At 62.4% G+C, this 182,698-nt stretch carries 162 protein-coding genes, 2 pseudogenes and 1 riboswitch; of the genes and pseudogenes, 78 read left to right on the top strand and 86 right to left on the bottom strand.

Annotated features, from left to right (window positions below; genetic code table 11):
• The first annotated feature begins 3 nt into the window (after positions 1-3).
• Together ACEN84_RS23325 and ACEN84_RS23330 are read left to right on the top strand one after the other, a co-directional pair.
• Positions 4-558 (top strand): RNA polymerase sigma factor, encoded by a 555-nt coding sequence (locus tag ACEN84_RS23325; protein ID WP_112711385.1) that lies wholly within the window; start codon positions 4-6, stop codon positions 556-558.
• A gap of 247 nt (positions 559-805) precedes the next feature.
• Complete coding sequence (locus tag ACEN84_RS23330) at positions 806-1,090, top strand: HigA family addiction module antitoxin (RefSeq protein WP_413710066.1); 285 nt, start codon at positions 806-808, stop codon at positions 1,088-1,090.
• On the opposite strand, the gene ftrA is transcribed toward ACEN84_RS23330, so the two are convergent.
• Positions 1,087-2,079, bottom strand: a complete 993-nt coding sequence (gene ftrA / locus ACEN84_RS23335; protein WP_413710067.1) for a transcriptional regulator FtrA — start codon at positions 2,077-2,079, stop codon at positions 1,087-1,089. The two genes, ACEN84_RS23330 and ftrA, sit on opposite strands and share 4 nt — an antisense overlap.
• A 68-nt stretch (positions 2,080-2,147) precedes the next feature.
• On the opposite strand from ftrA, the gene ACEN84_RS23340 reads away from it, so the two are divergent.
• The gene (locus tag ACEN84_RS23340) at positions 2,148-2,555 is read left to right on the top strand and encodes a rhodanese-like domain-containing protein (RefSeq protein WP_413710068.1); all 408 of its coding nucleotides are present in this window, start codon (positions 2,148-2,150) and stop codon (positions 2,553-2,555) included.
• A 105-nt stretch (positions 2,556-2,660) separates the two neighbouring features.
• On the opposite strand, the gene ACEN84_RS23345 is transcribed toward ACEN84_RS23340, so the two are convergent.
• Both ACEN84_RS23345 and ACEN84_RS23350 read right to left on the bottom strand, forming a co-directional pair.
• Positions 2,661-3,242 carry a hypothetical protein gene (locus tag ACEN84_RS23345; RefSeq protein WP_413710069.1) on the bottom strand — a complete coding sequence of 194 codons (582 nt, stop codon included), beginning with the start codon at positions 3,240-3,242 and terminating at the stop codon, positions 2,661-2,663.
• 221 nt (positions 3,243-3,463) lie between these two features.
• Positions 3,464-4,477 (bottom strand): zinc-dependent alcohol dehydrogenase family protein, encoded by a 1,014-nt coding sequence (locus tag ACEN84_RS23350; RefSeq protein WP_413710070.1) that lies wholly within the window; start codon positions 4,475-4,477, stop codon positions 3,464-3,466.
• Between the two features lie 107 nt (positions 4,478-4,584).
• Here ACEN84_RS23350 and ACEN84_RS23355 point away from each other — a divergent pair, with 107 nt between their 5' ends.
• The 3 genes from ACEN84_RS23355 to ACEN84_RS23365 all read left to right on the top strand — a co-directional run bounded on the left by ACEN84_RS23355 (position 4,585) and on the right by ACEN84_RS23365 (position 8,730).
• Positions 4,585-5,484 (top strand): LysR family transcriptional regulator, encoded by a 900-nt coding sequence (locus ACEN84_RS23355; protein ID WP_130283931.1) that lies wholly within the window; start codon positions 4,585-4,587, stop codon positions 5,482-5,484.
• Between the two features lie 145 nt (positions 5,485-5,629).
• Positions 5,630-6,166: a biliverdin-producing heme oxygenase gene (locus ACEN84_RS23360; protein ID WP_413710071.1), complete on the top strand. Its 537-nt coding sequence runs from the start codon at positions 5,630-5,632 to the stop codon at positions 6,164-6,166.
• The gene (locus ACEN84_RS23365) at positions 6,163-8,730 is read left to right on the top strand and encodes an HWE histidine kinase domain-containing protein (protein ID WP_413710072.1); all 2,568 of its coding nucleotides are present in this window, start codon (positions 6,163-6,165) and stop codon (positions 8,728-8,730) included. Before ACEN84_RS23360 ends, ACEN84_RS23365 begins: the two co-directional genes overlap by 4 nt.
• Positions 8,731-8,734: 4 nt before the next feature.
• Here the strand turns inward: ACEN84_RS23365 and ACEN84_RS23370 are convergent, their stop codons facing one another.
• Positions 8,735-9,379, bottom strand: coding sequence for a TetR family transcriptional regulator C-terminal domain-containing protein (locus ACEN84_RS23370; protein ID WP_413710073.1), 645 nt, complete (start codon positions 9,377-9,379; stop codon positions 8,735-8,737).
• Between the two features lie 282 nt (positions 9,380-9,661).
• Here ACEN84_RS23370 and ACEN84_RS23375 point away from each other — a divergent pair, with 282 nt between their 5' ends.
• The 4 genes from ACEN84_RS23375 (at position 9,662) to ACEN84_RS23390 (ending at position 13,132) form a co-directional block, all read left to right on the top strand.
• Positions 9,662-10,915, top strand: a complete 1,254-nt coding sequence (locus ACEN84_RS23375; RefSeq protein ID WP_413710074.1) for a Zn-dependent hydrolase — start codon at positions 9,662-9,664, stop codon at positions 10,913-10,915.
• 40 nt (positions 10,916-10,955) lie between these two features.
• Positions 10,956-11,162 carry a hypothetical protein gene (locus ACEN84_RS23380; protein WP_112711402.1) on the top strand — a complete coding sequence of 69 codons (207 nt, stop codon included), beginning with the start codon at positions 10,956-10,958 and terminating at the stop codon, positions 11,160-11,162.
• A 117-nt stretch (positions 11,163-11,279) separates the two neighbouring features.
• On the top strand, positions 11,280-12,734 hold the full coding sequence (gene hydA, locus ACEN84_RS23385) for a dihydropyrimidinase (protein ID WP_413710075.1): 1,455 nt from the start codon (positions 11,280-11,282) through the stop codon (positions 12,732-12,734).
• 17 nt (positions 12,735-12,751) lie between these two features.
• Positions 12,752-13,132, top strand: coding sequence for a hypothetical protein (locus tag ACEN84_RS23390; protein ID WP_413711348.1), 381 nt, complete (start codon positions 12,752-12,754; stop codon positions 13,130-13,132).
• Between the two features lie 2 nt (positions 13,133-13,134).
• Here ACEN84_RS23390 and ACEN84_RS23395 read toward each other — a convergent pair whose 3' ends face one another.
• A complete protein-coding gene (locus ACEN84_RS23395; RefSeq protein ID WP_112711404.1) occupies positions 13,135-13,548 on the bottom strand; it encodes a cupin domain-containing protein in 414 nt (137 codons plus the stop codon).
• A gap of 99 nt (positions 13,549-13,647) precedes the next feature.
• On the opposite strand from ACEN84_RS23395, the gene ACEN84_RS23400 reads away from it, so the two are divergent.
• The 6 genes from ACEN84_RS23400 to ACEN84_RS23425 all read left to right on the top strand — a co-directional run bounded on the left by ACEN84_RS23400 (position 13,648) and on the right by ACEN84_RS23425 (position 22,570).
• Complete coding sequence (locus ACEN84_RS23400) at positions 13,648-14,430, top strand: ABC transporter ATP-binding protein (RefSeq protein ID WP_130283941.1); 783 nt, start codon at positions 13,648-13,650, stop codon at positions 14,428-14,430.
• Between the two features lie 174 nt (positions 14,431-14,604).
• Positions 14,605-15,489 (top strand): ABC transporter permease, encoded by an 885-nt coding sequence (locus ACEN84_RS23405; RefSeq protein ID WP_413710076.1) that lies wholly within the window; start codon positions 14,605-14,607, stop codon positions 15,487-15,489.
• The gene (locus ACEN84_RS23410) at positions 15,486-16,613 is read left to right on the top strand and encodes an ABC transporter permease (protein WP_112711407.1); all 1,128 of its coding nucleotides are present in this window, start codon (positions 15,486-15,488) and stop codon (positions 16,611-16,613) included. The genes ACEN84_RS23405 and ACEN84_RS23410 overlap by 4 nt, the downstream gene beginning before the upstream one ends.
• 57 nt (positions 16,614-16,670) lie before the next feature.
• Positions 16,671-17,642, top strand: a complete 972-nt coding sequence (locus ACEN84_RS23415; RefSeq protein WP_112711408.1) for an ABC transporter substrate-binding protein — start codon at positions 16,671-16,673, stop codon at positions 17,640-17,642.
• Positions 17,643-18,057: 415 nt separating this feature from the next.
• Positions 18,058-19,251, top strand: coding sequence for an efflux RND transporter periplasmic adaptor subunit (locus ACEN84_RS23420; protein WP_413710077.1), 1,194 nt, complete (start codon positions 18,058-18,060; stop codon positions 19,249-19,251).
• Positions 19,252-19,264: 13 nt separating this feature from the next.
• Positions 19,265-22,570 (top strand): efflux RND transporter permease subunit, encoded by a 3,306-nt coding sequence (locus ACEN84_RS23425; protein WP_413710078.1) that lies wholly within the window; start codon positions 19,265-19,267, stop codon positions 22,568-22,570.
• 111 nt (positions 22,571-22,681) lie between these two features.
• Here the strand turns inward: ACEN84_RS23425 and crcB are convergent, their stop codons facing one another.
• From crcB to urtA, 16 genes are all read right to left on the bottom strand, one after another.
• Positions 22,682-23,113 carry a fluoride efflux transporter CrcB gene (gene crcB / locus ACEN84_RS23430; protein WP_112711411.1) on the bottom strand — a complete coding sequence of 144 codons (432 nt, stop codon included), beginning with the start codon at positions 23,111-23,113 and terminating at the stop codon, positions 22,682-22,684.
• A gap of 51 nt (positions 23,114-23,164) precedes the next feature.
• A riboswitch (Fluoride riboswitch) is annotated at positions 23,165-23,226 on the bottom strand.
• A 73-nt stretch (positions 23,227-23,299) separates the two neighbouring features.
• Positions 23,300-23,911: an urease accessory protein UreG gene (ureG, locus tag ACEN84_RS23435; protein ID WP_112711412.1), complete on the bottom strand. Its 612-nt coding sequence runs from the start codon at positions 23,909-23,911 to the stop codon at positions 23,300-23,302.
• A gap of 76 nt (positions 23,912-23,987) precedes the next feature.
• Complete coding sequence (locus ACEN84_RS23440; protein ID WP_413710079.1) at positions 23,988-24,659, bottom strand: urease accessory protein UreF; 672 nt, start codon at positions 24,657-24,659, stop codon at positions 23,988-23,990.
• 6 nt (positions 24,660-24,665) lie between these two features.
• Positions 24,666-25,256: an urease accessory protein UreE gene (locus ACEN84_RS23445; protein WP_413710080.1), complete on the bottom strand. Its 591-nt coding sequence runs from the start codon at positions 25,254-25,256 to the stop codon at positions 24,666-24,668.
• 81 nt (positions 25,257-25,337) lie between these two features.
• On the bottom strand, positions 25,338-26,204 hold the full coding sequence (locus ACEN84_RS23450; protein WP_413710081.1) for a GGDEF domain-containing protein: 867 nt from the start codon (positions 26,202-26,204) through the stop codon (positions 25,338-25,340).
• 313 nt (positions 26,205-26,517) lie between these two features.
• Complete coding sequence (ureC, locus tag ACEN84_RS23455; protein ID WP_199627641.1) at positions 26,518-28,230, bottom strand: urease subunit alpha; 1,713 nt, start codon at positions 28,228-28,230, stop codon at positions 26,518-26,520.
• Between the two features lie 3 nt (positions 28,231-28,233).
• A complete protein-coding gene (locus ACEN84_RS23460; RefSeq protein WP_413711349.1) occupies positions 28,234-28,857 on the bottom strand; it encodes a Urease operon accessory protein in 624 nt (207 codons plus the stop codon).
• 16 nt (positions 28,858-28,873) lie between these two features.
• Positions 28,874-29,290, bottom strand: a complete 417-nt coding sequence (locus ACEN84_RS23465) for a lysozyme inhibitor LprI family protein (RefSeq protein WP_413710082.1) — start codon at positions 29,288-29,290, stop codon at positions 28,874-28,876.
• Between the two features lie 34 nt (positions 29,291-29,324).
• Positions 29,325-29,630, bottom strand: a complete 306-nt coding sequence (locus ACEN84_RS23470) for an urease subunit beta (protein ID WP_130283959.1) — start codon at positions 29,628-29,630, stop codon at positions 29,325-29,327.
• A 19-nt stretch (positions 29,631-29,649) separates the two neighbouring features.
• Positions 29,650-29,952, bottom strand: a complete 303-nt coding sequence (locus ACEN84_RS23475; protein ID WP_112711417.1) for an urease subunit gamma — start codon at positions 29,950-29,952, stop codon at positions 29,650-29,652.
• A 21-nt stretch (positions 29,953-29,973) separates the two neighbouring features.
• On the bottom strand, positions 29,974-30,795 hold the full coding sequence (locus tag ACEN84_RS23480) for an urease accessory protein UreD (RefSeq protein ID WP_413710083.1): 822 nt from the start codon (positions 30,793-30,795) through the stop codon (positions 29,974-29,976).
• Between the two features lie 160 nt (positions 30,796-30,955).
• On the bottom strand, positions 30,956-31,651 hold the full coding sequence (urtE, locus tag ACEN84_RS23485) for an urea ABC transporter ATP-binding subunit UrtE (RefSeq protein WP_413710084.1): 696 nt from the start codon (positions 31,649-31,651) through the stop codon (positions 30,956-30,958).
• 206 nt (positions 31,652-31,857) lie between these two features.
• Complete coding sequence (urtD, locus tag ACEN84_RS23490) at positions 31,858-32,613, bottom strand: urea ABC transporter ATP-binding protein UrtD (RefSeq protein ID WP_413710085.1); 756 nt, start codon at positions 32,611-32,613, stop codon at positions 31,858-31,860.
• 6 nt (positions 32,614-32,619) lie between these two features.
• Positions 32,620-33,780, bottom strand: a complete 1,161-nt coding sequence (urtC, locus tag ACEN84_RS23495) for an urea ABC transporter permease subunit UrtC (protein WP_413710086.1) — start codon at positions 33,778-33,780, stop codon at positions 32,620-32,622.
• Entirely contained in the window at positions 33,777-35,396 is a 1,620-nt protein-coding gene (gene urtB, locus ACEN84_RS23500) for an urea ABC transporter permease subunit UrtB (RefSeq protein ID WP_130283969.1), read from the bottom strand. Before urtB ends, urtC begins: the two co-directional genes overlap by 4 nt.
• Before the next feature lie 116 nt (positions 35,397-35,512).
• Positions 35,513-36,805 carry an urea ABC transporter substrate-binding protein gene (gene urtA, locus ACEN84_RS23505; RefSeq protein ID WP_112711422.1) on the bottom strand — a complete coding sequence of 431 codons (1,293 nt, stop codon included), beginning with the start codon at positions 36,803-36,805 and terminating at the stop codon, positions 35,513-35,515.
• 216 nt (positions 36,806-37,021) lie between these two features.
• Between urtA and ACEN84_RS23510 the strand changes: the two genes are divergently transcribed.
• The gene (locus tag ACEN84_RS23510) at positions 37,022-40,408 is read left to right on the top strand and encodes an ATP-binding protein (protein WP_413710087.1); all 3,387 of its coding nucleotides are present in this window, start codon (positions 37,022-37,024) and stop codon (positions 40,406-40,408) included.
• The gene (locus ACEN84_RS23515) at positions 40,401-41,318 is read left to right on the top strand and encodes a response regulator (RefSeq protein WP_130283973.1); all 918 of its coding nucleotides are present in this window, start codon (positions 40,401-40,403) and stop codon (positions 41,316-41,318) included. Before ACEN84_RS23510 ends, ACEN84_RS23515 begins: the two co-directional genes overlap by 8 nt.
• A 257-nt stretch (positions 41,319-41,575) precedes the next feature.
• On the opposite strand, the gene ACEN84_RS23520 is transcribed toward ACEN84_RS23515, so the two are convergent.
• The 7 genes from ACEN84_RS23520 to ACEN84_RS23550 form a co-directional block, all read right to left on the bottom strand.
• The gene (locus ACEN84_RS23520; RefSeq protein ID WP_413710088.1) at positions 41,576-42,544 is read right to left on the bottom strand and encodes a 2-hydroxyacid dehydrogenase; all 969 of its coding nucleotides are present in this window, start codon (positions 42,542-42,544) and stop codon (positions 41,576-41,578) included.
• Positions 42,545-42,698: 154 nt separating this feature from the next.
• Positions 42,699-43,823, bottom strand: coding sequence for a branched-chain amino acid ABC transporter substrate-binding protein (locus ACEN84_RS23525; RefSeq protein ID WP_112711427.1), 1,125 nt, complete (start codon positions 43,821-43,823; stop codon positions 42,699-42,701).
• A 219-nt stretch (positions 43,824-44,042) separates the two neighbouring features.
• Positions 44,043-44,396 carry a DUF6867 family protein gene (locus ACEN84_RS23530; protein ID WP_112711428.1) on the bottom strand — a complete coding sequence of 118 codons (354 nt, stop codon included), beginning with the start codon at positions 44,394-44,396 and terminating at the stop codon, positions 44,043-44,045.
• Between the two features lie 24 nt (positions 44,397-44,420).
• Positions 44,421-45,149, bottom strand: coding sequence for an ABC transporter ATP-binding protein (locus ACEN84_RS23535; protein ID WP_075856526.1), 729 nt, complete (start codon positions 45,147-45,149; stop codon positions 44,421-44,423).
• On the bottom strand, positions 45,149-46,012 hold the full coding sequence (locus tag ACEN84_RS23540; protein WP_413710089.1) for an ABC transporter ATP-binding protein: 864 nt from the start codon (positions 46,010-46,012) through the stop codon (positions 45,149-45,151). Before ACEN84_RS23540 ends, ACEN84_RS23535 begins: the two co-directional genes overlap by 1 nt.
• The gene (gene livM / locus ACEN84_RS23545; protein ID WP_112711430.1) at positions 46,012-47,403 is read right to left on the bottom strand and encodes a high-affinity branched-chain amino acid ABC transporter permease LivM; all 1,392 of its coding nucleotides are present in this window, start codon (positions 47,401-47,403) and stop codon (positions 46,012-46,014) included. The genes ACEN84_RS23540 and livM overlap by 1 nt, the downstream gene beginning before the upstream one ends.
• A gap of 5 nt (positions 47,404-47,408) precedes the next feature.
• Entirely contained in the window at positions 47,409-48,311 is a 903-nt protein-coding gene (locus ACEN84_RS23550; RefSeq protein ID WP_075856523.1) for a branched-chain amino acid ABC transporter permease, read from the bottom strand.
• A 475-nt stretch (positions 48,312-48,786) separates the two neighbouring features.
• On the opposite strand from ACEN84_RS23550, the gene cysQ reads away from it, so the two are divergent.
• Together cysQ and ACEN84_RS23560 are read left to right on the top strand one after the other, a co-directional pair.
• Entirely contained in the window at positions 48,787-49,575 is a 789-nt protein-coding gene (cysQ, locus tag ACEN84_RS23555) for a 3'(2'),5'-bisphosphate nucleotidase CysQ (RefSeq protein WP_413710090.1), read from the top strand.
• A gap of 102 nt (positions 49,576-49,677) precedes the next feature.
• Positions 49,678-50,715, top strand: coding sequence for a DUF2793 domain-containing protein (locus ACEN84_RS23560; RefSeq protein WP_413710091.1), 1,038 nt, complete (start codon positions 49,678-49,680; stop codon positions 50,713-50,715).
• A 3-nt stretch (positions 50,716-50,718) separates the two neighbouring features.
• Here ACEN84_RS23560 and ACEN84_RS23565 read toward each other — a convergent pair whose 3' ends face one another.
• Positions 50,719-51,465 (bottom strand): LuxR C-terminal-related transcriptional regulator, encoded by a 747-nt coding sequence (locus tag ACEN84_RS23565; protein WP_130283983.1) that lies wholly within the window; start codon positions 51,463-51,465, stop codon positions 50,719-50,721.
• Positions 51,466-51,861: 396 nt separating this feature from the next.
• Here ACEN84_RS23565 and ACEN84_RS23570 point away from each other — a divergent pair, with 396 nt between their 5' ends.
• Positions 51,862-52,137, top strand: a complete 276-nt coding sequence (locus ACEN84_RS23570) for a DUF1153 domain-containing protein (protein WP_034476390.1) — start codon at positions 51,862-51,864, stop codon at positions 52,135-52,137.
• A 19-nt stretch (positions 52,138-52,156) separates the two neighbouring features.
• Here the strand turns inward: ACEN84_RS23570 and ACEN84_RS23575 are convergent, their stop codons facing one another.
• The gene (locus tag ACEN84_RS23575) at positions 52,157-52,624 is read right to left on the bottom strand and encodes a paraquat-inducible protein A (protein WP_413710092.1); all 468 of its coding nucleotides are present in this window, start codon (positions 52,622-52,624) and stop codon (positions 52,157-52,159) included.
• 114 nt (positions 52,625-52,738) lie between these two features.
• Between ACEN84_RS23575 and ACEN84_RS23580 the strand changes: the two genes are divergently transcribed.
• From ACEN84_RS23580 to ACEN84_RS23590, 3 genes are read left to right on the top strand one after another with little or no spacing between them, the layout of a single operon-like run.
• A complete protein-coding gene (locus ACEN84_RS23580) occupies positions 52,739-53,017 on the top strand; it encodes a GNAT family N-acetyltransferase (RefSeq protein WP_112711435.1) in 279 nt (92 codons plus the stop codon).
• A 54-nt stretch (positions 53,018-53,071) separates the two neighbouring features.
• Entirely contained in the window at positions 53,072-53,335 is a 264-nt protein-coding gene (locus tag ACEN84_RS23585; protein ID WP_413710093.1) for a type II toxin-antitoxin system ParD family antitoxin, read from the top strand.
• Positions 53,332-53,622, top strand: a complete 291-nt coding sequence (locus ACEN84_RS23590; protein WP_413710094.1) for a type II toxin-antitoxin system RelE/ParE family toxin — start codon at positions 53,332-53,334, stop codon at positions 53,620-53,622. Before ACEN84_RS23585 ends, ACEN84_RS23590 begins: the two co-directional genes overlap by 4 nt.
• Positions 53,623-53,731: 109 nt before the next feature.
• On the opposite strand, the gene ACEN84_RS23595 is transcribed toward ACEN84_RS23590, so the two are convergent.
• A complete protein-coding gene (locus ACEN84_RS23595; protein WP_112390402.1) occupies positions 53,732-54,082 on the bottom strand; it encodes a flagellar export protein FliJ in 351 nt (116 codons plus the stop codon).
• A 442-nt stretch (positions 54,083-54,524) separates the two neighbouring features.
• Between ACEN84_RS23595 and ctrA the strand changes: the two genes are divergently transcribed.
• On the top strand, positions 54,525-55,226 hold the full coding sequence (ctrA, locus tag ACEN84_RS23600; RefSeq protein WP_112711438.1) for a response regulator transcription factor CtrA: 702 nt from the start codon (positions 54,525-54,527) through the stop codon (positions 55,224-55,226).
• Positions 55,227-55,385: 159 nt separating this feature from the next.
• Here the strand turns inward: ctrA and ACEN84_RS23605 are convergent, their stop codons facing one another.
• Both ACEN84_RS23605 and chpT read right to left on the bottom strand, forming a co-directional pair.
• A complete protein-coding gene (locus tag ACEN84_RS23605; protein WP_112711439.1) occupies positions 55,386-55,748 on the bottom strand; it encodes a response regulator in 363 nt (120 codons plus the stop codon).
• A 119-nt stretch (positions 55,749-55,867) separates the two neighbouring features.
• A complete protein-coding gene (gene chpT, locus ACEN84_RS23610; RefSeq protein ID WP_112711440.1) occupies positions 55,868-56,515 on the bottom strand; it encodes a histidine phosphotransferase ChpT in 648 nt (215 codons plus the stop codon).
• A 189-nt stretch (positions 56,516-56,704) separates the two neighbouring features.
• Between chpT and ACEN84_RS23615 the strand changes: the two genes are divergently transcribed.
• Both ACEN84_RS23615 and ACEN84_RS23620 read left to right on the top strand, forming a co-directional pair.
• Positions 56,705-57,301: a DUF1134 domain-containing protein gene (locus ACEN84_RS23615; protein ID WP_112711441.1), complete on the top strand. Its 597-nt coding sequence runs from the start codon at positions 56,705-56,707 to the stop codon at positions 57,299-57,301.
• Positions 57,302-57,420: 119 nt separating this feature from the next.
• Positions 57,421-58,575: a hypothetical protein gene (locus tag ACEN84_RS23620; protein ID WP_413710095.1), complete on the top strand. Its 1,155-nt coding sequence runs from the start codon at positions 57,421-57,423 to the stop codon at positions 58,573-58,575.
• Positions 58,576-58,578: 3 nt separating this feature from the next.
• Here the strand turns inward: ACEN84_RS23620 and ACEN84_RS23625 are convergent, their stop codons facing one another.
• Complete coding sequence (locus ACEN84_RS23625) at positions 58,579-59,397, bottom strand: TrmH family RNA methyltransferase (protein WP_413710096.1); 819 nt, start codon at positions 59,395-59,397, stop codon at positions 58,579-58,581.
• A 3-nt stretch (positions 59,398-59,400) separates the two neighbouring features.
• On the bottom strand, positions 59,401-59,784 hold the full coding sequence (locus ACEN84_RS23630) for a hypothetical protein (RefSeq protein WP_413710097.1): 384 nt from the start codon (positions 59,782-59,784) through the stop codon (positions 59,401-59,403).
• Between the two features lie 36 nt (positions 59,785-59,820).
• Between ACEN84_RS23630 and ACEN84_RS23635 the strand changes: the two genes are divergently transcribed.
• Positions 59,821-60,855, top strand: a complete 1,035-nt coding sequence (locus ACEN84_RS23635) for an RluA family pseudouridine synthase (protein WP_413710098.1) — start codon at positions 59,821-59,823, stop codon at positions 60,853-60,855.
• Positions 60,856-61,018: 163 nt separating this feature from the next.
• On the top strand, positions 61,019-61,927 hold the full coding sequence (gene rpoH, locus ACEN84_RS23640; RefSeq protein WP_112711446.1) for an RNA polymerase sigma factor RpoH: 909 nt from the start codon (positions 61,019-61,021) through the stop codon (positions 61,925-61,927).
• 72 nt (positions 61,928-61,999) lie between these two features.
• On the opposite strand, the gene ACEN84_RS23645 is transcribed toward rpoH, so the two are convergent.
• Positions 62,000-64,447 carry a hypothetical protein gene (locus ACEN84_RS23645; protein WP_413710099.1) on the bottom strand — a complete coding sequence of 816 codons (2,448 nt, stop codon included), beginning with the start codon at positions 64,445-64,447 and terminating at the stop codon, positions 62,000-62,002.
• A 59-nt stretch (positions 64,448-64,506) separates the two neighbouring features.
• On the bottom strand, positions 64,507-65,802 hold the full coding sequence (locus ACEN84_RS23650; protein ID WP_413710100.1) for an adenylosuccinate synthase: 1,296 nt from the start codon (positions 65,800-65,802) through the stop codon (positions 64,507-64,509).
• A 196-nt stretch (positions 65,803-65,998) separates the two neighbouring features.
• Here ACEN84_RS23650 and ACEN84_RS23655 point away from each other — a divergent pair, with 196 nt between their 5' ends.
• A complete protein-coding gene (locus tag ACEN84_RS23655; protein ID WP_413710101.1) occupies positions 65,999-66,916 on the top strand; it encodes a DMT family transporter in 918 nt (305 codons plus the stop codon).
• On the opposite strand, the gene ACEN84_RS23660 is transcribed toward ACEN84_RS23655, so the two are convergent.
• Positions 66,913-67,758, bottom strand: coding sequence for a GNAT family N-acetyltransferase (locus ACEN84_RS23660; protein ID WP_413710102.1), 846 nt, complete (start codon positions 67,756-67,758; stop codon positions 66,913-66,915). The two genes, ACEN84_RS23655 and ACEN84_RS23660, sit on opposite strands and share 4 nt — an antisense overlap.
• Before the next feature lie 403 nt (positions 67,759-68,161).
• Between ACEN84_RS23660 and ACEN84_RS23665 the strand changes: the two genes are divergently transcribed.
• A complete protein-coding gene (locus ACEN84_RS23665) occupies positions 68,162-69,022 on the top strand; it encodes a DUF6030 family protein (protein WP_413710103.1) in 861 nt (286 codons plus the stop codon).
• Between the two features lie 3 nt (positions 69,023-69,025).
• Here ACEN84_RS23665 and ACEN84_RS23670 read toward each other — a convergent pair whose 3' ends face one another.
• The 3 genes from ACEN84_RS23670 to ung form a co-directional block, all read right to left on the bottom strand.
• Positions 69,026-69,634 carry an alpha/beta hydrolase gene (locus ACEN84_RS23670; RefSeq protein WP_413710104.1) on the bottom strand — a complete coding sequence of 203 codons (609 nt, stop codon included), beginning with the start codon at positions 69,632-69,634 and terminating at the stop codon, positions 69,026-69,028.
• 13 nt (positions 69,635-69,647) lie between these two features.
• The gene (locus tag ACEN84_RS23675; protein ID WP_413710105.1) at positions 69,648-70,580 is read right to left on the bottom strand and encodes a VOC family protein; all 933 of its coding nucleotides are present in this window, start codon (positions 70,578-70,580) and stop codon (positions 69,648-69,650) included.
• Between the two features lie 138 nt (positions 70,581-70,718).
• Positions 70,719-71,420, bottom strand: a complete 702-nt coding sequence (ung, locus tag ACEN84_RS23680) for a uracil-DNA glycosylase (RefSeq protein WP_413710106.1) — start codon at positions 71,418-71,420, stop codon at positions 70,719-70,721.
• 152 nt (positions 71,421-71,572) lie between these two features.
• Here ung and ACEN84_RS23685 point away from each other — a divergent pair, with 152 nt between their 5' ends.
• The 4 genes from ACEN84_RS23685 (at position 71,573) to ACEN84_RS23700 (ending at position 76,893) form a co-directional block, all read left to right on the top strand.
• Positions 71,573-72,994 carry a phosphomannomutase gene (locus tag ACEN84_RS23685; protein WP_413710107.1) on the top strand — a complete coding sequence of 474 codons (1,422 nt, stop codon included), beginning with the start codon at positions 71,573-71,575 and terminating at the stop codon, positions 72,992-72,994.
• A 31-nt stretch (positions 72,995-73,025) separates the two neighbouring features.
• Positions 73,026-74,453, top strand: a complete 1,428-nt coding sequence (locus ACEN84_RS23690; protein ID WP_413710108.1) for a mannose-1-phosphate guanylyltransferase/mannose-6-phosphate isomerase — start codon at positions 73,026-73,028, stop codon at positions 74,451-74,453.
• A gap of 98 nt (positions 74,454-74,551) precedes the next feature.
• Complete coding sequence (locus tag ACEN84_RS23695; protein WP_413710109.1) at positions 74,552-75,868, top strand: UDP-glucose dehydrogenase family protein; 1,317 nt, start codon at positions 74,552-74,554, stop codon at positions 75,866-75,868.
• Between the two features lie 2 nt (positions 75,869-75,870).
• A complete protein-coding gene (locus ACEN84_RS23700; protein WP_112720510.1) occupies positions 75,871-76,893 on the top strand; it encodes an NAD-dependent epimerase in 1,023 nt (340 codons plus the stop codon).
• On the opposite strand, the gene ACEN84_RS23705 is transcribed toward ACEN84_RS23700, so the two are convergent.
• From ACEN84_RS23705 to ACEN84_RS23730, 6 genes are all read right to left on the bottom strand, one after another.
• Positions 76,890-78,677, bottom strand: a complete 1,788-nt coding sequence (locus tag ACEN84_RS23705; protein ID WP_413710110.1) for a putative bifunctional diguanylate cyclase/phosphodiesterase — start codon at positions 78,675-78,677, stop codon at positions 76,890-76,892. The two genes, ACEN84_RS23700 and ACEN84_RS23705, sit on opposite strands and share 4 nt — an antisense overlap.
• 186 nt (positions 78,678-78,863) lie before the next feature.
• On the bottom strand, positions 78,864-79,757 hold the full coding sequence (locus ACEN84_RS23710; protein WP_413710111.1) for an NAD(P)-dependent oxidoreductase: 894 nt from the start codon (positions 79,755-79,757) through the stop codon (positions 78,864-78,866).
• Positions 79,754-80,740, bottom strand: a complete 987-nt coding sequence (gene denD, locus ACEN84_RS23715) for a D-erythronate dehydrogenase (protein WP_413710112.1) — start codon at positions 80,738-80,740, stop codon at positions 79,754-79,756. The genes ACEN84_RS23710 and denD overlap by 4 nt, the downstream gene beginning before the upstream one ends.
• Before the next feature lie 145 nt (positions 80,741-80,885).
• Complete coding sequence (locus ACEN84_RS23720; protein ID WP_413710113.1) at positions 80,886-84,083, bottom strand: efflux RND transporter permease subunit; 3,198 nt, start codon at positions 84,081-84,083, stop codon at positions 80,886-80,888.
• A gap of 233 nt (positions 84,084-84,316) precedes the next feature.
• The gene (locus ACEN84_RS23725) at positions 84,317-85,504 is read right to left on the bottom strand and encodes an efflux RND transporter periplasmic adaptor subunit (RefSeq protein WP_130284022.1); all 1,188 of its coding nucleotides are present in this window, start codon (positions 85,502-85,504) and stop codon (positions 84,317-84,319) included.
• 48 nt (positions 85,505-85,552) lie between these two features.
• The gene (locus tag ACEN84_RS23730; protein ID WP_413710114.1) at positions 85,553-86,365 is read right to left on the bottom strand and encodes an alpha/beta hydrolase fold domain-containing protein; all 813 of its coding nucleotides are present in this window, start codon (positions 86,363-86,365) and stop codon (positions 85,553-85,555) included.
• A 165-nt stretch (positions 86,366-86,530) separates the two neighbouring features.
• On the opposite strand from ACEN84_RS23730, the gene ACEN84_RS23735 reads away from it, so the two are divergent.
• Positions 86,531-87,442 (top strand): LysR family transcriptional regulator, encoded by a 912-nt coding sequence (locus tag ACEN84_RS23735; protein WP_112720037.1) that lies wholly within the window; start codon positions 86,531-86,533, stop codon positions 87,440-87,442.
• Positions 87,443-87,676: 234 nt separating this feature from the next.
• Here the strand turns inward: ACEN84_RS23735 and ACEN84_RS23740 are convergent, their stop codons facing one another.
• Both ACEN84_RS23740 and ACEN84_RS23745 read right to left on the bottom strand, forming a co-directional pair.
• The gene (locus ACEN84_RS23740) at positions 87,677-88,579 is read right to left on the bottom strand and encodes an SDR family oxidoreductase (RefSeq protein WP_413710115.1); all 903 of its coding nucleotides are present in this window, start codon (positions 88,577-88,579) and stop codon (positions 87,677-87,679) included.
• A 74-nt stretch (positions 88,580-88,653) separates the two neighbouring features.
• Positions 88,654-89,394, bottom strand: a complete 741-nt coding sequence (locus tag ACEN84_RS23745; RefSeq protein WP_112720035.1) for an SDR family oxidoreductase — start codon at positions 89,392-89,394, stop codon at positions 88,654-88,656.
• Positions 89,395-89,512: 118 nt separating this feature from the next.
• On the opposite strand from ACEN84_RS23745, the gene ACEN84_RS23750 reads away from it, so the two are divergent.
• Positions 89,513-90,430 carry a LysR family transcriptional regulator gene (locus ACEN84_RS23750; RefSeq protein ID WP_413710116.1) on the top strand — a complete coding sequence of 306 codons (918 nt, stop codon included), beginning with the start codon at positions 89,513-89,515 and terminating at the stop codon, positions 90,428-90,430.
• Positions 90,427-91,014, top strand: coding sequence for a DNA-3-methyladenine glycosylase (locus ACEN84_RS23755; protein WP_413710117.1), 588 nt, complete (start codon positions 90,427-90,429; stop codon positions 91,012-91,014). Before ACEN84_RS23750 ends, ACEN84_RS23755 begins: the two co-directional genes overlap by 4 nt.
• Here the strand turns inward: ACEN84_RS23755 and ACEN84_RS23760 are convergent, their stop codons facing one another.
• Genes ACEN84_RS23760 through ACEN84_RS23770 form a run of 3 tightly spaced genes read right to left on the bottom strand, consistent with a single transcriptional unit; the run spans position 91,015 to position 94,246 of the window.
• Entirely contained in the window at positions 91,015-92,559 is a 1,545-nt protein-coding gene (locus tag ACEN84_RS23760) for a DHA2 family efflux MFS transporter permease subunit (protein ID WP_413710118.1), read from the bottom strand. It abuts the gene before it with no gap.
• Between the two features lie 12 nt (positions 92,560-92,571).
• Positions 92,572-93,789, bottom strand: a complete 1,218-nt coding sequence (locus ACEN84_RS23765) for an HlyD family secretion protein (RefSeq protein WP_413710119.1) — start codon at positions 93,787-93,789, stop codon at positions 92,572-92,574.
• Positions 93,782-94,246 carry a MarR family winged helix-turn-helix transcriptional regulator gene (locus tag ACEN84_RS23770; RefSeq protein WP_112720030.1) on the bottom strand — a complete coding sequence of 155 codons (465 nt, stop codon included), beginning with the start codon at positions 94,244-94,246 and terminating at the stop codon, positions 93,782-93,784. Before ACEN84_RS23770 ends, ACEN84_RS23765 begins: the two co-directional genes overlap by 8 nt.
• A gap of 417 nt (positions 94,247-94,663) precedes the next feature.
• Here ACEN84_RS23770 and ACEN84_RS23775 point away from each other — a divergent pair, with 417 nt between their 5' ends.
• Both ACEN84_RS23775 and ACEN84_RS23780 read left to right on the top strand, forming a co-directional pair.
• A complete protein-coding gene (locus tag ACEN84_RS23775; protein ID WP_112720029.1) occupies positions 94,664-95,845 on the top strand; it encodes an efflux RND transporter periplasmic adaptor subunit in 1,182 nt (393 codons plus the stop codon).
• Positions 95,842-99,027, top strand: a complete 3,186-nt coding sequence (locus ACEN84_RS23780) for an efflux RND transporter permease subunit (RefSeq protein WP_413710120.1) — start codon at positions 95,842-95,844, stop codon at positions 99,025-99,027. Before ACEN84_RS23775 ends, ACEN84_RS23780 begins: the two co-directional genes overlap by 4 nt.
• A gap of 9 nt (positions 99,028-99,036) precedes the next feature.
• On the opposite strand, the gene ACEN84_RS23785 is transcribed toward ACEN84_RS23780, so the two are convergent.
• The 4 genes from ACEN84_RS23785 to ACEN84_RS23800 all read right to left on the bottom strand — a co-directional run bounded on the left by ACEN84_RS23785 (position 99,037) and on the right by ACEN84_RS23800 (position 103,392).
• On the bottom strand, positions 99,037-100,044 hold the full coding sequence (locus tag ACEN84_RS23785; RefSeq protein WP_413710121.1) for an acyltransferase family protein: 1,008 nt from the start codon (positions 100,042-100,044) through the stop codon (positions 99,037-99,039).
• A 47-nt stretch (positions 100,045-100,091) separates the two neighbouring features.
• Positions 100,092-101,357, bottom strand: coding sequence for an O-antigen ligase family protein (locus ACEN84_RS23790; protein ID WP_203428156.1), 1,266 nt, complete (start codon positions 101,355-101,357; stop codon positions 100,092-100,094).
• Positions 101,358-101,370: 13 nt separating this feature from the next.
• The gene (locus ACEN84_RS23795) at positions 101,371-102,636 is read right to left on the bottom strand and encodes a polysaccharide biosynthesis/export family protein (RefSeq protein WP_413710122.1); all 1,266 of its coding nucleotides are present in this window, start codon (positions 102,634-102,636) and stop codon (positions 101,371-101,373) included.
• Between the two features lie 75 nt (positions 102,637-102,711).
• Positions 102,712-103,392 carry a sugar transferase gene (locus ACEN84_RS23800; protein WP_130284044.1) on the bottom strand — a complete coding sequence of 227 codons (681 nt, stop codon included), beginning with the start codon at positions 103,390-103,392 and terminating at the stop codon, positions 102,712-102,714.
• 785 nt (positions 103,393-104,177) lie between these two features.
• Here ACEN84_RS23800 and ACEN84_RS23805 point away from each other — a divergent pair.
• A complete protein-coding gene (locus tag ACEN84_RS23805) occupies positions 104,178-104,462 on the top strand; it encodes an exopolysaccharide production repressor protein (protein ID WP_413710123.1) in 285 nt (94 codons plus the stop codon).
• Positions 104,463-104,572: 110 nt separating this feature from the next.
• A complete protein-coding gene (locus ACEN84_RS23810; RefSeq protein ID WP_413710124.1) occupies positions 104,573-105,571 on the top strand; it encodes a glycosyltransferase family 2 protein in 999 nt (332 codons plus the stop codon).
• A gap of 3 nt (positions 105,572-105,574) precedes the next feature.
• Here ACEN84_RS23810 and ACEN84_RS23815 read toward each other — a convergent pair whose 3' ends face one another.
• A complete protein-coding gene (locus tag ACEN84_RS23815; protein ID WP_413710125.1) occupies positions 105,575-106,534 on the bottom strand; it encodes a glycosyltransferase family 2 protein in 960 nt (319 codons plus the stop codon).
• Between the two features lie 106 nt (positions 106,535-106,640).
• On the bottom strand, positions 106,641-106,865 hold the full coding sequence (locus ACEN84_RS23820; RefSeq protein ID WP_413710126.1) for a hypothetical protein: 225 nt from the start codon (positions 106,863-106,865) through the stop codon (positions 106,641-106,643).
• Positions 106,866-107,066: 201 nt separating this feature from the next.
• Here ACEN84_RS23820 and ACEN84_RS23825 point away from each other — a divergent pair, with 201 nt between their 5' ends.
• From ACEN84_RS23825 to ACEN84_RS23855, 7 genes and pseudogenes are all read left to right on the top strand, one after another.
• Positions 107,067-108,185, top strand: coding sequence for an acyltransferase family protein (locus tag ACEN84_RS23825; protein WP_112720021.1), 1,119 nt, complete (start codon positions 107,067-107,069; stop codon positions 108,183-108,185).
• 3 nt (positions 108,186-108,188) lie between these two features.
• Complete coding sequence (locus ACEN84_RS23830; RefSeq protein WP_413710127.1) at positions 108,189-108,980, top strand: glycoside hydrolase family 16 protein; 792 nt, start codon at positions 108,189-108,191, stop codon at positions 108,978-108,980.
• Positions 108,981-109,061: 81 nt separating this feature from the next.
• Positions 109,062-110,204, top strand: a pseudogene (locus ACEN84_RS23835) (glycosyltransferase); the annotation flags it as partial.
• A gap of 60 nt (positions 110,205-110,264) precedes the next feature.
• Positions 110,265-111,260, top strand: a complete 996-nt coding sequence (locus ACEN84_RS23840; protein ID WP_203430074.1) for a glycosyltransferase family 2 protein — start codon at positions 110,265-110,267, stop codon at positions 111,258-111,260.
• On the top strand, positions 111,260-112,186 hold the full coding sequence (locus ACEN84_RS23845; protein WP_413710128.1) for a glycosyltransferase: 927 nt from the start codon (positions 111,260-111,262) through the stop codon (positions 112,184-112,186). The genes ACEN84_RS23840 and ACEN84_RS23845 overlap by 1 nt, the downstream gene beginning before the upstream one ends.
• Positions 112,183-113,187: a glycosyltransferase family 2 protein gene (locus tag ACEN84_RS23850; RefSeq protein ID WP_413710129.1), complete on the top strand. Its 1,005-nt coding sequence runs from the start codon at positions 112,183-112,185 to the stop codon at positions 113,185-113,187. Before ACEN84_RS23845 ends, ACEN84_RS23850 begins: the two co-directional genes overlap by 4 nt.
• A gap of 6 nt (positions 113,188-113,193) precedes the next feature.
• Positions 113,194-115,551 carry a polysaccharide biosynthesis tyrosine autokinase gene (locus ACEN84_RS23855; protein ID WP_199627722.1) on the top strand — a complete coding sequence of 786 codons (2,358 nt, stop codon included), beginning with the start codon at positions 113,194-113,196 and terminating at the stop codon, positions 115,549-115,551.
• Here ACEN84_RS23855 and ACEN84_RS23860 read toward each other — a convergent pair whose 3' ends face one another.
• Positions 115,552-116,289, bottom strand: coding sequence for a metallophosphoesterase (locus ACEN84_RS23860; RefSeq protein WP_413711350.1), 738 nt, complete (start codon positions 116,287-116,289; stop codon positions 115,552-115,554).
• 228 nt (positions 116,290-116,517) lie between these two features.
• Here ACEN84_RS23860 and ACEN84_RS23865 point away from each other — a divergent pair, with 228 nt between their 5' ends.
• Positions 116,518-117,603: an acyl-CoA dehydrogenase family protein gene (locus ACEN84_RS23865; RefSeq protein WP_199627723.1), complete on the top strand. Its 1,086-nt coding sequence runs from the start codon at positions 116,518-116,520 to the stop codon at positions 117,601-117,603.
• Here ACEN84_RS23865 and ACEN84_RS23870 read toward each other — a convergent pair whose 3' ends face one another.
• Positions 117,604-118,074, bottom strand: coding sequence for an RrF2 family transcriptional regulator (locus ACEN84_RS23870; RefSeq protein ID WP_112720013.1), 471 nt, complete (start codon positions 118,072-118,074; stop codon positions 117,604-117,606). It lies immediately after the preceding gene.
• Positions 118,075-118,508: 434 nt separating this feature from the next.
• Here ACEN84_RS23870 and ACEN84_RS23875 point away from each other — a divergent pair, with 434 nt between their 5' ends.
• Positions 118,509-119,666, top strand: a complete 1,158-nt coding sequence (locus ACEN84_RS23875) for a porin (RefSeq protein ID WP_413710130.1) — start codon at positions 118,509-118,511, stop codon at positions 119,664-119,666.
• A gap of 105 nt (positions 119,667-119,771) precedes the next feature.
• Here ACEN84_RS23875 and ACEN84_RS23880 read toward each other — a convergent pair whose 3' ends face one another.
• The 3 genes from ACEN84_RS23880 to katG all read right to left on the bottom strand — a co-directional run bounded on the left by ACEN84_RS23880 (position 119,772) and on the right by katG (position 123,367).
• Entirely contained in the window at positions 119,772-120,227 is a 456-nt protein-coding gene (locus ACEN84_RS23880; protein WP_165402763.1) for an RrF2 family transcriptional regulator, read from the bottom strand.
• A gap of 79 nt (positions 120,228-120,306) precedes the next feature.
• On the bottom strand, positions 120,307-120,810 hold the full coding sequence (locus ACEN84_RS23885; protein ID WP_130284070.1) for a hypothetical protein: 504 nt from the start codon (positions 120,808-120,810) through the stop codon (positions 120,307-120,309).
• A 367-nt stretch (positions 120,811-121,177) separates the two neighbouring features.
• Positions 121,178-123,367 (bottom strand): catalase/peroxidase HPI, encoded by a 2,190-nt coding sequence (katG, locus tag ACEN84_RS23890; protein WP_413710131.1) that lies wholly within the window; start codon positions 123,365-123,367, stop codon positions 121,178-121,180.
• Positions 123,368-123,528: 161 nt separating this feature from the next.
• On the opposite strand from katG, the gene ACEN84_RS23895 reads away from it, so the two are divergent.
• Entirely contained in the window at positions 123,529-124,449 is a 921-nt protein-coding gene (locus ACEN84_RS23895; protein ID WP_203428145.1) for a hydrogen peroxide-inducible genes activator, read from the top strand.
• A 186-nt stretch (positions 124,450-124,635) separates the two neighbouring features.
• On the opposite strand, the gene ACEN84_RS23900 is transcribed toward ACEN84_RS23895, so the two are convergent.
• The 7 genes from ACEN84_RS23900 to ACEN84_RS23930 all read right to left on the bottom strand — a co-directional run bounded on the left by ACEN84_RS23900 (position 124,636) and on the right by ACEN84_RS23930 (position 128,651).
• Positions 124,636-125,295 (bottom strand): peroxiredoxin, encoded by a 660-nt coding sequence (locus ACEN84_RS23900; protein WP_130284078.1) that lies wholly within the window; start codon positions 125,293-125,295, stop codon positions 124,636-124,638.
• A gap of 87 nt (positions 125,296-125,382) precedes the next feature.
• On the bottom strand, positions 125,383-125,979 hold the full coding sequence (locus ACEN84_RS23905; protein WP_413710132.1) for an RBBP9/YdeN family alpha/beta hydrolase: 597 nt from the start codon (positions 125,977-125,979) through the stop codon (positions 125,383-125,385).
• 12 nt (positions 125,980-125,991) lie between these two features.
• Complete coding sequence (locus ACEN84_RS23910) at positions 125,992-126,132, bottom strand: hypothetical protein (RefSeq protein ID WP_413710133.1); 141 nt, start codon at positions 126,130-126,132, stop codon at positions 125,992-125,994.
• Positions 126,133-126,143: 11 nt separating this feature from the next.
• Positions 126,144-126,299: a hypothetical protein gene (locus tag ACEN84_RS23915; protein WP_413710134.1), complete on the bottom strand. Its 156-nt coding sequence runs from the start codon at positions 126,297-126,299 to the stop codon at positions 126,144-126,146.
• A 24-nt stretch (positions 126,300-126,323) separates the two neighbouring features.
• Positions 126,324-126,491: a hypothetical protein gene (locus ACEN84_RS23920; RefSeq protein ID WP_199627732.1), complete on the bottom strand. Its 168-nt coding sequence runs from the start codon at positions 126,489-126,491 to the stop codon at positions 126,324-126,326.
• Positions 126,492-126,496: 5 nt separating this feature from the next.
• A complete protein-coding gene (gene msuE, locus ACEN84_RS23925; RefSeq protein WP_112720005.1) occupies positions 126,497-127,054 on the bottom strand; it encodes an FMN reductase in 558 nt (185 codons plus the stop codon).
• A gap of 193 nt (positions 127,055-127,247) precedes the next feature.
• The gene (locus tag ACEN84_RS23930) at positions 127,248-128,651 is read right to left on the bottom strand and encodes an FAD/NAD(P)-binding protein (protein WP_413710135.1); all 1,404 of its coding nucleotides are present in this window, start codon (positions 128,649-128,651) and stop codon (positions 127,248-127,250) included.
• Between the two features lie 238 nt (positions 128,652-128,889).
• Here ACEN84_RS23930 and ACEN84_RS23935 point away from each other — a divergent pair, with 238 nt between their 5' ends.
• From ACEN84_RS23935 to ACEN84_RS23945, 3 genes are all read left to right on the top strand, one after another.
• Complete coding sequence (locus ACEN84_RS23935; protein WP_413710136.1) at positions 128,890-129,726, top strand: MetQ/NlpA family lipoprotein; 837 nt, start codon at positions 128,890-128,892, stop codon at positions 129,724-129,726.
• A gap of 94 nt (positions 129,727-129,820) precedes the next feature.
• Entirely contained in the window at positions 129,821-130,903 is a 1,083-nt protein-coding gene (locus ACEN84_RS23940) for a methionine ABC transporter ATP-binding protein (RefSeq protein WP_413710137.1), read from the top strand.
• Positions 130,884-131,537, top strand: a complete 654-nt coding sequence (locus ACEN84_RS23945; protein WP_413710138.1) for a methionine ABC transporter permease — start codon at positions 130,884-130,886, stop codon at positions 131,535-131,537. Before ACEN84_RS23940 ends, ACEN84_RS23945 begins: the two co-directional genes overlap by 20 nt.
• A 45-nt stretch (positions 131,538-131,582) precedes the next feature.
• Here ACEN84_RS23945 and ACEN84_RS23950 read toward each other — a convergent pair whose 3' ends face one another.
• Positions 131,583-132,464, bottom strand: a complete 882-nt coding sequence (locus ACEN84_RS23950) for an endonuclease/exonuclease/phosphatase family protein (RefSeq protein ID WP_413710139.1) — start codon at positions 132,462-132,464, stop codon at positions 131,583-131,585.
• Between the two features lie 150 nt (positions 132,465-132,614).
• Here ACEN84_RS23950 and ACEN84_RS23955 point away from each other — a divergent pair, with 150 nt between their 5' ends.
• From ACEN84_RS23955 to ACEN84_RS23985, 7 genes are all read left to right on the top strand, one after another.
• On the top strand, positions 132,615-133,796 hold the full coding sequence (locus ACEN84_RS23955; protein ID WP_203428137.1) for a PfkB family carbohydrate kinase: 1,182 nt from the start codon (positions 132,615-132,617) through the stop codon (positions 133,794-133,796).
• 134 nt (positions 133,797-133,930) lie between these two features.
• Positions 133,931-135,262, top strand: coding sequence for an extracellular solute-binding protein (locus tag ACEN84_RS23960; RefSeq protein ID WP_199627739.1), 1,332 nt, complete (start codon positions 133,931-133,933; stop codon positions 135,260-135,262).
• An 85-nt stretch (positions 135,263-135,347) separates the two neighbouring features.
• Complete coding sequence (locus ACEN84_RS23965) at positions 135,348-136,259, top strand: ABC transporter permease subunit (protein WP_199627740.1); 912 nt, start codon at positions 135,348-135,350, stop codon at positions 136,257-136,259.
• Positions 136,256-137,170, top strand: a complete 915-nt coding sequence (locus ACEN84_RS23970) for an ABC transporter permease subunit (RefSeq protein ID WP_112719996.1) — start codon at positions 136,256-136,258, stop codon at positions 137,168-137,170. The genes ACEN84_RS23965 and ACEN84_RS23970 overlap by 4 nt, the downstream gene beginning before the upstream one ends.
• A gap of 35 nt (positions 137,171-137,205) precedes the next feature.
• Positions 137,206-138,285 (top strand): sn-glycerol-3-phosphate ABC transporter ATP-binding protein UgpC, encoded by a 1,080-nt coding sequence (gene ugpC, locus ACEN84_RS23975; RefSeq protein ID WP_112719995.1) that lies wholly within the window; start codon positions 137,206-137,208, stop codon positions 138,283-138,285.
• 34 nt (positions 138,286-138,319) lie between these two features.
• Complete coding sequence (locus tag ACEN84_RS23980; RefSeq protein WP_413710140.1) at positions 138,320-139,171, top strand: phosphodiesterase; 852 nt, start codon at positions 138,320-138,322, stop codon at positions 139,169-139,171.
• A 350-nt stretch (positions 139,172-139,521) separates the two neighbouring features.
• Complete coding sequence (locus ACEN84_RS23985) at positions 139,522-140,181, top strand: response regulator (protein ID WP_112719993.1); 660 nt, start codon at positions 139,522-139,524, stop codon at positions 140,179-140,181.
• 15 nt (positions 140,182-140,196) lie between these two features.
• On the opposite strand, the gene ACEN84_RS23990 is transcribed toward ACEN84_RS23985, so the two are convergent.
• Positions 140,197-141,642 (bottom strand): sensor histidine kinase, encoded by a 1,446-nt coding sequence (locus tag ACEN84_RS23990; RefSeq protein WP_413710141.1) that lies wholly within the window; start codon positions 141,640-141,642, stop codon positions 140,197-140,199.
• A gap of 267 nt (positions 141,643-141,909) precedes the next feature.
• Here ACEN84_RS23990 and ACEN84_RS23995 point away from each other — a divergent pair, with 267 nt between their 5' ends.
• The 4 genes from ACEN84_RS23995 to ACEN84_RS24010 all read left to right on the top strand — a co-directional run bounded on the left by ACEN84_RS23995 (position 141,910) and on the right by ACEN84_RS24010 (position 156,489).
• Positions 141,910-150,843: a peroxidase family protein gene (locus tag ACEN84_RS23995; protein WP_413710142.1), complete on the top strand. Its 8,934-nt coding sequence runs from the start codon at positions 141,910-141,912 to the stop codon at positions 150,841-150,843.
• Between the two features lie 70 nt (positions 150,844-150,913).
• Positions 150,914-152,677, top strand: coding sequence for a type I secretion system permease/ATPase (locus tag ACEN84_RS24000; protein WP_413710143.1), 1,764 nt, complete (start codon positions 150,914-150,916; stop codon positions 152,675-152,677).
• The gene (locus ACEN84_RS24005; RefSeq protein WP_413710144.1) at positions 152,674-155,151 is read left to right on the top strand and encodes a calcium-binding protein; all 2,478 of its coding nucleotides are present in this window, start codon (positions 152,674-152,676) and stop codon (positions 155,149-155,151) included. The genes ACEN84_RS24000 and ACEN84_RS24005 overlap by 4 nt, the downstream gene beginning before the upstream one ends.
• A gap of 18 nt (positions 155,152-155,169) precedes the next feature.
• Positions 155,170-156,489 carry an HlyD family type I secretion periplasmic adaptor subunit gene (locus tag ACEN84_RS24010; RefSeq protein ID WP_413710145.1) on the top strand — a complete coding sequence of 440 codons (1,320 nt, stop codon included), beginning with the start codon at positions 155,170-155,172 and terminating at the stop codon, positions 156,487-156,489.
• A 63-nt stretch (positions 156,490-156,552) separates the two neighbouring features.
• Here ACEN84_RS24010 and ACEN84_RS24015 read toward each other — a convergent pair whose 3' ends face one another.
• Entirely contained in the window at positions 156,553-157,032 is a 480-nt protein-coding gene (locus ACEN84_RS24015; protein ID WP_130284112.1) for a carboxymuconolactone decarboxylase family protein, read from the bottom strand.
• A 505-nt stretch (positions 157,033-157,537) separates the two neighbouring features.
• Between ACEN84_RS24015 and ACEN84_RS24020 the strand changes: the two genes are divergently transcribed.
• Positions 157,538-158,170 carry a hypothetical protein gene (locus tag ACEN84_RS24020; protein ID WP_413710146.1) on the top strand — a complete coding sequence of 211 codons (633 nt, stop codon included), beginning with the start codon at positions 157,538-157,540 and terminating at the stop codon, positions 158,168-158,170.
• Positions 158,171-158,222: 52 nt separating this feature from the next.
• Here the strand turns inward: ACEN84_RS24020 and ACEN84_RS24025 are convergent, their stop codons facing one another.
• Together ACEN84_RS24025 and ACEN84_RS24030 are read right to left on the bottom strand one after the other, a co-directional pair.
• On the bottom strand, positions 158,223-159,110 hold the full coding sequence (locus ACEN84_RS24025) for a LysR family transcriptional regulator (RefSeq protein WP_413710147.1): 888 nt from the start codon (positions 159,108-159,110) through the stop codon (positions 158,223-158,225).
• 35 nt (positions 159,111-159,145) lie between these two features.
• The gene (locus tag ACEN84_RS24030; RefSeq protein WP_413710148.1) at positions 159,146-160,612 is read right to left on the bottom strand and encodes a cyclic nucleotide-binding domain-containing protein; all 1,467 of its coding nucleotides are present in this window, start codon (positions 160,610-160,612) and stop codon (positions 159,146-159,148) included.
• 492 nt (positions 160,613-161,104) lie between these two features.
• Here ACEN84_RS24030 and ACEN84_RS24035 point away from each other — a divergent pair, with 492 nt between their 5' ends.
• From ACEN84_RS24035 to ACEN84_RS24045, 3 genes are all read left to right on the top strand, one after another.
• The gene (locus ACEN84_RS24035) at positions 161,105-161,743 is read left to right on the top strand and encodes a response regulator transcription factor (RefSeq protein WP_413710149.1); all 639 of its coding nucleotides are present in this window, start codon (positions 161,105-161,107) and stop codon (positions 161,741-161,743) included.
• A 46-nt stretch (positions 161,744-161,789) separates the two neighbouring features.
• Complete coding sequence (locus tag ACEN84_RS24040) at positions 161,790-162,161, top strand: response regulator transcription factor (RefSeq protein WP_413710150.1); 372 nt, start codon at positions 161,790-161,792, stop codon at positions 162,159-162,161.
• Positions 162,162-162,290: 129 nt separating this feature from the next.
• Positions 162,291-162,707, top strand: coding sequence for a cupin domain-containing protein (locus tag ACEN84_RS24045; RefSeq protein ID WP_130284122.1), 417 nt, complete (start codon positions 162,291-162,293; stop codon positions 162,705-162,707).
• A 23-nt stretch (positions 162,708-162,730) separates the two neighbouring features.
• Here ACEN84_RS24045 and ACEN84_RS24050 read toward each other — a convergent pair whose 3' ends face one another.
• Positions 162,731-163,447: a winged helix-turn-helix domain-containing protein gene (locus tag ACEN84_RS24050; protein ID WP_413710151.1), complete on the bottom strand. Its 717-nt coding sequence runs from the start codon at positions 163,445-163,447 to the stop codon at positions 162,731-162,733.
• Positions 163,448-163,763: 316 nt separating this feature from the next.
• Here ACEN84_RS24050 and ACEN84_RS24055 point away from each other — a divergent pair, with 316 nt between their 5' ends.
• Positions 163,764-164,732, top strand: coding sequence for an alpha/beta fold hydrolase (locus tag ACEN84_RS24055; protein ID WP_130284126.1), 969 nt, complete (start codon positions 163,764-163,766; stop codon positions 164,730-164,732).
• 146 nt (positions 164,733-164,878) lie between these two features.
• Here the strand turns inward: ACEN84_RS24055 and ACEN84_RS24060 are convergent, their stop codons facing one another.
• Both ACEN84_RS24060 and ACEN84_RS24065 read right to left on the bottom strand, forming a co-directional pair.
• A complete protein-coding gene (locus ACEN84_RS24060; RefSeq protein WP_413710152.1) occupies positions 164,879-165,643 on the bottom strand; it encodes an SDR family oxidoreductase in 765 nt (254 codons plus the stop codon).
• Between the two features lie 369 nt (positions 165,644-166,012).
• Positions 166,013-166,651: a response regulator transcription factor gene (locus tag ACEN84_RS24065; RefSeq protein WP_413710153.1), complete on the bottom strand. Its 639-nt coding sequence runs from the start codon at positions 166,649-166,651 to the stop codon at positions 166,013-166,015.
• Between the two features lie 230 nt (positions 166,652-166,881).
• On the opposite strand from ACEN84_RS24065, the gene ACEN84_RS24070 reads away from it, so the two are divergent.
• A complete protein-coding gene (locus tag ACEN84_RS24070) occupies positions 166,882-167,637 on the top strand; it encodes an SDR family oxidoreductase (protein ID WP_413710154.1) in 756 nt (251 codons plus the stop codon).
• A gap of 53 nt (positions 167,638-167,690) precedes the next feature.
• On the opposite strand, the gene ACEN84_RS24075 is transcribed toward ACEN84_RS24070, so the two are convergent.
• Positions 167,691-168,137: a hypothetical protein gene (locus ACEN84_RS24075; RefSeq protein WP_413710155.1), complete on the bottom strand. Its 447-nt coding sequence runs from the start codon at positions 168,135-168,137 to the stop codon at positions 167,691-167,693.
• 90 nt (positions 168,138-168,227) lie between these two features.
• Positions 168,228-168,971, bottom strand: a complete 744-nt coding sequence (locus tag ACEN84_RS24080) for an SDR family oxidoreductase (RefSeq protein ID WP_413710156.1) — start codon at positions 168,969-168,971, stop codon at positions 168,228-168,230.
• Between the two features lie 32 nt (positions 168,972-169,003).
• Between ACEN84_RS24080 and ACEN84_RS24085 the strand changes: the two genes are divergently transcribed.
• The 5 genes and pseudogenes from ACEN84_RS24085 (at position 169,004) to ACEN84_RS24105 (ending at position 173,531) form a co-directional block, all read left to right on the top strand.
• Complete coding sequence (locus ACEN84_RS24085) at positions 169,004-169,648, top strand: hypothetical protein (RefSeq protein ID WP_413710157.1); 645 nt, start codon at positions 169,004-169,006, stop codon at positions 169,646-169,648.
• 152 nt (positions 169,649-169,800) lie between these two features.
• A complete protein-coding gene (locus tag ACEN84_RS24090; protein ID WP_413710158.1) occupies positions 169,801-170,064 on the top strand; it encodes a hypothetical protein in 264 nt (87 codons plus the stop codon).
• 189 nt (positions 170,065-170,253) lie between these two features.
• A pseudogene (locus tag ACEN84_RS24095) lies at positions 170,254-170,859 on the top strand (PAS domain-containing protein); the annotation flags it as partial.
• A 207-nt stretch (positions 170,860-171,066) separates the two neighbouring features.
• Positions 171,067-172,854: a PAS domain-containing protein gene (locus ACEN84_RS24100; RefSeq protein ID WP_413711351.1), complete on the top strand. Its 1,788-nt coding sequence runs from the start codon at positions 171,067-171,069 to the stop codon at positions 172,852-172,854.
• 44 nt (positions 172,855-172,898) lie between these two features.
• A complete protein-coding gene (locus tag ACEN84_RS24105; protein WP_413710159.1) occupies positions 172,899-173,531 on the top strand; it encodes a CatB-related O-acetyltransferase in 633 nt (210 codons plus the stop codon).
• Between the two features lie 57 nt (positions 173,532-173,588).
• On the opposite strand, the gene ACEN84_RS24110 is transcribed toward ACEN84_RS24105, so the two are convergent.
• From ACEN84_RS24110 to ACEN84_RS24135, 6 genes are all read right to left on the bottom strand, one after another.
• Positions 173,589-174,557: an MBL fold metallo-hydrolase gene (locus ACEN84_RS24110; protein ID WP_413710160.1), complete on the bottom strand. Its 969-nt coding sequence runs from the start codon at positions 174,555-174,557 to the stop codon at positions 173,589-173,591.
• A gap of 312 nt (positions 174,558-174,869) precedes the next feature.
• The gene (locus ACEN84_RS24115; protein ID WP_112719970.1) at positions 174,870-175,850 is read right to left on the bottom strand and encodes an ABC transporter ATP-binding protein; all 981 of its coding nucleotides are present in this window, start codon (positions 175,848-175,850) and stop codon (positions 174,870-174,872) included.
• A gap of 3 nt (positions 175,851-175,853) precedes the next feature.
• Complete coding sequence (locus ACEN84_RS24120) at positions 175,854-176,642, bottom strand: carbohydrate ABC transporter permease (protein WP_199627788.1); 789 nt, start codon at positions 176,640-176,642, stop codon at positions 175,854-175,856.
• 32 nt (positions 176,643-176,674) lie between these two features.
• Positions 176,675-177,538 carry a carbohydrate ABC transporter permease gene (locus ACEN84_RS24125; RefSeq protein WP_112719968.1) on the bottom strand — a complete coding sequence of 288 codons (864 nt, stop codon included), beginning with the start codon at positions 177,536-177,538 and terminating at the stop codon, positions 176,675-176,677.
• A gap of 66 nt (positions 177,539-177,604) precedes the next feature.
• Entirely contained in the window at positions 177,605-178,879 is a 1,275-nt protein-coding gene (locus tag ACEN84_RS24130) for an ABC transporter substrate-binding protein (RefSeq protein ID WP_413710161.1), read from the bottom strand.
• Between the two features lie 67 nt (positions 178,880-178,946).
• Positions 178,947-181,268, bottom strand: coding sequence for a family 78 glycoside hydrolase catalytic domain (locus ACEN84_RS24135; protein WP_413710162.1), 2,322 nt, complete (start codon positions 181,266-181,268; stop codon positions 178,947-178,949).
• A 131-nt stretch (positions 181,269-181,399) separates the two neighbouring features.
• Here ACEN84_RS24135 and ACEN84_RS24140 point away from each other — a divergent pair, with 131 nt between their 5' ends.
• Entirely contained in the window at positions 181,400-182,419 is a 1,020-nt protein-coding gene (locus tag ACEN84_RS24140) for a LacI family DNA-binding transcriptional regulator (RefSeq protein WP_413711352.1), read from the top strand.
• The last annotated feature ends 279 nt before the right edge of the window (positions 182,420-182,698 follow it).

Here is a 182,698-nt window from a genome sequence, read left to right on the forward strand (position 1 = left end):
CCTATGGAACAAGCGCAACCAAGCTTCAAGCGCGAACTCCTGGCAGCTCTGCCGAGCCTTCGTGCATTCGCAATCTCGCTGATCGGCCGCCACGACCGCGCGGACGATCTCGTGCAAGACACCATCATGAAGGCATGGGCCAAGCAGGACCACTTCGAGATGGGCACCAACATGAAGGCCTGGCTCTTCACGATTCTGCGCAACGAGCTTTACAGCCAGATGCGCAAGAGCGGCCGCGAGATTCAGGACAGCGACGGCCTGTTCACGGAATCCATGGCGATGCACCCGTCGCAATACGGCGCACTCGACCTGCAGGATTTCAAGAAGGCGCTCGAGCAGCTGCCGCCGGACCAGCGTGAAGCGATCATCCTGGTCGGTGCATCGGGCTTCTCCTATGAAGAGGCCGCCGAAATCTGCGAATGCGCCGTCGGCACGATCAAGAGCCGCGTCAACCGCGCCCGCCAGCGCCTGCAGGAACTGCTGCAGATCTCCGGCGAGGCTGACTTCGGACCCGACGCGACATCCGCGCCGCTGACATCGAAGGCATTCGCCTTCTAAACCAAGGGATACTTGGGAGGAAAAAGCCGGCTGCCCCTCGTGGGCGCCGGCTTTTTTGTTTGTTGGGAGTTTTGGGATGATGCCTGAGGCGGTGGGTCCTACTTCTCCCTCATCCCTGTGCTTGTCACAGGGATCCAGCCGGCCCCAGTCTTTGGGCTAAAAAGACTCTTCCTGCCGCGACGACGCGCGGCGAAAAGACTCACCTTTGGCCGGAGACAGGAAGGACACCTGGAGCCCATTCGTCACAATGAAGAGCCCCACGCATCCCGGGGACTTTCTCAAGTACGAAGTTCTGGAACAACTGGAGCTCTCGGTGACCGATGCGGCGCGCGCCCTTGGCGTCACCCGGCCTGCCTTGTCCGCCTTGCTCAATGAACGCGCATCGCTCTCGCCCGAGATGGCGTTGCGGTTCGAGAAAGCATTCGGCATCTCGATGGATACACTGATGCGGATGCAGAACAGCTTCGATATCGCCCAGGCACGGCGCCGTGAGAAAGATATCGACGTCCTGCCCTACCGCACTCGGTTCTAAGCCACTCCCGCAAACGTCTTCCGATACGCCCCCGGGCTCGTCCCCAGCCGTTTGCGGAAATGATGCCGCATCGTCGCGACCGTCCCGAATCCGCTCGCCGCAGCAATATCATCCAGCGATGCCGCGCCCTGCTTTTCCAGCAGTTCCCGCGCATGGCGCAGCCGCTCCTTCAACAGCCATTCGCCGACGCTGAGGCCGGTCGTCTTCTCGAAACGTCTCTGGAAGGTGCGCTGGCTCATGCCCGCCTTGCCGGCGAGCAGACCGATCGGCTGGTCCTCGTCTAGGCGCTCGCGCATCCACTCGATCAGCGGTCCGAGGCGGATGCCTTCGCGCGCCTGCGGCACCGGCGCGTGGATGAACTGCGCCTGCCCGCCCTCGCGATGCGGCGGCAGGACGAGGCGGCGGGCGACGCTGTTGGCGGCTTCAGCGCCGAAATCGCCGCGCACCACATGCAGGCAGAGATCGATACCGGCAGCACTGCCCGCCGCCGTCAGGATGCTGCCCTCATCCATGTAGAGAACCCTGGCGTCGAAGGCGATGTCGGGATAGCGTGCGGCAATCGCCCCGACATAGCGCCAGTGCGTCGTCGCCCGGCGGCCGGAAAGCAGGCCCGATGCGGCGAGCACGGCGACGCCCGAGCAGAGCGACATGATGCGAGCGCCCCGCCGATGGGCGGCGCGAAGGGCAGCGGTGAGACCGTCAGGCACCGGCGCATCGATCGACCGCCAGCCGGGCACGACGACCAGGTCGGCCTTCTCCAGCACCTCGAGCCCGTGATCGGCCGCAACCGTCAGCCCGCCCGCCGCGCGCAGCGGCCCCGGCTCGATGCCGCAGACCGAATAGCGGTACCAGCCCTCGCCCATCTCGGGACGCGGTAGGCCGAAGACCTCGTAGGCGATGCCGAATTCGAAGGTGCAGAGCCCGTCATAGGCAAGCACCGCCACTTCCGGTCCGGCAGGATTTGGCATGATCTTTACGCTCATCGTCATTCTGGCCAATTTCGCCAAGCCATAGCATCGGCGATAACGGGCCGCAACCCGAACGAAAGGAACCGCCCATGCCAAGCTTCGTCAGCGAAACCCCGGCCGCCGACCCGGAAGCCACCGCCGCCTATTACGCCCGCAAGCTCGCCTTCGAGACCGACTGCTGGGACGTCAACGCATCGCTTGCCGCGGGCAAGGCCGATTTCGTCCTGCTCGACGTCCGCTCGCCCGCGATGTTCGCAGCCTCCCACATCCCCGGCGCCATCAACCTGCCGCACGGCAAGATGACCGCGCATCGCATGGCCGAATGGGCCGGCGGCACGCTCTTCGTCGTCTATTGCGCCGGGCCGCATTGCAACGGCACCGACAAGGCAGCCCTTCGCCTCGCCCGCCTCGGCAAGCAGGTGAAGGTGATGATCGGCGGGATGACCGGCTGGGCCGACGAAGGCTTCAGCTTCGAGAGCGAAGCCGCGGCGGCATGATGGCGGGCCGCTCCCGTATCTGGATGCGGGACGGCAAGGACGAATGAGAAAGGCCCGCGGGACTACCCGCGGGCCTATTGCTATTCAGATGTTGAGCCGACAGCGTCAGTTCTGCGGGGCAGCGTCGGTGGGCGCGTAGGTGCCGTCTTCGTCCTGCTTCAAGAGCACGGCCTTGTCGGCATCTTCTTCCTTCTCGTCGACCATGCCGGCCTGCTGCTTCAGCGCTTCGGTGACCTTGTCGTCCTGTTCGGGATCGCGCGCGCTGTTGATCACGTCTTCCAGGGAGACGCCGAGCTTGTCGAGGCCGAGATCCTTTTCGATCTTGGCGACAACCTGTTCCCAGCCCTTATGCGCCTTGATGTTGGTGACGACCTTCTTCATCGCCGCAACGAAATCGTCGGTCGAGGCGTAGTCGTCCTTCTTGACGCCGAGTTCCTCGCCGGTGCGCTCGATCAGATCGAGCTTCATCTGCGTGATGGAGCGATTGTTGACGCTGAACAGGGCGTCGGAAATCTTCGATTCTGACTGCGTCGGCTGGGTGCTGACGCCGACCGTCTGCTTCGAAGGCTGGCCATTGGCTGTTGCTACCAAGTCGGGAGTGGCGGCCGTGGTCTTGTCTGTTGCGGCCGACGACTGGGCCTGAAGAATGAGAAGAGCGGAATTGGGACTGGAAGAAATTGATGTCATTAGTGACCCCCAAGCACACTGTTTCACCGTTCATGGCGGCAGTGGCGTAAGCTGATCGGGCAATCATGCCGTGATAAAAATCAATTGAGACACGTTCTGGATAGACGCGAATTATTGATAGAACATTTATGTGTGATTGCAACATCATGGTCGCTTGCCTGCAGGAGTAGCAAGCCTGCGAGTTGGTGAAAGGCTCCCGCTGATCCGCGGGAGCCGGTGTTTCAGAAGGTGACGACGATCTTGCCGAAGGGGCCGCGGTCGAGATGCGCCAGCGCTTCCGGCAGGTCCTCGAAGGCATAGGCCTTGTCGATCACCGGCTTGATGCCCGATATATCGACCGCCCGCACCAGATCTTCCAGCGCCCGGCGATGGCCGACGCTGATGCCCTGCACCGTCGGCGACTTCAAAAGCAGCGGCGCAACCGGCCCGGAGATCTCGAAGCCCTCGAGCACGCCGATGACATGGATATGCCCGCCGACCGCCACGGCTTTCAGTGCCTCGCCGAAATTCGCCCCGCCGGCAATTTCGAGAATCTGGTCGGCGCCGTAATCATTGGTCAGGCCATAGAGCGTCTCCACCCAGTTTTCCCGGCCGAGGCCGTGATCGGCGCCGATGGCGCGGGCGCGCTCCAGCTTGTCCGTGCTGCCCGAAGTGACGAAGACTTCCGCGCCATGCGCCTTGGCGATCTGCACGCCGAACAGCGCCACACCGCCCGTGCCCTGGATCAGCACCTTCTGCCCGGCCTTCAGCTTGCCGCGCTCGACCAGCGCGAACCAGGCCGTCAGACCGGCGCAGGGCAAGGTGCTGGCTTCGGCCGCATCGAGCGTATCCGGCGCCTTGGCGAACCAGTCCTCTGAGAAGGTGAGATAATCCGAGAGCACGCCGGGATAGATGCCGCCGAGCGTGCGGTAAGGCGGATTCCGCGCATCGCCAAAGTTCTTGCCGTCGATCCAGCCGGGAGAGAAGGTCGAGATCACCCGGTCGCCCGGCTTGAAGCGCGTCACACCGGGGCCGACCGCCTCGACGACACCGGCCATGTCGGAGGCCGGAACGAAGGGAAACTGCAGCGGCAGCCCCATGCCGGTTTCCAGCACCAGCTTGTCGCGATAGTTCAGCGATACCGCTTCCGTGCGCACCAGAACCTGATTGTGCCCAGGGTCCTCCGTCCGCGCCTCCGATATCTTCAGGTTCTTCGGGCCGATCCCGTCGATCGTCCACTGCCTTGCCTTGGTCATCGCATCTGCTCCTTTGCCTGTTCAGCGAATGGAGCCATGCTATCGTTGAAATTGGCGCCGCAGTTGCGATATAAATTCCCAAGATCGGTTCCACAGAGGATACAATTATGGAGAAGCTCGGCGGCATCTCCGTCTTCGTCGAAGTCGTGGAAGCCGGCGGCTTCTCGGCCGCGGCAAGCGGGCTCAACCTGACGCGCTCGGCCGTCGGCAAAACCATCGCCCGGCTGGAGGAACGCCTCGGCGTGCGGCTCTTCCACCGCACCACCCGGGCGCAAAGTCTGACCGACGAGGGCCAGTTCTTCTACGAACGCTGCCTGAAGGCGCTGGAGGAAATCCGGATCGGCGAAGCCTTGCTCGAGGCCGGCAAGCGCACGGTGCGCGGCAAGCTGCGCGTCTCCATGCCGGTGATCTTCGGACGCCAATGCATCGCCCCGATTCTCGTCTCGCTGCTCGACGAACATCCGGAGCTGGAGCTCGACCTCTCCTTCAACGACCGCATCGTCGATCTGCTCGACGACGGCTACGATCTGGCGATCCGCAACGGACCGCTGAAGGACGACGAGAACATGATGGCGCGGCTGATCGCCCACCAGCGGCTGACGGTCTGCGCCTCCCCTTCCTATCTCGAAAAACACGGCACGCCGGAAACGCTGGATGATCTCGCCCGCCACACTGGCATCATCTACGGCAAGCAAGATAGCCACCGCACCTGGGTCTTCCCTGCTGATGACGATCCCTGGCGGCGGGTGCAGCCGCAGTCCCGGCTGCGCATGGATGATCTCGCCACCATCTGCGATCTCGCCGTCGACGGCGCCGGCCTCGTCTGGCTGCCCTGTTGGATGGTGCGCGAGCATGTGGCAGCCGGCCGCCTGGTCCGCGTCCTCACCGATGTCCGGCCGGTCGTCTTCCAGTCCCATGCCGTCTGGCCGCGCTCGCCGGTGATGCTGCCGAAGGTGCGCCTGGCGATCGACACGCTCGTCGAGCGCCTGCCGCGGCTGATGGAGTGAAACCGCGAAATTTACCAAGCCACCGAAGTCCCTGAATTTTTTATCCTATTCACTGGAAATCATGAAAGCCTGCCGTATATCGCTTGAAAGCCGGGCTGCAATGATGCGGCATGCCGGATTATGATCGAACGGAACAGCAGTCATCATGTCACTTCGAAACGCGCTGCGCGCGGGCACCAGCGATTGCCACGCTGACGTCGATGCTCTCTTTGGCCGGTTCGATCTTGGGCGCAAAGCCGATTACCGGGCTTTCCTGTCGGCCCATGCGCGCGCCGTTCCCGCCGTCGAAATCGCCCTTGAGAATTCCGGCATCGAGCGGCTGATCCCTGACTGGCATGAGCGCCGCCGCCGCGATCTGCTGGTGGACGATCTCGCCGCTTTGAACGCACCGCTGCCGCCCTCGCTCGCGGCACCCGATATGCCCGATGACGCGAGCCTTCTCGGCGCCGTCTATGTGCTCGAAGGCTCCAAGCTCGGCGGCGCCATGCTGGCGAAAGCCGTCGGCGATGGTCTTCCCGCCGCCTATCTCAGTCCCTTCGGCCCGAAGGGCGGCATGAAGGCCTTCATGGATATGCTGGATGCGTCAGGCGCCGATGAGGCAACGGCCGTCGAAGCCGCCCGCGCCATCTTCGCCCTGTTCCACAAGGCAGCCGCGATGGAACTGGAGATGGCCGCCTCGTGAGCGAAACCTTCGACCGCGTCGACCTCACCAATTGCGACCGCGAACCGATCCACCGCCTCGGCGCCATCCAGCCGTTCGGTTTCCTGCTCGTCTCCTCGCCCGACTGGCTGATTTCCCGCGCCTCCGAAAATCTTGAGCAGTTCCTCGGCGTCAGCCACAGGGATGTGCTGGGTCACCCGCTGTCCGAAGTGATCATGTCGCAGACGCTGCACACGCTGCGCAACCGCCTCGCCGTTATCCGCGGGCCAGATATCGTAGAGCGCCTGTTCGGCATCCAGTTTTCCGAAAGCGGCCCGCTCTTCGACGTGGCGCTGCATATCAGCGACGGCCAGGTGGTGATCGAGGCCGAGCCCTCGCAGGACGGTAGCCAGGGCGGCACGACATTGTCGATCCGCAGCATGATGGCCCGCCTCGACCAGGCCGAGACGATGGAAGCCTTCTTCCGCGAAGGCGCCCGCCAGGCCCGGGCGCTCACCGGCTTCGACCGCGTCATGGTCTATCGCTTCGACGAGAAGGGTTCCGGCGAAGTCGTGGCGGAAGCCGCGCGGCCCGGCATCGGCTCCTTCCTTGGCCTGCATTACCCGGCCTCGGATATTCCGGTTCAGGCCCGTGCGCTTTATGTCCGCAATCTCTTCCGCATCATCGCCGATGTGAACTCGACGCCTGTCGGCATCCAGCCTGAAGTCGACGAGCACGGCCGCGCGCTCGATCTGTCGATGTCGATCCTGCGCTCGGTGTCGCCGATCCATATCGAGTATCTCAAGAACATGGGCGTCGGCGCCTCGCTGTCGATCTCGATCATCGTCGACGGCAAGCTCTGGGGCCTCTTTGCCTGCCACCATTATTCCGCCCGCCTGCCCTCCTTCGAACGCCGCTCGACATCGGAGCTGTTCGGCCAGATGTTCGCCTCGCGTCTCGAAAGCCGCGAGCGGCGCCTGGCGCTGGAATTCGAGACCAAGGCCCGGCGCATCGCCGACCGGTTGCTGACCTCGGTTGCCGACAATGCCAGCCTGCTCGACGATCCGACCTGGCTTATCGATGCGCTCTCCGACGCCATCCCCGCCGACGGCATCGGTGTGTGGATCAACGGCCGCTCGGCGCTGACCGGTCTTGCGCCCTCGCAGGAGCAGTTTGCGGGGCTGGTCAGGATCCTGAACCGCACCTCCTCCGGCCGCGTCTTCACCACCGATCATCTCGAGGAATTCTTCCCGGATTCCGGCATCGACGGCACCGTCGCCGGGCTGATGGCGATCCCGATCTCGCGCTCGCCGCGCGACTACGTCATCCTGTTCCGCCAGGAGATCGTCCGCACCGTCCGCTGGGCCGGCGATCCGCACAAGCCGGTCGAATATGGCCCGAACGGCCCACGGCTGACACCGCGTAAGAGCTTCGAGAGCTGGTCGGAGCTCGTCCGCGGCCGCTCGCAACCGTTCACGGCAGCCGAAAAACGGGTGGCCGATACGATCCGCGTGACGCTTATCGAGGTGATCCTGCGTTTGGCCGACGAGGCGAGCGCCGTGCGCCAGCAGGCAAACGAGCGCCAGGAAATCCTGATCGCCGAACTCAACCACCGCGTCCGCAACATCCTCAGCCTGATCAGCGGCCTGATCCGCCAGTCGCGCACCGGCGATGGCGATATCGGCGAGTTCGTCGGCCAGCTGGAAGGCCGCGTCCAGGCGCTGTCGCGCGCCCATGACCAGATCACCAGGGATCACTGGGCACCGGCCTCGCTGCGTTCGTTGCTGCAGGCCGAAGCCGCCGCTTATCTCGGCAAGAATGCCGCCCGCGTCATCATGCGCGGCGACGAGGTTCTGCTCGGGCCGCAGGCCTTCTCGACCGCCGCCCTCGTCTTCCACGAACTGGTCACCAACAGCGCCAAATATGGCAGCCTCTGCGATAGCGGCACGGTCGCCGTCTCATGGAAGAAGGACGCCAAGGGCAATCTGCTGATCGAATGGCGCGAGGCCGACGGCCCTGTCGTCAAGGCGCCGAAACGCCAGGGCTTCGGCACGACGATCATCCGCCACTCGATCCCCTACGATCTCGGCGGTAAGGCGGAGGTCCGCTACGCGCCATCAGGCCTGGAAGCCGATTTCACCATTCCGGCGAAATACGTCACCTTTGCCCAGGGGCCGGTCTCGATCCTGCCGGAGACCCGCGAGGAACCCGTCGCCCGCGCGGCAACGGCGATCTCCGAAAAGCCGCTGCAGGGCTGCAGCATCCTGCTCGTCGAGGACAACCTGATCATCGCCATGGACGGCGAGGACATCTTCCTGCAGCTCGGGGCAAAGGACGTGGCGCTGGCGCCAAGCGTTGCCCAGGCGCTCGATATCGTCGCCACCAGGCATTTCGACCTGGCGGTTCTCGACGTCAATCTCGGGGAAGAGACCAGTTTCCCGGTTGCCGAAAAGCTGGTGAAGGCAGGCACGCCGCTCGTCTTTGCAACGGGTTACGGCGAGGCCGTGACTCGAAACTTCAACGGCGCCAATATCCTGCAGAAACCCTATACGATCGAAAGCGTCGCAGCCGCCCTCGACAAGATGATGCCGTTGAAGAAAGCCTGACGCCTCAGGCCGGCTGCACCATCAGCCCGCCGACGAAGAGCTGTTCGAGAAACCGCGCGGCATCCTCGAAACGCCCGGTGCCGGAATTCTCCTGGCCGAGAACGGCCCTGACCTGCACGTCGAAGTCGGCATAATGCTGCGTCGTCGACCAGATCGAGAAGATCAGGTGGTAGGGATCGCATTTGGCGATCTTGCCGGCTTTGGCCCAGGTGCGGATCACCTCGGCCTTCTCGTCGACAAGGCTCTTCAGCGGCCCCTTCAGCTCGTCCTCGATATGCGGCGCGCCCTGCAGCACCTCGTTGGCGAAGAGCCTGCTCTCTCGCGGAAAGTCGCGCGCCATCTCGAGCTTGCGGCGAATATAGCTGCGGATTTCCGATTCCGGATTGCCTTCGGCATTGAAGGCGCGTAGCGGCTCCAGCCAGGTATAGAGCACCCGGTCGATCAGCGCCCGGTGCATCGCTTCCTTGGTACGGAAATAATAGAGGAGATTGGGCTTCGACATGCCAGCAGCGGCAGCGATCTGGTCGATCGTGGAACCACGGAAGCCGCTGACCGAAAACACGTCGAGCGCCGCTTCGAGAATCTGCTCTTCCTTCTCTTCCTGGATGCGCGTCCGGCGCTGCGTCCTGGCTGCTCTCGGAATGGCCATATGGCTGTCGTTTCCCTCACAAATTCAACTGCTTCAATCAAGTTTTCGGAAGCAGTTCCCCGCCCGCAATTTTGTCGGCATTTTTGCTGTTTTACGTCTTGAGCCCAGCGACGGAAGCTGTAATGTTTACCAATCGGTCAAATTATCCGTCAGATGCAAAATAAAGGCAACGGCGGATTTTCCAGCGCAAAGAAAACAAACAATCGCGCCGGGAATTGACCAAGGGAACAGACCGGACATGCTGATGGCATGACTGATGAAAACAGGCGAGGACTTTCAGATATGGTGGCAGCACCAGGCGAAAACATGCGCGTCAACGGGGACCGTCTGTGGGACAGTCTCATGGACATGGCGAAGATCGGCCCCGGCATTGCGGGCGGCAACAACCGCCAGACGCTGACCGACGCCGATGGCGAGGGCCGCAGCCTCTTCAAGACATGGTGCGATGCCGCGGGCATGACCATGGGCGTCGACAAGATGGGCACGATGTTCGCGACCCGCCCCGGCACCGATCCCGATGCCCTGCCCGTCTATGTCGGCTCGCATCTCGACACCCAGCCGACCGGCGGCAAGTATGACGGCGTGCTCGGCGTGCTCGCCGCCCTCGAGGTCGTCCGCACGATGAACGATCTCGGCATCAAGACCAAGCACCCCATCGTCGTCACCAACTGGGCCAATGAGGAAGGCGCGCGCTTTGCGCCGGCAATGCTGGCGTCCGGCGTCTTCGCCGGCGTTCACAGCATGGACTATGCCTATGGCCGCAAGGACCCTGAAGGCAAGACCTATGGCGACGAACTGAAGCGCATCGGCTGGCTCGGCGACGAAGAAGTCGGCGCCCGCAAGATGCACGCCTATTTCGAATATCACATCGAGCAGGGCCCGATCCTCGAAGCCGAGAACAAGCAGATCGGCGTCGTGACGCACTGTCAGGGCCTGTGGTGGCTGGAATTCACCCTGACGGGACGCGAAGCCCATACCGGCTCGACGCCGATGAACATGCGCGTCAATGCCGGCCTTGCCATGTCGCGCATTCTGGAAATGGTCCAGGGTGTGGCCATGAGCGAACAGCCCGGCGCCGTCGGCGGCGTCGGCCAGGTGTTCTTCTCGCCGAATTCCCGCAACGTCCTGCCCGGCAAGGTCGTCTTCACCGTCGACATCCGCACGCCCTCCCAGGAAAAGCTCGACCGGATGCGCGCCAGGGTCGAGGCCGAAGCGGCAAAGATCTGCGAAACGCTCGGCGTCGGCTGCTCCGTCGAGGCCGTCGGCCATTTCGACCCAGTCACCTTTGACCCGGTCCTCGTCGGCCGCGTCCGCGACGCCGCCGAAAAGCTCGGCTACTCCCACATGAACATCATTTCCGGCGCCGGCCACGACGCCTGCTGGGCCGCCAAGGTGGCGCCCTCCACCATGGTCATGTGCCCCTGCGTCGGCGGCCTCTCGCACAATGAGGCGGAGGAGATATCCAAGGAATGGGCAACCGCCGGCGCGGACGTGCTGTTCCATGCGGTGGTGGAGACGGCGGAGATTGCCGGATGACGAATGCTCCCTTATATTTTCATATCGAAGGGATTGAGCAATGTCCGACAAGGTCACGAACGAACTTATCTACGAGACGCTCAAGCGGATGCAGGAAACTCTTGCGCTCCACACCCAATACCATCTCGAGACCAAGGAACGGATCGGTTTCCTTGAACAGCAATATGCCAGCATCTCGCGACGCGTGGATCGCATCGATGAACGGCTTGACCGCGTCGAACGCAGGCTCGGTCTCGTCGAGGCCTGAACAAGCATTGCCGGGATTCTCGTCCGGGGAGACATCTGAAAGCGATTAAACTGCTCGGCACGGCGCAACGGCACCGTGAACGGTGTCCCTCGTCTCACAAGAAAATAGGGAACGATCATGAGCACAGTCATCAAGGGTGGAACCATCGTCACGGCCGACCTGACCTATAAGGCGGACGTGAAGATCGAGGGTGGCAAGATCGTCGAGATCGGGCCGAACTTGTCTGGCAACGAGGTGCTGGATGCAGCCGGCTGCTACGTCATGCCCGGCGGTATCGATCCGCATGTGCATCTCGAAATGCCCTTCATGGGCACCTATTCCTCCGATGACTTCGAAAGCGGCACGCGCGCCGCTCTTGCGGGCGGCACGACCATGGTCGTCGATTTCTGCCTGCCTGATCCCGGCCAGTCGCTGCTCGATGCGCTGAAGCGCTGGGACAACAAGTCGACCCGCGCCAATTGCGATTATTCCTTCCACATGTCCGTCACCTGGTGGGGCGAGCAGGTCTTCAACGACATGAAGACCATCGTGCAGGAAAAGGGCATCAACACCTTCAAGCATTTCATGGCCTACAAGGGCGCGCTGATGGTGAACGACGACGAAATGTTCGCCTCGTTCCAGCGCTGCGCCGAGCTCGGCGCGCTGCCCCTCGTCCATGCCGAAAACGGCGACGTCGTCGCCGCCATGCAGCAGAAGCTGATGGATGAGGGCAATAACGGCCCCGAGGGACACGCCTATTCGCGGCCCGCCTCCGTCGAAGGCGAAGCGACCAACCGCGCCATCATCATCGCCGACATGGCGGGCGTGCCGCTCTATGTCGTCCACACCTCCTGCGAACAGGCCCATGAAGCGATCCGCCGCGCCCGCCAGAACGGCATGCGCGTCTATGGCGAGCCGTTGATCCAGCACCTGACGCTCGACGAGAGCGAATATTTCAACCGCGACTGGGACCACTCCGCCCGCCGCGTCATGTCCCCGCCCTTCCGCAATAAGCAGCATCAGGACTCACTCTGGGCCGGGCTGTCCGCCGGCTCGCTTCAGGTGGTGGCAACCGACCACTGCGCCTTCACGACCGACCAGAAGCGCACCGGCCTCGGCGACTTCCGCAAGATCCCGAACGGCACCGGCGGCCTCGAAGACCGCATGCCGATGCTCTGGACCTATGGCGTCGCAACCGGCCGCATCACCATGAACGAGTTCGTGGCGGTCACCTCCACCAACATCGCCAAGATCCTCAACGTCTATCCGAAGAAGGGCGCCATCCTCGTCGGCGCCGATGCCGATATCGTCGTCTGGGACCCGAAGCGCTCCAAGACGATCTCGGCCAAGAGCCAGCAGTCGGCGATCGATTACAACGTCTTCGAGGGCAAGGAAGTCACCGGCCTGCCGCGCTACACGCTGACCCGCGGCGTCGTCGCCATCGAGGAGTCGACCATCAAGACGCAGGAGGGCCACGGCCAGTTCGTCAAGCGCGAACCCTTCCAGGCGGTCAACAAGGCGCTCTCGACCTGGAAAGAGCTGACCGCTCCCCGCAAGGTCGAACGCACCGGCATCCCGGCAAGCGGGGTGTGATATCGATGCGCGGCCATGTGATTTTGACGATTGTCTCCCTGGCCGCGCTCTCCTCCGCGGCGCTTCCTGCGGCAGTATGGGCCGATACGCTGCCGATCAAGGGCAGCTACGGCAACAAGGATGGCTGCGCCTATGCCAAGTCGGGCGAGAGCACCGGCTCGGATAACTTCTTCCTGCTGACCTCCGAGGCGATCACCACGGCCGCCTCCTATTGCGAGATCAAGAAGCTCGTGAAGACCGAGGGCAAGAACTTCACCGCCACAGTCTCCTGCCAGGCCGAGGGTGAGGAAGGCGAGAGCGAGGACACCGCGAAGATCACCTCCGGCCCCAAGGGCTACACGATCGGCCTCGCCTCCGATGCCGGCATCAAATGGGGGCCGCTGCCGCTATGCAAATAGGCTCAATCCGGCACGCGGCTGTCGAGTTCCGGCAGCAGCACGACGCTCTCCTGCTCGTTGGGATCTGTCCGCGCGATGATCGCCGTGCAGGGCGTGCTGCTGAGATTGGCGGGCAGATGCGGAACGCCGGCCGGGATGTAGAAGAGCTCGCCGGCATGGACGACGACGTGATGCTCCAGTTCGTCGCCATACCAGGTATGGGCCTCGCCGGAGAGCATGTAGATCGCCGTTTCATGCGCCTCGTGCAGATGCGCCTTGGCGCGCACGCCGGGCGGAATCGTCAGAAGATGCATGCAGATGCCCTTCGCCCCGACCGTCTCCGCGGCAATGCCCTCGAAATAGCTGAGCCCCTGCTTGCCGTCATAGGCGTGGCTGGGACGAACAATGTGGCAGGTGGGCTTTGACTTCGCGTCCATTCTCATCCTCCATGGACTTTGCCGCGGTCTTTGCAACCGGGCAGCATCATAACATGCAAACCGCGCCGCTGCGGGGAAAACAGGACTGGTAACCTATCGATGCAAGCAGCCTCCGTCGTATCCGCCAAGGATCTCTGTCTCACCTTCCAGACGAATGACGGGCCGGTGCATGCGCTGAGCAATGTCAATCTCGATGTCAACAAGGGCGATTTCGTCTCCTTCATCGGCCCCTCCGGCTGCGGCAAGACGACGTTCCTGCGCGTCATCGCCGATCTGGAGAAGACCACTTCGGGCGAGATCAGCGTCAACGGCATGACGCCGGAAGAGGCCCGCAAGGCACGCGCCTATGGCTATGTCTTCCAGGCCGCCGCCCTTTATCCCTGGCGCACCATCGAGAAGAACATCGCCCTTCCCCTTGAAATCATGGGTTATTCAAAGGCCGAGCAGAAGAAGCGTATCTCCGAGGCGCTCGAACTCGTCGAGCTCGCCGGCTTCGACAAGAAATTCCCCTGGCAGCTTTCGGGCGGCATGCAGCAGCGCGCCTCGATCGCCCGCGCGCTCGCCTTCGACGCCGATCTGCTCCTGATGGACGAACCCTTCGGCGCCCTTGACGAAATCGTCCGCGACCACCTGAACGCCGCACTCCTGAAACTCTGGTCGCGTACCAACAAGACGATCTGCTTCGTCACCCACTCGATCCCCGAGGCCGTCTACCTCTCCACCAAGATCGTCGTGATGTCCCCCCGCCCCGGCCGCGTCACCGATATCATCGACTCGACCCTGCCGAAGGAACGCCCGCTCGATATCCGCGAGACGCCGGAGTTCCTGGAGATCGCCCATCGGGTGCGCGATGGCTTGAGAGCGGGGCATAGTTATGAGTGAGCTGATGTTTCAGTCCGCGGCTGCCCCCCTCTGCCCTGCCGGGCATCTCCCCCACAAGGGGGGAGATCGACTCGTGGCGAGCGGGTGCGCCCAGCTAATCTCCCCACCTGTGGGGGAGATGTCCGGCAGGACAGAGGGGGGTAACCCCACCCTCCCAACAGACCGGGAGGCCGCATGAAAACCGATACCCTCAAGGACAGGATCGGCCCCGTCCTGACCATTCTCGCGGCCCTCGTCGTCATCTGGTACATCGCCGCCGTGTTCATGAACGCGCCGTTCCAGCGCGACATGGACACGCGCAACAACATCACGCCGACGACGTCGGAGTTCATCTCCGCGACACTTTCCCAGCCGAAGCCGATCCTGCCCGCCCCGCATCAGGTGGCGCAGAATGTCTTCGAAAACACCTTCCTGAGGAAGCTCTCAAGCAACCGCAGCCTCGTCTATCATGCCGGCGTCACGCTTTCCTCCACCGTGCTCGGCTTTGCGCTCGGCACCATTCTCGGCATCCTGATCGCCGTCGGCATCGTCCATATCAAGGCGCTCGACCGCAGTCTGATGCCGTGGATCATCGCCTCGCAGACCGTGCCGATCCTGGCGATCGCGCCGATGGTCATCGTCGTCCTCGGCTCGATCAACATCACCGGGCTGATCCCCAAGGCGCTGATCTCGACCTACCTCTCCTTCTTCCCCGTCGCCGTCGGCATGGTGAAGGGGCTACGCTCGCCCGAGGTCATGTATCTCGACCTGATGCGCACTTATAATGCCAGCGCCGCACAGACCTTCTGGAAGCTGCGCGTCCCGGCCTCCGTGCCCTTCCTCTTCACCTCGATGAAAGTGGCGATTGCCGCGAGCCTCGTCGGCGCCATCGTCGGCGAACTGCCGACCGGTGCGGTCGCCGGCATCGGCTCGAAGCTGCTCGCCGGTTCCTATTACAGCCAGACGATCGATATCTGGGCCGCGCTCGTCGCCGGTTCGGTGCTGGCGGCCCTCCTCGTCGCCATCGTCGGGCTCGCCGCCAGGATCGTCGATCGCGCCATGGGCGGGAGGCCGGCATGAAATACCTGACCTTCTCCTGGCAAAGCGCGCTGGCGCTGATCCTCTGTGTGGTGGCGCTCTTCTCGCTGCCGCTGCTGACGGAAGCCGCCCCCGCCCCCTTCAGCAGCCAGACGACGACGCTCGTCATCCTGCTGGTCGCCGCCGCCGCCATCCTGTCGCTGACGGCGCTGCCGTTGCTCTATTCGGCAACGGTGCTGCTGCTTGCCTCCTTCGATGCCGCCTGGCTGCTTTTGTCGGGGATCGCAGGCAACGAGGGGCTGGCGACCCGCTCCTTCTTCCTGCTGATCGCCGCCTGCTGGCTGCTCGCCTGGCGCTCCGTCAGCCTGCTGTCGGAAGTGCGGCCGGTCTCGAACACCGGCAAATCCTTCCTGCGGCTGCTGATCCCGGCGATCTTCGGCGCCTGGATCCTGATCCTCTGGGAAGCGGCCACCCGCGCCGGCGGCATCCCCTTCGTCATCCTGCCGCCGCCGAGCTCCATCGGCCTGCGCATCGTCAACTCCCTGCCGATCCTCGGCGAGGACGTGCGCCAGACGATCTTCAAGGCGGTGTTGTTCGGCTATGTCGTCGGCTGCGCCTCCGGCTTCATCGTCGCGATCCTCGCCGATCGCGTCGCATTCCTGCGCCGCGGCCTGCTGCCGATCGGCAATATGGTCTCGGCGCTGCCGATCATCGGCGTCGCGCCGATCATGGTCATGTGGTTCGGCTTCGACTGGCCGTCGAAAGCCGCCGTCGTCATCATCATGACCTTTTTCCCGATGCTGGTGAACACCGTGGCCGGCCTTTCCGCCTCCGGCGCCATGGAACGGGACCTGATGCGCACCTACGCATCCGACTATTGGCAGACGCTCCTGAAGCTGCGGCTTCCGGCCGCAATGCCGTTCATTTTCAACGCACTGAAGATCAACTCGACGCTGGCGCTGATCGGTGCCATCGTTGCGGAATTCTTCGGAACCCCTATCGTCGGCATGGGCTTCCGCATCTCTACCGAGATCGGCCGCATGAATGTCGACATGGTCTGGGCCGAAATCGCCGTCGCGGCGGTGGCTGGCTCGGTTTTCTACGGGGTCGTCGCCCTTGCCGAAAGAGCGGTGACTTTCTGGCATCCGTCTATCCGTGGTGGTTAGACGTCGCTTTATTCCCGCAAATGGGTCTGGGGCATAACTTCAGAGGGAAAAAAGAAAATGAAGAAGTTGATGGTTGCAATGATGGCGAGCGCCATGTCGCTTGCCGCCGCTCACGCGATGGCGGCCGACAAGGTGACGCTGCAGCTGAAGTGGGTGACGCAGAGCCAGTTCGCCGGCTATTACGTCGCCAAGGACAAGGGTTACTACGAAGAAGAAGGCCTCGACGTCGACATCAAGCCGGGCGGCCCGGATATCGCACCGGAACAGGTGATTGCCGGCGGCGGCGCCGATGTGATCGTCGACTGGATGGGCGGCGCGCTGGTTGCCCGCGAAAAGGGCGTTCCGCTCGTCAACATCGCCCAGCCCTACCAGAAGTCGGGCATGGAAATGATCTGCCGCAAGGATGGCCCGGTGAAGACCGAAGCCGACTTCAAGGGCCATACGCTCGGCGTCTGGTTCTTCGGCAACGAATATCCGTTCTTCGCCTGGATGAACAAGCTCGGCCTGAAAACCGATGGCGGCGCCGATGGCGTGACCGTGCTGAAGCAGAGCTTCGACGTGCAGCCGCTCTTGCAGAAGCAGGCCGACTGCATCTCCGTCATGACCTATAACGAATACTGGCAGGCGATCGATGCGGGCCTGAAGCCGGAAGATCTCACCGTCTTCAACTACACGGCCATGGGCAACGACCTCCTGGAAGACGGCCTCTATGCCATGGAAGACAAGCTGAAGGACCCGGCCTTCAAGGAAAAGATGGTCAAGTTCGTCAAGGCTTCGATGAAGGGCTGGAAATACGCCACCGAAAACCCGGATGAAGCAGCCGGAATCGTCGTCGATGCCGGTGGCCAGGACGAAAACCACCAGAAGCGCATGATGGGCGAAGTGGCCAAGCTGATCGGCGACGGCAGCGGCAAGCTCGACACCACGCTTTATGACCGTACGGCCAAGGCTCTTCTCGACCAGAAGATCATCAGCAAGGAGCCGTCGGGCGCCTGGACGCACGACATCACCGACGCTGCAGCCAAGTAAGCGGCCGCTCTGAAATCACGGGGACGCGCGGAGAAATCCGCGCGTTTTCTGCTTTTTAAGCATCAACGGCGATTTTTTCGAGAGGCGATGTCGGATCAGCCCTGCTTCAATCGTCTTTGGCTTATACGCTGCGATCAATCATCGGAATGCAAACATAACCAGCCGGTGATTGATCTATACGTAAACGGTAATTAATGTGCGCCCATGGGGAATTATTTTCTGCCGGTCTTGTACGTTGCGCAAATCGCTACCACGTACATCACCGGATTTGCCGTTCGGGGGACTTCTCTGTAAGAGAGACGGCAAATAATGCGGGAATACCTCTGAGAGCACAGAGACGGGAATGGCCTGTTCGCAAGCTGCGGCATAGCTGCGCGTTTTTGGCCGACCATTTGACATAACTGGATGATGACGCATGGCACGCACGCTTGAAATACTACGCGCCTCCACCCTCCTGATCGCCGGCATCCTTGCCGCGCCCGTTGCGTTTGCGCAGGAAAACCAGCCGCCGAAGACACAGCAGAACCTGCCCGTCATCGTCGTCACGACCGCTACCAAGCGCGCCCTCGTTGACCGCGTGATCGGCACCGGCACCATCCGCCCGGTCGAAGAAGTTTATATTCAGCCGCAGGTGGAAGGTCTTTCGATCCGCGCGCTGAACGTCGATATCGGCGACAAGGTTGAAGCCAACAGCACGCTGGCGACCCTGAACGAAGACGCCCTCCTGTTGCAGAAGGCGCAGATGATGGCGACCAAGGCCAAGGGTGAGGCAAGCCTCGCCCAGCTGCGCGCCCAGCTTCTGGAAGCCAAGGCAACCGCCGAGCAGGCCCGTCTGCAGCAGACCCGTTCGTCCGAAATGGGCAAGAAGGGCACCGTTTCCACCGCGCAGGTCGAGCAGGCCGATGCCGCCGCCGCCACCGCCAACGCCCGCGTGAGCTCCGCCGAGCAGGCGATCGAAGTTGCCATCGCCGATCTGAAGGTCGCCGACAGCCAGATTGCCGATGCCGATCTGAAACTGGCGCGCACGGATGTGAAGACCCCGGTTTCCGGCGTCATCTCCGCCAAGAACGCCCGCATCGGCGCCATTGCCGCCGGCAACGGCGAGCCGATGTTCACCGTCATTAAGGACAGCGCCATCGAACTGGTCGCCGAGCTCTCCGAAACCGATATCCAGAAGATCGCGGTCGGCCAGCGCGCCATCGTCACGCTGTCGGGCAGCCGCACGAAGATCGAAGGCAAGGTGAGGATCGTCTCTCCGACCGTCGATCAGGCAACCCGCCTTGGCCTCGTCCATATCTCGATCGATGACGAGAGTGCGGCACGCTCCGGCATGTATGCCAGCGCCGAGATCATCGTCGCCGAGAAGAGCGATATCGCCCTGCCGCTGTCTGCCGTCACCACCGGCCGCGATGGCTCGACCGCAAGAAAGGTCGAGGATGGCATCGTCAAGCAGGTGAAGGTCACCACAGGCATCCAGGACGGCGGCTTCGTCGAGATCGCCGATGGCCTCAAGGAAGGCGACACCGTCGTCGCCAAGGCCGGCGCCTTCGTTCGCGACGGCGACAAGATCACAGCTGTTACCGAAGCCGTATCGGCACAATCGAACTGACCGGGGCTAATCCATGAATTTCTCTGCATGGTCCATCCGAAATCCGATTGCGCCGCTGCTCGCTTTCGCGCTGCTGCTCTTCGTGGGCATCCAGGCGTTCTACAAGCTGCCGATCACCCGCTTCCCGAATATCGACGTTCCCGTCGTTTCGATCACCGTGACCCAGAGCGGTGCCTCGCCGGCCGAACTCGAAATGCAGGTGACCAAGGAGGTCGAGGACGCTGTCGCCTCGATCAGCGGCATCGATGAAATCCAGTCGACGGTGACCGACGGCCAGTCACAGACGGTCGTCGTCTTCCGCATCGAGAAGCCCACCGCCGAAGCCGTTCAGGACACCAAGGACGCGATCGACAAGATCCGCAGCGACCTGCCCGCCGGCATCGAGGAACCGATCGTCAGCAAGGTCGATGTCGAAGGACAGGCGATCCAGACCTTCGCCGTCTCCTCTCCCAACATGACGCTCGAGGAGCTCTCCTGGTTCGTCGACGACACCGTCAAGCGCGCCCTGCAGGGCCAGCCCGGCATTGGCCGTATCGACCGTTACGGCGGTGCGGACCGTGAAGTACGCGTCTCGCTCGATCCCGGCAAGCTCGACGCCTACGGCATCACTGCGACCGATGTGAACCAGCAGCTGCGCGGCACCAACGTCAACCTCGGCTCCGGCCGCGGCCAGGTCGCCGGCAACGAGCAGACGATCCGCACGCTCGGCGACACGCGCGACGTCTCGCAGCTCAATTCCACCACCATCAGCCTGCCGAACGGCCGTTTCGTGAAGCTCTCTGAGCTCGGCCGCATCGACGACACCTACGAGGAGCAGAAGTCCTTCTCGCGCTTCAACGGCACGCAGACGGTCACCTTCGCAGTGTTCCGCGCCAAGGGTGCCAGCGAAGTTTCGGTTGCCGAAACCGTGGCGGAAAGCCTGACGGAGATCCGCAAGGCCAATCCGAACGTCAAGATCGAGATGGTGGACGACAGCGTCTACTTCACCTATGGCAACTACGAGGCGGCCCTTCATACGCTGATCGAAGGCTCGATCCTCGCCGTCATCGTCGTCTTCCTGTTCCTGCGCAACTGGCGCGCGACGCTGATCGCCGCCGTGGCGCTCCCCCTGTCGGCCATTCCGACCTTCTGGATCATGGATATCATGGGGTTCTCGCTGAACCTCGTGAGCTTCCTGGCGCTGACGCTGGCAACCGGTATTCTCGTCGACGACGCGATCGTCGAGATCGAGAACATCGCCCGCCATATCAAGATGGGCAAGACGCCCTACAGGGCATCGCTTGAAGCCGCTGACGAAATCGGCCTCGCCGTCATCGCCACCAGCTTCACGATCATCGCCGTCTTCGTGCCTGTTTCCTTCATGCCGGGCATTGCCGGCCAGTACTTCATCCAGTTCGGCCTGACTGTCGCCTTCTCGGTCTTCTTCTCGCTCGTCGTGGCGCGTCTCATCACCCCGCTGATGGCCGCCTACCTGATGCGCGCCGAAGACGGCATGGAAGACCATCATGACAATGACGGCTGGATCATGCGCGGCTATACCCGTCTCGTGACGGGCACGACGCGCAAATGGTACTGGCGCTACACCACGCTGCTCTGCGCCATCGCCTTCCTGATCGGCTCGATGATGCTGCTGAGCCGCGTGCCCGGCAGCTTCATGCCGCCGGACGATTCCTCGCGCGTCGTCCTGTCTGTGGAACTGCCGCCGAACGCCACGCTCGAAGACACTGCCGCCGCCTCCACCAAGGTCTACGATGCCGTGCGCGGGATCGACGGCGTCGAAAGCGTCTTCGTTCTCGGCGGCGCCTCACCCAAGGGCGATCTGGAGCTGCGCCGCGCCACCGTTCGCGTCATCCTCGGCAATATCGATCATTCGCTGCTGAAGACCCTCGTCAACAAGGGCCTCGGCGGACTACCTGTTATCGGCAACCTCGTGCCGAAGATGGAAGATCACGGCCGTACGCGTCCGCAGTGGGATGTCGAAAAGGATATCTTCGCCGCCGTGCGCGATATCCCCGACGTGCGCATCTCAAAGGTCAACGACCGCGCCGAGCGCGACCTCTCCTTCAACTTCCTCTCTTCCAACGAGGATGACCTGAACGAGGCCGTCAGCCTGCTGGAATCGAAGCTGCGCGCCTCGCCGATCCTGGCGAACGTGTCTTCGGAAGGCGCCCTGCCCCGTCCGGAACTGCAGATCCGTCCGCGCATGGCCGAAGCCTCGCGCCTCGGCATCACCCCGCAGCAGATCTCCGAGACGGTCCGCGTCGCCACCATCGGCGATATCGACGCCAACCTCGCCAAGATCTCGCTCGACGACCGGCAGATCCCGATCCGCGTCCAGGCATCGCTCGATGTCCGCCGCGATCTCGCCTCCATCCGCGCCATCAAGATCAAGACGGCAAGCGGCGCCAGCGTTCCGCTCTACAGCGTCGCCGATGTCGACTATTCGGAAGGCCCGAGCTCGATCAAGCGCAATAACCGCAACCGCGTCGTGGCCATCGGCTCCGACGTGCCCTTCGGCACGGCGCTCGATACGGCGAGCGCCGAATTCAAGCGCATCGTCGCTGCGACCGAATTGCCGAAGAGCGTGCATCTGGCCGAAAGCGGTGACGCCAAGGTTCAGGGCGAAATGGTCCAGAGTTTCGGCAATGCCATGCTGATGGGCCTGATGCTGGTTCTGGTCGTGCTGATCCTGCTCTTCAAGGACGTCATCCAGCCTTTCACCATCCTGTTCTCGCTGCCGCTTGCGATCGGCGGCGTGGCAGTGGCGCTGATCATCACCCAGAACGCGCTGTCGATGCCGGTGCTGATCGGTATCCTGATGCTGATGGGTATCGTCACCAAGAACGCCATCCTGCTCGTCGATTTCGCAATCGAGATGAAGCGGCATGGCATGGAACGTGTCGAAGCCATGGTGGAAGCCGGCCGCAAGCGCGCCCGCCCGATCATCATGACCTCGATCGCCATGTCGGCGGGCATGCTGCCCTCCGCGCTCGGCGTCGGCGAAGGCGGCTCGTTCCGCGCACCGATGGCAATCGCCGTCATCGGCGGCATCATCGTCTCGACGGTGCTGTCGCTCGTCGTCGTGCCCTCGTTCTTCCTGATCATGGACGACCTCTCCCGCCTGCTCGGCTGGATGTTCGGCCGCCTGGTCGGCAAGAAGGACGAAGAGCAGCTCGCCATGTCCCGCGAGCAGCTGACGGATGCCGTCGGCTCGCTCAAGGACCGCGTCACCGCGATCGAGAACCCGGAAGCCAAGCAGAAGAACGCCAACAGCAACGGCAAGAACGTCCTGCGACTGCCGCCGTTTGCGGCGGAGTAGGCGTCACGCTGAATTCTAAGCAGAACGGCCGGGGTTTTCCCGGCCGTTTTTGTTTTGCCAAGCCGTTCTGTTTGACGGCATACCAGCGCCGGACCGGCCCTCCAACGCCCCTTACACCTCCTCCTCCACCCGCAACTGCGCCACCTGCTTCTCCCCGCCATTGAAATAGGAAGCAATCAGGTGCCCAGCCGAAACGGCGGCGACGCACAGCACCACAGATGCCGCGATATTCACCCCCGCCCGCGTCACCGCGCCCGAGCGCATCAGATCGAGCGTCTGCAGGCTGAAGGACGAGAAGGTGGTGTAGCCGCCGCAAAGGCCGATCATCACGAAGAGCCGCATGTTCTCCGAAACCGGAAAACGGCCATGCGCCAGCGTCAGCGTGCCGAACAGGCCGATGATGAAGGATCCGGTGATGTTGATGATGATCGTGCCCCAGGGCAGGTTGCCGCTGATCGGCGCCGCCAGGACGGAGATCAGGTAGCGTGCCAGGGTGCCCAGAGCGCCTCCGGCCATGATGATCAAGCAGGTGTAGAGTGACATGCACGCCTCGTTGTTTCGGCGGGCAGTAGACACACTCCCACCGTCGATTAAATCGCGGTAGGAGTCATCAGCCATCACGGCGGTTTCGGGGGCACTCCATCCCCATCGCGGCCAAATTAGCCGCAGCACGGACGCAATGCAACGCCCGGCCGCAAGCCGCGTCAATTTGGACGGCAGGGGGCGGGCTCAGAGCCCGCCATGCTCCTTCAGGAAGCTGACGATCGGGCCGATGCCGTCGCCGCGCTTCATGTCGGAGAAGACGAAGGGGCGCGTGGCGCGCATGCGCGTCGCATCGCGGTCCATCACGTCGAGATCGGCGCCGACATAGGGTGCCAGGTCTTTCTTGTTGATGACGAGAAGGTCCGACTTGGTAATCCCCGGGCCGCCCTTGCGCGGGATTTCCTCGCCCTGGCAGACCGAGATCACGTAGATGGTGATATCGGCAAGATCCGGCGAGAAGGTTGCGGCCAGATTGTCGCCGCCGGATTCGATGAAGACGACGTCGAGATCGGGAATGCGCTGGTTCAGCCCGGCGATCGCCTGCAGATTGATCGTCGCATCCTCGCGGATGGCGGTATGCGGGCAGCCGCCGGTTTCGACGCCGACGATGCGCTCGGAGGGCAGCGCCTGCATGCGCATCAGCGCCTCGGCATCCTCGGTCGTGTAGATGTCGTTGGTGACGACAGCGACCGAATAATCGTCGCGCATCGCCTTGCAGAGCTTCTCCGTCAGCGCCGTCTTGCCGGAGCCGACAGGCCCGCCGATGCCGACGCGGAGAGGTCCGTTTCTCGATTTCATATGTGTCACTCCAATTCGCCCGATGATAGCGCCCGGCTATGACGCCTGCCACCGGCAAATGACGCAGATGCCGGCCTTACGAGCGGAAAAGTCTGGTGCTCTGGGTCTCGTGCCGCAGCGTCGCGATATCTGCCTGGACAGCCGCCGAGCCGAGATCGTCGGTTGTCGCCGCCGACGCCTTCCGGGCAACCCCGGCAATCAGCGGCTCGAGCTTCGCCAGCGTGCCGACCCCATCTTTCTGGCCGGCAACACCGAGGCGGATGCCGGCAGAGACGGCCTGCGAGACATAGGCATGCAGGAAGGCGGCGAGCGCCTTGTCGAGCGAAACCTGATGGGCGCCCGCGACCGCCCCGACGGCAACCGGATAGGCCGCCTGCTGCGGCAGCCGCTCGAACACCGGATCGGCCCAGGCCTTCGCTGCCGTCAGAAAGGCATCGCCGAGCAGCATCGTCTCCTGATGCCGCTCGCGCGAACCGGCGAGCGCCTCGGCAAGTGCTGCGAGATCGCCGATCTCCGCAGCATCCCCCTGCCCGCGCCAGGCGGCGGAGAAGATCACGGCATCGTTCCAGATGCTGCCATGCGTCAGCAGCGTCGAGATCCAGGTTTCCAGCCCTGCGGCATCGGTCACGAGGCCATCGTGGACCGCGCGCTCCAAGCCGCCCGAATAGGCAAAGGAGCCGACCGGGAAGGCCGGCGACAGCCACGCCATCAGGCGCAGCAGCGCCTGGAGATCATCCGCTTCCGTCATCGCCGCTCAGTCGTGAGAGTGATGGTGCCCGTCACCATGCTTGTGGTCGTGATCATGATGGTCATGATCGTGGTCGTGGCCATGCTCGTGTTTGTGGTCATGGTCGTGACCGTGGGCATGGCCGTGATCGTGGTTGTCATGAGCGTGATGATCATGTCCATGTCCATGGCCATGATAGGCGCCGCGCGCCGGCTGGAACGGCTCGTTGACATCGAGCACCAGGGCGCCGAGGCCCTGCAGCATGGTGCGGATCACATGGTCGCGCAGGATCAGGATGCGGTCTTCCTCGATCTGTGCCGCCAGATGCCGGTTGCCGAGATGCCAGGCAAGCTCGGTCAGATGCACCCGGTCCTTGCCGCGCACTTCGAAAAGCTTCTCGTCAGCCGCCAGGATCTCGATCAGTTCGCCGTCATCGCGCACCAGCAGATCGCCATTGGCAAACAGCACCGGATCCTTGAGGTCGAGCATCACCATGCCGCCGCTTTCCAGATGCAACAGCTTGCGCCTGAGATGGCGCAGATCGTGCGGCAGCTTCACCTGCTCGATCGGGTGGGAGGACGGCGTACCGGCGGGGAGATAGGATGTAACGCGTTGCATGGGCATGTCCGTTTCAATGGGACTTCGACCATGCAAAATAGCGGAAGGACGCGCAAGCGCCAATGCGGATCCGCGCAGTGGCTAAATGCCGTAGGCGCGCTGCGGCTCGTCGTGATCGGCAGCATCGCCCTGCACGCCGAGCCCGCTCTCGACGAGGCGGCTGTGCCAGGCATGATGCAGCCCCTCGCTCTCATGGATGACGCGATTGCGGCCGAGCGCCTTTGCCAGATAGAGCGCCTTGTCCGCCGAGGCATAGACGGCCTCCTTGCTGCGCCCCGTCTCCAGATCGGCGATGCCGGCCGAAATGGTGATGGCGATGCTGCAGCCATCGGCGATGATAGGCTGCTGGGCGATCTGCGCCTTCACCTGCTCTACCTGTTCCAGCCGGGCCGACAGCGGCGAGCCGGTGACGATGACGCCGAACTCCTCGCCGCCGAGACGCGCGACGACCGAGCCGTCATTGAAGGCGGCTGTCAGGATCGCCGAAATGGCGATGATCACCGCATCGCCGCAGGCATGGCCGAAGCGGTCGTTGATCGCCTTGAAACGGTCGACGTCGAAGATGACGAGCGAGGCATCGCCATCCGCATCCGCCAGCGCCGCTGTGAAGGCGCGCCGGTTGAGAAGGCCGGAGAGCATGTCGGTGCGGCTGAGCTTTTCGAACTCGGCCCGCGAGACCGTCAGCTGATGCAGCGCGAAACCGGCAATCAGCGACAGCAGCCCGCAGGCCGCCCCGCCGACGATCCAGGCGAAGACGATGCCGAGGCTCAGCGAATGGGCGAGCGACAGCGGCAACAGGTCGAGATAGGAGAGCGGCGGCAGCACGATCAGCATGATCAGCGCCGAAAGAATGACGGCCGAAAAGCTCATCTTCAGCGCAAAGCTGATGATGGTGGCGCGATGCTGAAAATTGCCCATCTCCGTCTGGAGCGACATCCAATTTTTCATCCGAATCGACCTCCAGCCCGCCACCCCATGGCATTTGATTAGAATGCATTTGCTGCCGGGGTCTTAAGCCGATCGTTAAGATTTGATCGAATTTGCCCGATTTAACAAACTTGCATTTTCGCGTGCAGGCTGCAGCAATGCTCAACTTGAATCGGAACTGATAAAAAACTGATTAAGCGTTTGATGCGACATTTATATCAGTAAATTTTGATGGGTCGGCGACGCCGCAAATCCACCCAAAAAAATCTGCCCGGCTAAATACAACCGGGCAGAGAATCGGCGTTAACGAATTGCTTCCCCGGGACGGCGACACTCAGAACAGGAAGTAGCGTTGTGCCATCGGGAGAACGGTCGCCGGCTCGCAGGTGAGAAGCTCGCCATCGGCGCGCACTTCATAGGTCTCGGGATCGACTTCGATATGCGGCATCAGATTGTTATGGACCATCGAGGCCTTGGAGATTCCGCCGCGGGTGTTCTTCACCGCGAGCAGATCCTTGGCCACGCCGAGCCTGCCCTTCAGCCCGCCATCGAGTGCTGCCTGCGAGACGAAGGTGACCGAGGAGTTCGTCAGGCTCTTGCCGTAGGAGGCAAACATCGGACGGTAATGCACCGGCTGCGGTGTCGGGATCGAGGCATTCGGGTCTCCCATCGGCGCCGCCGCAATCGAGCCGCCGAGCAGCACCATGTCGGGCTTCACGCCGAAGAAGGCCGGGTTCCAGAGCACGAGATCGGCGCGCTTGCCGACTTCGACCGAGCCGATCTCGTGGCTGAGGCCGTGGGCGATCGCCGGGTTGATCGTGTATTTGGCGATGTAGCGGCGCACACGGAAATTGTCGTTCTCGCCCGTCTCCTCCTTTAGGCGGCCGCGCTGACGCTTCATCTTGTCTGCCGTCTGCCAGGTGCGGATCGCCACTTCGCCGACGCGGCCCATGGCCTGGCTGTCGGAAGAAATGATCGAGAAGGCGCCGATATCGTGGAGAATGTCTTCGGCAGCGATCGTCTCCTTGCGGATGCGGCTTTCGGCAAAGGCGATATCCTCGGGGATCGACGGCGACAGATGGTGGCAGACCATCAGCATGTCGAGATGCTCGGCGATCGTATTGACCGTATAGGGTCGCGTCGGGTTGGTCGACGACGGGATGACATTCGGCTGGCCGCAGATCTTGATGATGTCAGGCGCATGTCCGCCGCCCGCACCTTCGGTATGGAAGGCATGGATGGTGCGGCCCCTGATGGCGCCGATCGTATCCTCGACGAAGCCGCTTTCGTTCAGCGTGTCCGTGTGGATCATCACCTGCACGTCATACTGATCGGCGACCGTCAGGCAGCAGTCGATGGCGCCAGGCGTCGTGCCCCAGTCCTCATGCAGCTTCAGCGAGGTGGCGCCGGCAAGCACCATTTCCTCCAGCGCGCCGGGCAGCGAGGCATTGCCCTTGCCGGCGAAAGCGAGGTTCATCGGGAAGGCATCGGCGGCCTCGATCATCCGGGCGATATGCCAGGGGCCGGGCGTGCAGGTCGTCGCGAGCGTCCCATGCGCCGGGCCGGTGCCGCCGCCGAGCATGCAGGTGAGACCCGACATCAGCGCTTCCTCGATCTGCTGCGGGCAGATGAAGTGGATATGGCTGTCCATGCCACCGGCCGTGACGATCTTGCCCTCGCCCGCGATCGCCTCCGTGCCCGGGCCGACGATGATATTGACGCCCGGCTGCGTATCCGGATTGCCGGCCTTGCCGATCGCCACGATCCGCCCGCCCTTGAGCCCGATATCGGCCTTCACGATGCCGGTGTGATCGACGATCACGGCATTGGTGATAACGGTATCGACTGCGCCATTGGCACGCGTCACCTGGCTCTGCCCCATCCCATCCCGGATCACCTTGCCGCCGCCGAACTTCACCTCTTCGCCATAGGTGGTGAAGTCCTTCTCGATCTCGATGAAGAGCTCGGTATCGGCAAGCCGCACCTTGTCGCCAACGGTCGGTCCGAACATGCTGGCATAGGCGGCGCGGGAGATCTTGTGGGGCATCTGTCAGGCTCCTTGGGAGGAAGAATGAGACTGGTCGGCGGCATAACGAACGAGCCGCCCTTCGGCGATGTAGCGGTCGACGAGCTGGCGTTCGGCGGCGAAGGGGTGGCCGTCCCAGCCGGCGTGGCCGAAGCCGACAAGACCGGCCTCGGCGTCGGGGAAGCGGCGGAAGGTTTCGGCGATGGCGATGAGGCCGGTGCTCGGCACGACGTAAGGCGCGGGGTCATAGGCCGAGAGCGCCTCGTCCACTGCCTCATGAATCACTTTCTCAACGACCACATGCCGTTTGCCAGCTTCCTTGCAGAAGGCTTTAAACTGACTCGTGTAATCGTCGCAGAAATCGTCGAGCTCGGGATGCGAGACGGCGAGCGGGCCGCGCATTTCGGCAAATTTTTCCGGATCGCGCACGCACCAGATTTCGGACGCCTCGACGACGCCGGGGAGCGTCCGCCAGCCGGTATCGCCGGTCATCGCCTTGCCCGGACGGCCGGTATTGCAGACGGCGACGACATCGGTCCGGCCGGGGCTCGAAGCGTAGGAGCGGCATTCGTTGAAACGGATGACGAAGTCGGCGGCAGCGATCGCTGCACGTCCCTCCTCACCCACATCTCCGTTGCCGACGATCATCACCTTCTGCGCCACCTCAATTGCCGCCCATTGCATCCGCCAGAGCCTTGAGCTCCTTCGTGCGGTTATCGCTCATATTGGCGAGGCAGCCGGCGACCAGCATCGGCTCCATCGACCCGCCGCGGGCCTGAAAGCCCTCGGCCTCGCATTGCGCATCGCGATAGGAGATCCAGGCCCGCTGTGCCGTCAGCAGCGCCTTCTCGGCACCGCGATCGCTCTCGTCGAGATCCTCGTCGGTCGCAGCCGCGGCAGCCCGCGTTTCCTTCCACTGGGCGTTCAGCGCCTTGTCGGCCTCGCCGTATCGATCCTGCTCGCAGCTCGTCATTTCCGCCTGCGTCTCAGGGTTCTTGCAGTCAGTCTCCTCCTGCGCGAACACACCCGAAGCCATCATCACGCCGCCAGCGAGCGCCAGCAGGCCAATCACCAAACGCATCATTTCCTCCCGTCTTCCGTTATTTTCTTGTGTTTTAAAGCTTGCCCATGACGAGCTGGCGGAAGCCGTAGACTTCACGCTTGCCCGAGAGCGGGATCAGCGTCACCGAGCGGGTCTGGCCCGGCTCGAAACGCACGGCAGTGCCCGCCGGGATGTCGAGGCGCATGCCCTGCGCCTTCTCGCGCTCGAAGGCGAGGCCGCCATTGGTCTCCGCGAAATGATAATGACTGCCGACCTGCACCGGCCGGTCGCCGGTATTCGACACATCGATCGTGATGGTCGGAGCGCCGGCGTTGAGTTCGATATCGCCGCTCGCGGCAATGATTTCGCCTGGGATCATGTCTTTCTCCTCACGCAGCTCAGCGGATCGGTTCGTGGACGGTGACGAGCTTGGTACCGTCAGGAAATGTCGCTTCCACCTGCACGTCGTGGATCATCTCGGCGATGCCCTCCATCACCTGGTGACGGCCGATGACATGCGCGCCGGCCTCCATCAGCTCGGCGACCGGGCGGCCGTCACGCGCGCCTTCGACGACGAAATCGCTGATCAGGGCGATCGCTTCCGGATAGTTGAGCTTGACGCCGCGATCGAGCCGCCGCTGCGCCACCATCGCCGCCATGGAAATCAACAGCTTGTCTTTTTCTCTCGGAGTGAGGTTCATCGTTCTTCCATTCCAGCTGAATTACAGGTTCCAGACTTTCGGCACCGGGGCGCCGTTGCGCAAGGCCGATATGACCGGGATCAGGATTTTTCTGAGCGCGAAGCCATCGGGTGCCGCGGCGCGGATGACGAGCTTGCCGCTCCAGGCGCTGGCGCCCGCCATATGGCTCTCAAGCATGGGCCGCACCCTGGCGAGATAGCTCTCGGCGAGCGGCCCGGCATAGAGAAGCGTCGCGAACGCCACCTGCCCGCCAAGCACCGGCTGCTTCGCCGTCAGCGCCGATACCTCGCCCTCGAGCTTCAGCTCCTCCGCATGGATCAACCGTCCGGAGCGGCGGATGCGCCAGCGGTCGCGGAAGAGGCCTGTCACCATCGCCTCGCCCATCGCCCTGCGGCCAAGCAGGATCGCCTCGACGGCCAGGAACTCGGCGCTCTCATCGAGATCGACGTCGAGGCGGCGGAAAAGCGAGGCGCGGTCGAAGAGGATGGTTTCCTGCGGGAGCCAGTCGACGCGGGCGCCCGCACCGGCCTCGATGCGCGTAGTGACTTCGGCGGTTCCCGCCGATGCCTTGTAGATCTTCTCGCAGGCCTGTGTGGTGACGTCGATGCGCGTGCCGGGCCCGGCCGCAACGCTCCAGTTCATCCGGTCGCCGCCCGTCAGCCCGCCCGCGGTGTTGATGATGACGGCCTCCATCGAGGCGTCGAAGGTCTGAGGCAGGCGGATCTTTGCCGCCCCCTCCTGATAGAACTCGCGCAGCCGCGTGCGGCCATCCAGCATGCTTGCCGCCAGATGTCCCCGTCCCTCGGCTCTCTGCGGTCTGGTCGTCGCCGCTGCGCTCGTCATTCCATCCCCTGCAAACAGCCGCCGGTTACCGGCCGCCGCCATTCAATAAGTCCAAACAAATGAAAGCAAGCAATTCTCATGCCGCCCACCCCGCCCGCAACGGCGGGACGGACAGCCAATCATCGATGGCAGCATTGCCCGCAAAAGCGGCATTTGCCGCTCAGACGGTCAGATGGCGGCGGGCCTCCGGCGTATCCAGCGTCTCGGCGAGCCCTTCATGGACAATCTCGCCGCGGTCCATGATGTAGACGTAATCGGCAAGCTCACGGCAGAAATCGAGATACTGCTCGACCAGCAGGATCGCCATGCCGGTGGAATCGCGCAGATAACGGATCGCCCGGCCGATATCCTTGATGATCGACGGCTGGATGCCCTCGGTCGGCTCGTCGAGCACCAGGATCTTCGGCCGCGTTACCATCGCCCGGCCGATCGCCAGCTGCTGCTGCTGCCCGCCAGAAAGATCGCCGCCGCGACGTGACAGCATCGACTTCAGCACCGGGAAGAGACTGAAGATGTCATCGGGGATGTTGCGGTCGCGGCGGCCAAGCGGAGCAAAGCCGGTCTCCAGATTTTCCTTCACCGTCAGCAGCGGAAAGATCTCGCGCCCCTGCGGCACATAGCCGATGCCCTGCTTGGCCCGCGCAAAGGGCGGCAGGCCGTTGAGCCTCGTCTCGTTGAAGGTGACGCTGCCCGCAGACAGCGGATGCTGGCCGGTGACGGCGCGCAGCAGTGAACTCTTGCCGACGCCGTTGCGGCCAAGCACGCAGGTGATCTTGCCCATCTCGGCCTTGATCGAGATGCCGCGCAGCGCCTGTGCCGCGCCGTAGTGGAGGTTTGCGTTTTCGACTGTCAGCATTCGGCATCTCCCATTGTGTTCAGGGAGGCGTTACCCCCCTCTGCCCTGCCGGGCATCTCCCCCACAAGGGGGGAGATCGACTCGTTGTAAGCTGCCCGTCCAACATTCGACGTTGGAGCGAGCGGGTGCGCCCATCCAATCTCCCCCCTTGTGGGGGAGATGCCCGGCAGGGCAGAGGGGGGTATCACGCGCTCAACCGTCATCCCTCACCGCCCCAGATAATTCTCGATCACCTTCGGATCGGAGCTCACAAAATCGATCGATCCCTCGGCCAGCACCGAGCCCTCGGCCAGACACGTCACCTTGACGCCTAGGTCGCGGATGAAGCCCATGTCGTGTTCGACGACGACCACCGAGCGGGTCTTGGCGATCTCCTTCAGCAGGATCGCCGTCTCCGCCGTCTCGGCATCGGTCATCCCGGCCACCGGCTCGTCGACGAGCAGCAGCTTCGGTTCCTGAGCGAGCAGCATGCCGATCTCCAGCCATTGTTTCTGCCCATGCGAGAGATTGGCGGCGAACTCGTCGCGGCGATGCGTCAGGCGTACGGTCTCGAGGATTTCCTCGATGCGCGCCTTGTCTTCTGCCGACAACCGATAGAAAAGCGTCGGGAAAACTCCGCGCTTGCGGTTCAGCGCCAGTTCCAGATTGTCCCAGACCGTATGGCTTTCGAACACCGTCGGCTTCTGGAACTTGCGGCCGATGCCGAGCTGGGCGATGTCGGCTTCGTCGAGTTTCGTCAGGTCGGTCTGGCCGTTGAAGAACACCTCGCCCTCGTCGGGCCGGGTCTTGCCGGTGATGATGTCCATCATCGTCGTCTTGCCGGCGCCGTTCGGGCCGATGATGGCGCGCAGCTCACCCGGCTCGATGACGATCGAAAGCGAATTCAGCGCCTTGAAGCCATCGAAGGAAACCGACACGCCGTTCAGATAGAGCACGCTGTTGGGTTTGACGTCGGGGATCATGGGCGCTCACTCCGCTGGCTGGATTTTCGCATCGACACCATCCTCGAGCGAGGGAGGCGTCGCTTCGGTCCGCGGCTTCTTGCGGCCGAAATACTGGGCGATGGTGCCGACGATACCCTTCGGCAGGAACAGCGTGACGAGCACGAAGAGGCCGCCGAGCGCAAACAGCCAGAACTCGGGGAACAGACCGGTGAAAATCGTCTTGCCGCCATTGACAAGGATCCCGCCAAGGATTGGGCCGATCAGCGTTGCCCGGCCGCCGACTGCCGTCCAGATGACGACTTCGATCGAGTTGGCAGGCGCGAATTCGCCGGGATTGATGATGCCGACCTGCGGCACGTAGAGCGCACCCGCAATGCCAGCCATCATCGCCGAGACGACGAAAGTGAAGAGCTTGAAATGCTCGACGCGGTAGCCGAGGAAGCGCGTGCGGCTTTCCGCATCGCGCACGCCGACCAGCACCTTGCCGAACTTGGAGCGCACGATCGCCGAGGAGATCATCAGCGACAGCGCCAGGAAGATCGCAGTGGCGGCAAAGAGGCTGGCGCGCGTGCCGTCGGCTTGAACGTTGAAGCCGAGGATTTCCTTGAAGTCGGTCATGCCGTTATTGCCGCCGAAACCCATGTCGTTGCGGAAGAAGGCAAGCAGCAGCGCGTAGGTCATCGCCTGGGTGATGATCGAGAGATAGACGCCGTTGACGCGTGAGCGGAAGGCGAACCAGCCGAAGACGAAGGCAAGCAGGCCGGGCACGAGGAGAACCATCAGCGCCGCAAACCAGAACTGGTCGAAGCCGTACCAGAACCAGGGCAGCTCCTTCCAGTTCAGGAACACCATGAAATCGGGGAGAACAGGGTCGCCATAGACGCCGCGCGAGCCGATTTGCCGCATCAGGTACATGCCCATTGCATAGCCGCCGAGCGCGAAGAAGGCGCCGTGGCCGAGCGAGAGAATGCCGCAGAAGCCCCAGACGAGATCGAGCGCCAGCGCCAGCAGCGCATAGGTCAGATACTTGCCGAACAGCGCCATGATGTAGGTCGGGATATGCAGCGGGTTCTCGGGGCCGGTCATCAGGTTGAGAACCGGAACGAGGACGGCGACCATGAGCAGGATGGCGATGGCAATGGAGATCTTGCGATCGAGAGACCGGAGAAGGAAGGCCGTAATCATGCTTCCACCGCCCTTCCTTTGAGTGCGAAGAGCCCGCGGGGACGCTTCTGGATGAAGAGGATGATGAGGACGAGCACCAGGATCTTGCCGAGCACGGCGCCGGCGAAGGGTTCCAGGAACTTGTTGACGACGCCGAGCGACAGAGCGCCGACCAGCGTGCCCCAGAGATTGCCGACGCCGCCGAAGACCACGACCATGAAGCTGTCGATGATGTAGCTCTGGCCGAGGTTCGGCGAGACGTTGTCGATCTGGCTGAGTGCGACGCCCGCCATGCCGGCAATGCCGGAGCCGAGCGCGAAGGTGAAGGCATCGACCCAGCCGGTGCGGATACCCATCGAGGACGCCATGCGGCGGTTCTGGGTGACGGCGCGCATCTGCAGGCCGAAGGCCGAGCGCTTCAGGAGCATCAGCAGGGTGACGAACACGGCCATCGAGAAGACGATGATCCAGAGACGATTCCAGGTGATCGACAGGCCGCCGAGCTCGAAGGCGCCCGACATCCAGCTCGGATTGCGCACTTCGCGGTTGGTAGGCCCGAAGATCGTCCGCACCGCCTGCTGCAGGATCAGCGACACGCCCCAGGTCGCCAGCAGCGTTTCCAGCGGCCGGCCGTAGAGATAACGGATGACGAGGCGCTCGATGATCAGGCCGACGAAGCCGGTGAAGACGAAGGCGGCGGGCACGGCGAAAGCCAGCGAGTAGTTGGCCATCTCGGGGAAGTTGGCGGTGATATATTCCTGCACGACATAGGTCGTGTAGGCGCCAATCATCACCATTTCGCCATGCGCCATGTTGATGACGCCCATGACGCCGAAGGTGATCGCAAGGCCAATGGCCGCCAGCAGCAGCACGGAACCGAGCGACAGCCCGTACCAGACGTTCTGCACCACATCCCAGACCGCCAGGTTGCGCTTGATGCCATCGATATCCGACTGGATGGCGGGCTTCAGATCATCGGGTGCGGTTTCCATCGCCGTCGTCAGGATCGTCAGCGCGTTGCGGTCGCCGCGGGCGGCGATCGTGTCGATGGCGGCCTTCTTGTCCTCGGCGCTGACATCGCTTTTCAGCATCATGACGGCGCGGGCGGCTTCCATCGTGTTCTTGACCTCGGCATCCTTCTCGCCCGCAAGCGCGGAGTTCAGAAGCTCGAGATTGGAGGGATCTGCATCGCGCAGCAGGCCTTGCGCCGCTGCAAGCCGCGCGGAACGATCCGGGCTCAGCAGCGTCAGCGTGCTCATGGCGCTGGCGATCGCGCCGCGCAGGGAATTGTTGATCTTCACTTTCGACATGTAGTCGGGGTCGATACCCTCGGCGGCCTCGCCGGTGAGAGGATCGGCATAGGTCGGCTCGTCCTCGGTGCCGCCCTGGAGCAGCACCGGGCCGCCCTCTTCCGAATTCACATAAAGCTGGCCGTCGCTGAGCTGCTGCAGGATCTGGCCGACATGCGGGTCCTTGGAGGCGACGAGCGCCTTGATGGCTTCGGCGCGCTGATCGAAATCGCCTTCGCCGAGCGCATTGACGAGGGCATGAATGTCTTCCTGGGCCTTCAGCGGCGATGCAAGCATCGGAGCCGCGAGGCAGAGGGTAAGAAGGATAAGCTTGAGGGCGCGATACATCGGCTTTCTCGCCTGGACTATCGTTGGCCTTTTGGGCAGCAACCGTTTGGGACGGAGCTTCCGCCCGGAGATGGGATCCGGACGGAAGTCATCAGGCAGGTATCGGATCGGCTAACTCAAGACCCCTTGCCGCCGCACTTGCCAGTCGCAACGTTGAAGTTGCCGCAGTTCATCGGCTTGCGCCAATCGGAGATCAGGTCCTTGGAGTCCGGCAGGTAGTCGGACCATTCGTCACCGACGACGGCAGGCGTCTGCTGCACGATTTCAAATTGGCCGTCGGCCTGGATTTCGCCGATCAGGACAGGCTTGGTGATGTGGTGGTTCGGCATTACGGTTGCCGTGCCGCCGGAGAGGTTCGGAACGGAGACGCCGATGATGGTGTCGAGAACCTTGTCGGTGTCGGTCGTGCCGGCGGCCTGAACGGCCTTAACCCAGGCATTGAAGCCGATATAGGCAGCTTCCATCGGGTCATTGGTCACGCGCTTGTCGTTCTTCGTGAAGGCGTGCCATTCCTTGATGAACTTCTTGTTGGCCGGGCTTTCGACCGACTCGAAGTAGTTCCAGGCAGCGAGGTGGCCGACGAGCGGCTTGGTGTCGAGACCGGCAAGCTCTTCTTCGCCGACCGAGAAGGCGACGACGGGGATATCGGTTGCCTTGACGCCCTGGTTGCCGAGTTCCTTGTAGAACGGAACGTTGGCGTCACCGTTGATCGTCGAGACGACGGCGGTCTTCTTGCCGGCTGCGCCGAATTCCTTGATCTTGGAGACTTCCGTCTGCCAGTCAGAGAAGCCGAACGGCGTGTAGTTGACGATGATGTCTTCCTTCGGAATGCCCTTCGAGATCAGGTAGGCTTCCAGGATCTTGTTGGTGGTGCGCGGATAGACGTAGTCGGTGCCTTCGAGGACGAAGCGCTTCACGCCTTCCTTCTCCATCAGGTAGTCGACCGCCGGGATCGCCTGCTGGTTCGGAGCAGCACCCGTGTAGAAGATGTTGCGCGAGGATTCTTCACCCTCGTACTGGACCGGGTAGAACAGGATCGAGTTCAGCTCTTCGAAAACAGGCAGAACCGACTTGCGCGACGAGGAGGTCCAGCAACCGAAGACGGCCGCGACCTTGTCCTTTTCGATCAGCTCGCGGGCCTTTTCGGCAAACAGCGGCCAGTCGGAAGCCGGGTCGACGACGACGGCTTCGAGCTTCTTGCCGAGAAGGCCGCCCTTCTTGTTCTGCTCGTCGATGAGCATCAGCATGGCGTCCTTGAGCGTCGTCTCGGAGATGGCCATGGTGCCGGAGAGCGAGTGCAGAACGCCGACCTTGATCGTGTCGTCGGCAGCAACTGCTCCGTGGAATGCGGCCGTGGCCGACATGACGGCGCCGAGAACGGCACCTGAAACGTATGATCGCAGATTCATCTTGTGATCCCCTCTTCTTGTTCGACAACAGGCCGGAAGGCAAAAATTAACTGTTGCTTAGGGGACTATCCGGTGCTGCACTGCGAAAACACATACGTAATATGACGTAGGCACCGGGGCGAAATCTGCACGCGATTGCTGCGCTGCACTCTTAAGCGCTCCGGCCATCCATGTTACGGAAGTGTGACAAGGGAACGAAGGGACCGGCAGAGCAGCATGGCAGCGCGGCAACGCATCATTCCGGTCAGGCGCGAGTATAACCGCTGGGTCGCGAACCAGACACTCGAGGACTATGCGCTGCGTTTCACCGCAAAGAGCGCACGCCAATTCTCCTCGCAGCGCATCTCGCAGACGGCGATCGGCGCCATCTCTTTCCTGGCGCTGGAGGCGATCGGCGGGGCGATCACCCTTTCCTACGGCACTACCAACGCCTTCTTCGCGATCATCGTCGCCTCGATCGCCATGCTCGCGATCGGCCTGCCGATCAGCCGATACGCGATCCGCCATGGTGTCGATATCGATCTGCTGACCCGCGGCGCCAGCTTCGGCTATATCGGCTCGACCATCACCTCGCTGATCTATGCGAGCTTCACCTTCATGCTGTTTGCGATCGAGGCCTCGATCATGTCCGGCGCGCTGGAGCTGACGCTCGGCATACCCTTGTGGATCGGCTATATCATCAGCGCCGTGATGGTGATCCCGCTGGTGACGCACGGCGTCAAGCTGATCAGCCGCTTCCAGCTCGTCACTCAACCCTTCTGGATCATCCTCAACGTCCTGCCCTTCATCTTCATCGCCTTTCTCGACTGGGAGAAATTCGATGTCTGGCGCGCCTTCGCCGGTATTCGCCATGCCTCTGGACCGCCCGGCACGGTGGCCGATTTCAACCTGGTGGAATTCGGCGCCGCCTCCGCCGTCATCCTGGCGCTGATGTCGCAGATCGGCGAGCAGGCCGACTTCCTGCGCTTCCTGCCGCCGGATGGACAGCGCAAGTGGCGCCACCGCCTCGCCGTCTTCCTCGCCGGTCCCGGCTGGGTGATCATCGGCGCGCCGAAGCTCTTGGCCGGCTCCTTCCTCGTTGTCCTGACCTTCACCGCCGGCGTCCCCGTCGACCGCGCCGCCGATCCGGCGCAGATGTATCTGACCGCCTTCGGCTACATGATCCCCTGGCACAATGCCGCCCTGCTCCTGATGGCCGCCTTCGTCGTCGTCTCGCAGCTGAAGATCAATGTCATGAACGCCTATGCCGGCTCGCTCGCCTGGTCGAACTTCTTCTCGCGCCTCACTCACAGCCATCCCGGCCGCGTCATCTGGCTGATCTTCAACGTAGCGATCGCGCTCCTCCTGATGGAGCTCGGCATCTACCGGCTGCTGGAGGAGACGCTCGGTATCTTCTCGATCATCGCCATGGCCTGGCTCTGCACGATCTCCGCCGATCTCTTCATCAACAAGCCGCTCGGCCTCGCGCCTCCCGGCATCGAGTTCAAGCGCGCCCATCTCTACGACATCAACCCGGTCGGCCTCGGCGCCATGACGCTCTCGGCCGGCATTTCGCTGATCGCCCATTTCGGCGCCTTCGGCCCGATCGCCGCCTCGCTCGCGCCCTATATCACCCTTGTCATCGCGCTGACCGCCTCGCCGCTGATCGCCTGGGCGACGAAGGGCAAGTTCTACCTCGCCCGCAAGCCGCGCCACAGCTGGAAGAACCTGACAAGCATCACCTGCTCGGTCTGCGAACACCCGTTCGAGCCCGAGGACATGGCCTGGTGCCCGGCCTATGCCGCGCCGATCTGCTCGCTCTGCTGTTCGCTCGACAGCCGCTGCCACGACATGTGCAAGCCGAAGGCGCGGCTGAACGCGCAGGTCGGCACCGTTGCCAAGGCCGTGCTGCCGGAAACCGTGGTGCAGAAACTGACGACCCGCTTGGGACGCTACGGCATCGCCGTCGTGCTGGCGCTGACCGCCGTCGGCGCGATCCTGGCGATGATCGCCCATCAGGTGGCCTCCGCCTCGCCGGAGACCGCCGAAGTCGTCAATCGCACCATCCTGATCGTCTTCTTCGTCTTCGCCGTCATCGCCGGCGTCGTCTGCTGGTTCTATGTGCTTGCCCATGACAGCCGCGTCGTCGCCGAGGAGGAATCCTCGCGCCAGAACACGCTGCTCCTGAAGGAAATCGCCGCGCACAAGAAGACCGACGCCGCGCTGCAGAACGCCAAGGAAACCGCCGAGGCCGCCAACCGCGCCAAGAGCCGCTATGTCGTCGGTCTCAGCCACGAGCTGCGCACGCCGCTCAATGCCGTGCTCGGCTATGCCCAGATCCTCGAGCGCGACGAGACCATCCCGCCGCCGCGCCAATCCTCGATCAAGGTGATCCGCCGCTCGGCCGAGCATCTCTCCGGCCTGATCGACGGGCTGCTGGATATCTCCAAGATCGAGGCCGGGCGCCTGCAGGTCTATTCCAACGAGATCAACATCCAGGATTTCCTCGACCAGATCGTCGACATGTTCCGCCCGCAAGCGCAGGCCAAGGGCCTCGCCTTCATTCACGACCGCACGCCGTCGCTGCCGCAATTCGTGCGCACCGACGAGAAGCGCCTGCGCCAGATTCTCGTCAACCTGCTCTCCAACGCCATCAAGTTCACCGATGAGGGCAGCGTCACCTTCGATGTCGGCTATCGCAGCCAGGTCGCGACCTTCACCGTTTCAGATACCGGCCGCGGCATCGCCGAGAAGGATTTGAGCCGCATCTACGAACCCTTCCAGCGCGGCGAGGCCGACAGCATCCGCCCGATGCCGGGCCTCGGCCTCGGCCTGACGATCACCCGGCTTCTGACCAATACGCTCGGCGGCGAAATCCTGGTGACGAGCGAGAAGAACCAGGGCTCGACCTTCCGCGTCCGCCTGATGCTCTCGGCCGTCATGCGCGAGATGACGGCGCCGCCGCAGGAGAAGAAGATCGTCAGCTACGACGGCCCGCGCCGCACCATCGTCGTCGTCGACGACAACGAGGATCACCGCGAGATGATGCGGGAAATCCTCGCACCGCTCGATTTCGTCGTGCTGACGGCAGCCAGCGGCACCGATTGCCTGACGCTGATCGAGGGCATCCAGCCCGATCTCTTCCTGGTCGATATCTCGATGCCCGGCATGAGCGGCTGGCAACTCGCCTCGCGCCTGCGCGAAAACGGCCAGACCTCGCCTATCGTCATGCTGTCCGCCAATATCGGCGATGCCGCAGCGACAGCCGAAAGCGATGACAGCCATAATGACGCGATCGGCAAGCCCGTCGACATCAGGCAGCTGCGCGACAAGCTGGCGCTGCATCTCGGCCTGAAATGGACCTACGCGGACACGGCGGCGGTGCCCGCTCCGCCGCCAAAACCGCCGCTCGTCAGCCCCGGCATCGCCCATGTCGAGGAACTGATGCGGCTCTGCGAAATCGGCTACATCAGGGGTATCGAAGCCAAGCTCAACGACCTTGCCAAGGACGAGGCAAATCAGCCATTTACCGAGGAACTTCGCGCCTATGTGGCGGCGTTCGATCTCGACGGCTGCATGACTTTCCTGCACCGGTTCAACGAAAAGGTGGAAACCATTGGCTGATCAGGCCCACCCCCGCGATATCGTGCTGCTGGTCGACGACTCGCCCGAGGCGCTCGGCTTCCTCACCGATGCGCTGGAGCAATCCGGTTTCTCCGTGCTGATCGCCACCTCCGGCTCGGCCGCACTCAATATCGTCGAGCGCATCACGCCGGATCTCATCCTGCTCGATGCCGTCATGCCCTCGATGGATGGCTTCGAGACCTGCCGCAAGCTGAAGGAAAACGCCGCCGTCAGCCAGGTGCCGGTGATCTTCATGACCGGCCTGACGGAAACCGAGCATGTGGTCCACGCGCTGGAATCCGGCGGCGTCGACTATCTGACGAAGCCGATCAATATCGACGAACTGCGCGCCCGCATCCGCGTCCACCTGCGCAACGCCCGCTCGACGCAAAGCGCCCGCGTCGCCCTCGACGCAGCCGGCCGTCATCTGCTGGCGGTGAAGGGCGACGGCAAGGTTCACTGGTCGACGCCCCAGGCAACCCGCCTCGTCAACGCCGCCATGGGCAGCGACGATGCGCTCGCCACGGTCACGGCCCATATCGCCGCCTGGATGAAGGACCGCATGGCGACCGGCCGGGACGCCGCCTTCTCGATCACCCACGCCGGCCAACCCGCCCTCCAGCTCGCCTTCCTCGGCACCATCGGCCCTGACGAGTACCTCTTCCGCCTCACCGCCATCAGCCAGCGCAGCGACGACGCGGTGCTGCGCCAGCATTTTTCGCTGACCCAGCGGGAATCGGAAGTGCTGCTGTGGATCGCCAAGGGGAAAGCCAACCGCGATATCGGCGAGATATTGGGGCTATCGGCGCGGACGGTGAACAAGCATCTGGAGCAGATCTATGTGAAGCTCGGCGTGGAAAACCGGGCATCCGCGGCGGTGAAGGCGGCGCATGTGTTGCATGAGGGGTGATGTTGGGATCGCTTGAGTCTTGGACTTCGAGCAAGAACGCCCCCCTCTGCCCTGCCGGGCATCTCCCCCACAGGTGGGGAGATTGGCTGGGCTCATCCGCTCGCCCTGCCATCTGGCGATGTAGGCCGCGAATAGGTCCAGTCATTGAATGCGGGAGCGCGCCACGAGTCATCTCCCCACCTGTGGGGGAGATGCCCGGCAGGGCAGAGGGGGGCGGACTTGCTCAGAGCCTACCGCCTACCCGTCTACCGAAACCCTCAAACCACCCGATCCGCAGGCTCCCTGCCCTCGAAGAACGCGGTGACATTATCCACCACCTTCATCCCCATCGCCGTCCGCGTCTCCTCCGTCGCGCTGCCGAGATGCGGCAGAAGGACGACGTTTTCCATCGCCTTCAGCTTCTCCGGCACCTGCGGCTCCGCCTCGTAGACGTCGAGCCCGGCCCCACGGATCACACCGGTCTGCAGAGCCGCAATCAGCGCCGTCTCGTCGACGACATCGCCGCGCGCCGTGTTGATCAGGAACGCGCCCTTCTTCATCGCCGCAAAGCGCGCCGCATTCATCAGGTGCCGGTTTTCGGCCCCACCCGGGCAATGCAGCGAGACGAAATCGGCGGCGCCGAGCACGTCCTCGACGGTCGCAAGCTGACGGGCGCCGTAACGGGCGGCCTCGGCTTCATCGACCTTCGAGCGATTGTAGAAGACGACATCCATGCCGAAGCCGAAATGGCAGCGCTGGGCGAAAGCCTTGCCGATGCGGCCGAAGCCGATGATGCCGACGGTCTTGCCCGAGACCTTGGTGCCGATCATGTGGGTCGGGCACCAGCCCTTCCATTCGTCGGCGCGGATCTGGCGCTCGCCCTCCCCGCCGCGGCGCGCGACGGTAAGCAGCAGCAGCATGGCGATATCGGCAGTGCAGTCGGTCAGCACGCCCGGCGTATTCGTCACGGCAATGCCCTTGGCCTTGGCGGCCGCGACGTCGATGTGATTGTAGCCGACGCCGAAATTCCCGAGGATTTTCGCGCGCAGATCGCCCTCGAAGACGGCGGCCGGCAGCTTGTCGGAGACGGTCGGCAGCACCGCGTCGTAGTCGGCGAGCGCCTGGCGCAGCTGATCGGCGGTCATCGGCAGGTCAGCTTCGTTGAGGGTGACGTCGAAACGCTCGGCAAGAGCGGCTTCGGCGGCGGCAGGCCAGCGGCGGGTGACGAGAATGCGCGGTCGGGACATCGAAATTTCCGTTTCTGAATTCTGGCAGGGCGTGAAAGCTAGCCCATCGCATCAGGATTGAAAACGTCACTCCGGCGCAGAACCGTCGCCAAAAACAAAGAAGCCCGGTCGAAACCGGGCTTCTTCTAAACGGTCGGAACCGTGCAAGCGATGCTTACTTCGCGGCCTGCGGGAAGTAGCTGTACTTGCCGTCCGGGCCCTTCTTCCATTCGTACATGATGTAGCCCGGGAGCTTCGGGTCGCCCTTTTCATCGAAGGACATGTCGCCGAGAACGGTCGGGAACGGACCCTTTTCCTTCATGGCCTTGGCAACGGCTTCCGGATCGTTAGAACCAGCGGCCTTTGCAGCGCCTGCGATCGACTGCATCGCAGCGTAGGAGTAGAGGGTGTACGCTTCCGGGTTGAAGCCGGCAGCCTTGAACTTCTCGACGAGGTCCTTGTTGGCCGGGTTCAGCGTCGGATCCGGGCCGAAGGTGTTCAGCGTGCCTTCGACAGCGTCGCCAGCGATCGAAGCCAGTTCGTTCGAAACGATACCGTCACCCGATACGAGCGTTGCCTTCAGGCCCTGGTCCTTTGCCTGGCGGATGATGAGACCAGCTTCGGTGTGCAGACCACCCCAATAGATGATCGAAACGCCAGCTTCCTTCATCTTGGCGATGAGGGCGGAGAAGTCCTTGTCGCCGACGTTGATGCCTTCGTAGACGGCTTCGGTGATACCAGCGGCATTCATGGCCTTCTTGGTTTCGTCAGCGAGGCCCTGGCCGTAAGGCGTCTTGTCGTGAACGACAGCGATCTTGGCGTCCTTGAAGTGGTCGGCAAGATACTTGCCGGCAATCGCGCCCTGCTGGTCGTCACGGCCGCAAGTACGGAACGTGTTCCAGAGACCACGCTCGGTGAACTGCGGGTTGGTCGCAGCCGGGGTGATTTCGAGGATGCCGTTTTCAGCGTAGACTTCAGAAGCCGGGATGGAGACGCCCGAGTTGAAGTGACCGACGACAAACTTGACGCCGTCAGCAACGAACTTGTTGGCGACCGAGATGCCCTGCTTCGGGTCGGAGACGTCGTCGCCGAGCTCGACCTTGATCTGCTCGCCGTTGATGCCGCCAGCAGCGTTGATGTCAGCAGCTGCCTGTTCGGCACCCTTCTGAAGCTGAGCACCGAACGCAGCGTTCGGGCCGGTCAGCGGACCACCAACACCAACCAGCAGGTCAGCGCGAGCGGCGTTGCTGAAAGCAACCATAGCCGTCAGAGCCACTGCCGACAGAAGATACTTCTTCATGTTTTTACTCCCAATTTTTGGGCGGGTTCCGGTCCAAACCCAAGCGCACTACCCACCAATAACTGCGCCGGGGAAAGCTGTTCCTCTCTGGGGGCATGAACCGGCTGCTTTACGCTTTGCCGGCCTGGGCCATGCCCTTCGATTTTTTATCAGTGGCGGATTTCCGTTTGCTTCCGGGCACCGCCGCTGAGGCAATTCATGCCTAGTTTCAACGGGCTGTCAATGTTTGTTCTTCCACGAAAACGCGGAAGTTTTTTCGTACAGCCAGTAATAGTTGTTGACCATCTGATTGGTGCGGCGGAAGCGGAAGCCGGCCGTCGAGAAGACGAGCAGCAGCACGAAATCGATGATGTAGTAGAAGCCGCTCAGCATCGGGCCGTTGAACAGCGCGTGATGCAGGAACTGCATCACCCAGGCGAGCAGGAAGGTATAGGCGATCACCAGCGGGTAATCGCTCCAGCCCTCGGCTGCGGCCTTGCCGGCGCGCCATGCGGTCCAGAAACCGATGAGCATGACCAGCGCGCGGATGACGGTTCTGACGCCCATGTCCGGTTCGAAGAAAAGTCCCTGCATATCAAAGTCTCCCTTCTGCCCGGATCAATGCCGTCCGCCTTCGAGATAGGCGGCACGGACTTCGGGATTGGCGAGAAGTTCCTTGCCGGAACCGCTCATCGTCACCTTGCCGTTCACCATCACGTAGGCGCGATGCGAAAGCTTGAGGGCAGCAAATGCGTTCTGCTCGACGAGGAAGACGGTCAGGCCTTCGGTTTCGTTGAGCTTCTTGATCGCCTCGAAGATGCCCTTGACGATCAGCGGCGCGAGGCCGAGCGACGGCTCGTCGAGAAGCAGCAGCTTCGGACGCGCCATCAGCGCACGGCCGATCGACAGCATCTGCTGTTCGCCGCCCGAAAGCGTGCCGCCGCGCTGCGTCTGGCGTTCCTTCAGGCGCGGGAACATGACGAAGATCTTCTCGAGATCCTCGTGGAAATACTTGAGGTTATCGAGGCCCGCGCCCATCTGCAGATTTTCCAGCACGGTCATGCGCGGGAAAATACGGCGTCCTTCCGGAGACTGGGCGATGCGCAGACGCGCGATTTCGTGCGTCGGCATCTTGGTGATGTCGCGGCCGTCGAAGGTGATCGAGCCGGTGCGCGCCTGCGGGCTGCCGCAGATCGTCATCATCAGCGTCGACTTGCCGGCGCCGTTGGCGCCGATCAGGCTGACGATCTCACCCTTGTTCACTTCGACATCGATGCCGGCGAGAGCGCGGATATTGCCGTAATAGGTCTCGACGCCCTGAACCTTGAGAAGCTGTTCCCCGGCCATCAGTGTGCGCCCCCTTCTACGGTCGCGATGACCTCTTCAACTTCTTCGTCTTCGACACCGAGATAGGCCGCGATGACCTTCGGGTCGTTCTTCACGTGTTCGGGCGTGCCGTCGGAGATCTTCTGGCCATATTCGAGAACGACAACGTGGTCGGAAATCTCCATGACCACCGACATGTCGTGCTCGATAAGCAGGATCGAGGTTCCGGTATCGGCGCGGATGCTGCGCAGCAGCTCGTTGAGTGCCAGCGATTCGCGCGGGTTGAGGCCGGCCGCCGGCTCGTCGAGGCAGAGCAGCTCCGGACCGGTGCACATGGCGCGGGCGATTTCCAGGCGGCGCTGGGCGCCGTAGGGCAGATCGCCGGCCGGGTCGTCGGCGCGATCGATCAGATCGGCCTTTTCCAGCCAGTAGCGGGCAAGCTCGATGGAGGCTGCCGCTTCCTTCTTGTAGCCGCCGATGCCGAGCAGGCCGAGGATCGTGTAACCCGAGGCCTTCATCAGCTTGTTATGCTGGGCGACGAGCAGGTTTTCCAGGACCGTCAGACCCGAGAACAGGCGAATGTTCTGGAAGGTACGGGCGACCTTGGCTTCCTTGGTGATGCGGAAGTCAGGCAGGCGCTCGAGCAGATACTGCTTTCCGCCCTTCTGGTTCATGGTGATCATGCCCATCGTCGGCTTGTAGAAGCCGGTGATGCAGTTGAACACGGTGGTCTTGCCTGCGCCGTTCGGGCCGATCAGCGCAGTGATATCGCCGCGCTTGGCTTCGAAGGACAGATCGTTGATGGCCATCAGGCCGCCGAACTTCATCGACAGGTGCTCGACCTTGAGCAGGCTATCGTTGGACATCGTTTCTACAGGGCTCATCAGCCGTGGCCCTCCTTGGTGAAGCTTCCGGATACCGCCTTGCGCTCCTTGAGGAAGGCGGTCGGTTCACGCGAGCCGACGAAACCGCGCGGCTTGAACAGCATGACCACGACCATGGCCAGGCCGAAGAGCAGCATGCGGTAGAGTTCCGGCGTGAAATCGGGGCCGAAGACGACCTTCAGGAAGTCCATTTCGCGCAGCACTTCCGTGCCGCCGACCATGACGACGGCCGCAATGGCGATACCGGTCAGCGAACCCATGCCGCCGAGAACGACGATGGCAAGGATGACGGCCGATTCCAGGAAGACGAAGGATTCAGGCGAGACGAAGCCCTGACGCGCTGCGAAGAACGAGCCGGCGAAACCGCCGAACATGGCGCCCGTCGCAAAGGCGGTGAGCTTGGTCGTGACCGTGTTGATGCCGAGCGAACGGCAGGCGATTTCGTCTTCGCGCAGAGCTTCCCAGGCGCGGCCGATCGGCATGCGGCGAAGCCGGATGGTGACGTAGGCCGTGATCAGGCAGAGCGCCAGGATCAGATAGAACAGGAAGATCTTGTAATAGGCGGACGACATCGGCAGACCGAGCAGCTTGGCAAAGCCGCCGGCGGATGCATCGAACGGAATGCCGAACAGCGTTGCCTTCGGAATACCGGAGATACCAAAGGTACCCTTGGTCACGTCGGTCCAGTTGATGAGGACGAGACGGATAATTTCACCGAAGGCGAGCGTCACGATGGCGAGGTAGTCGCCGCGCAGACGCAGGACCGGGAAGCCGAGGATGATGCCCCAGAGAGCGGCAAAGATGCCCGAAAGCGGCAGCAGAACCCAGAAGGACAGGCCGAAATAGCTGGAGAGCAGCGCGTAGGAATAGGCGCCGACCGCGTAGAAGGCGACATAGCCGAGGTCGAGAAGACCGGCAAGACCGACGACGATGTTCAGACCCCAGGCCAGCATCACGTAGATAAGGATCTGGATACCGAAGTTGTCGACCCACTTCAGCGAGCCCTGTGCGCCGACCAGCGCATAGATCACCATCGGGTAGAGCAGCAGCGCCACCAGAGCGATCTTCAGGAAATGCGTGTGGAAGAAGCCCTTGTCCGTCGAGATATCGAGCTCGCCGTGCTTTGCCTTGGCAAGTTTGCGGCGGTTGATGTTCGGCTGGACGAAGACGACCATGATGAAGCGGCCGATGGCGGCGATTGCGACGAAGATCGCAAGCAGGCCCCAGCGCTGGACGATGATCAGTTCGTTATTGATGTTCTGCTGCGTGCCGAGACCGACATAGAGAACGAACAGGCCGAGCGAGACGAGACCGGTGAAGAAAGCTTCACGGATACCCTTCTGGACAAGCCCGGCCTCGGGCTTGCCTGCGGAAGTTTCGATGTTTGCCATGACGTTTATACCTTCTCGACTTCCGGCCGTCCGAGAATACCGGTCGGCTTGAAGATCAGGACGAAAGCCAGGATCGCGAAGGTCGCGACGTCCTTGTAGGCGATGGTGAAATATGCGGACCAGAGCGACTCGATGAGGCCGATCAGCAGACCACCGAAGACTGCACCCGGCAGCGAGCCGATACCGCCGAGAACGGCAGCCGTAAACGCCTTGACGCCAGGGGTGAAGCCATCCGTGAAGGACGCAACGCCATAATACATCAGGTACATCGTACCGGCGACGGCAGCGAGCGCGGCGCCCATGATGAAGGTGATGGAGATCGTCTGGTCGACATTGACGCCGAGAAGCGCCGCCATCTTGCGGTCCTGCTCGGTGGCGCGCTGGGCGCGGCCGAGCGCCGTGCGGTTCACGAGGTACCAGAAGGCAGCCAGGAGAACGACGGTGATGACGATGATGATGATCTGCTTCAGCGAGACCGAGATACCGCCGATATTATAGACCGAACTTACCAGCGGCGGGATCGGCTTGTTGCGCGGGCCCTGCGTCACCTGGATGAAGTTGGAAAGCGTGATCGACATGCCGATCGCGGTGATCAGCGGCGCCAAGCGGAACGAACCGCGCAGCGGACGGTATGCAACTCGCTCGATCGTCCAATTCCACAAACTCGTCATCAGCATCGCAACAACAAGCATCGCCAGCAGAAGAACTGCTACCGGAAGACCTGCAAAGATGGATGTGAGAACGAGAAAGACGATAAGAGCAGCGAAACCACCGAGCATGAAGACATCGCCATGGGCGAAATTGATCATGCCGACAATGCCGTAAACCATCGTATAGCCAATAGCGACGAGACCATAGATGGATCCAAGAGTCAGCCCATTGAAGAGCTGCTGGATAAAGTACTCCATATGTCATTTCCCCTGGATGCGAACCAACATGGCTGCATCTCTTTTTGGTTAGGGCTCCGCTTTTAAATCGGAACCTCGTAGCCGCATGCATAGCGCTTTCAGGGAAAATGTGAAGACAAAAAGGCTTTACTGAGTCAGATTCTTGCTCAACTGCGCTTAAATGGCGCGATACAAATCAAAATCCACACGAAAAAGGCATTATATGACAAAAATTTAGCCAAACCGCGCCTGTGGATTAACCATTGCGGCAATTCGGTGGCAGTCATCATTTCCGATTTGCGAATGCTATTCCACAAGACTGGAATTCGAAGCAAATTCTGACCAGCTAAAACGCGAGCCGGTGAAAACTATTCCAGGCCACCGCCTTTGACTGCGACGAGCAGGAAAAATGCAAAACTCTGGCCTCATCCCTATATTTGCGGCTATAGTTGCCGCTTCGCCGGGTTCGCTTCCCGGCCCCAAACCGCAAGAGCCGATGCTATCGACATTCGAAAATGCAGCCCTGGAAGCAGGACGGAAGATCATCGAGATATTCCGCGCCGGATGCACTGTCTCGACCAAGGCCGATGCCACGCCGGTGACGCTCGCCGATCATGAGGCCGAGATCATCATCCTGGCGCATCTGAGCCGCGACTTCCCCGACATTCCTGTCATCGCCGAGGAATCGGTGGCCGCGGGACATGTGCCTGACATCGCCGGCCGCGCCTTCTTCCTTGTCGATCCGCTCGATGGCACGCGCGAGTTCGTCGACAAGCGCAAGGAATTCACGGTCAATATCGCCTATATCGAAAACGGCGTACCGCTGGCGGGCATCGTCTACGCCCCTGCCCTCGGCGTCGCCTTCGTCGGCGAATCGGGCAGCGCCGAAAAGCTGCATGTCGGCGACGACTTCACCGTTGACCGCCGCGAGAAGATCGCCGTGCGCGACGAGCCGGAGCATCGCCTGGCGCTCGCCAGCCGCTGCCACAACAGCCCGGCCACCGACAGCTTCCTGAAGAAGCACGCCATTTCCGAATGCACCAATATCGGTTCTTCGCTGAAATTCTGTCTGCTCGCCGAGGGCAAGGCCGATGTCTATCCGCGCTTCACCCGCACGATGGAATGGGACACGGCCGCAGGTGACGCGGTACTGCGGGCCGCGGGCGGCACGACGCTGACGCTGGACGGCGAGCCTCTCGGCTACGGCAAGCCCGGCGATCCGGATTTCGTCAATCCGGATTTCATCTCCTGGGGCAGCCGCAAGCGGGCGCTGCAGCGCGCATAGGCAAGGCCGAAATGGCTTGGAGATCAGCGGGAAGCGAACCTTGCCCTCCCCGCGCATCTGAGCGGACATAAGATCAGCGGCACCGCTATGGAGGCCGCATGCATGTCCGACATGACAGTCAATCTCGCCCTTCCCTATATCCTGCCGTCGCAGGCCCAGAAGCACGTCACCCATAACGAAGCGCTGCAGCTGATCGACGCCGTGACCCAGCTGACGATATCAGCCGAAGCGTCAGCCGCGCCGGAAGACCCGGCCGAAGGCGCCTGCTATCTCGTCTCTGCTGGTGCAACCGGCACCTGGTCCGGTAAGGACGGCCGTCTCGCCTTCCGGCAGGACGGCGCCTGGATCTACATTCTGCCGCGCGATGGCTGGCGGGCCTATTTCGCCGCCGTATCGAGGCTCCGCATCTTCGCCGCCGGCGTCTGGAGCGATCTGGTGCCGCCGCCACCGGCAAGCCTGCCGCTTCTCGGCCTGAACGCCAGCGCCGACGCACAGAACCGGCTGGCCGTCGCCTCCCCCGCCAGCCTCTTCAATCACGAGGGCCACGGCCATCAGGTGAAGGTCAACAAGGCATCCGCTGCCGAAACGGCCTCGCTGCTCTTCCAGTCCAACTGGTCTGGCCGGGCCGAGATGGGGCTTGCCGGAAATGATGAATTCGCAATCAAGGTCAGCGGTGACGGGTCTGCCTGGGAAACGGCGCTGTCGATCGCCGCAGGTGGCATCGTCAAGACCCCTGCCCGCCCGGTCGCCCGCGGCGCACTGGCGGCGGCGACCACGACGCCCGGCAACAACACCCGCACCGGCTTCAATGCGCTGCATGTGCAGCAGGGCGGTTTCTCGCTCGGCGCGGCTGTCCCCTCTGGCAGCGGCAACCGGCTGACGGTTCCGGCCTCGGGTCTCTACCTGCTGATTCTGTCGGTGAGCACCGTGACGAGCTCGGCTTATGGCGCGCGGCTGGAAGCCAATGGCAGCACGGCGCTTGCGGCGATCGCCGGTCCGGCGACCACCGTCGCATCAAGACAGACGGCCTTCGGCCTCGCCCAGCTTACCGCCGGCGACTGGCTGTCGATCCTGCATACGGGAACGGCGCAATATAAGTTCGGCGCCGGAGAAACGGAGATCAGTGCGATCCTGCTCTAAGGATCAGAGCAGGCGGTAGCGGAGCGCACGGGCGACGGCCTGCATGCGATTGACCGAATCGAGCTTGCGCATCGCGCTCTTCAGATAGCCGACGACGGTATGCGACGAGAGATCGAGAATGATGGCAATCTCGTCGCTGCTTTTTCCAGCAGCCGACCAGCGCAGACATTCGATTTCTCGACGCGTCAGCGTTTCCGCCGGCCCTTCTTCACCGCGATTGGCAATGCTGAACCGGTCAAGCGCCTGCATCGCCGCGAAGAAAAGTGCCATCTGCTCTTCATATTCGAGCGCAGCGCGCGTTCCGGAGAATGCAAAGATGTACTGTTTTAGATCAGCGTCATGCAGCGAAAAGCCGAAAGTTGCCTGCAGGCCATGCATCTGGAAGACCGCGTTCAACCGGCGGTTTTCAATATTTGCAGCCGCGCCGCCAAAAGTTCCCGCATTGCAATAGACCGGGATGATCGTGTGCTTCAGCGCGTTAACCAGCTCGCTGCAGTAAAACATGTCGGCCTCTTCATAGAGGTTGACGAGCGTCTGCGGCCAGTTGCTGGCAATGCGGTTTTCGACAAAGGAGGTGGCGTCGCCGCGCGGGAAGGATGCAATAAGGAAAAAATCGAAGCCCGCTTCCTTGGTCATGCGCTCAAGGCTGCGCTTGAACTCGATCTTGAGATCGCCTTGGCGGGCGGTGGTAGAAAGCGAAAAAGCGTTATCGTCTGCGCAGTTACGCACTGCGCGCTCACGTCTCGTCATCTCTTATGTCCTCAACCGCGCGCGCCTGCCCAGCTCTCGCACCGGCAGGCCATCCACGGCGCCGGAAACAGCAAAAGAAAGCCGCGAAGCCCCGCGTCGGTGTGACGGGAGCTGCAAACACTATTCTTTGACTGATACTGCGAGAAGAACGGAGACGATGTCTTGCGCTCATTCTTAATGTTGCAGCGCTTATAAATCTTCCCGCGAAATATAGATATTATTTATTACGCATGGGAGCCATGCAGCCGGCTCAAATTGACGTAACGGAAGTTCGTCCCGGGGTGGGTAGCTCCGGCACTTAAAGTTGTTATCAAAGTCTTACGATCAGTTTAGGCAATTTTTAAATGTGACGGGCTAGAGTGCCATCTGTGGTCTTGAGTTGTGTAGAGAGTCCCAATGACCGAAATGATACGACCCCGAGTAAAATATGTCATCGGCCCCGATGGCAGCCCGCTTACGATTGCGGACCTTCCCCCGCCGAATACCCGGCGCTGGGTGATCCGTCGCAAGGCTGAGGTTGTCGCGGCAGTTCGCGGTGGCCTGTTGAGCTTGGAAGAAGCGTGCGAGCGTTACACGCTCACCGTTGAGGAATTCCTGTCCTGGCAGTCGTCGATCAGCAGCCACGGCCTTGCCGGCCTGCGCACGACGCGTATCCAGCAGTACCGCCACTAATCGCCGCAAGGCAACGACATTACTTCGGGCCGGACGCATTCTCGCTAAGAGAATGAAGAAGGCCCGAAATTATTGTCGACGCGGCGTAGCACCAGAGGCCGGGCTGGGTGAAAGCATCCGCAAGCCCCGTCGTCTTTGCCGCCGCAATCACGACCGCCACCAATAAAACGTCCATCATTGACCACTTGGACAGGTGAGGTACGGCGTGACGATAAAACCAGCTGCCGGTTCCGCCGCCGGCCGCTGTCGCCTCAACGGCGAGACTGACAATCTTGCAGACCGGCAGAATGATCGACACGAGAACGACGATCGCCGCAAGCAATGCATCGCCGCCGCTCCACAGCGAAGCGATGATCCCGATCAGCGACGGCGTCTTGTCGAAAAAGTAAAGCGTCTCGAAGCGGATCAGCGGCAGCACCAGCCCAAGCGCCAGAAAGAACGGCGCCGCAACCAGAAGCACCGGCTTTATCCACGCCAATCTCGCCATCAATCCCTCTCCCCCGTCAATCCGATGAACACTGCGTCGCCACCCGCCCCGGCTTGTGAGCCCCTGCCCGTCATGCCACGTTCGGGCAACGCAACTCTTTCGGAGGACAATAGAATGGATATCCGCAACGAAGAAAATGCCTCGGGCGGCCGTTATGTCGCTGAAGTCGAGGGACACGAGGCCGAAATGAGCTATTCCCGCACCTCGCCGAAGCTCGTCATCATCGACCACACCGGAGTTCCCGATGCACTGCGCGGCAAGGGCGTCGGCCAGGCACTCGCCCTGCACGCCGTCGAGGAAGCCCGCAAGGGCGGCTGGAAGATCTTCGCGCTCTGCCCTTTCTTCAAGGCACAGTCCCAGCGCCACGAAGAATGGCGCGATGTCGTGAACTGAGAGGCATTTGGCAAACGCCCGTCCACCGATTATCCTGACATCAAGAGGTGACCGATGGCTCGCTTAACAATATCGCTTTCCGATCAGCAGAGTGACTGGGTCGAAAGCCGCGTCAGCAAAGGCAACTATGCCAATGCTGAAGACTATCTGCGCGACCTGATCCTGATGGACCGGGCGCAGCAGGGCGAGACGCTGTCGGTCACCGAACTTCAGGACATCGTCGCCGCGTCGCGGGCAAGCGGCACCGGCAAGCGAAGCGTGGATGAGATTTTCGCCGAGGCGGAAGCGCTCGCTGCGCGCCGCACCGGTGCCTCTTGAGCCGATATGTCTTAACCGCACGCGCCGAGCGCGACCTCCTCACCATTTTTCTGCAAAGCATCGAGCTCTTCGGCGTGCCTCAGGCGAGGCGCTACCGGGACAGCCTGAAGAACTGTTTCGAATTGATCGCCGGCAACCCCGATATGGGACGGCCCGCCAGCAGGATTGGCGAGGGTGTCAGGCGCCACGAGCACCAAAGCCACATCATTCTTTATGACAAGGTTAGCGAAGGCGTGCGCATCCTGGCGCTGGTTCCGTCGAAAAGCGTCCGTCTTCTGAAACTCTGACGGTCAAAAAACACCAAAAGCCACGTATGACGGACTGAGGCCCATCATACGTGGCTTTTTCTTCGGCGATTCCCCAGGATGCCGGTGACGGCATCCATCGCCAGCTTGATTACGCCCGTGCGCGAATTGCGCCGTCACGCTCCTCGAGGGCGGCTGCGCGGGCATATTCTGCCTGCATCTCCTCGAGCGCCTGTTCCAGAGCTTCTTCCTGCATCTTCAGTTCCTTGATCGAAACCTGAAGATTGTCGGCGCGCTGACGAGCGGCCTTGGCGAAGGTCGGGTAGGCGAAGTGATTCGGATCGGAAATGCCGGACTTCTTCTCTTCGACGACGATCTGGCTTTCCAGATCCTTCGTCATCCGTTCGAATTCCGACATCATCATCTGCAATTGCTGCAGCTGACGTCGTTTTTCGTTCACCTGAAATTCCTTCAGGCGAACTAGGCTCTCACGCGACTTCATACGCATTACTCCAGTGATGCGAGACCCCGGCTCTACTAAATTGCCCCTTGCGCACCGCTTTGAGACGGTCTGCCCAAAAAATTTCCGTCGGTATTAACAAAAACCTACCGCTGGTAACCTTTCGTTTACGGGCATCGTTAATGATAGGCCCGATGATTTAAGGCTCGGTAAACATCACTACGCGATTTCCGAAACCTTTTCATTGCTGAGTCGAATGAATCGCTTAGCGGCCGTTCTTAATGTAAAAGTTAAGGATTCGGCCTTGCGGATTCTCGTTGGAAAACAGCGGAATGGACAAAATATTTAATAAATTCGTTACCCCTTGCCAGAGTGGAATAGAATTTGTTAACCATTTCGTGGCAGCTTCCAAATCACGCAGTGACATATTTCGGTATCGCGTAGGGGGCCAGACCACCTTTCGGCGGCGGTAAAGGGGATAATAATGCGGGTACTACTGATTGAAGACGACAGCGCGACAGCGCAGAGCATCGAACTGATGCTCAAGTCCGAGAGTTTTAACGTTTACACCACCGATCTCGGTGAAGAAGGCGTCGACCTCGGCAAACTGTATGATTACGACATCATCCTTCTCGATTTGAACCTTCCCGACATGTCCGGATATGAAGTGCTTCGCACTCTCCGCCTGTCCAAGGTCAAGACACCGATCCTCATCCTCTCGGGTATGGCCGGCATCGAAGACAAGGTCCGCGGTCTCGGCTTCGGCGCCGACGACTACATGACCAAGCCGTTCCACAAGGACGAGCTCGTCGCCCGCATCCACGCCATCGTCCGCCGTTCGAAGGGCCACGCTCAGTCGGTCATCATGACGGGCGAGCTCATCGTCAACCTCGACGCCAAGACCGTCGAAGTCGGTGGCCAGCGCGTTCACCTGACGGGCAAGGAATACCAGATGCTGGAGCTGCTTTCGCTCCGCAAGGGTACCACCCTCACCAAGGAAATGTTCCTGAACCACCTCTATGGCGGCATGGACGAACCGGAACTGAAGATCATCGACGTCTTCATCTGCAAGCTGCGCAAGAAGCTCGCGAATGCTGCCGGCGGCGCCAACTACATCGAAACCGTCTGGGGCCGCGGCTATGTGCTGCGCGAGCCCGATGGCAGCGAATACGCCGAAAGCGCCTGATACCGAACCCCCTTTACCAATTCAGAAATCCCGCCCTTCCGGCGGGATTTTTTTGTTTGTGCGGGCCGTAAAGTGGCAGGGTTCTGCCACGGCATGGGCACACGCAGAAATGCTCGGGACAGGCCCGAGCATCGTAAGAACTTGAAATGGAGAAGAGAATTAGGCGGCGATCGCCCGGTTGCCGAAGACGGCGGTCAGGATCTTGCGGTCGAATGGCTTCAGCAGGAAGTCGGTCGCCCCTGCCCGCTTTCCGGCCATCAGCTTCTTCAGATCGGCTTCGATGACGCAGTAATAGATCTTCACTTCCTTGCCGCCATCCATGCCGCGGATGGTGGTGATCAGCTCGAGGGCGCCCTCGATGCCGGAATCGACGATGAGGTAATCGGGCAGTTCCGTCTGGCAGGCCGACAGCGCTTCGGAAGCGTTTGACGCCTCGCTGACCAGGAAATCGAGTTCGGACAGGATACGCTTTCCGACCTTGCGAACGACGTCCGAACTGTCGGTGATCATGAAACGCTGCATGACTGCTCCTTCGCCCCACTTCTGTCCCGGTGGCGCTTCCTCAGCCTGAAAGGATAGGTCGATTAGGCTAAGGAAGTCTTACCGAGAAAGAGACAAACTGCTCTCATGCAACCGTAACGTTAGGCCGCAGCGATTTCGGCTGTAAAAATAATCTCTTCGCCGGTTGCCGAATGGCCGAGCTGCATGCCGCATTCCTCGGCGAGCAGGACGGTGTAATAGGGCTGGATCGAGTGGGCATCGACAGCCTCTTCGACATGGCCGGAAGCGATCTCGACGAATTTCGGCGGCATGCGCATCAGCTTGCCCTTGGCGACGAGCTTGAACTTGGCGTCGAATTCCGGATTTTCCAGCGTGATCTCGATCGAGCCGCCGCGCGGGATCGAGGAGTAGGCAACGAGGAACAGGTTCAGCAGCAGCTTCACGCGGTTCTTGGCGACGATGGCGCGCGGGCCAGTCCAGGTGACCTCGGTCTTCTTCTCGGCGGCCGCGAAATCCTTGGCGGCGCGCTCGGCTTCGCCCGTGTCGATCGACGCGCCGACGGAGCCGGAGGCACCGAAGGCAAGACGGGCGAACTTGAGGCGGACGGAGGCGTTCAGCGCGCTGGTGCGGATTAGATCCATGGCATCGGCATCGGCACCGCCCTCATCGAGCAGTTCCAGGCCGTTGTTGATGGCGCCGACGGGCGAGATGACGTCATGGCACACGCGGCTGCAAAGAAGAGCAGCCAGGTCCGGGCCGGTCAAAGTAAGATTTGGGTTCTTGGACATCATCGTCTCCTGATGGCGAATACTTCATTCCGCCATATCTTGCCTGATCAAAATTGCACGAAGTTTGCGCCCGTACTCGGCGCCATAATGACACCATATTTGGTAAACCGATTGTTAAGACGATCGGAGCAAAATGCGTCAATTGCCGGAAACGGCTCATTGAACCGACCATGATGAACGGATGACACCATGCACCTTCAATCCCCAGGAAGATTTATGGGCTTCTGCCGGCTTATTGTCGCGCTGACCATTTCTGCATTCATGCTCTCCTCGCAGCAGGCGGCCGCCCAGCAGGCCAACAGCAGCCAGTACACCGTGCAGGAGATCGTCGACGCCGGCCACTCCTTCTTTGGCTCCACCAGCGGCGGCCTCGCCAAGGTTGTCGAAGCCGCCTTCCAGAAATACGGCCTGCCGAACGGCTATATTCTCGGCCAGGAAGGCTCTGGCGCCTTCATCGCCGGCCTGACCTATGGCGAGGGCCAGCTCAACACCAAGAATGCCGGCGAGCATCCGCTGTACTGGCAGGGTCCGTCGCTCGGCATCGACTACGGCGGCCAGGGCACCCGCGTCATGATGCTGGTCTACGACCTTCCCTCGATCGACAGCATCTATGCCCGTTTCGGCGGCGTTAGCGGGCAGGCCTTCGTCATCGCCGGCTTCGGCATGACGCTTCTTAAGAACAACAATGTCCTCGTCGTACCGATCCGTACCGGCGTCGGCGCACGCCTCGGCGTCAACGTCGGCTACCTGAAGATCACCCCCGGCCCGACCTGGAACCCCTTCTGATAATGGAGTGGACGGCGGGATTCTTGCCCGCCGTCACCCATCCGCCACTTGCCGCGCGCGCATCGCGTGCGTAATCATTGGCGCGAAGCAAATCACTTTCTGGAAGCATTGACCGCGCCGTGATCGAATACGCTCTTCTATTCGGGCTGGGTTTTCTGACAGCGGCCTTCCTGGTCTTCCTGGTTTCCCCCGCCATCCACCGCCGCATCGTCTGGTATACGGAAAACCGGATGAAGGCGACGATGCCGCTGAGCCCGCAGGAAGTGCGCGCCCAGAAGGATATGGTCCGCGCCCTCTACGCCGCCGACAATGCCCGCACCACGCAGGATCTTGCCCGCGAGCGCGAGAAGTCGCTGTCGCTGCAGCTGCGCCACGATTCGCTGGCGCTCGATGCCGGCCGGCTGGCCGCCGAGATCAGCACCCTGCAGGGCCAGATCAGCGATCTCAACGTCGAGGCCGCCGAACTGCGCTCGCATCTGCGCAAGGACGAGAACTATATCAGCCAGCTGAAGACCAGCCTGCACATTGCCGAGCAGTCGAGCTCGCAGAAGGAAGGCGAACTCGAAGCGCTGCGCAGCCGCCTGAACAAGCTTGCCGAACAGTCCGACAACCTGAAGATCGACATGGCGGCTCGCGAAACCGAGATCGAAAGCGTGAAGTTCCGCGCCAATGCGCTGCGCGACGAGCGCGATACGCTGCGCCAGGACGTCAACCTCCTGCAGAAGCGCGCCAAGGATGCCGAGCAGAAGCTGACCCAGCAGGAACACATGGTGATCCGCCTGGAAGACAAGGCAGCCCGCGAAACGGCATCCGCTTCCGACAAGGAAACGCTGCTCACCCGCCGCCAGCAGGAAATCGCCAAGCTGAAGGAACAGCTGAAGGGCGCCAATTCCGAACTTCGTAAGGCAAGCCGCGCCATGCGCGACGCCGGCGTTTCCGGCTCGCTGCTGAACGCCCTGCCCGATGCACCACCGGCCGAGCCGGAAGAGAGCATCGATCCTGCCGCCGTTGCCGCAAGGCTGGCAGACGATGTCCGCACCCGCAGCGCCGACGTCTCCGACCGCATCCTCAAGGCCAAGACCGTCACCGGCAAGGATAGCGCGCTGCGCGAAGAGATCGCCTCGATCGCCGCCAAGGTGGTGGCGCTGACGGCATTGAAGGAAGGCGAGACCTCGCCGATCCGCAAGCTGCTGCCTGAAACCGCCGAGACCGGCGCTCAGGACCGCCTCAATCTCGCCGGCCGCGCCGCCGCGATCCTCACCGAAGACAAGTAAGCGTCAGATCCGCTTGGCGACAGACGCCATGGAAAACAGCGCGATCCCGGTTGCCGTCGCGACGTTCAGGCTGTCCAGCCCTTCGGACTGCGGAATGCGGGCGCTGCGGAAGCGTGCGAGAATCTCCGCCGGCAGCCCCTCCCCCTCGGTTCCCGCCACCAGCGCCATGCGCGGCGACGCCGGGATGTCGCGGATATCGACGGTGCCGCGCGGCGACAGCGTCCAGATATCGAAGCCGCGTTCCGCGAGCCCGCTCAACAGGCCCAGCGCCGAACCGCTGCGCTCGTAGGGAACGCTGAGCACCGAACCGACCGAGACGCGCAGCGCCTTGCGGTAGAGCGGATCGCAGGAGGTTTCGTCGAGGAAGATCGCATCGGCCTTGAAGGCCGCCGCATTGCGGAACATCGATCCGGCATTGTCGTGATTGGAAATGCCGCATCCGGCAATCACCAGCGCCTGTTCCGGCAGCCGGTCGAGGAGGCTCGTCTCGGGCGAAAGCTTCCGGCCGAGCGCCAGCACGCCGCGATGCAGGTGAAAGCCGACAATGCCATCGAGCGTTTCGGCTTCGGCAATATAGACCGGTACATCGTCAGGGAATTCGGCAACGATATCGGCAACGCCTGCCGCGCGGTTGGCGAGCAGCAGGATCTTTTCGGCGGCGAACGTGCCGCGGCGATGCGCCTGCGCCAGCATGCGCAGCACGACGGTGCCCTCGGCGATGAACCGTCCCTGCCGCCCCGTCAGGTCCCGCTCGCGGATCTCGCGGAACTCCGCGATCCGCGGATCCGCGGCATCAACGATCATGACGGGAGCGGCCGCCATGGCTCAATTGCCGGCGACGGTGATATCGGCGACGGTATGGCCCGTCTTGGTATCGACGACGATCGCCCGGTGCTTGCCATCGGCGCCCTGGCCGTAGAACAGGATTTGGCTGCCCGAAAGCGAGGTCGACTGAACCGCAAAGCCTGAAGGCAGCGTGACTGTGCCGCTGACCGGCGAACCCGACGGCACGCCGTTCGAGGCAACGGGTGCGCTACCCGCAGGTTCCGTCCGCGTCACCTTGTAGACAACGGCGCCGAAGACCGCCATAAGGCTCACAAACATGATGGCGCCCGAGACGATCTGCAGGCGAACCATCTTGCGCCGGACATTTTCCATTGCCGGATCAAGGGGCTTTTCTTCCTGGTCGTCTATCTCGATTTTCGTCATTACGGCGTCCTATGAATTCCTCGGAGAAGAAGCGTCTTGAGCGACCCCTTTAAACAAGCATCCGGCATTAGGAAAGTCCTGACGGCAGACGAGAGCGCCGAAGGCCGCCTCGATGCCTGGCTGACGGCCCAGCTCGGCGCCGAATTTTCGCGCAGCCGCGTCAAGGTGCTGATCAAGGACGGAATGCTGACGGTCAACGGCGCTCCGGCCGCCGATCCGCAGAAGAAGGTGAAGCCCGGCGAGACCTACGAGATCCTGTTGCCCGAGCCTGAGGACCCGGAACCCAAGGGCGAGGACATCCCGCTCGACATCCTCTTCGAGGACGACGACGTCATCGTCATCTCCAAGCCGTCGGGCCTCGTCGTCCATCCGGCCGCCGGCAACTGGACCGGCACGCTGGTCAATGCGCTGATCCACCATTGCGGCGAGAGCCTTTCCGGCATCGGCGGCGTCAAGCGCCCCGGCATCGTCCACCGGCTGGACAAGGATACGACGGGCGTGATGATCGTGGCAAAGAACGACGTCGCCCATCGCCATCTGTCGCTGCAATTCGCCGATCACGGCCGCACCATGCCGCTCGAGCGCGCTTACCAGGCGATCGTCTGGGGCCGTCCGCCGACGCTGAAGGGCACGATCGACGCACCGCTCGGCCGCGGCACCGCCGACCGCACCCGCCGTGAAGTGAAGCGCGCCGGCAATCAGGAAGCTGACGAGGCGATCACCCATTACGAGGTGCTGGAGCGCTTTCACGAGACGTCGAACGCGCTGTCGCTGGCCTCGCTCGTCGAGTGCCATCTCGAAACCGGGCGCACGCATCAGATCCGCGTCCACATGGCCCATATCGGCCACCCGCTGCTCGGCGATGCCGTCTATGGCGGCGGCTTCAAGACCAAGGCGAACCTCCTGCCCGATGATGCCCGCAAGGTCGTCAATGGCTTCAAGCGTCAGGCTCTCCACGCCTATATGCTGCAGTTCGAGCATCCCCGGACCGGTGAGATCATGCGCTTCGAGGCGCCGCTGCCTGATGATATGATGGAGCTTGTCGAGGCTCTTCGCGGGGCGTCTCTATAACGCCTTCGTGAAGACCCCTCTGGCCTTGAACCCCTGTTCGGCCATACTTATCTGTATATGGACTTAGTGCGGGCTCTAGTTTGAGGCGCACGTCCCGGTTTGCCTTTATCGACGCGGGGACGCGTTCCATCGGGAACCGGAATCTATATAGGAGGGTGCAATCATGGCCCGTAACAACCTGCCATCCATTACGGCCGGCGAAGCCGGTCTTAACCGTTACCTCGACGAAATCCGCAAGTTCCCGATGCTGGAACCCCAGCAGGAATACATGCTCGCCAAGCGCTATGCCGAACATGGCGACCGCGATGCTGCGCACAAGCTCGTCACCAGCCATCTGCGCCTCGTTGCGAAGATCGCAATGGGCTATCGCGGCTATGGCCTGCCGATCGGCGAAGTCGTCTCCGAAGGTAACGTCGGCCTCATGCAGGCCGTGAAGAAGTTCGACCCGGAACGCGGCTTCCGCCTGGCAACCTATGCCATGTGGTGGATCAAGGCCTCGATCCAGGAATATATCCTGCGTTCGTGGTCGCTCGTGAAAATGGGCACGACCGCCAACCAGAAGCGTCTGTTCTTCAACCTGCGCCGCCTGAAGGGCCGCCTCCAGGCGATCGACGATGGCGACCTGAAGCCGGAACACGTCTCCGAGATCGCGACCAAGCTCAACGTCTCCGAGGAGGAGGTCGTATCGATGAACCGCCGCCTGTCTGGCGACGCGTCGCTCAACGCCTCGATCAAAGCGTCCGAAGGCGATAGCGGCCAGTGGCAGGATTGGCTGGTCGACGATCACGACAGCCAGGAAGAAGTGCTCATCGAGCAGGACGAACTCGACACCCGCCGCCGCATGCTGTCCAAGGCAATGAGCGTGCTGAACGACCGCGAACGCCGCATCTTCGAGGCACGCCGCCTCTCCGACGATCCGGTGACGCTGGAAGACCTGTCGTCCGAGTTCGACATCAGCCGCGAGCGCGTCCGCCAGATCGAAGTCCGCGCCTTTGAAAAGGTCCAGGACGCGGTCCGCAAGGAAGCGCTGGAAATGGCCAAGGCCGTCCGCGTGGTCGAAGCCACCGCCTAAGGCGCAAGCGTCAAGACAAACGAAAAGGCGGGTCGATGACCCGCCTTTTTTGTTTCTGCGATGCGCCTCGCCTTACTGGCTGGTGCTGACGTCGCCGAGCGTGCCCCAGTCGCGGATCGCGGTGGTGAACGCCTGGGCGCCGGTCGAGCCCTTCTGCATGGTGATCAGGGCGCGGCGGCCGTTGCGGTAGGTGATCGGGATATCGATCCAGTCGCGGGTGGCGAGCAGATCAAGGTTCGACTTGCGGGCATCCGGATAGTCGTTGAGCGCGATCATGTGGAAGTCGTCGGTGATCTTGGCGGGCACCGCGATCAGCGCGTCGCCGCGATCCTGCTCCGTGCGCTTCATCGAGATGCGCTGGACGCTGTCGATCTTGCCGCCTTCGAAATTCGGCGGCACCGAGAAGACAATCTCGACCAGATGGCTGGCGGGCAGCGACGGGTCGGAATTGCGCTTGAAGGTGACGAGGGCCGAGAGATTGCGCTCGGGAACGGTGACGTTGCCCTGAACGGTCGCGACGTCCTTGCCGCTTGCATCCTTCTCGTGCTGGACGCTCCAGACGACCGAGCCCTGGATCGCCGTCGGCGAGCTCTGGCCGATGCGCTCTTCATAGAGGAACATCTTTTCCGAAGCGCCGACCGGCGCGGTCACCTGCGGCTGCGCGGCCGCGGCATCGCCTGCAGCCGGCGGCTGGGCAGCGGCCGGATCCGTCTGGGCGGCCGGTTGCGCCGGAGCCTGGGCCGGTGCGGAAGAAGCAATGCTCTGCTGCGCGACGGACTTGCCTTCGGCAGTCGGCGTTGCGGCGGCGGTCGCCGGGCCGGCATCGGTTTCGGTGCCGTCGGCCATCAGGCGCTGGTTGAACTTGTTGGTGACGGAGGCGCCGTCATCGAGCGCAGCAACCTGCTTGTTGGCGTCGGCGGCAGGTGCTGCCGAGCTGCCATTGGCGGCCGGTGCCGCAGTGCCAGACGCAGGAGGCGTCGTTGCCGACGGCGTGGTGCTGGCGGCAGGCGCGGTCGTCTCGGCGGTCTTCGGCGCCGAGCTGATCAGGCCGTTGACCATGGCGTTCAGCTGGTCGCGGTTCATCCATGCGGCATAGCCGGCACCGCCGAGAACGGCGAGCACCAGGACGATGCCGATGATGCGGCCGAGGCCGAAGCGGCGGCGCTTCGGCTCCATGCGGAAATTCTTGTTCTGCAGCTTGGCAGCGACGATCTGGTCGATATCGGCAACCGGAGCCGTATCGTCATCGTCATTGGCAACGGAACCACGGCGGCCGTAGCCACGCAGCGCTTCGGCTTCCTTCCACTCGCTGCCGGGAACATCCGGCGCGGGCTGCTGCGGCTTGTTGCCGTGCACTTCGGAAAACAGATCGGAATCGTCTGCGCGCGCCTGGGCGTTGTCGGCCTTCTTCGGCGCATCGATCGGCGGCAGGTCGTCGAAAGCTGCGGCCTCCCACGAGAAGCCCTCGTTGGCAGCGGGCATCTTCGCCGCTTCAGGCGCGGTCTGCAGGCCAGACAGCGCTTCCTCGAAGGCGCGCGCACCGGCGTCCGCCGAAGCGGCAGGGGCGAGGCCCGAGAAATTGTGCAGTTCCTGGTCGGCCCAGACGGTATCGGCATCCTTCGGCGGCTCTGCCGGCGTCTCCGCGGCTGGCTCGTTCCATACGGGATCGAAGCGCGCGGCGGCTTCGCTCTGCAGCGGCTCTTCCTGCGTCTGCTCGACGAATTCCTGCGGCTTTTCGAAAGAAGCGAAGGGCTCTACCAGCCGGTTGGCCGGATTGTATTCGCTTGCCCGCACCGGCTCGACGGCTTCCACCGGCTCCGGCTCAACGACAGGCTCTTCATACACGGCCGGTTCGGCAGCGTGATATTCAGGCTCTGCGGGCTCTTCGTGATGCGGCGCCGGCCAGGCTTCGGTGGGCGCATCCTCGACAGGCTGCTGCCACGGTGCCTGTTCGGCATGGACTTCAGGCTCGGCGTGAACCTCCGGCTCAACGTGAACTTCAGGCTCCGCGTGAACGTCATGCTCTGCGCGAACTTCCGGCTCGGCATGAACCTCGGGCTCGACAGCATGCACCGGCTCATCGTGATAGACGGCCTGTGGCTCTTCATAAGCGGGTTCAGCGGCAACCGGCTCTTCGTAAACCGGATGCTCTTCGTGAGCGACTTCCTCGACCGGCTCGGCAGCCGACTCGACGGCATGCTCCTCGGCGGCGGCAACCGGCTTTTCAGCCGGAGCGGCGGGCTCTTCGTAATGCGGCTCTGGCGCGGCCTCTTCGGCAACGACCGCGGCGGCTGCCTCATCGGGCAGCGCCTCGGCATGTTCGGCCTCGACTTCGCGAATGGCGGCATCCAGCTTTTCAAGCTGCCGTTGCAGCATCGCTTCCGGCGGACGCGGTTTCATGTTTTCGAGCTGCCGCTGCACTGCGCCGCGGGCACGCTCGTAAACCTTCACCCGCATCTCGGGGGTATTCTCGGTCAGACCGTCAACGGCCCGCCGGATGACTGCAATAAAATCCGCCATTCGTACTTTCTCAAAAGGCCCGGCTTAAAGCACGGGCCAAATCGGTATGACCCGCGACATTAATCCTCAAAGGGATCGGTCACAAGTATCGTGTCATCTCGCTCAGGGCTTGTGGACAACAGGGCCACCGGCGCGCCGATCAGTTCTTCGACCTGGCGCACATACTTGATCGCCTGCGCCGGAAGATCGGCCCAGCTGCGGGCGCCGACGGTGGATTCCTTCCAGCCTTCAAGCGTGATGTAGACCGGCTCGACGCGAGCCTGAGCAGCCTGGCTTGCCGGAAGATAATCGATCTCCTTCCCGTCAAGCTTGTAGGCGACGCAGATCTTCAGTTCGTCGAGACCGTCGAGAACGTCGAGCTTGGTGAGCGCGATGCCGGTGATGCCGGAGGTCTTCACCGTCTGGCGCACCAGAACCGAATCGAACCAGCCGCAGCGGCGCGGACGGCCGGTGTTGACGCCGACTTCGCGGCCGACGGTCGACAGGTGCTTGCCGATCTCGTCATGCAGCTCGCAGGGGAACGGGCCCTCGCCGACGCGCGTCGTGTAGGCCTTGGTGATGCCGAGGACGTAACCGATCGCCGTCGGGCCGAGGCCGGAACCGGCAGCCGCCTGACCGGCAACGGTGTTGGACGAGGTCACATAGGGATAGGTGCCGTGGTCATTGTCGAGCAGCGCGCCCTGCGCACCTTCGAACAGGATGCGGGCGCCGGCCTTGCGCTGGTCGTCGAGGAGGCGCCAGACCTGGTCGACATAGGGCAGGACCTGATCGGCAACGTCGTGCAGTTCCTTCTCCAGCGATTCCACCGAGATTTCCGGCAGGCCGAGGCCGCGGCGCAGCGCATTGTGATGCGTCAGCAGGCGGTCGATCTTGGCCGGCAGCGCTTCCTTGTCGGCAAGGTCGATGGCGCGGATGGCGCGGCGGCCGACCTTGTCTTCGTAGGCCGGGCCGATGCCGCGGCGGGTGGTGCCGATCTTCGTGCCGCTATTGGAAGCCGCATCTTCACGGAAACCGTCGAGGTCGCGGTGCAGCGACAGGATCAGCGGCGCGTTGTCGGCGATGCGCAGCACGTCAGGGTTCACGTTGACGCCCTGGGCGCGCAGCTTCTCGACTTCGGCGACGAAGTGATGCGGATCGACGACGACGCCGTTGCCGATGACGCTGAGCTTGCCGCGCACGAGACCCGACGGCAGCAGAGCCAGCTTGTAGCTGACGCCGTCGATGACGAGTGTATGACCCGCATTATGGCCGCCCTGATAGCGGACGATGACATCCGCACGTTCCGAAAGCCAATCGACAATCTTGCCCTTGCCTTCGTCACCCCACTGGGAACCGACCACGACTACGTTCGTCATCCAACTCTTCCTGTTACCGGCGGATTATCCGCGCCCTGCTCAAACCCGCGCATCTATAAAGGTTTGTTTTTTGGAAAGCGACCCTGTTATCGCGGTGAAATGGGCTTTTTGCGTGACAAAACAGCCCGCAGCGGGCTATTGCCGTTCCGGTCCACGCCTTCCTCCCCAGCCTTTGCCGCATACGGAAAGAATCATCGTGCAGATCACGGCCTATATTTGCCTCGTCATCGCCACGCTGTGCTGGGGCGGCAATGCGGTGGCCGGCAAGCTGGCGCTGGGGCATGTGAGCCCGATGATGCTGACGCTGCTGCGCTGGACGCTGGCAACGCTGCTGATCGCCGCGGTCTCCCTGCCCTATCTGAAGCGCGACTGGCCGCTCGTGCGCAAGAACCTGCCGCTGCTCTTCTTCTACGGGATCATCGGCTACACGACCTTCAACGCCATGCTCTATTCCGCCGTCCAATACACGACGGCGATCAACGTCGCGATCGAGCAGGCCGGCATTCCGATGCTGATCTTCCTGCTGAACTTCGTCTTCTTCCGCACCAGCGTCTCGGCTGCACAATTCGCCGGATTCGGCATGACGCTCATCGGTGTGGCGCTGACGGCCGCCCATGGCGATTTTGCGACCCTGCTGCAGCTCAGCCTCAACCGCGGCGACGCACTGATGCTGATCGCCGTCGTCGCCTATTCCGTCTACACGATCTTCCTGCGCTGGAAGCCGCCGGTCGACTGGCGCACGCTGATGGCGATCCCGGCATTTGCCGCCGCGCTGACCTCGGTGCCGCTGCTGATCTGGGAAAGCTCGAAGGGCAACGTCCAGGTGCCCGATGCGAATGGCTGGGTCATCGCCTTCTACACGGCGATCTTCGCCTCGCTGCTGGCGCAGATCCTCTATATCAAGGGTGTGGAGACGATCGGCGCCAATCGCGCCGGGCTGTTCATCAATCTGGTGCCGGTCTTCGGCACCCTGCTCTCGGTGCTCCTGCTCGCCGAAGAGCTGCAGACCTTCCACGTGGTGGCGCTTGCCCTAACGCTCGGAGGCATCGCGATCGCCGAGAAGGGCCGGCCTAAGGACGCTGCACCGACAGTGCCCGCCTCGCCGGTCGACTAGCCGAGTTCCAGCGTCGTCACGCCGTAGACATTCCTAAGCGGGATCGACGGCGCCTTGCCGCGATACATGCGCATCGTCTCCAGCACGGGCACCAGGCCGATGCTTTCGGCCAGCGCCAGGCCGTCCTTGTTGTCTTCGGGCACGTCGATGAACACCTGCGCGCCATCGGCCTCGGTGATCAGCTGCGCCATCAGCGCTGCAGCCGTATCGGCATCGGCGGCAAACAGCGGGCCGATCTTGTAGCCCTCGTAGCAACGGCGGATCGTGCCGTAGCCGCGGATCTTGCCGCTCTTGCGCACCACGGCGCTCCTGCGGCCCTTGCGGCTGGTGCACCAGGCGCTGACGAATTCCGGCCGCGCCGCCGGGAAGATCGAGGCGTCGTAGCGCACGATGCCATCGGTCTTGTCGGTCACGGCCTGGGCGGTGAGCGGCGAGGATGGAACGGAGGTGGCGACGCCGCCGAAGCGGATCGTCTTGTAGGCCGGCTCGAAGCCTGCCTTGCGGTAACTCGGCTGCTGCGCCTCGACGCCGTCGAGACCGATCGCCCGGCCCTCGGCAGATGCCATGCCGGCATTCCAGATCGCCTTGCCATAACCTTTGCCGCGGAAATCGGGATGGACGATGTAGAGGCCGAGAAAGGCGAACTCATCGCCATACTTGACGACGGAGATCGAACCGACGGGGACTTCCCCGACAGCGCCGACGAAAAAGCCGGAAGGATCTGCATCATGAAACGCGAGGGAATCGTCGAGGCCCGGATTCCAGCCTTCCTGACGGGCCCATTCAAGCACAAGCTCCAACTCGCCCGGCCGCATGGGGCGAACCGCAAACTCCGAATTCATGCAACTTCCCTAACCAACTCTGCTGCAAACCCGCAAAGCGCAACATGAAGAAAAGCTAAAGTCTAGCTTTCCCAGCATCCCCGCCCCGTACGAAGAAACATGTTCATGACTGAAGCGATCAAGCATCGATCGCCATAAGGCACGGCGCGAAGAACTTCGTGCCGCAATTATCATGAAACAACGCTGTAACAATCTCAAGAAAATTACTTAACAAATCGGAAGCGGCGGGCCTGTGAAATAAGCGCGTTTTCGTGATCGCAGAATGCTTTATCGCTTTTTTGAATAGGCCCTGCGCGGCCTCAGTAGAATTTTCGTTATTTCCTTTGGCTTTTCGTTTTATCTTTACCGTTACGAAACGCGCTCTGCACGCCTAAGATGCGCCGCATCAGGTTTGGAAACGACGTTGGCAACCGACACGACAGGCCAGGGAATGAAGACCCCGCCGGCACGCCGCAGACGCGGCCTGGTGCTGTGGCTGATGCTTGCCCTCTCGCTCTCTCTGATCGGCGGCACCGTTCTGCTCTCGAACGACATGCGCCACCTGCGCGGCCTCGCGGAACGGCTGGGCTACAGTTTCGAGAAGCCCAAACCGGTGGCGGCGCTGCCCCGCACCTCCCCGCCGCCGCCAAGACCGCGCCCGCCGGTAAAGCCGGTGCTCGCAAGCATCGAGCACGATCCGCGGCTGATGGAAGCGCCGGTCGACGAGCTCGCGGCCGCATTCTTCCGGACATGGTGGACGACGGGACCGGCGATCTGCGATGCCTTGCGCAAGGCAGGCATCGAGACGACGCCCTGGCGCGCTGCCGCCATGAGCGGCGACACCTTCGAATGCACCTTCCAACAGATCTACAAGCAGGATGCGGAAAAGCCGCTGAGCTCCGTTTTCGTGATCATCCGTGGCGACCGCAGCGGCGCGATCGCCAATATGCGGGCAAAGCTGGTTGGTCCGGAAACGGATACGGCAGGCAAGCTCGATCCGGCAGCGATGCGGATTTTCGAAACGCTGCTTGCCCAGCCGCACTGGCAGGATTTCTCCGCCATGCTGGCGGCGATCCGGGAGTTGAAGGATGCGAAGGAGGAAAGCTTCGGCGCCAGCATCAGCTTCGCCCGCGAAACGACGAGCGACAACAGCTTCAACTTCATCATCGCCATGAAGGCCTCACCCGGCCCGCAGGTCCGCACGCGGGCCTATTTCTCGGCCGCCCGCTGGCTCGAAATGCCGGAGCAGCCGCCTTCGGAAAAGCGGCCGCCCTATTTTCGCTAGAGCCTAAAAATACGGCTCGAAGAACGTCCTGATGGCGTCGATCTCGTTCGGCCGGATGTCGTGGCCGCCCGCATGCCATTCCGTCGTCACCTTGGCCTTTTCGGTTTCGAAATAGGCCGCAAGCGCCTCGGTCAGCGGCACCGGACAGATCGGGTCGCGCTGGCCGGCGGTGATCAGCACCCGGCGCCCGGCAAGCTCCGGATTGGGCTTCGGCTGGAACGGGATCAGCGGATGCATCAGCACCGAGGCATCGAACAGCCCCTTCTCGATCAGCACATTGGCAAGAATGTTGGCGCCATTCGAGAAGCCGAGGCCAAGGATTTGCGACGCGCCGTGGTCGACGGTCAGATCCTTGACATAAGCGGCCATCTTCTCCGTCGCCCGGGCAAGGTCGTCCATATCGTAGACGCCCTCGCCGGTGCGCTTGAAGAAGCGAGCGGCACCGTGTTCGGAAATATCGCCGCGCGGCGAGACGATCGTCGCCTCGGGCAGCAGGCGCCGCCCGAATTCGAAGAACTGGTTCTCGTCGCCCCCCGTGCCGTGCAGCACGAAGAGAATAGGCTTTCCGGGTGCACCGGCATGCAGCCGGTGCACATAAGAAGTATCAGCCATTGCTGTTCTCCCGTTAGGCTTCGAGCGGCGGCAGATGCTGCTCGATCAGGTCACGCAGATGCGCGTGCTGCTGCGGCAGCTTCAGCGCCTCGCCGAGATGAGCGGTATCCTCGTCACGGTCGAAGCCGGGTTCGTTGGTGGCGATCTCGAACAGCACGCCGCCCGGCGTACGGAAATAGATCGCCCAGAAGTAATCGCGGTCGATAACCGGCGTCACCTGGTATCCGGTATCCATCAGCGCCTTGCGCACTTCGAGCTGCTTTTCGCGGTTCTCGACGGCGAAGGCGACATGGTGGACCGAGCCGGCACCCGGAAGCGCGCGGGAAATGCTCGGCATCGTCTCGAGGTCGATCAGATGCGCACCGTTGCCGCCGGGCATGATCAGCCGCTTGACGCCGTCCTTCTCGTCCTGGACGTCATAGCCCATGAACTTCAGGAGCTCGGACGTGGCGCCATCGTCACGCAAGCGCATGGCGACCGAGTGGAAGCCGCGGATCGCGTGGTCCTCGGAAATGCCGCCATGCGTCCAGGGCTGGCGGGCATCGTCCTTGACCTCGACAAGCGCAAAGCCGTCGCCATCAGGACCGGCGAAGTTCAGCCGCTTCTCACCGAAGCTCTCTTCGGTCTTCAGGCCATCGGCATTGAGCTTCGTCAGGCGATCGCTCCAGAAGCCGATCGAGCCTTCCGGGATGGAGAATACGGTGGTGCCGACTTCACCGGTGCCCGGACGGCCCTTCGGCATCTTCGGGAACGGGAAGTAGGTCATGATCGTGCCCGGCGACCCGGTCTCGTCGCCATAGTAGAGGTGATAGACATCGGGCGCGTCGAAGTTGACGGTCTTCTTGACACGGCGCAGGCCGAGCGCATCGGTGAAGAAGGTGTTGTTGGTGCGGGCATCCTCAGCCATCGAGGTGACGTGGTGCAGGCCCTTGATCTGGTTCAACATGGAAAACCCCTTTCTTGCCCGCATCGGCGGGCTTTCGATGGGTGATAGATGATCCTTCATCCGCCGCAGGAATAGCCCCGCAGATCGACACGCATTGTCTCCAATTATTGAACGACAAAAGACACGCGTTCAGAAAATCTAGCCATCCTGCGGGTTTGGCGGCAGTGCCCAATCGATCGGCGTCCGCCCGTGGGACTGCAGATAGGCATTGGTCTTCGAGAACGGCTTGCTGCCGAAAAAGCCGTTATGCGCCGAAAGCGGCGACGGATGCGGCGCCTTCAGCACCAGATGCCGGGACGTGTCGACGAAGGCTGCCTTGCGCTGCGCATAGGAGCCCCAGAGGATGAAGACGACATTCTGGCATTCCTCGTTGACCCTGCGGATCACCGCATCGGTGAACTGTTCCCAGCCCTTGCCCTGATGCGAGGCGGCCTGCGATTCCTCGACGGTCAGCACGCTGTTCAGGAGCAGCACGCCCTGTTTCGCCCAATGTTCGAGGAAGCCATGGCGGGCGCGCTCGATGCCGAGATCGCTTTCCATTTCCTTGTAGATATTGACGAGCGATGGCGGGATGCGCACCCCGGGGCGCACGCTGAAGCAGAGCCCGTGGGCCTGGCCGAGACCGTGATAGGGATCCTGCCCGAGGATCACCACCTTCACATCCGCAAGCGGCGTCAGGTCGAGCGCCCGGAAATATTCCGAGCCCTTCGGAAAGATGTGCTTCCCCGCCTGCTTCTGCGCCTGCAGGAAGGCTTTCAGCTGCTGCATGTAGGGGCTGGAGAACTCGGAAGCGAGCGCCGCCTTCCAGCTGTCTTCAAGGGCAATCGTCTGTTCGGTCATCTGCTGTCCCGTTCTCGCCGAACGAGCTCTATGTGGCTCGAAAAGGGAATTCGGATGTAATTTAGCGATCCCAACGGATCAAAATTTACGAAGTCCCGGTAGTGTGTTGATAATTGCCGACGGATTCAAGCGCTGGCTAGGGCTTATTCAGAATGAAATTTGGAACAAGTGGACTGCGCGGCCTCTCCGCCGATCTCAAGGGACGGGCCTCGGCGCTCTATGCGGCGGCCTTCGGTCATTACCTGCTGGAAAGCGGACGCGCCAAGACTGGCGACCTGATCCTGCTCGGCCGGGATTTTCGCGATTCCAGCCCCGAGATTGCGCAAAACTGCGCGGCTGCGCTGACCGCCCTCGGCTTCCGCGTCGCCGATTGCGGCACCGTTCCGACACCCGCACTGGCGCTCTACGGCCTTCAGCAAAAGGCCGCGAGCCTGATGATCACCGGCTCGCATATCCCCGCCGACCGCAACGGCATCAAGTTCTATCGGGCCGACGGCGAAATCGACAAGGCCGACGAAGTGGCGATCTCCGCGAGAGCCGCAAAGCTCGACGCCTCCTATGTGATGCCGCAGGCAACCGCGAGCGCGCTCGACCGCGCCGCCGTCTGCGCCGAAGGCTTCTTTGCCCGCAACGCCGCGATCCTGCCCGCCAAGGCGCTCGCGGGTCTCAGGATCGGCGTCTACCAGCATAGCACTGTCGCCCGCGACATGCTGATCGAGCTGCTCGCCCATTACGGCGCTGATGCCATCCCGCTCGGCCGCTCCGAGACCTTCATTCCCGTCGATACCGAAGCCGTGTCGGCCGAAACCATCGATCTCCTCAAGGGCTGGGCCGCAGCCCACAAGCTCGACGCCATCGTCTCGGCCGACGGCGACGCCGACCGGCCGCTGGTGGCCGACGAAACAGGCACACCGCTGCGCGGCGACCTCCTTGGCCTGATCTCGGCGAAAGTCCTCAATGCCACCGTGGTCGTCACCCCCGTCACCTCGAACTCCGGCATTGAAACCGCCGGAAGCTTCACGGTCACCCGCACCAGGGTCGGCTCGCCCTTCGTCATCTCCGGCATGCAGGAAGCCGTTGCCGCCGGCAAGGACCGCGTCATCGGCTTCGAGGCCAATGGCGGAACGCTGACCGCATCCGAATTCCAGCTGAATGGCGCGGCCCTCGCCCCGCTGCCGACCCGCGACTGCTTCCTGCCGATGCTGGCGGTGCTGTCGCTGACAGCCTCCGAGCGCAAGCCGCTTTCGGCGGTCGCCGCCTCCTTCGCATTGCCCGTTGCCGCTGCCGACCGTTTGGAGAATTTTCCGGTCGAGACCAGTGCAAAACTGATGGCCTACCTGCGCCAATCGCCTGACAACCTCGCCGAATTCCTGAAGCCGATCGGCGAACCGGACAGGACCAGCGATATCGATGGCCTGCGCGTAACGCTTAAGGATGAACGCATCATCCACTTTCGGCCCTCCGGTAACGCACCGGAAATGCGCTGTTATGTAGAAGCAAAAGACGAAGTGGCGGCAGCCTCGCTTCTGGATGCCGGCCTGAACCGCATCCGGCAGTGGGCCAACGCGAATTGAACCAAGACCTACGACCGCAAGGAAACACCTTATGACGCAGAAGATCGTTCCCGTGATCATGGCCGGCGGCAAGGGCACGCGCCTGTGGCCGCTGTCGCGCGCATCGGCGCCGAAGCAGTTCATCCAGTTCATCGGCGACCGCACGCTGTTCCAGGAAACGCTCGCCCGCGTCTCCGACCCCGCGATGTACGAGGCGCCGGTGGTCCTCACCAACGAGGAATTCCGCTTCCTGGTGGCCGAACAGGCCCGCGAGCTCGGCCATGAGCTGAAGGCGATCCTGCTGGAGCCGTCCGCCCGCAACACGGCACCCGCCGTTGCCGCCGCCGCCGTGCTGATTGCCGATCTCTTCGGCAAGGACACGCTGATGCATGTGCTGGGTTCCGATTACGAGATCGTCGCCGACAAGAGCTATTTCGACAGCGTGCGTGCCGCCGAGGCGACGGCCGCCAAGGGCAAGCTCGTCACCTTCGGCATCGAGCCGACCGAAGCTGCGACCGGCTACGGCTATATCGAAGGCGGCGAGAAGCTTGCGACCGGCGCGCTCAGCGTCAAGCGCTTCATCGAAAAGCCGCCGCTTGCCAAGGCCGAGGAGATGCTTGCCGCCGGCGGCTTCTACTGGAACTCCGGCATGTTCATGTTCCAGGTTTCAGCCCTGCTGTCCGAGATGCGCGACTATGCGCCGGAAGCGCTGCGCGCCGCCGACGACGCGGTTGCCAAATCCGCCCGCGACCTCGACTTCATCCGTCTCGACGCCAAGGCCTTCGCCAAGGCGCCGAACATCTCGATCGACTATGCGATCATGGAAAAGACCGCCAATGCCGCCGTCGTCCCCTCGCCCTTCAAGTGGTCGGATCTCGGCAGCTGGGACAGTGTCTGGAAATCCGGCAAGCGCGACGAGCACGGCAATGTCGCGACGCAGAACACCACGCTGATGAACAGCCATAACTCGCTGGTCATGAGCCATGGCGTCCACCTCGCCGTTCAGGGCATGGACGACATCGCCGTCATCGCCAGCGAAGACGCCGTCTATGTCGGCCGCCTGCAGGACAGCCAGAGTGTGGGCGATATCGTCAAGACGCTGGCCGCCCTGCCGAAGACCGCGAAGCTGACCGAAACGCACCCGACCTCCTACCGCCCCTGGGGCGGCTATACCTCGATCCTCAACGGCGACCGCTTCCAGGTAAAGCGCATCTTCGTCACCCCGGGCAAGAAGCTCTCGCTGCAGAAGCACCATCACCGCTCCGAGCACTGGATCGTCGTCAAGGGCACCGCCGAGGTGACGATCGGCGAGAACGTCCAGATGCTGCGCGAAAACGAGTCGGTCTATATCCCGCTCGGCGAGGTCCACCGCCTTGCCAATCCGGGCAAGATCGTCCTCGAACTCATCGAGGTCCAGACCGGCTCCTATCTCGGCGAAGACGATATCATCCGCATCGTCGACGAGTTCGGACGCAACTGACGACAGCGCTTGTCTTGAACTTATGACCTTCACTCTGTAACACGGTCGCGTTCTGCCACTGGCGGGACGCGACCGTTTTCAGGATGAAAGTTACCCCCATGCGTATTGTTATGATCGGTTCTGGTTACGTCGGCCTCGTGTCCGGCGCCTGCCTTGCGGATTTCGGCCACCACATCACCTGCGTGGACAAGTCCGAAGCCAAGATCGATGCCCTGGAGCGCGGCGAAGTGCCGATCTTCGAGCCGGGCCTCGATGCGATCATTGAACATAACCGGGCGGCGGGCCGCCTCGACTTCTCCAAGGATCTGGCGGCCCCGGTTGCCGCCGCCGACGTCGTCTTCATCGCCGTCGGCACGCCGTCGCGCCGCGGCGATGGTCATGCGGACTTGAGCTACGTCTATGCCGCAGCCCGCGAGATCGCCGCTGCCGTCACCGGCTTCACCGTCGTCGTCACCAAATCCACCGTTCCCGTCGGCACCGGCGACGAGATCGAGCGCATCTTCCGCGAAGAATTCCCGGGCAAGGATATCGCCGTCGTCTCGAACCCCGAGTTCCTGCGCGAAGGTGCCGCGATCACCGACTTCAAGCGCCCCGACCGCATCGTCATCGGCACCGAGGACGCCCGCGCCACCGAAGTCATGCGCGAAGTCTACCGTCCGCTCTATCTCAACGAGGCACCGCTCTATTTCTGCGAGCGCCGCACCTCCGAGCTGATCAAGTACGCCGCCAACGCCTTCCTGGCGATGAAGATCACCTTCATCAACGAGATCGCCGACCTCTGCGAACAGATCGGCGCCGACGTGCAGAAGGTTGCCAAGGGCATCGGCATGGACAAGCGCATCGGCGACAAGTTCCTGCATGCCGGCCCCGGCTACGGTGGCTCCTGCTTCCCGAAGGATACGCTGGCGCTGGTCAAGACGGCACAGGACTTCGACAGCCCGATGCGCCTGATCGAAACGACCGTCGCCATCAACGACAACCGCAAGCGCGCCATGGGCCGCAAGGTCATCGCCGCCTGCGACGGCAGCGTGCGCGGCAAGAAGATCGCCGTCCTCGGCCTGACCTTCAAGCCGAACACCGACGACATGCGCGATGCCCCCTCGATCACCATCATCCAGGCGCTCCTTGATGGCGGCGCAGCCGTTCACGCTTACGACCCCGAGGGCATGGAAGCCTCCAAGGGCATGCTCGGCCCCGTCGTCTATGGCAAGGATCCCTATGAGATCGCCGAGGATGCCGACGCGATCGTCATCGTCACCGAATGGGACGAATTCCGCGCCCTCGACTTCAAGCGCCTGAAGACCACAGTCAAGACGCCCACCATCGTCGACCTGCGCAACATCTACCCGGCCGCCGAGGTCAGCAAACACGGCTTCAGCTACTTTGCCGTCGGCAAGAAGAGCGAGAAGAAATAGGCATGCATTATTTCATCACCGGCACCGCGGGCTTCATCGGCTTTCATCTGGCCCGGCGCCTGCTGCAGGATGGGCATCAGGTCACCGGTTTCGACGGCCTGACGCCCTATTACAACGTCAAGCTCAAGCATATGCGCCATGCCGCACTTGCCCAGTTCCCGTCCTTCACGCCGGCGATCGCCATGCTTGAGGACCGGGAAGCGCTGGAGGCGGCGATGGACGCCGCCAAGCCTGACGTGCTGGTGCATCTCGCTGCCCAGGCCGGCGTCCGCTACAGCCTCGAAAACCCGCGCTCCTATCTGAGCTCGAATGTCGACGGCTCCTGGAACATCCTGGAACTCGCAGGCAAGCATAAGGTCAAGCACCTGATGCTCGCCTCGACCTCCTCGATCTACGGCGCCAACCCCGACGTGCCGTTCCGCGAAACCGACCGCGCCGACGAGCCGCTGACCATCTATGCCGCGACGAAGAAGTCGATGGAGCTGATGGCGCACAGCTATTCGCACCTCTACAAGCTGCCGGTCACCGCCTTCCGCTTCTTCACCGTCTACGGCCCCTGGGGCCGCCCGGACATGGCGCTCTTCAAGTTCGTCAAGAACATGCTCGAAGACCAGCCGATCGAGATTTACGGCGAAGGCAAGATGAGCCGTGATTTCACCTATATCGACGATCTCGTGGAATCGATCGTGCGCCTTTCGGCGGTCATCCCGGCCGAAGACAACCGCGTCGGCGACACTGGGGTCGAGACCCTGTCACACCAGGCGCCGTTCCGCGTCGTCAATATCGGCGGCGGCCAGCCTGTCAGCCTGATGGACTTCGTCCAGACCGTCGAGCACGCTCTCGGCCAGTCCGCCAAGCGCACCATGCTGCCGATGCAGAAGGGCGACGTTCCGCGCACCTTCGCAGCCCCGGACCTGCTCGTGGCGCTGACCGGCTACAAGCCGGAGACAACGCTGGACAAGGGTGTGAAGGCTTTCGTCGAGTGGTATCTCGAAGCCCGCGCCGACATGGAAATCCCGGCCTAACGGCCGCTGGCGCCAGGCGTGGCATGATTGCGGGCGCGCGGCGAGATCAGCCGCGCGATATCCGCCGCCGGTGCCGGATAGCCGAGCGCATAGCCCTGCAGCGTATCGCAGCCGATCGCCGTCAGCACCTCGGCATGCCCTTCCGTCTCGACGCCTTCGGCGATGACTTCGACATTGAGCGCCTTGGCGATCTCGATGATCGAGCTGACGACACGGTGCTGCTCTTCGGATTCGACGATATTGTTGACCAGCTGCCGGTCGATCTTCAGCCGCTTCGGGCGCAGCCGCGCAAGGCCGATCAGCGAGGCATGGCCGGAGCCGAAGTCGTCGATCTCGATATCGATGCCCATCGTCTTGATCCGGTCGATGTTGGCGAGCAGCCGGTCGTCGGAATCGTCGAGGAAGATCGTTTCCACCAGTTCGAACGACAGCGCGCCCTGTGGGATGTTCAGCGCTTCGAGATTGGCAAGCAGCGCCGGATCGAAGAGCCGCGGACCGGAAATGTTGACGGCAACCCGCGGCACCGTCGCACCCTGGTTCTGCCAGTCGAGGCGATCTTCCAGCACCTTGCCGAGGATCGCAGCATCGATCTGCGCCGCCAGGCCCGCCTCGTCGGCAACCTTCAGGAAGACGGCGGGCGACAGCACGCCCTTCTCAGGATGCGCCCAGCGCGCCAGGGCTTCGAGGCCAGCGATCTCGCGCGTCTTGGCGTCGAGCTGGATCTGGTAATAGGGAATGATCTCGCCGCGCTCTAGCCCGAGCTTCAGCTCCTCGGCAAGCCGCCGCTTGCTCTGCAGGTCCTCCTGGAGCTGGCGGCTGAAGAACTCGATGCGGTTGCGGCCGAGCCGCTTTGCATGGAAGAGCGCCAGATCGGATTCCGTCAGCAGGTTGCGCGAGCTGCGACCGTTGTTCCAGGCAATACCGATCGAGGTGCCGGATTGCAGAAGCTCCTGGCCGAAGCGGATCTTCTTGCTGAGGCGGCGCTGCAGATCGGCAGCGATCCGCTCCAGCTCTTCCCTGCCCGCAAAATTCCAGAGGATGATGACGAACTCGTCGCCGCCGACGCGGGCGACCATGCCGTTTGCCGGAATACCCGCGTTGATGCGCAGCGCGGAGGTGCGTAGCACCGTGTCGCCGGCGGAATGGCCGTGGCTGTCGTTGATCTGCTTGAACTGGTCGAGATCGAGATGCAGGACGGCGAGCGACGACACCGACTTGTCGCCATGCAGTTCGGCAAGCCGCTTGTCGGCAAGACGGCGGTTCGGCAGGCCCGTCAGGTAATCGTGCTCGGCGGCATATTCGATCCGCGCATTGCTTTCCTCCAGCGCCCGGGCACGCGCCTCGGCGACCATGCGCTGGCGCTGCAGCTCGGCATTGAGCTCGACGTCGGCGGTGACATCCCATTCGGCACCGATGAAGGACGGCGCGCCCTCTTCGCTCAGGAAGAAATGCGCGCGCGAACGCAGGTGGCGGATTTCGCCATTCGGCCAAATGATGCGGAATTCAGAATTATAGGCGCCGCGGCGCGCGATCGCGTCGTCGAACTCGGCGAAGGCACGCTCCTTGTCGTCAGGGTGAATGGAGTCTTCCCAGATGGAGGTCGGCACCGCCCGGGTGTCCTGGCCCGTCTGGTAGATGCGATGCATCTGCGCGTCCCAGAGAATTTCGCTCTTGCGGACATCATGCTCCCACACGCCGATCTGTGACGCATCAAGCGCGAGCTCGAGGCGCCTCAACAGATCCTGAAATTCGCGTTCCGACCGGGTCGGTTTGTTATGGGGCAATGCAGTTCAACCTAACAGCGGCATTCGCCGTTCATACTACCTTCTCAAAGCCCGATTAACGAAGCCTTTTACGTATTATCGAACTAGTTACTAGGTGAACTGTTCCTTACGCCTGTCACAAAAGCGCTCATGGGTTGTGCCGCCGCGATATTTTCGCGGCGCCACGAAATGCCTCAAAACGGGCGTTCAGGCCTTCCCGGTGCCTGCCGCATGCTTCTCCTCGAAATGCTTCAGGAGGCCGCTGTGGTCGACATCGCCGCCGCCATTGCCGACGAATTCCGCAAATTCCGCCCGCACCGCCTCCGTCAGAGGCAGGGTCAGCGACAGGCTCTCGGCGACTGCCAGGATATTGTTGAGATCCTTCAGCTGCAGCTTCGACGGTCCGCCATTGCCGTAGTTCCGCTCCACCATGCGCTGGCCATGCAGATCGAGAATGCGGCTTTCGGCAAAGCCGCCGCGGATGGCGTTACGGAAGGCTTCGCGCGAACCGCCACCGGCTTCCACCAGCATCATCGCCTCGGCAACGGCACCGATGGTGACGGCGACGATCTGCTGATTGCCGAGCTTCGCCAGCTGGCCGGTGCCGTCAGGCCCGACATGGGTGACGCGGCCGAGCGGCGCGAAGACATCGGCAAGCTCGGCAACGACGGCGGCGTCACCGCCCGCCATGATCGCCAGCGTTCCGGCAGCCGCGCCGACGACACCACCGGAAACCGGCGCGTCGATATGGCGGATGCCGCGCTCGGCAAGCCGTGCTGCGTGTTCGCGCGCCGCCTTCGGCGCGATCGAACTGCTGTCGATGACCACGGCGCCGGCGGCAAGGGCCGCGGCACCACCCTGATTGAAGAGAACGTCCTCTACGGCATTGCCGTCAGACAGCATGGTGAAGACGACGTCAGCGCCTTCTGTTGCTTCGCGGGCGCTCGCCGCAAGCCGTGCGCCGTCGGCGGCGAGCGGCGCGGCCTTGCCGGCATCCCGGTTCCAGGCGGTCAGTTCGAACCCCGCCCCGAGCAGCCGCCGCGCCATCGGTCCGCCCATCAGCCCCGTACCGAGAAAGGCGATCTTCCGCGTGCTGCTCATCCGATCTGCCCTCCGAGTTCGTCGTCGATGTGAATGCGGATGATCTCGTCGAAGGACGTATCGGCGACAAAGCCGAGCGCGCCCGCCCGCTTCGCTTCGAAGGCTTCGGGCCAGCCGGAGACGATGCGCATGATCAGCTCGTCCGGCTCACGGCGGATGAGCTTCACCGCCTTGTCGCCCGCAACGCGCCTGAGAGCCTCGATCTGCTCTCCGACCGTGGCGCTCACACCCGGCATGGTGAGGCTGCGCGCAGCACCGAGCGGCGCAAGATCGATCCGCGCCGCCTGCAGCAGGAAGCCGACGGCCGAGCGCGGCGAGGCATGCCAGTGCCGCACGGTATCGGGCACCGGCAGCACCGCCTCCTGCCCGCTGAGCGGCTCACGCAGGATCCCGGAAAAGAAGCCGGAGGCCGCCTTGTTCGGCTTGCCCGGACGAATGCAGATCGTCGGCAGGCGGATGCCGATCCCGTCGAGGAAACCGCGGCGGCTGTAATCGGACAGCAGCAACTCGCTCATCGCCTTCTGCGCGCCATAACTCGTCAGCGGCGTCTGGTGGAAATCATCGGGGATCACTTGCGGGAACGGCGAGCCGAACACCGCCAGCGACGAGGTGAAGACGACACGCGGCTTGTAGCCATCTTCGGCATTGGCAAGCCGGATGGCCTCGAAAAGTTCGCGGGTGCCATCGAGATTGATGCGGTAGCCCTTCTCGAAATCGAGCTCCGCCTCGCCCGAGACTATCGCCGCCAGATGGAAGATCACATCAGGCTGGCCGGCGACGATCTTCACCGCCTCGCCGGGCGTGGAAATGTCGGATGCCCATGCATTGACCGTTCCTTCGAAGCCCGCCGGCTTTTCCGGCTCGATGACGTCGATGAGGGAAAGGGCCGAAATCTCCGCCCGGTCCAGAACCCCGTCCTTGACGAGACGGGCCGTCAGCTTGCGGCCGACCATGCCGGCCGCACCGATAATCGCGATATGCATCTATTCCTCCGCTATGCGCTGCGTCGGCCCAGCTCCACCCGGCCGACGTACGTTCGTCAAAGACTAGCCCGCCGACCGGACGATGCAAATGAAAAAGGCGGGACCAAATGTCCCGCCTTCCTCTGTCTCGTTCATTGCCCGCCGCTTACTCGGCTGCGACCTTCATGTGGTCTTCTTCATCCGCCGGATGATTGTCGTTGTGCTGGATGAGCGGACGGTTGCCCGCCAGCCTGCGCAGCAGCACATAGAAGACCGGCGTCATGAAGATGCCGAAGAAGGTGACGCCGATCATGCCGGAGAACACCGCGACACCCATGGCGGCGCGCATTTCGGCACCGGCACCCGTCGATGTCACGAGCGGCACGACACCCATGATGAAGGCCATGGAGGTCATAAGGATCGGGCGAAGACGCAGGCGGCTGGCCTCGATCGCAGCCTGGACCGGCGTGCGTCCCTCGAACTCCAGCTCGCGGGCGAATTCCACGATCAGGATCGCGTTTTTCGCCGAGAGACCGACAAGGACGACAAGGCCGATCTGCGTGAAGATGTTGTTGTCTCCACCGGTGAGCCAGACACCCGTCAAGGCAGCAAGCACACTCATCGGCACGATCATGATGATCGCCAGCGGCAGCGTCAGGCTTTCATACTGCGCAGCCAGCACCAGGAACACCAGCAGCAGGGCAAGCGGGAACACGATGATGCTCGAGTTGCCGGCGAGGATCTGCTGGTAGGTCAGATCCGTCCATTCGAAGTCGATGCCCGACGGCAGCGTCTCCTTCAGGATCTTCTCGATCGCAGCCTGGGCCTGGCCGGACGAGAAGCCCGCTGCCGGACCGCCGTTGATATCGGCAGCAAGGAAGCCGTTATAACGGTTCGTGCGTTCCGGACCGGTCGTGGCATCGACTTTCAGCAGGGCCGAAAGCGGGATCATCTGGCCCGATGCCGAACGGACTTTCAACTGACCGATATCTTCCGGCTGGGCACGGAACTTGGCATCGGCCTGCACACGGACGCTGTAGGTGCGGCCGAAGGCGTTGAAGTCGTTGACATAGAGCGAGCCGAGATAGATCTGCAGCGTCTGGAAGACGTCGGTGACGGAAACCCCGAGCTGCTCGGCCTTGGCGCGGTCGAGATCGGCATAGAGCTGCGGCACGTTGATCTGGAAGCTCGAGAAGATGCCTGCGAGTTCCGGCGTCTGGTAGGCCTTGGCGAGCACGGCCTTGGTCGCCTCGTCGAGTGCCTGGTTGCCGAGACCGGCGCGGTCCTCGATCTGCAGCTTGAAGCCGCCCGTTGTGCCGAGACCGTTGACCGGCGGCGGCGGGAACATGGCGATGAAGGCATCCTGGATGGAACCGAACTTCTGGTTCAGCGCCATGGCAATCGCTCCGCCGGAGAGATCAGGCGTCTTGCGCTCCTCGAAATCCTTCAGCGTCACGAAGACGATGCCGGCGTTGGACGAGTTGGTGAAGCCGTTGATCGACAGGCCCGGGAAGGCGATCGCATTGGCGACACCCGGCTGCTTCAGCGCGATATCGGTCATCCGCTTGATGACGTCTTCGGTACGGTCGAGGCTGGCAGCATCCGGCAGCTGTGCAAAGCCGATCAGATACTGCTTGTCCTGCGACGGCACGAAGCCGCCGGGCACTGCGGTGAACAGGCTGTAGGTTGCCCCGACGAGCGCCAGATAGATGACCATCACGATGCTCTTGCGCGACAGGAGACCGCCGACGCCCTTGCCATAGGCATTCGAGCCCGAGCCGAAGGCACGGTTGAAGCCGCGGAAGAACCAGCCGAAAATGGTATCCATGAACCGCGTCAGCCAGTCCTTCTTCGCACCGTGGCCCTTCAGGAGAAGTGCGGCGAGTGCCGGAGACAGCGTCAGCGAGTTGAAGGCCGAGATGACGGTCGAGATGGCGATCGTCAGCGCGAACTGGCGGTAGAACTGACCGGACAGACCTGAGATGAAGGCGAGCGGCACGAAGACCGCGACCAGCACCAGGGCGATCGCAATGATCGGACCGGACACTTCCTTCATCGCCTTGTAGGTGGCGGCCCGCGGGCTGAGACCCGCCTCGATGTTTCGTTCGACGTTTTCGACGACGACGATCGCATCGTCGACGACGATACCGATCGCCAGCACCAGCCCGAAGAGACTGAGCGCGTTGATCGAGAAGCCGAAGGCATACATCACCGCGAACGTACCGATGATCGATACGGGGACGGCGATCAGCGGAATGATCGAGGCGCGCCACGTCTGCAGGAAGATGATGACGACGAGCACGACGAGCGCGATGGCTTCGAGCAGCGTGTCGATGACCTTCTCGATCGAGGCGCGAACGAACTTCGTCGTATCGTAGACGATCTCGTACTTGACGCCTGTCGGCATCGCCTTCTGCAGTTCCTGCATCGTCGCGTTGACGTTGTCGGCGATCTGGATAGCGTTGGAACCAGGAGCCTGGAGCACTGCAACGGCAACAGCAGGCTCGCCGTCGAGCAGCGAACGCAGCGTATAGTCGGCCGCGCCGAGCTCGATGCGGGCAACGTCGCGAAGGCGGGTGATCTCGCCGTTGGCGCCCGTCTTGACGATGATGTTGCCGAATTCCTCAGGCGTGCGCAGACGGCCCTGGGCATTGACGTTCAGCTGCAGATCGACGCCCTGCGGGCTGGGCGACGCACCGATGATACCGGCGGCCGCCTGAACGTTCTGGGAGCTGATCGCATTGCTGATGTCGCTGGCGGCGAGATTGTGCTCGGCAGCCTTCTGCGGATCGATCCAGACGCGCATCGAATAGTCGCCGGCGCCGAACACCTGCACCTGGCCGACGCCCTCGATACGGGCAAGGCGATCCTTGATGTTCAGGGTCGCATAGTTGCGCAGATAGGTGATGTCATGATCACCGCCGGTCGAGACGATATTGACGACCATGATGAAGTTCGGCGAACTCTTGACGGTCGTCAGACCAAGCGCGCGAACTTCGGCCGGCAGGCGCGGCTCGGCCTGCGAAACGCGGTTCTGAACCAGTTGCTGGGCCTTGTCGGGATCGGTGCCGAGCTTGAACGTCACGGTGACGTTGAGAACGCCGTCCGACGTCGCCTGGCTTGCCATGTAAAGCATGCCTTCGACACCGTTGATCTGTTCTTCGAGCGGTGTCGCCACCGTTTCGGCGATGACCGAGGGGTTGGCGCCGGGATAGGTGGCGCGCACGACGATCGACGGCGGCACGACCTCGGGATATTCCGAGATCGGCAGCGAACGCAGGCCGATCAAACCTGCGACGACGATCAGAACCGACAGCACGCCGGCAAAGACCGGCCGGTCGATAAAGAATCTGGAGATGTTCATATCAAAGCCCTCTCCGGGGTGAACATGGATGCAACGTCCCGCTCCGGCAGCCTGGGAGGCCGCCGGTGGGTGGTATGAATGTGTAGAAAGACCCTCTCTGGCCTGCCGGCCATCTCCCCCACGAGGGGGGAGAAGATCCGCTGCACCGTCTTGCCCAATCGTGGCTTCGGCGATTCGGCGGGCTAGCCCCTCCCCCTTGTGGGGAGGGGTTGGGGAGGGGTCTTACGCCGCGATCAGTTGGTCGCGACCTTCTCTTCCATCTGCGGCGCAACAACGGCACCCGGACGGATGCGCTGGAGGCCGTTGACGACGATCTTTTCGCCGGCTTTCAGGCCGTCTTCGACGACGCGCTGACCGTCATAGATCGCGCCGAGCTTGACCTGGCGGTAGCCGACCTTGTTCTCGCCATCGACGACGAAGACGAACTTCTTGTCCTGGTCGGTGCCGACGGCGCGGTCACTGATGACGATCTTGTTCTCGGCCTTCGGCTGGCCCATGCGCACCCGCACGAACTGGCCAGGGATCAGCTTGCCGCCCGGATTGTCGAAGACGGCGCGAACGGCGATCGTGCCGCTTGCAGCGTCGACGACGTTGTCGACCAGCTGCAGCTTGCCCTTGATCGGCGTGCCCTCATCGGCAAGCGTGCCGACTTCGACCGGGATCTGCTCGACGGCAGGCAGGGCGCTATCGGTTGCCGGAAGCTCCGAGAGAGCCTTGGTGACCATCTCTTCGCTGGCGTTGAAGCTTGCGTAGATCGGATCGACCGAAACCAGCGTCGTCAGCTCGGGCGATGCCGAGCCGGCGGCGACGAGGTTGCCGGCGGTGACTTCGATCTTGCCGATGCGGCCGGAAACAGGAGCCCGCACCTGCGTATAATCGAGGTCGAGCTGGGCGGACTGCAGGGCTGCCTGAGCCGAACGCAGACCCGCCTGCGCTTCGGCCAGCGTGCTCTGACGTTGATCGAGATCGCTCTGCGAGATCGTGCGGTTGTCGGAAAGCTTGCGGCCGCGATCGAGCTCGGTCTGCGCCAGGCTGACCTTGGCGTCGGCAGAGGCCACCTGGCCCTGTGCCTGCGCCACGGCTGCCTGATACGGGGCCGGATCGATGGTGAACAGCAGGTCGCCGGTCTTCACCAGCGCGCCTTCACGGAAATGCACGGACTGGATCGCACCCGCAACGCGGGGACGGACCTGAACGCGGTCGACGGCTTCGAGACGGCCCGAGAAATTTTCCCAGGCGGTCACGTCACGGTTCTGGACCAGGGCAACGGTCACCGGCACAGCGGGAGCCTGTGCGGGTTCCGAAGCGGCGGTCGCGACCGTGCTCATCGGCAGTTCGAAAAAGATGGCAGCGGCTGAAACAGACGCAGCAAGGCCTAGGCCGGCGCCCACGAGGGCCCAGCGCTTCTTTCTGGACGTCATCGGTATCTCTCCTTGCGGCCTCAACGGCCGCTCATTCACAACAAGACTTCAATGCAATTGGGGTTGGAGGCTTAATTCGCGGATGAAGCTTCCGAACTCGCGGCTGATAGTCGCCTGCCAGTCGGACACTCCTTCCGTTTTCCCGCCGTAGAGTGACGGCCAGCCCTTCCCGGCGGGGAAAACGTGCTGGCGAACCGAAACTTCCGCCTTCTTGAGACGCGCGGCATAGCCGAGCGTCTCGTCGCGAAGCGGGTCGTCTTCTGCTGTCATGATCAGCGCAGGCGCGACACCCGAAATCCGCGAGCAGAGGCACGGCGCCGCATAGGGGTGACAGCCGCCGCCGCTGAGATAATGGCTCCAGCCCTCGGTCCAGCGCTGGCGCATGCCGATCGCATCGGCCTTGCGGATCGACGACGTTCCCATGAAGGGATCGAGCAGCGGAGAAATCAGGATCTGGCCATTCAGCGCATTGGCGTAATGGTCACGGGCCTTGAGCGCGACACCGGCGGCGATATTACCGCCCGCTTCCTCGCCTGCCACCAGCAGCAGCGAATTGCGGTCACCAAGACCGGACGCCCGCTTGTTGGCCATGTAGGAGAACAGCGAATAGCCGACTTCGAGCGGCTTCGGGAAAACACCGCCGAGCGGCGCGTTGTAATCGGCAACGACGACGATCGCACCGGCATTGGCAATGCTTTCGGCAACCGGATTGTCGAGAACGCCCGAGCTCTGGAAAGCGCCGCCGTGGAAATACAGCACGATGGGCGAACCCTTGCCGTATTCGGCACCCTGATAGACGCGCGTAGAGATGGGGCCGATGGCCACCTTCTCGAACACCATGTCTTTCACCTGCACCGTCATCGGACTTGTATTCCTGTTAGCTGCATAACACATGACGAAACGCCACGGCTTGCCAAACTTGTAAAAAACATATTGTTATTCAGGCCACGGAATAAGAACCGCCATTCTGATTACACTGTTCCGTATTTCGAATAATATCGCAGTGCAAACTGTGGAGATCCCATCATGGACCAGCTCTCGGCAATGCGCGCCTTCATCCGCGTAGTGGAGACGGGTAACTTTACACGGGCTGCCGACACCCTGTCGATGCCTAAAGCCACCGTGACCAATTTGATCCAAGGCCTCGAGGCCCATCTGCGCACCAAGCTGCTCAACCGTACGACGAGACGCGTCATGGTCACGACCGATGGCGCACTCTACTATGAACGCGCCTCGCAGATCGTCTCGGAACTGGAGGAACTGGACGGCAGCCTTTCGAACTCGCAAAGCCTGCCGACCGGCCGCTTGCGCGTTGAAATGGCAGGGGCTTTCGCCGATTCCATCGTCGTCCCGGCGCTCTGCGACTTCTATCAGAAATATCCCGATATCCGCATCGATCTCGGCGTCGGCGACCGCACCGTCGACTACCTCGCCGAGAATGTCGACTGCGCACTGCGCGCCGGCACCCCGGCCGATCAGTCATTGATCGCCAGACGTGTATCCGAGCTCGAAATCATCACCTGCGCGGCACCGCTCTACATCCAGAAATTCGGCGAGCCGGAACGCCCTCAGGACCTCGAAAACGACCACTACACGATCAACTATTTCCGCGCCCAGACGGGCCGCGCCCTGCCCTTCGAATTCGACCGCGACGACGAACATCTGGAGATCACGCCGCGCTATATGCTGGCCGTCAACGACGGCAGAACCTTCATAAGCGCGCTGACGACGGGATTGGGAATCGGGCAGACGCTGCGTTTCATGGCCCGCGACGCGATCAAGAAAGGTGAGCTGATCGAGGTTTTGCCGCAATGGTCGCGCGAGCCGATCCCGCTTTACATAGTCTATCCACCGAACCGTCACCTCAGTAACAAGGTGCGTGTCTTCGTCGACTGGATGGTGAAGCTGCTGGCCGATGCGCGGCTGAACGATCCCTGAAAATGAAAACGGCCCGGAAGGGAGGGAAACCTTCGACGGGCCGTTTTTCATCGACTTTGAATTACGGGGCCAGCCGCGTCACCAGGGGAAATGACCCGGCAGGCCTTGGAGGTGGGCTTCGGAACGGAGACTTTCCGTCGCCCCTTGCCCAATAGATATAAGCCCTAATGCGAACTTTGTAAGGCGTTTGATTCGCATAGCAGTGTTCGCAAAAATGCAACAATCAAGCCCGGATCAGCCGATGACGGCGGGTTTCAGCAGATCCTCCAGCCCGACGCGGTAGAAGAGTTCGGCCCTGACGCGATCGGCAACGCCGTTGACGATCTCCGCCCCATCCTGCGACGGATCGATATGGAAGCGGAACGGGCGCTTGCCGAACGGCGTTCCGACGACATCGACGATGGCGCGGGCAACCTCTTGCGGATCGGCATCGGCAGGTTCGAGTGCCGCCAGCCCCTGCAGCGCCTTGTCCGATATGCCCTTATACGGGCCTTCCAGATATTCGGCGGCGCGGGCCGCATCGGCCGGTGAGCCGGAATGGGCGAAGTGATTGGTGCCCTTGGTGAATGCGCCGGGCACGATGATCGAAGTCTCGATGCCCCAGCGGGTCAGCTCGCTGGCATAGGAGACGGCAAGCGAATCCATCGCGGCCTTGGCAGCGAAATAGGGTGCCAGGAACGGCGGCGTGCCGCCACGGGTGCTCGACGAGGACACCCAGACGATCAGACCCCTGCCCTGTTTGCGCAGCTGCGGCAGGGCGGCACGGTTCAGCCGCTGGGTCGAGAGAACGTTGATGTCGAACAGCTCGGCATATTGCTCCGGCGTAAAGGCCTCGGCTGGGCCGAAGGACATGTGGCCGGCATTGTGAACGATCACGTCGAGCCGCCCGTTCTCGGCAACGATGGTCTCGACGGCCTGCGCGATCGAGGCGTCGTCGGTCACATCGAGTTCGACGCTGCGCAGATCGGCGTTGTTCTCCTGCGCAAAGGCGGCCACATCGGCAACCGCCTTGGCGTTGCGGCTGGTGGTGGCGCGGATACCGGCATAGACGGTGTGCCCAGCCTTGGCGAGCGCCCGTGCGCTCATGGCACCGAAGCCGCTGGATGCACCGGTGACGACGATAACTTGCTTGCTCATTGTCTTGCTCCTTGTTCACTCGGTTGGGGGATAGTTGCGGGAGTGGGAGGCGGGGCTGCCGCCTCCGGGATTGTTCAGATCAGGCCGCCATTGGCGCGCAGCACCTGGCCGTTGATCCAGGCCCCATCGGGACCGGCGAGGAACGACACGGCAGCGGCGATATCCTCGGGCGTGCCAAGACGCTCCAGCGGGTTCGCCTTCGCCATCCGGGCGACGAGTTCTTCGGACTTGCCGTTCAGGAAGAGATCGGTGGCGGTCGGTCCGGGGGCGACGGCATTGACGGTGATGCCGCGGCCGCGCATTTCCTTGGCCATGATGCCGGTCATGGTTTCGACCGCAGCCTTGGTGCCGGCATAGACGGCATAGCTTTCGAGCTTCAGGCCGACGACGCTGGTCGAGAAATTGACGATCCGGCCGCCGTCACGCAGGCGCTTGGCGGCTTCCCGCAGCGTGTTGAACGTGCCCTTCAGGTTGACGGCGATCTGCCGGTCGAAATTGTCGTCGCTGGCCTCGGCAAGCGTCGAAAGCATCATGATGCCGGCATTGTTGACGAGGACGTCGACGCCGCCGAAGGCAGCCTCAGCCGCATCGAACATCCGGCGCACGGCCTCGGCATCGCTGACATCGGCCTTCGCCGTCAGCGCTTTGCCGCCAGCGGCCTCGATCTTGCCGGCCAGTTCCTCGGCAAGCGCCGCGTTGCCGGAATAGTTGATGACGACGGTAAAGCCGTCCTTGGCGAGACGTTCGGCAATTGCTGCGCCGATGCCCCGCGATGCGCCCGTAACGAGAGCGACCTTGTTGTCCTGACTAGCCATCTTCAGTCTCCTTCATGGATCCGCGCCGCAGCGCCGTTTCGATGAGGGGAAGATGCGCCTATCTTTCCTTCGGATAATCAGGCATTCTTCGGCATCACTATCCGGATAAAGCGAACAAATGGACAGGTTCGATGCCATGCGGGTCTATTCCCGCGTCGTGGAGCGGCGCAGCTTCACCGCCGCCGCCGAGGATACCGGCCTGCCGCGCTCGACGGTGACCGATGCGGTGAAGCAGCTCGAAGCGCGCCTCGGCGTGCAGCTTCTGCAGCGCACCACTCGCCATGTCAGCCCGACGCTCGATGGCGAAGCCTATTACCAGCGCTGCCTGTCGATCCTTGCCGATATCGAGGATGCCGAGGGCGCCTTTGCCGGCGCCAAGCCGAAGGGAATGCTGCGCGTCGACGTTCACGGCACGCTTGCCCGCCATTTCGTGCTGCCGAGCCTGCCGTCTTTCCTGGAGACCTATCCCGATATCGAATTCTACATGAGCGAGGGCGACCGGCTGGTGGATCTGGTGCGCGAAGGCATCGACTGCGTACTGCGCGTCGGCATTCCGCAGGATAGCGACATGGTCGCGAGGCGCGTCGCCATGCTTGAGGAGATCACGCTGGCCTCGCCCGCCTATCTCGAGCGTCACGGCATGCCCGAGCATCCCGACAGGCTGGACGGCCACCGCATGGTCGGCTTCCGCTCGTCGGCGACGGGCACACTGATGCCGCTGGAATTCACCGTCGACGGCAAGGTGCGCGAGATCACCATTCCGGCAACCATCTCGGTCAACGCCGCCGAAAGCCTGCACGCCGCCGCCCGCTGCGGGCTCGGCATCATCCAGGTGCCGCGCTACCATATCGAACGCTATCTCGCGAGTGGCGAACTCGTGCAGATCCTCAAGGATTATCCCTTGACGGAAACGCCGGTCTCACTTCTCTACCCCCGCAACCGCCAGCTTTCGCCGCGCGTGCGCGTCTTCATCGACTGGCTGGTGAAGATCTTCGCGCATCACCGGCGCGATACGGGGAACGAGGGCGTCAGTTGAATAAAGAGGGACCGATCGGAACGGCTGCGCTCGCAGACGATACGCTGCGCGGCTTCTTCGAACGCGATGCGATAGCGGTGGCGAGAGACCTGCTCGGCTGCCTGCTGCTGGTCAATGGCGCCGGCGGCAGGATTACCGAGACGGAAGCCTATTTCCCCGACGACGAGGCCTCGCACAGTTTCCGCGGTCCGACCAAGCGCAATGGCGCCATGTATGGGCCGCCCGGCAATGTCTATATCTACCGCATCTACGGCATGTACTGGTGCCTGAACTTCGTCTGCACGCCGGGTTCGGCGGTGCTGATCCGGGCGCTCGAACCGGAAGCCGGCATCGGCGAGATGGCTGAGCGCCGCGCCACCGACCAGCTGACCGCGCTCTGCAGCGGCCCAGGCAAGCTCTGCCAGGCGCTCGATATTGGCATTGCCATCAACGACCGGCCGCTCGACCGCGAGCCCTACACGCTCTTTCCCTCCGCCCCTGTCCCGATCGTCTCCGGCAAGCGGATCGGCATTACGAAAAATGCCGAAGCACCATGGCGCTTCGGCATTCAGGGATCGCGTTATCTCAGCAAGCCGTTCCGGTAATCACTCCATCACGGCCGCATGATCCATCGGCGGCTGGGCGGCCTTCGGCTTGCGCAGCAGGAAGACCAGCGGCATGACGGCGAGCGACATCAGCATCAGGAGCTTGAAGTCGTCCATATAGGCGATGATCGTCGACTGCAGCGTGATGACATCGTTGAGCGCCGCACGTCCGGCCGCCGTCAGCGGGCTCAGCCCCTGCGCCGCCGTCGCATTGAAGGCATGGTTGAACGGCGTGACATAGGCGGCGATCGACTCGTGATTGCTCTGCGTATTCTCGACGATCAGCGCCGAGACCACGGAGATACCGACCGACGAGCCGATGTTACGCGACAGGTTATAGAGACCCGTACCATCGCCACGCATCTGCGCCGGCAGCGTTGAGAAGGCCATCGTCGTCAGCGGCACGAACAGGAAGCCGAGGCCGGCACCCTGGATGAAGCCCACGGAAACGATCGTCCACTGCGAGACATCGGGCGTCCAGCCGGTCATGTCGTACATCGCCCAGGCCGTCAGCCCGAGACCGAGCGCAAGCAGCCAGCGCGAGTCCACCTTGCCGATCAGCCGCCCGACGATGAACATGCAGAGCATCGTGCCGAGACCGCGCGGACCCATGACGATACCCGCGGTGATAACGGGATAGCCCATCAACGTCTGCAGGTACGGCGTCATCAGCGCCAGCGAGGCGAGATAGGTGATGCCGATCACGAAGATGAAGATCATGCTGACGGTGAAGTTCTGGTCGAGGAAAAGCCTCGGATTGACGAAGGATTTCTCCGACGTCAGCGTATGCACGACCAGCAGATAGAAGGCCGCCGCACAGACGATCGCCTCGATCATGATCTCGCCCGACGAGAACCAGTCGAGCTGTTCGCCGCGGTCGAGGAAAAGCTGCAGTGCGGCGATGAACAGGCTCATCATCCCGAAGCCGAACCAGTCGAGCTTCGCCAGCGCGTCCCTCTTGGTCTCGGTCACGAAGATAACGATACCGGCAAAAGCCAGCGCCCCGATCGGCACGTTGATATAGAAGACCCAGCGCCAGCTGATATTGTCGGTCAGCCAGCCGCCGATGACGGGGCCAAGAACCGGGCCGACCATGACCGAGACGCCGAACAGCGCCATCGCCGAGCCGCGTTCTTCAGCCGTGTAGATGTCGAGCAGGATGCCCTGCGACAGCGGCACCAGCGAGGCGCCGAACAGGCCCTGCAGCAGGCGGAAGGCGACGATCTGGTTCAGCGACTGTGCAAGGCCGCAGAGGACCGATGCAGCGACGAAGCCGACGATCGCCGTCAACAGCACGTTCTTGCGGCCGAACTTGGCGGCAAGAAAGCCCGATGGCGGTGTCATGATCGCGGCGGCGACGATATAGGAGGTCAGAACCCAGTTGATCTGGTCGGCGGAGGCCGAGACGCTGCCCTGGATGTAGGGCAGCGCAACGTTGGCGATCGTCGTATCCAGAGCCTGCATGATGACGGCCAGGATGACGCAGGCCGTGATCGCGCCGCGGTTGGCGACAGGTGTCGCCGGGCTTGCGGGAGCGTTGCTCATGGAAGTTGTCCGTTACTGGTGGCTGGTCTTCCGGCCAAGCAGGTTGTTGACGAAATCAGGCAGGCCGCGGGCGTGGCCGGTATCGACATCGACGACCGTGCTCATGCCGACGCGAAGCGGCGGCTTGCCCTGCTGATCCTCGATGCTGACGCGCATCGGGATACGCTGGACGACCTTCACCCAGTTGCCCGTGGTGTTCTGTGCCGGCAGCAGCGAGAAGCTGGAGCCCGAAGCCGGGCTGATGCTCTCGACCTTGCCCTTCCAGGCAACGCCCGGATAGGTGTCGACATAGACGGTGGCTTCCTGGCCGGGCTTCACATAGGTCAGCTCGGTTTCCTTCGGGCTCGCGGCAATCCAGAGATTGTTGGTCGAGACCAGCGAGAAGGCCTGCTGCGAAGCCTGCAGGTAGGAGCCGACCTGCAGGGCGTTGACATTGGTGACGACGCCGTCGAACGGAGCCTTGACGACGCTGTGGTCGAGCTCGCGCTGGGCATTGTCGACATTCGACTTGGCCTGCAGGTAGAGCGGGTTTTCCTCGACCGGCTGGTCGGCACTGCCGCCGAGCTGGGCGAGCGTGGTGGACGCCTCGGCCTTGGCGACCGAAACCTTCTGCTGCGCGACCTCGAGATTGTGCTTGGCTTCGTCATAGGCCGACTGCGTGGCGCTGCCGTTGTTGACGAGGTTCTGCTGGCGGTCGAACTGGTCCTGGTAGTAGGGCAGATCGGCTTCGGCCTGGGTGATCTCGGCCAGCGACTGCTGGTAGCTCGCCTTCAGATTGGCGATCTGGTTGCGCTGCACGCCGAGCTGCGCCTTGGCGCCGTCGAGAGCGATCTTGAAGGTATCGGACTGCAGGTTGAACAGCACCTGCCCAGCCTTCACCGTCTCGTTCTCATGAACGTTGATCTTGTCGACGATACCCGAGACGTCGGTGGTGATGCCCACCATATCCGCCTGGATATAGGCGTTGTCGGTCGACATGACCTGGCCGCCGTTCACGTAGTAATAGCCGCCGACGACGAGAGCGACCGGCAGCAGTGCGAACAGAACGGGGCGCGTGAGGCTGCGCCGGCGGCGGACCGTGGTGCCGCCAGGCGCAGCGACAGCGGTAGCGGGCGCTGAATTGGATGAAGGCGCTTCTGCTACCGTTTCTTGCGTCTTTGCAGTTTCGATATCTTCGGCAGGCTTTGCGTTGGCATCAGCGACAACGCGGAGGGAGGATTTATCAGCCATGGCTTTGCTCTTTATCGGCGACCGGTGTCCGGCACGCCTGTACTAGGTTCGTCTTCATTTCGGACAGGATGTTGAAAAGGGCTTCGCGCTGTTCCGGCGTCACGCCTTGCAGTGCCTCGGCCCGGGTCAGATCGCCCAGCTCGCGCATTTCGGCGAGGATGGGATGGGCAGCTTCACGCATGTAAAGAAGCCAGATGCGCCGGTCCGTCGGATGTTGACGGCGCTCGATAAGGCCGCGGTCTGCGAGCTTGTCGAGAATGCGCACCAGCGTGATGGGCTCGATTTCGAGAATCTCGGCGAGTCCACCCTGATGAATGCCCTCGTTATTCGACAGATAGGCCAGCGTTTGCCACTGCGAGCGCGTCAGGCCAAGGCATTTCGCCCGCTGCTCGAACCGCTTGCGCAGCAGCCGGGCAACGTCGTGAAGAAGGAAGCCGAGGGTCGGGTTGGAGTTCATAAACTGTGCCAGCTATTAATAAGTGTGCTTATAATGTCTGTAGATATATTGAGCATGTGCAGCGCACAAGATCAGCCGGCTCAGATTCTGCAGATGCGGCTAAAATGCCGCAGCGGAGCGTTAAGCGAAGATTGATTTTGGTGCCGCATCCGCCCCCGCTGAGAGCTCTGCAACCGGCCACGAAAGAACGGTCGAGATGCAACCCATTGTCGTTTGCAATTTCCGGCAAGTGCCGCTTATAGTGCCGTTTCAGATGGTTAGCCCGGGACGAACCGGGCGGCTCGATTATTGGCCTGGCGCACTCGGCGCATTGAATGGAAGTGCAGACGCGCCCGCCGCGTTTGAAGCAGTGGATATGAGACGCATCATTTCAGCATGAGATTGGCGGCATAACGGCCGCCCATACGGGGGATCGCTATGCCTTACTCTCTTCGTGCCGCCATTGCATTCGGCTTCGTCACGGCGCTCTTGCCGCTGACCGCTGGGGCCCAGGAAGCCGCAGCCCCTCCTCCCCCGCCCGTCACGGTCGCCAAGCCCGTTGTCCGCGACGTCGTCGACAATGACGAATTCATCGGCCGTTTCGAGGCCGTGGACGAGGTTGCGATCCGCTCGCGCGTCGGCGGCTATCTGCAGGAAGTGCATTTCAGCGATGGCGCGATCGTCAAGCAGGGCGACCTGCTCTTCGTCATCGATCAACGCCCGTTCCTGACCGCCGTCAACGAAGCGAATGCCGCTCTCGAAGTGGCGAAATCGACGCTTTCCTATGCCGAAACGCAATTCAAGCGCGCGGAATCGCTCGCCAATAGCGGCAGCCAGTCGGTCTCGACACTTGATGACCGCCGCCGCGACTGGGTTTCCGCTCAGGCAAACGTCCGCGGCGCCCAGGCGACTGCCGACCGCGCCGCACTCGACCTCGAATATACCAAGATCACCGCGCCGATCGGCGGCCGCATCGACCGCCGCCTGATCTCGGCCGGCAACCTCGTGCAGGCCGACCAGTCGATACTGACGACCATCGTCTCGCTCGATCCGATCGATTTCTATTTCGACGTCGACGAGCGGCGCCTCCTGAACTTCGCCGAGACCGCCCGCTCCCGCGGCAGCGACCTGCAGGAAGGCGGTGGCGGCGTTCCGGTTCAGGTCCGCATCAGCGATTCCAGCCAGAAGCCGTTTGCCGGAAAGCTGAACTTCGCCGAAAACCGCGTCGACAACGCTTCCGGCACGATGCGCATCCGCGCCCGCTTCGAAAATCCAAACCTGATCCTGCAGCCGGGCCTGTTCGGCCGTGTGCAGATCGAGGCCTCCAATACCTACAAGGCGATCCTCGTTCCCGACGAGGCGATCGGCTCCGACCAGAACCAGCGCGTCGTCTATGTTGTCGGCGCCGATGGCACAGTTTCGACCAAGCCGGTGAGACCTGGGCCGCGGCTCTATGGCTATAGAGCGATCCGCGAAGGCATGGACGGCACCGAGACGATCGTCGTCAACGGCCTGATGCGCGCTCGCCCCGGCTCGAAGATCACGCCGCAGATGACCGAGCTGCCGCAGAGCCGCGATGACATCCCGCCGGAAGCAGCAGGCATGGAGATGGCGCAATGAGGTTCGCCCATTTCTTCGTCGACCGGCCGATCTTCGCGTCGGTCCTGTCCATCGTGCTGCTGATCGTCGGGGGGCTCGCCTATTTCCAGCTCCCCGTCGCGCAATATCCCGAAATCGCCCCGCCGACGATCGTCGTGCGCACCGCCTATCCGGGCGCCGATTCCGAAACCATCGCCAATACCGTGGCGACGCCGATCGAGCAGGAAATCAACGGCGTCGAGGACATGCTCTACATGTCTTCCTATTCGACGGCCGACGGCTCGATGGCGCTGACCATCACCTTCAAGCTCGGCACCGATCTCGACAAGGCGCAGGTCCTCGTCCAGAACCGCGTGGCGATCGCCGAACCGCGCCTTCCCGAGGAAGTCCGCCGCATCGGCATCACCACGGCGAAGAGCTCGCCCGACCTGATGATGGTCGTGCATCTCCTGTCGCCGAACTCGCGATACGACCAGCTCTACGTCTCCAACTACGCCCGCAGCCGCATCCGCGATACGCTGGTGCGCCTCGATGGCGTCGGCGACGTCATCATCTTCGGCGAACGCGAATATTCGCTGCGCATCTGGCTGGATCCGGAAAAGCTCTCGGCCTACGGCATGACCTCGAGCGACGTCGTCCAGGCGCTGCGCGACCAGAACGTCCAGGTCTCCGGCGGCTCGATCGGCGGGCCGCCGACCTCAGGCACAAACGCCTTCCAGTATACGGTGACGACCGAGGGGCGTTTCTCCGATGCCCGACAGTTCCGCTATGTCATCGTCAAGGCGACGGAAAGCGGCCGTCTCGTCCAGCTGCAGGACATCGCCCGCATCGAGCTCGGCGCCAAGGACTACGTCACCAACAGCTACCTGAATGGCAAACCCGCCGTCGCGCTCGGCATCTTCTCCCGCCCCGGCACCAATGCGCTGGCGGCAGCGGCCTCGATCAAGCAGGCGATGCAGACCGCGCAGCAGGATTTCCCGGACGGCCTGTCCTACGACATCGTCTACAATCCGACCGAGTTCATCTCGGAATCGATCAACGAGGTCTATAAGACCATTGCCGAAGCGGCGATCCTCGTCGCCCTCGTCGTGCTGGTCTTCCTGCAGTCCTGGCGCACCGCGATCATCCCGATCGTCGCCATTCCGGTCTCGCTGATCGGCACCTTCGCCTTCCTGCTCGCCTTCGGCTTCTCGCTCAACATGCTGACGCTGTTCGGCCTGGTGCTGGCGATCGGTATCGTTGTCGACGACGCGATCGTCGTCGTAGAAAATGTCGAGCGAAACCTCGCGAAAGGCATGAACCCGCGCGAGGCGGCGCATGTGACGATGGACGAGGTCGGCACCGCCGTTCTCGCCATCTCGCTGGTGCTGATCGCCGTCTTCGTGCCGACGGCCTTCATCCCCGGCATTTCGGGCCAGTTCTACCGGCAGTTCGCCGTCACCATCTCGGTGGCCACGGCGATCTCCGCCCTGAACTCGCTGACCCTGTCGCCGGCGCTTGCCGCCATCGTGCTGAAGCCGCACGACGCCCATCACAAGCCGAAAAACCCGATCTCGCGCTTCGGCAACGCGCTCGCCAACGGCTTCAATCACGGCTTCGACAGGATGAGCGCAGGCTATTCCTGGGTGGTCAGCCACCTGGTGCGCACCTGGGCAGCGATCGGCGTCGCCCTCCTCGTTTTCGCCGGATTGCTCGGCCTCACTTATTATATGGGCAACATCGTGCCGCGCGGCTTCGTGCCGGTCATGGACCAGGGCTATGCGATCGTCGTCGTGCAGCTGCCTGATGGTGCTTCGCTCGCGCGTACCGATGCCGTCGTGCAGCGGGCCTCCGAGATCATCCGCAACACACCGGGTGTCAAGAACGCCGTCGCCTTCTCCGGCTTCAGCGGCGCGACCTTCACCAACGCCTCGAATGCCGGCGTCGTCTTCGCCGCCTTCGACACCTTCGAGAACCGCCTGGAGCACCACCAGAATGCCGGCCAGATCATCGGCCAGCTCTATGGCAGCCTGCAGAGCATCCAGGAGGCCTTCATCATCGCCATCCCGCCGCCGCCGATTTCAGGCATCGGCAATGCCGGCGGCTTCAAGATGCAGCTGGTGGACCACGAGGGCTCGGACATGCGCCGGGTTCTCGGCGCCGCCTACCAGATCATGGGCAAGGCCAACCAGACACCGGGACTTGCTGGCGTCTTCACCACCTTCTCGGCCTCCAGCCCGCAATATTTCCTGGAGATCGACCGCGACAAGGCACGCGCCTTGAACGTGCCGATCCCCAATATCTTCGATACGCTGTCGATCAATCTCGGCACGTCCTACGTCAACGACTTCAACGCCTTCGGCCGCGTCTATCAGGTCCGCGCCCAGGCCGATCAGCAGTACCGCGTCGAGCGTGACAATATTCTGGCGCTGAAGGTTCGCTCGGCGACCGGGGCGCTCGTGCCGCTCGGCACGCTGGTCGAGATCAAGGACACATCCGGTCCCTCACTCGTCCAGCATTATAATATGTATGTCTCGGTACCGCTGCAGGGCAACGCCGCCCCCGGCGTCTCCACCGGCAGCGCGCTCAACACCATGGAGGGTGTGGCAAAGAGCATCCTGCCGGCCGGCACGACCTTCGAATGGACCGAACTCGCCTACCAGGAAAGGAACACCGGCAACACGGCGATCTACATCTTCGCGCTCTCGGTGATCTTCGTCTTCCTGGCGCTTTCGGCGCAATATGAAAGCTGGGTCCTGCCGCTGGCGATCATCCTGATCGTCCCGCTCGCCATCCTCGCGGCGCTGACAGGGGTGCATCTGCGCGGAATGGACAACAACATCCTGACGCAGATCGGCCTGATCGTGCTGATCGGCCTGGCGGCCAAGAACGCCATCCTGATCGTCGAATTTGCCAGACAGGCGGAAGAGGAAGGCAAGACGGCGATCGAAGCAGCGATCGAGGCCAGCCATCTGCGTCTGCGGCCGATCCTGATGACCGCCTTCGCCTTCATCTTCGGCGTCGTGCCGTTGATGATCGCCACCGGCCCCGGCGCGGAAATGCGCCAGTCGCTCGGTACGGCGGTCTTCTCCGGCATGCTGGGTGTTACGATCTTCGGCCTGTTCCTGACGCCGGTCTTCTACGTGCTGCTGCGCGCCCGCTACCGCAACAAGGCGGCGGCGAGCGCAACGCCGCAGCAGCAGGCCGAGGAGGCTGCGCAGTAAATCAGGAGATCAGGAGGGGCGCCGCTGCAGATCGCGGCGCTTCAGGCCTTCGCCCGAAAAGATCTTCCGCAGTGGCTTTTCGATCAGCTCGTAAGCCGCAACTCCGGTGATCGTACCGCCGACGATGGCGCCGAGCAGCGTCAGTCCGCCGTCAAGGCCGAGGATTTCCGCCGCCTTGACGGCAACCGAGATCGTCAGCGTATGCCAGAGATAGATCGAGTAGGAGGCATCGCCGAGATAGGTGAGAACAGGCACGCGGCCGATGCTGCCGCCGGTTTCCAGCGACACCATGCCGAACACCAGCGCCATGGCGAGCGGCCCGCAGATGAACTCGTCGAACTCCGCACCCATCAGATAGATCGCCGCAAAGCCGCAAAGTGCGGCGCCGACGCAGGCAAGCCCGAGGCTCGTTCCCGCCACCTTGCGCCGCAGCCAGAGCTCGGCGATGAAGACGCCGCCGAGGAATTCGAGGATGATCGGCCGCGTATAGGTGGCGAGCGCCGCCGACTGCGGATCCCAGATGAGACCGGCAGCGAAGAACAACCCGAACACCACGCTCAGGAACAGCAGGCGCCAGGCCCGCGGCAGGAACAGCGCTCCGGCAAAGAGCACATAGAAGAACATCTCGAAATTCAGCGTCCAGCCCTGCACCAGCACCGGCCAGATCTCGCCGGTGCTCGGTGACCGCACCGGAATGAAGAACAGCGAGCCGAGCAGATGGCCGGCGCTGAGCTGCAGGTTCGGGAAGAGCCCGGCGATCGCGCCCGCGACCATGATGCCGGTCACCAGCCAGTAGGACGGCGCAATGCGCTTCAGGCGGTCGAGCAGGAAGCGCTGCGGCGTTACCGGCCGCCGGTCGCTGATCACCCACATGATGAAACCCGAAATGACGAAGAACACGTCGACGCCTGCCGCGCCGATGGCAAAATGGCCACCGGTGCGCTCGGCCGCGTGGAACACCACGACCGCAAGCGCCGCAAAGGCACGCAAATACTGGATCCCGTAGAGGGTCTTCATGCAGTTTCCTCATGATGCCGCGAGACTGCGGCGGGGCAATGAAATGATCAGGAATGTGCAGCCGGTATGGATTCGTAGCGCCGCAGCTCGGCCATAGCCGAGCGCTGCCGCGCCCCGGCGAGCTTGCCCGCCGTGTAGTAAAGCAGGAAGGTGCCGACATTATACGGCGTCAGCACGTCGATCTCGACGAAGGAGCGGATCGTCAGCAGCACGGCAATGCCGAGCAGCAGATAGGACTCGTCGTTGCGGACGTCCTCGATGACGCGGCGCAGATGGCCCCAGATCATCGCCAGGATCGTACCGGCGAGGATGAGGACACCGGTCAGGCCGAGCTCCACGGCCGTTTCGATATAGGTATTGTGGAAGTGGAAGCCGCTGCGCGAGCCGATGAAGAACTCTTCCCATAGGCGCTCCGGCTCCGAGAAGCCCTGCACCCAATAGGCCTGGTAGCCGATGCCGACGGCCGGGTTCTGTTTCCAGGCCTCGATGCCCTGCTGCCAGAGATAGGTGCGACCCGTCAGCGTCGAGTCCTTGCCGAACAGCCCCAGCACCAGATCGACGACGCCGAGATAGACGCTCGCCACGATAAGGATGATCGCCGCGACACCGCCGCCGATGACGAGCAGCTTGCGCTGGTTTGGCGACAGGAACAGCACGCCGCGCAATCCGATCAGCAGCGCCACGATCACGGCCGTCGTCAGCACCGACGTTGCCGATTGCGAGGCGAGAAGGCAGTAGGCGGCCATCAGCCCGACAGCACCCGACACCATCATCCAAAGCCGCCGCTCGCCATATATGAAGACAGCGGCGAAGGCGAAGATGATGCCGATCGAGGCATAGAAGCCGAGCTGGTTCTTCGAGGCAAACGCGCCGACGAAGCTGTAGGTCCCGTCGAGCGGATCATATTCGTAATAGCCGAACAGGATCGAATAGAGCAGCACGACCGCCGCGCCCGCCACTGCGCCGAGCGTCAGCGTGCGGACATCGACGGTGCGCACCGCGATCAGCGCGCAGAGCACCTGCGTGAAATACTGGATGCTGGCGCGCATCGAAACGCTCGGCACCTGCGACCAGAACACGGAGAGGAAGGCGAAGGCGGCGAAGGCATAGAGCCAGACGAACTTGCTGTGACTGCCGAGCACCTTCTTGTAGTCGACGGCGATCAGCGGCAGCCAGAGCGCATAGTACAGCAGGATCGCCGCCTGCCCGAAACGGATCGAATAGGCAAAGCAGAACATCGAGAGCGCGACCGCCGGAATGGCATAGGCCGCGTTCACGCCTGGAGTAATAATTGCCGATTTGGCGATCCGCATGCGGTCTCCGCTTCTATCGCATCGCGACCCCGGCCGTGACCTTGATCAGGTCACCCGGCTCGAGGGCCATGTTCTCCTGCACCGGAATTTCCTTCGACTGCCCGTCGACTTCGCGGACGATCGAATAGTTGATATTCGCGGCATTCTCGGGGTCGAAGCGCGCTGCATCGCTCGATTGCGCCAGCGCTTCCGACATCAGCGCGTCGCTGGTCGAGAGTTTCAGGTTGAGCGTGTCGAGATCGGATTCGGTGTCCTGCAGCTCCTGGGCAAGCTTGGCGTCCCAGTCGTTGCGCAGGGTGATCTCGTCCTGGTTGGCCTTGCTGATATCCTGCTTGGCCTTCAGTGAATTGGTATCGATATCGAGAAGCGTTGCCTCGATATCGGCGGCGCGCTGTTCCGCCGTCAGTTTGCGGGCGCTGAGCGCCAGACCTTTTTCGGCAAGATTCTCGATCTTGTCGCGGTCTTCCTTGGCGAGTTCGAGCTGACGCGTCTGCGTCTCGGTCTTCTTCGCCAGAGATTCGATTTCGGCCTGCAGCAGCGATTTCAGGTCGTCGAGCGCCTGAAGCTGCAGCGTCAGCCGCTTCTTGCGCGTATCCTTCAACGCCGCTTCGCTGGCCATCAAGGCTTTGCCTTCCGGCAAATCCTTGAGTTCCGCCGGCATGTCGATGGCATCGCTGTTCTGCGTCTCGGCCTGCAGACGGGCACGGCGCGCGATCAGCCGGTTCTTCTCCGAGGTGTAGACGACAGCGTCACCCTTGGCATTGATGAAGTCGCGCGCAAAGCGCTGGCCGGCGTCGGCGCGGCGAAGTCCGCCCGCAAGGCTCACGGCTTTGACCACCGTGAGATTGGGCGCGAACGGATATTCGCCGGGCTTTTCGACATCGCCTGTCAGAAACACGGGACGGAACTCGGCAAGTTCAACAGATGCCGAGGGCCGGTCCTTGAGACCGAACTGCTTTTGCAGTGCGGTACCGATTTCCTGCGCGATCGCGTCCGTCGTCTTTCCAGAGGCTGGGAGGTCGCCAATGAATGGCAGCGAGAGGCTGCCCGACGGGCCGATCGAGTAATCGCCGCTGACCACGGACCAGTCGCGGATCGCGCCCTCCGCCGTCTGCCATTCGGCAACGCGGATGCGCAGCTTGTCCATCGTGCCGAGCTGATAGTCGGCAGCGCCGGCAAGTCCGGCTGAGCCGATCAGAACACCAAAGCCCGCCACGATGGCGAGACTGGAGGTAATGGACCGGCGTGCCGTGAGGCGGCGAAAAAGGAAATCTTTCATTCAGTCTTCCTCGTGAATTTGCACGGCAAGCCAATCGGCGGCACCGTGCGAACGTATCGAGCTGTGGAAGCGGCGTTAGTAGCTACCGCGCTGCATGCAGACGGCAGGGATCGTCCGGGCGATGATCATGACGTCACGCGTCAGAGACCAGTTTTCGACATAGTGGGTGTCGAAGGCGACACGCGTGGCATAGGAGACGTCGTTGCGTCCGCTGATCTGCCACAGGCCGGTGAGGCCGGGACGTGCCTGAAGATAGAAGACGGCCGAAGACTCATAGAGCTCCAGTTCGTCACGTACGACGGGACGCGGCCCGACGACGCTCATTTCGCCGCGAATGATATTGATGAGCTGCGGAAGCTCATCAAGGCTGAGCTTGCGAAGCACGCTGCCGATCACGGTCACCCGCGGATCGTCCTGCAGCTTGCGGGTCGCACGCCACTCGTCCATCGCCTTCGGATTATTGCGCAGGTGCTCCTGCAGCACCCTGTCACCGTCGGTGACCATGGTGCGGAACTTCAGGCAACGGAATTCCTGTCCGTTATGTCCGATACGGCGATGACCATAGAAGGCCGGCCCCTTATCGGAGAGTTTGACGAGCAGCATCACCATCAGGAAAATCGGGCTCAGGAAAACGAGGCCGAGTGATGCAGCAGTAATATCGAATGCGCGCTTCATGATCCCGCCTGTCGGCGGAAACACGTTTGCATGAACCACGCCAAAGAATGGCGTACTGTCCGATCTCGTCGCAGACTTCATAGAGTTAACTCCACTTATGTTTGCCGTTTGGTCGGTATGCCCAGGTCGCTGAGGTAGCGCTGACAGGTTCGGAGTGTATGGGCGGATTTTGTTTTTTTAAGCCACAATTTGAAGACGGGTGTGTAACAGGGGGCTTTTGGAAACCGTGTTCACCTTTTTCTTTCTTTAGGATTAGCTCAAATTAATATGCAAAGCATGCAATGTTTCCGTCTAAGTCGGCTGCACTGCACTAATGCCGTCGGAGTTTGCTTTGCGCTGCAAAAAGACTGAAGAACAAATCCTTTCGGGAAATTCGAAAAGCATTTGCAAAAAGCCCGCGGCCACTATCGCGAGTACCGAAATGTTATTTGCGCGTAGCCGCATATATTGCGTCGCACCATCCATTTTGCACTGCACACTCAAATCGTTTTAGATGAAATCTTTGTAATAAAAGTTGAACGCATAGAGCTCTCAGGCGTTGTCCTGACAATGCAAATGTGGCGCGAGCCGAGGCGTGCAATGCCCCATTGCAGACAACCTTGGGTAAGGTTTTGCCCTTTTCTGACGTACGGCCCGCAAATCGCATGGTTACCGGCCGTTCGGCGATTTTAGGCAAAGCTGGGAGGAAATCTTAAGCGGAGCACTGTAGAAAACCTGCAACGGCCTACGAAAGATTGAAGGTACTAATGCTTTCGTTCTGTTGAAACTCAGGGCCTGCTAAAATATATCGAGTAAAGGGTCCTTAGGAGGAAGCCCGAGTTCAGTGACTGTTCATTGAACCAACCTCCTAAAGGGAGGCAAACGTCATGTATGCACCTCGCGTTTTCGTTAGCATGATCGGCGCGCTCGCCGTTTTTGCCGTGGCAACCTATGTGTTGAACGGTTCCCTGACGACGACTCTCATACAAACGGCGATCTGCGCGGTTCTCCTGCAGATAGGCTACTTCGGTGGCGTACTTTTCCTCGTGTGGAAGGAAGCGCGTGCGCGCAACGCCGCCAGGGGCATGTCATCCGCCCTGGCGCCGGCGCGTGACGACAAGGACAAGATCCCGGTCAGCCCCTTCAACAATTCCGAGCCGTTCAATCAGTAAGCGGCTCTCGCCTGGGCCGTCACGGACGGCGTAACATCTTTTGAAGACCTCTCGCATTGCCCCCGCGGCGCTGGCGTCCTAACTGTTGCGGCAACAACGGAGGGCACGACGTGGTTGCAAGCGTATGCGTGATCATCGCCGCCAAGAATGCGGCTGATACGATCGGACTGGCCGTCAATTCGGCTTTGCGCGAGAAGGAAGTGGCCGAAGTCGTCGTCATCGACGACGGCTCCAGTGACGGCACGGCCGATGCGGCGCGCGCCGCGGATGATGCGAGCGGACGGCTGAACGTCGTCTCCTTCGAAAAGAATCGCGGCCCTTCGGCAGCCCGCAATCACGCGATCGAGATCTCCACAGCGCCGCTGATCGCCATCCTCGATGCCGACGACTTCTTCTTCGAGGGCCGCTTCGGGCGCATGCTGGCCGAGGACGACTGGGATTTCGTCGCCGACAACATCGCCTTCGTCGATTCGGAAACGGTGACGCGCGCCCCCGAGCAGCTCGACCGTTTTCCCGACCGTCCCCTCTTCCTCGATCTCGTCGCCTTCGTCGACGGCAACATCTCCAAGCGCGGCGTGCGCCGTGGCGAGATCGGCTTCCTGAAGCCGGTCATGCGCCGCAGCTTCCTCGATGCGCACAAGCTGCGCTACCGCGAGGAGATGCGTCTCGGCGAGGATTACGAGCTCTATGTCCGCGCGCTCGCCAACGGCGCCCGCTACAAGGTCATCCATTCCTGCGGCTATGGCGCGGTCGTGCGCGGCAACTCGCTGAGCGGCAGCCACCGCACCGACGACATCCGCAAGCTCTATGAGGCCGATCGCGCGATCCTCGCCTCCTGCAAGCTGACGGCAGAAGATGCGGCGGCCGTGCGCCGTCACGAAAGCCATGTGCGCGGCAAATACGAGCTGCGCCATTTCCTAGACGTGAAGAAGCAGTCCGGCCCGGCAGCGGCGCTAAGCTATGCGCTCGCCAATCCGGGTGCCGTCCCGGCGATCGCCGGCGGCATCTTCATGGACAAGACCGAGCGCTTCCGCAGCCCCGGCGGCGTCGAGATCGCGACGCGGGGTGCTGGAGGTTTGCGCTACTTGCTCCCCTCGCCGGCCGACTGACGGCTATTTCGAGAACTTGCCACCCGCGAGCTTGAAGGCGCTGGCAAACAGCGCCGGATCGCGGCATGCCCAGTGGAACAGCAGGCGGAAATCCGGCAAGCGCGCCTTGCGCATCCGCTTTGCCTGGCTCCACAGCGCCATCTTGCGCGCCCGCGTCTTGTAATCCTTGATCGTCGAGATTTCGTTCGGCCGCGCCGCGAAGCGCGTTTCCAGCCGGTCGAGCGCCATCCAGGTGATGAACTGCTGCTTCAGGAACTGCGGCGATTCGTTATCGACGCCGTGGAAGATGTTGATACCCTCGCCGCGCAGTGCCCCCGCCTCGCCGCAGAGCAGCACCTGGCGGGCCGCCAGCATGCAATCGCAGAAGAACAGCACGTCCTCGGCCGCCAGCCGCAGGGCCGCGTCGAAGCGCACCGTCTCGATCAGCGGCCGGCCGATCACCATGCAGGACATGTGCAGGAAGGCCCAGTTCTTCAGCATGACGCCGGCGATATCCGGCAACTCGATGATCAGCGGCGCATCCGAGAGCCGGTGCGCCCCCTCGCTCTTTTCGAGATCGGCGATGCCGAAATGATAGTCGAATTCCTCGCCGCCATGGATCGACGCCCAATAGCAATCGCCATCGAAGCTCTGCATCGCCGAATAGGCGTTCTGCAGATGATCAGGCGTCCAGATATCGTCCGAATCGAGGAAGGCGGCATAGCGGCTGACAGCCGGGACATTGTCGAGGCCGGTATTGCGGGCGCCGCCCGGCCCGGCATTCGCCTGGCGGATGACGGTGATTCTCGACCGTTCCTCGGCACCGAGGGGCTTCAATTCGTCTTCTGCCGGATAGGGCGACTGGTCGTCGACCACGAGAACATCGAAATCCCTGTAGCTCTGCGCAAAGACCGAAGCCAGCGCCCGCCGCAGGATACCGTCCTCGCGCTGGTAAAACGGGATGATGATCGTAAAGGTCGCCATTCTTTCTCCTGACAGGCCAGAGCGGTGAGTGCGCATCTAGCGCCGGATCATCCGGGGGCAAGTTGCTGCGCCGCAGCATGATGAAGGGCATTCCGGCCGAAATTTGTCAAAGGCTGAGATCAGCGATACCAGCGGCGGCTGTGCCGATTAGACCCAAATGGGGGTGATCCGAACACATTTCAGCCGCAATCCGGGCCTGCGCATTGTAACAAAACACAGGACATCCTTCACTAAAGCGGAAAAACTTTTCCACGCGGGTCACGCTTCTCAACAGGCGGAAACGTTTTATGATCACTTTCGGAAATACATTGGCGCAAAGGCCCTGCAGCATATTTGCAACTGCCGTTACGGCACCCGACACGCCATGGTAGCTGCGATTCCGCTCCGTTACAAAACGAGACTCGCGATCACTTTTTGCTGCAGTGCCATATTTTCTTCCGGCAAAACGCTCTAGCTTTTCGTCTGCGGGCCAGAGTCTGCTCTTTGAAACGGCTGCAGGGGAGGTGCAGCTCCAACAGGGGTGACAGATAACGTGAACGTTGACGCTAACGTATCCTCGCGGATCAACCTGATGCGCATCGTGCTCATTTCGGGCATTGTGTTCGTCCACATACCATTCGACCCTGCGAATACGCCGTTCAATGGAAACTACGGTTTCTTCGACTGGCTGCGGGTGTTCCTGAGCGAAGCGCTCTTCCGTGTCGGGGTCCCGTGCCTCAGCGCCATTTCCGGCTACCTGCTGTTTCGCGGCGGGATGGAAGGCTTCAACTATACGAAAACGGTGCGCACCAAGGCGCAGACCGTCTTTCTGCCGTTCCTGATCTGGAACACGCTGTTTTTCATCGCGGTCCTGGCGATCCTCGCGGTCGGCATCGGCGACGGCTATGTCATCAGTCCCTATCAATCGAGCTTCCGCGAACTGCTGAGCCAGCTGTTTGCCGCCGAAGCCTTCCCGGCGAATATCCCGCTCTACTTCCTGCGCGATCTCTTCGTCTGCATCCTGATTTCGCCGATCCTCGCGTGGCTGGTGCGCCGCGCGCCGCTTTTGACGCTCTCGACGCTGCTGCTGCTGGCGCTCGTGCCGCAGTTGTCGCTCTACATCGTCATCAAGCGCTCGATCCTGTTCAGCTTCACCTTCGGCATCTATGCCAGCCTCTACAAGCTGGACATCAAGGCGCTGGACCGCTTCGCTCCGCTCGGCGTTTTCCTGCTCTTCGCATTCTCGGCGCTGCTGGCGACCGCCATCTATGCAACCGGCCCGTCGATGCCCGACTGGGTGGAACTGTCGCGCAATGCGCTGGCGATCGGCGGCGCCGCCGGCTTCTGGATGCTGTCGGCACTGCTGATCAAGACCTCGGTCGGCCAGCGCCTGTCGAAGACCGGGAGCCTGAGCTTCTGGATCTTCTGCGCCCACTATCCCCTGCTCATCCTGCTCTTCATGGTCTGGGGCAAGACGGGCGTCGATTTCTACCCGCTCTTCTTCTGCGGCTGCCTGCTGGTGCTTTTCCCGCTGCTGGCGCTCTCGAACGGTCTGGTGCGCAGCAATGCGCCGAAGCTCTACGCCGTCCTGACCGGCGGCCGGACGAAGAAGGGTCCGCACTCCCCATCCCGCCGGGATATCCCGGCCGATTTCGTTCCACAGCAAAGGTGAGACATGACGACCACAATCGCCCATGCGCGACTGCTTTGGCTGACTTTGACTGCGGGTGCCGCCCTCGTCGGCGCCCTCCCCGCATCTGCCCAGCAGGCAACAGGCACATCCTTCGTCGATGACTTCGACAAGATCGACCGCAGCGTCTGGTACATTTCCGACGGCTGGAACAACGGCGCACACCAGAACTGCACCTGGTCGAAGAACCAGGTGAAGACCGAAGACGGAAAGCTGGAACTGGGCTTTGCCGAAGGCAAGTCGAAGGACCGCAACTATCTCTGCGGCGAGATCCAGACCAAGAAGCGCTTCAGCTACGGCACCTACGAGGCCCGTATCAAGACCGCGACCGGCCCCGGCCTGAACTCGGCCTTCTTCACCTATATCGGCCCGGCCGACAAGCAGCAGCATGACGAGATCGATTTCGAGGTGCTCGGCAAGGATAGCGGCACCGTGCAGGTGAACCAGTACATCAAGGCCAAGGGCGGCAACGAGAAGCTGGTGCCGGTCGGCAAGCCCGCCAATCAGGGCTTCAACGACTATGCCTTCGTCTGGGAGCAGAACCGCCTGCGCTACTACCTGAATGGCAAACTCGTCCAAGACGTCACCGATCCGGCCAAGATCCCGCAGAGCCCGCAGAAGATCTTCTTCAGCCTCTGGGGCACGGACACGCTGGCCGGCTGGATGGGCAAGTTCGCCTACACCCAGCCGACGACGATGCAGATCGACCGGATCGCCTACACGGCGCCCGGCGACAAATGCCAGTTCCCGGAATCGATTGCCTGCACGCTCAACTGAGCGTGCATCCGGTCTCTGAGACTTGCCTAGCACACCCCCGAAACGGACTCCGGCAGAGCCGGTCTACGCACAGGAGCATTGATGCTGAAAGTCCTTTATCTGGTGCATGATCTGGCCGATCCGGCCGTGCGCCGCCGCGTTCTGATGCTGACCGAGGGCGGCGCTGCCGTCACCCTCGCCGGCTTCCGCCGCGGCGACAATGCACTTGCGGAGGTGAGCGGAGTAAAGCCGATCGAGCTCGGCCGCACGGCGGACGGAAGGTTCGCCCAGCGTATGGGTGCGGTCGCCAAGGCGGCAATCCGTCTGCGCGGACTGTTGAGGGGCGTCGAGCGCCCGGATGTCATCATCGGCCGCAATCTGGAAGCGCTGGCCGTCGCCGATCGCGCGAGCGCAATGTTCGGCGGCGTGCCCGTCGTCTACGAATGCCTCGATATCCACCGCCTTCTCCTGAGCGACAAGGCACCGGGCAAGGCCCTGCGCCGGGCCGAGGCCCATTTCGGCCGCAACGCCCGCCTGATCCTGACGAGCTCGCCGGCTTTCATCGAAAACTACTTTGCCCCGAAATCGGCCCTGAAGGCGCCGATCGCGCTTCTGGAAAACAAGGTGCTTTCGCTGGCGGGAATGCCGCAGGCCGCCTCGCTGCGCCTGCCGCCGCAACAGGGCGAGCCCTGGAAGATCGGCTGGTTCGGCGCGCTCCGCTGCCGCAAGTCGCTGAAACTGCTTGCCGATTTCACCCGCCGCATGGAAGGCCGCGTCGAGGTCATCCTGCGGGGACGCCCGGCCTATTCCGAGTTCGAGGATTTCGACGCCTTCGTCGCGAGCGAGCCCTATCTGAGCTTCCGCGGTGCCTACAAGAACCCGGAGGATCTCGCCGATATCTATGGCGAGGTGCATTTCTCCTGGGCGATCGACTTCTTCGAGGAGGGCCAGAACTCCTCCTGGCTGTTGCCGAACCGGCTCTATGAAGGCTGCCTCTATGGCAGCGTGCCGATCACCGTCGAGGACACCGAGACCAATCGTTTCGTCGCATCACGCGGTCTTGGCCTGACGCTTCGCGAACCATCCGCAGTCGAGCTTCAGGCGATGTTCGAGGGGCTGACGGCCGAGCATTACGGCTCGCTCTCCTCGGCGGTTTCGTCCACCGACCGCCGCACCTGGATGACCGACCGCGCCGATTGCCGCGCGCTCGTCGACACACTCTCCAATCTTGTTCCGGCCGCTGCCGAGGGGCGCGCCGCCGGTTCCGTTGTCCCTGCTCCCGCAGCTCAAGAAGGGTTGACTGCAATGAAGACTGATGTTTGTTCCAGCGTCTCCAGCCTCATCATCATTCCCTGCCTGAACGAAGCCAAGCATATCGAGCCGCTGATCGAAAAGCTCGATCCGGCGCTCGAAGAGCTCAATGCCCGCATCGTCGTTGCCGATGGCGGCAGCACCGACGGCACCCGCGAGATCGTTGCCCGCATTAGCGAGAGCGATCCCCGCGTCATCCTGCTCGACAATCCGCGCCGGCTGCAGAGCGCCGCGATCAATCTCGCCGTCAACACCTTCGGCCGCGACTACGAATATTTCATCCGCATCGACGCGCATGGCGACTATCCGGACGATTATTGCCAGCGCCTCGTTGAGGAAGCCGAACTGACGGAAGCCGATTCCGTCGTCGTCGCCATGGAGACGGTCGGCTTCGGCATTTTCCAGAAGGCGACGGCCTTCGCCCAGAACTCCAAGCTCGGCAATGGCGGCTCCAAGCATCGCGAGGGCGCCGAGGGCCATTGGACCGATCACGGCCACCACGCGCTGATGCGCGTCAACGCCTTCGACACCGTCGGCGGTTACGACGAGACATTCAGCCATAATGAGGACGCGGAATTGGACTACCGTCTGAAAAAGGCGGGGTTCGGCATCTGGATGACCGACAAGACGCGGATGATTTATTATCCGCGTTCGAGCGTCAAAACGCTCTTCCGGCAATATCTCGGCTACGGCCGGGGACGCGCCAAGAACATCCTGAAGCATGGCAACTTGCCGAAGCTTCGTCAGATGCTGCCGCTTGCTGTTGTGCCGGTCTTCATCGGTGCGTTTCTTGCCGTGCTGAACTGGATCGCCGTGATCCCCTTCAGCCTGTGGGCAATCGCCTGCGTCGGCTACGGCTTCTGGATGGCCGTCGGCCAGCGCAATCCTTACGGGCCGCTCGCGGCCTTCTCGGCCATGGTGATGCACTTCGCCTGGTCGGCCGGTTTCTGGATGGAGCTCCTGAGCTTCCGCAACCGGAAGGTCTCCTGATGAAGGACCAGATCATGCAGATCGACATTGGTGTTTGCACATACCGGCGCGCGTCGCTGGACGAAGCCCTGCTTTCGCTCGCCGTCCTCGCCGTCCCCGAGAATGCCAGGCTGCGCATCATCGTTGCCGATAATGACCAGACCCGGAGCGCCGAGGGCCGCGTCGAGGCGCTGCGCTCGACCATTCCCCATGAGATCGCCTATGTGCATTGCCCGGCATCGAACATCTCGATCGCCCGCAACGCCTGCCTCGAAAATGCGACGGGCGACTACCTCGCCTTCATCGACGACGATGAGGACGCATCCGAGAACTGGCTGGTAGAGCTGCTGCACACGGCTGAAAAGAGCGGCGCCGATGCCGTGCTCGGCCCTGTCCGCAGCGTCTATTCGCAGACGGCACCCGCCTGGATGCGTGAGGGCGATTTCCACTCCACCCTCCCCGTCTGGGTCGATGGCGAAATCCGCACCGGCTATACCTGCAACGTCCTGCTTAAGCTGAATTCGCCGCGCGTCGCCGGCCGCCGCTTCAATCTGGCGCTCGGCAAGACCGGCGGCGAGGACACCGAATTCTTCAGCTACATGCATCACGACGGCGGCAAGATCGCCTTTGCGCCGGAAGCCCATGTCTATGAACCGGTTTCGGAAAACCGCGCCGGCCTCTCCTGGCTTGCCAAGCGCCGCTTCCGCTTCGGCCAGACGCATGGCCGCCTGCTGCAGGAAAAGAACAGCGGTTTCGCCCGCCTGAAGCATATCGGCCTCGCCACCGCCAAGGCCGGCTATTGCCTCGGTGTCGCGGCTGTCTGCGTCCTCGTTCCGGTTCCGCGCTATCGCTATGCGCTGCGCGGCACGATGCATATCGGCGTCGTCAGCGGGTTGCTCGGCGTTCGCGAGATCCGCCAATACGGCGCTGTCGAGGGGGCTGCATGAGCGAAAAGCTGCCCGACATCAGCTTTATCATTGCAGCCTACAATGCTGCCGAAACGCTGGACAAGGCGATCGGCAGTGCTTTGGCGCAGACGGACGTGACGGTGGAAATCATCGTCGCCGACGACTGCTCAAGCGATGCGACGCGTGCGGTCGCCGCTGCCTATGGCGGCAATGTCCGCCTCGTCGCCCTCGAAAAGAACGGCGGCCCCTCAGCCGCGCGCAATGCGGCGATCGATGCGGCCCGCGGCCGCTGGCTGGCGACGCTCGACGCCGACGACACGATCGAGCCGGATCGCCTGAAGCGCATGATCGCGCGCGCCGAAGCAGCGGGTGCCCAGATCGCCGTCGACAACATGCGGGTGATCCGCGCCGACGGCACCGCGCCCGAAACCATGTTCTCGCCGGCCGCTCTCGCCACGACGCCGGAGCTGACGCTTGCGAATTTCATCCGCTCCAACGCGCTGTTCCGCAACGAGCACAATTTCGGCTACCTGAAGCCGGTCTTCGAGCGTGCCTTCATCGAGCGGCACGGCCTGCGCTTCGACGAGAACCTGCGCATCGGCGAAGACTATCTCTTCCTCGCCTCGGCGATGGCGCTCGGCGCCATCTGCGTCTTCGAACCGGAGCCTGGCTACAACTATCACATCCGCGAGGGATCGATCTCCCGCGTCCTTCGTCTCGATCATATCGAAGCGATGATGGAAGGCGACCGCCGGTTCCTCGCCCGCCACAGCCTGGATGCCACGGCAACAGCCGCCCAAAAATTCCGCGCCCGCAGCCTCCGCCAGGCGCATGCCTTTCTCGAACTGGTCGAAAGCATCAAGCGCCGCTCCCTCTCCGGAGCGATCCGGGCGGCCTGGCGCGATCCGCTGGCCGTTGCCCATCTCAGAATGCCCATCGCAGTCCGTTTCAACCGCATGACGGCGGCCCTTCGCGGCGCTGCCGCTCAGAATACGGAAATCACAGTCACAGGCGGCGCTTCGCGCTCGCGCAAAGGATAAGAGCCCATGAATCAACGAAACCTGACCCTGCACAGCACAGTTCCGAAGGCCCCTGACGATTCCGATAGCTTTATCGACATCGATCGCCTGATCGCCATTGTGATCCGCCGGGCCGGTTCGATTGCGCTCTGCGTTGCCGCACTTGTGGCAGTCGCCGCCGTCTACCTGCTGTTCGCGACCCCGCAATATACCTCGATGACGCAGATCCTGCTTGATGACAGCATGACCAAATATGCCGAGGATCAGGCGCCCGCCGCCAGCTCCCAGCAGGTGGACATGCAGATCGCCAGCGCCGTCGAAATCCTGAAGTCGACCGAACTGGCGCTGCGCGTCGTCGACGCCCAGAACCTCTCGGAAAACCAGACGATCCTCGATCCCGGCCAAGGACCCGTCGATCTCGTCAAGTCCGGCCTCAAGGTCGTCGTCAGCGCATTGACGCCAGGCGGCCCGCCGGTTTCCGACGACGACGCCAAGGAAGGCCGCCGCCAGAAGGCTGCCGCCTTGCTGCAGCAGGCGCTCAACGTTTCGCGCGTTACCCGCAGCTCGGTTATCGCGGTCTCCTTCCGCTCGACCGACAAGCTGCTCGCCGCGCGCATCACCAAGGCCTATGCCGACGCCTATCTGAACGACACGCTGAACGCCAATTTTGATGCCACCGAACGCGCCTCCGTCTGGCTGCAGGAGCGCCTCGCCGACCTGCGCAACCGCTCTCAGGAAGCAGCACTCGACGTCGCCAAGTTCAAGAGCCAGAACGGTCTCACTTCGGCCAACGGCGAACTGATGTCCGAACAGCAGCTCGCCGACCTCAACAAGCAGCTGATCGTCGCCCAGGCCGATACCGCCAGCGCCTCGGCCCGCTACAACCAGTTCAAGTCGATCGTCGATCAGGGACCTGAAGGCGCCGTCAACAATGCGGCGATCTCTTCCGGCCAGACCGACAATTCGGTCATCCAGGATCTGCGCACGCGCTATATCTCGGTCAGCCGCCGCGAAGCCGAGATCACCACCAACTTCGGCGCCGACCATCCGCAGGCCGTACAGCTGCGCGGCGAAAAGGAAGACCTGACCCGCCAGATTTTCCAGGAACTGCAGCAGCTGACCTCGAGCTACCGCAACGAATTCGAAGTGGCCCGCTCGCGCGAAGCGTCGCTGCGCCAGAATATCGAGCACCTGACCGGCAAGAACTCCGAATCCAACGAGTCGATCGTCAAGCTCAACGATCTGGAACAGCGCGCAACGGCACTGAAGACGCTCTACGAATCCTACCTTGCCCGCTACGAGCAGGCGTCGCAGCAGCAGTCCTTCCCGATCGCCAAGGCCCGCGTCATCTCCGAGGCCGGCGTTCCCGCATCGCCCTCCAGCCCGAAGAAGACCATGACGCTCGGCCTCGCCATCGTGCTCGGCCTGATGGCTGGCGGCGCGCTGACGGCATTCCAGGAATTCCGCGAACGCTTCTTCCGTGTCGAAGGCGACGTGCGCACCATCCTCGGCCTGAAATTCCTCGGCTACCTGCCGCTGGTCGGCAAGCCGCCGAAGGAGCGAAAGGTCTTCAAGCCGCGCAAGGAGCCGCTGCCCAAGCCGGTGGAAATGCCGGCCGATGATGGCGCCAGCTTCGAGCGCATCATGCGCATCGTTCTCGAAGCGCCGCGCTCGGTCTTTGCCGAAACGCTGCGCAACGCCAAGCTCGCCAGCGACGTCATGTTCCAGGGCAAGTCGGACCGCGTCATCGGCGTGGTCTCCGCGCTCCCGGGCGAAGGCAAGTCGACGACGGCGGCGAACTTCGCCGCTCTGCTCGCCTCCAGCGGCAAGCGCACGCTGCTGATCGACGCCGACCTTCGCAACCCCGGCCTGACCCGCATGCTGAAGCAGCCGCCGGAAAAGGGCCTCGTCGAAGCCGTTCTCGGCGAAATCCCGTGGGCCAGCGCCGTCAAGGTCGACAACCGCACCAAGCTTGCCATCCTGCCGGTCGTTTCCAACGACAACCTGATGCATACGAGCGAACTGCTGGCATCGCAGGGCATGTTCAACCTGATGGAAAACGCCCGCAAGATGTTCGACTACGTCGTCGTCGACCTGGCGCCGCTCGGCCCGGTCATCGACGCCAAGGCCTTCGCCCCGCAGGTGGACGGCTTCCTGTTCGTCACCGAATGGGGCCAGACGCCGACGACGGTGGTGCGCGACATCCTGAACGCCGAACCGCAGATCAAGCAGAAGGTGCTCGGCGTCATCCTCAACAAGACGGATATGTCTGAGCTCAGCAAGTTCAGCAATTTCGGCGGCACCGAACGCTACCGCCAGAAATATGTGAGCTACTATACCGAGGAAATGCCGCGCAAACCGGAGCCGGCGGAAACCAACGCCTGATCAGGTGGAGAAGATGTGGACCTGACCGCGCCAGAACCTGGCGACGGTCAGGCTGCCGCTCTTGAAGGCCCGGGTGTCGAGATTGAGCCGCATCGGCTGGATATCGGGCTCGGGCACCGGCGTATGACCATGTACGACGAGCTTCGGCAGCGACCGGTCGGCATAGAAGAAGCGGTCGCGGATGAAGACCAGGTCCTCGTCGCTCTGCATGCTGAGCGGCACGCCGGGATCGATCCCGGCATGGACGAAGAGGATATCCGGCGTATCCGCGTAGATCGGCATGTCGCGCATGAAATCGATATGCGACTTCGGCAGCGACTGGCGGATGAAGGTGTCGAGCTTCGAGGTCGTCGGGAAGATCAGCGGCAGATGCTCGGGATCGAGCCCATAGGACCGCAGCAGCGCATCGGCGCCCATACGCATCCATTCGGTGTAGGAAATCTTGCCGTCGATATAATCGAGCATCATGATTTCATGATTGCCGGTCAGGCAAATGCGATCGAAATTCTCCGGCGGCGGCATCATCAGATGCGAGATCACCTGCGCCGAAGACGGGCCGCGGTCGATATAGTCGCCGAGCGTGATGATCAGCTTGCGGCCCGGAAGGCGCGCCGCATCCCTGACGATCGTATGCTCCGCCATCTCCAGAAGGTCATGGCGGCCGTGGATATCCCCGATTGCATAGATCGGCATGTCGCCTGGATCGAATTGGAGGCGCTGCCGGGCTGGCGGTGACATGGTCTGAACCTCACGGTCGTCGTCTGCGAAAGAGTGAGCCATAATCGATCCCGGGCGATGCTGGAAGCGGTGACGTTCGAATTGTGAGCTTTACGAGATAGTTAGGCAAAGTGCCGCAGCTGACAAGCCGGTAGAAAAATTCAAACCATACCGATTTTGTAGAAAAACCGGCCTTATCAATCGAGGTAGGATCGATCACTCATACGGGCATCAGGAAGAGAATGACCGATGGGAACGATATCGCAACTGCACGACCGGCTGAGACCGCCGGCCGACCGGATCGAGAGCGAGGAGGCAGCCGTGGCCGCCGCCCGCAGGCTCGCCGCCGGCTTCCGCCGCCAATCGAGCGAGCGCGATATCAACCGCATTCTCCCCTTCCCGGAACTCGATGCCCTCTCGCTCTCGGGTCTGACCGGAATCACCGTGCCCCCGGAATATGAGGGGCTGGATGTCAGCAACGCGCTGCTTGCCGAGATCGTCGCGATCATCGCCGAGGGCGACGCCTCGATCGGCGAATGCCTGGCGATCCACTTCGCGGCGCTCGAAGGATTGCGGCTGCACGGCGGCGAGGATCTGCAGCGGCTGTTATTCTCCCGCGCGCTATCAGGCGACCGCTTCGCTACGGCATCATTTCCCGCTGATTCCATCACCAACTTACCGCTCGGCCATCGAATCGACGGCCGCAGCGCGCAGGCGCCGGGCGTGCTCTTCGCCGACTGGCTGGTCATATCAGGCGCGGCGGACAACCAGCTCCTCTACGTCAACCGCCGAAGCGAGGGACTGCAATCCGTCGACAGCTGGGATGGTTTCGGACAGCGCACCAACGGAACCGCGCTGCTCGTTGCCGAAAACGTTCAGGCGCGCGCCGATGCGGCCGTCCGGCAGGGCGCACCGGCAGCAGCGATGACCGCCCTGCTCAATGCCGGAGTCGATCTCGGCATTGCCCGCGCTGTTCTGTCGGAATTGCAGGAGACCAGCGCCGTCCCGGCCGCGGCAGGCACCCTGATCGTCGGCATCGAGGCGGCAGCAGCCCTTCTGGAGCGCGCCGGTCACCGGCTCGATATCGCCCAGATCAATTCAGGCCCGGCAATCGCCGACGCCGAATTCTCCGCCACCGCCGCCCAGGCGCACGCGAGTGAGCTCGCGCTACGCACCGCAACGGCCATTTTCGAAATCGCCAAGGGGGATACGGGAGGCATCGGCCTCAATCTCGACCGCCACTGGCGCAATGCCCGCATCCGGGCGCTCGGCGGCAAACTCGAACGCCTGCATGCCAAGGCAGCAGCCCATTACAGCCATAGCTGGGAAATCTGATCAGCTGGCAGCAGAAACCGGCAGCACCTCGTCCTCGCCGCCGTCAGCAAGATTGCCGCCTTTGGCGACGAACTGTTCCAGCGTCATGTTGTCGAGAATATCGGCGATCGCATCGCGCACTTCGGTCATCGATCTGCGCACATGACAGGTTTCGGGATCCGAACAGTCGTCGCAGGCTTCGTAAGCCGTGCGGCTGGCGCAGCGAATCGGCGCCAACGGGCCGTCGAGCGTGCGGATTACATGACCGATCCTGATCTCGGAAGCCGGCTTCGACAGCGAGTAGCCGCCGCCCGGCCCCTTTTTCGAGCGCAGGATGCCGACATTGCGCAATTCGAGCAGGATCGTATCGAGGAACTTCTTCGGGATATTGTTGCGCGCGGCAACGTCATTGATGAAGGCCGTCTCGCCGGGCGCCAGCTTCGCCAGATCGACAAGCGCCTTGAGCCCGTACTTTCCCTTTTTCGTCAACATCTTCGATAGCCCTGCACAATCCGCGCCATATGCTTTCGCTTACTGCCAAATAGCGCCGAAAGCGTGGGCACGCAACGAAATAGCCAGCTTTTATATAGGTTATGTCCAAATCTTTGCTGAAAGCGTCTTTTCGGCAGCACAAAAATCCGCCGCGATCGCGGATTTTCGTTGTTTTTCAATCATCAACACCTTGTTTCCGCCCTCAGTTCCTCCCATATCCGCGCTTTCACAAGGCAATTTTGTGTCGTTTTGGCAACAGGGGTCGGCAACAGCGTGACTCAACCGTATCTTCGCTTGATACGGTTTGAGCGATGTGCGATCCAAATACCCGCGGGTTGCCGCTTTCCCCCGAGGGGATTCGACAAAACTGGGATGGGTTTTTGACGCTGATTTCTCGGCGCGATTTCCTGCGCCCGATTGAAAAAGGAACTGCTATGAACATTCGTTCTATTCTCATTGGTTCGGCGGCTGCGCTGAGCTCGGTGTCCGGCGCATACGCGGCCGACGCCATTGTTGCAGCTGAGCCGGAAGCTGTTGAATACGTTCGCGTTTGCGACGCCTACGGCACTGGTTACTTCTACATCCCGGGCACCGAAACCTGCCTCAAGATCGGTGGCTACCTCCGCTTCGACGTCGGCTTCGGCGCTGGCGACGCTTACAAGGACAACGCAAACGAAGACTGGCAGGCCCGTACTCGCGCTCACGTCGCTTTCGACGCCAAGAGCGACACCGAATACGGCACGCTGACCAGCCGTATCGTTCTGGAATCCAATTTCCGCGGCGGTAGCGCAGACACGACCATCGGCGGCCTGACCGGCGGCGACTCCACGATGCTCGGCGACGCGGTCAACGAAACGGTTATCGATCAGGCATACATCGACATCGCTGGCCTGCGCGTTGGTAAGTTCACCAGCTGGTGGGACGACGACTTCTCGGGCGAAACCGATGCAATGGCGAACGTCACCAACACCAACGCCATCCGCTACCAGTATGATGCCGGCGACTTCTACGCTGGTGCCGCTCTCGAAGAACTCAACGGCAACTCCGGAACGGGTTCGCCGCGCAGCTCGCTCTTCACGGGCAACACCGACATCCACGGCAACACGCTCGGCGTCGACGCTTCTGTCGGTGGCAAGTTCTCGAACTTCACCTGGGCTGTTTACGGTGGTTATGACGCCGGCAACCAGGAAGGTGCTGTAACGGCTCGCATCGGCGCAGACGTTGGCCCGGGCAAGGCTGAAATCGCAGCCATCTGGTCGAGCGGTCTCGGCGATGCCGGCAACGGCGGCAACGCTTACTACGCTAACGGCGAATGGACCGTTGTCGCTCAGTACGCTCTGAAGGCAACCGACAAGTTCACCATCACCCCGGCTGCTCAGTACACGAACAACATCGTGACCGACGCTGATGGCTCGTGGGATGACGGCAACATGTGGCGCGCAGGCGTTACGCTTGACTACCAGGTTGTTGAAAACCTGAACGCCAAGCTGGCTGCTACCTACGTCAAGGAAGACTACGGCAATCAGACCGTCGACGGCCGCAAGGACGCTGACTGGGTTGAAGGCTTCTTCCGCCTGCAGCGCGACTTCTAATGAATTGACGTGCGGTTAGAGACGCACGTCATGTGATCTGGTTGACCTCCGATCACAGTGAAGAAGCCCGGATTTCCCTCCGGGCTTCTTTTTTATGAGTGCTTTTCAGGAATGCGAGGCGGCTGTGAGCGCGGCGCGGTCGAGCTGATTGATCCTATCGATGCAATCCTGAACCGTAACGCCTTCGAGCACGCCGGCGACAGCCTTGTCAGCCCGGGCGCTGAGCTGGTCGGATACTGCGCTGATATTGCGCGTGACCGAGCAGATGGTGGGAATGTTTTCGCGTGCCGACCACGCCTTCTGTTCCGGCAGAACGCTGCCATGGATCTCCAGAAGCTTGATATCGGGCGCCGGACGCGCCAGGCGGATACCGCCACTGACGCCGTCTGAGGAAATGAGTATCCCCGATTTCGACAGGGTCGAAACGATTTTCCGGACAAAACTGGGATTTGTATCGAGGCTGGTTGCCAATTGCGGACTGGTCGTGCGAACGCCCGCGGCCTCATTGACCGCGACCGTCACGACGATTTGCAGCGCTGTTGGAAACCGTGTGTCACTCATCAATCGTGACATACCGCTGAAACAGCAGAAAATCCAGAACCACTATCGCCGATTGATACAAAATCGGCGATTGCAGGTCTTAGTGGCCGCGCTCGGCCATTTCGAGGCTCGCGCCATGCTCGGTGCCGAGCAGATCGGCAAGCGTCGACGACAGATCGATCCCGTCGAGATCGGCGATAGCCGCCGTCCGGGCCTTGTCGATGATCGCGTCATAGAGATGATCGAAGCTGGTCTTCGGAAGCATCCGCGCCGGCGTGATGGCGGCATAGATCTCGGCAAGCGAAACCATGCGCAACGACCGGGTGATCCGGTAGCCGTTGTCATCGCCGGAGACGATATCGGCGAACTTGAGGAGATCGAGGATGGCATCGGCGTCGTGTGCGCCCATACCGCCGATCCGGCGGATCTTGCGATGCGGCGTCGTGCGCGACAGCGTCTGGTTATAGGCGATCGTCAGGACGATGCGCAGCGCCTTCCTGAAGGTCTGGCTCGGCATCAGGTCGCTTTCATCCATTTCCCGCGCAGCGGGATAGGAGGCGATGCCGAAGAGGGTTTTAAACAACTCGGGGCAAGGTGTGGTCATGATCAGTGTCGAATAGCAATTTTTCGGGAGGAATTATCAATGCGTACGCCCGCGTGAGCGCCTGGGAGGTGGCGCCGCGGAACAGTGGACGTGAAAAGAACTCTTCGCGTTGTTTTCGGGATCGACCGCCGTGCGTTTACCGTACGGCCGTCTTGTCACTCGCGCGGCAAAAGATGCCAACAGCGATATATCACGAATCCACTGTTACGCCTCGCAACGGATATTTTCTACCCCCAGGAGCGGAACACAGTGTCCCAAAAATGTGATTAATCCCGTCGTAAATTAGTCAGGAATAAAACGGCTTAGCCGACGGAGCTGCCGTGAACTGGACGTGGCAGGGGCCGCGTCCAGTGCAATTCTCGATCGATCAGACGAGATCGAAACGGTCGGCGTTCATGACCTTGTTCCAGGCCGAAACGAAGTCCTTGACGAACTTCGCCTTGGCGTCGGACTGGCCGTAGACTTCGGCGATGGCGCGCAGCTGCGAGTGCGAACCAAAGATCAGGTCGACGCGGGTACCGGTCCACTTGACGGCGTCGGTCTTGCGGTCGCGGCCTTCATAGACGCCGTCCTTGCCTGCCAGCGGTGCCCACTTCGTTCCCATGTCGAGCAGGTTCACGAAGAAGTCGTTGGTCAGTGTCTCCGGACGCGAGGTGAAGACGCCGTGCTCGGGAGCACCGGCCTTCAGCACGCGCAGACCGCCGATCAGCACCGTCATTTCGGGTGCCGACAGCGTCAGAAGCTGCGCCCGGTCGACGAGGGCTTCTTCGGCCTTCATGAACTGCTTGCGCTTGCCGTTGACATAGTTGCGGAACGCATCGGCGCGCGGCTCGAGCGCAGCGAAGGATGCCGCGTCGGTCTGTGCTTCGGAGGCATCGGTACGGCCCGGCGTAACGGGAACGTTGACCGGCTGACCGGCAGCCTTGGCCGCCTTTTCGACACCGGCAGCACCGGCAAGAACGATCAGGTCGGCGAGAGAGACCTTCTTGCCGCCGGTCTGGGCAGCGTTAAAGTCCTTCTGGATGCCTTCGAGAACGCCGAGAACCTTGGCAAGCTGCGCCGGCTGGTTGGCTTCCCAATCCTTCTGCGGAGCAAGACGGACGCGTGCACCGTTGGCACCGCCGCGCTTGTCGGAACCGCGGAAGCTGGACGCGGATGCCCAGGCGGTCGAGACCAGTTCCTGCACGGAAAGACCCGTCGCCAGAACCTTTTCCTTGAGCGCTGCAATGTCGGCATCGTCGATCAGCTTGTGGTCGACGGCGGGCACGACGTCCTGCCAGATCAGGTCTTCAGCCGGAACTTCCGGTCCGAGATAGCGGGCCTTCGGTCCCATGTCGCGGTGGGTCAGCTTGAACCAGGCGCGGGCGAAGGCATCGGCGAACTCAGCCGGGTTTTCCAGGAAGCGGCGCGAGATCTTTTCATAGATCGGATCGACGCGCAGCGCGAGGTCGCTGGTCAGCATGGTCGGACGATGCTTCTTCGAGGCGTCGAAGGCATCGGGAACGGAAGCTTCTGCATCCTTGGCGACCCACTGCTTGGCGCCGGCCGGGCTGGTGGTCAGTTCCCACTCGAAACCGAAGAGGTTCTCGAAGAAGTAGTTGCTCCACTGCGTCGGCGTCTGCGTCCAGGTGACTTCGAGACCGCTGCCGATCGTGTCGCCAGCCTTGCCCGAGCCGTGGGTGCTCTTCCAGCCGAGACCCTGGTCCTCGATCGCGCCGCCTTCCGGCTCGACGCCAACGAGCGATGCATCGCCTGCACCATGGGTCTTGCCGAAGGTGTGGCCGCCGGCGATCAGCGCGACGGTTTCTTCGTCGTCCATTGCCATACGGGCGAAGGTGTCACGGATATCGCGGGCCGAGGCCAGCGCATCCGGATTGCCGTTCGGGCCTTCCGGGTTGACGTAGATAAGGCCCATCTGCACGGCGCCGAGCGGCTCTGCGAGCTCGCGTTCGCCGCTGTAGCGCTCGTCGCCGAGCCAGGTGCCCTCAGGACCCCAATAGAGCTCTTCCGGCTCCCAGACGTCGGCACGGCCACCGGCGAAGCCGAAGGTCTTGAAGCCCATGGATTCGAGCGCGACGTTGCCGGTGAGGATCAGAAGGTCGGCCCAGGAAATGCTGTTGCCGTATTTCTGCTTGATCGGCCAGAGAAGGCGGCGGGCCTTGTCGAGGTTGACGTTGTCAGGCCAGCTGTTCAGCGGCGCAAAACGCTGCTGACCCTGACCGGCGCCGCCGCGGCCGTCGGTGATGCGATAGGTGCCGGCGCTGTGCCAGGCCATACGCACGAAGAGACCGCCGTAATGACCGAAGTCGGCCGGCCACCATTCCTGCGAATCGGTCATCAGCGCATGAAGGTCCTTCTTCAGCGCTTCGAAATCGAGCTTCTTGAATTCCTCGGCGTAATCGAACGCTTCGCCCATCGGATCGGAGCGGACGTTGTGACCGTGCAGAACCTGCACGTCGAGCTGGTTCGGCCACCAGTCGCGGTTGCCGGGGCGATGCGCGGCATTGCCGTGCGGCACGGGACATTTGCCTGCGCTGTCGGGTTTTTGGTCGTCCATAGCGTTCTCCTTGGATGATGCAATTCATCTGTTATTGAGAGGGAGTGCCAGTGGCGGACCGGCTGGCGCGGCGTTGCGCGCGCCCTCCCCTGTCTTCTTCTTATCGGAAGCGTGTGATAAATTTAAGTTGGATTTACTGATATCAGCGATAAGATAAAGTTATGAAGAACTTGACGTTGAAACAGCTGCGTTATTTCGAGGCGCTGGCCCGCCACGGCCGCTTCCGCCATGCCGCGGATGCCTGCGCCATCTCGCAACCGGCGCTGTCGATGCAGATCAAGGAGCTCGAGGAAGAGCTCGGCAACGAGCTCTTCGAGCGCAGCGCCCGTGAGGTGAAGCTCACCGCCTTCGGCCAGATGTTCGCATCGCGCGCCCACGATATTCTCCGCGCCGTCGACGAACTCGGTGATCTCGCCCGCGCCTCGCGCGATCCGTTTTTGGCGCGTCTCAGGATCGGCGTCATCCCCACTGTCGCACCCTATCTGCTGCCCGCCATCATCAACGATCTCAACGCCACTTTCGACGGCATCCAGATCGAGGTGCGCGAAACCCAGACCGCCAAGCTGGTGCAGGAACTCTCCCGCGGCGATCTCGACCTGGCGATCGTCGCTCTTCCGGTCTCGGAGCCGTCGCTGACCGAGCTGAAGCTGTTCGACGAGGAATTCGTGCTGGTGCGCCGCCTCGAAGACGAAGGCCGCCCGGTGCCGGACCGCGACATGCTGCGCGAAATGCGCCTGCTGCTGCTCGAGGAAGGTCACTGCTTCCGCGACCAGGCGCTGTCCTTCTGCCGCATCGGCTCGGCCCGTCCGCGCGAGATCATGGAAGGCAGCTCGCTCTCCACCCTCGTCCAGATGGTCAGCGCCGGCATCGGCATCACGCTAATCCCGGAAATGGCGGTGCCGGTGGAGACGCGCTCGGCGCAAGTCTCGATCGCCCGCTTCCAGTCGCCACGCCCGTCACGCACGATCGGCATGATCTGGCGCAACTCGACGCCGCTCGTCAGGCAGTTGATGGAAATCGCCGAAGTCATCCGCCGCTCGGCCGGCAGTGTGCAGAAGCATCATTTTCATGCGGAGGTGTGAGGGCGGCGCTTGTTTGGAAGCGACCCTCTCGCCCGGAGCCCCCTCACCCTACCCTCTCCCCGAGGGGAGACGGGAAGTTGGCGAGAGCAGCATTCTCGACATTCCCTTCTCCCCAGCGGGGAGAAGGTGCCCGAAGGGCGGATGAGGGGGCCGCTAGCACTGCACCCGCCTCATCCGCGGCACCCCTCAAGCAGCCGGCTGCTTCGTCTTGCGCAGGTACGGCAGCACCGTATCGAAAGACCCGAACCGCGCGATCGCATCCTCGTTGGAAACGGCTGCCGTGATGATCACGTCGTCGCCCTGCTGCCAGTTGGCGGGCGTCGCGACCTGGTGCTTTGCCGTCAGCTGGATGGAATCGATGGCGCGCAGGATTTCGTTGAAGTTGCGGCCTGTCGTCATCGGATAGGTGAGGATCAGCTTGATCTTCTTGTCCGGGCCGATGACGAAGACCGAGCGTACCGTGGCGTTATCGGCGGGCGTGCGGCCTTCCGAGCTGTCGCCGGCGCCGGCGGGCAGCATATCGTAGAGCTTGGCGACCTTCAGGTCCTTGTCGCCGATCAGCGGATATTCGACGTCGAAGCCGGTCGCCGTCTTGATGTCGCCCTTCCACTTGGCGTGGCTTTCGACTGGATCGACGGAGATGCCGATGATCTTCACGCCGCGCTTGCTGAACTCGCCTTCGAGACCCGCCATCGTGCCGAGCTCGGTCGTGCAGACAGGCGTGAAATTCTTCGGATGCGAGAAGAGCACGGCCCAGCCGTTACCGATCCAATCGTGGAACTGGATCGGACCCTGGCTGGTGTCGGCGCTGAAATCAGGGGCGACATCGTTGATGCGGAGACTCATGACATATGACCTTTGTGACGACAGGACCGGTGGGATCGCGCGGCTGGGAAGGCCGCGACACCAAGCCGGGGGGTGGAATTCGCGCGGCTAAGCTAGTGGAACTTCCCGGCCAGGTGAATGCTTTCTTTGGGGTATTTTCTCGAGATGCCGCGTCTTGTGTTTGAGGATATCGAACAGCCTGTAGCCACCCGGCCAGCGGCCATATCCGCTGGCGACATTGATATGCCCGGCAAGCCCCGCATTGCGCAGGTCGCTGCCCCAGAGCCGCGCGAAATAGGTGAGCCGCTCCAGCGACATGTAATGATCGTTGAGGCTGCCGACGAGGATGCTCGGAAACGGCAGCCGCTCCGTCGGCATGGTGCCGAAGCCGATACTGCCGGGATGCAGCTTGTCGGTCACGTCGAGATCGCAGGGCGCCACCAGCAGCGCACCCTTCACCCGCCGGGCCGCCGGACGCCCGGCAAGACGGGCCGCGAGCACGGATCCGAGGCTGTGGGCGACGATATAGGCCTCGCCTGCCCGCTCCAGCTCGGCTTCGAGGGCATCGAGCCATTCGGTGACGCGCGGGCGGTCCCAGTTTTCCTGCCGTACGAGACGGCTTTCAGGATGATCCTTCAGCCAGGCGCTCTGCCAATGCGCCTCTTCCGATCCGAAAAGTCCGGGCACGATGAGAACCGGCGTCATGTCGTCTCCGATCTAGAGAATGCCGAGCGTGATGGCGAAGAGCAGCGCGAAGGAAAATGCCGCGGCTGCGGGTGCGGCAAGATCGGCGCCGGTGCGCAGGATCCGGCCGGATGGCGAAGGCGGCGCCGGGCGGCGGTCATCGAATACAGCCATGACGAGGCTCCTCAATACCAGGGCCCGGGCGCCGGGCTCCAATAGTAGAATTCGTAGTCGCGGGCGCTTGGCTCGCGGTCGTCATCGAGAGGCAGAGCTTCAGTCGGCGGCTGCGGATGGCTGAGCCCCTGGCGCAGCAATGACAGGAATTCGAATACAAGCCTCATAATCCGGTTCTCCTTGTCAGGGTGTCAGATCGATTGGTTGCGTCTTGCATTGGCAAGCAGCTCCTCGGCACGCGCCACCGGGCCGAAAAGCATCAACAGCCGGTTCTGTTCGCGAACCGGAAGCCGGTAGCGGCGGGCGAAATCGACGACGTTCCAGAGTTCCTGCGCCATCGTGCCGGGAGCGCCGCTCATCGCATTCACTCCGCCGCCTGCAGGCTGCTGTGCTGCGAGGGGAAGAAGGCGGCGAGCTCGTCGATGGCGAAACCGATGCGACCGGAGAGCTGCTCCGAGGTCACCTTGTAATCGGCGAAATCGCGGTCCGCGGCGTAGATCGCCGTCGGCAGCGTATGGGCCATGAAGAAACCGAAGAGCGGCCTGAGCTGGTGCTCGACCATCAGCGCATGGCGGTCGCCGCCGCCGGTGGCGGTGATGATGATCGGCTTGGCGCGCAGTTCATGCGGTTCGATCAGGTCGATCAGATGCTTGAAATGGCCGGGATAGGAGCCCTTGTAGGTCGGCGACCCGACAACCAGCACATCGGCATTGACGATATCGTCGATGACGCCGGCGGCCTGGGCGTCCAGCTCCTTGCGCCAGAGCGACGATCCGAGCGACGGCCCGACATCGTGGAGGTCGTAAACCTTTGAGGAGAAGCCGTAACGCCTGGAGGCGAGATCCGCGACGTGGCTGACAAGCGCGTGCGTCTTGGACGGGCGGTTGAAGCTACCGGCGATACCGACGAGGCGAAGGGGCATGTCTCTCTCCTTTGATCTTGCATTAAATATTCTCTATAAATTTAGTGCACTAAAGGAATGGAATTCCATTCTGGAGAGCGGTGGGGAAATTCGGTCCCTCAGGTTGCGGCCTTGCTGGCAACGCGCAGGGGATTGGCCGCGGCGGTGGGAACGGCGCGATCAGTCTGAAATGTTCGAGGGAAAGTCTACGGCGTCAGCCGCCGGTCAGCTTGCGATGCAGCTCGCCGGCCACGAAGACCGAATGCTCGGTGACCTGCGGCAGGCCCATCAGCTCGCCGAAAGTGCCGCGCGCCAGCGGACCGGCGATCAGCAGCGAGGGATCGGCGTCGCCGCTCCGGCCGATCGCTTCGGAGCGCTCGTTGCAGGCAATGCCGAGCCCTGTCGGATCGAGCTCCAGGATACCGGCATCGCCGAGCTCGGAGAGCCAGAACTGGCTCTGCAGGATGCCGCCATGCGCCGGCCCCGTCGTCACCACGACGGCATCGAAGCTTTTCACAGGCCGGCTGCCGTCGCGCAGCCGCAGCGTCACGCGAATCTCTTCGCCGTCCCGCTCGGCATCGGCGACCGAACCGGCGGCAACCGTCAGCCGCCCCGCGCCGATCGCCCGCTCCAGCAAATCCTCGACCTGCGGCGCGACCCGGAAACGGTGCACGTCCCAGAACGGCCTCAAATGGCGGACGATGCGCTGGCGCTCTGCCAGCGGAAGCCCCTGCCAGATCAGCCGTCCGTGACCACGGACTTCATCGATCACCGCATGCCAGCTGATCCCCTCCCCGGCCGCCTGCGCTATCGCCTGGCGAATGCTGTGCAGCAATTCCGAAGCCGTCTTCGCCGGCCGCGCGGTAAAATCGCCGAACGGATCCTGCGCCGTCGCCGCATGCCCGCGCGAGCGCAAACCGCGACGGGAGACGGACGTGATCGGCCCGCGATGGCCGGAGAGAGTGAGCGACGCGACGATATCGGCCGCCGTCAGCCCGTTGCCGACGATCAGGACGCGGTCATCCGGCTCTATATTGTCGAGAGCACCCGATACCGTGGAATCGGCGACATAGCGCGGGTGACCGGCCAGCACCGCCTGCAGCCCGCGCGGCGGCGACGGTGACGGATGCGTCGTGGCGATCACCAGCAAGTCGGCCCGCGTCTCGATGCCGGTACTGTCGGAGACCAGCCAGCCATCATCAGTCTTCTCGACCCCGGTCACCGTCGCGCGCTGGTGAAGGATGCGGCCGGCCTCGATAGCCGGTCGCAGGCGCGAGGCGGCATAGGCGCCAAACAGCCGCCGCTGCGGAAAGAGATTGCCATCCGGCCGCGCCGCTTCGGGATCGCGGCTGACGGCATCGGTCGCACCGATCCATTCGAGGAAATCCTCCGGCCTGTCCGGGAAGAGGCTCATCCGTGCCGCGGGCACGTTGATGCGATGCGCCGGATCTTCCGTATCATAGGCCAGGCCGCGGCCGAGCTCCTCGCGCGGTTCGAAGACGATGATCTCGGCGATACCGGCAGGCAGCGCGTTGGCCAGATGCAGCGCCACGCCGGCGCCGGAAACGCCGCCGCCGATGATCGCCACGACCTTCGATTTACCGCCACCGGCTGTCATCTCGCACTCGCATCCAGATTCATCACTCTCCAAATCGAAATAGGACGGTTCGCGCCGCGGCACAACCAATATAGTCTATAAACATTATAGAATTTTATTCGGAAGAGATCGGGCAGACCGGCAAGACTTTTCCCGCGCCGCTTTCGAGAAGAGACGGGCGTACTTCGAAGGCGGCCTTCTGATCTGACATGCTTTTTGTGTTTCGAGATCAATCTCATCACCAAGACGGGACAAACACATGAACAACAAGACCTTCTCAGCCGTGGCGCTGACGCGCCGGGCAAGCCTTGCAGCGCTCGCCGTTTCCGCCCTCGCGCTCGCAACCTTCGCCGCACCCCTTCCCTCGGTCGCCGCCGACAAATCCATCAAGGTCGGCATCATGAGCGGCGAGGACGAAGACGTCTGGCGCGTCGTGACCGCCGAAGCGGAGAAGAAGGGTCTCAAGATCGAGACCATCACCTTCAACGACTATACCCAGCCGAACGAAGCGCTCGAGCGCGGCGAAATCGACGCCAACGCCTTCCAGCACCAGCCCTATCTCGACAACCAGATCAAGACGCACGGCTACCACATCGTCCGCGTCGGCTATACCGGCGTCTGGCCGATCGGCCTCTATACGAAGAAGTACAAGGCCGTCTCCGAAATCCCCGAAGGCGCCATCGTCGGCCTGCCGAACGATCCGTCCAACGAAGGCCGGGCGCTGCGCGTCCTGCAGAACGAAGGCCTGATCAAACTGAAGGACGGCACCGGCATTCTCGCCACCATCGCCGACATCACCGAGAACCCGAAGAAGCTTGAGATCAAGGAACTCGATGCCGGCATTGTCGGCCGCTCGATCGACGATCTCGACGCCGCCGTCGTCAACACCGACTGGGCACTGAAGAGTGGCCTGTCGCCGAAGGAGCGCATCGCCCAGGAGCCGATCTCCGACAATCCCTACCGCAACTTCATCGCCGTCAAGGAAGACAACAAGGATGCGGACTGGGTGAAGACGCTGGTCTCCTCCTACCAGAATGACGCCGTCAAGGCCGAGTTCGACAAGGTCTACAAGGGCACGGGGCTGAGCGCCTACTAAACCGACATCCGCGCCTGGGGGAAAGGGCGCGAAGCCAGGGCGGTCCGGACGTTCCTTGTCCGGGCCGCCTTGAGCGTTTGCAGAGGATAGTCTTATGAATTCATTCGTTTCCGCCGCGGCGATCGGGGCGAAAGCCGAAGCCGCCGTGGATATCATCCGCCTCTCCGATGTCCGGCGCCGCTTCGGCGAGACGCCGGCGCTCGACGGCATTTCGCTGACCGTCCGCAAGGGCGAGATCTTCGGCATCATCGGCCGCAGCGGCGCCGGCAAATCGACGCTGATCCGCTGCCTCAACGGGCTGGAGCGCGCCGATAGCGGCGAGATCCATATCGACGGCCGCGATATTGCCGGGCTGGCCGAGCAGGAACTGCAGCCGCTGCGCCGCCGCATCGGCATGATCTTCCAGCATTTCAATCTGCTCTCCGCCAAGACGGTCGAGGAAAACATCGCGCTGCCCCTGAAGATCGAAGGCGTGGCGAAACCAGAACGGCTGCAGCGTGCCCGCGAGCTGCTCGATCTCGTCGGCCTTTCGGACAAGGCCAAGGCCTATCCCGCCTCGCTCTCCGGCGGCCAGAAGCAGCGCGTCGGCATCGCCCGCGCCCTTGCCGCCCGCCCCGCCCTGCTGCTCTCCGACGAAGCAACGTCGGCGCTCGACCCGGAAACGACGCGCTCGATCCTGTCGCTCTTGAAGGACATCAACCGCAAGCTCGGCCTGACCGTGGTGCTGATCACCCACGAGATGGAAGTGATCCGCAGCATTGCCGACCGCGTCGCCGTCATCGATGCCGGAAGGATCGTCGAGGAGGGCCAGGTCTGGTCGGTGTTCGGCAACCCGCAGACGGCGATCACCCGAAGCCTTCTCGGCAGCATCCGCCCGCAGCTCCCCGAGCATATCACCGCCAGGCTCTCGGCCGAGACAGGCAGCGAGGCGATCCTCAGTGTCGATCTTGCCGGACCGGAAGCGCAGGGTGCGCTGTTTGCCGACCTTTCGGCAGCGCTGCCGCATTCCTTCCGCCTCGTTCATGGCGGCATCGACCATATCCAGAACCAGCCGGTGGCGCGCTTCTTCATCGCCGTCCCGGCCCGCGATCCCCGCTTGCAGGATCAGGTCGCACAGTTTCTGACGGCCCGCTCGGCGCGGGTGGAGGTACTCGGCTATGACACCGATCATGCTTGACCTGCTGCTGCGGTCGCTCTGGGAAACCGTGCTGATGACCGGCGCATCCGGCATCATCTCGCTGGTAGCGGGCCTGCCGCTCGGGCTCGCCCTGGTGCTGACGGCACGCGGCGGCATTGCCGAAAATCTCTGGATCAACCGCACGCTCGGCGCCGTCATCAACGGCTTCCGCTCGGTGCCCTTCATCATCCTGCTGGTGGCGCTGATTCCGCTGACCCGGCTGATCGTCGGCACCGCGCTCGGCACCTGGGCGGCGATCGTGCCGCTGGCAATCGCCGCGACACCCTATTACGCCCGCATCGCCGAAGTGTCGCTGCGCGAAGTCGACCGCGGCCTGATCGACGCCGTCCGCGCCATGGGCGGCAATCGCTGGACGATCATCCGCGAAGTGCTGGTGCCCGAAGCCCTGCCGGGCATCGTCGCCGGCTTCACGGTGACGCTGGTGACCCTCATCGGCGCCTCCGCCATGGCAGGCGCCATCGGCGCCGGTGGGCTGGGCGACCTCGCCATCCGCTACGGCTACCAGCGCTTCGAGACCTCGGTGATGATCGCCGTCGTCATTGTTCTCATCGTGCTGGTCTGCGGCATCCAGTGGTTCGGCGACCGGCTGGTGGAGCGGCTGGACCATCGCTGAGATCGGGGCGGCCGGGCATGAAAGCTGCCCGGCCGCCAGTTCGCCTTAGAGATCGATCTCGACCCGCAGCGGCTGGTGATCCGAACCGGTCGCCTGCTCGTCGACCCAGCACTTGCTGATACGGCCTGAGAGCCAGGCAGGCACGAAGCAGTAGTCGATGCGGATGCCGGCCTTGGCGGCGATGTCGCGATAGAGCGTGTGCCCCTCGTCTTCCGCGCCACCGGCGGCGACATAGGCATCGACGAAGCCGGATGCATCCGGCAGGCGGCCATGCCACTGGTTCACGGCGCCGCAGATCCACTCGTATTCCGGTGAGGTCGGCTCGAAATTGAAGTCGCCGAGAAGGATCGCCTCGCGCGGCATGTCGGGCAGCGCCGGCTCTTCGCGCCAGGACGGCACGATTTCGCGGCCACCTATCGCCGGGCCGTCCTCGAAGGCACGGTTGGACACCTTCACCAGCTCTTGCAGCTGCACCATGCGGTGACGGCTGGCGAGATGGTCGAGATGGGTTGAGTAGAAGCGTACCGGACCTGATGGGGTCTGGATCAGTGCCTCGATCGCGCCGCGCTGGATCGTATGCGGGCCGGGCGCCGTGAACTTCGGATACATGTGATTGCGGGTGGACAGGATCGGGTAGCGCGACAGGATCATGTTGCCGAACTGGCGGCGCTTGTGATCCGTCGGGCGCTTGCCCTCGGCATCGGAGACCTTCAGCACGTCGACGGTCGGGCCCCAGACGAAATAGTGATCCGGCAGCAGACGGGCAATCGCCTCCGACTGACTGATATTGCCGGAACGGTCCCAATAATTCTCGACTTCCTGCAATGCGATGATGTCGCTGTCCTTGACGGTATCGACAATACGTTCCAGGTCGTAGCGGTCGTCCTGGCCGCGGGTATACTGGATGTTATAAGTTGTGATTAGCATGGATCCTCGCTTAAATTTGAGTTGCGCCGGACGTCGTGAAAACGTTTCATTGCGCGCGACGAACTAGGCCAAGAATGTGAAACTTCCGACACCATTCGATGACGATTCAATGAAGCTTCTTTCCTCTGCTCAGATGAGCCCAGCCCAGCCATGAAAAATCGCGCAACCATCAAGGACGTCGCGCGCCTGGCGCGCGTTTCGATCGGCACCGTCAGCCGTGTCGTGAACGGCAACAAGGCGGTCACCGAGGAAAACCGCCTTGCCGTTTTCGATGCCATCCAGAGGCTCGGCTACCGCCCGAGTTCGGTCGCCCGCTCGCTCGTCGGCCAGACGGAACGCGCCCGCAAGGGAGCGCCACTGCCGCAAGGCGCCCCGCGGCTGACGGCCATCGGCTATGTCAGCATCGACCATTCCATCCTCACCGAGGAAATGCCGCCGGCCGGCAGCCGCGTCTCCGCCAAGCTGATCCACAGGTCTGTGGGCGGACCCGCAGCGAATGTGGCGATCGCCGCAAGCCGGCTCGGCGGCGACTTCCCGGTGGCCGTCGATCTGATCTCCTCGCTCGGCGACGACCCCGAAAGCGACTGGGCGCTGGCCGAACTGCTGGAATGCGGCCTCAACGTCGACGCCATCGAACGCGTCACCGGCGGCAGGCTCTCGCGCAGCGTCGTCATCGTCGAGGCGGGCGGCCGTCGAACGATCCTCAATGAGCCGTTATCGCTGCCGATCCCGCGCATTCGCGACTATTTCAATGCGGCGGCGGCACGGCAGGGCCAGCACTGCCTGCATCTCGAAGGCTTCCGCGTCGGCCTGCTTGACGAACTCCACCTGACCGGCGCCTCACGCCCGGATCTCGTCACCATCGACACGACCGGCCTTCCTGCGCACTGGCAGACACCGGCCGCCTTCGGCACGCTACGCAGAAGCTGCGACTTCATCTTCATGAGCCGCTCGGCCGCCCGCCAGCTCGTGGGCACCGATGTCGATGACGGCGAGCTTGCCGATACGCTGTCCCGCCACGCGGCGGACGGCGGTGCCAGCATCGTCCTGACCATGGGCGCCAGCGGCTCCGTTCTCATCCAGCCGGGCAAGGCGCCGGTCTGCGTTCCAGCATTGGCCGTCGATCCCGTCGACGTCACCGGCGCCGGCGATGTTTTCGTCGGCATCTTCCTGGCGGTATTCCTCAACACCGCGGATGCCCTGACGGCAACGCGCTGGGCGGCCGTCGGCGCCTCCTATTCCATTGCCGCAATTGGCGTAAACACCGTTACGGTGACCGCCGATCTCATCGCAACCGGCCTTGCAAGCCTCTCCAGCCAGCCCAATTCCTGACTGCAGAAATCTGCAGCAGTCACCAATCGGACATATATCCGTCATCCCGATGAAACGTTTTCACGGTACTCGGTCGCACCGTTCCCGGACGGCCCGACCAACCGGCCGCCGCACAAACGATTTTGGAGATAGGGATGTTCAAAGCTGCATTTGCCGCCGCCGCCACGCTTGCGGTGCTCACCGGTGCCGCACCGGCCAGCGCCAAGACTGAGATCAACATGTGGTTCGGCCTTTCGGGCCGCCTGCAGAAGGAAGTGATGGCCCAGTGCGATCGCTTCAACCAGAGCCAGGACCAGTACCACATCAACTGCACCCGCGAGGGCACCTACGACGAGATCTTCCAGAAGGCGATGGCCGCGGTTCGCGCCGGCAAGCCGCCGCACATCCTGCAGGTCGTCGACCGCGCCACCGGCACGATGATGCTCTCAGGCGCCGTCGTTCCCGCCTATCAGCTGGCTGAGGACGTCGGTCTGAAGATCAACTGGGACGACTATTTCCCCGTCATCGGCAACTATTATGCCGGCCGCGACGGCAAGCTCTGGGCCTTCCCGTTCAATTCCTCCACGGCCATGGTCTATTACAACACCGACCAGCTGAAGGCCGCCGGCTACACGAGCTTCCCCGAGACCTGGGAAGATTTCGACAAGCTGCTGGTTGCCCTGCGCGACAAGGCCGGCTCGAAGTGCCCGATCGGCTGGTCGATCGACCTCTGGTCCGACATGGAGCAGTTCTCGGCGATCCACAACATTCCGGTCGCGACGCAGAATAACGGCTATGACGGCCTCGACGCCCAGCTCGAGATCAACAAGACGCTGTTCGTCAAGCACATGGAGCGCCAGAAGCGCTGGTTCGACGAAGGCCTCGCCAAGTACGAGCCGAATATCGACACTCGCCGCGACATGTTCGTCAATGGCCAGTGCGCGATCTTCTTCGACTCGATCGCCGGCTTCACCACGACCGATGAACTGGCGACCGCCAAGGGCACCAACTGGACCGTCGCCCAGCTGCCACACAACAAGGACGTGACGCCGATCAACAGCCTCGTCGGCGGCGCGGCACTGTGGACGATGAAGGGCTTCTCGAAGGAAGAGTACAAGGCCGTTGGTGCCTTCTACCAGTTCATCGCCCAGCCCGAGCAGCAGAAGCTCTGGTCCGACGGCACCGGCTATATCCCGGTCACCAAGTCGGCCTATAACGACCTCGTCGCCGAGGGCTATTACCAGCAGAAGGGCAAGGTCAACCGCGATCTCGCCGTCAAGAGCCTGACCCGCGCCACCCCGACGCCGCTCTCCAAGGGCGTCCGCCTCGGCAACTATGTCGAAATCCGCAACATCATCACCGAAGAGATCCAGAAGGCTCTCAACAACCAGGTGACGATGCAGCAGGCGCTCGATACCGCGACCGACCGCAGCAACCAGCTGCTGAAGCGCTTCGCCGACACCTATCCGGGCGCCACCCTGCCCTGATCCGGCATTGCACGATCACGAGCACGCTTGCCCGGGTCCCCACGCGATCCGGGCAAGCTCCCCATAGTTTCTGGCCGAGCATCACATGATTAAACGCGTCGTCTTCGAAGAGCGGTGGCTGCCTTACCTGCTGATAGGTCCGCAGTTGCTGATCATCTTCCTGTTCTTCTACTGGCCGACCGGCCAGGCCCTGTTCTGGTCCTTCACGCTCGAACCGCCTTTCGGCGGCGATGCCGTCTGGGTCGGTCTTCGCAACATCGCCGAGATCGCCGTCAGCCCGGTCTATCACAGCGCCATCCGCAACACGCTGATCATGTCGGTTTCGACGACGGTGATTGCGCTCGGCCTCGGGCTGATCTTTGCCGTCTTCGCCGACCGGGGCCTGCGCGGCACGATCATCTACAAGACCGCGATCATGTGGCCCTATGCGGTCGCAGCACCGGTCGCCGCCGTCGCCTGGCAATATATCTTCCAGCCGCAGATCGGCTTCATGGGCATCGTCAACCAGTGGTATCCGGGCTTCTGGAATCCGTCGCTGAATGGCGGCGACGCGCTGATCATGGTCATCGTCGCCTCCAGCTGGACCTCGATCACCTTCAATTTCGTGTTCTTTCTGGCCGGCCTGCAGGCAATCCCCAACAGCCTCGTCGAAGCCGCCGCCATGGATGGCGCCGGACCGGTGCGCCGCTTCTTCGACCTGGTCTTCCCGCTGATCTCGCCGACCTTTTTCCTGCTGCTGGTCCTCAACGTCACGACCTCTTTCACCGAAGGCTTCGGTATCATCAACGTCATGACCCAGGGCGGCCCCGGCAACGCCACGCAGACGATGGTCTACAAGATCTACAAGGACGGCTTCGTCGGCCTCGACCTCTCCTCGTCCTCGGCACAGTCGCTGATCCTGATGGCGCTCGTCATCTCGGTGACGCTGCTGCAGTTCCGCTTCGTCGAGCGCAAGGTCCACTACGCCGGTTCCGACAAGGGGGAGGCAAGCGAATGATCGAGAAAACCCCGATCCTCAATTTCGTCACCCATGCCGTACTGATCACCGCAACGCTGCTGATGTGCTTCCCGATCTATGTGTCGTTCATCACCGCGACGCTGCCGCTGGAGCGCATGGCGGAATTCCCGAAGCCGCTGCTGCCCGACGACCAGTTGCTGGTCAACATGGCCGCCGCCTGGGAAAAAGGCGGCTTCTCGACGCTCTATATGAACTCGCTGATTTCGGCGACGATCATCATGGTCGGCAAGATCGTCATCGCCATGATCACCGCCTTCAGCCTCGTCTACTTCCGTTTCCGCTTCCGCGGCATCGCCTTCTGGATGATCTTCATCACCCTGATGCTGCCGCTCGAAGTGCGCATCGTGCCGACCTATGAAGTCGCCTCGAACGTGTTGCTGCCGCTGCAGCGGATCCTGGAATGGACCGGCCTCGCCTGGCTGATCCAGACCGCATCCGGCATCCGCGTCGATCTCAACTGGAGCCTGATCAATTCCTATGCCGGACTGACCCTGCCGCTGATCGCCACGGCAACCGGCACCTTCCTGTTCCGCCAGTTCTTCCTGACCATCCCCGACGAGCTGACGGAAGCGGCGAAGATGGATGGTTCCGGGGCACTGCGCTTCCTCTGGGATGTGCTTCTGCCGCTGTCGCGCACCAATATCGCGGCCCTTGCCGTCATCATGTTCGTCTTCGGCTGGAACCAGTATCTCTGGCCGCTCCTCGTCACATCAGGTTCCGAATACCGCACGCTGACCATCGGACTGACCTTCATGCAGCCCGGACCCGATGGCGCTTCGGACTGGAACGTCATCCTAGCCGGCGCCCTGCTCGTCATGCTGCCACCGGTCGCCGTGGTGGTTTTCGCCCAGCGCTGGTTCGTCAAGGGCCTGGTCAACTCGGAAAAGTAGCCGCCTGCGGCTGACTAAAAGCAAGGATATTTCACATGGCCGAAATCCAATTTTCCAACATCACCAAATCCTTCGGCGCGACGCAGGTGCTCCACAGCCTCAACCTGCAGATCGAGCGCGGCGCCTTCGCCGTCATCCTCGGTCCGTCCGGTTGCGGCAAGTCCACGCTGCTCAGGCTGCTTGCCGGGCTGGAGCGGGCTTCCGGCGGCGAGATCGAGATCGCCGGCCGCCGCGTCGAGACGCTGGAACCGCGCCAGCGCGACGTCGCGATGGTGTTCCAGAACTACGCGCTCTACCCGCATATGTCGGTTGCCCAGAACCTCGGCTATTCGCTGGTGGTCGCAGGCGTCAAGCGCGCCGAGATCGACCGCCGCGTCGCCGAGGTCGCCCGCACCCTGCAGCTCGAAGATTACCTGCAGCGCAAGCCCGGCCAGCTCTCCGGCGGCCAGCGCCAGCGCGTCGCCATGGGCCGCGCCATCATCCGCGAACCCAAGGTCTTCCTCTTCGACGAACCCCTTTCCAACCTCGACGCCAAGCTGCGCACCCAGATGCGGCTCGAGATCAAGCGCCTGCACCGCAAGCAGGGCGTCACCAGCCTGTTCGTCACCCATGACCAGATCGAGGCGATGACGCTTGCCGACATCCTGATCGTCATGAACAAGGGCCGCATCGAGCAGATCGGCAAACCTGCCGATATCTACGAGCGCCCGGCAACCGCCTTCGTCGCGAGCTTCCTCGGCTCCCCGCCGATGAACCTGATCCCGGCCGTCGTCGATGACAGCGGCTGCGGCGTGGTGCTCGGCGGCGAGATGCGCATCCCGCTCGGCGGCGCCGTGCCGGCAGCGCCCGGCAGCGAGATCGTCGCCGGCATCCGGCCCGAGCATGTGCAGATCGGCCGGGGCGCCAATCTGCCGGTGGAGTTCGTCGAGGAACTCGGCAACGGCCGGCAGGTGCATCTGCGGATCGGCCAGACGGGCATGGCCGCCCTGCTGCCCGCCAGCGACAAGCAGGCCGTCGGCACCACACTGCCGGTCAGCCTGCCCTCCGAACACCTCCATTTCTTCGGCAGCGACGGCCGCCTGATGGAATTGCAGCCGAAAAGCGCGGCAGCCTGAAACGATAAAATCACGAAATCATAAGGAGACTGATATGCCCAAATTCATCCAGCTGACCGACGTGCACCTGATGCCGCCGGGCGGCGCGCTGTTCGATACCGATCCGGAAGTGCGCCTGCGCCAGGCGCTGCGCGATATCCGCGTCAACCAGGCAGATGCCGAATGGCTGATCTTCAGTGGCGACCTGACCCATCGCGGCGAGCCGGAAGCTTACGCGCTGCTGCGCGATATCCTCGACCAGGAAACCGTCATCCCCTACCGCCTGATGATCGGCAATCACGACAATCGCGATAACTTCCGCTCGATCTTCCCCGATCAGCCCGTCGACGACAACGGCTTCGTGCAGTCGGTGATCGACTATGACAGCTGCCGCCTGATCATGCTCGACACCGTGGAGCACGGCAAACATACCGGCCATATGGACGAGGCCCGCCTCAGCTGGCTGAAGGACCGCCTTGCCGAGGTGCTGGACAAGCCCGTCTACCTCTTCTTCCACCACCCGCCCTTCGACATCGGCATGGGCGTCGACCGGATCCGCATGGTGGACGACGAGCCGCTGCTCGCCGTGCTCAAGACGCATCCGGCCATCCGTCACATGTATTTCGGCCATGTCCACCGCCCGATCGCCGGCTCTTGGCACGGCATCCCGATGTCGATGAGCTACGGCCTGAACCACCAGGCCGGCCTCAATCTCAGCGGCATGAAGCATCCCGACCGCTCGGGCCCGGCAGAATATGCCGTGACCCTCGCCGACGGCCCGACGACCGTCGTCCACTTCCACGATTTCCTCTACCTCTACCCCGTGATCATCACCCCCGGCATGGGCGGCGGTGGCGGCTTCAAGCGGACGATGGCGGAGAATATGCCGGTCAAGAGCGAGGCCTGACCGCATAAGTCGCGAGCCGGGGCGGCCTGGCTCGCGACGCATTTGCGGCCGAGAAATCGGCGTGCACGAAATCTACCGATACACGCATTGATAGTGAATTATTTCGAACGAAACACCGCATCGAACCACGTCACCCACCCCAAAAGGGCGGCTTTGCCGGGCATGTCGAGCAGACAAGGCCACAGATGCAATTGCGAACCAATTGCAAGTTATGGCAAATAGATAGCATAGAATAAAACATCCATCGCAAGCGATATTACGACTTCCAATGTAGTCCTAATGGACTAGATGGACACTATATTGGTTTGATCCTATAAATTATTCTATGTAAGTTGTAGATGGTGCGTAAAATGAGCAAGATTTCATTGGCACTCATAGACGACCACCCGGTAATGCTGGCGGGATTGAGTGAAATCCTGAAAAGCCATCCGAAGTTTACGGTCGCCGCCACAGGATCGAGTGCCGATGATGCGCTGGAGATCGGGCTGAAATGCGCGCCCGATGTTTTCATCGTCGACCTGATGATGCCCGGCAATATCTTCGACGCCATCGCCAAGCTGGTTGAGAAAATCCGCACGAGAATCCTGGTCTTCACCGCCAATACCGGCAGCGACTATGCCGTGCGTGCGCTCAATGCCGGCGCCAGCGGCTATGTGCTGAAAGGCAGCAGCATCCAGGAGCTGATCCAGGCGATCGCCGCCGTCCATCGCGGCGACATGTTCATCACCCCGGCCTTCGCCTGCAAGGTGATCGAGGAGCTGAAGATCGCCTCGCTGCGCAAGAAGGCGGGCGGCGATGTGAAGCTCAGCATCCGCGAAGGGCAGATCATCGGCATGCTGTTGCGCGGCTTCACCAACAAGCAGATCGCAACCGGCCTCAATATCGGCGAGAAGACCGTCAAGAACTACATGACGATCCTGATGCAGAAGCTGAATGCCCGCAATCGCCTGGAAGTGCTGATTGCCGCGCAGAAGCTCGAGGGTGGCGGAGAGGCGCTGCCGCGCCACTGAACGCCGGGCGACGCCCTAGATGCCGTTTCCCTCCATCGGCACGATCACCTTCAACTCCGTTCCCGACCCCTGCCGCGCCCGGATTTCGACGCTGCCGCCGAAGGCTTCCACACGGTTGCGGATGCCCTGCAGCCCGAGCGGGCGGTGGCTCGACGTGGCGCTCGGCGCCGAAAGACCGGGACCTTCATCGGTGATGACGACGGTGATCGCCGAAAGATCGGCCGAAGCCGAGACATGCTGCCCCTGCCCGCCGCCGTGGCGAAACGCATTGTTCAACCCCTCCTGCACCACCCTGTAAAGACAGATCTTCAGGGGATGGGCGACACGCTCCGGCAGCGCCTGGTAGTCGGCCGTCACTTTCGATCCTGTCGCATATTCATGCTGCTCCACCGCATTGCGCAGCGCCGCCTCCAGCGGCATATGCTCGATCTCCGGCATGACGAGCCCGGTCGAGAGCTCGCGCAGCTCGTTCAGCACCAGCCGGGCAAGATGCGCCGGCGCAAGCTCGGCGCCCCTGATATCCGGCAGGTGCTCGAGCGCCGCCTTCGGCAGCCCTGACGCCCCGCCGCTGAGCTTCAGGATCAGCAGGCTGAGTAGCTGCACCGGGCCATCATGCAGATCGGCGCCGATCCGGTTCAACAGCTGCTCGTTCGACTTGCTGGCATCCATGCGCGCCCGGTCGGCCGCCTTGCGCAGCTCGGTATTCTGCCGCGCCAGGGCCTGCGCCTGGGTCAGCTGCGTCTTCAGGATCATCCGCTGATAGGCGATCGTATGGCTGGCGCGCCGCACGATCAGGAACAAGAGCGCCATGATTGCCAGCGTCGTCGCCCCGACGATCGCCCAGGTCTGCTGCTGCACCCGGTTGCGCTGGACGATGAAATCGGCCGCTTCCTCATAGAGCTCACCGACCGCGATCACCTCATGGGTATCAGGCTCGTAGATCGGCGCGTAGATCTCGATCAGCGGCCGCCGTGTCGGCGGCCCATCCTCCTCGCCGTCGTCATGGCTGTCCTCGAGCTGCGCCACGACCTGCCCGGCAAAAGCGCGATCGATGTCCTCGGACGGGAATTTCTGGCCGATCAGCTGCTTGTTGGTGCTGTAGATGACCAATCCATCATGCCGCCAGATCCTGAAGCCCTCGACCCGTCTTGCGAGATCGGTGCCGATCAGGAGATCGTCCAGTTCGAGCTGCCGGGCCGCCGAGACCTTGGGGTCGCTCGCCGGTCCGTCGACATGCCGGGCAAGGAACCCCTCCATGTAGAGCGCCCCGGACTCGGCCCGGCTTCTGAGCTGGTTCGCAGCGATCCGACCGCTCAGCCACTCGCCGAGAAGCGCCATCGAGCAACAGATGACGAGCCCGGCAACGATCAGAAATTGCTGTGTCAGATCAAGGCGTTGCCACACCCTAGAAATGCCGGACACACCACCGCCCGGCTCCTTTTTGTACGGGACGTAAGTCACATTTCCTCCCGGGTCGAAAGTCCCGGCCCCCTGAAGACCAAAGTCTTTAGACGTCTCCGGACCTTTGGAACTATGCCATGGCCTCCCCCGAAGACATCATCTGATCATCGCAGATAATGCCGTTCACTTTCCACCGGATTTTTGCGCTCGCGGCATGACCGCACAGTAAAAACCGGAAGGCGACCGGAATAGCCCTGCGATTTCACACTGGGGATCAAGCATTGGCGAAACGATAACGTTTCCAATGCAATCGGAGGGGAGAGTAACATGGTCACCTATATTCGCTCGGATCTCGATTTCATCTTGGCACAGATCAAGATTGCGGAGGCGCATTCCGCGGGAGCCACGCTCTACGGCGAAGACGGCTTGATCCCGGCGTACAACGTCGCCTGGGGCCTGCGCACGGTCGATGGCAGTTACAACCACCTCCTGCCCGGCCAGGAAATGTGGGGCGCCGCAGGTGCCGAGTTCCCCGAACTGATGTCGCCGATCTACCGCTCGGCCGATGGTCCCTTCGATCCCGACGGCCCTGAAGGACCGGCGCCAGCGATGCCGACAGAAGGCAATTATAACCCGTCAAACAATCCCGGTTCTCTCGTCTTCGATTCCAGTCTCCGCACTATCTCCAACCTACTCGTCGATCAGACGCTCGGTAACCCGGCGGCGATCCTGACCGCACTTGAGCGGGCCGGCGCAGCAAGCCCGATGACCGATCTTCCTGCGGTTACGGCGATCTACGTGGCATTCAAGCCGGCCTCGGATGCCGAATATCAGGCGCGCGTCGCGATGCAGAACGCGAAGGCTGCGGCCGATGCGCTCGGCGATGGCGATCCCAACAACACGCCGACCCCGGAAGAGCAGACAGCGCTGGATGAATTGGCGGAGGCCACGGCAGCCCATGCCTTGACAGTAAGCGCTCTCGAAGAGGCCCGCACGGTGCGCGACACGGCGCTTGAGCCCTTCGGCATCACCATGCAGGGCGACAATGTCTACCTCCCCGCCGTCGCGCCGGATGAAGGTCTCTCCGCACCGTTCAATTCCTGGTTCACCCTGTTCGGGCAGTTCTTCGATCACGGCCTCGACCTGATCAACAAGGGCGGCAGCGGCACGGTGTTCATCCCTCTGGCGCCCGATGATCCGCTCTATGTCGAAGGCAGCCATACAAACTTCATGGTGCTGACCCGCGCCACGGTTTCGCCCGGCGCAGACGGCATCATGGGCACCACCGACGACGTGCGCCCCGTCAACACCACGACCTCCTATGTCGACCAGAACCAGACTTATGCCTCGCATGCATCGCACCAGGTCTTCCTGCGCCAGTATCAGCTCAATGCAGCGGGCGACCCCGTGGCGACCGGCAAGCTTATCGAGGGCGCGAATGGCGGCATGGCCACCTGGGGCGAAGTGAAAGCTCAGGCGAAGACGCTGCTCGGCATCAACCTGACGGATGCCGATGTCGGCGCCGTGCCGCTGCTGCGCACCGATCCCTATGGCAACTTCATTCCCGGTGCCAACGGCTTCCCGCAGATCATCCTCGGGATCGGCGCAGACGGCATCCCCAACACGGCCGATGACGTCGTACTCGAAGGTAATCCGGCCGCCAACGGCGGACTAGGCGTCTCGACGACGGGCGCCATCCGCACCGCCAGCGCGTTCCTGGCCGACATCGCGCACGAAGCTGTGCCGATCGGCAAGATCGCTGATGGCGACATCACCATCGGTCTCGGCAACCCGGGCAATGGCGATACTGAATACGACAACGAGTTGCTGGACGCGCACTTCATCGCCGGCGACGGCCGCGTCAACGAGAATATCGGCCTGACCGCCGTCCACCATGTCTTCCATGCCGAGCACAACCGGCTTGTGCAGCATACCAAGGACACGGTGCTGGCGAGCAACGACCTCGCTTTCATCAACGAATGGCTCGAGGTCGATCTGGCCGCCCTGCCGACGCCCGCACAGATCGCAACACTGGTCTGGGATGGCGAGCGCCTGTTCCAGGCAGCAAAATTCGGCACCGAGATGCAATACCAGCATCTCGTCTTCGAAGAGTTCGCCCGCAAGATCCAGCCGAATATCAACGTGTTCCTGGTGCCGGATGGCTTCGACACCACCATTGACCCCTCGATCGTCGCCGAGTTCGCTCACGTCGTCTACCGCTTCGGCCATTCGATGCTGACCGAGTCGATCGACCGTTTCGATCCGTCGTTCAACGAAGACCATATCGGCCTGATCGAGGGCTTCCTCAATCCGCTCGCCTTCGACGGCGGCGACACCGGCGTTGCTCACTCGATCACCGACGACATTGCGGCTGGTGCCATTGTCCGCGGCATGACCCGGCAGGTCGGCAACGAGATCGACGAGTTTGTCACGACGGCGCTGCGCAACAACCTGCTCGGCCTGCCGCTCGATCTTGCAACGATCAACCTCGCCCGCGGACGCGACACCGGGGTGCCCTCATTGAACGAGGCGCGGCGCACCTTCTATGAGGCCACAAACGAGGACTCGCTGCTCAAGCCCTATGAGAGCTGGGTCGACTTCGCTGGTCACCTCAAGCACGAGGCGTCGATTATCAACTTCATCGCCGCCTATGGCACACATGAGCTGATCACCGGAGCCGATACGCTACAGGAAAAGCGCGACGCGGCGCTCACCATCATCACCGGCGTCTCCACGGGCGGGGTCGTCGTGCCGACAGACCGGCTCGACTTCCTGAACGCTACAGGCGCCTATGCCGGCGGCTCGCTTGGCGGCCTTGAAAACGTCGATCTCTGGATCGGCGGCCTTGCCGAACAGATCATGCCCTTCGGCGGCATGCTCGGCTCGACCTTCAACTTCGTCTTCGAAGTGCAGATGGAAAAGCTGCAGAACGGCGACCGCTTCTACTATCTGCAACGCCTCGACGGACTGCACCTCTTCGGTGAAATGGAAAACAACTCCTTCGCCGCGATGATCATGCGCAATACCGACGCGACGCATCTGCCGTCCGACGTCTTCTCGACGCCCGGCCTCATTCTCGAAGTCGACCGTACCAAGCAATACAATCCCGGCCTTGGCGAAGATGCCGGCGCTGACGGCATCCTGGAGGACGATCCGAATACGGTGGTCAATGAAAGCGCCGACAACCGCGGCATCGATCCTCTCGGCACCAGCCTGCTGACGCCTCTCGTCATTCGCGACAATCCGGCCACCGCCGGCGCCGACGCCAACTACCTCCGCTACACCGGCGGCGACCACGTCGTCCTCGGCGGTACCGAAAGCAATGACACCCTGATCGCCGGCATCGGCGACGATACGCTCTTCGGCGACGGCGGCAACGACCGGCTGGAAGGTGGTTTCGGCAACGACATCATCAATGGCGGCGACGGCCACGACATCATCGTCGACAGCGGCGGCGACGACAATATCAAGGCCGGCAAGGGCCATGACGTCGTGCATGCCGGCCCAGGCCTCGACCTTGTGATGGGCAATGACGGCCAGGACTTCATCTTCCTCGGCACCGACATGGGCTCGGAAGTCTTCGCCGGCACCGGCAACGACTTCATCTACGGCAACAAGAATGCCGAACGCATCCTCGGCAACGAGGGCGACGACTGGATCGAAACCGGGACCTTCGACGGCGCCCCCGGCGACAACTTCGACGAAATCTTTGCCCATGACGGCATCGACGGAAACGATGTATTCCTCGGCGACGGCGGCTTCGACGAGTTCATCGGCGAAGGCGGCGACGACATCATGGTCGGCAGCGCCGGCCGCGGCAAGATGGCCGGCATGTCCGGCTTCGACTGGGCGACCTACAAGGACAACACGCTCGGCGTGAATGCCGACCTGTCGCGCCCGATCGTCTTCGACGAGGCTCCGACCCTGCCGCAGAACGCCGCCCTCGACGAATACGAGTCGATGGAAGGCCTGTCAGGCACGAAATTCAATGATGTGCTCGGCGGTACCGAAGACGTTGCGGCCGACCGTGCGAGCCTGGCCAATGGCGGCACCAGCGGCTATCTCGGCAGCACGCTGGACGCCCAGGGCATCGCCCTGATCGCCGGCCTGCAGGCCGTGCTCGGCGCCGGCGTCACCTCCTTTGCGGGTGGGGACATCATCCTCGGCGGCGCCGGCAGCGACCGCATCCAGGGCAATGGCGGCGACGACATCATCGATGGCGACAAGTGGCTGAATGTCCGCATCGGCATCATGAGTGGCTTCAATGACAACGGCCCGACCGGAACGGAAATTGCCGGCAATCCGAACATCAAGAGCATGACGAGCCCCGTCACGCTTGTCGTCAACGGTGTGTCTGTTACCAAGACGCTCGCTGCCTGGATGTTCGAAGGCAGGATCAACCCCGGCCAGCTGCAGATCATCCGCGAAATCACCACGGCCGGCGCGGACAATGTCGCCGACAGCGACACCGCCATCTTCCGCGGCGACCGCGGCGAATATGCCTTCTCGGCCACCACGGACGGGCAGGTCATCGTCACCCATGCGGTCGAAGACGCGATCGACGGCAGCGACCGGCTGCGCAACATCGAGAAGGTGGAATTTGCCACGGGCGGCACACTCAACATCATTGTCGGGACGCCTTACAGCGACAATGGCCTTGCCCCACAGGGGGCGACTCCGCTCAACCAGCCGGTACTGAACGGCACCGCAACGGACGACCTGATCCTCGGCCTTGCCGGCTCCGATGTGCTCAACGGCAATGGCGGCAACGACATCCTGGTTGGCGGCGCCGATGGGGCCGTCGCGGCTCTGACGACTGTGACCTTCCAGGATAACTTCAACACCAGCAGTTTTACCAACTCCAACGGACCCAACGGCAATCCCGCGTGGACGACGCCCTGGACAGAAACTGGCGACAGCACACCCGGCGACCCAGCGACAGGCAGTCCAACGACGGGCCAGATTCGCCTCGATGATGGTCAGGACAATCTACGGTTCAATGCCGGGGATGGCGGCCAGATCCAGCGCACCGTCAACCTCGCCGATGCAACTGCTGCCACTCTGGCTTACACCGTGGGCCGCAGCACCGGCAACAACAGCCTTGACGCCGCACCAGGCGACGACGACGCCGTCAGGGTCTATTTCTCGCGGAGCGGTTTTGAGGCCGACTTCGTCTTGGTCGACACCATCAACAGCACATCGTCAACAGCTGCGCGCAATATCAACCTAGCGGGTCCCTTCACGGCGAATGCTGCGATCCGCTTTGTCACCAGCGCGCTGGAAGGGGGCGAGTTTGTCTCGATAGACACCCTTGCTATTACCCGCACCACGGCCGGCACTGGTGCAGTTGCCGGCGACACGCTCAATGGTGGCCTCGGCAACGACACCTACTCCTTCAGCCTTGGCGACGGCAACGACGTCATCAACGAAGCCGGTGGCGCGGGCGCGGGAACGGCAGACAAGATCTCGATCCTGGCCCCGAGCACAGGCGTCGATGTAGACGGCTTGCCGATCCTGACCATTAACGCCCTCAATGCCTTCGACAGTAATACGGGCACTGAGAACGGCAACCTGGTGATCAACTACACGCTGCCGACAGGCGTGCAGCAGTCCATCACCGTGAACGGTCACTACACCGGCAACGTTGCAGAAACCGGCGTCGAGCTCATCAACTTCAACGGCGCCTTCTTCAACGGCTACCAGCTGGTGGGCGACTATGCCATCAGCCGGGCAGACCCAACGGGCGGGACGCGCACCGTCAATCTCTCGGCCTCGGCGATCAACAACCTCATTGCCGGTGAAAACGCCGATAATGACGCCATCACCGGCGGCAGCGGTAACGACCTGATCTTCGGCGGCGGCGACAATGACGATCTGGTCGGCGGTCTCGGCGACGATCTTCTGGTCGGCGGCACCGGCAACGATGATCTCGATAACCGTCTGAATGCCGCCCTCGATGATTTCGAAGGGGCGATCGGCGCCGACACGATGGTCGGCGGCGCGGGCGACGATACCTACGGCGTCGACGACTTGCTCGACGTCGTTGTCGAAGCCGCAGGCGAAGGCACGGATACGGTCCAGACCTTCCTGGCCGAACTCTCGATTGCGGCCATGGCAAATGTCGAGAACCTCGCCTTCCTCGGCGCCGATGCCAGCCAGTTCGTCGGCACCGGCAATGCGGGCAACAATGTTATCACCGGCGGCGATCTCGCCGACACGCTGAGCGGCCTCGCCGGCAACGACACCCTGAATGGCGGCCTCGGCGCCGACACCATGATCGGTGGCGAAGGCAACGATACCTATGTCGTCGACGATGTCAGTGACGTCATCAACGAAAGCACCGGCCTCGCGGCCGATGTCGATACGGTACAGGCTTCGGTCAGCTTCACGCTGGCGACCGGGCTCGAAAACCTGACGCTGACGGGCGCCGACGCCATCAACGGTACCGGCAATGCGGGAATCAATGTGCTCACCGGCAATGACGCTGCCAACCAGCTCTTCGGCGGCGGCGACAACGACACCCTGACCGGTAATGACGGCAACGATGTGCTCGACGGCGGCACCGGCAACGACACGATCAGCGGTGGCGATGACAACGACACCATCATTGGCGGTGCAGGAAACGACACAATCGATGTAGGTAATGGCTTCAACACCATCGTCTACAATGCCAACGGCTTCGGCAATGACGTCATCAACAGCTTCGATGCAACCGGCGGCACACCGGCCACGCAGGACCGTATCGATCTCACCGGCCTCGGCGTGACGGCAGCGAACTTCAACAACCGTGTGTTCGAATCTGCGAGCGGCGGCAATACGATCATCACCATCCGCGAAAACGGGCCGGCCTCGGCCATCCAGGGCACGATCCAGATCAATGGCGTCACCAACGCCAACATCGACATTTCCGACTTCACGCTTGCCGCAGCGCCGCCGCCGAACTTCGGCGCCCCGACTGCTGGGGCCAATACCATCACCGGCAATGCCGCAGCCAATACCATCAACGGTCTGGGCGGCAACGACGTCCTCAGCGGCGCAGGCGGAGACGACGTCATCAACGGCGATGAAGGCGTCGATACGCTGAATGGCGGCGACGGCAACGATACGCTCTCTGGCGGCATCGGAGCCAATGGCGGCACCTTCGCCGATAACTTCGACGGCGCGGTTTCCTATGCCGACAACAACGGCACGCTCGCCTTCGCCGGAGAGTGGACCGAAGGCGGTGAGACGACGGCCGCCAACGGCGGCGACATCCTGATCAATACCGCCACGGGCAGCCGCCTGCAGTTCACGCAAGCGATCGACGGTGGTGAATTCATCCAGCGCTCGTTCGACCTGACCGGAGCCACTGGGGCGACCATCCAGTTCGCCTATGTCGGCGACGCCACGCTGACGGGCGGCGAGAATGTCACCGTCCAGGCCTGGAACCACACGACCAACAGCTGGGAGACTTTGACCGGCGGCGTGCTGAGCACGGCAAGCGGCACGTTCAACACCACCCTGTCGGCCGCACAGATCGGACCGCAGTCTGCCATCCGCTTCCTGGCAAATGGCGACTGGGACAATGGCGACGATTTCTTCGTCGACAACTTCATCGTCACCGCCACCGGAAGCCTGGGCGTCGACACCATCAACGGCGATGCCGGTGACGACACCGTTATCTGGAATGCCAATGCTTCCGGCGCCACGGATGGCCGCGATATCGTCAATGGCGGAACGGAGGGAGCCGCGGGCGACACCTTCGTCATCAACGGCAACGCATCGGCCGAGGCCTACACGATCTACACCAGGGCAGCCTGGCTGGCGATCGCCGGCAATGTCGCGACAAACCTCAATGCCGCGACCGAAATCGTCGTGACCCGCAACGGCAGCAACAATGCCTCCGTCATCGCCGAACTCAGCGAGATCGAGGAAATCCGCATCAATGGTGTCGATCCCTCCGGTGCATCCGGCAGCGCAGGGGCCGACAGCTTCAATATCGTCGGCGACTTCTCGACGACCAGCCTGCGTCTCAACACCATCACCATTGATGGCGACGCAGGCGACGATACGATCGATATCTCGGCGCTCGGTTCCGCTCACCGCATCGTCTTCCGCTCCAACGGCGGCAACGACACGATCATCGGCACGCTGCGTCCGCAGGATGTCATCGAGCTCGCCGCCGGCACGACCGCCGCTGACTACGAGGTCACGACCGGGGCAAACGGCGTGACGACGATGACCAATGGCGAGCACAGCATCCAGTTCACCAGCGAAGGCGGGCTGCCGCAGTTCAATGGTGAGGGTGCGGCGGCCGAAGAGGAAGAAGACGATGCCGGCACACCGCCGGTGCCGACACCGCCGACCACTCCAACCCCGCCGGCAGCAACGACAGGCGCCATGATCGCCGGCACCGCAGCAGGCGACGTTCTCCTCGGTACGGCGAATGGCGAAACGATCGTCGGCTTCGCGGGCAATGACGTGGCAACCGGCGGCGCCGGTGCCGATATCATCCGCGGCGATGATGGCGACGACTTCCTCAATGCCGAAGGCGGCAGCGACATGGTCTTCGGCGGCGCCGGAAACGACGATCTGCTGGGCGGCGATGGCAACGACATGCTCTATGGCGATGCCGGATCCGACCGCGTCTTCGGCGATGCCGGCGACGACATGATCCAGACAGGTACGGGCAACGATACCGCCCATGGCGGGGACGGCAACGATCTCTTCGTGGCCGAAGCGGGTGACGGCGACGACACCTATTACGGTGACGCCGGCAGCGACACGCTGGATCTGGCGGCGATCACCGCCAATCTGAATGTCGATCTCGGCAGCGGCTTCATGGGCCGGGGCAGCGCCTCGAGCACCCAATCCGGCACCGATACGCTCTGGGGCATGGAAAATGTCGTCACCGGCTCCGGCAACGACACGATCACCGCCAATGCCTCCGCCAACATCCTCGATGGCGGCGCCGGAAACGACAAGTTCGTCTTCCTCTCCGAAAAGGATGCCGATGGCGATACCATCCTCGGCTTCCAGCCCGGCGACAAGATCGACCTCAGCGGCACCGACGCCAATGGCGGCCTTGCCGGCAACCAGGCCTTCACGCTGGTCAACGGTTCGACGCTCACAGGCGCCGCACAGCTGATCGTCACGCATGAAGTCCGCGCCGATGGCGACTACACGGTCGTCCAGGGCAGCGTCGATGGCGACAGCAGCGCCGAGCTGCGCCTCAGCATAAAGGGGAACCACAACCTCACCACTTCGGATTTCAATCTCTGATCCGAAACGTCAGGTGCGCCGGAAAACCCGGCGCACCTGAATTCCCGTCATCAAAGAAGTGGTGAACGACATGCGCCCCAAGAACCCGCTGACCGGAGCCAAGCGCAAACAGGTCGAGAAGCTGACATCCGGATTGAGAGGGATCTTCGTGTTCCTCTTCTTCACCTCCGGCGCCATCAATATTCTCGCGCTGACCGGCTCTTTCTACATGCTGCAGATCTATGACCGTGCGCTGACGAGCGGCAGTGTCCCGACGCTGCTCGGCCTCTCGGCGCTCGCCATCGGCCTCTACCTCTTCCAGGGCCTCTTCGACATCATCCGCTCGCAAATCCTGGTGCGCATGGGCGCGCGGCTCGACAGCCGTCTTGCCCCGCTCGCCCATCAGGTGGCGATCGACATGCCGCGTTTCGGCTTCTCGACGGCGGAAGCGCTGGAGCGCGGCCGGGATGTCGATACCGTCCGCTCCTTCCTCGGCAGTCAGGGCCCGGTGGCGCTCTTCGATCTGCCCTGGATGCCGCTCTATCTCATCTTCGTCTATATGCTGCATCCCTATCTGGGAGCGCTGACCTTCGCCGGCGCCTTCGTGCTTTCGATGCTGACGATCATCACCGAGCTGATGACCCGGCGGCTGTCGAGCGCCACCCACAAATCGGGCATCGAGCGTAACGCCATTGCCGACTCCAACGCCCGCAACGCGGATATCCTCAAGGCAATGGGCTTTGCCGGGCGGGCCGTCGAGCGCTTCAATCGCGCCAACCAGGATCATCTGGAACTGCAGACCCGCACCAACGATATCAGCGGCACATTCGGGGCGATTTCCCGCGTGCTGCGCATGATCCTGCAATCGGCCGTGCTCGGTCTCGGCGCCTGGCTGACGATCAAGGGCGAGCTTTCGGCAGGCGCCATCATCGCCGCCTCCGTTGCCTCCGCCCGGGCGCTCGCCCCTGTCGATCTGGCAATCGGCAACTGGAAAGGCTTCGTCGCCGCCCGCACCGCCTTCCTGCGGCTGAAGGAGACCGTGATCGCGCTTGCCGGCGCAGAGCCGCCGATGGCGCTACCGGCCCCCAGCCGCTCGCTGAAGGTGGAGAAGATCACCGTCGCCGCGCCCGGCTCCGGCCGCGTGCTGCTCAGCGAAGTCAGCTTCGAGGTTGCCGCCGGGCAGGCGCTCGGCATCATCGGCCCGAGCGGCGGCGGCAAGACGACGCTCGCCCGCGCACTCACAGGCGTCTGGCCGACGCTGCGCGGCAGTGTCCGGCTCGATGACGCCGAGCTTACGCAGTGGTCGGACGACGATCTCGGCCAGCATATCGGCTACCTGCCGCAGGATGTCGCGCTGCTGGATGCCTCGATCGAGGAAAACATCTCGCGGCTTGAGCCGCAGGTGGATGCCCGGGCGATCGTCGATTCAGCCCAGACCACCGGCATCCACGAAATGATCGTGCGCATGCCGGAGGGCTATCGCACGGCTCTCGGGCCACAGGGCGTCTCGCTCTCGGCGGGGCAGCGCCAGCGCATCGGCCTTGCCCGCGCACTCTACCGCAATCCCTTCATCGTCGTCATGGATGAGCCGAACTCCAACCTCGATGGCGAGGGGGAAGCGGCGCTGACCCAGACGATCAAGGCCGTGCGCGCCCGCGGCGGCATTGCCATCGTCATCGCTCACCGGCCAAGCGCATTGGCCGCAGTCGATATGGTCGCCGTGATCCAGAGCGGAAAGATGGTGGCCTTCGGACCCAAGGACGAGATCCTCAAGCCCGCAGCCGCCGAAACCGGCAGCCGGCCGGCCGCCATGACGCAGCTTGGATCACGCATCACCGCGAGGATGTCAGAATGATCGAGGTCAAAGGCACCAAAACCGCAAAGACCGAAGAAGACCCGCACGACCGCTATGTGCTGAAAAGCGACGACAAGCTGTCCCGGGTGCCGGTCTTCCTTTCCCTGCTGCTGACGGGCTTTGCGCTCTATCTGAAAAGCGCGCTCGGGAACCCGCAGGAAGCCCCACGCGGCGGCGAGGCCGATCCGCGCCGCCCCGCCAGCGATGAAGGCGATCTGCCGCCGATCGACGTCGAGACCGCCGGCGCCGTGGTCCGCATGCCCGACGAAGAGATCGGCGGCTCCTACTCCGGCGGCAAACCGGGTGGCGTCGTGCTCTCCGGCCACAAGAACCGGGTCAGCTATGCGCTCACCGATTCCGACGCCATCGAGTTCAACCGGCTGAACCTGCCGAGCCTGTCCCTGCTGAAAAGCTTCGGCGGCGTCTCCGCCTCCTTCCACGCCTCCAACGACAACGCCTGGACCGGGCCGCGCCAGGTGCAACCGGATTCCGGCCCGCGCGCAGGCGGCGCGGCGCGCTCTTCGAACACAGAGTCCGCGGCGAAACCGGTCAACCGCGCTCCGCGGACCAACGGCCCGGTGACACTCGCCGATATCTCCGGCTGCGGCCTGGCGCTGATTGGCCTTGCCGATCTGCTGCGCGGCAGCATTGATCCCGATGGCGACGTGCTGTCGATCAAGGATATCGCCGTGTCCTCGGGAAAACTCGTCCAGGCCGCCAGCGGCTGGAGCTTCGACGCCGCCGGTCTCGGCCCGGTCACCATCACCTACATGATCAGCGATGGCCAGGCCCTGGTCTCGCAGACGGCGCATTTCTCCGTCGTCAAGGCGCCGCCGATCACCGGCACATCGGGCGACGACCTGATCGCCGGAACCGCCTGCGCCGACGATATCGAAGGCCTCGCCGGCAATGATAATATCGATGCCCGCAGCGGCAACGACGTGATCAGCGCCGGAGACGGCAACGACCATATCCTCGGCGGCAGCGGCAATGACACGATCTTTGCCGGGAATGGCGACGACATCGTGCTCGGCGGCCTCGGCGACGACCATATCTGGGGCGGCGCCGGAAACGACCGGCTCTATGGCGAAGACGGCCGTGACAGCCTCTTCGGCGAGGCCGGCGACGACCTCCTCAGCGGCGGTGCCGATGCCGATCTGCTGCGCGGCGGCAATGGCGCCGACCAGCTCTATGGCGATGCCGGAAACGACATCATCGACGGCGAAGACGGCAACGACCGCCTCGATGGCGGCGACGGCGACGACGTTGTCCTCGGCAGCGCCGGCGACGATCACCTCGCAGGCGGGACCGGCCTCGATGTGCTGAGCGGCGGCCAGGGCACCGATACGGTCAAGGCCGAGGATGGCGATGATACCGTCACCGGCGATGCCGACCAGGCCGACGATATTTATGACGGCGGCGCCGGCACCGATACGCTCGACTATTCCGCCCTTGCCGAAGCCGTCGCGATCGACCTCGTCTCCGGCGAGGCCGAGAGCAGCGAGATCGGCTGCGACACCGTCACCGATTTCGAGATCGTCCGCGCCGGATCAGGAGACGATACGCTCACCGGCAGCGATGGCGCCGACGAGCTGCATGGCAATGCCGGCGATGACGAGATGAGCGGCGGCGCCGGTACCGATCTCGTCAAGGGCGGCGAAGGAAACGACACCGTCACCGGCGATTTCGACTGGGCGGCCGACAGCTATGACGGCGGCGAAGGAGTCGATACGCTCGACTATTCCGCAGCTGTCCTCTCCGTCGTCGTCGACCTCGTCGCCGCCAATGCCAGCGGTGCCGACATCGGCTCGGACAGCATCAGCAATTTCGAGGTGATCAAGACCGGCGATGGCGACGACATCCTGCGCGATGGCGACGGCGAGGAATTTCTCTTCGCAGGCGACGGTGATGACACGGTCGAAGCGCGGGCCGATGACGCCGACGACGTCTTCGACGGCGGCGACGGCGACGACACGATCGACTATTCGCAGACCGCCCATGGCGTGCTGATCGATCTCGAAAGCGGCAAGGCGACCGGTTTCGAAGTCGGCCAGGACATTATCGAGGGTTTCGAAAAGGCCGTTGCCGGCTCCGGCGACGATGTCATCCGGGCGGGACTGACGGCCGCGGTCATCTCGGGCGGCGATGGAAACGATACGTTCGAATTCACCGTCCCCGCCGGCGAAAGCAGCGCCGATGTCGTCCACCAGATCCTCGATTTCATGGTCGGCGATCGCATCGATATCTCCAAATACAAGATCTTCGAGGAGGTGCTCGACGGCATCGAGGACCGCTTCGAGGACATCTACGGCGACAAGGGTGATGCCACGCCGCTGCCGATCCGCGTCCGGCACGAGGGAACGGACGAGCTCAGCCAGACGCTGATCGAAGTCGATATGGACAAGGACGAGCATTACGAGATGACCATCAATCTCACGGGTCACCATCTGCTTGTGATCGTCGAGAATGTGTAAAGACGGGGGAGACAAGCGATGAACCAGGACCAGCAGCGGCCGTCGGCCGAAACCAACAACATGTTCCCGGTGGCGACCCGTATCACCGCCGGTATCGCCCTCGGCCTGCTGCTCTTTGCCGGTGCCGGCGGCTGGGCGGCGACCACGCAGCTCAGGGGCGCGATCATCGCCTCGGGAGTGATGAAGGTCGACCGGAACCTGAAATCGATCCAGCATCGCGACGGCGGCATCGTCAGCGAAATCGCGGTCAAGGAAGGCGATCAGGTCAGCAAGGGGCAGATCATGCTGCGCCTCGACGACGCGCAGACCCGCGCCGAGCTCTCGATCGTCCGCACCCAGCTCGTCGAACTCACCGCCCGTCAGGCGCGGCTGGTCGCCGAGCGCGACAATGTGGAGGCGATCGCCTACCCGGCCGAGCTCGCAGCCATCCTCGGCGAATTCCCGCTGGTCGCCACCGGCGAACAAAAAATGTTCGACGGCAATCGCCGCAACCGGCAGAACCAGAAACAGCAGCTGCAATATGGCATCTCGCAGCTCGAGGAGGAATTGAAAGGCCTTATCGCCCAGCGCGACGCCAAGGCAGGCGAGCTCGAACTGGTCCAGACCGAGCACGACAAGATCAAGGGACTGGCCGACAGGAAGCTGATCGACACGTCGCGCAAATATTTCATCGACCGCGAGATCGCCAAGCTGACCGGCGAGAGCGGCGAGATCCAGGCCAATATCGCCCGCTCCCGCGCCCGCATGAGCGAAATCCAGGTCCAGATCATCGCCATCGACGAGGCCGCCCGCACCGAGGCCCAGCGCGAACTCGGCATCGTCGAGCCGAAGATTTCGGAACTGAGGGAACGCCGCATCGCCGTCGAGGACCGCCTCGCCCGCACCGATATCCGCGCTCCTCTTTCAGGCACCGTCAACGAGCTCTTCGTCCACACGATCGGCGGCGTCATCACGCCGGCCGAGAAGCTGCTCACCCTCGTCCCCGCCGATGCCGCGCTGAAGATCGAGGCCCGCCTGGCGCCGACCGATATCGACCAGGTCTCGATCGGCCAGGACACCCGCATGCGCTTCTCGGCCTTCAACCAGCGCTCGACGCCGGAGCTCTCCGGAAGCATCGCCTACGTCTCCGCCGCCACCAGCACCGACCCGTCAACCGGCCAGATCTTCTACCTCGCCGACATCGCCGTCTCCTCCACCGAACTCGCCAGGCTCGGTGACCACAAACTCCTGCCCGGCATGCCGGTCGAAGTCTTCATCTCGACACAGGAGCGGACGGCGATGTCGTTTTTCACGAAACCGTTGACGGATCAGTTCAGCCGTGCGTTTCGGGAGGAGTGAGGCTGCCTTCCCGGGCCTGCCCAGCGGGCGATGCCCCTACTGCATCGCCCGCCGCATCACCCCTTACTCCAATCCGGCCTTGTCGAGACCGAAGGCCTTGTCTGCGGAGCCGGGGACGGCCTTGAAGGCGATGCTGGCGCGGTTCCAGGCGTTGATGGCCATGATCTGGAAGGTCAGGTCTGAGATTTCCTTTTCGGAAAGCTGGCCGCGCACCTTTTCGTAGAGCTCGTCAGGGACGCCGCCTTCGGGGAGCTTGGTGACGGCTTCGGTCCAGGCGAGAGCGGCGCGCTCGCGCGGGCTGAACAGCGTCGATTCTCGCCAGGCGGCGATGTGGTAGAGGCGCAGCGGGCGCTCGCCGTGGATCGTCGCTTCCTTCGAATGCATGTCGAGGCAGAAGGCGCAGCCGTTGATCTGGGAGGCGCGAATGTCGACCAGATCGAGGATGGACTGTTCGATCGCACCCTTCTTGGCATCGTTGCTGAGCGTCATCAGGCCCTTGAAGAGCTCGGGGGAGAGTTGAGCGAAATTCAGTCGCTGTGTCATGAGTTTTCATCCGTTTCTGAGGATTGAAATCGCCGGGCGGATGCGAAATCCGCCTCGTGGAACGGATCGATGGTGATCGAGCGGGCGAGGCGTGAACAGCTATACATCTGTTAGGGGCCGAGGACTTGATGGCATCCACCGCACCCCATCGTCCAGCAGCTCAATCGTATTGCAGTTGTAACGAGAGCCCATGTATTCCGCAGCAGAACGCCGCAGAATTCGATATCTATTTCATTGAAATAGTTATCATATTTTCAGCACGCCCGGACGCAGCCAGACCGTTCAGGACATCGTTTATCGCAAGCCTCAAGCAAGCCGCCATTCTTAGCGCTTGGGTTGCGCAGGCAATTCTCTTCGGCTTGCGCGGCCGGTTTTGAGGACCGCCGCTTCAGCCATGAGAGCTGGTTGTGGCCGTCATTTATGCCACCGGCAAATCCATTTCGATCGTCGTGGCGATGCTGAACAAACGCATCGGCTACGAGCAACGTCAGACAGGAAGATTCCGATGATCTCAGCACTCTCACTCGCACGCAGCTACAGCGCAAACCTGGCGCTCGGCATTCTCAAAGATGGCAACAGCAGCTCGAACGCCTCATCCATGGCGAGCCCTATCTCTCGCCTGCTCGGCGGTATCGATCTCGACCACAGTTCGACGGGGCTGGATGGCGGTTCGCTTTCGGTGCTGCTGCAGGCTCTCCACAATCTGAGCAACGCTGGCGGGCAGGACGGCGCCGTGCGCGCGCCTGATGGCTTCATCGGCTCGAAAACCTTCATGAACGCTTTGAAGGACAAGCTCGATGGCGCAGCCGGCAACCCGATGAGCTACGTCAATCTCCAGGGGATGATGCAGGCGATGAAGGACGGAACGCTGGAGGTGACCAATCCGGCGACCGGCGAAACCGTCACCGCCTACGACCCCGCCGGCGGCAAATCAGCAGGGAAGATCGAGACTGGCGATGGCGAGGCCTGGAACACGTTTCTTCAGGATCACCTGAAGCGCGAGAGCGACGGCAGTTTCGCCAAGTCGGCTGACGGTTCCTATATCGACGCCAAGACGGGCGGGAATGCCTATTTCGAGAAGGTCGGCGGCGATTACTACTACTTCACCTGGCCGGGCAAAATGTCCGCCGATGTCTGAGACAGGGGATCGAAAGAGGGGCGGAATTTCCCCTCTTTCGAGGTCACCCTGTTCAGGATGCGGCCATGATCGAGGCAATGAAATCGGTAAAGACCTGCAGGCGAAGGCTGGGCATCTTGCCCGACGCATGGATCGCCTGAAGCGGAACGGTGCCGAGCGGTATACCGGGCAAGGGTTCGACAAGCAGGCCGCGATCGATGTCGTCCTGGACGATGCGTTTGATCAAATAGGCGGCGCCTACCCCTGAAACCGCGGCATCGCGAATGGCGGTTGCAGAATCGAGATCCAATCTCCCCTGCGGCACAAGCTCGCTCCCGTCAGGCAGCGGGATCGGATAGGGCACGCCAGCAATGACGTAGCGCACGAATGGCAGCTCGCGCAGATCGCCCGGCGCGCTCATCTTCCGATGACGGGCGAGAAAGGCAGGCGATGCGACGATCGCCATGTCGAGATGCGCCAGCGTCCGGCACATCAGGCCGGATTGAGCGGTGCCGCCAACCCGGAAGGCTACGTCGTAATTTTCGCGCAAAAGATCGACGGCCCTGTCGGTCATCCCGATTTCCAGCGAGATTTCCGGATATCGCGGCATGAACTCGTCGACGACGCGCTGCAGGATCATCCGGCCAAGTTCACTCGGCAGGCTGACACGCAGATGCCCGGCCGGCTCCAGGTGCGATCGTGTGGCGTCGGCGGCAGCGTCGATGCCCTCGAGAAGTGGCGAGATCCTTTCGTAGAAAGCCTCGCCTTCCGGCGTCATCGCCAATAGCCGCGTCGAGCGCCTGAAGAGGCTGGCACCAAGGAGCTGTTCCAGCCGGGACACGCTCTTCGAAACCGAGGACGGCGTGGTGCCCAGGCTTTTCGAGGCAGCGCTGAAGGACCCTGCCCTCACCGTTCGAACAAAGGCTACCAGTCCGGCGGTTTCATTCAGCAGGCTTTGCATCTTCAGCTGTGACTCTCATGACCGCGCTATGCGGCTCACTGTGCGGTGTGGAACATCGCCCTTATGGCATGGACGAGGTCGGTCCTGCCATGTGCTTTCGCTGCGGACACATCCTTGTGCTCGGCCGCTGCCGGAGATTTCTGCGCCAGACGTTTTGAAAGGCTCATCGCCAGTTCCGGCCGCTCGCCCATCAGGGCTTCAAAGGCAGCCTTCGGGATTGCGTAGACGCTCGCCCGCGTCAGTGCCTTGACGGCACAGGCCTCCGGCCTGCTGGTGAGGACCTCCAACGCGCCAAAACAATCGCCGGGCGCAAGGCGCAGGGCATCCTCGCCGTCATGCATGAAGGCGAGGATGCCGGTGCGGACCACCATCAGCCCGGTAGCGACGCCGCCCTGTTCCACGATGATCTCGCCGGCCCCAAAACTCCTTTTGACCGCCAGCGCCGCCAATGCCTCCCGCTCCTCGGCATTCAATTCGGAGAACTGGGGATTGGAACTGAGCAGGATTTCGAAGGAGGTTTCCGGCAGCGCGGCAATCTGCTCTCCACCCAGCAATGCCGTTCCCAAGGGTGCTGCCAGGGAGAGGCCGTTGGCAGCGCAATGGCGGTAGATCAGATCGATCACCTCGCTGCGTGCAGCACCTCTGTGCATCGGTCCGGCAACCTGGAAATAAAGCTCCACCTCGATCGCCGCGGCGCTGATGCTGCCGACGATGGCGGCCGGTGCGGGCTCGTGGAGAATGCAATTGCAGCTTCCGAGAACATCGCGCATCACATCGGCGACAAATCGCGGCCGGCGCGTCGGCAAGACCCGGACCGCCACCATGAGCTGATGATTTTCATCCGGCTTGCTGACATTGGTGAGCGACTGCCTGGCGAGCACGCTGTTCGGCAGGACCACCAGATTGTGGGCGAAGGTCAGCAGATAGGTCGAGCGCCAGTTGCTGGCGACGACCCGGCCCTCAGTGCCATCGCCAAGCACGATCCAGTCGCCGATGGCATAGGGCCGTCCGAGCGTGAGCGCGATGCCCGAGAAGACGTCACCGAGCGTATTCTGCAACGCCAGACCGAGGATGACGGCAATGAGGCCGGAGGTTGCCAGCAGCGTTCCGATCGGGACGCCGAAGACGAAGGCCATGATCGACAGCAGCACGCCGAGATAGACGATCGCGACGATCAGATCCTGCAGCAGGCGCGCCTCGCGCGGGCGGCCGTCGAGCACGATGTAGATGCGCACAAATCCGATCGTCGCCCAGGATAGGTGCGTCCACCAGAGGATCTTTGCGGCGACGACCAGGCTGCCGAGACCATCGAGATGCGGGGCATCGAAGCGGAATGGGTTCAATCCGGCAAGCGTCACGGCAGCGGTCATCGCCAGAAAGAAGATGATCTGCACGATGAGGCGCGCCGTCGGCCTCGAACGCCCCTGAAGATGCCATATGACGATCCCCGCCACGCCCAGAAGGTTGATCAGAACGAACATCAGGAATGTCTGTTGCGGCATTAGAATCTCGCTGCAGAATTGGGATTGCCCGCTCGCAAGCCTGCAGACATCAGGCGGGCGCCCGCGAAAATATCAGTGGGGTTTACGGGCGCCTACTAAACCTGTTGGTAGGTTTCCATGAGCAGCGCTGCCGTCCATCATCATCGATTCCCGCGCGCGCCCTTATGCCCGAGAATGACAAATGCAACGTCTTTGCGGGCCTGATGGAGGATTTCCCGCTGTGTCCGGGGCATCGAAGGCGTTATAACTTCGGGAAATTCTGATGAAGCCTGGCAGCGCCTTTGCCGAAAGGCGACAGTAAGGTTTCTGTCATGCCGGTCGATTGCCGTTGCCTGCGGTGGCGCGCCGGAAGGCCCGCGCGTTCGCCTGTGAAAGACGCATTTCCCTATTGAATTGCAATGAGATAGCAAACGTTAGTTTACTTGTCTGGGGCGCGGAACCCATTAGGATGAATGGTGAACTGGCCACCTTATTCGGTTGGAGGACCTGACAATGGCAGCCGCTGCCAGAAGTGCCGAGCCTGTGTTGCCGCCTCGGCAGATCGTTCACATCGTCGAGGACGATGAACAATTGCGGCTTTCCTTGCTGGACCTGTTTCAATCGCTGGACATGCCGGCCGATGCCTTCGAGAGCGGCGCGGACTTCTTCGCCCGCGCGCCGCAAGACCTTGGCGGCTGCATTCTTCTGGACGTCAGGCTGCCCGGCGCCAACGGCATCGAGTTCCAGAGCGAGCTGGACGCTAAGGGATACCAGGTCCCCATCGTCTTCATGACGGCGCATGGCGACGTTGCCACCAGCGTTCACGCGATGAAGGCTGGCGCCATAGACTTCCTTCAAAAGCCGCTGAGGACCGAGGAACTGCTGGAGGCCATCCAATCGGCTTTCGCAATCGACGCCGGGCGTCAGGAGGCGCGGTTGAAGCGCCAGACCGTGCGCGACCGGGCATCGAGCCTCACCCCGCGCGAGACGCAGGTCATGGGACTTGTCACAAGCGGGCTGATGAACAAGCAGATCGCTTTCGAGCTCGGGATCAGCGAGATCATGGTCAAACTCCACAGAGGCAGCATGATGAGAAAGATGAAGGCCGGGTCACTCGCCGAACTTGTCCGCCAGTTCGAACTTCTTCACTGACCTGAGCGTTCCCATGAAGCCCTTGTATCACCTGATCTGAGGTTCGATGCAGCCCAAACCCCACACCACAGTCGCTATCGTCGATGACGACCATTTCCTTCGGGAATCGTTGCGCGACTTCTTCGATGCGATGGGCATCGACAGCGTCGTCCACGGATCGGCTGATGCGTTCCTCGCCTCCGGCGACATCGCGCGCGTACAATGCGTTCTCGCCGATCTGAAAATGCCGGGCACGAACGGCATGGATCTGCTGCGCAAGATCGTCGCCCTGGGCGGGCCGCCGGTCTGTATCATGACCTCCTTTGCCGACAGCTATACGCGGAAAATGGCTCAATCCTGCGGAGCAGCGGGCTTTATTGAAAAGCCGATCGATGCCGCCAGCCTGCTCGAATTCATCTCGAAGTCGAATTGCGGCTGAACCGCCAACCGGCCCGTCAAGCCGAACGCACGTATAGATGCTCAACGCAGCACCTCATGCCTAAATCCCGGGAGTAACGCGGCCGCCATCAGTGCGCCGCGCTGCGCTACACCCTGAAAGGAGTTCAGCATGTTCACCCGAGCCCTCTTGATCTTGACCGCTGCCATCATGCCAGCGCAGATCACCAACGCTGCCGACACGACGAAAAAGGCAAAGATCTCCGTTGTCTTCGACCATCCGCTTCCCAACGTACCCGGCAAGAGCATGCGCGGCGTGCTGGTGGAATATGGCCCCGGCGGCTCTTCGGCGGCCCACATCCACCCCCATTCCGCCTTCATCTATGCGACCGTGCTCGAAGGCGCGATCCGCAGCAAGGTGAATGACGACCCTGAGAAGGTCTATCACAAGGGTGAGAACTTCTCGGAGCTGCCGGGCGACAAACATGGTGTCAGCGCCAATGCGAGCGATACCGAGCCGGCGCAGCTGCTGGCTGTCTTCGTCGTCGATACGGACGAGACGCAGCTGGTTACCGACATCAAGCAATAGCAACGATGGGCTGCGCTGCCGCGCTAGCGGCGGCGCGGCCGATCGTCCAAGATCACGTCGCTCTCGAACCTGTAGCCCGCTCCGCGCGCGGTCTTGATCAGCTGCGGGTTCGCGGGATCGAGCTCGACTTTCCGCCTCAGCCGCAGGATCAATGCATCCAGGCTTCTGTCGAAGATTTCCTCCGAGTTGACCCGGCTGGCTGCCAGCAACTGCTCTCGCGAAAGCACCTTCCGGGGCGCCCGCAGAAAAGCCACAAGCAGATTGAACTCCGCCACCGTCAATTTCACATCGGCGGCGCCGGGCCGGCAGAGGTTCCTCTGGCGTACCCAAAGCGTGCATCCCGCGAAGGAGTAGGATCGCATATCGCGATCCATGCGCGGCAGCGGCTTCTCGCGCATCGCGGCCCGGAGACGGGCCACGAACTCCCGATGCGCGAGCGGCTTGGTGATGTAATCCGCCGCCCCCGCCTCCAGCCCGCGCACCTTGTCGTCTTCCTCCATGCGGCTGCCGCTGAGGATAACGATCGGCACTGCCACGCGGGCCGCCAGCCGTCTCACCATCTCGAAGTCATCATTGGCGTTGACGTCGATGACCAACAGATCGGGTTCGATGCCTGGCAGGAGTTGCTGCAGCTCCTGGAACGACGCGGCTTCGCTCACTTGAAAAGCGGCCTCAACCAGATAGCCGCTGAGGCCATGGCGTGCGGTGGCATCGGTATCAAGCACTACCACGTGCTTCATCGCATTCTCCGTCGGGTTGCAACGGAGGTATAGGCGGGTGGCCAAGTTGGGCCAATAATAACTGCCAGTTTTTCCGAGTATTCGGCACTAACTTCAGTATAGGTTTTCGCAAGAGCGGCATACCGTTAACATCCGGAAAGCCCTATGCGGCAAGCCTCTGTCGCCGCACACACCACAAACTGCCGGCAACAAAACCAATGTATAGTTCATAAGAAATAATATAGATCGTAAATAAAATTGCCGGATTACTGATCGTAATAGCAATTATTATTGTCGACCGGCTTGATCTCAACGATTCATTGACTAGGAGACAAGCATGGATGCTCATTCCATCACATCGACGCGCAGGAATATCATGACGGGCACATTGGGGCTCGCCGCAGCAGCGGCAACCCTGACGGCACAACCCGCTGAGGCCGCGAAGAAGGGCAAGGTTGCAGCCGAGCGCTCGGGCGGCAACTACGTGACATCGGCCGACGGGACCGAGATCTTCTACAAGGACTGGGGTCCAAAGGACGCGCAGCCGATCGTTTTCCATCACGGTTGGCCGCTGAGCAGCGACGACTGGGATGCGCAGATGATCTTCTTCCTCGACAAGGGCTTCCGCGTCGTCGCCCATGATCGCCGCGGCCACGGCCGCTCGGCGCAGGTCAGCGGCGGCCATGACATGGACCATTATGCGGCCGATGCCGCAGCCGTCGCAAACCATCTCGATCTGCGCAACGCGGTTCACGTCGGCCACTCGACCGGCGGCGGCGAGGCGACGCGCTATGTCGCCCGCCACGGCAAGGGCCGCGTCTCCAAGCTCGTGCTCATCGGTGCGGTTCCGCCGCTCATGCTGAAGACCCCCGCCAATCCCGGCGGCATTCCGATCGAGGTCTTCGACGGGCTGCGGGCGACGCTGGCGGCCAACAGAAGCCAGTTCTACACCGACTTCCCGAGCGGTCCGTTCTACGGCTTTAATCGCCCGGGCGCGACGTTGCAGGAATCGACCGTTCGCAACTGGTGGCGCCAGGGCATGGCGGGCGGCATCAACGCCCACTATCTCGGGATCAAGGCCTTTTCCGAGACCGACTTCACCGAGGACCTTAAGGTCATCGACGTACCGGCACTCGTGCTCCACGGCGAAGACGACCAGATCGTGCCGGTGGCGGATTCCGCCGTCCTGTCTTCGAAGCTTCTGAAGAGGGCGACGCTGAAGATCTACAAGGGCCTGCCACACGGCATGGCGACGACCCATGCCGATATCGTCAATGCCGACATCCTGAGCTTCATCAACGGATGATCGGCAGGGGGCGCTGCCGCCGGCGCCCCGTCCTTCCGCAAGTGCATACATCGCCAATGAAAAAGCATCCGGCTCGGCAGGGCGCTGAACCGGATGCTTTTCGTTGAATGCGGGAAATGCCGGAGGCGCGAGCCTCCGGAGGATGCTCAGTGCGCCCGCGGCGGCGGCGTCGCGGTCTTCACCCATTCGGAATACGAAACCTTGCCGAGCCAGGCGGCGGAGGCGGGCACCAGGCTGCTGTCGTCAAGGATCGCGCCGAAATAGCGCGTCTGGCGGTCGACGACGATCTCGCGGGCATCACCGATCTGACGAAGATATTTGCCGACGGCGTCGGCCATGCGGATCTTCTCGGGGCCGGCAATCTCCACCGTCTTGTTGAGCGGCACGCCGAGAACGAAATCGACTAGCGCGTCGGCGACGTCTTCCGAGAAGATCGGCTGCATCATGGCCGGCGAAAGATGGACTTTATCGCCCTGCGCACCAGACTGGGCAATGCCGAACATGAACTCGAAAAACTGCGTCGAATGGACCAGCGTGTAGGGAATGCCGGATTCCTTGATGATCTTCTCCTGCGCCAGCTTTGCGCGCAGATAGCCGCTTTCGGGAAGCCGGTCGGTGCCGACCACGGAAAGCGCCAGGTGATGCTTGACGCCGGCTGCCGTCTCGGCTGCCATGAGGTTGCGCCCCGATGTCTGGAAGAACTCCATGACCGCCTTGTCCTCGAAAGACGGCGAGTTGGCGAGGTCGACGACGACCTGCGCACCCGCAAACGCCTCAGCAAGCCCCTCACCGGTGATGGTATTGACGCCCGACGACGGCGAAGCCGCGATGACTTCGTGCCCCTTGGCCTGAAGCCGCTTGACCAATTTCGAACCGATCAGCCCGGTTCCGCCAATAACGACGATCTTCATGACTCGCTCCTTTTGAAGAATTCTTGAGAAAGGCGCGACGGCGCAGCTGCGCCGGCCGGCCCGCGTGAGGTCCTTTCCTGACCTCGGACAAGCCTATGGAATTGCCGGTGGCGGCATAGACAAACGTTGGTTGGGGGCAGCGCCGCCCGGCATCGGCCCCGCCCCAACCAAGGTTTACTTACGAGAACCGGTCCATTCACATATTCTGAAATGGATCAGCAAGCCGCTGCTGATCCAGGGTGGCCGTTCCCTCCCGCCCTGCTCGTGGATGGCAGTCCTCGACCTGGGGTACCCTTCCCCCCCAGCCATCCCCTCTGGAACCGCCCCTTCCCCTCCCGGGGGCGGTTCCCTTTCGGGATGCCGCAGGCCTCAGCCGCGCTGAAGCTGTTCGGCCTTTCGAACGAGATCCGCAAGCGAACGGCTCTGCATCTTGCGCATCAGGCTCATGCGATGAAGCTTCACCGTCATCTCGCTGATGCCGAGCTCATAGGCGACCTGCTTGTTCATCAGACCGCTAACCACCGCCGACATCACTTCCTTCTCGCGCGGGGTCAGGGTGTTGGCGAGTGCCCGGATGCGCCCGTATTCCGCATCCGTCTTGCGCCGTTCGGAATCCAGGCGGATCGCATGATCCACCGCATCGAGCAGGTCCTGGGAGGCGAAAGGCTTGGTGATGAAATCCGTGGCGCCCGCCTTCATTGCCTTCACGCTCGCCGCGATGTCGGCATGCCCTGTCAGAAAGATCACCGGCAGACGGCTTCCCGCCAACGAGAGATGCTGCTGCAGATCGAGGCCGGTTCCGCCGGGCATCCTGAGATCGACGACGAGGCAGCCCGGCGCACTGATATCGGCCATCTCCAGGAATTCCGGACCGTTCGAAAAGGCGCTGGCCCGCTTCTTGGTGACCAGGAAAAGATCGAGAAGGGATTCTCGCATGTCTTCGTCATCGTCGACGACATAGACGATCGGCTCGGCGGAGAGCTCTGCGCTGGATTGGACGTTTTGCATGACATGACCCCGGTTGCCTGGTTCGGAAACATCCTCCGCACCGGGTTTTGCTGGCCCAGGGTGGCGTCGAATGTCGCCGCCGGTTTTGTACCACTGAAGCGATGCGCCGTGAGGGTAAACCTTGGTTTAGGTTGGCGGGCAGCAAGATCAGGTCAACCCAACACTTCGTTTAGTCGAACACCGGCACCAAATGCCTATCATCCATCGATATCAGATGGATGGAGATGGAAATGAGAGCAACGGTGATTGGCGCCAGCGGCGCCATGGGCTCCAAGATCGTCCGCGGCCTGGAGCGCGACGGGTTCGATGTCGTGGCCGCATCGACGAAAACCGGCGTCAATGCCTATACCGGCGAAGGCCTGGCAGCGGCGCTCGCCGGCGCCGATATCGTGATCGACGTCACCAATTCCGGTTCTTTCGGCGAGGGAAACGCCCTCGACTTCTTCCGCCAGGCTGGAAGAAACATCCTTGCCGCGGCGCGCTCCACAGGCATCAGGCACTATATGGCTCTCTCGGCCGTCGGCACTGAGAGGCTTGTCGAGAACGACTATTTCCGCGCAAAGCTGGTGCAGGAAAACCTGATCCGCTCATCGGGGCTGCCCTACACGATCGTCCGATCGACGCAGTTCTTCGAGTTCTTTAGCGGGATCGTCAACGACTATGCGGTCGACGGTATACTGGCATTGCCTTCACTCGTCGTCCGCCCGGTTTCCGCCGATGAGGCTGCAAGCTGGATCGCCAAGCTCGCCAGCGGCGAGCCTCACAACGGCATCGTCGAGCTTGGCGGGCCGGAAGCAATCGATCTTGCTGATCTGGCTCGGGAATTGCTGACGGCGACGGAAGATGCGCGGCCTGTCAGCCTAGCGCCCACACCTCTGTATTTCGGTGTGGAGCTGTCGCGAGATGGGATGCTGCCGGTCAACCAGATGCTATCGGGCAAACTGTCGTTTCACGACTGGCTCTCGAGAAGCATGGCTGCAGCCTGACAGCGTGACGCAATGAAGGCGGCGCTTGGGGCGCCGCCTTGCTGTCTCAGGGACTAGATCGAAACTCGGGCCTCGCCATCGCCATCGCCATAGCCAGTGCGAAATCTCTGCCTGCAGGCCCATACCGTTGCGGCGATCCCGAACAGCGCCGGCATGCTGACGGCCGGAAAGTCGCGAAGAAGGACCGACGACGAGCATATGCCGACCGCGACTTCCCAGAGGTGGAAGAAGGCATGCGCCGTCAGCCACAGCGTCGCCGCCGCCCAGAGCTCGATACGCCGCTCCTCGCGAAACCAGCCGACCGCGAAAGCAAGGGCGATAAAGCCCTGGATGATGCCGATGTCACGGATGAAATGCTGGTTGAAGAAGCCCGTATTCGTGACGCCGGGCACGAAATAATACCATCCCTCGGGATCATAGAGCATGTAGACCGCCAGCCACCCGGCCAGGAGAACATTGAACCAGACCATGACGAAGACGGCGTACTTGAGCGCTTTCATTTCTTGCCTCCTGCTTTCGATAAAGCAGAAGGCTAACACCGGGCGACCGTAGAGACTGCCCAAACGAAGGTTTGGGATTTCGGCTTCTGGTCAGGTGAGCGACATCCCGCCATCGACGAAGAGTTCCAACCCGTTGACGAAGGATCCGGTCGCCAGAAACAGCGCCGCATGCGCCAGCTCTCCCGGTGCCCCCATTCGTCCGGCCGGAATGAGACCCGCCATCTGGCGCTCGAAGCCCGGACGGTCCGCCTCGCTGACGCCGAGTTTGCCGAGGATCTCCGTTTCGACCGGCCCGGGCGTCAGGATATTCACCCGGATCTTGCGTTCCCTGAATTCGAGAGCCCAGTTCTTGGCGAAGGCCGCCAGCGCCGCCTTCGATCCGGCATAGACGGTATGCTGCGGCAGAACCTTCGTCGCTGCAAGCGAGCTGGTGACGATGATGCTGCCGCCATCCCGGATGATCGGCGCCATGGTCTGCACGCCGAAGAAGACGCCGCGCGTGTTGACCGCGAAATGGCGGTCATATTCCTCTTCCGTCACGACCGAGGATGAGGAGAGATTGATGACACCGGCATTCGCCATATAAATATCGACAGCCCCGAACCGCTCGCTAACCTCGTTCGCCAGCCGGCGATGATGCTCGATGCTGGCGACATCGCCGCAAATGCCGATAGCGCCGTTTCCGATCTCTTCGATCGCCGCATCGACGACATCCTGCCGCCGGCCGGTGATCACCACCTTTGCGCCCTGGCGGGCGAAGAGCTTTGCCGTTTCCTTGCCGATACCGCTGTTTCCGCCGGTAATGACCGCCACTTTGTCTTGAAGAATTTTCATCGTCTATCTCCTTGATATCGGGCCAGAGATAGATGCCGAAGCGCCAGCGGATTAGCCCATTGCCGGGAACAAGAGGTGTTCCCGGCAATGCGGAATGGATCTGCAACGCCCCTCCGGAGCAATTGCGTTACAGTTGTAACGCAAGGCCTGAATACACGTTTTCAGCAAGGTTGAAGCAAGCCGCGCTTTTCAGGTTGTGCCGCGTCCCACCACGCCAACCAAGGATCGACACAATGCGCGTAGGCTCCGAAAGCCCTATCTTCAGCCTCTTTATGCCGAAGGGGCACAAGGCCCCCTCGATCGCTGACGAGAAGATCGACTTCAAACCCGTCAATCCTCCGAAAGCACCCGCCGTCAAATCCGACGAGGAACTGCTGGCCGATCTCTACGACCGGACCGCGCAGCAGCTGATCGACGACGCCGACGTCAACGACGACGGAATGGTCAGCAAGGATGAATATATGGCGGCCCAGAAGCGCCTTGCCGACATGGACAAGAGAATATTCGATCCGGTTTCGACCGAGGAACGCTGGGAGAAATTCGACCCGACCGGCAAAGGGACGCTCGACAAATCCGAGGTCATCGAAGGGCTGAAAAAGGTACTGCCGCTTGGCATCGGTCACCTCGACCAGGCGCAAGCTGACGCCATTCGCTTCAGACCGCCGACCCGCGCTTGATCTGCGCAGCTGCAAAAGGGGCTGCTTTCTTGAGCAGCCTCTCCTGCGCATGAAACCCTTGTATAGGATGCGCTTGGTGGTTTCGTGCTGCAAAGTGAGCGCAGGTCGAGTTCCGCGGCCAGAAACCTCAGGCTGTACAGAGGCAAGCAACGGTGGCCCTCGCGTCTTCCGAAACCTACACGCGAGAGCAGGCTGCCGGTCCGCACCGGATGCCGCAGTTCAGACTGCAGTTCCTCCTGGATGGCAAGCTGTTTCTGACGCGGATCTGGTCTGCGGTTCCCGATATCGGTCAGCGCGTCATGTTCCCATCAGCAGGCGGGTCCGGCCTGTTCAAGGTCATCGACGTCCTCTGGAGCGACACCGCAACGGAAGACATGATGAGCGCCTACATCAGCCTGATCCGTTCGCCGGGCTGATACGCGATGCGGCTCACATTGAATGTCGCCGTTTCGAGCCAAGCCATGCTAATTTGACGACGAATAGCAGAGAGATTTAGCCGGGGGCCGGCGGCAGATCGCCCGCCTCATTGCTCGGTTGGGGCGGTCAATTATGATGATGCCAGTTCTTCGGCAATTCCCGCAGGTTTGTCCGGTACCGCCCGCATGATGGATACGACTTTTCTGATCGACCTTGATGCACTGCAGGCGGCAAAAGCCGTCGAGCGCATCGTCGGCAACGCCTGGGCGACGGACGCCGACGGCGCCTTCATCTACGTGACACCGGCCGCGCTGACATTCCTCGGCCTGACCCTTAACGATATCAACGCCGCCTCGAACGAAGACAGCTTCGGCTGGAAGCGCGCCATCCATCCGGAGGACTATGACGAGGCGGCCGCGATGTGGCGGCGCTGCCTGCAGACTGGGGAGCAATACAGCGTCCTGCACCGGATGCTGCGGGCGACCGGAGGCTATGGATGGGCGCGCAGCACCGGGCAGCCGCTCTTTGACAGCGCCGGAGCGATCACAGGCTGGTATGGCACGGTGATCGATGCCGAGGTCATCCCGATCGCCGAACCCCCGCTGTCGATGGCGGAGCCGCCCTCGACGGAACTCAACCAGCCGGAAGCTCTCTCCGACATGGCGACGGTCCACCCCCACGATCGCCCGTCGGTCGAGCAGGCGACCGCAAGGGCATTCTTCCATGGCGTCCCCCAGGTCAGCAGCTACCGTCAGCTTCAGCCGGACGGCAGCTATCGCTGGGTCGATTTTCGGGTCGAACCGGAGAATGGCGCCAGCATCACGGTCGAACCCGCCATCGCCCGGCAGGGAGAACACTGGACGACGGCGGATTTTCTCGGCGAGACCGCCGAAGCCGTCAAGGCGGCGCGCACCATCGAGAGCCTCTACGGCGGCGCCTGGGCAATGGATGCCTCGGGGCAGTTCACCTATGCCACGCCGACCGCGCAGACCTCGATCGCGATGGTTCTCGAGGACCTGAACCTGTTGCTGGATGGCAAAGCCTTCCTGGAGGGCGGAGAACAGGGATGGCAGCGCGGCACCCACCCCGAGGACCGCAAGCGCGTCGGCGATTCCCTGCGCCACGCCTTGCGGACCGGCGAACATTGGAATTTCGAATACCGGATCCTGCGCGCCACCGGCGCCTATGTCTGGCATCGGGCAGCGGCACGCCCCACACGCGACAGCCAGGGCCGGATTACCGGCTGGTACGGCACGACATTGGATATAGACGTCTACAAGAAGACGGAGGCCGCGCTTCTCGAACGCGAGCGCCTGCTGCAGCAATTGATCGATACTGTTCCCGCGCTCATCTGGAGCACGATGCCCGATGGCACGCCGACCTATGTGAACCGGCGCTTTACTGAGGTAACGGGCGCGACGCTGGAGGACATTACCGCAACCGACGGATCACCATCGCTGAGCGTCATCCATCCCGACGATCGCGAGACCGCCCGCCAGGCGATCCAGATATCATTCGAGACCGGCGCGCCCTACCGGCAGCGATACCGCCAGCTTCGCGCCGACGGCAGCTACCGCTGGACGGAGACGAGAGCCGAACCCCTGCGGGACGAGAGCGGCGGCATCATCCAATGGTACGGCGTGAGCTCGGACATCCATGACCTGATCATGGCGCAGGAGGCTTTGCAGGAACGGGAGCGCTTCCTCTGGCAGCTCGTCGAAACCCTGCCGGCGATGATCGACTGCGCGGCTCCCGACGGCGAGCCGATGTTCCGCAGCCGGCAATTGCGGGAATTCCTTGGCTATGATCTCGAGGAACTCGACAGCAAGGACAAGTCCCGATTGGCCGAAACGCTGGATGCCGGCGTTCACCGCGAGGATCTGGCAAGCGTCAAGGAGCGCTATGGGCATTCTCTGGCAACCGGCGCCCCCTACGCGAACAGGCACCGGCTTCGCCGGTTCGATGGTGAATACCGCTGGGTAGAGACCCGCGCTGCGCCGATGCGCAATACCGAAGGACGGATCATCCAGTGGAATGTCATCTGCCTCGATATCGATGCTGAGGTCCGCGCCCAGGAAAACCTTCTCCTTGCCCAGCGTCACCTCGCCCATGCCAGCCAGGCCGCCAGCCTTGCTGAGCTCTCGGCCTCGATCGCCCATGAGGTCAACCAGCCACTGTCGGCCGCGATCAACTCGTCGGCAGCCTGCCAGCGCTGGCTGAACGCCGATCCGCCCAATCTCGAGCGCGCCCAGAAATCGCTGGAACGCATCATTCAAAGCGCGAACTCGGCGGCCGATGTCGTCAGCCGCATCCGTGCTCTGTTCAGGCAATCCACCGACCAGCGGAACTATACGGCGATTGCCGATGTCGTCTTCGAGGCGCGCAATCTCATCGCCGAAGAGGCGAGACGGCGCGGCGTCCGGATCGACATCCAGTGTGAGCCCGGATTGCGGCCGGCACCTTTCGACCGGATCCAGATCCAGCAGGTTCTCTTCAATCTCATGCGCAACGGCATCGATGCGATGGCCTCTGCCTATTCCGAAAAGGTGCTGCGCATTCGCGTCAGCTCAACGCAGGACATGGTCCGCATCGAGGTGGACGATCAGGGCTACGGCATCCAGTTCCCCGACAAGATCTTCGAGCCGTTCTTCACCACGAAGGAACGGGGAATGGGCATGGGGCTCTCGATCTGCCGCTCGATCGTCGAATCCCATACCGGCCAGCTCTGGGTCGAGAACAACGAACCGCTCGGCGCCACGTTCATCTTCACGCTGCCGGCCGAAACCTGAACCGGCCGGCTTTTGAAATTTCGCTCATTCGGAAAACATCGCCCATGCCTCTTCTCGACCCCACGCTGATCTTCCCGGTCACCCATCCCGATGGAAGAGTGTCGCGAACCACGTTCTATCTGAAGAATGTCATCGACCATCCGCGCATCGAGATCGGCGATTACAGCTACTTCACGCATTACGGGAAACTGGCGGAAACCGCCAAGATCCTTGCGCCCTATCTCTTCGCCGAAAGCCGGGAACGTCTTGTCATCGGCAAGTTCGTGCAGATCGCCCGCGGCAGCTATTTCATGACGAGCTCTGCCAATCATCCGATGGCGGGCATCACGACCTATCCGTTCCGCATCTTCAAGCCGGAAACCTTCGGTTATCCGGATCTTCCCGTGAAGGACACCATCGTCGGAAACGACGTCTGGATCGGCCATGACGCGGTGATCATGCCGGGCGTTCAGATCGGCCCGGGCGCCATCATCGCCGCCTCATCCGTCGTCACGCGCAATGTCCCGGCCTATGCGGTGGTTGGCGGCAATCCGGCAGCGATCATCCGCATGCGCTACGACGACGAGACGATTCGTGATTTGCTGGATCTTGCCTGGTGGGACTGGCCGATCGAGAAGATCGAAGCCAACCTGCCCGCACTCGAAAGCGGCGATCTGGCGGCGCTCAAAAAGGCTTAGCTTGACGCAATGCGAGGTCTGGCAACACGCCAGACCTCGCAGCATTCGGTCCGGCGATCAGTAATCCCAGATCACAGGCACCCAGCGGAAAGCGTCTCCCGCGACAGCCACGCGTCCGACCGACGGGAACGGCAGGTGCGTCGCGACCAGCAGCTCGCCGGTTGCCGCAAGCTCCTTCAAGAGCTCGACGCGCACGCGCGCCGCCTCTTCCGGATCGTGCTCGAAACCGTTGAACCAGTCCGGCTGGTCGAAGCCGACGGTGAAGACGGCATCGCCGGCAAATGTCAGCCGCTCATCACCGGAGGCGATACGGATGACGCTATGGCCCGGCGTATGGCCACCGGTGCGGCGGGCAACGACGCCGGGAGCGACCTCGTGCTCCTCGTCGAAGAGACGCAGATGGTCGGCATATTCCGCCAGGAACTTCTTGGCGGTCGCTCTCAGCGCATCCGGGAAGCCGTCGGGCATATGGGTGTGGGAGAAGTCCGGCGCCTCCCAGAATTTCGCCTCGGCGGCGGCCGCATGAATGCGCAGGTCGGGACGAAGCCGTTCCTTGACGCCTTCGACGACGAGCCCGCCGATATGATCCATATGAAGATGGGTGAGCACGATATCGGTCACCGACCCGAGATCGATGCCGGCTGCCTCCAGCCGCTTTACCAGCTGGCCGGCGCGCGGCAGATGCAGGTCGGGATCAAGGCCCAGTCCGGCATCGAGAAGAATAGTCTGCTCGCCGCTGCGCACGACCACCGCATTGAGCGGCCAATCGAACGCATCCGTCGGCAGGAACTGGTTCACCATCCAATCCGCCCGTACCGCCGGATCGATATTGTGACCCAGCATCGAGGTCGGCAGCGGCAGCACCCCATCGCTGATGACCATCACATCGATATCGCCGACCTTCACCGCATAACGCGACGGCACCAGCTCACCGGCACCATTGCGGCCGGGATGAAAGGCGTTTTCCGAGGGAACTTTCAGCTGCTTGGCACCCGGCGGACGGGTTTTCGTATCTGACTGCGGCATGACGCACTCCTATGTTGCTTGGACACCAGCCGGCCACCTCTCCGTATGACCTATGCCACAACGGAATTTTGAGTTTGCACCAGCGCTTGTGCGCGCAACGGCGCTCGGGTGACGGCCCGCAACAGTTCTACCGGTGGCCTGGGGCGCCGGTAATCCAAACGTAGGTTTGGGGGTGCGGGATGCGGCGGCGGCCTGTGCAGAGGGGCGCCACCCATGCAAATCCATGCCGCCTTCTAATGCGTGACTCCTTCGGACGGACTGCGCGCGAAAATTCAGCGATGGAAAGATCCTGCTTCACGCAGGTGTTGACCGCTATTGAAATCTGACCTCTTTACCGGCGACCGGTGATGCGAAGAGCTTCTCGCCGATTTCCAGCCTGCGATCCCCATCCGTGCGAACCACCAGCGACGGCAGGCCGGGGACATCGAGATAGACGATCGCGTCGGCGCCGAGCCGTTCGACATAGCGAACCGCGCCTTTCCATTTGCCGTCGGTCGTCGACAACGTCAGATGCTCAGGGCGGATGCCGTAGATCCTACATCCCTCCTGCGCAGCGGTCTCGCCTTCGAAGAGGTTCGTCTTAGGAGAGCCTATGAAGCCGGCGACGAAGGGCGTGGCCGGTTGATTGTAGAGCGTCATCGGCGAGCCAACCTGCTCGATCTTTCCGCCATTGAGCACGACGATCTTGTCGGCCATGGTCATCGCCTCGACCTGATCGTGGGTGACGTAGATCATGGTGGCGCCGAGCTTGGCGTGAAGTTCGGTCAGCTCGATGCGCATCTGCGAGCGCAACGATGCATCAAGGTTCGACAGCGGTTCGTCGAACAGGAAAACCTTCGGGTTGCGAATGATCGCACGCCCGATGGCGACGCGCTGACGCTGCCCGCCGGAGAGCGCCTTCGGCTTGCGATCGAGCAGATGTGCCAGCTGCAGCGTCTCCGCCGTCTGTTTGACCTTCTCCGCGATTTCCGCCTTGGGGCGCCGGGCAAGCGACAGGCCAAAGCCGATGTTCTCGGCCACGGTGAGATGCGGATAGAGCGCATAAGACTGAAACACCATCGCGATGCCGCGCTCGGATGGTTCGGCCGCAGTCACATCCTTGCCGTCGATGAACATCTTTCCCGAAGTCGAAGTCTCCAGACCGGAGATCATGCGCAGCAGCGTCGACTTTCCGCAGCCAGACGGCCCGACGAAGACGCAGAACTCACCGGCCTCGATCGTGAGATCGATGCCCTTGATGACATCAAGGCTGCCGAAGCTCTTGCGGACATCCTGAAGGACGACACTTGTCATGAATTACCCTTTCACGGCGCCGGCCGTCATGCCTGCCACGATCTGCCGGTTGAAGAAGATGAAGACGATGAGCGGCGGAATGGTCACCAGCAGGATGTTCATGAACAGCAGATTGAACTGTGTCTGAAACTGCCCCTGAAAATTATAGAGGGTGAGCTGCACGGTGACGTTTTCCCGGCCGGGAAGATAATAGAGCGGGTTGGTGAAATCGTTGAAGATCGCAATCGACTGGACAACGATGACCGTGACCGTGACCGGCTTCAGCAGCGGCAGAACGACACGGAAGAAAATCTGCAGCGGCTTGGCACCATCAACGATTGCCGCTTCATCGAGATCGCGCGGAATGGCGGCGATAAAGCTTCGAAACAGCAGGATCGTGAACGATAGCCCGTAGGCGATCTGGATGAGGATCATGCCGGATATGGTCTTGAAGAGACCGAGCGACTGCAGCACCCAGATCGTCGGAACGACGGCGGGCGGGATCATCAGACCTGCCAGAACGAAGCCATAGATCAGCGTGTTCCAGCGCGAGGGACGCCGCTGGACGACATAACCGACCATGGCTCCGAAAAGAACGAGCAGCGTCACCGCGACCACGGTGATCACCGTGGAGTTGAAATAGGCCAGGAAGAGCATGTAGTTCCGGGCTTCGATCACATCCATGAAGTTTTGCCACAGCTGCCATTCGCTGGGCCATGTGAAGGTCAGCGCCTGGGCCTCCTGCCGTGTCTTGGCGGCGGTAAGGAAGACGAAGAGGAAAGGCATGACGAAGATCACGCCGCAGGCGAGCATCGCTACTATCCCGGTATAGAGCTGGCGCCGCGTCACAGGTCGATCTCCTTACGGTTGAACCAGGCAGTGAGCGGCAGGACGATCAGGCCGATCAGGAGGAAAAGGATGACATTGCCCGCGGTCGAGAGTCCGTAGAAGCCGGCCTGATACTGTTTGTAGATGACGCTTGCCAGAACGTCGGAAGAAAAGCCGGGGCCACCCTTGGTCATCGCCCATATCAAATCGAAACTGCGCAGACCGCCGATCAGCGAAAGGGTCACTACCGTCACTGTTGCAGGTTTGGAGAGAGGGACGGTAACACGGAAGAACATCTGCCTGCGTGTCGCGCCATCAATCCGCGCCGCCTCGTAATAATCGGGGCTTATAGATGCCAGACCGGCGATGTAGATGACCGTCGCGAGGCCCACTCCCTTCCAGACGTCGACGACGACGATGGAATAGAGCGCAAGCGCCGGATCCGTCAGCCAGCCTGGGCCGTGGATGCCGAGCGTCGCCAGCGCGACATTGATCAGGCCGCGGGTTGGATGCATCAGAACGGAGAAGGTGATGCCGACGCCAATGGTAGAGACGAGAACGGGAAAGAAGATGATCGTCCGCAGCGCGCCTTGCGCCCAAATTCCCGACGTCAGCAGCACGGCAAGCAACAGGCCAAGCACGGTCTTGGCCGCGGATGTCGTCACGGCATAGATGACCGTGTTGATCAGTCCCTTGATCAGGAAAGGCTCGCGGAAGAACTGCTTGTAATTCTCCAGGCCGATGAACTGGGTGGTGAAGAGATCCCAGCGCGTGAGGCTGAACCAGAAGGATGCGATCGTGGGCGCCAGAAAGAGCGTGGTGAACACAACCGCCGCAGGCAGAACGAACCAGTAGGGATAAGGGGATTTTCGCGCGACCATGGCGGCTCCTTGAACATCTGGCCCGCATCCCGCGGCGAAAGCCATACGGGATGCGGGCTGCAGCCGTTACCAGTTCGGCAGGCCGAGTTGCTTTGCCTGCTTTTCCACGTCCTGGTCATAGAGCGCAGCGGCATCCTTGGCCGAGCGAATTCCGGTGCCGACCTCGACCGCGATCTGTTCGAGCGCCGGGCCCTTTACCGGCGAAAGGAACTCGAGCGCCGGACCCGCGCGGCCCTCGGTTTCGAAATAGGGCAGCATATCGCTGACTGCCTGCGGCACATCCTTCGGCAGTTCGCAGCCCTTGATCAGATAGGGACCGGACGGCACGGCCTTGGCCATCAGTTCGCAGCCTTCCTTCGAGGCGACGAAATCGAGAAACTTCTTTGCCTCTTCGAGATGTTCTGCCTTTGCCGAGAGATAGAGCGCCGCCGGCATCCAGATGGTCAGTCCGTTCTTGGCTGCATCGTTGCCCGGCACTGCGAAGAAGCCGACATCCTGCAGGTCGTCGGGGAAATTCTGCTGGATATTGCCGATGCCGAAGGTGAGGCTCGGGTAATGTGCGGCTTCGCCGGTCGATACCATACGCATGCCGTCGTCGAAGGTCGCAGCGCCGAAGTCCTCATTAAAGAAGCCGGCCTTGGCGACTTCTTCTACATGCTCAAAGCCACGCAGTGCGGCCGGCGTGGTCGCGTACTTCACCTTGTTCGCCGTATAGTCCTTCGCGAAATTCGGAACCTCGGATTGAACATTGAAGAAATCTGCCAGCACGAAGATCTGCGACGTCCACGTCGTGCCGTAAGTCTGCGCCAGCGCAACCTTGCCGGCCGCCTTGATCTTCTGATTGTTGGCGATGAAATCGGCCCAGGTCTTCGGCGGCTGAAGGCCAAGCTCGGCATAGATTTTCCTGTTGTAGAAGATGCCGCCACCCATGGCAGGCCCGAACGGAATACCGCGAACATGACCATCGGAGGCGCTGACGACCTTCTTGAACGTATCCAATATGCCGGCTGCGGAAGGAAGATCCGATAGGTCGGCGATCGTCTGCTCCGGCTTCAGCGCCTGGAACAGCGAGCCGCTATTGTATTGGAAAATATCGGGCATCTCGCCGGTTGCCAGCCGCGTCTTGACGATATTGTCGCCTTCCGATCCGCCGGCTCTCTGCTCGACGTCGAAGGTGACATCCGGGTGCTTTTCACTATAGGCCTTTGAGACGGCGTCGAAGGAAGCGATCGACTCGGGATTTGTGTCGATCATAATGCCGAGCGTGACGTCGGCCCATGCGGCGCTGGCGGATAAGCCCAGCATGCTTGCGGCAACAATGCCGTATCTCGTCATTCTCATGGTCAATTCCTCCTCTTGAAGACCAGGATTATTTCCACTTTTGGTTGTGGCAAGGCCAAACCCGATGTCAGATCGCAAACTCGATGACGTGCCGGCCGGCGGCGATGGTTGCCGAGGTTCCCTGGGCGACGGCCTGTCCGTCAATGCGCAGTGCGGGGTGCTTCGCTGTCGCATCCATTCGCGCGGTCATGCCGGCCGGTAGAGCGAGGTTGCAGGTCACCTGCCCTGCCTCGAGGCTCCACTGCACCTCCACGCGTCCAAGGGCCGTGTCGTGCCAAGCCGAGACCGGTGACAGCGCCGGCAAAATCGCCGGATCGAACAGTATCTCGTGAAATGCTGGGTTCTCTTCCCTCGGCTTGATGCCGGCGACATCCTCGAACAACCACTGGCATACGGCGCCATAGGCATAGTGATTGTAGCTGTTCATATCGGGATCATAGATCGTGCCGTCCTCGGCAAGCGCGTCCCAGCGCTCCCAGATCGTCGTCGCGCCGCGCTCGACCTGGTAGAGCCAGCCCGGAACCTTGCGGTTGAGAAACATCTTTTCAGCAAGGTCGAGCATACCGAGGCGTGTAAGCGCGGGCAGCAGCGCCGGCGTGCCGATGAAGCCAGTACCGATGACACCATCGGTCTCTTCAGCGACCTTGCGGAAGTAGGCGCGACCAGCCTCCTCATATTCGGCCGGCACCAGGCCATAGAGAAACGCCAACGCCCACGACGTCTGATCATTATGGGCGATCCGTCCCGATGGCGAGAAGAATTCGTGCTTGAAAGCTTGCCTGATCTCGGCAGCCCGCAACGCCAGCCGCTCCGCTTCACTATTCTCGCCGATGACACGGGCAATCCGCGCCGCGATCTCGGTCGAAATGAAATGATAGAGCGTCGCTGCGCAATCGTCGGCGACGGTCGGCCGCGGCTTGCGGTTATCGCCGACCGGCTGCAGCCAGTCGCCGAAGGTAAATCCATGCTCGCCCCACACAGCAGGTGGACGAATGACCGGTCCGTCAGAAATGTTCCAGAGATAGTCGAGCCACCGCAGCATCGCCGGGAAGCATTCCTCCAGGGCAGCCTTGTCGCCGTAGTGCAGATAGAGCTGCCACGGAATGATGACGATCGCATCCCCCCAGCCGGTGGAGCCCGCCCAGTCGCCGCGATCCGTGATCGGGTGAAGACGCGTAGGATCGGGGGAGAAGTGCGGAACGGCGCCATTTGGACGCTGATCATGCATCACATCGCGAAGATACTTGCGCAGGAAGGACTGGCTGTCGGCAAACCAGCAGGCGGTTCCGGCGAAAACCTGTGCATCGCCAGTCCAGCCAAGCCGTTCATCGCGTTGAGGGCAATCCGTAGGAATCTCGATGAAATTGGAACGCTGCGACCAGATCGTATTCTCGACCAGCCGATTGACCGCATCGAGCCCGCAGGTGAAGCCGCCGGCTGCCACAGGCACCGAGGAAATCGGCACCATCTCGATCGCCAGCACCTCGACGCGTCCCGTCAGGCTGAGGCGCGCGTAGCGGAAGCCCATGAAGGTGAACAGCGGCGCATAGGATTCTTCTCCGTCACCGCTCAATGTATAGACAAGCTCGGCGCGGGCGCTGCGATAGTTCCGATTGTCGAAGTGACGGTCGGGACCGAGCACTTCTGAATGCTCGACACGGATCTGCGCACCGGCTTCGCCTTGCACGCGTATGCGGATATAGGCTCCAGCATTCTGGCCGAAGTCATAGACTGTCCGGCCATCGGCCTCCACCCAGCTGTCAAGCGGCGGGCGGGCGGCGAGCTCACGGACCGCGTCCGTCTCGTGCGGAACAAGTTTTGTCTCGTCGAACGGCAGGATTTCGACGCCGCCAATATCGCGTACCTTGATCCGCGCATCGTAGTCCTCACCGAAATAGATGCCATTGCGAAGAACAGGCGTGAAGCCGCTTTGCCAGCTGGCGTCCGTCTGCAGAAGCAGAGCGTCGCCACTTCGAAGGTCTGCAAGCGCCCCTACCCGCTCTCCCCAGCAATTGACGATCGGGTTGGAGGCCCACATCAGCTGGCTACGGTACCAGCCATCGCCAAGCCAGATCTCGATCCGGTTTTCGCCGGCGACCAATAGATCGGACACTTCATAGGTCTGGTAAGCGATACGGTCGTCATAGCAGGTCCAGCCGGGCGTGAGCAGGTCGATACCGACCCGCTTGCCGTTGATGAAGGCACGGTAGAGGCCGAGCGCCGATATGCGCAGCGTAGCAGTACGCGGAAGGGCGGCGATACTCAAGGTTGCGGAGACGAAGCTGCCCGCCTTTCCCTGACCGCCGTCGCAGGATGGCGCAATCATCGATGCGCCGGACCAGACGTGGTTTGAAGCGGACACGGTAGTGCCTTGCGTCGCGATATTCATTGATACCTCTCCTCCAACCGCGCTCCCACACGGTGTGTATATCGTTCTATGTATATCATTCTACAAATCGAATTGCGTGGCAAGGGCTTTTTCCCTATAATCGGCGGCGGCACCGGAGAGAGCATTTCTGCATGGATTTTCAGGACGTTAACAAACCGAAGGATCGCATCACCATCCGTGATGTGGCGGTCGATGCCGGGGTTTCGGTGGCCGCGGTCTCCAAGGTTTTGCGTAACGCTTATGGCGTCAGCGAAAGCTTGCGACAGAAGGTCGAGACATCGATCGAGAAGCTGAATTACCGCCCGTCCGTCGCCGCACGCGCGATGCGCGGCCAGACCAGCACGGTGGGCGTTCTGGTGATCGAGCTCAGCAACCCCTTCCTGGCCGGCGTCGTGGAGAGTGCGAACGCCGCACTGCTTGGAGGCGGTTACAAATCGATGATCGGGATCGGGCATTCCGCCAGTTCCATCGAGACTTCCATGATCGAGTCGATGATCGACAACCGGATGGACGGCGTGCTGATCATTGCGCCACGGATATCGGGCAAAGTCCTGGATCGCTACGCCAGGCAGATCCCCATCGTCGTCATCGCGCACCATGAAAGCGAGGCGCAGACATATGATTCCGTCAATTCGGATGACCGCAGGGGGGCATTCATCGCTGTGGAGGCGGCCTTTGCGAAGGGATACCGCGATATCGCCATGCTCGGCTACGAGCTCATGGATTCGCCACCGACGGTCGTCGCCATACAACGCGAACGCGGCTATCTTGAAGCAGCAAGGCGCCTCGAGCTGCAGGATCGTATTATCCGCATGCCTCCAGTTTCCTCCGACCGTCATGCGGAAATGGAAGCATTCCTGAATATGCCGGACCGGCCACGCGCCGTCTTCGTCTGGTCGGATCTCGATGCGGTACCGCTCGTCAACATGGCGCGCATGCGCGGTATCCGGGTGCCGGAAGATCTTGCGATCATCGGCTACGACAATTCCCCCGTCGCAGCGATCCCCCTCGTCGGCCTCGACAGCATCGACCAGAACCCCGCCGAGCTCGGCCGCACAGCAGCGGAAATGCTGCTCAGCCGGATCAACGGCCGGAATGTTGCAGAACATCGCCTTATTGAACCGCGCGTTGCGACACGCGGCAGCCTTTAGGTTGAAAGTGAGCCTAGTATTGCCGCGCCGATGTCTACCTTGGAAGCTCCGGGTTCGGCCACCTTTATGGCGTGCGGGATGAGCCACGATCGACTAGTGCAACGGCCATGCCCATAAACGCAAAACGCGCCTGATGGCGGGCTGTGATGTGTGTCGGGAAAGTTTGGTTTCGGGGTGAGGCTTTGAACCTGGGGCGTTGAGGTTATGGTCCGTAGGACGATGATCTACGATCGCCAGGGAAAGCGAAGCTTTTGCGCCATCGATAGGTCGATAGGATTC

This window comes from Rhizobium sp. Rhizsp82 (genome assembly GCF_047325115.1).
Classification (GTDB): domain Bacteria; phylum Pseudomonadota; class Alphaproteobacteria; order Rhizobiales; family Rhizobiaceae; genus Rhizobium.

Bases quoted from the DNA above. Each gene is read 5' to 3' on its own strand.
- ACEN84_RS24135 (WP_413710162.1), bottom strand. From the start codon at position 181,268: ATGAATATCGCGACGCAAGGCACTACCGTGTCCGCTTCAAACCACGTC.
- ACEN84_RS23595 (WP_112390402.1), bottom strand. From the start codon at position 54,082: ATGAAGTCGCGTGAGAGCCTAGTTCGCCTGAAGGAATTTCAGGTGAAC.
- ACEN84_RS23510 (WP_413710087.1), top strand. From the start codon at position 37,022: ATGGCAGCGCGGCAACGCATCATTCCGGTCAGGCGCGAGTATAACCGC.
- ACEN84_RS23370 (WP_413710073.1), bottom strand. From the start codon at position 9,379: ATGGCCATTCCGAGAGCAGCCAGGACGCAGCGCCGGACGCGCATCCAG.
- ACEN84_RS23580 (WP_112711435.1), top strand. From the start codon at position 52,739: ATGGATATCCGCAACGAAGAAAATGCCTCGGGCGGCCGTTATGTCGCT.
- ACEN84_RS23710 (WP_413710111.1), bottom strand. From the start codon at position 79,757: ATGAGCAGCACGCGGAAGATCGCCTTTCTCGGTACGGGGCTGATGGGC.
- ACEN84_RS23770 (WP_112720030.1), bottom strand. From the start codon at position 94,246: ATGAACTCCAACCCGACCCTCGGCTTCCTTCTTCACGACGTTGCCCGG.
- ACEN84_RS23470 (WP_130283959.1), bottom strand. From the start codon at position 29,630: ATGATCCCAGGCGAAATCATTGCCGCGAGCGGCGATATCGAACTCAAC.
- ACEN84_RS23985 (WP_112719993.1), top strand. From the start codon at position 139,522: ATGAGCAAGATTTCATTGGCACTCATAGACGACCACCCGGTAATGCTG.
- ACEN84_RS23930 (WP_413710135.1), bottom strand. From the start codon at position 128,651: ATGACAGCCGGTGGCGGTAAATCGAAGGTCGTGGCGATCATCGGCGGC.
- ACEN84_RS23720 (WP_413710113.1), bottom strand. From the start codon at position 84,083: ATGAACATCTCCAGATTCTTTATCGACCGGCCGGTCTTTGCCGGCGTG.
- ACEN84_RS23570 (WP_034476390.1), top strand. From the start codon at position 51,862: ATGACCGAAATGATACGACCCCGAGTAAAATATGTCATCGGCCCCGAT.
- ACEN84_RS23725 (WP_130284022.1), bottom strand. From the start codon at position 85,504: ATGACGTCCAGAAAGAAGCGCTGGGCCCTCGTGGGCGCCGGCCTAGGC.
- ACEN84_RS23950 (WP_413710139.1), bottom strand. From the start codon at position 132,464: ATGCTAATCACAACTTATAACATCCAGTATACCCGCGGCCAGGACGAC.
- ACEN84_RS23530 (WP_112711428.1), bottom strand. From the start codon at position 44,396: ATGCAGGGACTTTTCTTCGAACCGGACATGGGCGTCAGAACCGTCATC.
- ACEN84_RS23955 (WP_203428137.1), top strand. From the start codon at position 132,615: ATGAAAAATCGCGCAACCATCAAGGACGTCGCGCGCCTGGCGCGCGTT.
- ACEN84_RS23920 (WP_199627732.1), bottom strand. From the start codon at position 126,491: ATGAGCGGCGCTCCCGGCACGATGGCGCAGGAACTCTGGAACGTCGTC.
- ACEN84_RS23785 (WP_413710121.1), bottom strand. From the start codon at position 100,044: ATGAAGACCCTCTACGGGATCCAGTATTTGCGTGCCTTTGCGGCGCTT.
- ACEN84_RS23850 (WP_413710129.1), top strand. From the start codon at position 112,183: ATGAGCGAAAAGCTGCCCGACATCAGCTTTATCATTGCAGCCTACAAT.
- ACEN84_RS23625 (WP_413710096.1), bottom strand. From the start codon at position 59,397: ATGGCGGCCGCTCCCGTCATGATCGTTGATGCCGCGGATCCGCGGATC.
- ACEN84_RS23585 (WP_413710093.1), top strand. From the start codon at position 53,072: ATGGCTCGCTTAACAATATCGCTTTCCGATCAGCAGAGTGACTGGGTC.
- ACEN84_RS23780 (WP_413710120.1), top strand. From the start codon at position 95,842: ATGAGGTTCGCCCATTTCTTCGTCGACCGGCCGATCTTCGCGTCGGTC.
- ACEN84_RS23535 (WP_075856526.1), bottom strand. From the start codon at position 45,149: ATGGCCGGGGAACAGCTTCTCAAGGTTCAGGGCGTCGAGACCTATTAC.
- ctrA (WP_112711438.1), top strand. From the start codon at position 54,525: ATGCGGGTACTACTGATTGAAGACGACAGCGCGACAGCGCAGAGCATC.
- cysQ (WP_413710090.1), top strand. From the start codon at position 48,787: ATGCTATCGACATTCGAAAATGCAGCCCTGGAAGCAGGACGGAAGATC.
- ACEN84_RS23355 (WP_130283931.1), top strand. From the start codon at position 4,585: ATGGAGAAGCTCGGCGGCATCTCCGTCTTCGTCGAAGTCGTGGAAGCC.
- ACEN84_RS23940 (WP_413710137.1), top strand. From the start codon at position 129,821: ATGAATTCATTCGTTTCCGCCGCGGCGATCGGGGCGAAAGCCGAAGCC.
- ureG (WP_112711412.1), bottom strand. From the start codon at position 23,911: ATGAAATCGAGAAACGGACCTCTCCGCGTCGGCATCGGCGGGCCTGTC.
- ACEN84_RS24055 (WP_130284126.1), top strand. From the start codon at position 163,764: ATGGATGCTCATTCCATCACATCGACGCGCAGGAATATCATGACGGGC.
- ACEN84_RS24015 (WP_130284112.1), bottom strand. From the start codon at position 157,032: ATGACACAGCGACTGAATTTCGCTCAACTCTCCCCCGAGCTCTTCAAG.
- chpT (WP_112711440.1), bottom strand. From the start codon at position 56,515: ATGTCCAAGAACCCAAATCTTACTTTGACCGGCCCGGACCTGGCTGCT.
- ACEN84_RS23740 (WP_413710115.1), bottom strand. From the start codon at position 88,579: ATGAGCAAGCAAGTTATCGTCGTCACCGGTGCATCCAGCGGCTTCGGT.
- ACEN84_RS23330 (WP_413710066.1), top strand. From the start codon at position 806: ATGAAGAGCCCCACGCATCCCGGGGACTTTCTCAAGTACGAAGTTCTG.
- ACEN84_RS24050 (WP_413710151.1), bottom strand. From the start codon at position 163,447: ATGAAGCACGTGGTAGTGCTTGATACCGATGCCACCGCACGCCATGGC.
- katG (WP_413710131.1), bottom strand. From the start codon at position 123,367: ATGGACGACCAAAAACCCGACAGCGCAGGCAAATGTCCCGTGCCGCAC.
- ACEN84_RS23830 (WP_413710127.1), top strand. From the start codon at position 108,189: ATGACGACCACAATCGCCCATGCGCGACTGCTTTGGCTGACTTTGACT.
- ACEN84_RS23775 (WP_112720029.1), top strand. From the start codon at position 94,664: ATGCCTTACTCTCTTCGTGCCGCCATTGCATTCGGCTTCGTCACGGCG.
- urtE (WP_413710084.1), bottom strand. From the start codon at position 31,651: ATGCTGACAGTCGAAAACGCAAACCTCCACTACGGCGCGGCACAGGCG.
- ACEN84_RS24010 (WP_413710145.1), top strand. From the start codon at position 155,170: ATGAACCAGGACCAGCAGCGGCCGTCGGCCGAAACCAACAACATGTTC.
- ACEN84_RS24060 (WP_413710152.1), bottom strand. From the start codon at position 165,643: ATGAAGATCGTCGTTATTGGCGGAACCGGGCTGATCGGTTCGAAATTG.
- ACEN84_RS23650 (WP_413710100.1), bottom strand. From the start codon at position 65,802: ATGACGAACGTAGTCGTGGTCGGTTCCCAGTGGGGTGACGAAGGCAAG.
- ACEN84_RS23480 (WP_413710083.1), bottom strand. From the start codon at position 30,795: ATGACGAGCGCAGCGGCGACGACCAGACCGCAGAGAGCCGAGGGACGG.
- ACEN84_RS23375 (WP_413710074.1), top strand. From the start codon at position 9,662: ATGGTGGCAGCACCAGGCGAAAACATGCGCGTCAACGGGGACCGTCTG.
- ACEN84_RS23885 (WP_130284070.1), bottom strand. From the start codon at position 120,810: ATGACCACACCTTGCCCCGAGTTGTTTAAAACCCTCTTCGGCATCGCC.
- ACEN84_RS23870 (WP_112720013.1), bottom strand. From the start codon at position 118,074: ATGTTGACGAAAAAGGGAAAGTACGGGCTCAAGGCGCTTGTCGATCTG.
- ACEN84_RS23700 (WP_112720510.1), top strand. From the start codon at position 75,871: ATGCATTATTTCATCACCGGCACCGCGGGCTTCATCGGCTTTCATCTG.
- ACEN84_RS23350 (WP_413710070.1), bottom strand. From the start codon at position 4,477: ATGACCAAGGCAAGGCAGTGGACGATCGACGGGATCGGCCCGAAGAAC.
- ACEN84_RS23750 (WP_413710116.1), top strand. From the start codon at position 89,513: ATGGACAGGTTCGATGCCATGCGGGTCTATTCCCGCGTCGTGGAGCGG.
- ACEN84_RS23400 (WP_130283941.1), top strand. From the start codon at position 13,648: ATGCAAGCAGCCTCCGTCGTATCCGCCAAGGATCTCTGTCTCACCTTC.
- ACEN84_RS23690 (WP_413710108.1), top strand. From the start codon at position 73,026: ATGACGCAGAAGATCGTTCCCGTGATCATGGCCGGCGGCAAGGGCACG.
- ACEN84_RS23935 (WP_413710136.1), top strand. From the start codon at position 128,890: ATGAACAACAAGACCTTCTCAGCCGTGGCGCTGACGCGCCGGGCAAGC.
- ACEN84_RS23880 (WP_165402763.1), bottom strand. From the start codon at position 120,227: ATGAGTGACACACGGTTTCCAACAGCGCTGCAAATCGTCGTGACGGTC.
- ACEN84_RS23560 (WP_413710091.1), top strand. From the start codon at position 49,678: ATGTCCGACATGACAGTCAATCTCGCCCTTCCCTATATCCTGCCGTCG.
- ACEN84_RS23395 (WP_112711404.1), bottom strand. From the start codon at position 13,548: ATGGACGCGAAGTCAAAGCCCACCTGCCACATTGTTCGTCCCAGCCAC.
- ACEN84_RS23805 (WP_413710123.1), top strand. From the start codon at position 104,178: ATGTATGCACCTCGCGTTTTCGTTAGCATGATCGGCGCGCTCGCCGTT.
- ACEN84_RS23765 (WP_413710119.1), bottom strand. From the start codon at position 93,789: ATGGCTGATAAATCCTCCCTCCGCGTTGTCGCTGATGCCAACGCAAAG.
- ACEN84_RS23845 (WP_413710128.1), top strand. From the start codon at position 111,260: ATGAAGGACCAGATCATGCAGATCGACATTGGTGTTTGCACATACCGG.
- ACEN84_RS23730 (WP_413710114.1), bottom strand. From the start codon at position 86,365: ATGACGGTGCAGGTGAAAGACATGGTGTTCGAGAAGGTGGCCATCGGC.
- ugpC (WP_112719995.1), top strand. From the start codon at position 137,206: ATGGCCGAAATCCAATTTTCCAACATCACCAAATCCTTCGGCGCGACG.
- ACEN84_RS23605 (WP_112711439.1), bottom strand. From the start codon at position 55,748: ATGCAGCGTTTCATGATCACCGACAGTTCGGACGTCGTTCGCAAGGTC.
- ACEN84_RS24065 (WP_413710153.1), bottom strand. From the start codon at position 166,651: ATGCAAAACGTCCAATCCAGCGCAGAGCTCTCCGCCGAGCCGATCGTC.
- ACEN84_RS23840 (WP_203430074.1), top strand. From the start codon at position 110,265: ATGAAGACTGATGTTTGTTCCAGCGTCTCCAGCCTCATCATCATTCCC.
- urtB (WP_130283969.1), bottom strand. From the start codon at position 35,396: ATGTATCGCGCCCTCAAGCTTATCCTTCTTACCCTCTGCCTCGCGGCT.
- ACEN84_RS24075 (WP_413710155.1), bottom strand. From the start codon at position 168,137: ATGAAAGCGCTCAAGTACGCCGTCTTCGTCATGGTCTGGTTCAATGTT.
- ACEN84_RS23895 (WP_203428145.1), top strand. From the start codon at position 123,529: ATGAAGAACTTGACGTTGAAACAGCTGCGTTATTTCGAGGCGCTGGCC.
- ACEN84_RS24140 (WP_413711352.1), top strand. From the start codon at position 181,400: ATGGATTTTCAGGACGTTAACAAACCGAAGGATCGCATCACCATCCGT.
- rpoH (WP_112711446.1), top strand. From the start codon at position 61,019: ATGGCCCGTAACAACCTGCCATCCATTACGGCCGGCGAAGCCGGTCTT.
- ACEN84_RS24130 (WP_413710161.1), bottom strand. From the start codon at position 178,879: ATGAGAATGACGAGATACGGCATTGTTGCCGCAAGCATGCTGGGCTTA.
- ACEN84_RS23860 (WP_413711350.1), bottom strand. From the start codon at position 116,289: ATGTCACCGCCAGCCCGGCAGCGCCTCCAATTCGATCCAGGCGACATG.
- ACEN84_RS23675 (WP_413710105.1), bottom strand. From the start codon at position 70,580: ATGTTGAACCAGATCAAGGGCCTGCACCACGTCACCTCGATGGCTGAG.
- ACEN84_RS23340 (WP_413710068.1), top strand. From the start codon at position 2,148: ATGCCAAGCTTCGTCAGCGAAACCCCGGCCGCCGACCCGGAAGCCACC.
- ACEN84_RS23900 (WP_130284078.1), bottom strand. From the start codon at position 125,295: ATGAGTCTCCGCATCAACGATGTCGCCCCTGATTTCAGCGCCGACACC.
- ACEN84_RS23325 (WP_112711385.1), top strand. From the start codon at position 4: ATGGAACAAGCGCAACCAAGCTTCAAGCGCGAACTCCTGGCAGCTCTG.
- ACEN84_RS24070 (WP_413710154.1), top strand. From the start codon at position 166,882: ATGAGAGCAACGGTGATTGGCGCCAGCGGCGCCATGGGCTCCAAGATC.
- urtD (WP_413710085.1), bottom strand. From the start codon at position 32,613: ATGATCCCCGACGTCAAACCCAACAGCGTGCTCTATCTGAACGGCGTG.
- ACEN84_RS23970 (WP_112719996.1), top strand. From the start codon at position 136,256: ATGATCGAGAAAACCCCGATCCTCAATTTCGTCACCCATGCCGTACTG.
- ung (WP_413710106.1), bottom strand. From the start codon at position 71,420: ATGACCGAACAGACGATTGCCCTTGAAGACAGCTGGAAGGCGGCGCTC.
- urtC (WP_413710086.1), bottom strand. From the start codon at position 33,780: ATGATTACGGCCTTCCTTCTCCGGTCTCTCGATCGCAAGATCTCCATT.
- ACEN84_RS23380 (WP_112711402.1), top strand. From the start codon at position 10,956: ATGTCCGACAAGGTCACGAACGAACTTATCTACGAGACGCTCAAGCGG.
- ACEN84_RS24085 (WP_413710157.1), top strand. From the start codon at position 169,004: ATGCCGAAGCGCCAGCGGATTAGCCCATTGCCGGGAACAAGAGGTGTT.
- ACEN84_RS23575 (WP_413710092.1), bottom strand. From the start codon at position 52,624: ATGGCGAGATTGGCGTGGATAAAGCCGGTGCTTCTGGTTGCGGCGCCG.
- ACEN84_RS23760 (WP_413710118.1), bottom strand. From the start codon at position 92,559: ATGAGCAACGCTCCCGCAAGCCCGGCGACACCTGTCGCCAACCGCGGC.
- ACEN84_RS23960 (WP_199627739.1), top strand. From the start codon at position 133,931: ATGTTCAAAGCTGCATTTGCCGCCGCCGCCACGCTTGCGGTGCTCACC.
- ACEN84_RS23855 (WP_199627722.1), top strand. From the start codon at position 113,194: ATGAATCAACGAAACCTGACCCTGCACAGCACAGTTCCGAAGGCCCCT.
- ACEN84_RS24105 (WP_413710159.1), top strand. From the start codon at position 172,899: ATGCCTCTTCTCGACCCCACGCTGATCTTCCCGGTCACCCATCCCGAT.
- ACEN84_RS23360 (WP_413710071.1), top strand. From the start codon at position 5,630: ATGTCACTTCGAAACGCGCTGCGCGCGGGCACCAGCGATTGCCACGCT.
- ACEN84_RS23645 (WP_413710099.1), bottom strand. From the start codon at position 64,447: ATGGCGGATTTTATTGCAGTCATCCGGCGGGCCGTTGACGGTCTGACC.
- ACEN84_RS24100 (WP_413711351.1), top strand. From the start codon at position 171,067: ATGGTTCTCGAGGACCTGAACCTGTTGCTGGATGGCAAAGCCTTCCTG.
- ACEN84_RS23800 (WP_130284044.1), bottom strand. From the start codon at position 103,392: ATGAAGTCTGCGACGAGATCGGACAGTACGCCATTCTTTGGCGTGGTT.
- ACEN84_RS23420 (WP_413710077.1), top strand. From the start codon at position 18,058: ATGGCACGCACGCTTGAAATACTACGCGCCTCCACCCTCCTGATCGCC.
- ACEN84_RS23565 (WP_130283983.1), bottom strand. From the start codon at position 51,465: ATGACGAGACGTGAGCGCGCAGTGCGTAACTGCGCAGACGATAACGCT.
- ACEN84_RS23820 (WP_413710126.1), bottom strand. From the start codon at position 106,865: ATGCTGCAGGGCCTTTGCGCCAATGTATTTCCGAAAGTGATCATAAAA.
- ACEN84_RS23660 (WP_413710102.1), bottom strand. From the start codon at position 67,758: ATGAATTCGGAGTTTGCGGTTCGCCCCATGCGGCCGGGCGAGTTGGAG.
- ACEN84_RS23670 (WP_413710104.1), bottom strand. From the start codon at position 69,634: ATGGCTGATACTTCTTATGTGCACCGGCTGCATGCCGGTGCACCCGGA.
- ACEN84_RS24110 (WP_413710160.1), bottom strand. From the start codon at position 174,557: ATGCCGCAGTCAGATACGAAAACCCGTCCGCCGGGTGCCAAGCAGCTG.
- ACEN84_RS23695 (WP_413710109.1), top strand. From the start codon at position 74,552: ATGCGTATTGTTATGATCGGTTCTGGTTACGTCGGCCTCGTGTCCGGC.
- ACEN84_RS23745 (WP_112720035.1), bottom strand. From the start codon at position 89,394: ATGGCTAGTCAGGACAACAAGGTCGCTCTCGTTACGGGCGCATCGCGG.
- ACEN84_RS23550 (WP_075856523.1), bottom strand. From the start codon at position 48,311: ATGGAGTACTTTATCCAGCAGCTCTTCAATGGGCTGACTCTTGGATCC.
- ACEN84_RS23440 (WP_413710079.1), bottom strand. From the start codon at position 24,659: ATGACGGAAGCGGATGATCTCCAGGCGCTGCTGCGCCTGATGGCGTGG.
- ACEN84_RS23475 (WP_112711417.1), bottom strand. From the start codon at position 29,952: ATGAACCTCACTCCGAGAGAAAAAGACAAGCTGTTGATTTCCATGGCG.
- ACEN84_RS23465 (WP_413710082.1), bottom strand. From the start codon at position 29,290: ATGCGTTTGGTGATTGGCCTGCTGGCGCTCGCTGGCGGCGTGATGATG.
- ACEN84_RS23905 (WP_413710132.1), bottom strand. From the start codon at position 125,979: ATGACGCCGGTTCTCATCGTGCCCGGACTTTTCGGATCGGAAGAGGCG.
- ACEN84_RS24045 (WP_130284122.1), top strand. From the start codon at position 162,291: ATGTTCACCCGAGCCCTCTTGATCTTGACCGCTGCCATCATGCCAGCG.
- ACEN84_RS23795 (WP_413710122.1), bottom strand. From the start codon at position 102,636: ATGAAAGATTTCCTTTTTCGCCGCCTCACGGCACGCCGGTCCATTACC.
- ACEN84_RS23685 (WP_413710107.1), top strand. From the start codon at position 71,573: ATGAAATTTGGAACAAGTGGACTGCGCGGCCTCTCCGCCGATCTCAAG.
- ACEN84_RS23945 (WP_413710138.1), top strand. From the start codon at position 130,884: ATGACACCGATCATGCTTGACCTGCTGCTGCGGTCGCTCTGGGAAACC.
- ACEN84_RS23460 (WP_413711349.1), bottom strand. From the start codon at position 28,857: ATGATCGTCGGCAACGGAGATGTGGGTGAGGAGGGACGTGCAGCGATC.
- ACEN84_RS23615 (WP_112711441.1), top strand. From the start codon at position 56,705: ATGCACCTTCAATCCCCAGGAAGATTTATGGGCTTCTGCCGGCTTATT.
- ACEN84_RS24030 (WP_413710148.1), bottom strand. From the start codon at position 160,612: ATGCCGCAACAGACATTCCTGATGTTCGTTCTGATCAACCTTCTGGGC.
- ACEN84_RS23995 (WP_413710142.1), top strand. From the start codon at position 141,910: ATGGTCACCTATATTCGCTCGGATCTCGATTTCATCTTGGCACAGATC.
- ACEN84_RS24115 (WP_112719970.1), bottom strand. From the start codon at position 175,850: ATGACAAGTGTCGTCCTTCAGGATGTCCGCAAGAGCTTCGGCAGCCTT.
- ACEN84_RS23965 (WP_199627740.1), top strand. From the start codon at position 135,348: ATGATTAAACGCGTCGTCTTCGAAGAGCGGTGGCTGCCTTACCTGCTG.
- ACEN84_RS24125 (WP_112719968.1), bottom strand. From the start codon at position 177,538: ATGGTCGCGCGAAAATCCCCTTATCCCTACTGGTTCGTTCTGCCTGCG.
- ACEN84_RS23415 (WP_112711408.1), top strand. From the start codon at position 16,671: ATGAAGAAGTTGATGGTTGCAATGATGGCGAGCGCCATGTCGCTTGCC.
- ACEN84_RS24035 (WP_413710149.1), top strand. From the start codon at position 161,105: ATGGCAGCCGCTGCCAGAAGTGCCGAGCCTGTGTTGCCGCCTCGGCAG.
- ACEN84_RS24040 (WP_413710150.1), top strand. From the start codon at position 161,790: ATGCAGCCCAAACCCCACACCACAGTCGCTATCGTCGATGACGACCAT.
- ACEN84_RS23445 (WP_413710080.1), bottom strand. From the start codon at position 25,256: ATGCAACGCGTTACATCCTATCTCCCCGCCGGTACGCCGTCCTCCCAC.
- ACEN84_RS23540 (WP_413710089.1), bottom strand. From the start codon at position 46,012: ATGAGCCCTGTAGAAACGATGTCCAACGATAGCCTGCTCAAGGTCGAG.
- ACEN84_RS23915 (WP_413710134.1), bottom strand. From the start codon at position 126,299: ATGAGGCTTGTATTCGAATTCCTGTCATTGCTGCGCCAGGGGCTCAGC.
- msuE (WP_112720005.1), bottom strand. From the start codon at position 127,054: ATGCCCCTTCGCCTCGTCGGTATCGCCGGTAGCTTCAACCGCCCGTCC.
- ureC (WP_199627641.1), bottom strand. From the start codon at position 28,230: ATGCCCCACAAGATCTCCCGCGCCGCCTATGCCAGCATGTTCGGACCG.
- ACEN84_RS23450 (WP_413710081.1), bottom strand. From the start codon at position 26,204: ATGAAAAATTGGATGTCGCTCCAGACGGAGATGGGCAATTTTCAGCAT.
- ACEN84_RS23345 (WP_413710069.1), bottom strand. From the start codon at position 3,242: ATGACATCAATTTCTTCCAGTCCCAATTCCGCTCTTCTCATTCTTCAG.
- ACEN84_RS24025 (WP_413710147.1), bottom strand. From the start codon at position 159,110: ATGCAAAGCCTGCTGAATGAAACCGCCGGACTGGTAGCCTTTGTTCGA.
- ACEN84_RS24000 (WP_413710143.1), top strand. From the start codon at position 150,914: ATGCGCCCCAAGAACCCGCTGACCGGAGCCAAGCGCAAACAGGTCGAG.
- ACEN84_RS23865 (WP_199627723.1), top strand. From the start codon at position 116,518: ATGGGAACGATATCGCAACTGCACGACCGGCTGAGACCGCCGGCCGAC.
- ACEN84_RS23405 (WP_413710076.1), top strand. From the start codon at position 14,605: ATGAAAACCGATACCCTCAAGGACAGGATCGGCCCCGTCCTGACCATT.
- hydA (WP_413710075.1), top strand. From the start codon at position 11,280: ATGAGCACAGTCATCAAGGGTGGAACCATCGTCACGGCCGACCTGACC.
- ACEN84_RS23410 (WP_112711407.1), top strand. From the start codon at position 15,486: ATGAAATACCTGACCTTCTCCTGGCAAAGCGCGCTGGCGCTGATCCTC.
- ACEN84_RS23630 (WP_413710097.1), bottom strand. From the start codon at position 59,784: ATGACGAAAATCGAGATAGACGACCAGGAAGAAAAGCCCCTTGATCCG.
- ACEN84_RS23525 (WP_112711427.1), bottom strand. From the start codon at position 43,823: ATGAAGAAGTATCTTCTGTCGGCAGTGGCTCTGACGGCTATGGTTGCT.
- ACEN84_RS24020 (WP_413710146.1), top strand. From the start codon at position 157,538: ATGATCTCAGCACTCTCACTCGCACGCAGCTACAGCGCAAACCTGGCG.
- ACEN84_RS23815 (WP_413710125.1), bottom strand. From the start codon at position 106,534: ATGGCGACCTTTACGATCATCATCCCGTTTTACCAGCGCGAGGACGGT.
- ACEN84_RS23735 (WP_112720037.1), top strand. From the start codon at position 86,531: ATGGACCAGCTCTCGGCAATGCGCGCCTTCATCCGCGTAGTGGAGACG.
- ACEN84_RS23520 (WP_413710088.1), bottom strand. From the start codon at position 42,544: ATGTCCCGACCGCGCATTCTCGTCACCCGCCGCTGGCCTGCCGCCGCC.
- ACEN84_RS23425 (WP_413710078.1), top strand. From the start codon at position 19,265: ATGAATTTCTCTGCATGGTCCATCCGAAATCCGATTGCGCCGCTGCTC.
- livM (WP_112711430.1), bottom strand. From the start codon at position 47,403: ATGGCAAACATCGAAACTTCCGCAGGCAAGCCCGAGGCCGGGCTTGTC.
- ACEN84_RS24120 (WP_199627788.1), bottom strand. From the start codon at position 176,642: ATGCTCGCCTGCGGCGTGATCTTCGTCATGCCTTTCCTCTTCGTCTTC.
- urtA (WP_112711422.1), bottom strand. From the start codon at position 36,805: ATGAATCTGCGATCATACGTTTCAGGTGCCGTTCTCGGCGCCGTCATG.
- denD (WP_413710112.1), bottom strand. From the start codon at position 80,740: ATGCATATCGCGATTATCGGTGCGGCCGGCATGGTCGGCCGCAAGCTG.
- ftrA (WP_413710067.1), bottom strand. From the start codon at position 2,079: ATGACGATGAGCGTAAAGATCATGCCAAATCCTGCCGGACCGGAAGTG.
- ACEN84_RS23980 (WP_413710140.1), top strand. From the start codon at position 138,320: ATGCCCAAATTCATCCAGCTGACCGACGTGCACCTGATGCCGCCGGGC.
- ACEN84_RS23875 (WP_413710130.1), top strand. From the start codon at position 118,509: ATGAACATTCGTTCTATTCTCATTGGTTCGGCGGCTGCGCTGAGCTCG.
- crcB (WP_112711411.1), bottom strand. From the start codon at position 23,113: ATGTCACTCTACACCTGCTTGATCATCATGGCCGGAGGCGCTCTGGGC.
- ACEN84_RS24005 (WP_413710144.1), top strand. From the start codon at position 152,674: ATGATCGAGGTCAAAGGCACCAAAACCGCAAAGACCGAAGAAGACCCG.
- ACEN84_RS24080 (WP_413710156.1), bottom strand. From the start codon at position 168,971: ATGAAAATTCTTCAAGACAAAGTGGCGGTCATTACCGGCGGAAACAGC.
- ACEN84_RS23910 (WP_413710133.1), bottom strand. From the start codon at position 126,132: ATGGCTGTATTCGATGACCGCCGCCCGGCGCCGCCTTCGCCATCCGGC.
- ACEN84_RS23790 (WP_203428156.1), bottom strand. From the start codon at position 101,357: ATGCGGATCGCCAAATCGGCAATTATTACTCCAGGCGTGAACGCGGCC.